Origin of the sequence: Paraburkholderia franconis (assembly GCF_009362735.1) — a bacterium.
Classification (GTDB): domain Bacteria; phylum Pseudomonadota; class Gammaproteobacteria; order Burkholderiales; family Burkholderiaceae; genus Paraburkholderia; species Paraburkholderia franconis.
Window position 1 is genome coordinate 57,672 of the sequence record NZ_WHNP01000002.1, and the last position, 228,962, is coordinate 286,633.

Genomic DNA, 228,962 nt, shown 5'->3' on the forward strand with positions numbered 1-228,962 from the left:
GCCGACGGTTACGACGTCGCGTGTCCGTTCGTCAACGACACCGTCGATGCGGCGACGCTCGAACGCCTGCACGCGGGCGGCACGCGGCTGATCGCGCTGCGCTCGGCGGGCTTCAATCACGTCGATCTGGCGGCGGCTCAGCGCCTGGGCATGCCCGTCGTCAGAGTGCCCGCGTATTCGCCGCACGCGGTCGCCGAGCATGCGGCGGGACTGGTGCTCGCGCTGAACCGGAAGCTGCCGCGCGCCTTCGCCCGCACGCGCGAGGGAGATTTCTCGCTGAACGGGCTGCTCGGTTTCGACCTTCACGGCAAGACAGTCGGCGTGATCGGCACGGGCATCATCGGCCGGTGCTTTGCGCGTGTCATGGCCGGCTTCGGCATGCAGGTGCTCGCGCACGACCCCGGTCCTGAGTCACCCGAAGTCCTCGCGCTCGGCGGGCGCTATGTGCCGCTCGATACGCTGCTTGCGGAGTCGGACGTCGTGAGCCTGCACTGTCCGCTGCTGCCCTCGACGCACCACCTGATCGACAGCCGCGCGCTCGCGAAGATGAAGCGCGGCGCAATGCTGATCAACACGGGGCGCGGCGGGCTGGTCGAAAGCAATGCGCTGGTCGGCGCGTTGAAGAGCGGCCAGCTGGGACATCTCGGGCTCGACGTGTACGAAGAGGAAGGCGGCATCTTCTTCGAGGACCACTCGAATCAGCCGCTGCAAGACGATGTGCTCGCGCGTCTGCTGATGTTTCCCAATGTGATCGTGACCGCGCACCAGGCCTTTTTCACGCGCGAGGCAATGACCGAGATCGCGCAGACGACGCTCGGCAATGTGAAAGCGTGGCGCGAGGGGGCGCCGCGCAATGTCGTCGAGGCGCCGGCGAAGGGATAAGCAGCGCACAGCCGGATACGTCGAAGCGGCCAATGAAGCAACGAAGGCCAGCGCGATGATGCGGACTTGCATCGTCGCGCTGGCCATTTCACTTATGCGGATTCGATCGCACGTACCGGACGTGCATCGTTCAGGTTCGCGGCAGCACGTCCGCGCCCGCGGAACCGGGACGCAGCGCGGTGCGTGCGTCGTCGGGCGCGCCGCAGTATTGGCGCAGCAGCGCCGCTTCGCGCTCGTGCACTTCGACAGGAAACCACACGGCGCCCGCCGCCAGCATGTAGCGCGCGCGATGCTGCCCGTTGCGAAACGCGACCACGCCTTCGTGTTCCAGCCTGAGCCAGCCGAGCAGCCCCGGCGCGCAGCGCGTCCTGATCGTCACGTAGGGCATCTGCGGAATGCGCGCATTGGACGGATCGAGAAATTCGCGGATGCCGCGCACCTTGCCCTGGTGCCATTCGTTCACGGGACGCAGCACGTAATCGGTGTCGTCGCGATCAGCGCACGCGATCAGCTTGCGCGCATCGACGAGCACGACCTGATGACGCGTGCCATCCGCCGTGAAGACGCGCTTCAGCCGCACATGACTGTAGGGTGGATGATCGAGCAGCGGAACGATCCATACCGGCTCGCTGCCGGATGGCGATGATGCAGGCGAAGACTTCGTCGGTAATTCCATCAGTGAGGACATAGGGCGTACTCCATGCGCCGGTGCGTGCGCGCGCCCTGGCAGTTCAAAAAGCGCCTAAGCTACGAGTCGATTGTTAAAAGCACGTGACTGGCTTGCGAGCGATTCGCGCTGTATCGCCGCCGCTTCTCCACGCTTCGTTGCGCGGGCTCCAGCTTCCGGTTTAGCGGATGTTTTGCGCGGTTCTTTAGGGTGTCGCCGCGCATTCGCGCGCTTTTCATTCCAGTCTAGATCCTCAGCGAACACTCCAGCGGAGAGAATGATGGCTATCCAACAGTTCGGCGAGCACGTGCGAATTGAAACCGCACAAAAAACCCCAACTGCACAGAACCAGCAATCTGCGGACCCGCTGGACGCCGTCGCGACGATCGTCATCGACCGCCCTGCACGCCGCAATGCCGTCGACCGTCCGACGGCCGATGCGCTTTCCGCAGCGTTGCGCCACTTCGAAGCAAACGATGCGTGGCGCGTCGCCGTGTTGACGGGCGCGGGCGGCACCTTTTGCGCGGGAGCGGACCTCACTGCACTACAAGACGATGCACGACGCAACGAATTGCACGCCGACGGCAGCGGTCCCGGTCCGATGGGACCGACGCGCATGATGTTCACGAAGCCCGTCATCGCGGCGATCGCGGGTCATGCGGTGGCGGGCGGCCTGGAACTGGCGGCGATGTGCGATCTGCGCGTCGTCGAAGCGGATGCGGTGCTGGGTGTGTTCTGCCGACGCGTCGGCATTCCGCTTATCGATGGCGGGACGATTCGCCTGCCGCGTCTGATCGGCCAGTCGCGTGCGCTCGATCTGATCCTGACGGGCCGCGCCATCGGCGCCGACGAAGCGCTCGCGTTCGGTCTTGCGAATCGCGTCGTGCCGAAGGGCGCCGCGCGCGCCGCCGCCGAGCAACTGGCCGCCGAGCTCGCCGCGTTCCCGCAGGCAGCGCTGCTCGCCGATCGCCGGTCCGTCTACGAAAATGCGTCGCTCGAAGATCTGCCCGAAGCGTTGCGCCGCGAAGGCGCGGGCGGCTATCAGGCTGTGTTCGCCGAGGGCATCGCGGGCGCGGCGGCGTTCGCAGCGGGAGCGGGTCGTCATGGGAGTGCGATCCGCGATGTGTCCGGCGATGTGCCCAATACCGCGGCTGACAAAAAAAGCCCCTTGAAATAAGGGTTTTTCTCGGCGCAATCACATCGCAATCGACGAAATACAACAGTGCGTCAAGCTGTCAGCACGGTTAAATTGGCTTAGGTACAATCCCCTAGAGATTTACCCTTGCTGACGCCTGCGCACTCGTCCCGAAAGCGCGCGACGGCAACGCGAACGGCGTCCCTGCCCGCCGGCGCGCCCCTCCCGTGAAAGCACCAACATGCCCTTGCCCCTGCTTGCGCTTGCCGTTGCCGCGTTTGGTATCGGTACCACCGAGTTCGTCATCATGGGGCTGCTGCCCGATGTCGCGCGCGATCTGAGCGTGTCGATTCCGGCTGCGGGCATGCTGGTGTCCGCGTATGCGCTGGGCGTGACGATCGGTGCGCCGATCGTCGCGATTGCGGTGGCCAACATGCCGCGCAAGAAAGCGCTGATGAGCCTGATCGGCATCTTCATCGTCGGCAATCTGCTGTGCGCGATCGCGCCGGGCTATGCGGTACTGATGGCCGCGCGCATCGTGACGGCGTTCTGTCATGGCGCGTTCTTCGGCATCGGCTCGGTCGTTGCTGCCGGGCTCGTCGCGCCAAACCGCCGCGCACAGGCGATCGCGCTAATGTTCACGGGCCTCACGCTCGCGAACGTGCTGGGCGTGCCGCTCGGCACGGCGCTCGGCCAGGCCGTCGGCTGGCGCGCGACGTTTTGGGCCGTGACGGGCATCGGCGTGATCGCGGCCGTCGCGCTCGCGCTGTGCCTGCCGTCGAAGATCGAGATGCAGAAGGCAAGCCTCGTCCACGAATTCACGGTGCTGAAAAATCCGCAGGTGCTGATGGTGCTGGGCACGAGCGTGCTCGCATCGGCGAGCCTCTTCTCGACCTTCACCTACATCACGCCGATCCTCGAAGACGTGACGGGCTTCACGCCGCATGCCGTGACGATGGTGCTGCTGCTGTTCGGTCTCGGGCTGACGGTCGGCAGCACGCTGGGCGGCAAGCTCGCGGACTGGCGGCCTGTGCAGTCGCTGCTGTCGTTCCTGCTCGCGATCGTCGCGATCCTGTCGATCTTCGCGATCACGATGCACAGTGAAATCCCTGCGATGATCACCGTCTTCGTGTGGGGCGTGCTCGCTTTCGCAATCGTGCCGCCGCTGCAAATGCTGATCGTCGACCGCGCGAGCAGCGCGCCGAATCTCGCGTCGACGCTCAATCAGGGCGCCTTCAACCTCGGCAATGCGACGGGCGCGTGGCTCGGCGGCATGGTGATCGGCGCGGGTGCGCCGCTGACGTCGCTGCCGTGGGTCGGCGTCGCGACGGCGGCCGCGGCTGTTGCGCTGACGTGGTGGTCGGTGTCGCTCGACCGGCGGCTGCCGGTGGCGGGCTGAGCGGCGACGCATATCGAACACCTTCAACCGGTGCGCACGACATGACGGCGTAGTAGCATCTCGCCGGATGAAAGTCGTCCTCTCCCGTGATTTCCTCGCGCTGATCCTGAGCGTGGCCGTGGTCGGCCTCGGCAGCGGCGCGACGCTTCCGCTCACCGCCCTCGCGCTGACGCAGGCGGGCTACGGCACCGACGTCGTCGGCCTGCTGACGGCCGCGCAGGCGGGCGGCGGCCTGCTGGTCGTGCCGATCGCCGGCCGGATCGCCGCGCGCTGCGGCGGCCGCGAGGTGATCATCGGCTCGGTGCTGATCGTCGCCATCGCGACGGCGCTGATGCAGGCAACGCCGAATCCGTTCGCCTGGGGCCTGCTGCGCGTGCTGTGCGGCGCGGTGCTGATGCTGCTCTTCACGATCGGCGAGGCGTGGGTGAACCAGCTCGCCGACGATGCATCGCGCGGGCGCGTCATCGCGATCTACGCGACGAATTTCACGCTGTTCCAGATGGCGGGCCCGGTGCTCGTGAGTCAGATCGCGCGGTTCGACCATTGGCGCTTTGTGATCTGCGGGCTGATCTTTCTGATCGCGCTGCCCGTGCTGTCGATGATCCGCTCGACGCCTCATGCCTCCGTCGAACACGAGCCGCACGGCAGCTGGCGCCGCGTGCTGCCGCAGATGCCCGCGCTCGTGATGGGCACCGGTTTCTTCGCGCTGTTCGACACGATCGCGCTGTCGCTGATGCCGCTCTTCGCGATGGCGCATGGCGTCGCGACCGACGTGGCCGTGCTGTTCGCGTCGGCGCTGCTGCTCGGCGACACGACGATGCAGTTTCCGATCGGCTGGCTCGCCGATCACCTGGGACGCGAGCGCGTGCATATCGGCTGCGCGGTGCTCGTCGTCCTGCTGCTGCCGCTGCTGCCGTGGGCCGTGCAGTCGCCGTGGCTGTGCTGGCCGCTGCTCTATGTGCTCGGCGCAGCGGCGGGCGCGATCTATACGCTGTCGCTCGTCGCGTGCGGCGAACGCTTTCGCGGCGTGGCGCTGGTGTCGGCGAGTTCGCTCGTCGGCGCTTCGTGGAGTATCGCGAGTTTCGGCGGACCGCTGATCGCGGGCGCGTTGATGAAGAGCGTCGGCAACGACGCGCTGATCGGCGTGGTGCTCGCGAGCGCGTTGGCGTTTCTCGCGGCGGCCGTGTGGGAAAAGCGGCGCGGCGTGGTGGGCGCGGCGTCTTGATATCGATGAAGCCGCGCGCACTTCATGCTGCGCGCGGCTTTCTGGACAGGGCTCAGATCCGCGAACGATACGCCGACCTGAGCGGTGTGACAGACATCACTGACGCGCCGGCAAAATCTCGCCGACACATGTGCCGAAGCCCACGCGATACCCATCGCCCTGACACCATCCCGCGAGCGTCAGCATGTCGCCGTCTTCGATGAACGCGCGTGTACCGCCTTCTTTCAGTTGCAGCGGCTTTTTGCCGTTCCACGTGAGTTCGAGGAGGCTGCCGAACGAATCGTCGGTCGGCCCGCTGATCGTGCCCGAGCCCATCAGATCGCCGACGCGCGTGTTGCAGCCCGACACCGTGTGATGCGCGAGCTGCTGCGCCATCGTCCAGTACATGTGACGGAAGTTCGTGCGCGCAATCGTCGTCGCTTCTTTCGCGCCTTGCGGCTTCAACAGCACTTCGAGCGAAATGTCGAACGCGTGCTCGCCGCCGTGGCGCAGATAGTCGAGCGGCTGCGGGTCCTGCGCGGGCTGCGCGATGCGGAACGGTTCGAGCGCGTCGAGCGTGACGATCCACGGCGAGATCGTGGTGGCGAACGTCTTCGCGTTGAACGGCCCGAGCGGCACGTATTCCCATTGCTGGATGTCGCGCGCGCTCCAGTCGTTGAGCAGCACCATGCCGAAGATGTGCTCTTCCGCTTGCGCGCATGGAATCGGCTCGCCCAATGCATTGCCGTGTCCGACGATGAAGCCCGTTTCCAGTTCGATATCGAGCTTGCGGCACGCGCCGAAGACCGGCCGCTCCTGATCCGGCAGCTTCAGCTGGCCATTCGGACGGCGCACGGGCGTGCCGCTCACCACCACCGATGACGCGCGTCCGTTGTACCCGATCGGAATCTCCGACCAGTTCGGCAACAGCGCATTCTTCGGATCGCGGAACATCGAGCCGACGTTCGTCGCATGTTCCTTCGACGAATAGAAATCCGTGTAGCCCGGAATCTGCACGGGCAGATGCAGCGTCGCGTCGGCCTGGCGGATCAGCGCGCGGCTCTTCAGCTCGGCGTCGTCGCGCAGCGCCGGGTTATCGCGCGAGAGCAGCTTGCTCAGCTGGATGCGCACGCTGCGCCACACATCGCGACCAAGCGCGATGAAATCGTTCAACGCGTCGCGCACGAATACGCTGTCGCTGGCACTCGACGAAGGCACCGTCAGCAGGCCCGCACTTTCGAGCGCGGCCAGGTCGACGATGCAATCGCCGATCGCGACGCCCGCGCGACGCGTCGAGTTCAGTCCATCGCTGAAAATGCCGAACGGCAGGTTCTGAATCGGGAAGTCGCAGGCCGGCGCGTTCGCCGATTCGACCCAACTCTTGCGCGACGCATCGAGCGTCGCCTGAAGATCGCTCAATGCGTTCATCGTTGCTCCGGGTTGAAGTGTTTCTTGAGACCTTGCCAGCACTCGAAGTAATGCGCCTGAAGCTGCGCGGTTTCGAGCGCGAAACGCGTCGGCTTGATCAGCGTGCGCGTTTCGAACATGAAGGCCATCGTGTTGTCGACCTTGTTCGGCTTCGACGTATCGATGTTCGATGCCTTCTCGAACGTTTCGGCATCCGGGCCGTGGCCCGACATGCAGTTGTGCAGGCTCGCGCCGCCCGGCACGAAGCCTTCTGCTTTCGCGTCGTACGCGCCGTGCACGAGGCCCATGAACTCGCTCGCGACATTGCGGTGGAACCACGGCGGACGGAACGTATCTTCGGCAGCGAGCCAGCGCGGCGGGAAGATCACGAAGTCGATCGTGTCGACGCCCGGCGTGTCGCTTTGCGACTGCAGCACGAGAAAGATCGACGGGTCCGGGTGGTCGTAGCTGATCGAGCCGATCGTGTTGAAGTGGCGCAGATCGTATTTGTACGGCGCATAGTTGCCGTGCCAAGCGACCACGTCGAGCGGCGAATGGCCGATGTCCGCGCGCCACAGATGGCCGTTCATCTTCGCGACAAGTTCGAAGTCGCCTTCGCGGTCTTCGTAGGCCGCGTGCGGCGTGAGGAAGTCGCGCGGATTCGCGAGACCGTTCGAGCCGATCGGCCCGAGGTCCGGCAGACGCAGCTGCGCGCCGAAGTTCTCGCAGATATAGCCGCTCGCACGGCCGTCCGGCAACGCCACCGAAAAACGCACGCCGCGCGGAATCACCGCGATCTCGAACGGCTCGACGTCGAGCTTGCCCAGTTCCGTGAAGATCGACAGACGCCCGGACTGCGGCACGATCAGCAGTTCGCCGTCCGCGTTGTAGAAAAAGCGGTCCTGCATCGACTGGTTCGCCGCGTACACGTGAATCGCGCAGCCGCTCATCGCTTCCGCGGAACCGTTGCCCGCCATCGTCACCCAACCGTCGATGAAATCGGTCGGCTCCGTCGGCATCGGCAGCGGGTCCCAGCGCAGCTGGTTGGGCGGCGTCGGCGGGACGTCGGCGAAATTCGCGACCAGCCGGTGCGACGGCAGCGCCGTGAACGGCTGATGCACAGCCGCCGGCCGGATGCGATACAGCCAAGAACGGCGGTTGTGGCCGCGCGGCGCCGTGAACGCCGTGCCCGACAGCTGCTCCGCGTACAAGCCGTACGGCGCGCGCTGCGGCGAATTGCGGCCTTGCGGCAGCGCGCCGGGCAAAGCCTCGGTGGCGAACTCGTTAGCGAAGCCGGACTGGTAGCCCGGCTGGATTTCGCGTCGTGTAGTCGATTCCATGCAGTGATCTCCGTAAATGCCCGGCCGCGCGCTCGCTCGCAGCGCCGCCTACATTTTACGAATAGTAAAACAGATTATGATTAGTGAAATTAACGTAAACCCTCGGTTCGACCACGATCACTACACGGATGGCGAAATCCATATCAGTATTTGGTGCATGAAGGAGCGGCGGCCGCTGCTACCATCGAATCACGCCGCATCGACCGCCCCCGAGATTCGCTCCCCCGAACGCATTCATGATCCCCCTGACCATCCCCCAACTCGTCGACCGCGCCTCCACTCACCCGTTTCTCGGCGAGCATCTGAGAATGGGCACGGGGAGTCGCGCCGACGAGGCGGTCGCGAGGTTCGGCAACGTGGAAATCGGCAGCAGCTATGAGCCGATCTTCGACATCACGGTGCATGCGCTCGCGCAGTCGCTGTCGTCGGCGCCCGAGAGCGCGGACCGTTTCGGCGACGAGCTCGGCGTTCAGGCAATCACGCAGCAGGTGGACGGCACGGAGTCCGACACGTTCGATCCGTTCGAGCACGTCGCCGACGATCAGCAACTCGTCGCGCTGGACCGGATGTCACGCGCAATGCACGCGATCAATTTCTTCGGACCGCAGCGCCATGGCCTGCTGTTTCTGCGCGTGCACGAGCGGCTGCTGAAAAGCGTGCGCTACGACCACGGCCGACATTTCTCGGCCGTACTGATGTCGTTTGGGTTGAATCCGTCGCGCATCGTGATCGAGTTGCCGCCGGCGGCCGTCGCGCATCGGACATTTCTTGGCTATCTGACCAAGAGCTATCAGCACTATGGATTCAAGGTGGCCGGCAATCTGCCGAACGCGGGGCAGATCCTGTCCGTGTCGGACATGGCGAGACTGGACTTCATCAAGATGGATGCAGCTTCGGCATTGCGCGATTCGATGGTGAAGCCACTGGTCGGCTATGCGAACCGGCTGAGAATTCCGCTGATCTTCAATCGCGTGACGACCGAAGCGCAGTTCGATCTCTTGCAGCAATACGACGTGCGGTTCGTGCAGGGACCGCTATTCGTCGTGCATGAGAATCGGCTGGTTTGAGGTTGTCGGATTCGCGCGCTGTACGTGGTATTCAGGCGCTGTCGCCCAGTCGCCGCGCAAGCGACTTCAGACGCGGCGCGACCCTTTCCCGAAACACGCTCTCTCCCATCGACGACGCCGGGCCGCTACAGCTCAGCACCAGCAGCCGACCGTCGCGCGGGTCCCTGAACGGCACCGCGACGGCGTTCACGTCGTCGTGCCAGTCGCGAAACGAATAGCAGCAGCCCTCGTCCGCGAACGCATCGATTTCCTTCTGCGCCTGCACGACCTGTTGCGCTCCTTCGTCGCCGGCTGCGCGCTGCAATTCGGCGAGCAGCGCGGCGCGCGCGTCGGCGGATTGCACGGCGAGGTATGCGCGGCCCATCGAACTCGTCAGCATCGACAGTTTCGAACCCGATGCAAGGCCGAGCGTCAGCGCCGTTTCGCTGCGGATCGTCTCCAGATAGATCATGTCCAGACCGTCGCGGCAGCCGAGCGACACCGCCGCCCCGACCTCGCGCGCGAAGTCGCGCATATGCGGGCGGGCGAGCTCGAGCGTGTCGGTGCCCGACAGCAGCGCGAAGCCGAGCGACAGCACGCCCGCGTCCAGCGCGTATTTGCCGAGCGCCTCGTCGAAGCGCAGATAGCCGAGCGTCGTCAGCGTGTATGCGAGCCGGTTGACGGTCGCCTTCGGCAAGCCCGTGCGCTCGACGAAGTCGCGGTTGCCGAGCAGCGTCTCGCCGGGTCGGAACGCGCGCAGCAGATCGAGCCCGCGCGCAAGCGCGACCACGAACTTGCGTTCGTCGACCGAATCGGAAACGCGCGCCGATAGCAATGAGGTGGATGCAGGTTTCGACATCGGATGCTAAACTCAATCGTCGTTTGCAAAACATTGTTTCGCACAGCGGAACTCAAGTCAAGCATGGAACAGGAGTAAGCGCAAAAACGCCAGCTCCCGTCGAAAAGGAGATATGTCATGGCAGCCGCCGCGCAGTTTCACTGGGAAGATCCGCTGCTTCTCGACCAGCAGCTCACGGAAGAAGAACGCATGGTGCGCGACGCCGCGCAGGCCTATGCGCAGGACAAGCTCGCGCCGCGCGTGCTCGAAGCGTTCCGCCACGAAAAAACGGACGTCGCGATCTTCCGCGAGATGGGCGAACTGGGCCTGCTCGGCCCGACCATTCCCGAGCAGTACGGCGGCCCCGGCCTCAATTATGTGAGCTACGGGCTGATCGCGCGCGAGGTGGAACGCATCGATTCGGGCTACCGGTCGATGATGTCGGTGCAGTCGTCGCTCGTGATGGTGCCGATCTTCGAATTCGGCTCCAACGCACAGAAGGACAAATATCTGCCGAAGCTCGCGGCGGGCGAGTGGATCGGCTGCTTTGGCCTGACCGAGCCGAATCATGGCTCCGATCCGGGCAGCATGGTCACGCGCGCAAAGAAAGTCGATGGCGGCTACTCGCTGTCCGGTTCGAAGATGTGGATCACGAATTCGCCGATTGCAGACGTGTTTGTCGTCTGGGCACAGCTCCAAACGGATGGCAAGGATGAGATTCGCGGCTTCATCCTTGAGAAAGGTTGGAAAGGCCTAAGCGCGCCGGCGATCCACGGTAAGGTTGGCTTGCGCGCGTCGATCACCGGCGAAATTGTGCTCGACGATGTGTTCGTGCCTGAGGAGAATCTGATGCCGGGCGTGAAGGGTCTGCGTGGACCGTTCACCTGTCTGAACTCGGCGCGTTATGGCATCGCGTGGGGCGCGCTCGGCGCGGCCGAAGCATGCTGGCATACGGCCCGTCAGTACACGCTCGATCGCAAGCAGTTCGGCCGGCCGCTCGCCGCCAATCAACTGATCCAGAAGAAGCTCGCGGACATGCAAACCGAAATCACTCTCGGCTTGCAAGGCGTGCTGCGTCTTGGCCGGATGAAGGACGAAGGCACGGCAGCCGTCGAGATCACGTCGATCATGAAGCGCAATTCATGCGGCAAGTCGCTCGACATCGCGCGTATGGCGCGCGACATGCTGGGTGGCAACGGCATCTCGGATGAGTTCGGTGTCGCGCGGCACCTGGTGAATCTCGAAGTCGTGAACACGTATGAAGGCACGCACGATATTCACGCGCTGATTCTCGGACGCGCACAGACGGGCATTCAGGCGTTCTTCTGACGCTCGTCGATTCACAAAGAATCCATAGGACGTCTGTAAGCGAAAAGCCCGCGTTCGCCATGAACGCGGGCTTTTCTGTTTTAGTCCGAGTGAGAACCGAGGCTTACTTGTTCGGCTGCGGCGTCATGCGCAGATAAGGACGCAGCGCCTTGTAGCCCTTCGGGAACTTGCGCCTGATCTCTTCCTCATCCTTGAGCGACGGCACGATCACGACATCATCGCCATGCTTCCAGTTGCCCGGCGTCGCGACCTGATAGTTGTCCGTCAGTTGCAGCGAGTCGATCACGCGCAGCACTTCGTCGAAATTGCGGCCCGTGCTGGCGGGGTACGTGATGATCAGGCGCACCTTCTTCTTCGGGTCGATGATGAAGAGCGAGCGCACGGTCAGCGTTTCGTTCGCGTTCGGATGAATCATGTCGTACAGCTGCGAGACCTTGCGGTCGCCGTCGGCGAGAATCGGGAACCCGACGCTTGCGGCCTGAGTCTCGTTGATGTCCTTGATCCACTCGTTGTGCGACTCCTTGCTGTCGACGGACAACGCGATCGTCTTTACGTTGCGCTTGTCGAATTCGCTTGCAAGCTTCGCGGTCAGTCCGAGTTCCGTCGTGCAGACGGGCGTGAAATCCGCCGGGTGCGAAAACAGGACGCCCCAGCTGTCACCCAGCCATTCGTGGAACCTGATGCGGCCGATGCTCGACTCCTGCTCGAAGTCCGGTGCGACATCGCCAAGACGTAGACTCATAGTGCAGCTCCTTGAAGTTGTTCGAATGATCCGCTCGGTCCGGCCGGCCAAGGGTTACAAATTAGAGCATACGGGACGAGGACGTGCACCGCTAACGAACATTGACTGCGACGCTTATCTGTTTTTGTAATTTTCTCGCCGATGTACGAAACTTAGCGGGACAGATCAACTCCATCCCCATGATGGTTTGCTCTGCAGACGCATGAGCGTCACCGTTCGAAGCGGCAATGTGACACGCCCGCGTCGTCCAGGAACGCTTAATGCGGGCGCGTTCGGAACCTGCGCGCGACGATGCGCTTAACCGGATGGCGCGCGGCTCGTTGGCTCGCCAGCGGCCGTTTCTTTGGTTACGATTCACGCGTAGCGTGCACGAAGGGAGCAGTCAATGTCGGAAGTCAACAAGGAGAGATTGATGTCGGATATCAAAACCGTACTCGCAGACGCGGAAGATCTGCTGAAGCAGGCCGCGAGCGCCACGGGCGAACGCGCTTCTGAACTTCGCGAGACGGCGCTCTCGCGTCTCAAGCAGGCGAAGGAAAAGGCTGCCGACGTGCAGGTCGTGGTTGTCGAGAAAGGCAAGAAGGCAGCTCGCGCCACCGACGACTATGTCCACGAACATCCGTGGGCATCGATTGGCATCGCAGCCGGCGTTGGCGTGCTGGTGGGCCTGCTGATCAATCGCAAGTAACGCGCGCGACGCGCGCCGGCTGCGCGGTCGAGCGGCCGGCGCGCTTTGCTGACTTGCAGACCGGCGCGCGAGCGGCCGGTCGGCTCCATCTACGCGCATCCTCGCGCGCAACACGCTCAAGCCATGATCGACACACAATCGCACAGCGGGGACCGCGGGCCATTGCGGCGCATCCTCAGTTCGTTCTTTTCGATCCTGCAAACGCGGCTCGAACTGATCGGCATCGAGCTGGCCGAGGAGAAAGACCGGTTGCTGATGGTGCTCTTCATGGGGCTCGCCGCCATGATGCTCGCGACGATGGCGTTGATCGCGCTGACCGCGCTCATCGCCATCGCCTTCTGGGACACCTACCGATGGCAGGCGCTCGCCGGCATCACGATTGTCTATGCGATCGCGGCGATCGTTTTTGCGCTCAAGGCTCGCAGCGGCTTGCGCAATGCGCCGATGATCTTCGAAGCCACGCTCCACGAATTCCAGAAGGACCGCGAGATCTTCCGCAAACACTGAAGGCCGTGCGCTGCCCTTCGCTGTGTATCGACAAAGCCTTCGATTTCGATCAACCGTTCGATCAACCCGCGATCCACCATGAGCCAGGTCCATTCCGATAACGCATTTCGAAGCCACCACCATGCGGGCAAAAACCTGAGCGCGCCCCATCTGCGCGCGCTGCGCAAGGAACTGCTGATCGTGCGAGCGGACGTCGAACGCATGGAACTCGCGCAGGCGACGCTCGATTTGCGCAATGCCGTCACGCATTTCAGCTGGCTCAAGTTCATCGTGCCTGGCTTCGGCGGGATGCCTTGGGGCCGCCGTCGCGGCGTGGCCGGAGGAATCGGCGCGCTGCTCAAGGAATACCCGCTGATCAGTTCGATCGTGTCGCTCGTGCTCGCGAAGCCGATCCGCAACAAAGTGACGGCGACCGCGAAGCCCGCGCTGAAGTGGGGCAGCCTCGCATTGGCGGCATGGGAAGCGTATCGCATCTACAGGCAAGTCAGGCGTGAGGCCGGGAAGCCAGCGGCAACCTCCGCCGGCGCGAAAGACGCCGATATGAACCCGCCCTGACGCGGCTCGTGTCGATCGTTCCATCATCTATCGCGTGCTCCAGCATTGGTCGGCGACTGCGTCCGCCGAGCCACGGTTGGACTTCGTGCCCGTCGCGTCGAGAATGAACGTGCCGCACGCGTCGTCGGCCATCGGTCCGTTCCCGATCGGTTGCGCTTCGAGCGCATAGCCGCCGTTCAGATCGTCGGCGGACAGAATACGCAAGTGATAGATCGCCTTCCCCGCTTGCGGCGCCTGGTCGAAACCCGAGGGCAACGGCGCGCCATCCACGTAAGCGGACGACTCGACAAACTGCGCCGCACGATACAGCGCCGACGCAGCGTCCATCCTGTGCGCCTTTGCGATATGCGCGCGATAGGACGGTATTGCGAAGACGGCGAGCGTCGCCGCGATCGCCATCGCGACCACAAGTTCGAGTAACGAGAAGGCATGCGACTTTTGCTTTATCGCGAGGGCCATGGCTGGTTGTGCGCTCAGGTGACTCATAGGACCCAAAAACTCAAAACGGACGCGCCGCGACGCGACGCCAATGTTTCTCGACCGTGCTGCCGTCGATGACGATCTGCAATTGCAGCCACATCTGCGAATCGACGTTGCGGCCGTAGCCTCGCGCCGTCACGAGGTACGCCTGCGCGTCGGCACGATTCGTCAGTCGCCATCCTTCGACGAGACATCGCGGCACTCGGAATGACAACGTTGCCGGCCACGACGCGAATGGAGCGATCGCGCTGGACTCGAATGTCGTCTGCGACTTCCAGCCGGCCGGCTCACCGGCCACGCCGGGCATCGCCGGCACGGAACCGCTGATGACGTTGCGGGCGCAGGCCGTCAGCGCTGCATCCGCGGCACGGAACGCGAGCAGATGGTCATACATGCCCGTCGCGTTGCGCGCAGTCGTCACCGATTGCTCGAACCACGCCGCCGTTGTCGCCAGCATCATCGATGCAAGCAGAAGCACAACGGGCAGCACGATCCCCCGGCCATGCGCACGACGACGCACCGTTCTCCATTGCTTCACCTGACTGTCGATCACGCAGCACTCCCTTCGTTGTTTCGAAGCGCGACACGCCGCCAGAACGCGAGCCGCACGCGCGTATCGGGACTGACAGCCGAGACGCCGTCGCAATCGACATAGCGCGTCTGCCCCATCTGCGGCGAGCCGCGAACGAGCACGCACACATCGACGGCAACAACGCTGCTCCATTGCGCCGGCGCAAGCGACGCGGCATCAAGCGCCGACGATGCACCCGTCAGCCAGTACCGCAAGCGCACACGCTCGACGCCTTCGACAAGCGGTTGCGACGAATTCGCCCCCGTGCCCTCGCAGTACAGCTCGGGCTCGCCCGTCGAGCCACTGGTCTTTGCATAGAAACGGTTGACGATGGATACGCCGGGCGCGTCGGCATCCGATTTCGTGACGCCCTGGCCAAGACAATCCGTCGTGAGGTTCGCGGCAGATGGCCATGTCGATACGTTGTCCGCGACGTAGCGCACCGCGATGCCATCCGAATGCGTTGCGAGCGATTCGCAGGACAGGCTGTCGTCGGCGCCCACAGGCCGACCGCCCGAGCAGCCGAACAGACCGGGACGCGTGACGAAAGCGCGCGACATGTCGGCGGAAACGAACCCGGCCATCTGCAACTGCTCGCCGATCAACGACAGCGCTGTCATGCCCGCATCGTGGATCTGTGCTGCATCCGCCGCCCGTGCGAACGCGATTCGTTGCGAGCGATAGAGAGACACGGCGCCCGCTGTCACGATCAGCCCCAAAGCCATCGCGATTGTCATTTCAAGCAGCGTATGGCCGCATGCGCCTGCAAAGCGCGTACGAGGCGGCGTCCGAATATGGTCGGAAGAAACGAGCGGCATCATCGTGAAAACGCCACCACGATGCATTCACGCCCTTGAGGCACATCGATATCGCCGCACGACGCGGGGACATCGATCACGTCTCCCGAACCTGTGGCGTTACGCGACGGAGAAAACTGCGCCGCCCAGGTCGCACGGGCGAACGACAGATCGGCGCCGGAGACGGCCGCATCGCCCTTCGGCAAGATGCTCGCCGCACGCGTATTCCATTGACCGAGTGCAGGAGCGCTCTCACTCGCGAAAGGCGCACGCGCTGCCTCGGCAATTGCATCGGCGATGAGCGCGGCCTGCTCCCGGTACGACGTCGCGCGGCCGTCGCGCGCAATCGACAGTTGCACCGCGATTAGGCCGAGCAAGGTAACAGCCGTGACGGCAACGGCGATCAGCACTTCGATCAGCGTCTGCCCGCGCGGAAAGAACGTTTGCGTGCGCCTCATGTCGTGGCCCCGCATGTGCCATCGACGATTCGCGCGCGCCCGCCTGCAGCGATACGAATGCAGCGCCGCCAGTCCTTGCCCTGTGTCGCCTTCGAAGCCACGCGCGGGCCGACGTCGAAGCCGCGGAAGCTGCCGTTGGCCTGTCCCGCCGGCGGCGTAAACGTGAGGTTCGTGAGCGCGCCGGCGATGCTGACATCCGCCAGATCCGGCTGCACGCGCAACGGATAGAAGCCGCCTGCGCGCTCGATCATCACGGCCCATCCGCACGACCAGTCGACGACGCCCGTCTTGCATGCCTGTCCGACGGCAAGGCAATGGCGCGCCGAATCGACCCGGCACACTGTCACGCGCACGCCGCGCCGCAGTGCCTCGCCGCGCGCGTAACCGAGCGTGGACAGCAGCGCGCGGGCACGTGCGTCGACCTGATCGCGTATGTGCCAGGCCACGAACGAAGGCACGCTCATCGTCGCGACGATCGCAAGCAACCCGATCACGACAAGCGTCTCGAACAGCGTGAACCCGCGACAGACACGCCATGTATGAGCATCACGTTTCATCAGCATTCCTCGATATCCACCAAGAATGCGACGACCCTAACGGCGCGCCACGACGCCCACAATTAGCCGGATGGCCAGGTGGCGGACGCGCGAATCCCTGCACGACAATGCACGTGCATCAGATGGATTCGCGGATGGACTTCAGGGAGAAAAAATGCGGATGCGCGAACAATCAGCGCTTGCGGGGGGGCTTCGCGGGCGTGGCCGGTGCGTTCATCCGGCGAAACTCTTCGATGACGTCTTCGAATTCCGAAACGTCTTCGAAGCGCCGGTAGACGGATGCAAAGCGCACGTAAGCAATGGTGTCGAGCGCACGCAACTCGTTCATCACGAGCTCGCCCAGACGCTCGCTGCGCACTTCGCGCTCACCACTGCCGAGCAGCTGATACTCGATGCGCGACGCGGCGGCGTCCACCGCATCGGCCGCAACGGGACGCTTGCGCAGCGCCAGTTGCATGCTCGCGACGATCTTGCGGCGATCGAACTCCGTGCGGCTGCCGTCCTTCTTTACGACGGCGGGCAACGCCAGCTCAACCCGCTCGTACGTCGTGAAACGCTTGTCGCAGGCCGGGCAGCGGCGGCGCCGCCGGATCGCGGCGCCGTCCTCCGATACGCGCGAGTCGACGACCTGCGTATCATCATGCCGGCAGAAGGGGCAGCGCATGGCAGCTTAACGGTAGACCGGGAAACGTTGCGTCAGCTCGGCGACCTGTGCGCGCACGCGTTCGATCGTGGCCGTGTCTTCGGGATTGTCCAGCACGTCGGCGATCAGGTTGCCGACCTGCTCGGCTTCCTTCGTGCCGAAGCCGCGCGTCGTCATTGCCGGCGAACCAAGACGGATGCCGCTCGTCACGAACGGCTTTTCCGGGTCGTTCGGAATCGCATTCTTGTTCACCGTGATGTGCGCCGCGCCCAGTGCCGCTTCCGCTGCCTTGCCCGTGATCTTCTTTGCGCGCAGATCGACCAGCATCACATGGCTTTCCGTGCGACCCGACACGATGCGCAGACCGCGCTTGACGAGCGTTTCGGCGAGCACGCGTGCGTTCTCCACCACGCGCTGCTGGTATTCCTTGAACTCGGGCGACAGCGCTTCCTTGAACGCGACCGCCTTGCCCGCGATCACGTGCATCAGCGGTCCGCCCTGAATGCCCGGGAAGATTGCCGAGTTGATCTGCTTCTCGTACTCGGCCTTCATCAGGATCACGCCGCCGCGCGGACCGCGCAGGCTCTTGTGCGTGGTCGTCGTGACGAAGTCGGCGAACGGCACGGGGTTCGGGTACACGCCCGCCGCGATCAGGCCGGCGTAGTGCGCCATGTCGACCATCAGATACGCGCCGACCGACTTCGCGATCTTCGACAGACGCTCGAAATCGATGCGCAGCGCGAACGCCGATGCGCCCGCGATGATGAGCTTCGGCTTGTGCTCCTGTGCGAGCTTTTCGGCTGCGTCGTAGTCGATGTCTTCGGCTTCGTTCAGGCCGTAGCTGACGACGTTGAACCACTTGCCCGACATGTTGACGGGCGAGCCGTGCGTCAGGTGGCCGCCGTGCGCGAGGCTCATGCCCATGATCGTGTCGCCCGGCTTGAGCATCGCGAAGAACACGCCCTGGTTCGCCTGCGAACCCGAGTTCGGCTGGACGTTCGCGGCTTCCGCGCCGAACAGCTGCTTCACGCGGTCGATCGCCAGCTGCTCGACGACGTCGACGTGCTCGCAACCGCCGTAGTAGCGCTTGCCCGGATAGCCTTCCGCGTACTTGTTCGTGAGCTGCGAGCCTTGCGCGGCCATCACGGCCGGGCTCGTGTAGTTTTCCGACGCGATCAGTTCGATGTGCTCTTCCTGACGGTGGTTCTCGTCCTGGATTGCCTTCCAGATTTCGGGGTCGACGTTGGCGATGGTGCTTTGGGCTCTGTCAAACATGCTGGTTCCGTTAAGTGTGTTCAGGTTGACCGGATCGAGCGCAGGTCGTGTGCCGGGAGCGTAGTGGGTACGCAGCACTGCTGGCCGCTGCTGATGATGGGAGCCTTGACGTGGCGTGTGAAGGAGGTGCCGCACACGCGAGGCAGGACAACCACCGGCAACGCAAACGACGGCGCGCTCGAAACATGGCTGCCCAGGCGAACGGCAAAACGGCACCCTGCGCTTCACGGTGGGATGCTCCACCTTGAACCCGTCAGGCTTGACAGCGTCGGGTTCTATCGCCAGTCACGCAGGGGTGAGCGCGTTAGTTTATTGGAACCAGGGGGAATAGGCAACCGAACGGACAAGCGCGCCACGCCCGCAGCCAGAAGCTCCGCAGCGCCGCTTGGCCTGCCGCCCGGACGTGCCTTCGCGCGGCGGGGTCATTCTTGCCGCAGCGCGCCATTGGAAGTAGGCTTGTGGCCTTTCTCCACCGACCAGGGAACAGCAATGATCGTGTTCGTCACCGGGGCGTCCGCTGGGTTCGGCGCCGCTATCGCCCGCGCTTTTGTCAAAGGCGGCCACCGCGTCGTCGCCACCGCGCGCCGCAAGGACCGTCTGCAGGCGCTCGCGGACGAACTCGGCGAGAACCTGCTGCCGTTCGAACTCGACGTGCGCGACCGCGCGGCCGTCGAGGCGGCGCCCTCCACCCTCCCCGCCGACTTCGCCGCCGTCGACGTGCTCGTCAACAACGCCGGCCTCGCACTCGGCCTCGAACCGGCCCAGCGCGCGCTGCTTGACGACTGGACGACGATGATCGAGACCAACTGCATGGGCCTCGTGCAGGTCACGCGCGCATTCTTGCCCGGCATGATCGAGCGCAATCGCGGGCATGTGTTCAATCTCGGATCTGCGGCGGGCTCGTGGCCGTATCCGGGCGGCAACGTGTACGGCGCGACCAAGGCGTTCGTGCGCCAGTTCAGCCTGAACCTGCGCGCCGACCTCACGGGCACGCCGATTCGCGTGACGGACATCGAGCCGGGCCTGTGCGGCGGCACCGAGTTTTCGAACGTGCGTTTTCGCGGCGACGACGCAAAGGCAGCAGGTATGTACCAGAACGTGCAGCCCCTCACGCCCGAAGATATTGCCGATTCGATCTACTGGGTCGCGACGCGACCCGCGCACGTGAACATCAATTCGATCGAGTTGATGCCTATCGCGCAATCGTTCGCCCCCCTGAGCGTTCATCGCGGCTGAGCGTCGCCGCGACGTCACATCGAACGGACACAATCGGGTGCGGCCGCGCAATGCGCAATTCATATGCCTAAAAATGCGGCGGTCTTCTGCGTTCCGGTAAAATGCGCGGCTGTCAATCACCCCAGCCTGAAGGCCGAGGCTTGAGGAGGAGCATCTCTTGAGTCTGAGATTGACCAGACCCAGCGCGGTGACGCGCTACGTTGTGCAGAAGGCAGCAGACCCACCGTCGAATCCTTCCTCAGTTCGACGCTCTGGAAGTCGCAGCAGCAGACAAGCCCCGGGTAGGTACGAAACGGGCTGCGACGGGTGAGCTACCTCACCACCTGCTGCACAACATGGTCGAGGGGAGCGGAGCCACACGGCTCCCGTCACAAGGCCCGTAAGGGCTGGCAGCCGGAAAGACGGCATGGATTAAAAAAGGAGCTGTTTTGGCGGTTTTCGTTCTGGATAAGACAGGCAAGGCGTTGATGCCGTGCACCGAGAAGCGGGCGAGGCTGTTGCTCGCGCGCGGCCGGGCGCGCGTGCATCGTGTCATGCCCTTCGTTATCCGGCTCGTGGACCGCACCGCAGCTGCGAGCAACCTTCAGCCCCTTCGCATCAAGCTCGACCCGGGCAGCAAGACTACCGGAGGGGCACTGGTGCGTGACACCGATGTGCTCGACCCCTCCACAGGCGAGATGCAGCGCGGGGCCGCGGTTCTCAACCTGTTCGAGCTGGTCCATCGCGGCCGGCAAATCAGCGCGGCGCTCACCGCGCGCCGCGCGATGCGCCGCCGGCGCCGTGGCAACCTGCGCTATCGGGCGCCACGATTCCTGAATCGCACCCGTACGGAGGGATGGCTGCCGCCCTCGCTGCAGCACCGGGTCGACACCATCATGGCCTGGGTTCGGCGCATTTCGCGCTGGGCCCCGGTGGCGGCGCTGTCCAGCGAGCTGGTCCGCTTCGACATGCAGGCCCTCGACTACCCAGACATCGAAGGTGCCGAGTACCAGCAGGGCACGCTGGCGGGCTACGAAGTGCGCGAGTACCTGCTCGAGAAGTGGGGTCGCGTGTGTGCCTACTGCGACACGACTAACATGCCGCTGCAGGCTGAGCACATCGTGGCACGAGCGAGGGGCGGCTCGAACCGGATTTCCAACCTGACGCTGGGGTGCGCGCCGTGTAATCAGAAAAAGGCAGCCTTGCCCGTTGAAGTCTTCCTGGCGAAGGACCCAAAGCGATTGAGCGCAATCCTGGCGAAGGCGAAGCGCCCGCTCAAGGACGCGGCGGCGGTCAACGCCACCCGCTGGGTACTTGCCAATGCGCTCAAGACAACCGGGATGCCGGTGGAGTTGGCGTCAGGTGGGCAAACAAAGTTCAACCGCACCCGGTTTGCCGTCCTGAAAACGCACGCACTGGACGCAGTTTGCGTCGGCGCGGTCGCGGCGGTGTCGGGCTGGCGCACGCCGACCCTGGTGGTGAAATGTGCGGGCCGGGGCAGTTACCAGCGCACGCGCCTGGACCAATATGGTTTTCCACGCGGGCATCTGACCCGCGAAAAGCGCGTGCACGGTTTCCAGACTGGTGACCTGGTGCGCGCCGAGGTTCCCTCCGGTCAGAAGGCGGGAACGCACATAGGCCGCGTCGCGGTGCGCGCGACGGGCTACTTCAACATTCAGTCGGCTGGCGAGGTGGTGCAAGGCGTTGCGCATCGCCATTGCCAGCTGGTTCAGCGTAGCGACGGTTATGGTTACTCAAGACAGCTTTACCCAAAGGAGACGCAGGAGAAGGCCGTGCTTCGCACGGCGCGCTATCCCTTCCCTGCCTGAAGGCCGGGGTTTCCCGCACAAACTGATGAATATGTCTGACAGTCAGCCTGGCGCCGAAATTGGCTTTATCTGGCCGATTCGCGTGTATTACGAAGACACCGACGCTGGCGGCATCGTGTTTTACACAAACTACCTGAAGTTTTTTGAGCGTGCCCGCACCGAATGGCTGCGGGCATGCGGCGTCGATCAACGCAAGCTGGCCGAACAAACGGGCGCGCTTTTCGTCGTGCGTAGCACCGCGCTCGACTATCGAGCCCCCGCGCGGCTCGACGACATGCTGCGCATCGTCAGCCGGATCGAGCGGATTGGCCGCGCGTCGGTGGATTTCGTCCAGGAAGCCTGGCGTGGCGACACGCTGCTGGCCACGGGCACGATCCGCGTGGGCTTTGTCGACTCGACGGCGATGAAACCGACCGCCATTCCTCCGCCCGTGCTCGCCGCGCTGCGGCGCGGACCGGACTCAAACGCCGCCAGCGTGTCAACGGCAGGTATTTAAGTGCCGTTGTTACCTGGACAGTGAACTCGTAACGGTCACAACAAGACCAAGCATGGTTCGGCGAAGGCCCCGCCGAAGCTTCCGGTTTGTCGACTGAATGCCAACCGACCGCTTCGAACCACCTTGCAGCCGGATGCCCCTCACGGGACGTTACAGCGAACCTTTATGAACACTACTCAAGATCTTTCGATCATTTCTCTTGTTCTCAATGCGAGCCTGCTGGCGCAGGCGGTGATGGCGCTGTTGCTGCTGCTGTCGCTGATGTCGTGGACTTTCATCTTCCGCAAGTGGTTTGCGATTCGCCGCGCGCGGGCGCAGACTGAACGTTTCGAACGTGATTTCTGGTCGGGCGGCGACCTGCAGGCGCTGTACCAGAGCGCCGCGAACAACCGTCACACGATCGGGGCGCTCGAACGTATCTTCGAATCGGGCATGCGTGAGTTTCTGAAAGGCAAGGAAAAGCGGATCAACGATCCGGGCGCGATTCTCGACGGCGCGCGCCGCGCCATGCGCGCCGCATTCCAGCGCGAAATGGACGTGCTCGAAGCCAACCTCGCGTTCCTCGCATCCGTCGGTTCTGTCAGCCCGTATATCGGTCTTTTCGGCACGGTGTGGGGCATCATGAATGCGTTCCGCGGCCTCGCGAACGTCCAGCAGGCGACGCTCGCGAACGTCGCGCCCGGCATCGCCGAAGCGCTGACGGCAACGGCCATCGGTCTTTTTGCCGCCATTCCCGCCGTCGTCGCGTACAACCGCTACGCGCACGACATCGATCGCCTCGCGATCCGCTTCGAAACCTTCATCGAAGAGTTCTCGAACATCCTGCAACGTCAGGCCCATTAAGGAGTCCACGATGGCCGGTTCAGTTCGTTCCAGCATGCGCGGCAGCCGCTCGCGCCGCGCGATGGCCGACATCAACGTCGTGCCGTACATCGACGTGATGCTCGTGCTGCTCGTGATCTTCATGGTGACGGCCCCGCTCGTCGCGCCGTCGATCGTGAACCTGCCGACTGTCGGCGGTGCCGCGCCTCAGCAGCAGACGCCGCCCGTCGTCGTCAACATCCGTGCGGACGGCAACATGAGCGTCCGCTACAAGGACGACGCAGGCACGACCCAGCAGGAGACGATGACGCAGGCCAACCTGCGCAGCTTCGTCACCGACCGTGAGGCATCGCATCCCGATCAGCCTGTCGTGATCGCCGCAGACAAGACCGTGAAATATGAAGTCGTGATGAACGTGATGTCCGACCTGAAGGCTCGCGGCGTCAAGCGCGTTGGATTGCTCGTCAAATCGCAATGATCCGCCGACCGAAAAACGTCTATCCGCTGCAACCGCCGCGCGAGCGCGGCACGGGGCGCGCGTTCGCGCTCGCCGCGCTGATGCACGTGCTTCTCGGGTTCTTCCTGTATCACGGCATCCACTGGCAGAACAGCACGCCCGCGGGCGCGGAAGCCGAACTGTGGACGCAGGTGCCGGATACGCCGGCGCCCCGCCCCGCTCCGGCGCCGCCCGCGCCTGTGAAGCCCGCGCCTCAGGTCAACGACGAAGAGGCTGACATCGCGCTGCAGGAAAAGAAGCGTAAACAGCAGGAAGCCCAGCGTCAGGCGGAACTCGCCGAGCAGCAGCGTCAACAGAAATTGCAGGCCCAGCAGGAAGCGGAAGCGAAGCGCCAGCAGCAGCTGGCCGCCGATCAGGCAGCGGCCGCCGCGGCCGCGAAGCTCAAGCAGCAGCAACAACAACAGCAGCAAGCCGAAAGGTTGAAGCAGCAGCAACTGGCCCAGCAGAAGCAGGACCAGTTGAAGAAGCAGCAGGAAGAGCAGCAGAAGGAACAGCAAGCGAAGCAGGCCCAGGCCGAAGTGGCCAAGGCTGAGGCGGCGAAAGCCGCGAAGGCCAAGGCACAGGCGCAGGCCGAAGCCGCGAAGAAGCTCGACGCGGAACGCCGCGAGCGTCTCGCCGCGATGCAGGGTATGGCGGGCGGCGAAGGCTCGACGGGCAACGGTCTCGCGAAGAGCGGCACGGGCAGCGGCGCGGGCGGCAACGCCACGTCGCCGGGCTATGCGGAAAAGGTGCAGCGCCGCGTGCGTCCGAACATCATCTGGTCGGGCGACACGGCGGGGCTCGAAACCGTGGTTGACGTCCGCTGCGCGCCGACGGGCACGTTGCTGAGCGCGACGATCAGGCGCAGCAGCGGCAACTCGGCGTGGGACGACGCCGCGTTGCGCGCCGTCCAGCGCTCGGACCCGATGCCGCAGGACGTCAACGGCAAAACGCCCGCGAGCTTTACGATCACACTGCGTCCAGCCGCCTGAACGCGTTGAACCACGCTGAACGGTCCGCCCGCCTTACAGGTAGGCGACCGGGAACGATTTCTGCGTATGGCGGTCTGTTTGTAATCCTGGAGTGTTAGAAATTTGTTTTTGGGGAATTTATACAGAATGAGTTTGATGACCAAGCTAGGCCTGCGAGCGCTCGTAGCGTCGTGCCTGATCGCCGCCGGCGGTGCCGCCCATGCACAACTCAACGTCCTCGTGACGGGCGTAGGGTCCACCCAGTTCCCGATTGCCACGGCAAATTTTGCCAACGAGGCAAATTCTCCCCAGCAGATTAGCGCGATCGTCCGTCAGGACCTTCAGCGCAGCGGTAAATTCACCAACATCGACGCCGGTGGCGCGCCCGTTTCGGAAAGCGATTCGGTCGATCTCGGCGCGTGGAAGGCCAAGGGTGCGGACGCATTCGTTGCGGGCAGCGTCACGCGTCTGCCGAACGGCCAGTACCAGGTTCGCTTCAAGCTGTACGACACGGTCAAGCAGCAGAACCTCGGCGGCCTGGAGCTGACCAGTCCGGAAAGCGGCCTGCGCATGAGCGCGCACAAGGTCGCGGACTATATCTATGCGAAGTTGATGGGCGGCCGTGGCGTGTTCGCGACGCGCCTGTCATATGTGATCAAGACGGGCGGCCGCTACCAGCTGCAGATTTCGGATTCGGACGGCCAGGACGCGCACATCGCGCTCTCCAGCCCTGAGCCGATCATTTCGCCCGCCTGGTCGCCGGACGGCACGAAGGTTGCGTACGTGTCGTTCGAAAGAAAGAAGCCGATCGTCTACATCCACGATCTGCCGACGGGCCGCCGCGTCGTCGTGTCCGATCAGAAGGGCAACAACAGCGCGCCGGCCTGGTCGCCTGACGGCCGCACGCTCGCCGTCGCCCTGTCGCGCACCGGCAATACGCAGATTTTCGCCGTCAACGCCGACGGCAGTGGCCTGCGCCGTCTGACGCAAGGCACCTCGATCGATACTGAGCCGTCGTACTCTCCCGACGGCCAGTGGATCTATTTCACCAGCGACCGCGGCGGCCAGCCGCAAATCTACAAGATGCCGGCCAGCGGCGAAGGCTCGGGCGGCGCGCAGCGCGTGACATTCAGCGGGAACTACAATACGAGTCCGCGCGTGAGCGCAGACGGTAAGCAACTCGCATACATCTCGCGCACGGGTGGGGGCTTCAAGCTGTACATCCAGGATCTGCAGTCGGGCGTCGCGACGGCGCTCACCGATACGACACATGACGAATCGCCGAGCTTCGCGGCGAATGGTCAGTACATCCTTTACGCCACTCAGGTGAACGGCCGTGGCGTGTTGGCCGCAGTTTCGACCGACGGTCGTACGCGGCAGGTCCTGTCCGTTCAGGGGGGCAGCGTGCGCGAGCCTTCCTGGGGCCCGTTTATGCAATAACACACAAGGAGAGTGAAGCATGATGTCCAAACTTCGTATCGCGTTTGCCGTGACCATGGTCGGGGCGCTGGCTGCCTGTCATTCGGGCGTCAAGCTCGACGAGAACGCCAATAAGGGCGGCGGAGGCGCGCAACCTAACCCGAACGATGTCGCGACGGTGAACGTCGATCCGTTGAACGATCCGAACAGCCCGCTCGCGAAGCGCAGCATCTATTTCGATTTCGACAGCTACTCGGTCAAGGACGACTACCAGCCGCTGCTGCAGCAACACGGGCAGTACCTGAAGAGCCATCCGCAGCGTCACATTCTGATCCAAGGCAACACGGACGAGCGCGGCACGAGCGAGTACAACCTGGCACTCGGCCAGAAGCGTGCTGAAGCGGTCCGCCGCGCGCTGTCGCTGCAGGGCGTTCAGGATTCGGAAATGGAAGCCGTGAGCCTCGGCAAGGAAAAGCCGGTGGCATCGGGTCATGACGAAGCGTCGTGGGCGCAGAACCGCCGCGCCGACCTCGTCTATCAACAGTAATAGGTGGCAAGCCGTATGACGCACCGTTTCTCCTGGCTGCGCATGGCCGCAGCCGCTTGCGTCGCAGGGACGGCCGCGATGGCCCTGCCCGCTCACGCAGGCATGTTCGACGACGATCAGGCTCGCCAGGCGATCCTCGATCTGCGCAGCAAGACTGATAGTCTGTCGAGCCAGTTGTCGGCGGCTCAACGCACGATCCTCGATCAATCCAACCGTCTCGACCAGCTGAACCAGCAGGTCGCGACGCTGCGTGGGCAGAACGAGGACCTCGCCAATCAGCTCGCCACGTTGCAGAAGCAGCAGAAGGACTACTACACCGACCTCGACGGTCGTCTGAAGAAGTTCGAGCCGCAGCAACAGACGGTCGACGGCGTCCAGGGCACCGTGCAGCCCGGTGAAACGGAAGCGTTCAACGCGGCTTCGCAGCAGTTCCGCAATGGGGACTTCAAGAACGCGGCGACATCGTTCCGCAGCTTTATTGCGAAGTACCCGCAAAGCCCGTATCAGCCGACGGCGCAGTACTGGCTCGGCAACGCGCTGTACGCGCTGCGCGACTACAAGGGTTCGACGACCGTCTGGCAGGGCGTCGTGCAGAAGTATCCGCAGCATCCGCGCGCGCCGGAAGCCTTGCTGGCAATCGCGAACAATCAGCTCGAACAAGGGCAGAAGGCCGCCGCCAGAAAAACGCTCGAGCAGATCGTCGCGCAATACGGCGGGTCCGATGTCGCGCAGTCTGCGCAAAGCAAGCTTTCGCAGATCAAGTGATTTCGCGGCGTCCGGATTGTGCCGGGCGCCCGGTTGCTGGATGTAGACGCAGTAAAACACGCAGTGTCGAGGTTCGATCACCGGTACGCGTGCCTCTCGCTGGAAGGCCCGGGACTTCGCGGTTTCGGGCTTTAATGAGATGGTCAGCCTGACCGAAACAGCCCGATCGGCTTACGCTGATCGGGCTGTTTCCTTTTCGGGAGATCGTCATGGACACCATCTCGTTGATCGGAATCGATCTTGGCAAGCATTGCTTTCACCTGCACGCCCAGTCGGCATCGGGTCGTACGGTTTTGCGCAAGAAGCTCACGCGCAAGCAGATGTTCACGCTGCTCAGCAATGTTCCGAGTTGCACCGTGGCGATGGAAGCTTGTGCCGGCGCTCACTGGGTCGCGCGCCGGCTCCAGGCACTGGGACATCAGGCCAGACTGATCTCGCCGCAGTACGTCAAGCCTTTCCTGCAAGGCAACAAGAACGATTTCGCCGATGCGCAAGCGATCTGCGAGGCCGCGTCGCGCCCGAGCATGCGGTTCGTCAGCCCGCACAACGAGACACAGCAGATGATCTCAGCCCTACACCGGGTGCGCGAGGCCCTGGTACGCGACCGTACCGGCACGGTCAATCAGATTCATGCATTTCTACTGGAGTTTGGGGTGAGTCTGCCCAAGGGGGCGGCGGTCATTCGCCGGCTACCAGGTGTACTGGCCGCGTATGATCTGCCACCGCAGTTGGTCGCGCTGCTTGAGCGTCTGCAGGCGCATTTCAAATACCTGGATGAGCAGGTCAGGCAGATCGAGAGCGAACTGATCCGGCAGCTTCGAGAGGATGAGCGTAGCCAGCGCCTGCTGGAGATTCCGGGCATCGGCCCGATCACGGCCAGCGTGCTGGCAACGGAATTGGGCGATGTCCGGCAATTCGCTTGCGCACGCCAGTTCGCGGCCTCTATCGGGCTCGTCCCGCGCCAATACAGTACCGGCGGCAAGCCAACGCTGCTGGGCATCAGCAAGCGCGGCGACAAGAATTTGAGACGACTGCTGGTGCAGTGCGCACGCACCGTCATGCTGCAAATCGAGCGGCGCACCGACCGCCTGGGCATCTGGGTTCGCGGCCTGCTAACGCGACGGCATTCCAACGTGGTCGCCTGTGCACTGGCCAATAAACTGGCGAGGATCGCCTGGGCCATCCTCGCCAAAGGCACGCACTACCAGGGCGAACAGGCTGTAGCAGCAGCCTGACGTCACCACGTCGCTCATATCGTCCGATTTACCTAGTCACTTCTGGTTTTGCGACGCGAAATACGTGAAGACATAAACGGCTCAACGGCCGGGCAAGCAACCTGAAAAAAACACCAGCGCTCCGATGCTGCGGCTTTTATGAGGTTTGCCCGGCGCGGCTCTCATCATGGCGCGGGGAACGCGTTCTCATCACGACGCCGGATAGATTTGCGCATGCCCAATTTACGTCAACACCGACTCGCTTGCAAAAGTCAGGCTGACCATAGATTCCTTTTTTGAGCTTCTGCTTTTCGGGCTGCCCGTCGGCGGCCGATTTGCTCGGCGTATTCTTGACAGCTCCTCTCTTCGCCGATATAATTTTCCTTCTCTTTTGGGTCGTTAGCTCAGCTGGTAGAGCAGCGGACTTTTAATCCGTTGGTCACTGGTTCGAATCCAGTACGGCCTACCAAAGATTACCAGCGGGAAATCAAGGGCTTGCAGACGCAAGCCCTTTTTGTTTGCGCGCGCAACGGCTACGGGAGGCAGCGCGGGAGGCACACTCAAGTGCGCCTGACTGCGGCCCACTGCGCCTCCACGCGCCATGAAAGGGGAGACGACCACGCATAGGTCGTTCTAAACGGTTGCTCTGGCCACCCCAAGGAGCAGTCCATGCAGCACCCTGTCCCGTCTTTTGACACCCCTGTCGGCCCGTGCGAATCCGCGCGAGCCCCCTTTCGCGTCACCTCGCGTGCCGTGCGTCTTCACTCCACCCCGAGGAGCTGACCATGGCGAGCATCTACCGCCATCGCGCCGCCTGGCAGGCGATCGTCACCGTCAACGGCCGCAACCAGAAGAAGAACTTCCCGACCTACGCCGAGGCGAAGGCATGGGCCGCCCGCCTCGAGGCGGACCTCGAGCGGGCGCACGCGCCGCATCTCGGCGGGCCGGCGAAAACGTCGGTCGCCCGCATGCTGTTCGAGTCGAAGCTCTACAGCATCGGCAAGGACGGCATCAAGCAGGAACTGTCGCGCATCAACCGCTACTGCGAGCCGGCGGGACTGCCGGCGTTCGTGCTGGTCAGGGACCCGGACGGACGGCGCGTGCTGCGCACCGTACCGCGCGTGCGAGCGCGCCGGGCTGGACGATTTTGTTTTCCATGACACCCGTCACACGGGCACGACCCGTCACGCGCGCCGGCTGCGCAGCACGCACCTGCTCAGGAAACTGACCGGGCACCTCTCCGATGCAATGCTCGGCTGCTATGTGCACTTCATGGATGACGATGTGCTCAGCGCGCAGGACGCCACCGAAGCCCCGCCTTCCCCGCCCGCCACCCCGGCCGTCGAGGCGGACCGTACCACGGCGCCCGCCCCGACACAGTCGCCGGCGGTCGCGGTACCGGTGCAGGCGAGCGGCGAAGCCGGCGCACGGCAAGACGGCGCGTCCGGTGTCGTGCGGGTCGATTTCCGTAATCGCCGACGCGCCGCCTGACCGCCGCCATCAGTGCCAGAAGCTGCACGAACGGCAGGGACGGTACCGAATCGCACCCTGTCGACCTCATGGGACATGGGTGCCATTCCGCTCGCAAGCTCCGGTGCGCGGAACCCGCCGCGATAGCGCCTGGCGCGCAGTCTATGCTTCGTTGAGGACGTGTCGCCTGACGAGTTGAACCTGATGCTCGACGATGCCCCTGAGGTCAGCCGGGCCACCGTCGAATGGCGCATCGTTCGACGCAGCGTTGCCCTCGTGATTCTCACTGGCAGCGCGCTTCAGGAACAGGCGCGAGCCAGGCGACTCCACACGGATTACACGGGTCTCCCGGCCGTCGGTCGTGACGCGGTCACGGAACCAGCACACGACGCGACCCGTCTGTTCACTCTGACAGACCTGGAGCTCCAGCGCGTCGGCCATTGACTCAAGGCACGTTCTGACATCATCGAGGGTCATTCCCATGGTTCGTTCGCATCAACTTGAAGAGCGTAATTGTCGGTGTGCGATGGTGTCCAGCGCAAGCAACACGGCATTCGCCCCTTTACCATGACTTGGACCGCTGCATTCGCTGGTTAGCCTTCGTTGCCCTTTTCTCGGTGTTGTTTTTCACCGAGCACGGCCTGCCTGTCGTCCCTGAGCTTCTCCGGCACCTGTATGGTCGACGCCACCTGGTCCTTGTCGTCAATGTCATGGCCCGAGCGGTTGTTCGGGTCCTCGATAGGTGCCTGAAGGGCAGCCGTCGGGAACTTGTGACCGCATCCTGATGGAAGCCATCGAGCGGTTGATTTGTGAGGGGTTTGACCTGTCCGGCGTGAACGCACATCCGAACGCGACTAATGGGACGACGGCTGCCTAGATAATTGTTGCAGCCGCCCCCGTTCTCGGTAATTCGCATATATGTAGCGCGTGTTCTTTCTGCTCGTCCGTCAACGCCTTGTCAGCGCCATCATGCTTGATTAACGCCGCCTTCACGGCTTGCAGGAAAGCCAACTCGTCGCGATAAGCCAGCGCTTCGTCGAGCGTGCAGCACAATGCCAATGCCTTGCTTGCGGCAAGCACCGTGTCAGCGAAGCGCTTCTTGCCGTCGTCCTGGCCGAGCACGTGATTCGCTACCGCTAGTAGTAGTTGCCAAGCCTGGACGCGGAACGCCGCGTAATCGACGCCATGCAGCATGTCGTCCAACACGTCCATCTTTTCGGCGAGGACGGCCAGCACCTTGGTCACTTATCGTCATCGCTGAGCCCGAGGCATCAGCGTCGAACCTGTCCACAACGAATGTAGATGCGGGAATCGATGACCGGTTTGATAAACGACGACTGCTGCTTCACCTCGGGGACACGTATCTGATGCGACCGGCACGGGCCGGAGTTAGGCATCTGAAATTCATGCTGCATTTGCACACGCCCGCATAAAAGGCCATTAGGCGCCACATGGACCACTGCCTGCATCAGGGATTTCCCCAGATGACTGCTGCCCCACTCAACGCCTGCAAGGCCACGGCGCTGGTTGGCACCTTCCATGTTAACGGTCGAGTGCAACAGGGCGATTGACAATTTCGCACCTGCCTCTAGAATCAATTCGCTGCGTTGCAACAACGATTCCTACCCGCGATTTCGCGTTCCGTTCAACGGCCCGCTGGAATGTTCGCACCCTTATGGAGTTTGTGATGAGCACCCCCGACCTCAAGCAATCCTTCGCCGCGCAGAAAGCAGGTCTCGAAGCTATGTTTGACGTTCTGAACAAAGCTTTCGCGAGCATTGAAAAACTCGCTAGTCTGAATCTGCAGGTATTCAAATCAACCATCGTCAGAATTCAGGAAATCGCAGACAGGACCTTATCGACCAAAGACCCGCGGGAATTGTTTGAACTGCAGGCAGGTCAGGCGCAACCTGCAGTAGAAAAAGCGCAGTCGTACTGGCGGGACGTGTATGAAATCGAGTCGGGCACCCTGGCCGATTTCACAGAGACTCTCGACAAGCAGTTCAAACGTTACCAGCACGACTGGCAAGCGTTCCTTGAAAACCTCACGAAGAACGCGCCTGCTGGAAGCGAGGCCGCCTTGTCCGCATGGAAGTCCGCTATCGAAACGGCCAGTGCGACATTTGAAACTGCCCGGGAGGCGACGAAACAGGCGGCGCAGATTGCTGAAGGCGACGTCACGGCCGCGCTTGAGGCTCCAACCGAGGTCCGCTGAGCAAGCCGAAATCGTTGACCAAAAAATAGGCTGGTGAATGTCGGCCATAGAATTCAGAAGTTCCGGGCAGGTCCCGCTCATAATTTGAGCGGGTTCCTCTTACTCTCAGCGCGCGGCACCATTTCAGGTTATGCAATAAGTTGTCCTAACCGAGCAAATTGAATCGGCACAGCAAGATATCAAACGCGTCGCGCCCTGACCTATCAGAGTAGGACATGAAGAATTCGAACATGAAGTCGCTTCGCTATCAGGTGGAAAAATGGCTTGCGCCGGCTCCCACTGCACTTGTTCATGTCACCGAGTTCGGTCGTACACGCTGGGGCCGGACACGTTATGTGTGCGTCGAGACGTCATCATCTGCCGGTGTGCGCGTGTTTTTCTTTCGGCACGGTGATGGCACCTGGCACGTGTTTCCGCCCGCCGGGGACAGGCAGGAGCCGACGGCAGCACTCCCTGCGGCGCGGGAGACCAATTAGCTCGCACGCGCAGATGTGAGTACTGTTAGAAGGCAGACCAACCGGAGTTAGATTTCCCGCCAAGAATTAGCGGTGAAAGACGGCGCCAACTCTTCGAAGTACATTCGCTCGAGCGAGAGCGCTATCCCGAATGCCGAGGCTTGCAGCGGTCCATTCGCTCCCCAGAATTGCAGTTCTCCGCGCTGGCTCACGACAATGACCTCACGGGCGCCGCCCGCCAGGTAAGCCCTGACTCTGGGACCAATGTCTTGCGGCATCTTGCGGTCAAGGAGCACCTCGACACACAGGTCTGGCACAAACGGGACAGGGGCTTCCCGGTCAAACCCTTCCCACTTGTCCGGCGGCATCCAGACGACGTCAGGTACGCGGATGCCAAATGACGGGGTCGTCACGGCAATCGACATCGCCGTGACATGGCCAATCTGCTCGGCAATCTGGCGGTAGACGTCGGTCCCGTAGATTCCCTCAGTTCAGGGGCACTCTATCGCTCGGCCACAGGAGGTGATATGAAATTAGATGTTGAGACCTTCCGGCGACTGCGCCGTCTTGCTCCCGTCCTTGACGACATACTCAACGCAGGAGAGGTCGAGCACCCGGACCAGGCTGTGAATCTCGCGACGCTCGCACAACTGTGCTCGGAGCTATTCGACGCCTATCGCTGCATGCACCCGGACGAAACAGCACAAGCTCGCCTCGACGCTCTTGAGTCGCAATAACCAAACTGGGCGAATTTCGGTAGCGAAGATGCGATGTCCCTTCTTCACCTCCACTCTTCGAGTCAATGGTGACAGCGCCGCGGGTAGCTTGCTGATGAAGCAGCAAACCTATTGCCGCTTGCTCTGACCAACTCCCAGCATCATGTCCGCGAGCTCGATGAACGAACTCGCGACAAAATCCCACTGGCCTTCTGCAAACAGGTCTTTGGTTTGCCCTTCACCGTGCTCACGCGGACGCGAAACAAACGCCGTTTTCAGCCCGCACGCCTTCGCGGCTTTCAAGTCATCGTTGTGGGCAGCCACCATGCACAGTTCCGCCGGTTCAATCGCAAGCAGTTCCGCCGTATCGAGGTAAACAGAAGGAGCAGGCTTGTATGTGCGTACAACCTCTGCGCCGAGGATGGCGTCCCAAGGGATACCAGCGCGCTTGGCTATATCCAGCATCAGCCTGATGTTACCGTTCGACAACGGCGCAATGATGAATCGCTCCTTCAGCCGCGTAAGCCCGCGCACCGCATCAGGCCATGGGTCGAGCTTGTGCCAGGCGAGGTTGAGTTCGTCGAGCGACGCCGCCGGTATAGATCGAGGGTCTATGCCCAATGCCGTTAGCGCCTTGTCGAGGTTCTCCCGGTGTAGCACATCAAGTCGCGCAAATCCTCTGTTGCCGACTCGCACTTCCGCCATAGCTGGCACATATTCCCGTCGCCATGCATCGGCGAACTCAAACGGGTTGACCGTCAGTTTCTGCGAAGCGATGAACGTGGCAACCTCCCGCGCGACGCCACTTCTCCAGTCGACGACTGTTCCGAAGACGTCAAACACAAGTGCTTTGATACCCACGTCCCTAACGTTGCTCATGTTCGTCGCTCCGTAAGATAGAGTTGTTCGCTCTCGCATCGTGAATTTTTGATGACTTGCGTCAGCACCTCGTGACTTGGACTGCCAACAACCTCTCAATAAAGCAGCGTCACTTCCATCTGGGGCAACAATGTCCAGGGTGTCACAGTATTCCCCGTCATCAAGCATATGTCATGCGGCACAGTACATCCGCATGTCGACCGACTATCAGAAGTATTCCCCCGAAAATCAGAAGCTCGCCATCTCAGAGTTTGCCGCCCGTCAGAACATCGTAGTAGTTGCAACGTACGAGGACGCCGGAAAGAGCGGAGTGACTTTGCACGGCCGAACATCTATGGTCGCACCTCTACCAAACTCAACGCGAGGTGGAAGCGAAATCCGGAGACCGAATGGGTTCGCTCGCCAAATGCATTCGAAGCGGTCGTTGACCCATCGCTGTTTAAAGCCGCTCGGGACATACGCCGTCGGCGCACGAGGTTCCAAAGCGACGAAGAACTACTGGCAAGCCTTGAGGGTTTTGTGCAATCGACCGGCAAGGTTACCCAAAGGGTAATCGACCGAGAATGGACACTACCTGCTGGGCAGACGTACGCCCGGCGATTCGGCAGCATTCTCAACGCCTACTCACGCATCGGCTATGAGCCGGGCTGTCATGGAATGTCTTCGGAAGCGTTTCGGGCGACGCGGTCAGCACTTAACGCACGGGTCCGGTGTATTGCAGGTGAACTTCGAATCAGAGGACACTCGCTGACGTTTTCAGCCGATGGTGACACCATAACTGTCGATAACGAATTGAGCATCAGGTTTGTAGTGAGGCTCGTGCGTCACTACGATTGTCGAAGTCCGCGTTGGAAAGTGCGCTGGCCGCTTCGCTCGTCCCCTCATCTTCTTGCGGTAATACGACTCGACGCTGCATTCGCTTCGCTCGTCGACGTCACGTCTTCCCACGAGGCAGCCTGCCGCCGGGTAGAGAGTTGGCGATATTCGTTGGTAAGGGACGAGAGAGGATTCTCGAGAAGTTTCGATTCCCAGATGAAAGTATTCTGCTTGACCTGGCCCGCAGCCTGGTTGGCGTGCCAAGACCAACACGTGCCGACAGAAGCATGGTCACGATATCCACCCGATATTGACCAGGTGGTTGAGACATGTCTGGTAAATCTCCCGGGCCATTGCAACGCGAAAATCGACCCGCAGATTCTCAGTTATCAGCGTGGTGACTGTATCCCAGTCTAAAACTTCTGACGTGCTTTCGGCAACACGCTTCGCGAGGTCGAGAGCATAGCCGGACAGTCTGATTCTCTGCAGTAGGTCCGCTCCACCACCATTCTTCAAAAGCCATAGTCTCGTCGACTCGACGGTGTGTTGCGGCGACAGCCATTCATCCGTAATCGCCTTAGCCAGCAATTGTGAAATGACGAGGTAAGTCAACAGCTCCGCTCTTCCTCGCAGGTCGAGATTAAGTGGTGTGCTCATCACGCATACACCGAATTTAGCTACCTAGACATTCTAGTCTACTGATAGTACGTGTTCATTGACGCAACATTATCAAGATTCCGCGCCTTGACTTCGCCTTATAGCGGCGTATCAATAAATATCCCAGCCTCCCCCATTCCCCAATGCACGCGTCCACAGCCGTGGCCGATGTCGGCGTCCGCCTGCGCGCTGCGCAGTACGTACGCATGTCGACCGACCATCAGCAATATTCGCCCGAGAATCAGAAAACCGCGATTGCGGCGTATGCACGCGACCATGACATCGACATCGTCGAAACCTACGAGGATGACGGCCGCTCGGGCGTCACCCTTCGAAATCGCCCAGCGCTGATGAAATTGCTGAAGGACGTGCTCGACCGAACCAGGCCCTTCGATGCAGTCCTCGTCTACGACATCAGCCGATGGGGGCGATTTCAGGACGTCGATGAGAGCGCATACCATGAGTACCTCTGCCGCCAGGCAGGGGTCAAGGTGATCTATTGTGCCGAGCCTTTCGCGAACGACGGTTCACCCACGTCGAACATCATCAAGACTATCAAACGCGCGATGGCCGGCGAATTCAGCCGGGAACTATCGGAAAAGGTCTTCCTGGGACAGTCAAGACACGTCGAACACGGGTTCTGGCAGGGCTCGCCCCCGGGTTACGGGCTACGTCGCATGCTTGTCGACGCGAATCGCCAGCCTAAAGGTTGTCTGCGCTTTGCAGAACACAAGAGCATCCAGACCGACCACGTTGTACTCGTCCCCGGTCCTCCGAACGAAGTCGCACTGGTTCGAGAGATTTTCCATTGGTACGTGGACGACAAACTCGGGATTTACCGGATTGCCGCGAGACTCAATGCATTCGGCCTGTATAACGCCTATGGCCGTCCCTGGTCGAATGCCACCATTCACGAGTTGCTTCGAAACGAAAAATACGTTGGCAACATGGTCTGGAACCGTTGCTCACAAAAGCTGCACGGCACATATGTACGAAATCCTCCGTCACATTGGCTCCGGGCTGATGGAGCATTTGAGTCGATAGTAGACCCGCAGATATTCAACGCTGCCCAAACTCGCCTGAGGCGGTACCAGTCCGAAGTCGACACGCCGGAACTCCTCGCCAGCATATCCCGGCTTCTGCACGAGACAGGGCACTTGTCAGTGTGCGCAATCAAGAATCGACTGGATATACCGGGGAAATCAAGAGCGCGGCACCGGATTGCGTCGCTCGAGACACTCTATCGTAACGTCGGGTATTTTCCCGCTTTCGATATCGCATACGTGGACCATCGAATCCTGGCAAAAGAAACGATGGCGCAACAGGTGTCCGGCCTGATTGGACAGTTGGAGCAATCAGGACACCACGTCGAACACAACGCAAAGCTCTCGATGCTCTGTATCAACCATGAGCTCAGAATAAAGGTTTCGGTCACCCTGGGTCACAAGGAAAGTACTTTACAACCGTACGCAGTTGCCACGAAATCCCAGCGCTATCCCGCCGACTTGGTTCTGGTTGGGTATTTTCCCCGTCCCAGGTTGTCTCTCGAATGCTTTTACCTGCTGCCAGAGGGTGTTCTCGAAGACAGATTCGAGACAACCCTCTGCCACTCCCGTGTGCCCGGCGTAGACGGGTTCAGGATGCAAGACCTCTCCGCTCTTCTGACGCTTTGTGCACGTACAACAATTGAGGCGCTCCATGAATTCCCTGACGACAACGAGTATCGTTGATATTCCGCTCGACCGCATCCGGGTAATCAATCCACGCGGACGCGGAAAGAGGCAGCACCGGGCAATCGTCGAAAGCATAGCTTCAGTCGGGCTGAAACGGCCGATTACCGTCAGTCCACACAATGGACCCGACGGGGAAGTATCGTATGACCTTGTCTGCGGCCAGGGCCGAATTGAAGCGGTGCGCATGCTCGGTCATTCCACCATTCCAGCACGGGTGGTCGAAACCGACGAACGTGGCTGCCTTGAAATGAGCCTCGTCGAGAATGTCGCGCGACGCAATCACGCTCCGGTCGAACTTTTACGTGATGTCGACGGTTTGGTGAAGAGTGGACAACCGCTCGATGAAGTGGCAGCCAAAGTGGGGCTCTCGCTATCGTATCTGCAGAGTCTGCTCACCCTGCTAGGGCAAGGCGAAGAACGCCTCGTCGGGGCAGTCGAACGCGGCACATTGCCCGTCGGGCTCGCTATCTCGATTGCACGGTCAACAGATACAGAACTCCAGCTCGCACTGGCAGATGCGTACGCAGACGGAACCCTGAAGGCCCGACAACTCGCAGTCGTCCGTCGCATCATCGATCAAAGACTGAAGAACCGTGGATGTCAAAAGTCACGAACCCGTCCGGTTACTGCAAGAGGCGCGCTCAACTCAGAAACGCTACGCAAGATTTACGTCCGCGAAAGCGAACGACAACATCTTTTGATTAAGAAGGCCGATATGGTGCACGCCCAGCTCTCGTTGGTGGTCTCGTCATTACGAGAACTACTGCGAAACCCGGAATTTGTCGACCTCATGCGTCGGGAGAACCTTGCGAGCATGCCACGCGTGCTCGCCGACCGTATCAACGGAGTGAATAGCCATGAACCCGCATGACGATTCGCTACCCAGAGCCGTCCGGGCTGCGTTTGAAAGGCAAACGGTCGAGCTTCCTGTCGAGGTCCTGCGCCCCCATCGTCCACTTGTTGCGAGCGCCACTCACTGCAAGAAATTTCTGCAGGTACTCGCATCGGTGGCCACACTGGGTCTTGTCGAACCGCTTGTTGTCATTCAGGAGCGCGATACCGAAGGCAACTACGTGGTGCTGGACGGCCGCCTGAGGCTAGAGGCACTCCGTCGTCTTGGCAAGGAAAGCGCGATTTGCCTTTTTGCGACCGCAGACGAGACGTACACCTATAACCGGCATGTAAATCGCCTGACCGCCGGGCAGGACGCACGAATGATCGCGCAGGCGGTCAGGCGTGGAGTTTCTCAAGAGCGCATTGCAGCCGTACTCGGAGTTAATGAGCGGACCGTCAAGGCGAAAGTCAAATTGCTCACAGGCATCGGTCATGATGTGGCCGCACTTCTTGCAGACAAAAATTGCCCGGCCGCAACCTACGAAATATTGAAGTCCATGAGGCCGTTGCGTCAGCTTGAGGCGGCGGAACTGATGTGCAGCCAGGATAACTTCAGCTCGGCCTTTGCGCGAGCTATCAAACTGGCCACACCGTCGGAGCAACTGCTATATCCGCCAGCTTCGCACGACGGCGAAGACGAGGCGGCACACGAACAGATTGACCGTCTTGAGCGCGAAATTGCATCGCTTCAGTCGAAGGTGACTGACGTGGAAGAGCGCTATGGCGTGGAACACTTGCATCTGGCAGTCTCACTCAGCTATGTGACCGCGCTGCTCGAGAACAGAAACATCCGTAGCTGGTTGACAATCAACGCGCCAGGTCATTACGCAAATCTGCATGATTCAGTTACTTTAGCGGGTCTTCGTTCGCGGTCGCGAAAGGTAATGAGTTGAAACTGGGCCAATGCTGTGGAACGTCTCGATTGGCGCGGCACCTAACTGATGCTAGGCAGACCAGCGGATATGGTCACTATCGAAGCCTCCAAATAAAGTACTAAAGGGGGATACATCATGTTCAGCCTGGGTGGTGTTCGCACCGATAAAGCGATACCGTGAAGCGCCGGCAATACGAGAGCACCAAGAGACCAGTCAACTCGCGAGCGCGCTGTCGTTTTGATGTATTGGCAGAACAATTGCACCATCAACGGTTCAACGTGCGTCCCGACAGGCACGCTGAAAGTCCTGCAACATCAGCACCTTTCCCGCAGCGTCGAGCAACAGACGCCCAGCACCGAAGCCGCGCAACCATAAATTGCAGCGATAATCCCGCATGCCGCAAGAAAGTCACGATGCCCTTGAACCCGTACATCATCGCTGCCGCAGTGCCGGCGCCGAAGTAAATCAGCATCGGGACGGGAAGCCGCAACAGGCGTCCTGTACCGGGCCACGCACGACGCAGACGCTCCAGATCGTCGTGACAGTAGAGGTCGCGCTGACTGCGAGCACAGAAGAACAGTGTCGTATCGGGAGCGGCCGGGCGCGCGCTCAGGTCTGCGAGCATGGCCATGATCGGCGCGAGGCCGCTGCCGCCCGCGATGCGGACGACGGAACGGCCATCGTCGCGGAAGCCGAACGGGCCGGACCCGGACAACCACTTGCCTTGCGACAGGGCGATATCGCCGAGGCATTGAACGTCACTCGCGAGGCAGTCTCGACAGCCTTGCGCCGCTTCCGCCAAGCCGGCCTGATCGAAACCCGCTACCGTGCAATCGGCGTGATCGATCTCGAGACGCCGCGCTCGGGCGATATTACCGGCCTGTCACCACAACACATGCTGAGTGCTTCGACTGAAGTGCTTTGACGAGAACGCCGGCGCGTCACTAACGCTATCGCGGCGCCGCTGCAACGCGACCCGGCGCGCAACGGTGCTCAAACCCGCGCCGCCACCTTCCTCGCGACATCGAGATACCGCTCGGCCGTATCCTGCAGCGTCAGCCCGACGAGCGTCCGCTGCGCCCGAGGTTGCGCGAGCGCGCCGAGCAGCGCGGCGGCATAAGCGGCTGTATCGTCGGTATCGACCAGTTGCACGCACGGCAGCGTCTTCGCGAACTGGAACGGCATGATGGTGCTGGCGACGACGGGAATCCCAGAAGCCAGCGCCTCCAGAAACGCAATGCTGTGCCCCTCGGAACGCGACGGCATCGCGAACACATTCGACGCCCGAAGCACGCCGCACACGTCCGTGTGCGGCCCCTCCACACTCACGCGCTCTTCGAGCGCGAGCTTCTTCACCAGATCCTGAACCGCGGCCAGATAAGCCGGGTCCTCGACGACGCCGTACAGTTGCAGCCGCACATCCTTCACCTGCGCCGCGACTTCATGAAACGCGTGCACCGTCTGCAACTGGTTCTTCACCGACGTGTATCGTCCGATCTGCACGATCTGCAGCGGCGCATCGCCGTCGCGCGGGCGATCGTCGAATGCGAAGCGCGTCGTGTCGACGCCGTTCGGGATCAACGTCAACGACGGGTGCGCGCGAACACTGTTCGTATAGTCATGCAGATTGGCCGGCGATACGCCGATCACCGCCCTCGCCCGCGACGACAATATCCGTTCGACGTAGCGAAAGAGCGCCCGCTCGAAATCGTTGACGGCCGAATGCATCACGTAGATCACGGGCACTTTGGTCGGCAGCGCGCGTGCATAGAAAGCGGGAATCGTCGCGTGAGCGAATGTGACATCGGGCCTGAAATGCCGCAGCATGCGGGCCAGAAAGACGAGCTTGCCGGGCAGTGTCGAACGCCTGCAAGGAAACACACACTCGACGCCGTGACTTGCCAGCTCGCGCGTGAGCGGCGCGAAATCCGCGTGCTCGGGCAACAGCGAGGTCACGCCGACCACGCTCCCCTCGCGCTGCTGAAAGATCGCGAGATCCTTCGCGAGCACCTCCGCGCCCGACAGGCGCGGCTCAAGCACGAGATGAAGAATCCGCATCAAAGCACCCTTGCCGTCCGATACGCCATCCACGTCGCCGCGCAACTCAGTCCGAGCGTCATGGCCCACGCAATGCCCGTGACGCCCCAGTAGTGCGTCGCGGGCGGCACGCAGGCGAGCAGCACGATGACCTGAATCACCGACGCCTGCGTGGTCGCCTTCGCGTCGCCGACCGCGCGCAGATATGAGACCAGCACCGCGATCAGCGCGCCGATCGCCATGTTGATCACAAAGATCTTGAAGAGCGGCACGGCAGGCAGCCACGCGGGTCCGAGAATCAGCGAAAAGAGCAGGTGCGCCGCAAACCGCAGCACGATCACGACGACGACGAGCCCCAGTGCGATCAAACCAATATAGCGCCTGAAAAGCCGCGCGGCGACCTTCGGATCGGCGCGATGGCGCGCCGCGAAGGTAGGAAACAGGTACTGCGACATCGCGATCGCGGCATCGGCGAGCAGCATCTGTGCGAGCCGCGACGACATCTGATACGCGCCCAGTTGCGCCGGCCCCAACAGTTTGCCGACCACTACCTTGTCGAACTGGTTCAGCACGAGATTGACGACGCTGCCCGCCCAGATCCAGCGGCTGAATCCGATGTAATGGCCGATGCCCGACCAGCGCAGGCGAATGGGCGGACGCGGATTCATCGTGATCCATGTAAGCGCCGTTTTCAGCGATTCGCCGACGATCATGCCGAGCAGCACCGAATAGGCGCCCGCACCCGCCAGCGCAAGCGCCAGCCCGAAGCAGCAATCGACGAACGCGGCCGATATCTCGACGAGCGCGACATGCTGGAAGCGCCGGTCGCGCTGCACGACGTAATACGCCGGCGACGCGACGCCGCGCAGCAGCGGCAACAGCGCCGCAAGCTGCAACAGCAGCAGCGCGCCGCCCAGATGAAACTGGCTGTTCATGAGCGGCGCAAGCGCGACGAGCGCCGCGCCGATCAGCACGCCACGCGATGCGAGCGTGGTCCAGACGGCGCCCAGTTCATCGCGTGTCGGCGCGGCCTGCCCCTGTATCACAGCCTGCGACAGGCCCGTATCGGACAGCGCCTCCGCAATCGCGACGGCAAGCAGCGCGACGCTCACGCTGCCGATCGCCTCCGGCCCGAGAATGCGGCCAATCGCGAGAAACTTGATGGCCACGAGCCCGCGCATCAACACCTGCTGCAGCAATACCCACGTCGCCGCGCTCGAACCCAGGCTCGCTCTGAACGAAAACGCCGGTAGCCTCATCGTCCGCAATCTTCTTCTCCTTGTTCCGTCAATGCAGCGCACCGTCATGAGAAAGCACGGTGTCAAAGCGCTGCGTCATGTCTCGCGTCACGCGCAGACACGACGCGACCCGCCGGCGCAAACACATCGTTCTTCAAGGTAACTCGCCACACTCGCACGCGGACGCCATCTGTCAGTCAGAATCGGCAACGCGCAACGCTGGCTGTCCGTTCTCGCCAAAGATATGGCCAAATTGTCGGTTCGCGCCGAAAGCGTGATGCTAAGGTGCACCCAATACTGCTCGTCAGGATCACCATGGAACGCGCAACTCACCTCGTGCCCGTCGAAGCTCCCATCGCCGATGCCGCCAGGCTCGGCTACGTCGTCATCATCGAGCCGAATTTCACGGGGCATCGCTGGCGCTACGTCGAATGGATCGCGCAGACCTGTCTCGAAGCGGGCTATCCATGCCTCGTCGTGACGGAGAATTCGAACGAGGACCACCGGCTCGCGCGCGAGATCATGGCCGCGAACCGCGAGGATTTGCAGATCGCGTTCGTCGATGCGGAAAGCCAGCGTCAGAGCCGCGGCCTGAAGCGCGTTAGCTACGCGCGCTTTCATGCCTATTTCAAGCTCGCATACGACTCCGTCAAACGTGTCGAGCGCGTGCGCCTCGTCGTCGTGCCTTACGTCGACTACTTCTTTCATGCGCTGCCGCTGCTCGGCACGCCGTTCGGCAGGACGCCGTGGATCGCCATTACGATGCGCGCGACGTTTCACCATCGCAAGGTCGGCGTGCGCACGCCGGGGCGGCCGCTCGTCAATATGCTGAAGTCGCTGCTGTTTCGCCGTGCCGTGCATACGAAAGGGCTGCGCACGCTGCTGTCGATCGATCCGACGCTGGCCGAGTGGGTCGGCCGCGCGAAGCCGAAACATGGCGCGAAGGTCGAGTACGTCGCCGATCCGTTCCCCGATGCGAAAGCCGAAGACCCGCTCGTCGCGCGCGAGCGTCTCGGGCTCGATCCCGACGGCCGCTATCTGCTCGTCTACGGCTCGATCAGCGAGCGCAAGGGCATCTGCGAACTCGCGGAAGCGCTCGCGGGCATCACGGACGCGCCCACCTTGCTGCTCGCAGGCGAACAGGACCCGGACATTCGCGGCTTCATGCGCGCGTTCATTCCCATCCTCAAGCCGGCGCCCGTGATTCTCGACCGCTTCATTTCGAACGAGACGGAGCGCGACCTGTTCTCCGCCTGCGACGTCGTATGGCTCGGCTACAAGGGCCACTACGGGATGAGCGGCGTGCTGGTTCAGGCATACCGCTTCGACAAGCCCGTCATCGCGACGAGCGAGGGGCTGATCGGCTGGTTCTGCCGAGGCGGGCAACTGGGGCCTTGCCTCGACGATCTGTCCGCGCAATCGATCAAGCACGCACTCGATGAAGTCGCCGCGAAGTGGCGCAGCGGAGAACCGCATCGGCGGCCACTCGATCATCTGCTCGCGCGCAACACGCTCGGGCAATTCAAGGAAACGTTGCGTCAAGCGATCACCGAAGCCGTGGCGACGCGCGCGTGAGCCCCGCTTCTCTCGAGCGCCTCTCTCGAGCAACGGCGACATTCGCGCCGACGTCACGCGGCGCGTTCGCGTGGCGTCCTTGATGTGCATGCGTCACGGGCAGTCATCGCTGCGCGGGCATCCGCAGCATCAGCGCATCAGGACAGCTGCCCGCCGACGGGCATTTCTTCGCGCACCGACGCATTGCGCTTGGCCGGAAACAGCGCATTGCGCAGCCGCAGGAACGGATACTCGACGGCGCGCGTCATCGCGTAGCCCGCGATGATGGCGACGGCCGCCTGCGCGGTCAGCGCGAGCGCCCACACGACAACCGGCGGCAAGCCGAGCGCCGTCGCCTTGTGGATCACCATGTCGCCGGGCGCGAGTGCGAGCGAGTGCCACAGATAGATACCGTATGAGTAGATGCCGAGCCACGCAATCGCGCGATACGCAAACGACGTGCGCACCTTGGCCGAGTGCTCGAGCATCAGCACGATGAACGCGCAAAAGCCGAGCGCCTGAATCGTGTAGCCGATGCTCTCGTCGAGCGGAATGTGCTTCGTCGCGAACGCGAGCCACGCGATCAGCACGGCGACGACAGCGAGCAGCAGGCCCGTCTTTTTCGCAAGACGCTGATACACGTCCGGCTTCATCCAGTAGATCGCGGCGAGGATCACGCCATAGAGCAGGCTATCGATCCGGTACTGCGTATAGAAAAACGCGGGGTCCACGCCCCCTCTCGCCACTTCGATGCAACGCGCGATCAGCACGATCACGCAGATTCCTCCGAGCACGCCGATGATCGAGCGGGCGCGCATCTGCCAGCGCGCGAACAGCAGCAATACGGCGGGCAGGAAAAGATAGAAGTGTTCTTCGACGGCGAGGCTCCACGTCTGCGAAATCGACGTGCCGAAGTAGTTCTGCAGGTGGGTCAGGTTCTGCCACAGGAACGAATCCAGCGGGTGACGTCCGACGATTGCGTGAAAGAGGATCAGCACGTAATACGCGGGCCAGATCTTGAACATCCGGCGCACGATGAAGCGGCGCGCGTCGACGTGTCCCTTCTCCGCGTATTGCCGCAGCAACAGTCCGCCGACGAGGAACCCGCTCAGCGTGAAGAACAGGTTCACGCCTTCGCGGCCGAAATTCTTCAGCGGATACTCGATGATCGAGATCAGCGTGCTGCCCGTGTTGACGGTGTGGAAGTGAAAGCCCATCACGGCGAGGATCGCGATACCGCGCACGAAGTCGAGTTCGACGGACCTGCCCCGCACCATCGATTCCGCGCTGCCGAATAGCTTCATGCTGTACCCCTTCGACGTCGTTGGTCGTTGTTCACGAGCCGCCATGCGGAGATACGCCCGCCTTGTTCCGGCCCATGCATGGCCACAATCGGCGGGTACTGCTGGCACAGTATTCCAGTCATGTTGCTTGCTACTGCATGCACCCGTGCGCCAAGTTGCCGTCGTTCTCGGACAGCGTCGTTAGACATGCTAAACCGTCTGACGAACGGTATCCGGCCGCATCGGTCGACCCCGCCAGAACCCAGGCGAAATACGCCTCGCGCGGACTTGAGCGGAAGCCGGCCATTTATATTCAGACTGAACAGTGGCGCGCGTCGCCCTGCCACGATGAACGCACCGCACACCCCACCGGGAGAGGGAGAATCGTCGATGCGCAACAAGTACGCTACGTTGTGGATCTGGATGTGCATCTTTCCGCTCGCGCTCGACTACAAGGCTCCCGACGCAGATTCGGGTCACGCCGCCCAGGTGCTGCTCGTCCTCCCCGTCCTCGCGGCTGCCGTCGCGCTGATGTTCATCGCGCCGCGCTTCAAGCATTCGTCCCCGCTGCGCAGCTTCGTCACGTTCTGCCTCGTATTGAGCGTGCCGTGCAGCCTGATCTCGCAATTGGTGCAGGGCAACGATTTCGGCAACTATATGCGTGTCATCCTGCCCTTCCTGCTGTTTCTGCTCGGCTACGAGATGGCTTGCCATCCATGGCACGAAGACCGCATCGGACAGATGGAAAAGGCGCTGTTCTGGGCGAACCTGGTCGCTCTGATCTTCACGCTGATCTTCGGCATTGCGACGAGCGGCGGACTCGGTGCAATCGCCGAAGTGCGCTATCGCATCGTCTCCGTGACGCTGCTCGCATTGCAGGGCGTGCTGCTGCACGAGTTCGTGCTCGCGCGGCGCTTTTCGCCGTTCATGCTGGCGACGTTTCTCGCCACCGTGCTCATCGAGCTGTTGAGCGTCACGCGCAGCCTGCTGGTGGGCACGGTGATGCTGTTTCTGCTAGCCGCGTGGATGAGCGCGCCATCGGCGCGCCATCTGCTGAACTCGGCCGTGCGCGTGTTCATCGTGAGCGTCGTGATCGGCTCGATGTCCGCTGCCGCCGTATGGAGCTTTCCGTCCGTCAGCAAGCACTGGACGCAGCGCTTCGACGCCGCCGCGAACACCGAAACCGGCAAGGACCCGACGACGATCACGCGTCTTGCCGAAATCAAGGACCAGTTCGACCAGGTCACGTCGTCGACGCAGACGCTGCTGCTCGGCGAAGGCTACGGCCACTACTATCGCTATTCGCCGCAGTATCTGCCTGATCTCGCCGGACAGATCACCAAAAAGGATTTCTACGCGATCCACGAGTGGGCGGCGGGCCACAACTTCTGGATCTATCAGCTGTTCGCGGGCGGAATTCTGTTCGGCATCGCGCTGCCCGTCGCGGTGGTCTTCGTGCTCTGGCATTGCTCGCTTGCCTACCGGCGATGGCGCGCGCGCTCGCCCGGTGCGCCGCTCTTGCCCGTGTTCGGCCGCGCGATCCTGCAGCTGGCCGCGCTGCCCGCGACGTCGATCGGCGGCAATCCGCTCGGCCCGCGTTTCTCCGGCCTCGTATTCGGCATCGCGCTCGGCCTGACGGTCGCCACCTATTGCCGGCTGCATCGCGAGCTGGACGCGAAAGCGCGCTCGCGCGTCGAGCCCGTCGTGCCGCCGCAGGCATCGAGGACGCCCATCGGCGCAAGACGTCCAACGCCAGGGCCAACGGGACAGCCGACGCGGCCCGCGCCGTTTGCATCCGCTGCGCAGCACGACGCGCTTCAGGACACGAGCGACACCGAGCCGTTCGATGCAAGCCGCGCGGGCGGCATGCGTCAGCGCGGCGTGCCGGCATCCGCATGAGGGCCGCTCGCCTGACACCCGGTTCGATTGAGTCACGCCATTTCCTTTCGCACTACGCCGCATGACTTGCCAATGAAAATCCTTCATCTGCTTTCGACAGTCGATCCGCGTGCAGGCGGGCCGACTGAAGGTGTCCGACAAAGCGGCGTCGCGATGGCGTCGCTGGGTCACGAGATCGAAGTGGCATCGCTCGATGCCACCGATGCGCCCCATGTGCGCGACTTCCCGTTGCCCGTGCATGCGCTGGGCCCGGGCCGCAATTACTACGGCTTCACACCCGAGTATGTGCCGTGGCTGGGGCGCGAAGCACAGCGCTTCGACGCGGTGATCGTGCATGGCCTGTGGCAATACCATGGCTTCGGCGCGTGGCGCGCGCTGCACGGGTCCAACGTGCCTTACTACGTGTACACGCACGGCATGCTGGACCCCTGGTTCAAGTGCACTTATCCGCTCAAGCATCTGAAGAAATGGGCGTACTGGCCATGGGCCGAATATCGCGTGCTGCGCGACGCGGCCGCCGTGATCTTCACGACGGAGGAAGAGCGGCTGCTCGCGCGCCAGTCGTTCTGGCTGTATCGCGCAAACGAGCGCGTCGTGCCGTTCGGCACCAACGCGCCGCCGCCGCATGCGCGAGCGTTGCGCGAAGCCTTCCTGAGCGCGTATCCGCAATTGCGCGGCAAGCGGATCGTGCTGTTTCTCGGGCGCATACACGAGAAGAAGGGCTGCGATCTGCTGATCCACGCTTTCGCCGATCATGCGCAGCGCGACCCGGACGCGCATCTCGTGATCGCCGGTCCCGATGCGACGGGTTGGCAGCGTCCGTTACAGGCGCTGGCGCGCGCGTGCAGCATCGAGGAGCGCGTCACGTGGCCCGGCATGCTGCAAGGCGATATGAAGTGGGGCGCGTTCTATGCAAGCGATGTGTTCGCGCTGCCGTCGCATCAGGAGAACTTCGGCGTCGCCGTTGCCGAGGCGCTGGCGTGCGGCCTGCCTGTGCTGCTGTCCGACAAGGTCGGCGTGTGGCGCGAGGTGGAAAGCGATCGCGCGGGGTTGGTATCGAGCGATACCATCAGCGGCACGCAGCGCAACCTGCTGAACTGGCATTCGCTCGACGCCTTCGACAAGGCAAAGATGCGCGAGCAGGCGCGCAGAACGTTCGATGCGCGCTTTGGGATCGCGAGCATGGTCGATGCGTTGACCGCGTTGCTGCAACCTCAGGCGGAGGCGACGGCGCTGGCGTCGCGTGTGACCGAAGAAGCGCAGCAGAATGCGCCTGGGGCCGCCGCGGGTATGGCTTCGAAGGCGGCGGCGCAGAAAGAGCATTCTGTCAGTTGAAGCCGCGTCACGCGTTGCAAGACGCTGCGCGCCAATAAAAAAATCCCGCGACACGTATCGCGGGATTTTTACTGTCATGTCTGTATTAGCTCGTTGAGCGCCGGCCTAAGCCGGGCGCACGCAGCCTCTCACACCGCCTCATTCCCCCCAGCCCGAACCAGCGACTGCGCCGCAATTGGCAGCGTGCTCACTTCGGGGTTCGGCACGTTGCCGAACCGCGCATTGGCTGCTTCGCCGATCGGCACCACGGTCGCCGTATCGGACTTGCCGAGCCGTTGCACGAGATGCTCGCCGAGCCGCAGCGCGAGCGCCGAGATCGTGATCGTCGGGAAGTTCGCGCCGACGGTCGGAAACACCGAACTGCCCGCGATATACAGATTGCTCACGCCGTGCATCTTGCAGTCGCGATCGACGACACCCTCGCGCGGCGAATCGTGCATCCGCGTCGTCCCCATGTGATGCCACGTGCCTTCGAGCTTCGCGGGCCACGACGTGCGTCCCGTCAGCGGCTCGTCGAGTTCGACCTCCCCGACGCCCATCATCTTCAGTTCGTCGGCGAGCAACTGGAACGTTCGGTCGAACGTGCGCTGAACGAGCTCCGTCAACCGCCAGTCCACTTTCACGCGCGGCAGCCCGAGCCGGTCCTTGCGATCGGACAGCGTCACGCGGCTGTCGCGATTCGGCTCCGCTTCGACGATCGCCTGCAGCTTCACGTCGGATATCAGCGCGCGCAATTGCAACAGACGCGTCAACCCAAAGCCGATCGTATCGACGGGATGCGCGGCCATCGTCAGGTAGTCGTCGCGCGCGCGCCGGCCGGGCTGCTCCTTGCGATACAGCGCCTCGCGGCAGCGGATCAGCGCTTCCGATCCCGCACTGCCTTCGCCGAAGAAACGCGAGAAGAACCACACGCGCGAGTTAAGCAGCTTCTCGCGCATGATCACGTCGTGCGTTAGCGCGAACTGTGACGAGATTTGCTGGCCGTGCGCCGCGACGACGGGATTCTGATAGTGGTACTTGATGTCGTACAGCTTGTTGCGCGCCCATCGCTTCGAGAACTTCACGGTGCCCGTCATCAGGCGCGGATGGTCCATGAAGAAGCGGCCGACCAGATCGTTTCCATTGCCGAGACCCGCTGCCTGCACCTTGTTCGACGCGAGCAGAAGGCGCGCGTTTTCGATGCCGCCCGTCGCGAGCACGAAGAGCTTCGCGTTCATGCGGACGCGCTTGCCCGTGAGCGTCACCACATCGACGCCCGTGACTTCCTTCGCTTCGCTGTCGGTATCGATGTTCACGACATTCGCGTACAGGAACACGCGTACGCGCTCCGAGCGACGCAGCACTTCGCGATACACCTTGCCGAAGCGCACAGGCGGGCTGAACTGCGAGACGGTGTCGCGCACGTTGCCCGACATCAGCGGATAGCGGCGCACGTCGTGCCGGTTGATCTGCTGCTCCCACCAAGCCGGATCGAAATTATCCGGTCCGAGCTTGAGCAGCGTGTGCGTGCGCTGATAGTACGGCATGAGTTCGTCGAGGCCGAACGGCCAGCCGCTGTTCGCGACCCAATCCTTTCTGTCGAAGTCCCAAGGATCGAGCGGCCGGCACCAGCCGCCCCAGCAATTGCTGCTGCCGCCAAGATAACGGCTCCTGCAGCCGTCCGCGAATGTGTAGGGGATGCCGACGTTGTCGCCGCGATAGAGATCGCGCGTATCGTCGTCTGCCTTGTAGCCGCCGCTTTCGAGCAGGCAGCATTCGATGCCCGCGCGATCCAGTTCCATCGCGAGCGTGATACCCGCGACGCCTGCCCCGATGATGCATACGGTCGTCGACACAGCGACGCCCTCTTCGACACTGCGGGTATCGATAAACATCCCCTGCTCCCAGCCTTGTGTTCTGTTCGTACCTTCTACGGCCGTGTGCGACTCCGTCCGTTCTGGCCCCTCGCCGAGCCTGCGAGCCAGGCTCGTCGTGCAGCAACGCTGCAGGTTTGCGCCATCGCGGCGCGTCGCGGCAGGTAGTGATTTCCCCCAAGCCGCCCATGCCTACGTAGGATGATGGCTCTGCGCTACTCCGTTCATCCGCCAACATCGCGCTTCCGGCAGACAGACCATGCATACGATGCACGTTATGTGGCCCCGCCCACATCCCCGTCGAAACGCTTGCGAATGAAGCGGCAAGGATTGCCTCCGTACACGCCTTCCGCCTCGAGCGAACGGTGCACGACCGACAGCGGCGTCACCACGGCGGATCGCCCGATCGTCACACCCATCTGTACGACGCACTTCGACGAGACCCACGCGCCGTCTTCGATGACGATCGGCGCAACGCGCAAATCCATGTTCGTTCGCATCTCATGCGAGCCTGCGCTCAGAAACGTGCCCTGCGAAATGCAGACGTTCGAGCCGATACGAACTGGTGCCTGGTTGTAGATCCACACATCGACGCCGAACCAGCAGTTGTCGCCGACCGTCAGATTCCACGGCGCTTTTACGCGCACGGGATGCACGAAACGGCAGTTCGCGCCGACCTTCGCGCCGAAGAGCCGCAGCAGCGCAACACGCACCGACGACACGGGCAGCAGCTTGTTGTTGATCACACAGGCTTCGATAAAGAACCAGATGAGCTCGGTGAGAAAACCGCGCGACGCGACATAGTTGCCCTTGCCCGCGCGGCTCAGGTCGATCACGCGGCCCGTCCGCGAGGGCTGCGGAGCGCTGGACGGCTGTGCCTCGGCGGCCGGCTCCGATGCGCGCGTGTCTTGCAGGTCTTCCCTCTGCGCGTCCTGGCCGATCGCGGAGCCGATCGTATTGTTCATACTCTTCTCCCGAGATGGAGCGCCGTCTTGTGTCCGGCCATCAGGCCGTCTGTCGCGCGCCCTTTCGTCATCGATTATCTGGTCCGTGCGGCGGCATGGATGATGGCTGGCCGCGCCGGGCGTACTTTTGGCGGATCCATGCAGAGTGTCCGGTTCACCATGGAAGCAGACTTCGACGTTTGCACGGGAGGAAGACGACGATGACCGCTCATCTTCATTCGCGACAACGCTTGCCGCTTGAACATCCGCTGTGCAGTGCGAATCGTCCGCGTGCGTGGCTGCAGTCGATCGCGCTCGTGTCGGCGCTGCTGTCGAGCATTGCGCTGATACCGTGCGCCCATGCGCAGAACAACAACGCTGCGCCCGGCAATGGAGCGAAGGCTGCCGCCGCGGCCAAAAACAATGCGAACGGCGCGCCGCCAAAAAAGACAGCAGCGCAGCGCACACAAGAGGACGCGCAGCGTCTGCTCGGCGGTCCGAATGCATCGCTCGGTGGCTATGAAATGGACGGCGCGACACCCGATTCGGAACGCGAGTCGCTGCTGAACAGCGAACGCATGCGCGTCGCGAAGCCCAATACGCAGGGCGCGGGTGGTCCTGCCGCGGCGGGCGGTAACGGTAATGGCGGCAACGGTGGAAATGGAGGCGCGGCAGGCGGCAAAGGCGCGGCGAACGCCGTCGCCATCAAGCGGCCCGCGCGCGGCGGCGCGGCGGCAAACGGCGGCGCGGCAGTGAACGGTGCCGTTGGCGGCGTCGCGGGCCCTGCAGGAGCGGCGGGACAGCGCGGCGGCGCAATGCCTCCCGGCGATGCGGGCGTTGCCGCGAATGCCGTCTACGGCAACCCCTACATCAACAAGGGAGGACGCGACATCTATCGGTCGCCGTGGTGAGGGTGTTCGCAGCATCGGTGTCAATCGACTCGACGTGACATGGAAAAACGAAGAGGCCGCATTCGAACTGCTTTCGTGCCGTTCGAATGCGGCCTCTTCATGTCAAGCGTTTGAGGCGTCCGAACGCGTCTATAGCGAAGGCGCGCGGCAAATCAAAGCCGGCGCGGCGCTTCACTGCTGCACTTCACCCACTTTCGACTCCTCGACGGGCGCCGACAGGACGCCGCCATTCGCGGTGGGCGCAGCGACAGGCGGACCCGCCGTCGTGGGCGTGCCATCGCCCGTGAGCAGCGCGAGACGCGTATCGAGCGTCAGCAACGTCGACAGCGGCGAGAGCATCGTCTCGGCATAACGCCGCCCCGCCGCGCCGAGCGCCGCACGCCGCGCGCCATCGGCGGCGAGCGCCGCGATCGCCTCGACGAGCGCGCCCGTATCTTCGGGCGACACGATCACGCCGTTGTCCGCGACGGCTTCGTACAGCGCCGTGCCCGGGCGCGCCATCGCGATCACGGCGCGGCCGCTCGCGAGCATGCCCGTCAGCTTGGACGGCATCACGAGATCGGCGGCATCGCCGCGCTGAGGCAACACGTGAATGTCGGCGACGTTCAGCAGCTCGTTGAGCGACGACGCCGGCTGCAACGGCAGGAAGCGGCAGTTGCGCAAGCCCTCGCAGCGCTTGACGAGGTCCGCCCGCGCGGCGCCGCTGCCGCAAAACACGAAGCTGATGTCGTCGCGCGCATCGAGCGCGGCGGCCGCCGCAGCAAGCGTTTCGATGCCCTGCTTCGCGCCCATGTTGCCCGAGTAGAGCACCACCGTATGACGCGCCGGAATGCCGAGCGTCTCGCGATACTCGCTCGCGCGCTCGAGCGGAAAGATCGCGCGCGTATCGACCCAGTTCGGCAGGAACTCGGTCTTCGCCGTCTCGACGCCTTTGCCGACCGCGCGCTGGACCATCTGGCTCGATATCGACGACACGACATCGAAGCGCTTCAGGATCACGCGCTCGACCCAGTAGGCGAGGCGCGCCGCGCGTCCGCTCTTCAGCAGGCCGAGATCGAAGGCCGCGTCCACTTCGTAGTCCTGGATGTGCAGCCACGCCTTCGCGCCCGTGACGCGCGCGAGCACGAGCGCGCCGGGCGCGCACAGCATCGTCGGCGCGATCAGTATCACGGCGTCGGGGCGCCATGCGATCTGTCGCGCGAGCAGCGGCAGCGACGACATCGCGAACGACGACAGATGGATCATCCGCTTCAGCCCGCTTGGCCGCGCGGGCACCCATAGCGGCGCTCGCCAGATGCGCACGCCACGCATGACGTCGCGCCGGTAGCGCCACATCGAATAGCCTGCTGCGACTTTCCATTCAGGGTAGTACGGCGGTGCGCAGACTACGCGCACTTCATGGCTGCATTCCGCCAGCATCTGTGCCATTTCAGCTGTGTATTTCCCCGTTCCCGAAAGCTCGGGCGCGTAATTGAGGCCATAGATCAAGATCTTCATATTTGACATCCACGTCGAATGCCCGTCATGCGGCAGCGGACGGCGCTGCGCCTTCCAGCCACTACCTTGCGCGGCCGCGGCATGGTCAAGCCGTGGTGCCCGCGCAATCGATCGATCTCAATCGCTCAGCATCAGCGCGCAACCGCGCGCGATGTTGGCCGCGGCGGACGGCGGATCGAAACGCCGTATCACGTCCATGCAGCGGCGCGCCGTCGCTTCGGCGTCCGCGAATGCTTCCGTCGCTTTCAGCAGCGTGCGCTGCAGACCGGCCGCGTCGCCCGCGGTGAATGCATAGCCGCTCACGCCGTCGTGCACGAGCTCGGGCACACAGCCGCAACTCTCGCTGACAACGGTAGGACATCCATGCGCGAGCGCCTCGTTGACGACGAGCCCCCAGGGTTCGCTGCGGCTCGGCAGCACGAGACAGGTCGCGCCGTAGTACTCGCGCGACAGCGGCTCGTCCTGCAGGCTGCCGACGAAAGTAATCGAATGGTCCATGCCCAGCTCGCTGACCTTCTTGCGCAACGCGCCTTCGAGCGGCCCCGTGCCGACGATCCGCAATTGCGGATCGGGCAGACGCTTCGCGAGTCCCGCGAATGCGTCGATCAGCGTCGTGATGCCTTTCTCTTCGGACAGACGCCCGACGAACAGGAACACGTGCGGATTGCCCGCGCGATAGCGCAAGCGCTCGGCAAGCGCGCGCTCGGGCGAGAACGTGACGGGCAGCGCGGCTGCCTGGCATGGAATGAAAATCTTGTCGGCCTTCGCGCCGAGCGACATCAGATATTCGCGGCTGCGTTCGCCGAAGCCGAAGTAGCCGTCGCACAGCGAGAAGAACACGCGCTTTGGAATCGACGTCAAGAGGCGCTTCGGACGATCGCGCGCCGTCGAGTCGCAGAACACGGCACGCCGCTTGCCGCTGACGATGCACGCGGCGAGCATCGCCCAATACTCGGGCCTGTGATAGCCGGGCAACACGATCAGATCCGATCTGGCCTTCAGCACTTCCCACACGAGACGCCCGGTGAGGCGCCAGGTCGGTACATCTTCGTAGCAGCCGTCGAAGAGCTTGTGCATCGGATAACGGTGAAACGAATAATCGACGTCAGAAAAACCCAGGCGATCGTGCTCCGTGTCCGCGATCTGCACCATCGAATAGCGGATCGCGCCCGCGGCCGAAATGCTGTGCAACGCAGAGAACACGGCACCCTTGTGCCGTGACCACACGACGTTATGAAAGATCGTGACTGACGCATCCATTTCTTACAGTCCTCATTCGGTCGAAACTGTCGACTGCCCTGGAAAAAGAACGGACGTCACCCTAATCCCGGTCCCAGGCAACGTCCGTCACCAGGAACGGTACTTCAGGCGCGCGCAGCCATCTCAAAGGAAGGCGTGGCGAATTTCTCCTCGTACTTCGCAGCAAACTCCCGATAGGTACTGCCGACTCCAACGACCAGGCCGATGCTCGCGCGCCAGCCCATTTCCGCCAGGCGCGACACGTCGAGCAGCTTGCGCGGCGTGCCGTCCGGCTTGCTCGCGTCGAACTGCAACTCGCCTTCGAAGCCGACCACCTCGCAGATCGTCTCGGCCAGCTCGCGGATGCTCAGGTCTTCTCCGACACCGACGTTGAAGACGCCCGTGTTCACATCGTGTTCGAGCACGAAGAGTGTCGCCGCCGCGAGATCGTCGACGTGCAGGAACTCGCGCCGCGGCGTGCCGCTGCCCCACACCGTCAGCGCCCGATCGCCATGCAGGCGCGCCTCGTGCGCCTTGCGGATCAGCGCGGGCAACACGTGGCTGTTCTTCAGGTCGTAGTTGTCGTTCGGCCCGTACAGGTTGGTCGGCATCAGCGCGACGTAGCGCGTGCCGTACTCGCGGTTGTACGCGTCGCAGAGCTTGAGACCTGCGATCTTGGCGATCGCGTACGCGTCGTTGGTCGGCTCCAGTTCGGAGGTCAGCAGATACGCTTCGCGAATCGGCTGCGGGCACATCTTCGGATAGATGCATGACGAGCCGAAGAACACGAGCCGGTCGACATTCGCGCGATACGCCGCGTGAATCACGTTGGTTTCGATCACGAGGTTCTCATAGAGAAACTCGCCCGGCTGCGTCGCGTTCGCGAGAATGCCGCCGACGCGCGCCGCCGCGAGCAGCACGACGTCGATCTGCTCGCTCGCGAAGAAGCGGTTCACGGCCGCCTGATCGGTGAGATCGAGCTCGGCATGCGTGCGCGTGACGAGATTGCGATAGCCGCTCGCTTCGAGCTTGCGCACGAGCGCGGACCCGACCATCCCGCGATGTCCTGCGACGTAGATGCGTGCGTTCTTGTCCATGGCCGTCACTCGTGATGTTCCAGTGCCTTGAAGCCGGCCAGCGTGACGAGCGCATCGCGCCGCGCGATCTGATAGTCCGACACCACCATTTCCTTGACGAGCGACTCGAACGGCGTCGCCGGCTGCCAGCCGAGCTTCTGATGCGCCTTCGACGGATCGCCGAGCAGCGTCTCCACTTCCGTCGGGCGGAAGTAGCGCGGATCGACGCGCACGATCACGTCGCCCGGCTGCACGCGCATTTCGCTGCGATGACGGCGCTCGACATGCTCGACGATGCCCACTTCATGCACGCCGTTGCCTTCGAAGTGCACGGTGATGCCCAGTTCGGCTGCCGCGCGCTGTACGAATTCGCGCACGCTGTACTGCACGCCCGTCGCGATCACGAAGTCTTCGGGTGCTTCCTGTTGCAGCATCATCCATTGCATTTCGACGTAGTCGCGCGCGTGTCCCCAGTCGCGCAGCGCGGACAGATTGCCGAGATAGAGCTGGTCCTGCAGGCCGACCGCGATGCGCGCGATCGCCCGCGTGATCTTGCGCGTGACGAACGTTTCGCCGCGCACGGGTGACTCGTGATTGAACAGAATGCCGTTGCACGCGTAGATGCCGTACGCTTCGCGATAGTTGACGGTCGTCCAGTACGCGAACAGCTTCGCGACCGCGTAAGGGCTGCGCGGATAGAAAGGCGTCGTCTCGCGCTGTGGCACTTCCTGCACGAGGCCGTAGAGTTCCGATGTCGAAGCCTGATAGAAGCGCGTCTTCTTCTCGAAGCCGCAGATGCGGATCGCTTCGAGCATGCGCAGGGTGCCGAGACCATCGGCGTTGGCCGTATATTCGGGTTCTTCGAACGACACGGCGACATGGCTTTGCGCCGCGAGGTTATAGACTTCATCCGGTTCGACGCGCTGGATGATGCGCAAGAGGCTCGTCGAATCGGTCAGGTCGCCGTGATGCAGTTGCAGGCGTTGGTCCGGGTCATGTACGTCTCGGTAAAGGTGGTCGATGCGGTCCGTGTTGAACAACGATGAGCGGCGCTTGATTCCATGTACTTCGTAACCCTTGTCGATCAACAACTCCGCCAGGTATGAGCCGTCCTGGCCGGTGATGCCCGTAATCAAGGCAACCTTCTGAGTCATTATGTTCTCCTGATGAATGACGTCGGACCACGGCGCGGCCCGCCGCACAGGAACAGCATTTAGCCTGCGATACTCTCGTAACCGTAGTAGCCGCCGCGATAGCCCGAGCCGATGAACGCGCCCGCCTGCGGTACGTCGGTCAACAAGACCCCCTGCAAATTCACGCCGCCATTGCGCAGACGTTTCGCGGTTTCCGCGAGCTCGCCTACCGGATGGCGTCCGTGACGAATCACGAGCAATGTCGTCCCCACGTGCTTGCCGATCACGGTCGAGTCGGTGACGGCGAGGACGGGTGGCGTATCGATGATGATCAGGTCGTACTGCTTCTTGAGTTCCTCGAGCATCGTTTCGAACCGCTTGCTCATCAGCAGCTCGGACGGATGCGAGGGCAATGAGCCCTTGGTCAGCACGTCGAGACCCGGCAGCACCTCGCGCTGGATCGACGATTGCAGATCGCCGCCGCGCAGCACATCGGAAAGACCCGGCTGATGCTGCAGGCCGAAATGCGAGTGCACGTCGCCGCGCCGCATGTCGCCGTCGATCACGAGCGTGCGCTTGTTCACGGAGGCGACGAGCGCCGACAGGTTCACCGACAGGAACGACTTGCCCGCGTCGGGACGCGAGCCTGTCAACATGACGACGTTGCTCTGGCTGTCTTCTACGGTCAGTTGCAGCGAGGTGCGCAGATTGCGCACGCCCTCGACGGCGATATCCTGCGGCGCCTGTTCGGCGAGTACGTGCAGGCCGCGCCGGCGCATCATCACGTCCTGCTGCAGGCGTATCTGCTGCTCGCTGCGCGGCACGACGGCGAACACGGGCACGCCCAGCGCGGCTTCGAGTTCGTCCGGACGTTCGACGCCGCCATACAGCGTCTTGCGCACGAACGCGAACACGATGCCGATGAAGAGGCCCGTGCCGAAGCTGATCAGGATCACGATCAGGCGCTTCGGACGCACAGGGTCGTCGGCAGCTTCAGCGAAGTCGACGATGCGCACGTCACCCACCTGGCCCGCCTTCGCGATGCGCAGTTGCTGCGCGCTGTTCAGCAGGTTCGTGTACAGCTCGGTGTCCACGTGCACGTCGCGCAGCAGGCGCAGCGCCGTCTGCTCGGTATCCGGCAGCGACTGCACGCTCTTGCCCATCGTCGAGAGATTGCCCTGCAGCGCCCTGATCTGCGCGTCGAGCGCCGCCACGGCGGGGTGGTTCGCCGTGAAGCGCTGCGACATCTCCGCGCGCTGCGTCTGCAGATCGACGAGCTTGGTCTTGTTGTCGACGATCTGTTGCAGCAGCAGCCGGCTTTCTTCACTCAGATCGACGGTGCCATGCTGATTGCGGAACGTGTTGTAGCGTTGCTCGGCGGCGTCGAGTTCCTTGCGCAGTTGCGGCAGCTGCTGGTCGAGGAACGCGAGCATGTGCTCGGCTTCCGACGAGCGGCTCTCGATGTCCTGGCGGATGAACTCGCGCGCCATGTTGTTCATGATGTCGGCCGTGAGCTTCGGATCGCTGCCTTCGAGGCTCGCGCGAATCACGCCGGACTGCAGCGTCGATTCGGCGACATCCATCGACTTCTGCAGACGTTCGACCGTCGTCAGCGTCGAGCCGCGCGTCATGTCGTAGCGTGTGCCCGGCGCGCCGACGAGCGCATCGACGCGCAGCGCAATCGGGCCGACGGGCGTTTCGCGCACGACGTTTTCGCCGACATGCCCTTCGAGAATCGCGACGCCTTCAGGACTATTCAGCACGAAATCGCCGTTCTGTCCGGCGATCAGCGTGAAGTCCTTGTCGTACATGTCTTTTGCGGTGTCGAACTTCGACACCTTGATGTTTTCATTGCCCCACGCGTAGCTCGGAAGCTGCAGCGCCGGCGGCAGCCTGAAGCCCCACTTGCCGTTCATCAGCGGGGCAAGCAGCCCGCCGACGAACGGCAGTGTGTGGGGACGCGCGGCAATATCGAGGTGCAACGCCTTGACAGTCTCCTCGGTCACGAGCCGTGACTTCATCAACTCGATCTCCGCGGCCGTCGACGGCTTCGTATCGAACATGCCCGTCAGCGGTTGAAGGCCGTCCTGCTTGTTGTTGTCGGCCTTGTCCACCACATGAAAAAGCACATCAGCGCGATACACGGGCGTCGCCAAGAATGCGTAGGCGGTGCCCAGCGCCGTGATGGCCAGCGTAATGAACAGAATCGACTTCCAGTTCGCAACGATGGCCTGCAGATAATCTGTCAGGTGCATCTCATCGGAACTGACGTCCGTATAGCGATTGTCAAAGTTGATAGCCATTTGCGTGATCCATCAAGTAACCACACTGTCGGAAGCATTGCGTTGCTGCACCCCGTTATTGCACGACGCATTCGTCACCCTTACTTCGCGAGCAATGCAGCCGTCACGCCAGCATTGATTGCAGGCAACAGCAGCGACAGCACGCGGTTGAATTTCACGAGACCGTTGTTGTCCACGTATACGACATCCTTCGGCTCAAGATTGAACTGGTTCGCCAGCACCATCGAAGTCGGCGACGTCGCGTCCAGGTGGTAGATCTGGGGCTTGTCGCTCATCGAATTGCGGATCACGAACGTCTGCTTCGCGTAAGCCGTGTTCGGGTTGAGGCTGCCCGCCTGCGACAACGCTTCCGCCAGCGTCAGGCGGCCGTCGCGCATCGGCAGGATGGTCGCCGGCTTGTTGACTTCGCCCATCAGGTAGATGCCGTACTCGTCGCGCGACCCGACCCGCAGCAGATCGCCGCCCTGCAGATAGAGCGACGTCGGAGCGCGGCCCGCCCTGATGAGGCCCGGCACGTTGATTTCATACGTACGGCCGTCACGCACGAGTTCGACGTGACTCTGATCGGCATTCGGCGTGAAGCCGCCCGTGCGGTTGATCGCTTCCGTCAGCGACATCGGAATATCGTTGACCTGCGCGGGCCCCGGCGCATGCACTTCGCCATCGACATAAACCTGCGCCGCACGGAACGCGGCGACACGCACCGTCACTTCAGGCTTCTGAAAGACGACGCTCAGCTTGCGATACAGCTCTTTCTGCACCGTCGCCGCATCTTTTCCGCCCACATGGATCGTGCCTGCATATGGGAACTGGATATTGCCGTCCGCATCGACGAGAAAGCCGATACCCGGATCGCTCTTGCTGCTCGACGGCGAAGGCTGGCCGAGCGCGGCCGCCAGCTCGGGGTGATCCCAGACGGTGATCTGCAGCACGTCACCCGGGCCGAGCTTGTAGGTGGGCGCCTTGGGGCTGAACAGCGACGCGATCTGCTGATCCACTTGCGTCGCCTGCCCGTTCATCGAGCGCACGAGCTTCAGGTTGATGTCGGTGATGGGAATCTGCACATTCTGTTCGGGTTCGCTGCTGTACTCACCGCCCGTCTCGGGCAGCGTGGGAGGCGATTCAAACCGTTGTCCGGGGACGATGCTGCAGGCAGAGAGCAGCATCACGGACATCGACAGCACCAGCGGCGCGCACACGCTTATTCGTTTCTGGTTCATGACATTTCCTCCTTGCAGGGGAGCTTGATCCTTGTTCATTGACTTGCCCCCATCTCAGTACGCGTTGGTATGAATGAAGCCCTTGACGATCGTGGCGCCGATGATTCGCATGTCGAGCCAGAAGGTCCAGTGCCCCAGGTAATACAGATCGTGCGCGACGCGCCGCTCCATCTTTTCGATGCGGTCGGTTTCGCCGCGAAAGCCGTTGATTTGAGCCCAACCTGTGATACCCGGCTTGATCCTGTAGCGATGGATATAGCCGGCCACGACCTTCTGATACAGATCGTCGTGTTCGAGTGCGTGGGGGCGTGGCCCGACCACGGACATGTCGCCGCGCAGCACGTTGAAGAACTGCGGCAGCTCGTCGAGACTCGTGCGGCGCAGGAATGCGCCGAGCCTGGTGATGCGCGGATCGTCGCGGGTCGCCTGGCTGACCTTGCCGGCTTCCTCTTTGTGCACACGCATCGAACGGAATTTGTAAATTGTGAAAACGCGACCATCGGCCCCCTTACGTTTCTGCCTGAAAAAAACGGGACCGGGCGACGTCAGCTTGACGGCAATCGCAATCGCGATCAAAAGCGGCGCGAGGCCGATGATCGCGCAAGCGGCGAACACCCGGTCGAAAAGATCTTTCTTGAAAAGCGCGCGCGACGACAGCGGCGACGCGACGAGGTTGATCGCAGGCACGCCGAGCAGCTCGATCACGCTGCTCGTGTCGAACAGCGCAAGGCTGCGCACGTCCGGCATGAAGCGGATGTTCACGAGGTCGTTGCGAAACTCGGTGACGATGCGAAAGATCGTGCGCTCGTCGGTGAGCGACAGCGCGAGCCATAGCTCGTGCACGTCGTTGCTGCGCACATACTCGGCGAAAGCCTGCTGCGAGTCGAAGCAGGTCACGCGCGGATTCGTCAGCGGCGACTCTTCGGGATGCGTGTTCAGCACGGCCGTCGCGCGAAAGCCCGTGGCCGGCTGCGATTCGACGCGGCGCAGGATCTGGTCGCAATGGCCACCGCTGCCGACGATCGCCACCTGATGCAGGTTCCAGCCAGCGCGGCGCGCGCGCGCGAGCACCGCGTGCGCGATCAGCCGCCAGGCGATCAGCAGGCCGCCCGCCATCGCCGTCCAGTACGCGAACCAGAGCCGCGAGACGATGTCGATACGGTGCAGCGAATACATCAGCGCAAGCGCGCAGCCCTGCACGACGAGCCACGCGAGCGCGACCTGTCCGGCGAGCGCGAGCTTCGAGCGGCCACGCCAGGACTCATAGACTCCGAACGCAGGGAACATCGCGAGCGCGAAGGCCCCCGAGAAAAGGACAAATGCGTCGTAGAACCCTCGCTGCGAGAATTCATCGAAGCGGATCTGCGATGCAACGGCGGCGCCGAGCAGAATCAGCGCCACGTCCGCAACCCGCGCAAAAAAGTCCTGTAAGTCCCGCATATCAGTCACCCTGCCATTCGTCGTTCGTTGCCTTTCGTCCGGGTGTTGCGCATTTCGGCGCTGCGCTAACTCGCGGCGGGAGTCGGGCCATGCCCCGTGTCCTGACTCTCGCCCTGGTCATGCATGTGTCCTTCGCCATGCGACTGGCTCTGGCCTTGCGCCGGACCGCAGCGCCCGTACGTATCGTCGAAGCGCACGATGTCGTCTTCGCCCAGATACGAACCCGACTGCACCTCGATGATTTCGAGCGGCACCTTGCCGGGGTTTTCGAGCCGATGCCGCACGCCGAGCGGGATATAGGTCGATTCGTTTTCCGTAAGCAGAAACTGGTCTTCGCCGCGCGTGACGAGCGCCGTGCCGCGCACGACGATCCAGTGCTCCGCGCGATGGTGATGCAGTTGCAGCGACAGCTTGGCCCCCGGCGTGACCACGATGCGCTTGACCTGGAAGCGGTCGCCGTGATCGATCGAATCGTAGAAGCCCCACGGACGGCGCACCTTGCGATGCGCGTCGGCCTCGGGCGCCTTCTGCGCCTTGATGCGCGCGACGAGCCCCTTCACGTCCTGCACGCGCGAGCGATCGGCGACGAGCACGGCGTCCGCTGTTTCGACGACCACGACATTCGTCGTGCCGACACACGCAACGAGCCGCCCTTCCGAATGCGCATAGCTCGTGACGGCGCCTTCGAACATCACGCGGCCGCGTCCCACGTTGCCCGCTTCGTCCTTCGGCTGCGCAGCCCACACGGCGTCCCACGAGCCGAGATCGGACCAGCCCGCGTCGAGCGGAACGACGACGCCCGTCGACGTCCAGCCAGCCGACACGTTCAGACGCTCCATCACCGCGTAGTCGATCGAATCGGCGGGCGAACGTGTGAACGCGTCCGCGGCGGGACGGAAGGTCGTGCCTTCGAACTGCCCTTGCACAAACGACGCGCAACACGCGGCGTGCATGTCGGGCTGAAGCGATTGCAGCGTCGCGAGCCACACGCTCGCACGCATCACGAAGATGCCGCTGTTCCACCAGTACGTGCCTGCTGCAACGTATTGCCTCGCGAGTTCGGCAGCGGGTTTCTCGACGAAGCCGTCGATTTCGCGCGCTTCGTCATCCAGCTTCCTGCCGACGCGGATATAGCCGAAGCCCGTTTCGGGCCCGCGCGGAGGCACGCCGAGCGTCGCGATCGCGCCGCGCTGCGCATGGCGCGCGGCAATCTCGATCGCGCGCTGCAACGCGGGCACATCGGCGATCGAATGGTCGGACGGCATCACGACGAGAATCGCGTCGTCGCCGTTCGCGCACGCAAGCGCGGCCGCGAGCGTGAGAGCGGGCGCCGTATCGCGCCGCGCCGGCTCGACGACGAGCCGCGGCGTGCAGCCGTTGCACGTCAGCTGTTCGGCGATCACGAAGCGATGCTCTTCGCCGCACACGACGATGGGCGCGCTCGATACATCCCAGCCCGCAGGAAAGCCTTCCATCCGGTGAACGGTGTCCTGCAACAGCGATTCCGAACCGACCACGCCGATCAACTGCTTCGGAAAGTGTTCACGCGACATCGGCCACAGTCGGGTGCCCGATCCGCCCGCCAGTATCACCGGCACGATGTGCGCGCAGTCCGGCAACGAATCTGCCGGCGCTGCTGCATTCGTCGGATTTTTCTGGTCGACTGTCATGTACGCACTCCTTAATGTCTGCCATTGATAGCCAGACATGACTCCCTGAAACGCGTTTTCAGATCGCGGCCGGCGTTCAGATGCCGGCTTCGCGCCGGGTCTTCATCCGGTATTCCGTCGGCGAAACTTTCATCCGCTTGCGGAAGATCTTCGCGAGGCGATCGCCGTTGCCCATTCCCGTGCGCCGCGCGATCTTGTCGACGGGCAGTTCGGAGTCGGTCAACAGGCTGCAGGTGATCGCGAGCCGTGCGTGCAGCAGGTAGTCGGACGGAGTGACACCCACTTCCATCTTGAAGCGGCGCAGGAAATTGCGTTCGCTCATCGCAGCCACCTGGGCTGCGTCCGCGATCGAAATCGACCGCTGGCAGTTCTCCTGTAGCCAGCGCGCTGCCGCGCGCACCTTGTCCGCGGGGCTGCGGCCCGTGCTGTCGCCCAGCAGCGACATCAGGCTGTCGCCCGCATCGGGCATCAGTCGTTCGGCCACGTTGCGCGCCACGTCGATGCCGAGATCGCGCTTGATCAGCATCAGCGCGCTCTTCATCGATTCGAGGCGATCGTTCGCTTCGCTGCCGTTTTGCTCGTCGCGCTCCTCGCGCACGTTGTAGCTGCCGAAATCACGTTGCTGTACGCCGTTGATGCACGCCGCTTCGAGCAGCGCGCGTCCTTCGCCGATCGGACGCACGGTGCTCGTGTTCGCATGAACGCGCCGCAGCCACGCAATGAGCCGTTCGTCGCGGGACGCGCTGCGCGCACCCTTGCCACCCGCCACGAACAGCGCATCGAATCCCATGTAATGCCGCGCATCAAGTCCGTCCGTCCAGACGCGAATCGATGACGAGCACGTGATGTTGCCGCCCGATGCCGACAGGAAACTGACGTCGTAAGTCCAGCCGTGGCTGGCGGATGACGCCAGTTCGTTAGCTGCGTGAAAGACCTCGGCGACGATCCCCGCGCCAAGGAGGGAGCAACCGTCGAACAACAAAATAGCAATGTGGCGAGTGGCGGTTGCGTAGTGCGCGCTGCGCTCAGGCGCTCGTACCCAACCTACCATTGGAGTTTCCAAACTTGCATACGCCATGACTCTTCCCCCTTGACCTTCCGGCGTGGAAAGAACTAGTTAAATCCAAGCGATGTGCAGTGCATCATACGCATTAAAAAAACAATCCCGGCGGACAGTGACTGAAACTGACGATGTATTGGCGTATTCGGTCCGATTGCTGATCGAAGCCTTTCAACCCGCATTTGACAGTCGCATATAGCCAAATTAATTCGGCTTACGTGCCGGCGAACGAATTCGCCATTTCATATCACAAATGGGGCGCTTCCGGCTCCGCCCCGCCAGGCTTGACACAAAGCATTACAATTTGTTGCAATTACTGGACCATCCTGCGGGAGAACAGCAATTTTTTCAGGCTTGCTTTAGCACCTGTAATAGTTACTCAAAAACCGGCCATTCCTCCTCTGACTGGCATTTTGCTAATATGAAATTAAAACCTTATTAATATGATGAAAAAACGGCCCGCAATGCTCAGATTAGGAATTATAAGAAGACGAGAACAAGCCCGAATAATTAATTCTTTTCGTCTTTAGATTCGCCCATAAATAAAACCATTAATGTTTCAGAAGCGAAACATTAAAGCCGGATAAAAGGCGCCGCAGCGCTGGCGAGAGGGGGTGAAGCGGCCGTTTTGGCGGCGCTTGCCGGTCCCATCGAACGCGCGGAGGCTTGTGGTGCAGCCGCCGAGCCTTATGCGACGCGGATAATCCGCATTAGGCGGATGCCGCCATTGGCAAGCGTCGCGACGACGCAACATTCGCATTCATCCGCCATTGAAGTTGCGCGCGAACACTAAAGAACGTCCAATTCCTGCTAAGTGCGCGGTGTAATCTTGGTCGCTCCAATGCGTACCCGGTCATCCATACCGTCACAGGGGGAAGAATGACTGATGGCGACCAACCGCCCGGCAAAAGATACGTACTCCGGCTGAAGTACATCGCTGATGCGCTCGATGTGTCCCTCGTCATGCGTGCGTCGCTGCTTGCCGTGGCGGTCGCGATGGCGAGCAGTTGCGACAGGGCCTCCGCCGATAACGCACAAGATCCAGCCTGGACGAAATGCGCCGACGAGCACGGCACCTGCTCGTTCAGCGGCACGCGCGACGTCCGTTACGGCACGCAAGCGCGTAATACGGTCAAAACGCTGACGAACGGCACGTCGTGCGATAACGGCGTATTCGACGATCCAGCGCCCGGCGAAGAGAAGCAGTGCTGGATTTCAGCGGACAACAGCGCGACGGGTGCGTCCGGCGCTACTGCGAAAGCCAGCACGACACCCACTGCGTCGCCTCGCGCGACGACCGGCAACAACGCCATGCAAGCGAGAGCGCAACCGTATTCGAACCACGCTCAGGCACTCCGCTGCAACGGCTCGCCGGATGTCGCGGCAGCGAATCCACAAGGCGGTCTCATCGAAGCGGACACGCCGGGTAGCGACGGCACACGTCTTTTTACGCTCGATCGTTCGTTCCGCGTCGCCATCACGACCCGCGCATCGCGCAACGACAGGCTCGCCTGGCAGATCCGCGATGCGTGGGGCACCGTCCAGGCAAGCGGCGCTTTCGAGGTCGCGCAAGGCGCGCGTCAGGTCACGCTGAATTGCACGTCGACGCTCGCGGGCTACTTCGCGTTGTCGGCCTCGCTCGAACAGGAGCATGGACAGTTGCCCGCGCGCGGCACGCGTCCCGAAGGCATCGCTACGTTCGGCGTGCTGCCCGATGTGTCGGCGAGCGTGCCGCCCGTGCATTTCGCGCGCGCGGACCTGCATCGCTTCGGCGGCCAGGGCACGGCGTTCGTCGCACCGGGACAGCACTGCTGCGATGGCGACGGCTATCGTCCTCTGTATCCGCAGCTCGGCCTCACATGGGTCAACGACAACCGCAATTGGTATACGGAAGAGCCCGACCGCGCGAACACGTTCGATCCCGCCACCGCGCAACTCTCGCCGTGGTTTCGCAAAGGCGACCTGCTGCGGCTGATCCAGCTCGACGGCTTTCCCGGCTGGGCGAGTCCGACAGGCAAGCAGACGCACAGCTATCTGCCGAAATCGACGGGCGCATTGCGCGAGTACATGCAGCGCGTCGGCACCGAATCGAGCCGCGTGCGAACCACGGTCTTTGCGGCGCAGTCGAGCAACTACTATCAGGTCACGTGGGAGCCCGACGCGGGAGGCGGCCTGCCGTGGAAAGACTCCGACGCAAATTTCGTCGAGCTATACAAGACGGTGTATGAAGGCATCCACGCGACCGATCCGAATGCCATCGTCATGGGGCCGACGTATGGCTCCGTGACGGGCAATATCGAATCGCTCAGGCGCCTCGCGCCGCTCGGCCTGCCGAAGTACCTCGACGGCATCGCGATTCACGGCTACTACGATCCGAACGGCCCCAGCCCGTCGCATCCGCCCGAGCGCCTGATGAACGCCAGCGATCCGCAGCAGGCTCAATACGCGCTGCCCACATCGATGCGCGCGCTACGCCGCTTGATGGCCGCGCAGTACAAGCCGGGCGCGAAGCTCTTCGCGACGGAAACGGGCATCAGCTATGACGTCGGCGAACAATACGGCCCGCACTATCCGACTGGCGACGTGCTGTACGCGCAAGGCGCCGTCGTCGCGCGCACGCATCTGATCCTGCTCGGCGAAGGCGCGGACATGACCTACATCTTCTATTCGAACGACACGCCCGATGCGACGCCGGGTTACGGCGTGTTCTTCGACCTCGATCATCCGAAAGGCGATTTCGGTCCGGGCGCGATCAGCCCGAAGCCCGCGGCGCTCGCGGTCGCGGCGATGACGCGGCTGATCGACGGCACGGCCACGCTCGGTCCCGTCAAGCGCACGCCCGCCGGTGTCTATGCGTATGCGTTCCAGCGGCTGAATGGCGGCAAGATCGTCACGGCCGCGTGGACGCACGACAACGCGAAGTGGAACAAGTCGACGCACTTCGATCCGAAGGTAGGCATGTCGTGGCGCCTGCAAGTGGATGCGCCCGGCACTTCGGGCAAGGTGACGGTGTTCGACATGATGGGCAATCCGTCGAGCGTGTCTTATCAGGACGGCTATGTGACGCTCGCGCTGACGGAGGCGCCTGTCTATGTGGTGTCGTCGAACGCGGCCGTGATGAAGGCGAACGTCACGACGCCGGCGGGCTATATCGCGCCCTGATGAAGTGCGTAATGCGCACGTGACGCGTACGCTCCGCGCGCGCCACGCACGCGGATTTGTCCATACGTGACGGGATTTAGGCGTGAGACGACAGAACCGCCTTTCATTGCTGCGGATAGACTCGTGGCAATGCCGCATGCGAGGCGCCGACCGCGCGCTGCGCAGCGGGCGCGCGCGAAGGCACGACTAGGGAGCGGTCGGATGAGTGGCTTCGCCTGGATCATGGTGGTGGTCATCGCAGTGCTGGCTTCCGGGCTGATTCTGTGCGCGGCCATCGTCAGTGTCATTGCCGTTCTGTTCGCCACGACGTCCCGGCTTTTCACCCGTGACTCCGATCAATAAACCCGCAGGCCTGCGCACGCCGGCTTCGCGCTAACGCGTCGACCTCGCCGCGACTGCACCCACACGACATTGACGAGAGACAGACATGGCCACCACATGCGCCGATTTCCTCGAAGCAGACGATTTCCTTCAGGTGGTACGGATGACACCCCTCGTGTCGATCGACCTGATCGTGTCCGACTACGCGGGACGCGTGCTCGTCGGACACAGACGCAATCGGCCCGCGCTCGGCACATGGTTCGTGCCCGGTGGGCGCATCTGCAAGAACGAGCGGCTCGACGCGGCCTTCACGCGCATCGTCGACGCGGAACTGGGCATCTCGGGCATGGAGCGCTCGGCCGCGCGCTTCGGCGGCCTGTTCGAGCATCTGTATAGCGACAACTTCGTGGGCGCGGACGAGATCACCACGCACTACGTCGTGATCGCGTATTTCCTGACGCTCGAGAGCACGGCATCTGTGGGCCGCTTCGATCAGCACAGCCGCTATATCTGGCTCACGCCCGAAGACCTGCTCGCGCACGATGGCGTGCACGAAAACACGAAGGCGTATTTCCGCTAGCGCCGCCGTCCGGCCGCCGTCGAAAGATGTCGCGGGCGCGAATGAAAAACGGCGCAGCGGAGTGCGCCGCTTTCATGGTCACGCGATTCCGGACACACGAACCCGGATGCGCAGAACCGCCGACGCGATCAGACGCTGCTCGCCAGATCCGCCAGCACTTCCGGCGCGCCGCCCGCGACGTGCGCGCGGCCACGCAGATACGCTTCGAACTGTTCCTTGACTTCGGGATGGCGCAGGGCGAATTCGACCGTCGCCTTCAGGTAGCCGAGCTTGCTGCCGCAGTCGTAGCGCGTGCCGTGGTACTCGTACGCGAGCGCCTGCTCGCCGCCGAGCAGCGCCTGGATCGCGTCCGTCAGCTGGATCTCGCCGCCGGCGCCCGGCTGCTGGCGGCGCAGGTGATCGAAGATCGACGGCATCAGCACGTAGCGTCCCACCACGCCGAGATTCGATGGCGCGTCTTCCGGCGCGGGCTTTTCGACGATGCCCGACATCTTGTAGAGCCGCTCGTCCCAGCGCTTGCCGCCGATCACGCCATACGAACGCGTTTCGTGTTTGCCGATTTCCTCGACGCCGACGATCGAGCAGTGATAGCGGCTGAAGAGCTGCACCATTTGCGACAGCACGGGCGGCTCGCCGTCGAGCAGATCGTCGGCGAGCATCACGGCGAACGGCTCGCCGCCGACCAGCTTTTCGGCGCACAGCACGGCATGGCCGAGCCCGAGCGGCTCCGGCTGGCGCACGTAGCAGCATTCGACGTGGCTCGGCTTGATGTTCTGCACCAGCTCCAGCAGCGCGACCTTGCCGCGCGCGAGCAGCTCGCATTCGACTTCGTACGACTTGTCGAAATGGTCCTCGATCGCGCGCTTGCTGCGCCCCGTGACGAAGATCATCTCGGTGATGCCCGCCGCGATCGCCTCCTCGACCGCGTATTGGATCAACGGCTTGTCGACGACGGGCAGCATCTCTTTCGGGCTTGCTTTCGTCGCTGGAAGGAAGCGCGTGCCGAATCCGGCCACGGGAAATACGGCCTTGCGTAGGGTGAGCATGCTCGCCTCGTTGAGTGGATTGATCAGCATCGATACGCCAGCGTATTCCGCGAATATCGAGCCGATCTGCCAACTTCTCGTTTTTTTCCGACTCCGTGCGACAACGGGTAAAAACGGCGGCCTATGATTGACGCAAAGCACACAGACCTTACTCTTTCGCCGTCCTCGGCACTGGAGACAGACGATGCGATATGAGCACGCGGTGAATCAGTGGCTGGATTCATCCTCGTATAGCGCAGTCGTCAACGTCGGGCACATGGTCAAACGTATCGGTATTCTCGTTTTTGAACGGTTTCCGTTAAGCGACGTGTGTCTGCTTGCCGACGCATTCCGACTCGCCAATGAAGCCCAGGCGGATCAGTCCGGCGAGGGTTCGGGTGTCGAACCCTCGTATTCGATCGTGATGCTGTCCGAAATGGGCGGCAGTGTAGTCAGCAGCTGCTCGCTGCGCGTCTGGACAGAGAGCCTCAATGGGCCGCTGCTGAACGGCTTCGACACGCTGTTCATCGTCGGCGGTCCGGGCGCGTCGCGTGCGAAGGCGAACGAGCGGCTGATCCGGCGGCTGCGCGCAATCGCGCCGAAAATCCGCGTTGTCAAGGCGCTCGACGAAGGCCTCGGCGTGCTCGCCGCCGCCGATCTCGCATTCGAGCGGCGCGGCTGGCGCAACGTGCCGGGCTCGACCGATCCGTTCGGCAAGCCGCTCGCTTCCGTCCCGAACGATCCGCAATGGCAGACCGAGCCTGGCGCATCGCTCGACGTCGACGCTCCCGTGCGTTCGATTGCCGCGGCGCTGACGGTCATCAAGCGCGACCACGGCACGCCGATGGCGCGGCTCGTGTCGGAGCGCGCGCTGTCGGGCGCGTCGCGCCGCCTCGATGCGCTTCTCGACGACGACGAGAAAAAAGGCATCAGCCGCAAGATCACGACGGCCGCGCATTGGATACGCGAGAACTACACCCGCCATATTTCGGTGGCCGAGGCGGCCGAAGTCGCGAAGATGAGCGAGCGCAATTTCCTGCGCCGCTTCAAGTCGCAAATCGGGCTCACGCCGTCGGAATACCTGCTGCGCGCGCGGCTCGACGCGAGTTGCCTGCTGCTCACGGAGACCGACATGTCAATCGACGGCATCGCGCGCCGCTGTGGCGTGCGCAGCGGCGACGGGCTCGCGAAGATCTTTCGCAAGCGCCTGTCGATCTCGCCGACCGACTATCGCGCGGCACATCGGCGCAGCGCTTTCAAAGGCTGACAGGCTGCGCGGCTCGCGGGCGCGACGGCACGAGATTCGCGAGAGATTCGCCGTCATAGTGAAAACGCAAGGGTTTTCGGGCAACCGGAGACCCTTGCGTTTTTTTGCATTCGTCCTGCCAGACGGTCGCGCTGGCTCATCGCCTGTCGTGCGCGGCCAACGCGTTATTGCGGACTCCGTATATTTGCATTTATCGAGATGAAAAGACGTGCAATCATCCCGCGGCTACTCGCGGTGCCGGTTGCAACACGTCGACGACACATGACGAGCAGCGTTCGCAATACAACGCTTTGATCTCAACGTCATGGTCAACTTCCTGCTCGATCTGATTTCGAACCTGGTCATCCTTGCCGTCATGCTGACGGTATGCAGCCTATTCAACGGGATGAGGCCCGGCGCGAAGGCGAACGGCTATCTCGTGTTCTTCGTGTTCATCGCGATCGCGCTGGCGTTCGATGCCGCGTTGACCTTTCTCGTGTTCGCCGATTCGCAGACGCGCTACGGCAAGTTCAGCACCACAGAATCCTTCATGCAGCGCTTCACCGCGTATCTGACGGCATCCGGCATCGCGATCTGTCTGGCGCGCATGCGCAGCCGCAAGGCGTCACAGGCTACGCAAGGCTCTGCCGTCATCCAGACGTCGGCGTACACCAAATCGCAACTCCCCATGTAGGCAGGCCGGAAGGTCGGGAATACGTCTTGCTAACAAGCGCGCCGTCGCCTATAACATTCGATGATTGCAGGCGGCGCGACTTGCGCCGCGCTTCTTGCATACCGGGCAACCAGTCTCCTCCAGCCGTTCGCCGTACCAGACAAAACGTCGTGCAGCACAAGCGATGGACGCGGCGTCGCTTCCTCCAGCGGACTCGCCGGCCTGTCCGCGCCGCGTTCTTCTGCGTCGTAGCATGCACGCAGTCAGTCAAGCGCAACCGACTCAAGCGAGGGAATCGTGGACATTGAAGCCGTACGCGTCTTTCTGATGACCCGAGGCATCGACTTCGGGACCAAGGTACTCGGTGCGATCGTTCTATGGATTGTCGGGCGATGGGTGATCGGGCTCATCACCGGCCTGATCCGCAAGCTGCTCTCGCGCAACAGCAAGGTCGATCCGACGCTTGCGCACTATCTCGGCTCGATACTCGCCGGCATCCTGAACCTGGTGCTGGTGCTGGCGATTCTGCAAGTGTTCGGCGTGCAGACGACCTCGTTCGCCGCGTTGCTCGCGGGCGTCGGCCTTGCAGTCGGCACGGCCTGGGGCGGGTTGCTCGCGCATTTCGCGGCGGGCGTATTCATGCAGGTGCTGCGGCCGTTCAAGGTCGGCGATTTCGTGACGGCGGGCGGCGTCACGGGCACGGTCCGGGAACTGGGTCTGTTCGGCACGACCATCATCACGCCCGATAACGTGTTGACCATCGTCGGCAACAACACGATCTTTTCCGGCGTGATCTCGAATTTCAGCTCGCAACCCGTGCGGCGCGTCGAGCTGACGGCGAAGGTGGCGAACGGCGTCGATCCCGTCGATGCCGCGCACCGCCTGCGCGCGGCCGTGACGAAGATTCCGAATGTCTCGCAGAATCCGCCGCCCGATGTCGAACTGTTGTCGTTCACGCCGGAAGGTCCGTTGCTGTGCGTGCGGCCGTACACGCACAACGACAACTACTGGCAGGTGTACTTTGATACGAATCGCGCGATCGTCGAGACGTTCCGCGAAGCGGGTTATCCGACGCCCGAAACGCCTTTCGTGCGTCGCGCGACGGCGTAGCGCTTTATTTGTCGCGAGGGGATTGCATCGCCTCATGCGTGAAAGCGCTCGAGGGGCCATCCCGTCGAGCGCCCCCCGCGCTCACTGCCCCGTATGATTGCTCGCCGACCCCGTCGGCTGGCGCTTGCCGCGCATCATCTTCCACAGCGCGCCGAGCGCCAGGGGCACGATCGCCGCGGCGATACCCACCAGCACGATCACATTCAGATACTGGCGAATAAACGGAATGTTGCCGAAGAAATAGCCGAGCAGCGTGAGCAGCAGCACCCAGAAGAACGCGCCCGCGAAATTGAAGAGCTGGAAGCGCCGGACGCCCATCTGCGACGCGCCCGCTACGAACGGCGCAAACGTCCGCACGACGGGGATGAAACGCGCGAGCACGATGGTCTTGCCGCCATGGCGTTCGTAGAAGTCGTGCGTCTTGCGCAGCGCCTCGCGATCGAGAAAGCGTTCGAGCACGGGAATGTGCGAGTTGAACACCTTCGGCCCGATTGCGCGGCCGATCAGATAGTTGACTGTGTTGCCGAGCACAGCCGCGGCCAGCAGCAGCACGATCAGCAGTTCGATGTTCATTTCGCCCGTCGCGCAAAACGCGCCGCCGATGAAAAGCAGCGAGTCGCCCGGCAGAAACGGCAGCACAACGAGACCCGTCTCGCAGAACACGATCAGGAACAGCACCGCGTAGACCCACGTGCCGTATTGATGAATGAAGACCCCTAGAAACTTGTCGATGTGCAGGACAAGGTTGAGGAATTGCAGCAGCGTGTCCAAAGATCGTCCTTTAAAAAGCAGATGGCTGACATGACGGGCGCGGCGGCCGTCGCGTGCGGAATGCGAAGCGAAATCACGATTCGCAACCGAGCCTAAACTTGACCGCGCCATGATACCGAAGTGCCATGACGTCTTGAAAAAAAGTCGCGGGCCTCGATCCGGCTCGATTGCGCGCTCAACCGCATCAACCGCACGTTCAATCGCAGATTCAGTCACGCGCTCAGACGATCTGCGACGAATCGCTATAATTTCGCCATGTCCGCGATCCCCGAATCTTCCGAAACACCCGACGGCAACAAGCCCGCGACGAGCCCCGCACCCGGTCCCGCTTTGGACCAGGCATCGGACCAGGCGTCGAGCCCCGCCGCGAACGCCGTCGACAGCGCCGCCGCGCCGCGTGCATTGCGCGCGATCCAACCGCTTCCCGACCAGCTGATCAGCCAGATCGCCGCGGGCGAAGTGGTCGAACGGCCGGCATCCGTCGTGAAGGAAGTGCTCGAAAACGCGCTCGATGCAGGCACCAAAACGCTGCGCATCCTGCTCGACGAAGGCGGCGTCAAGCGCATTTCGATCACCGACGACGGCTGCGGCATTCCCGAAGGTGAACTCGCGCTAGCGTTGATGCGCCATGCGACCAGCAAGATCCGCTCGCTCGCCGAACTCGAAGCCGTCGCGACGCTCGGATTTCGCGGCGAGGCGCTCGCGTCGATCGCGTCGGTATCGGAAATGTACATCACGAGCCGCACCGAGCATGCTTCGCACGCGATGCGTATCGATGCGCAGACGGGTGCGCTGTCGCCCGCTGCCGGCACGCGAGGCACGACGATCGAAGTGCGCGAGCTGTACTTCAACACACCCGCGCGCCGCAAGTTCCTGAAGAGCGAGCAGACCGAACTCGGCCATTGCCTCGAGATGATTCGTCGCGCCGCGCTCGCGCGGCCGGACGTCGCGATTTCGGTGCTGCATAACGGACGCGCCGTCGAGCACTGGAATGCGAGCGATCCCGCGACGCGCGTCGCGAAGATTCTCGGCGAGACGTTCGCGACCGCGCATCTGCCGCTGGACGAATCGGCGGGACCGCTCGCCGTGTACGGCTGCGCCGGTCTGCCGACGGCGAGTCGCGGGCGTGCCGATCAGCAGTATTTCTTCGTCAACGGCCGCTTCGTGCGCGACAAGCTGCTCACGCACGCGGTACGCGCCGCGTATGAAGACGTGCTGCATGGCGACCGCTTTCCGTCGTATGTGCTGTTCCTCGATCTGCCGCCCGAGGCCGTCGATGTGAACGTGCATCCGTCAAAGATCGAAGTGCGCTTTCGCGATTCGCGCTCGATTCACCAGTTCGTATTCCATGCAGTGCAGCGCGCGCTCGCGCGACATGCGGGCGCGTCGCCGGAAACGACGTCGGGCGGCCACGCCGCGCACATCGAACCGATGCCGTCCGCGACGCCTGCAGCGACACCGTCTTCGTTCGGCTCGACGCCGCTGGGCGGCGGCTTCAAGGTCAGCAACGGCGGCAGCTCGCAGCCCGGCAACACGTGGCTGCGCCAGGCGCGCATGACGCAAGGCACGCTGCCCGTCGCGCAGCCGCTCGCGCTCTACGATGCGCTGTTCGGGCGCAAGGACATCGGCGCGGGCACCGCGCAAGGCACGACGGCGCTCGAACTGCGCGACGCGGACGACCGTGACAGTCACGGCCCGGCCGACTATGGCCGTGCGCCCTCGCCTTCGAGCTTCGCGCCACAGCAGCAACCGTCCGGCGCGCCGCAAACTTTCGACGCGAATGACGAGCAGCCGCTCGGCTTCGCGCTCGGCCAGATCCACGGCATCTATGTGCTCGCGCAGAACGCGCGCGGCCTCGTGATCGTCGATATGCACGCGGCCCATGAGCGCATCCTCTACGAGCAGTTCAAGAACGCGCTCGCCGACAGGACGATTGCGGTGCAGCCGTTGCTGATCCCGTTGTCGATGACGGCCGATGGCGTTGAAATCGGCGTCGTCGAAGAAGAGCGCGAGACGCTCGATGCGCTCGGCTTCGATCTCGCCGTGCTGTCGCCGACGAGCATCGCGATTCGCGCCGTGCCCGCGCTCCTGAAGGATGCCGACCTGCAAGCGCTCGCGCGCGCGGTGCTGTCCGACCTGCATGCGTACGGCGGCTCGCGCGTGCTGACCGAGCGCCAGCACGAACTGCTCGGCACGCTCGCGTGCCATCACGCGGTGCGCGCGAACCGGCGTCTGACGCTCGACGAGATGAACGCGCTGCTGCGCCAGATGGAAGCGACCGAACGCGCCGATCAGTGCAATCACGGACGTCCGACGTGGTATCAGCTGACGCTCGCCGATCTGGACCGCCTCTTCATGCGCGGACAGTGACCGGCTCCGCTGTCCCATTCCGCTCACGCCTGTCATGACGCAGCACGAAATGCAGCACGAAGCGCAGCAAAAAGCGCAGCCCGTCGCCTGTCTGCTCGGCCCGACCGCCTCCGGCAAGACGGCCGCCGCGCTCGCGTTCGCCGCGCGCGCTCCCGTCGAGATCGTCAGCGTCGATTCGGCGCTCGTCTATCGTGAGATGGACATTGGCACCGCGAAGCCGTCGCCGGAAGAGCGCGCCGTCACGCCTCATCATCTGATCGATATCGTCGATCCCATCGACGCGTACTCGGCAGCCGATTTTCGCGCCGATGCGTTGCGCCTCGTCGGCGAGATCGTCGCGCGGGGTAACGTGCCGCTGCTGGTCGGCGGCACGATGCTGTACTACAAGGCGTTGACGCAGGGTCTGAACGATTTGCCCGCCGCCGATCCCGACGTGCGAGCGACGCTCGACGCCGACGCCGTGCGCGAAGGCTGGCCCGCGCTGCACGCACGCCTCGCCGACGTCGATCCCGTCACGGCAGCGCGTCTCGCGCCGAACGATTCGCAGCGCATCCAGCGCGCGCTCGAAGTGTTCATGCTGACGGGCCAGCCGATGTCGGCGCTGTTCGCCGCGCCCGCTCGCGACGACGACGCCGCGCGCCGCTATCGTTTCGTCCCCATCGCGCTGGAGCCGTCCGATCGCAGCGTGCTGCACGCACGCATTGCGCAGCGCTTCGACGCGATGCTCGCGAACGGTTTCATCGACGAAGTGAGGGCGTTGCGTGCGCGCGGCGATTTGCATCCGGGCTTGCCGTCGATGCGCTGCGTCGGATATCGGCAAGCGTGGGAATACCTGGACGGCGAAACCGATTACGACACCATGCGCGACAAAGGCATCTTCGCGACGCGCCAGTTGTGCAAGCGCCAGCTGACGTGGCTGCGCGCGATGCCGGAGCGGATCGTGATCGACTGCTGCGCGGGCGATGCGACGGCGCAAGCGTTGCACGCCATCGAGCGTGTGACGTCGGGCGCGGACCAATAAGACGCGAACACATGAAAAAAGCCGCCTGGCCTCGCAGCCCGGCGGCTTTCTGACCTTTTCAGCGACGCTGCGCTTCAGACCACGACTGTCTGCGCCTCGCCTTCCTTGCTCGCGCGCACGGCGCCGATCTTCCAGACCTGCTCGCCCGCTGCGGACAGCAGACCGATCGCCTTTTCCGCATCGGCGGCGGACACGATCACGGCCATGCCGATGCCGCAGTTGAACACGCGATGCATTTCCGCATCGGCGACGCCGCCGTGCTTCTGCAGCCACGAAAACAGCGGCGGCAGCGGCCATGCGCGGTGATCGAGCTCGGCCGTCAGACCGTCTTTCAGCACGCGCGGAATGTTTTCGACCAGTCCGCCGCCCGTGATGTGCGCCATGCCCTTCACTTCGAGCTGCTGCATCAGCGCGAGCAGCGGCTTCACGTAGATGTGCGTCGGCGCCATCAGGGCTTCGGCGAGCGAGCGGCCGTCGAAATCGGCGTTCAGGTCGGGCTGCGCGCGCTCGATGATCTTGCGCACGAGCGAATAGCCGTTCGAATGGATACCGCTCGACGCGAGGCCCAGCACGACGTCGCCCGGCACGATCTTGCTGCCGTCGATGATCTTGCTCTTTTCGACCGCGCCGACAGCGAAGCCCGCGAGGTCGTATTCGCCGTCGGGGTACATGCCCGGCATTTCAGCCGTTTCGCCGCCGATCAGCGCGCAGCCGGCCAGCTCGCAGCCCGTTGCGATGCCCTTGACGACGGTCGCCGCCGTGCCGACGTCCAGCTTGCCGCACGCGAAATAGTCGAGGAAGAAGAGCGGCTCGGCGCCTTGCACGAGGATGTCGTTGACGCTCATCGCGACCAGGTCCTGGCCGACGGTATCGTGCCTGTTCAACTGGAACGCGAGCTTCAGCTTGGTGCCGACGCCGTCCGTACCCGACACGAGCACGGGCTCCTTGTACTTCTTCGGCACCTCGAACAGCGCGCCGAAACCGCCGATGCCGCCCAGCACGCCGTCGCGCAGCGTCTTCTTGGCAAAGGGCTTGATCGCGTCGACGAGGGCGTCGCCGGCGTCGATGTCCACGCCTGCGTCGCGATACGACAATCCTTGGGCCGAATCAGTGGAATTCGGGGCGGATTTCGGTTGATTCATGAGGGGAGAGCTCGAAGGTCGGTAAAATGCGATTTTACCCGATGCCGGCCGTGTGGCTGGAATTTGAAACGCCGCCTCCGACGACACGACACCTGGGAAATCCGCTTTGCAGCAAAACAGTCCGATCCTCACGCCGTATCAGCGCCGCGCCTTCATCTGGCTTGCCATCGCGCTAGCCGTGGGCATTCTCCTCTGGCTGCTGAGCCCCGTTCTCACGCCGTTCCTGCTCGGCGCGATCCTCGCTTATGTCCTGCAGCCGGGCGTCGCCTGGCTCACGCGCCGCCGCGTGCCGCGCGGCCTCGCCGCGCTTTTGATGATGCTGCTGTTCGCGCTGATCGTCACGCTGCTGGTGCTGCTCGTGCTCGCCGTCATTCAGAAGGAAGTGCCGCAGTTGAAGCAGCAGGTCCCCGGTTTCTTCTCGCACCTGCACTTCTGGCTGCAGCCGAAGCTCGCTATGCTGGGACTCGCCGATCCGCTCGACTTCGCGAGCATCCGCGACATGGTGATGAGCCAGCTCGAAGGCAGCGCACAGACGGTCGCGCTGTATGCGTGGACGTCGATCCGCACCAGTTCGAACGTGATGATCACGGTCGTCGGCAATGTGGTGATGGTGCCGCTCGTGCTGTTCTACCTGCTGTACGACTGGAACGCGATACTCGCGCGCCTGCGCGGCTTCATCCCGCGCCGCTGGTTCGCGAAGACGATCCACCTCGCGCGCGACATGGATCACATGCTGTCGCAATACCTGCGCGGCCAGTTGCTCGTGATGGGCGTGCTCGCGGTGTTCTATGCGGTCTCGCTGTACATCGCCGGCTTCGAGATCGCGCTGCCCGTGGGTATTTTCACGGGGCTCGCCGTGTTCATTCCGTATATCGGCTTTGCGACGGGCTTCGCGCTCGCGCTCGTCGCCGCGTTGCTGCAGTTCGGCAACTGGTACGGCTTCGGCGCCGTCGCGGTGGTTTACGGGATCGGCCAGATACTCGAGAGCTTCTTTCTGACGCCGCGACTCGTCGGCGAACGGATCGGCCTGCATCCGCTCGCGGTGATCTTCGCGCTGCTCGCGTTCGGCCAGCTGTTCGGCTTTTTCGGCGTGCTGCTCGCGCTGCCCGTGAGCGCGATCCTGTCCGTCGCGCTTCGCGAATTGCGGCAGAGCTATCTGTCGAGTTCGCTTTACAAGAACTGATCGCCTGTCGGGTTATTCGGGGCTCACTTACGGCTTATCTATCGTGTCGCGCCAATTGACGCTCGATCTCGGCACCCCGCCGCCATCGACATTCGACAACTTCTTCGCCGGCGCCAACGCCGAGCTGGTCACGCGCCTGCGTGAACTGGACGCGGCGCTCGCGGCGGGACCCGTCGCGGACCGCACGTTCTACGTGTGGGGCGAGACGGGCAGCGGCCGCACGCATCTGCTGGAAGCGCTCGTGCACGAAGCGCCGCCGGGACACGCACGCTATGCCGGCCCGCCGAGCAGCCTCGCCGCGTTCGCGTTCGACCCTTCCGTTGCGCTGTATGCAATCGACGATTGCGACCGTCTGTCCGGCGCGCAGCAGATCGCGCTCTTCAACCTGTTCAACGAAGTGCGCGCGCATCCGACGAGCGCGCTCGTCGCGACGGGCAATGCCGCGCCGATCGGGCTCGAAGTGCGCGAGGACCTGCGCACGCGCCTCGGCTGGGGCCTCGTGTTCCACCTCGCGCCGCTCGCCGACGAAGGCAAGGCAGCCGTGCTGAAGCACGCGGCGCGCGAGCGCGGCATCAATCTCGCCGACGACGTGCCCGCCTATCTGCTCACCCATTTCCGCCGCGACATGCCGAGCCTGATGGCACTGCTCGACGCGCTCGACCGTTTTTCTCTCGAACAGAAGCGCGCGGTGACGCTGCCGCTCCTACGCACGATGCTCGCTTCGCCCGGTAACGGCAGCAACAGTGGCAACAGCGGCGACGACGTGCCCGACAGCCCGCGCCGTGTCGTGTCCTGAGCCTCGTCATCCGCTTCAAGTAAAATAGTCCCCCATGGCCAACCTCGCTCTCTTCGACCTCGATCACACGCTCATCCCCACCGACAGCGACCACGAATGGGGCCGCTTCATGGTGAAGCTCGGCATCGTCGACGCCGAGAATTTCGCGCGTGAGAACGACCGCTTCTATGCCGACTACAAGGCCGGCAAGCTAGACATTCATGCGTATCTGGTCGCCATGCTGACGCCGCTCGCGAAGTATTCGCGCGAGCAGCTGAAGGCGTGGCACGACCAGTACATGCACGAAGTGATCAAGCCCGCGATCATCCCCGCCGCGATGGAACTGGTGCGCAAGCATCGCGACGCAGGCGATCTGTGCTGCGTGGTCACTGCGACCAACGAGTTCATCACGGCGCCCATCGCCGAAGCGTTCGGCGTCGAGAAGCTGATCGCGTGCGAAGTGGAGACGATCGACGGCCATCCGGCTTCGGCCTACACGGGCTTTCCGAAGGGCACGCCTAGCTACCGCGAAGGCAAGATCGTGCGCACGGAGGAGTGGCTCGCGTCGCTGGGCAAAACATGGTCGGACTTCGAGCGCAGCTATTTCTACAGCGATTCGCACAACGACATCCCGCTGCTCGAAAAGGTCACCGACCCGATCGCGACCAATCCTGACGACACGTTGCGCGCTCACGCGCAGAAGCACGGCTGGCGCATCCTCGAACTCTTTCAACCCACGTGATCAAGAAACTCATTCGCAAGCTGCTCGGACAGGACGCGGCCCCCGCCGACGAGGCCGCGCCGTCCACTCAAACCGACGACAATCCGCCCGACGGCAACGGCCATGAACGCGTACACACGGGCCGCACGTCCGCCACGTCATCGAAAGGCAGCGCTGCATCACCGAAGGGCGGCTCGCGCCGCAAGCGGGCTGCGGCAGCCGTACCCGAGCCGGACGCGCCCGTCATCATCTCTTCCGATATTCACGGCATCGACCCGTCGCTGATTTCACGCAACGCGATCCGCGTCACGGAAGGCCTGCAGGGAGCGGGCTTCCGCGCGTTCATCGTCGGCGGTGCGGTGCGCGACCTGCTGCTCGGCATCGCCCCGAAAGACTTCGACGTCGCCACCGACGCCACGCCCGAACAGGTGCAGAAGCTCTTTCGCCGCGCGCGCATCATCGGGCGGCGCTTTCAGATCGTGCATGTGCAGTTCGGCCAGGAAATCATCGAGACGTCGACGTTCCGCGCGCTGGTCGACGCGCCGGCCGCCGACGCCGACATCAGCGCCGCGCCGCCGCGCCGCCTGAAGCGCGACGAGCTGGACCGGCGCACGCATGCCGTCGATGCGAGCGGCCGCGTGCTGCGCGACAACGTCTGGGGCGAGCAGCACGAAGACGCAACGCGACGCGACTTCACCGTCAACGCGATGTACTACGACCCCGCGACGCAGACGGTGCTCGACTATCACAACGGCATGTCCGATGTGCGCGCGCGCCTCTTGCGCATGATCGGCGACCCGGCCACGCGCTATCGCGAAGACCCGGTGCGCATGCTGCGCGTCGTGCGCTTCGCCGCGAAGCTCGATTTCGAAATCGAGGAAGCGACGCGCGCGCCGATCACGGATCTCGCCGATCTGGTCAACAACGTGCCCGCCGCGCGTCTCTTCGACGAGATGCTGAAGCTGCTGTTGTCGGGCCATGCGCTCGCGTGTCTTCAGCGTCTGCGCAAGGAAGGCCTGCATCACGGCCTGCTGCCGCTGCTCGACGTCGTGCTCGAACAGCCGCACGGCGAGCGGTTCATCACGCTCGCGCTGAACAACACCGACGCGCGCGTTCGCGCTGGCAAGCCGGTCTCGCCGGGCTTTCTGTTCGCGACGCTCCTGTGGCACGACGTGCAGCAACGCTGGCAGCAATACGAGGCGAACGCCGAGTATCCGGTGCCCGCGCTGCATCAGGCAATGGACGACGTGCTCGACATGCAGACCGAAAAGCTCGCGATTCACAAGCGCTTCTCGTCGGACATGCGCGAGATCTGGGGCCTCCAGCATCGGCTCGAAAAACGCTCGGGCCGGACCGCGCTGAAGCTGCTGGAACACCAAAGATTTAGAGCGGGGTATGATTTCCTCCTGTTGCGCTGCGAATCGGGCGAACTGGATGAGTCGGTCGGTTCGTGGTGGACGGAGTTCATCGAAGGAGACGCTGCCGCGCGCGAAGCACTGCTTGCGCAAGGCGGGAAGGACCGGACGCCCAGAAAACGACGGCGACGCAGCAGCCGGAACCGCAGCAAACAGGGCGACGGAATGGAGGGCGGCACGGGTTCAGGAAACCGCGCAGCGAACGATGCGAGCCAAGACGGCCCGCGTGACGACTGACGCAGTTCCGGCGCGCGCCGTCGAACGCAAGTTGCAGGAAGTTATGCCATGACGGTTGCCTATCTCGGCCTGGGCGCGAATCTCGGGGACGCGCGCCAGACCCTGAAAGACGCGGTGGTGTGCCTCGCACAACAGCACACCATCACCGTGCTCGCGAAATCGAGCTTCTATCGAACCGCCCCGATCGACGCGGGCGGCGACGACTATCTGAATCTCGTCGTGAAGCTCGAAACGACGATGCCCGTGCGGCATCTGCTCGCGCTGTGTCACAAGATCGAGCATCAGTTCGGCCGCGAGCGCCCCTTTCGCAACGCGCCGCGCACGCTCGATCTCGACATCCTGCTTTACGGCGAACACGCAATCGACGAACCGGATTTGATCGTGCCGCATCCGCGCATGACGGAGCGCGCGTTCGTACTCGTGCCGCTCGTCGAAATCGAACCCAAGCTGATCATTCCGCAACGCGGCCGCGCCGATTCGTTTCTTGCGGCCGTCGCGGATCAGCGGATCGAGAAGATGAAGTCGGCGTGTCAATGTCCGATGAGCAACGTGGCAATCTCAGCGGCAAACCCGGCGACAGACGCAACCACAAGCGCGACAACAACCGGTGACAGCGAAGCGGGCAACGCCCCCAAGGGCGGTTGCCGATGAACTCGCTGCCGATGACCGCCCCGCCGCTCACCGTCACCGCACCCGATCTGCGTCCACCGCATGGCTATCTGACGATCGAAGGGCCGATCGGCGTAGGCAAGACCTCGCTCGCGCGCCGGCTCGCGCAACGATGGTCGATGCACGAACTCTTCGAGCGCCCGCAGGACAATCCGTTTCTCGAACGCTTCTATCGCGACACATCGCACTATGCGTTGCCCGCGCAACTGAGCTTCGCGTTGCAGCGTGCGCAGCAGGTGCAGGACATCGATGCGCTGCGCACGGCAGGCACGCCGCTCATCACCGATTTCATGACGCAGAAGAATGACATCTTCGCGCGTCTGACGCTGCAGGACGACGAATACCAGTTGTACCGCGCGCTTGCAGCGAAGCTCGATGTGCCGGGACCATCGCCCGATCTGATCATCTATCTGCAGGCGAGCCCCGAGGTGCTGTTCTCGCGCATCCAGAAGCGCGCGGTGCCGATGGAACTGCAGATCTCGGATGCGTACCTGCGCTCGCTGTGCGACGCGTACAACGAGTTCTTCTATCACTATGACGGCGCGCCGGTTCTCACCGTCAACGCCGAACACCTGAATCCGCTCGATTCCGACGCGGACCTTGCTTTGCTCGTCGAGCGTGTCGAAACGATGCGCGGGCGCAAGGAATTCTTTGTCAAAGGCTCCGCGCTATAGCGTCTGGCTGTAGCGCGCTGCCGCATTCCCAACGGACATCCCATGACCTATTTGCAGGAGACGAGCCGCAGCGCCGTCACGGTCCCGAAACTGCAGGCGATGCGCGAGGCCGGCGAGAAGATCGCCATGCTCACGTGCTACGACGCGAGCTTCGCGGCACTGCTCGACCGCGCGGGCGTCGACGTGCTGCTGATCGGCGATTCGCTCGGCAACGTGCTGCAAGGACAAACGACGACGCTGCCCGTCACGCTCGATGACATCGCTTATCACACGGCGTGCGTCGCGCGCGCGCAGCCGTCCGCGTTGATCGTCGCCGACATGCCGTTCGGCACGTACGGCACGCCCACCGATGCGTTCGCGAGCGCCGTCAAGCTGATGCAGGCGGGCGCGCAGATGGTGAAGCTCGAAGGCGGCGCGTGGCTCGCGGATACGGTGCGCTTTCTCGTCGAACGCGCGGTGCCCGTGTGCGCGCATGTCGGGCTCACGCCGCAATCGGTGCACGCGTTCGGCGGCTTCAAGGTGCAAGGCAAGACGGAAGCGGGCGCGAGCCAGCTGCTGCGCGATTCGCGCGCGATGCAGGACGCGGGCGCGCAACTGCTCGTGATGGAAGCGATGCCGACGCTGCTCGCCGCCGAAGTCACAACGCAACTGCGCATTCCGACGATCGGCATCGGTGCGGGCGTCGAGTGCTCGGGTCAGGTGCTGGTGCTGCACGACATGCTGGGTATTTTCCCCGGCAAGCGTCCGCGCTTCGTGAAGGATTTCATGCAGGGACAGCCAAGCATCCCGGCTGCCGTCGAAACGTATGTGCGTGCCGTGAAGGACGGCACGTTTCCGGGTGCCGAGCACACGTTCTGAGTACACGCTCGCTGAGAGCACACGCGCGGCGGCGCGTGGTGATACATACATGCGCCACCACCGCTGCTGTTGGGGTTCAGTCGCCAACTGGAGCTGAACCGGCCGTCCCGAATCTTTTAAGACCGGTCCGATTCAGCGTGCAATTCCCGTCGTCTACCTTCGTTCTCTTTTCAACGCGCGGACCCGCGCGTCAACGGAGAGACGACCATGAGCCCCTTTTGCCTGATCGACGTCACGAGCATTCGTGATAACGCAAGCCACCCTCATCAACACGACGTCACCTGGCACGAGCGTCTCGCCGCGTGGATCGTGCGACTGATTCATCGCCATCACGGCTGATGCGTACCCTCTCCGATCTGCCGGCCAGAACGATCAACCGATAATCCGCGCCGGCAACGCCCCGCGCAGCGCATTGCAGAGCATCAGCGCTTCTGCGTTCGACACATCATCCCGAGTCAATACGCGCTCGCCCGCCTGCATCGCAGGATCATCGAGCAGCACACTCCGCATCACGCCCGGCAACACGCCCGACGACAACGGCGGCGTCCACCACCGGCCTTCAAGCTTTACGAACACGTTTGATCGTCCGCCCTCGGTCAACTCGCGTTTCTCGTTGAAGAACAGCATATCGAACGCATCGTGCGTTTCGGCTTCGCGCCAGCCGCGATCGTATTCCGCGCGGCGCGTCGTCTTGTGCAGCAGCAGCGGATCTGCCGCCTGCATCGTCGCGAACCCGTGATCGGGACCGAGCAGCACGCCGACAACTTCCTCCGTCAGCGGGACGAGCAGCGCGGAGGTGATTTCCACCGCGCCCGTCTTGTCGAGCGTCAGCCGCATCCGGTGCGGCGTGTCGGCGCGCAGCGCGGCGCATTGCGCGGCGAGTTTCGCGCGCACGGCCTCTTCGTCGAAACCGAAGCCCAGCCAGCGGGCGCTGTTTCCAAGCCGCGCGATATGGCGATCGAGGTGGCGCACACCGTCCTCGCGCGTCGCGTACATCGTTTCGAACAGCTGGAAACCGGGATCGGCTTCCGTCAGGAAACGCGCTTTCAATTTGCACTCCGCGTATTCGTCTTGCGCGACGCTATCGAGCACGATACCCGCGCCGATGCCCATTTCGCCGCGTCGCCGGCCGGCCTGCGTCGGCGCGCCGAGCGTCAGCGTGCGGATCGCCACCGACAGGCAAAAATCGCCGCACTGCCGGCCGACCGTTTCGCCGAGATCCGGCTGCGCATCGAGCCAGCCGATCGCGCCCGTGTACAAGCCTCGCGGCGTCGATTCGAGCTGCTCGATCAGTTGCATCGTCTTGTGCTTCGGCGCGCCCGTGATCGAGCCGCATGGAAAGAGCGCGCGCAGGACCTCGGCGAACGTGGTGCGCGCGCGCAGCGTCGCCGTGACAGTCGATGTCATCTGCCACAACGACTGATACGGCTCGATCGAAAAGAGCGCCGGTGTCTTCACCGTGCCCGTTTCGGCAATCCGCGACAGGTCGTTGCGCAGCAAGTCGACGATCATCACGTTTTCCGCGCGATTCTTTGGATCGTGGGCGAGAAAATCGGCGGCTGCGTGGTCTTGCGCCGCATCCGCCGAGCGCGGCATGGTGCCCTTCATCGGCCGTGTGCGCAGCGAAGCGCCCTTCTTCTCGACGAACAGTTCCGGTGAGCAGGACACGACCCAACGGCCGTCCGGTAACGCGATCAGCGCGCCGTAATGCACCGACTGCCGCGCGCGCAGCCGCCGGAACAGCGCGGCGGGCGTGCCGAACACGTCGAAGTCGAGCCGGTACGTGTAGTTGATCTGATAAGAGTCGCCGGCGCGCAAGGCGTCGTGAATGGCGCCGATGGCCTGCGTGAACTCGCGTTCATCGACGCTCGCCTCGACGCCGCCGATGCCCGCCACCGACGGCTCGACAGCCGCGCTGTCGTGCAGCGCGAGCCATGTGTCGACCTCGTCGCGCGACATCTTCTGGCAAGAATCGAACAACAAAAAACGCAGCGTGCCAGCGGCGCGCTGCGTCTTCTGATGCATAGCCTGTCCGAACTCGTAGTCGGCCAGCACGACGGCGAAAAGGCCGCTGTTCACATCGGCCGACGCCGCCTCGCAGACGGCATCCAGTTGCGCGACGTCAGTGCAGGCGCGCTCGTGCCGGAAGCCGGTGTAGAGCCGGCTCGACCGGCGACCCGGTGTCGAGTCGCAGTCGTCCAGCAACGCGAAGACGGTGCCTCTTTCGTGAGCCGCTGTTTCGTGAGACGTCATGCATACCGCCAACTTCGGAACGCGTTAGTCGAAGAAGCTCTTGACCCGGTCGAACCAGCTCTTGCTCTGCGGGCTGTGACGCGCGCCGCCTTCGACCAGCGACTTCTCGAACTGCTGCAACAACTCGCGCTGCGACTCGGTGAGCTTGACGGGCGTTTCCACCTGCACATGCACGTAGAGATCGCCAGCGATGCTCGAGCGCAGACCCTTGATGCCCTTGCTGCGCAGACGGAACGTCTTGCCCGACTGCGTGCCTTCCGGCACGGTGAAGCTCGCACGCCCTGCGAGCGTCGGCACTTCGATCTCGCCGCCCAGTGCCGCCTTCGTGAACGGGATCGGCATCTGGCAATGCAGGTCGTCGCCGTCGCGCTCGAACACCGGGTGCGCCTTGATGTGAATCTCGACGTACAGGTCTCCCGACGGACCGCCGTTGATGCCCGGCTCGCCATTGCCCGCCGAACGGATGCGCATGCCGTCGTCGATGCCTGCCGGAATCTTCACTTCCAGCGTCTTGGTTTCCTTCGTCTTGCCTGCGCCGTGGCAATGCGTGCAAGGCTCGGGAATGTGGGTGCCCGTCCCGTGGCACTTCGGACACGTCTGCTGGATGCTGAAGAAGCCCTGCGACATCCGCACCGCGCCCGCGCCGTTACAGGTCGGGCACGTCTCCGGCTTCGTACCCGGCTTCGCGCCCGAGCCATGGCAGACTTCACACGACACCCAGCTCGGCACGCGGATCTGGGTATCGTAACCGTGCGCGGCCTGTTCGAGCGTGATTTCCATGCTGTAGCGCAGGTCGGCGCCGCGATACACCTGCGGACCGCTGCGGCCGCCGCGTCCACCGCCCGCCGCCTGGCCGAAGATGTCGCCGAAAATATCGCCGAATGCGTCGGCAAAACCGCCGAAACCCTGAGCGCCCGCACCCGCCATGTTCGGATCGACGCCCGCGTGGCCGTACTGGTCGTAGGCCGCGCGCTTTTGCGAGTCCGACAGCATTTCATAGGCTTCCTTCACCTCTTTGAAATGCTCTTCCGTATCCTTGTTGCCCGGATTGCGGTCGGGGTGGTACTTCATCGCGAGCTTGCGATAAGCCTTCTTGATTTCGTCGTCGCTCGCGTTCTTTGCGAGGCCCAGAACGTCGTAGTAATCCCGTTTCGCCATATCGGTTCAGCGCCATCCGCGCAATGCGGCGCGGCGGCTCCTCTTGAATGCTGGAGTCTCGCGACTCGTAAGGCTTGGGCCCCGACCATAATTACGGGTCAAAAGCCGCGCCCTCCATAAAACAAATGTGCCCGGAGAGCCTAAAAGGCTCGCCAGGCGCGTGATCCGGTCAAACGCCCCAGACTTATGTCAGGCGCCAACCTTTTGCAGCCGGGCTGCGCATATCGCCATGCGCAGCCTTGCGGTTAAAGAGCAACCCGGCTTAGTCCTTCTTCACTTCCTTGAACTCGGCGTCGACGACGTCGTCGGCCTGCTGCTGGCTCGCGCCACCCGATGCTTCCGCACCGGCCGCACCGCCTGCACCCGCGGCGCCTGCTGCACCTTGCGCCTGCATGTCGGCGTACATCTTTTCGCCGAGCTTCTGCGACGCCGTTGCAACCGTCTCGATCTTCGCCTCGATCGCAGCCTTGTCGCTCGAGCCGCTCTTCAGCGTCTCTTCGAGATCCTTCAGCGCGGCTTCGATCTTTTCCTTCTCGCCCGCGTCCAGCTTGTCGCCGTACTCGGTGAGCGCCTTCTTCGTGCTGTGGACCAGCGCGTCGCCCTGGTTGCGGGCATCCGCCAGTTCACGCAGCTTGTGATCTTCTTCCGCGTTCGCTTCCGCGTCCTTCACCATCTTCTGGATTTCGGCCTCGGACAGACCCGAGTTCGCCTTGATCGTGATGCGGTTTTCCTTGCCCGTCGCCTTATCCTTCGCGCCGACGTGCAGAATGCCGTTCGCGTCGATGTCGAAGGTCACTTCGATCTGCGGCACGCCGCGCGGTGCGGGCGGAATGCCTTCCAGGTTGAACTCGCCCAGCAGCTTGTTGCCCGCCGCCATTTCGCGCTCGCCCTGGAACACCTTGATCGTCACGGCCGACTGGTTGTCGTCCGCCGTCGAATACACCTGAGCGTGCTTCGTCGGGATCGTGGTGTTCTTGTTGATCATCTTCGTCATCACGCCGCCGAGCGTTTCGATGCCCAGCGACAGCGGCGTCACGTCCAGCAGCAACACGTCCTTGCGGTCACCCGACAGCACCTGGCCCTGGATCGCCGCGCCGACAGCGACGGCTTCGTCCGGGTTCACGTCACGGCGCGGTTCCTTGCCGAAGAACTCCTTCACCTTTTCCTGCACCTTCGGCATGCGCGTCTGGCCGCCGACGAGAATCACGTCGTCGATTTCGCCGACCTTCACGCCTGCGTCCTTGATCGCGATGCGGCACGGTTCGATCGTGCGCTCGATCAGGTCTTCGACCAGCGCTTCCAGCTTGGCGCGCGTGATCTTCAGGTTCAGGTGCTTCGGACCCGACGCGTCCGCCGTGATGTACGGCAGGTTGATTTCCGTCTGCTGACCCGACGACAGTTCGATCTTCGCCTTTTCAGCGGCTTCCTTCAGGCGTTGCAGCGCGAGCACGTCCTTCGACAGATCGACGCCCTGCTCTTTCTTGAACTCGCCGATGATGTAGTCGATGATGCGCTGGTCGAAGTCTTCACCGCCGAGGAACGTGTCGCCGTTCGTCGACAGCACTTCGAACTGCATCTCGCCGTCCACGTCCGCGATTTCGATGATCGAAATGTCGAACGTGCCGCCGCCCAGGTCGAACACCGCGATCTTGCGGTCACCCTTTTCGGCCTTGTCCAGGCCGAATGCGAGCGCAGCCGCCGTCGGTTCGTTGATGATCCGCTTGACTTCCAGACCGGCGATGCGGCCCGCGTCCTTCGTGGCCTGGCGCTGGCTGTCGTTGAAGTACGCCGGCACCGTGATCACAGCTTCCGTGACCGGCTCGCCGAGGTAGTCTTCAGCCGTCTTCTTCATCTTGCGCAGGACTTCGGCAGACACCTGCGACGGTGCGAGTTTTTGCCCGTGCGCTTCGACCCACGCGTCGCCGTTATCGTGCTTGACGATCTTGTAGGGCATCAGGCCGATGTCCTTCTGCACTTCCTTTTCTTCGAAGCGGCGGCCGATCAGGCGCTTGACCGCGTACAGCGTGTTCTTCGGGTTGGTGACCGACTGACGCTTCGCCGGTGCGCCGACGAGCACTTCGTTGTCGTCCATATAGGCGATGATCGACGGCGTGGTACGAGCACCTTCCGAGTTCTCGATCACCTTGACCTGGTTGCCTTCCATCAGCGCCACGCACGAGTTGGTGGTGCCGAGGTCGATGCCGATGATTTTGCCCATTTTTACTAATCTCCTGACTTTGATCGTTGCGGGCATCGCTGGCTGGCCCATCCGGCCACCGGGCGCCCCGCCCTGAATTTCAACCTGCACTCAACATAAGTGCACCCGCATCGTTTTCAAGACCCCAAATACGATGCGGTCATTAAATTTTTTCAATCGGTGCGGCCGTTGTCCGAGGCCGGTTCAACGGTCCCGCCAGCGGCGCCTGGGCCGGATGAGCACGGTCCAGCCGCCGCCGCTGCGCCTGGACGGGCAGTGTCTGCACCTGCAGCGCCCAGACCGGCCGCGCCTAAACCGGCCGTGCGCATTTTCTCACGGGCCGCGCCGACGGCCGCCTCGAACTGCGCGAGGCCGTGCCAGCCGGTCGCCCGGCCGAGGCGCTTGCCGCGATGGAAGAAGAACCATGTCGGCACGCCGTGCAGCATGAAGCGCCTGCCGAGATCGCGATGCTCGTAGACGTTGCTGTGAAACCACCGCAGGCCGAGCGCGCGGATCGCGTCCGGCTGCGCGAGCATCGCCTTCTTCGCGATCTCGCAGTTGTAGCAGTCGAGCCCCCAGAAAAACACCACGGCCAGTTCCTCCCCCGCGGACTGCAGCCCGGCGTCGAAGGTTTCGGCGGTGAGTTCCTGCATGTCGAAGGCTGCGAACGCGGCACTGTCGACGGGTATTCCGGCCATGTCGGTACGGACAGGCGCTTACTTGGGCGCCGCGACCGTCACCAGCGCCGGACGCAGCACGCGATCGGCGATCACGTAGCCCTTTTGCAGCACGGCGACGACCGTGTTTGGCTCCTGCTCGGCCGGCACCATCGAAATGGCCTGATGTCGATGCGGATCGAACTTCTCGCCGACCGGGTTCAGCGCGACGACCTTGCCCTTTTCGAGCGCGCCCGTCAGCTGACGCAGCGTGAGTTCAACGCCTTCGCGCACCTTCGCCAGATCGTCGGTCGAATGCGCAACGGCGGCTTCGAGGCTGTCGACGACGGGCAGCAGATGCTCCGCAAAACTTTCGATCGCGAATTTGTGCGCCTTCGCGACGTCTTCCTGGCCGCGGCGGCGAACGTTTTCCGTCTCCGCTTTCGCGCGCAGGAAGCTTTCCTGCAGTTCAGCTACTTTCGCCTGAGCGTCGGCCAGCGCGGCCTCGACACCTGCCGGCGCGGCTTGCGCCGGCTGTTCGGCAGCGCCCGCTTCCGGCTGCTGTGCCTGCTGCTCGCCCGATGCGGCCTCTGCGGCCTGGCGCGCTTCGTCGGCGGGCGTGGGGTTCTGGCTCGTCGGTTTCTCTTGCGTGTTTTCCATGTCGCTGAAATTCAAAAAAAATTAAGGCCAAGAAACGGCGGCAGGGCCAATGCGGATCGCCCGATGGGTGTCGTACCGCTACGACCTGCCGGCCGCGCATCAACCGTTCAAGTTAGGGCGCGTACGCCGTATTTCAAGGCACCCGCAAGGCTTTTTGCACCTTGCAGACGCCCGGAAATGCGCGGTAACAAGCATTTCAGGCGCGTCATCATAATAAGATTGAGCGCGCTGCGCGAGTGTCCTAAACTCATCTTGAGCGTCCGAAAAGGCACGTTAACCCTAACCTGACGCCCACCTTACCACTAGCTGAACCGCCCGTTTCCGCTTGCAATCTCCAAGGGGAGTACCGTGAAACTGACCTTCGCTATATCGGTGGTCGCAATGGTACTCATTGCAGGCACCACGACCATCTGCATGTCCGGGGTCGTCAACGACCGCACCACCGAATACGGCGGCGTGCACGCGACGATCGAACAGCTGTTCAACCCCTACTGGAAATTTTGTCGATAACGCGTCTGTCGCGCTTGGTCGGCCGGCCATGTAATCCGGCGGCCGGCTCGCGATATGTCTTGCGCCGCTCATGCTCGAGCTGGCGCTTCTGCCTGCTCTCTTCGGTTTCCACGTAGAGCGTCTGCGCGACGCTCGCCGGGCCGCGCACGTCGCATACGCCGAGCACTTCAACCTGCCACACGACCCGTTCGATTTCGATCTCAACCATATCGCCGACGCGCACATCCTTCGCCGGCTTCACGGCCGCACCGCCGATCCGCACCCGGCCTTTCTCGACGGCATCCGCCGCCAGCGAGCGCGTCTTGAAGAAGCGCGCGGCCCACAGCCATTTGTCGATGCGCAAGCGCGCGCCAGATTCGGTAGAAATCTTGTAGTTCATCAGTCCTTCTTCGAGCGCCCGAGGCGCGGTCATACAGAGTACGTCTGGAAAAGCGTCAGCCGGTCTTGGATGCACGTTGCATGCCGGACATGGAATTTCAAGCCACGGATGCGCTTTGCGGCACGTTCGCCTGAACCGGCCAGCCTTGCAGATGCTGCGCAACGATTTCGCCGAGCGCCGCGATCCATGCCGGCGACGCGTTCAGGCAGGGAATAGCGTGAAAAACTTTCCCGCCAGCGTGAACGAATTCGTCACGCACCTCCATGCCGATTTCCTCGATGGTTTCGAGGCAGTCGGCCGTGAAGCCCGGACAGAACAGATCCGCGCGACGCACGCCCGCCGCGCCCAGTTCCTTCAGCGTCGGCGCCGTATAAGGCTGCAGCCACTCCGCCTTGCCGAAGCGCGACTGGAACGTCACGCGGCACTCGACGGACGTGAGCCCGAGCGCGTGCATCAACAGCGACGCCGTCTGCTGACACTGCTCGTGATATGGGTCGCCCAGATCGAGCGTGCGCTTCGGCACGCCGTGGAAGCTCAGCACGAGCTTGTCGCCGGCAGCGAAATCGGGACGGCCGTGCGTGTGCCAATAGTGATTCACCTGCGCGGCCAGCGCCGCGATATACGCGGGATGGTCCGCGTACTGGCGCACGGTGCGGATTTCCGGCTGATTGCGCATCCGCTTGAACGCGGCGAATGCATCGTCGAAAGCGGTGGCCGTGGTCGACGACGAATACTGCGGGTACATCGGCATCAGCAGGATGCGCTCGGCGCCTGCCAGCTTGAGCTGGTTGAGCATCGCTGGAATGCCGGGCGTGCCGTAGCGCATCGCATAATCGACGATCACTGCGTAGTCGTTCACCTGCAGCAGATGCCGCAGCCCTTCCACCTGCTTTTCCGTGTGCACGCGCAACGGCGAGCCTTCCGGCATCCACACGGCTGCGTACTTCTTCGCCGATGCCGCGCCACGAAACGGCAGGATCAGCAGACGCAGGATGATCTGCCACAGGAACGATGGAATCTCGACCACGCGCGGATCGGACAGGAACTGCGCGAGATAGCGTCGCACGGCGCGAGGCGTCGGCGCATCGGGCGTACCGAGGTTGATGAGCAGTACGGCGACACGATGTGCCGCGGCAGGCTGCGAAGGCCGCTCGAGGTCGAAGCGCATAGGCTGGAGAAACGCCGCGCAAGCGCGGCACGTAATGGTCGTATTGAACGTATTGGGCTGGAGATCATTATAGCGGCGCGGTCTGCCGCCGATACCTGGCCATTCGGCCAATTGGCACGGCGGAAAACGCCGTGCATGATGACCATCATGACGGCGGCGATGCGCCGATGAATGCAGCGCGCCTTTTACTGCTGCTTATTGCTGGCTGAGCGTCATCGAAAGCAGGCGCGCGGTGATGTCGACGATGGGGATCACGCGGTTGTACGCCATGCGCGTCGGCCCGATCACGCCGAGCGTGCCGACTATCTGGCCGTTCACCTCGTACGGCGCGGTTACGACGCTCATTTCCTCGATGGGGACGAGATTCGATTCGCCGCCAATGAAAATCTGCACGCCTTGCGCGTGACTCGACACGTCGAGCAGCTGAAGGAGACTCGTCTTTTGATCGAACACATCGAAGAGCTTGCGCAGCCGCGCCATGTCCGAAGAAAGATCGGCCACTTCGAGCAGATTGCGCTCGCCGGAAATCAGCACGGTTTCGCCCGTGTCTGTGACGTCGGTGCTCGCGGTGACGGCCGCGTGCATCAGCGTCGTCATGTCGCCGCGCAATTCGTCGATCTCTTCGCGCAGACGCCTTCGCACTTCGTCGAACGACAGGCCGGCGAAGTGCGCGTTGATGTAATTGGATGCCTCGGTGAGCTGCGACGGCGTGAAATCGCGCTGCGTCGCCATGATGCGGTTCTGCACGTCGCCTTCGGGCGTCACGATGATCAGCAGGATGCGCTTGTCGGACAGGCGCAGGAACTCGATCTGCTTGAACACGTGGCTGCGGCGCGGCGTCAGGATCACGCCCGCGAACTGCGACAGGTTGGACAGCACGCTCGCCGCCGCGGCGACCACCTTCTGCGGCTCGCCGGGCTGAAGCGTCGTCTTCACCGCGCGCATCACGGCATCGTCATCGGCGGCGGGCTCGACGGTCAGCATCGTGTCGACGAAAAGCCGGTAGCCGCGTGGCGTCGGAATGCGTCCCGCCGATGTATGCGGACTGATGACGAGGCCCAGCTCCTCCAGATCGGACATCACGTTGCGGATGGTTGCCGGGCTGAGCTCGAGCCCGGAATACCGCGACAATGTGCGCGAGCCAACCGGCTGACCCTCGGCGATATATCGCTCGATCAGCGTTTTCAGGAGGGTTTGTGCGCGAGGATCTAGCATGGCGAGGAAATTTTAGCGTAATGACCGAACAGCGAACCGAACAGCCGTCCATACAGCGGCGAGCACACGCCAGCACGCAGCGCAACGGGCACGCTGCCGCAGGCCACGCGCTGCGCGGCACCCCATCCGCTCTCGCGCCGCCGCTCGTTCGCCTATGCAGTCGTCACGTCTGTCATGAGGACTTCACCATTCTAACGATAATCGGCCAATGGCTGGATGGCAGCGCGCGGCGACGGGGCATCCGCCCGCCCGGCGCACCCGCCGCCGACGGTTCTTTTCGGGTCGCACCTATGGTGTAATGCCGGCATGCAAGCTAACAGCCAGTTCAAGACCGTTGCGCTCGTCGGGCGCAGCAACACGCCGGGCATCGGGGAGCCGCTGACCGCGCTCGCCACGTGCGTCGAAAAGCTCGGCTTCGAGGTCGCGTTCGAGGCGGAAACCGCGCACGAAATCGGCGTGACGCGCTGGCCCATGCTGCGTCCGGCCGAGATCGGCGCGCGCGCGGACGTCGCGATCGTGCTCGGCGGCGACGGCACGATGCTCGGCATCGGCCGCCAACTGGCGCCGTACAAGACACCGCTCATCGGCATCAACCACGGGCGGCTCGGCTTCATCACCGACATCCCGTTTTCCGATATGCGCGAGATCATCCCGCAGATGCTGTCGGGCAGCTTCGAGCGCGAAGAGCGCACGCTGCTCGAATCGCGGATCATGCGCGCCGGCCAGCCGATCTACCACGCGCTCGCGTTCAACGACGTCGTCGTGAACCGTTCGGGCTTTTCGGGCATGGCGGAACTGCGCGTGTCGGTGGACGGGCGCTACATGTACGACCAGCGCTCGGACGGTCTGATCGTCGCGACGCCGACGGGCTCGACGGCTTATGCGCTGTCGTCGCAGGGGCCGATCCTGCATCCGCAGCTCCAGGGCCTCGTGCTCGTGCCGATCGCGCCGCACGCGCTGTCGAACCGGCCTATCGTGCTGCCCGACGATTCGAAGGTCAGCATCCAGATCATCTCGGGCCGCGACGTCAACGTGAACTTCGACATGCAGTCGTTCACCGCACTCGAACTGAACGATACGATCGACGTGCGCCGCTCGCGCCATACGGTGCCGTTCCTGCACCCCGTCGGCTACAGCTATTACGCGACGCTGCGCAAGAAGCTGCACTGGAACGAGTACCCGTCGCGCGAAGACGACCCTGACGACTGAACCCGCCCCGCACCGCCCGTAAACATAGCAAGACACCGTAACGCCAACCATCACGCAAGCCACGCCAGACAGACGAGCCATGCTCCGCCACCTCTCGATACGCGACTTCGTCATCGTCGCCGCGCTCGACCTCGAATTCGACAGCGGCTTTACGGTCTTCTCCGGCGAAACGGGCGCCGGCAAATCCATTCTGATCGACGCGCTCGCGCTGGCGCTCGGCTCGCGCGCCGATGCGAGCGTCGTTCGCACAGGCGAAGCGCGCGCGGACATCACGGCGGAGTTCGAAACGCACCCGCTCGCCGATGCATGGCTCGACGAACAGGCGCTCGCCGCCGATGAAACGGAACATGGCAACACGGTGATGCTGCGGCGCGTGATCGATGCGAACGGCCGCTCGCGGGCGTTCATCAACGGCACGGCAGCGACGCTCACGCAACTGCGCGAAGTCGGCGAAATGCTCGTGGATATTCACGGCCAGCACGCGCATCAACTCCTGATGCGGCCCGATGCGCAACGCGAGCTGTTCGATACGCACGCGGGACTGCTCGATACGACGGCCGCCGTCACGCGCGCGTGGCGTGCGTGGCGCGATGCGGGGCAGGCCGTCGAAACAGCGCAAACCAGGGACCGCGAGCTGCAACTGGAACGCGAGCGGCTCGCGTGGCAGCTCACCGAACTGGACAAGCTCGCGCCCCAGCCCGGCGAGTGGGAAGAGGTCAACGCGGAGCATCGGCGGCTGTCGCATTCGGCGAATCTGATCGACGGCGTGCAGGGCGCGCTGTCTGCGCTGTCCGAATCCGACGACGCGATGATCGGGCATCTATCGTCGATCATCTCGAAGCTGCGCGATCTCGCCGAGATCGATCCCGAGTTGAACGACGCGCTCGCCGCGCTGGAGCCGGCCGAAATCCAGTTGCAGGAAGCCGCGTACTCGCTGAGTCATTACGCGCAGCGGCTCGAACTCGATCCCGATCGGCTCGCTCAGGTCGAAAAGCGCCTCGACGCGCTGCACTCGGCTGCGCGCAAGTTCCGTCTGCAACCCGAAGCGCTGCCGCAAGAGCATCAGGAGCGCCGCGAGCAGCTCGCGAAGCTCGATGCCGCCGCCGATCTCGACGCGCTCCGTGCCGCCGAGGCCAAGGCGAAAGACGCGTACCTCGCCGAAGCGAAGGTGCTGTCGAAGGCGCGCACGAAGGCGGCGAAGGCGCTGGGCGCGGCCGTGACGACGGGCATGCAGGAACTGTCGATGGCGGGCGGCAGCTTCGAAGTCGCGCTCGTGCCGCTGCCCGAAGGCGGCGCGCATGGCATGGAGCAGATCGAATTCCGCGTCGCCGGTCATGCGGGCGTGCCGCTGCGGCCGCTCGCGAAAGTCGCCTCAGGCGGCGAGCTCGCGCGTATCAGTCTCGCGCTCGCGGTGATCGCGAGCACGGCGAGCCCGACGCCCACGCTGATCTTCGACGAAGTGGACACGGGTATCGGCGGTGGTGTCGCGGAAGTGGTCGGCCGTCTGCTGCATCAGCTCGGCGAGCATCGGCAGGTGCTGTGCGTGACGCACCTGCCGCAAGTCGCCGCACGCGGCGATCATCACTTCCAGGTCGCGAAGAGCGGCAACGGCAAAGGCAGTACGATCAGCACCGTCACGTCGCTGGACAAGACGAGCCGTATCGAAGAAGTCGCGCGCATGCTGGGCGGCCTGGAGATCACGGCCACCACGCGCAAGCACGCGAAGGAAATGCTCACGACGGCCTGAGTCCCGAACGGCGCTCGTCCTCAGAGAGCGCCGTGAGGCGAACGACCTCCCCGCAACAGCACGCGAGCCGCTATCCGAACACCCGCTTCCACAAGCGCAATACGGCCTCGCGTTCTTTCCCGACGGTCTGCGGCTCGACGCGCGCCTTCTCCATGCCGTCGAGCCGCAGCTTGTGCTGCAGCTTGCGATACGTCCGGTAAGCCGCGCCGACGGTATCCGCCTCCTCTCCGCTCATCAGGCCGAAGCGCGACACTTCGCGCAGCAACGCGATGTTGCCGGTGTTGCGGATCAGCTCGGGATCGCGTGCCGCATGCAGCAGCACCCAGTACTGCACGGCGAACTCGATATCGACCATGCCGCCGCGATCGTGCTTCAGATCGAACAGCTCGGTGCGGTTCGGATGGCCCTCTTCGACACGCCGGCGCATATCGACGATCTCAGTTGCAAGCGCAGCCGCGTCGCGCGGCGTCGTCAGCACCTGCTCGCGGATCGCCTCGAACTTCGCGCCAATCTCGGCATCGCCCGCGCAATAGCGCGCACGCGTGAGCGCCTGGTGCTCCCAGACCCATGCCGTATTGGCCGCGTCGCCTTCGCGCAGCTGATAGCGGCGAAATGCGTCGAGGTCAGTGACGAGCAGACCCGATTCGCCGTTCGGACGCAGCCGCAAGTCGACGTCGAACAGAATGCCCGCGCCCGTCGCCGTCGTGAGCCACGTGATCAGACGGCGCGTGAACGTCGCGTAGATGTCGGACGCGTTGTCGTCCGGGTCGTCGTAGAGAAAGATCAGATCGAGATCCGATGCGTAGCCGAGCTCCTTTCCGCCGAGCTTGCCGTACGCGATGATCGCGAAGCGCGGCACCTCGCGATGGCGCTTCGCAAGCTGGTTCCAGACGGCTTCGATCGTCACGTCGAGCACGGCGTCCGCGAGTTCGGACAGACGGTCGCTGACGTGCTCGACGCTCAGCTTGCCCGCCAGATCGATCAGCAGAATGCGGAACACTTCGGCCTGATGCGCGTGGCGCAGCAGATCCATCTGCTGTTCGACGCCGTCGGCCGCCGCGAGCCGCGCACGCAGCGCACGCTTGAACTCGGGCCAGTCGAACGGGCTCGCCATTGCTTCGTCGTCGAGCAGCTCGTCGAGCAGTTGCGGATGGCGAATCAGATAGCCGGCCGCCCAGCGCGACGCGCCCAGCACCGACAGCACGCGATGCAGCGCCTGCGGGTACTCCGTCAGCAGCGCGAGATACGCGCCGCGCCGTCCGACGCCTTCGAGCAGATCGAACAGGCGCACGAGAATGTCGGCCCGCCGCTCGGGCGGCTCCAGCGTGCGCGCGGCCTCGAGCGCGCGCTGCGCGACGATGTCGAAGCGCTGCCGGCTGCGCTCCGCGAGACCCGCATAGCGCGACGACTGCCACACGGCTTTGAGACGCGCGAGCAGATCGCCTGGCGCGTCGATGCCCAGCTCGACGAGGCGCGCGGCGAGCGCTTCGTCGGCGCCGTCGTCGGCGAGCGCGCTGCTCCAGACCCACGCCGCCGCGCCGTCTTCGGGCACGCCGCAGCCACCCTGCCCGCTCACCTTGTCGGCGAAAATCTGGTCGAACTGCTGTTCGACCAGCTCGCGATGCGCTTCGAGCTTCGCCATCAGCGACGCGTAGTCGTCGAAGCCCATCGACTTCGCGAGATGCGCGCGCTCGCCGGAATCGACGGGCATCGCGTGGGTCTGCGCGTCGTTGCGGTATTGCAAGCGGTGTTCGAGCTCGCGCAGAAACAGATACGCGCTCGACAGATCCGCGCACACTTCCGGCGAAACGAGACCGCGCGCGGCCGCATGCGTCAGCACGGCGAGCGTCGGACGCACGCGAAAGCCCGCGTCCTGGCCGCCGCGTATCAGCTGGAACACCTGCGCGCTGAACTCGATCTCGCGGATGCCGCCGCGGCCGAGCTTGATGTCATCGGCCTTGTCGGGCCGCATCGACGCGCGCCGCTGCGCTTCCTGGCGAATCTGCAGGTGCAGCGAACGGATCGCGCTGATCACGCCGAAGTCCAGGTAGCGGCGATAGACGAACGGCTTCACGATCGAGTCGAGCTGCTTCGAGAGCCTGCGCGCCGGCTCGCTTGCCAGCGCGGACACGAGCCGCCCTTTGATCCACGCGTAGCGTTCCCATTCGCGGCCCTGCACGTAGAAATATTCTTCGAGCATGCCGAGACTGCACACGAGCGGCCCCGAATCGCCATTCGGCCGCAGCCGCATGTCGACGCGAAACACGTAGCCGTCGGCCGTCACTTCGGCGAGCGCCGCGATCAGCCGCTTGCCGAGTCGCGTGAAGAAGTCCTGCGTCGCGATGGGCGAGCGCTGGCCGCCCGTCGTCTCGCCGTCGTCTTCGTAGACGAAGATCAGGTCGATGTCCGACGATACGTTCAGCTCGCGCCCACCCAGCTTGCCCATGCCGACCACGCCGAGCGACAGCCGCTCGCCCTGCGAGCCGCGCGGCTCGCCAAAGAGCGCTTCGAGATCGGCGGAAACGACGGCCATCGCGCGCTGGATCGTCGCTTCGGCGAGGTCGGTCATCGTGCCCGTCACTTCGGCCACGTCGGCCGCGCCCGTCAGGTCGCGTTCCATCACTGCGCAAAACACTTCAGTACGAAGCTGACGCAGCGCCTTTTTCAACGCGTCTTCGGAAAGCGGCGCATCGAGCGCCGCCCGCAATGCGCCAGCAAGCGCGTCGAGCCGCGCGTCGATGCGCTGCCGGTTGATGGGCGCCGCCGCCAGCGCCGCGACGCGCGCCGCGAGATCGGGTTGCGCCGCATTGGCACGCGATGCGTAGTGCGAATAGCTGGAACTCAACAGGGATGGTTCGGTCATCAAAGATCTGGCTCGCTTGTTGCTGAATTGCGGCTGAGGTGTCTCGCGGCCGTTGCTCGCGCAACCCGCCGGCACCCCGTGTGGCCTTGCGCACACCCGCTGCGCCTCACGGCCTTGGCGGCTGGCCCGTGTGATACATTTCGTCGTTAGAACCGCAAAACTACCATATGCCTACCCCGTCGCAGCATGTCCGAGCGAAACTCATCCGCCGACCCGCATGAAGCCGGACGCGTCAAGCCCGTAGGCGGAAGCGATCATGTGGTGCTGCGCCATACGCTGCGAGTCCTGCTCAGTATTGCGCTCTTCCTGTACTTCGTCGTTCTGCTGGCCGTGCTCGGCCTGCGCTACCTCGTGCTGCCGTACGCCGACTCCTTCCGGCCGAGAATCGAGACAGCCGTTTCCGAAAAGATCCACGCCCAGCTCAGGATCGGCAAGCTTGCGCCGCATTGGACAGGCTTCCAGCCAGGACTCGAAGCCACCAACGTCACCATCACCAATCGCGACGGCAAGGTCGCACTGATGATCCCGCATGCGAGCGCGACCGTGTCGTGGTCGTCCGTCTGGAAGCTCGCGCCCATTCTTTCCAGCGTGATCATCGACAAGCCGGACCTGCTCATCGAGCGCGAGACGGACGGCTCGCTCACCATCGCGGGCGTGACGGTGCCGACGGTTCACACAGGCAACGACACGTTCAGCACCTGGCTGTTGCGCCAGCAGGCGATGATCCTGCGCGGCGGCACGCTGCGCTGGCACGATACCCGCCGCGACGCGCCCGAGATTGCACTGCAGAATATCCGGCTCGCCATTCTCAGCGACGGCTACGATCACAAGCTTGCGCTCCAGGCACCGCCCGACGGCAAGGTGCTGTTCGGTCCGCTCGACTTCCGCGCGCACTTCCGTCACGCGCGCCTCGGGGCAATGGGCAAGCCGATCAACTGGACGGGTGAGGCGTATATCTCGACGGGCCCCGTCGATCTGCCGATGCTCGCCCGCTACATGGATTTCCCGATCGAAACCTACGCCGGCCGCATCGACAACGCGATCTGGCTGCAGTTCACGCAAGGCCGCGTGAGGTCCGCGGCCGGTGAGCTGTCGGGCAACAGCATCGCGCTGCGCGTGAAGCCGACACAACCGAAACTCGACGTGCCCGTCGCGCGTTTTTCGTGGGCCGTCGCGCACGACGCGGACGAATGGACGCTCGATCTGCGCGATCTGCGCGCCGAACTCGGGCAACCGCCGCTCGACGACGGCACGCCCGTCGCGCGCATCCTCGCCTTCCATACGCTGTCGAGCCGTTACCGGGTGCCGAGCGTGCAGCACGGACAACTGATCAGCATCACGGGCGATCGCGTCGACCTGGGCATCCTCGCTGAATTCAGTCGCGCGCTGCCGCTGCCGAGGCGCCTTTTGAACAACCTCGTGCGCTACAACCCGCGCGGTCTCGTCGCGGACTACACGATCGAAGTCGAGCGCGGCAAGCCCGATTCGGGCGAAGCCGCGAGCGAGCATCGCGAGCCGGGCGCGGAGCCGATCATCCGCTATCGCTTCAAGGGCGATCTGCAGGGCATCAGCATCGCCGCGCAGGAGCCGCCGCCGGGCCTCACCGCGAGAAATCACCCACGCGCGGGCATTCCGGGCATAGAGAATCTGTGGGGCAACGTCGACGCCGACGAACGGCACGGCGCGCTCACCATCGACACGGCGAACGCGGCGATCACGATGCCTGGCGTGTTCGACGATCCGCGCCTCACGCTCGACCATCTGAGCGGCAAGGGCACATGGACGATCGCACCCGCCGTCGCGCCGGGGCAACGGCACAAGGCGTTCGATGTGCAGGTATCGGAGCTGAAAGTGTCGAACGCGGACACGGCCGCGACGGCGACGGCCAGCTATTCGAACATCGGCAGCGGGCGCGGCTCGCTCGATCTGAAGGCCGGGTTCGAGCGCGCGCAGGTCGCGCGCATCACGCGCTATCTGCCGACCAGCATCAGCGAAAAGCTGCGCATCTATCTGGGCCACGGCTTGCAGGCGGGCATGTCGCGCGGCGCGACGATCGAAATTCACGGCAATCTCGACAAATTCCCCTATTCGCGCGATCCGAAGGCGGGCATCTTCCGGATCGTCGCGCCGTTCAAGGGCGGCCGCTTCGATCCGTCGCCGTACCCGCCGCGCACGCTGAAGAACGGCACGCCGAACGTATGGCCCGCGCTCGACGGCATCGACGGCGAGTTCCAGCTGAAAGAGAACCTGCTGCGCTTCGACGCCGAGCGCGCCCATTACAAGCGCATCGCGTTGAACAAGGTGACGGGCAAGATCGACGACCTGGGCACGCGCGCATCGAGCCTCGTCATCACGGGCGACGCGCACGGGCCGCTCGCCGACATGCTCGACTACGTGAACAACAGCGCGCTCGGCGGCATGGCGAAACATCAGACGGAAAAGATCCATGCCGACGGCCCTGCCGCACTCGCGCTCAAGCTGACGGTGCCGCGCACGTTGCCCCCGCCTGGCGCCCCGCCGAAGCCGCGCGTCGCGGTGGAGGGCTCGCTTGCGTTTGAGAACGACAGGCTGTCGATGGACAATGTCCCGCCGCTGTCGCAACTGCGCGGCAAGGTGCGCTTCACCGAGCACACGGCGCAGGTCGACGGGCTCACCGGGCAGTTCATGGGCGGCGACGTGCGCGCGAAAGGCGGACTGAACGCGAGCGGCGCGTACGCACTCGACGTGTCCGGGCATGTCGCCGTCGATGCCGCACGCGGACTGAACCTGCGCGGCCTGCCTGCGCAGGTGTTGACGCGGATGAACGGCAGCGCGCCGTACGACATGAGCGTACGCGGCGCCAAAGGCCGCTTGCCGGATGTCGCCGTTCATTCGGACCTGACGGGGCTCGCGCTCGATTTCCCTGCGCCGTTCAACAAGCCGATCGGCACGCCGATGCCGCTCGATTTCACGTTCCGGCCGACTGTTTCGAACGAAGGCGGCAGCGCTGTCGTGGAAGGCAACGGCAACAGCAACGGCATCCAGCGCGCCGATCTCACCTTTGGCCCGATCGCGGCGACCTATCTGCTCCGGCACGCGCCCGGCCAGCCGCCCGAAGTCGTGCGCGGCGCCGTCGGCGTGAACCGGCCGGCCGATCTGCCGTCGGAAGGTGTGACGGCCGCCGTCGACATCGACGCGCTCGACGCCGACGCCTGGCGCGCCCTCTTCCTGCAGATGCGCAAGGCGAACGAAGGCGTCGCGCCGATGCCGCCCAGCGCGACGGCCGTGCAGTTCATGCCGAACCGCTTCGCCGTGCACATCGGCACGCTGACGCTGCTCAAGCGCCGCTGGGAAAGCGTGGTGGTCGGCGCGTCGCGCTACGACAAGCAGTGGCAGGCGAACATCGCATCGAATCAGGTGTCGGGTCACGTGTCGTGGCTGCCGGGCGCGACGCCGGGCTCACCGGGCACGCTGCAGGCGCGCCTCGCCCGGCTCGTGATTCCATCCGTGGCCGAAAACGATCTGCTCGGTCCGGCCATCAACCAGCCGGCGCAGAACATTCCGTCGATCGATCTCGTCGTCAACGAGCTGATCGTGCGCGGGCGCAATTTCGGCAAGCTCGAAGTCAACGCGCACAACTTCGAGGACAACGGCACGCCCGTCTGGCAACTCGATTCGCTGCAAATCAGCAACCCGGCCGCGACGCTCAAGGCGACGGCGAACTGGCGCACGGGCCGCAACTACGGCGCGAACCAGGACGACGAGGCCGAACGCAGCACCGAACTCGATTTCAAGCTCGACGTCAAGGATGCAGGCGCGCTGCTCGAGCGCGCGGGACTGCCGCGCACGCTGAAGGCGGGCGAAGGATCGGTGTCGGGCAAGCTCGGCTGGCGCGGCGGTCCCACGAAACCCGACTATCCGACGCTGAACGGCAACCTCGCCGCCGATCTGCGGCACGGACAGATTCTCAAGGTCGATCCGGGCGTCGCGAAGCTGCTCGGCGTGCTGAGCCTGCAAAGCCTCGCGCGCTACGCGACGATGGATTTCCGCGACGTGATCGGCGAAGGGCTGCCGTTCGAGCACGTGACGGGCACAGCACGGGTCGAGAACGGCATCGGCACGACGAACGACTTCGAGATGGTGACGGCGCCCGCGCGGGCCCAAATGAAGGGCTCCGTCGACCTGCCGCACGAAACGCAGGACCTGAAGGTGCATATCGTGCCGACCGTCAGCGCGGGCGCGGGCGTTGTCGCGGCGGCCGTGATCAACCCGCTGCTCGGGCTGGGCGCGCTGGTCGCCGACATCGCGCTGTCACATTCGATCGAGCATGCGTTCGCGGTCGATTACGCGATCACCGGTTCGTGGGCCAAGCCGCACGTCGAGCGGGTCCATACCGATCGCGGTAATATGAACACGCCCGCCGCCGTCGCGGCGCCCAACTGAGCGAAGCGCACGCCTGACCAGCCCGGACACTGCATGGCACGTGCCCGTGTCGGCCGCACGGAAGTGCAGAGCCGCTGCTGGCGTCCCTTTTCCGCAGTGCCCCGGTGCCGTGCTTTTGCGCCGTTCCCTTTGGCAGGAGTCTTTTGGCAGGAGTCTTTCGAACGCCTATGAGCGACCTGAACACGCAGTCCGCGAAGTCATTCCCTCACGCTGGCCCTTTCCGCGTCGCCGCGCTGCAGATGGTGAGCACGCCGGAGCGCGACCGCAATCTCGCCGATGCCGAACGCCTGATCGCGCAGGCCGCCGCCGATGGCGCGCAGCTCGTCCTGTTGCCCGAGTACTTCTGCTTCATGGGCTACAAGGAAACCGACAAGCTCACCGTGCGCGAACCCTACGGCGACGGCCCGATCCAGCGCTTTCTCGCCGACGCTGCGCGCCGGCACAAGGTGTGGGTCATCGGCGGCACCCTGCCTTTGATGGCGCCCGAAGCGACGCGCGTGCTGAACACGACGCTCGTCTTCGATCCGCAAGGCAACGAGGCCGCGCGCTACGACAAGATCCACCTGTTCAACTTCGAGAAGGGCGAGGAATCGTTCGACGAAGCACGCACGATTCGCCCCGGCGACACCGTCCGCACGTTCGACGCGCCGTTCGGGCGCGTGGGCCTCTCCGTCTGCTACGATCTACGCTTTCCCGAGCTGTACCGGCGCATGGGTGACTGCGCGCTGATCGTCGTGCCGTCCGCATTCACATATACGACGGGCCGCGCGCACTGGGAAACGCTGCTGCGCGCGCGGGCCGTCGAGAACCAGTGCTACGTGCTCGCTGCCGCGCAAGGCGGCAAGCACGAGAATGGCCGGCGCACGTGGGGCCACAGCATGCTGATCGACCCGTGGGGCGAAATCGTCGACGTGCGCGACGAAGGCGCGGGCGTCGTCGCGGGCAATATCGAGCGCTCACGCATCGACGAAGTCCGGCAAAGCCTGCCGGCCTGGCGTCACCGCGTGCTCAGCTGACGACGTTTGATTTGAGCCGCATGCATTGAAAGTGCCGCAGCCGTCACCCACCTGACGGGTGTGCACGCAACCGAATACCCTGAATCGAGCGAACTTCGCATGAACATCATCGAACCCAGCATCCGTAATCTCGCGACGGCCAAAGACGTGCTCCTCACGCCCTACGGCCTCGACGAAGCCGTGCTGACCCGCACGCTCGCCGAGATCTTTACGCATCGCGTCGATTACGCCGACCTCTATTTCCAGGCGACGCGCAGCGAGGCCTGGAGCCTGGAGGAAGGCATCGTCAAATCGGGCAGCTTCAGCATCGACCAGGGCGTCGGCGTGCGCGCCGTGTCCGGCGACCGCACGGCCTTCGCGTATTCGGACGACCTGTCGCCCGAAGCGATTCGCCAAGCCGCGATCGCGACGCGCGCGATCGCCAAGGCGGGCGGCGGCAAGCAGAAGATCAAGGCGGCGTCGACGTTGACGGGCGTGTCCGGGCGCGATCTCTATCTGCCGTCCGATCCGCTGCATTCGCTCGACGCTACGGCCAAGGTCAAGCTGCTCGAACGCATCGAGCAGATGGCGCGCGGCCGCGACCCGCGCATCACGCAGGTGATGGCGGGGCTTGCGGGCGAATACGACGTGGTGCTGGTCGCGCGCAGCGACGGTGCGCTGGCGGCGGACATCCGCCCGCTCGTGCGCGTGTCGGTGACTGTGATCGCGGAGCAGAATGGCCGCCGCGAAATCGGCAGCGGCGGTGGCGGCGGCCGCTACGACTACAGCTATTTCACCGACGACATCCTGTCGAAGTACGTGGATGACGCGGTTCACGCGGCGCTCGTCAATCTCGATGCGCGTCCGGCGCCCGCGGGCGCGATGACGGTCGTGCTCGGACCGGGCTGGCCTGGCGTGCTGCTGCACGAAGCGATCGGCCACGGCCTCGAAGGCGACTTCAACCGCAAGGGATCGTCCGCGTTCGCGGGCCGCATCGGCGAGCAGGTCGCGGCCAGGGGCGTCACCGTCGTCGACGACGGCACGCTGCCGAACCGCCGTGGTTCGCTGAACATCGACGACGAAGGCAACCCGACGCAGTGCACGACGCTGATCGAAGACGGCATTCTGAAGGGCTATATCCAGGACACGCTGAACGCGCGTCTGATGAAGATGCCCGTGACGGGCAACGCGCGCCGCGAATCGTACGCCGCGCTGCCGATGCCGCGCATGACCAACACGTACATGCTCAACGGCGACAAGGACCCGCAGGAAATCATCGCGTCCGTGAAGAACGGGCTGTACGCGGTGAACTTCGGCGGCGGCCAGGTCGACATCACGAACGGCAAGTTCGTGTTCTCGGCGTCCGAGGCGTACATGATCGAAGACGGCAAGATCACCTATCCCGTCAAGGGCGCGACGCTGATCGGCAGCGGCCCGGAATCGCTCAAGTACGTGAGCATGATCGGCAACGATATGTCGCTGGATACGGGCGTCGGCGTGTGCGGCAAGGAAGGCCAGAGCGTGCCCGTCGGCGTGGGCCAGCCGACGCTGCGCATCGAGAAGATGACAGTCGGCGGCACGGTCTGATTTCGCATGGTCCGCAGATTTCGTGCATCAACCACGCGAAATGTGCGGATTTTCCGCATTTTCAGCGCCCATAGCTTGCCAGCCGAGCAATCCTCGGGGTATAAAGCGAATCAACCCTTTTGACGAGCCCTCCTTTTTCGCCATGTCCGCCAAGTTTTACTTTTATTTCTTTTGGGCATCTCAGACCGCTGGCGGATCGAGAGGGGTGTGAACGTACATAGGCACCTGAAATTCCCGAAAAAACCGCCAGCGAGTCTGGCGGTTTTTTTTCGTCCCTAACGACTTTGACTTTGACCGTTTTAGCTTGTTGACCTGTTCGCTGCGGCGCCGTCGTTGAATCGCAGACCGCGCGAACCGCGCTACGAACCGAATCGAGGAGAAAACCATGCCCCCGCACAATACCGACGATGTCCGCATCCGCGAACTGAAGGAACTGACGCCGCCCGCTCACCTGATCCGCGAATTCCCCTGCGACGAGAAGGTGTCCGACCTGATCTTCAACGCGCGCTCGTCGATGCATCGGATTCTGCACGGCATGGACGACCGTCTGATCGTCATCATCGGACCCTGCTCGATTCACGACCCGAAGGCCGCGATGGAATATGCAGGCCGCCTGATCGAACAGCGCACACGCTTCGCGAGCGAACTCGAGATCGTGATGCGCGTGTACTTCGAGAAGCCGCGCACGACGGTGGGCTGGAAAGGCCTCATCAACGATCCGTACATGGACAACAGCTTCAAGATCAACGACGGCCTGCGCGCCGCGCGCGAACTGCTGATGAAGATCAACGAGTTGGGCCTGCCCGCAGGCACCGAATATCTCGACATGATCAGCCCGCAATACATCGCCGATCTGATATCGTGGGGCGCGATCGGCGCGCGCACGACGGAATCGCAGGTGCATCGCGAACTCGCGTCGGGACTGTCGTGTCCCGTCGGCTTCAAGAACGGCACGGACGGCAACGTGAAGATCGCCGTCGACGCGATCAAGGCCGCGTCGCAGCCACACCATTTCCTGTCGGTGACGAAGGGCGGCCACTCGGCCATCGTATCGACGGCGGGCAATGAGGACTGCCATATCATTCTGCGCGGCGGCAAGGTGCCGAACTACGACGCCGACAGCGTGAACGCCGCGTGCACCGACATCGGCAAGGCGGGCCTCGCCGCGCGCCTGATGATCGACGCAAGCCACGCGAACAGCTCGAAGAAGCACGAGAACCAGATTCCCGTGTGCGCGGATATCGGCCGCCAGATCGCGGCGGGCGACGAGCGGATCGTCGGCGTGATGGTGGAATCGCACCTCGTCGCGGGCCGCCAGGACCTCCAAGAGGGCTGTGCGCTGACGTACGGCCAGAGCATCACCGATGCATGCATCGGCTGGGACGACAGCGTGGCCGTGCTCGAAGGTCTCGCGGATGCCGTCAAGCAACGGCGCGTCGCGCGCGGCAGCGGCAACTGACCATCATTACTTCACGCAGACTTTGCCCGGCTCATGCAGCCGGGCATTTTTTTGGCCATTCGGCCGAATCGCGCTTCATGTGCTGCTTCTGTACCTTCGAATCTCGTGCCGGTGTTTGCGAAAAGGCGTTGAACACTGGGGAAATTGGGTATAAAATTTTGTACATGAAGAGAGCACATGGAGCTCGAAAAAGAGATTCGCTGGATCGGCTCCAGCTATGACGATCTGCTTTCGTTTCCGGATGAACCTCGCCGCCAGGCAGGCTTTCAGCTCGCCAAGGTTCAGGCGGGTCTCGATCTGGACAACTGGAAGCCGTTCGATATCGTCGGCGCGGGCACGCGTGAAATTCGCATCAGCGAACAGGAAGGTGCTTTTCGCGTGATGTACGTCGCCAAGTTTGTCGAAGCCGTATATGTACTGCACTGCTTCCAGAAGAAGACCCAGGCAACCAGCCGGCATGACGGGGAAATCGCCGAAGCGCGTTATCGCGCCGCGGCCAATGTGAGGAAAGTATGAAGACCATCGACACCAGGATCCGTCATGTCACGAAACCGGGCGCGAATCTGTTTCTCGAACTCGGCTTCCCCGCAGACGAAGCAAAACGGCTGCACGCCGCATCGCAGAAGCAGATCAACGACACGCGCCTGCTCAAGGAACAGTTGATGACCGAACTGTCCACGTGGATCGAACAGCATCATCTGAAGCAGTCCGAGGCTGCGGAAATCCTGATGGTGTCGCGGCCGCGCGTGTCGGATGTCGTCAACAAGAAGACCTCGAAATTCACGATCGATACGCTCGTCGAAATGATGAGCCGTATCGGCAAGCCAGTCACGCTCGCGGTCGGCTGAGCGGGCTGCCCGTCGCTTCGCTTTTTGTCGCGCTCGTTGTCAAGCTCTTCGTCGCGCTCTTCGTCAGGCTTTTTGCCGAGCTTCTTGCGAGACTGGCCGTGCCCTTGCCTGCCTCGCTAGCCACCTTTGCTTTTCGACCCTCGGTCGTGTTGCCACAGCACATCGCTGCCGCCATCCACCCGGTTGAGTACGCGAGCCAGCACGAACAGCAGATCGGACAGCCGGTTCACATATCGACGCGGCGCCGCGTTGATCGTGTCGACGGCGCCAAGCGCGACGATAGAGCGCTCAGCCCGCCGGCAAACCGTCCGGCACACATGCGCGAGCGAGGCAGCGCGCGTGCCCGCCGGCAGGATGAACTCCTTGAGCGGCGGCAAGGTCGCGTTGTATTCGGCGAGCCAGGCATCCAGCTGCGCGAGATGCGTATCGGCGATCATCGAATGGCCCGGAATGCATAGCTCGCCGCCTAGATCGAACAGATCGTGCTGGATCGCCGTCAGCGCGGCACGCACGCCGTCGGGCAATCTCTCGCACAGCAGCACGCCGATATTCGAGTTCAGTTCATCGACGTCGCCGATCGCGGCAATGCGCGCGTCATCCTTGCGCACGCGGCGGCCGTCGCCGAGACCCGTGGTGCCGTCGTCCCCCGTACGCGTCGCGATCCTGCTCAAGCGGTTGCCCATGATGTGCGTTTCCTTGTGTCAATTGACGATGCCTCCATGCGGATACATCGCGATATGCCATCGCGCTTCATTATAAAGTTGCCGCGCTCGCCGTTCGCGACCGCGCGCGACACTGCGTCAAACACTGGGTCAAAGGCTACATCGAGCCTGCGAGTCCGACGCCCGGCCGCGATCGAAGGGCGTAAAATGGCCATCAACCATCAGAACATTCGCCAACAGGAGACGCAGGTGAACCATCCCGTGCCGCCCACCCCCGTGCGCCGCCCTTTTCCTGCAGAACTACTCACCGCGCTCAAATCGGCATTCGGTGAACGCGTATCGACATCCGACGCCGTTCGTGCCCATCATGGCCGCGACGAATCGCCCTTCGATCCGCAATTGCCCGACGCCGTCGTCTTCGCACGCAACACCGAAGACGTTCAGACCGTCGTCAAGCTGTGCGGTCGGTATGACGTTCCCATCATTCCATATGGCAACGGCTCCTCGCTGGAAGGCCATTTGCTGGCCGTGCAAGGCGGCGTGTCGATCGATCTTTCCGAAATGAACCGCGTGCTGTCGATCAACGCGGAAGATCTGACCGTCACCGTCGAACCCGGCATCTCGCGCAAGCAGCTGAACGAAGCGCTGCGCGACACTGGCCTGTTCTTCCCGATCGATCCGGGCGCGGACGCGAGCATCGGCGGCATGTCGGCAACGCGCGCGTCGGGCACGAATGCCGTGCGTTACGGCACGATGCGCGAGAACGTGCTGGGCCTGACCGTCGTGCTCGCCGATGGCCGCGTGATCCACACGGGCACGCGAGCGCGCAAGTCGTCGGCGGGTTATGACCTGACGCGCCTGTTTGTCGGCTCGGAAGGCACGCTCGGCGTGATCACCGAAATCACCTTGCGCCTCTATCCGCAGCCGGAGGCCGTGTCGGCAGCTGTCTGCGCGTTCCCGTCGATGGGCGACGCCGTACGCGCCGTGATCGAGACGATCCAGATCGGCGTGCCCATCGCGCGCGTCGAGTTCGTCGATTCGCTCGCAATCCGTTCGATCAATCGCCATTCGAATCTGACGCTGCGCGAAGCGCCCACACTGTTCTTCGAGTTTCATGGCACGGAAGCCGGCGTGAAAGAGCAGGCCGAACTCGTGCAGGAAATCGCCGCGCAAAACAGCGGCGAAGACTTCGAATGGGCGACGCGCCCTGAAGACCGCAGCCGCCTGTGGAATGCGCGTCACAGCGCCTACTTCGCGATGCTGCAACTGAAGCCTGGCAGCCGCGCGGTCTCGACCGATGTCTGCGTGCCGATTTCGCGCCTCGCCGAATGCGTGGTCGAAACGGAGGCGGACCTCAAGGGGTCGCCGCTGCCCTGCCCGATCGTCGGACACGTCGGCGACGGCAACTTCCACGTCTGCATTCTGATCGATCCGAACAAGCCGGAAGAGATGGAAGAAGCGGAGCGCCTGAATCACCGCATCGTGCAGCGCGCGCTGCGCATGGACGGCACCTGCACGGGCGAACATGGCGTGGGGCTGCACAAGATGAACTTTCTGCTCGAAGAACACGGTCCCGTCGCAGTCGATGTGATGCGCTCGATCAAGCACTCGCTCGATCCGCGCAACCTGATGAACCCTGGCAAGATCTTTACGTGGGCGGCATAGCGTAACCGCATGTCCGGTCGCGCAGCACAAAGAGGCGCGCGGCCGTCCAACGAGGAGACATTCCATGAACGCACCCGGCGAGCTGTCCTCCGAGCTGTCGCCCGAGATGCTTGCGCAACGTCAGCGCGAGGTCGTGCAGGCGTTGATGGCCGTACTGCCGACCCATTGCCTGCTCTATCGCGAAGAAGACACGGTCGCATACGAATGCGACGGACTTGCCGCGTACCGGCGCTTGCCGCTTGCCGTCGCGCTGCCGGAAACCGAGTCGCAGGTGCAGCGCATCGCGCAGATCTGTCATCGGCTCAATGTGCCCATCGTGCCGCGCGGCGCGGGCACGAGCCTGTCGGGCGGCGCAATGCCGATCCGGAACGGCGTTGTCGTTTCACTCGCGCGCTTTCGCAAAATCATCGAAGTCGATCCGTATGCGCGCACGGCAACCGTGCAGCCCGGCGTGCGCAATCTGTCGATATCGGAAGCGGCTGCGCCTTACGGCCTTTACTACGCGCCCGATCCGTCATCTCAGATCGCCTGCACGATTGGCGGCAACGTCGCGGAAAATTCCGGCGGCGTGCACTGCCTCAAGTACGGCTTGACGGTGCATAACGTAATGCGCGTACGTGCCGTCACGATGGATGGCGAGATCGTCGAATTCGGCTCGCTGAGCCCGGACGCGCCCGGCCTCGATCTGCTGGCCGTCATGATAGGCAGCGAAGGCATGTTCGCGATCGTCACGGAAGTCACCGTCAAGCTGATACCGAAACCGCAGGCCGCGCAAGTCATCATGGCGAGCTTCGACGATGTCGTGAAAGGCGGCGATGCCGTCGCGAGCATCATTGCCGCGGGCATCATCCCCGCCGGCCTCGAAATGATGGACAAACCGGCCACGCGCGCCGTCGAGGAGTTCGTCAACGCCGGCTACGATCTCGATGCGGCCGCGATCCTGCTCTGCGAATCGGACGGCACGCCCGAGGAAGTCAGCGAAGAAATCGTGCGCATGACGGCCGTGCTGCGCGAACACGGCGCGACGCGCATCCAGATCTCGCGCACGGAAGCCGAACGGCTGCGCTTCTGGTCGGGCCGCAAGAACGCGTTTCCGGCCGCCGGCCGCATCTCGCCCGACTACTACTGCATGGACGGCACGGTGCCGCGTCGCAGCATCGGACCGCTGCTCGCGCGTATCGAGGAAATGGAAAAGAAGTACAACCTGCGTTGCATCAACGTGTTCCATGCGGGCGACGGCAACATGCATCCGCTGATCCTGTTCAACGGCAACGACCTCGACGAGTGGCACCGCGCGGAAGCCTTCGGTTGCGACATCCTCGAGACCTGTGTCGAACTGGGTGGCACGGTGACGGGCGAACACGGCGTCGGCATCGAGAAGATCAACTCGATGTGCGTGCAGTTTTCGCCCGAAGAGCACGACGCGTTCCATGCGGTCAAGCGCGCCTTCGATCCCGCGGCACTTCTCAACCCCGACAAGGGCATCCCGACGCGCGCCCGCTGCGCCGAGTACGGCAAGTTGCATGTACGCGGCGGGCTGCTGCCTCATCCCGAACTCCCGCGTTTTTGAGCGCCTGGCCGTCGGTGCCTGGGCCATCCCACGCGCCGCCGGCATTGCGGCCGGTTCCGGCCGATGCTCAGCCTGTCGACCTTTCGGCTCGCAGCAAGCCGCACGTGCACGTTGCCCTTGGACGCCCATAAGGCATAACCAACGCCATCGGATTCGTGATACGGGTCGGAACCGGGTTGCCAGCACGGCTTGCCTCGGTACAATCGAAAGCACTACAACGAAACAACGCATCATGAAAGAGGACGACATCGTCGCCGCGTGGTCGGAACGGGTTCGTGCGGCCACAGCCGCCGAGCAGCCCCTCCGCATCCGTGGCGGTGGCACGAAGGACTGGTACGGCCAGTCATTGCAGGGTGAGGTCCTCGACACGCGCGCGCATCGCGGCATCATTGCGTACGACCCGGCCGAGCTGGTCATCACCGCGCGCGCAGGCACGCCACTCCTCGAAATCGAAGCGGCGCTCGCCGAACATGACCAGATGCTCGCCTTCGAGCCGCCTCACTTTGGCCCGCAGGCGACGCTCGGCGGCTGCATCGCCGCGGGCATCGCCGGTCCGCGCCGCCATTCGGCAGGCGCGCCACGCGACTTTGTGCTCGGCACCGTCGTCATGAACGGCCAGGGGCAAGTGCTCACGTTCGGCGGACAAGTGGTGAAGAACGTCGCCGGTTACGACGTCTCCCGGCTGATGGCCGGATCGCTCGGAACGCTCGGGCTGATTCTCCAGTTGTCGGTCAAAGTGCTGCCGCGTCCGAAGGCCGAAGCGACGCTCAAGTTCGACATGAACGGCACCGATGCCGTGCGCAAGCTCAACGAATGGGGCGGCCGCCCGCTGCCGATCACGGGCAGCGCGTGGCGCAACGGCACCCTGGCCGTGCGGCTGGGCGGAGCGGAAGCGGCCGTCAAGTCGGCGCGCACGTCGCTGGGCGGCGAAGTCGTCGACGCTGTGGAAGCCGAACGCTTCTGGGCCGGCCTTCGCGAACAGACCGATCCGTTTTTCGCGGCCATCGCGCCGAAGTCCGCGCTCTGGCGCCTCGCGCTGCCGACCATCACCGAGCCGCTGCAACTGCCCGGCGCGCAGCTGATGGAATGGGGCGGCGCGCAACGCTGGTGGATCACCGACGCCGACGCGCAGACCGTGCGCATCAGCGCGAAACAGGCGGGCGGCCATGCGACGATCTTCCGAACCGGCCACGGCTACGACCGTGGCGCGGGCGTCTTTACGCCGCTGCCCGCGCCGCTGATGAAGATTCATCGCGGCCTGAAGGCTGCATTCGACCCGGCCCGCATCTTCAATCGCGGCCGGCTGTACCCCGACTTCTGAGCGCGCGATGCAAACCAATCTCGCCGACTTCATTCGCAACACGCCCGACGGCGACGAAGCCGACGCCATCCTGCGCAAATGCGTGCATTGCGGCTTTTGCACCGCCACCTGCCCGACGTATCAACTGCTGGGCGACGAGCTCGACGGGCCGCGCGGCCGCATCTATCTGATCAAGCAGATGGTGGAAGGCGCGCCCGTCACGCGCAGCACGCAACTGCATCTGGACCGCTGCCTCACGTGCCGCAACTGCGAATCGACCTGTCCGTCCGGCGTGCAGTACGGCAGGCTCGTCGAGATTGGCCGCAAGCTCACGGAAGAAAAGGTGCCACGGCCTTTCGGCCAGCGGCTGTTGCGCCGCATGCTCGCGAGCTTCGTGCCGAACAGCACGCTCTTCACGCCCGCGATGCGTATCGGCCAGCACTTCCGTCCGCTGCTGCCGAAGAAGCTGCGCGACAAGGTTCCGCAGCGGCAACGTCAGCTCGAATGGCCGACAGCCATGCATCCGCGCAAGATGCTGATGCTCGCGGGCTGCGTGCAGCCGTCGATGATGCCGAACGTCAACATCGCGACCGCACGCGTGCTGGACGCGCTCGGCATCCAGACCGTCATCGCGCCGGAAGCGGGCTGCTGCGGCGCGATCCGCCTGCACCTCGGCTATAACGACGAAGCGCTGGACGACGTGCGGCAGAACATCGACGCGTGGTGGCCGCATGTCGAACAGGGCGCCGAAGCGATCGTGATGAACGCATCCGGCTGCGGCGCGACCGTCAAGGAGTACGCGCACCTGATGCGCAACGATCCCGCTTACGCGGAGAAAGCGAAGCGCATCGTCGAACTGACGCGCGACATCAGCGAAATCCTGCCCGACTTTGAAGAAGCGCTGACGCCGCTCACGCGCCGCCGCGCGATTCATACTGTCGCGTTTCATCCGCCTTGCACGCTGCAGCACGGCCAGCAGATTCGCGGCAAGGTCGAACAGCTGCTGACGGCGCTCGGCATCGACGTCAGGCTGCCCGTCGACAGCCACCTGTGCTGCGGTTCGGCCGGCACCTATTCGCTCACGCAACCCGCGCTGTCGTACGCGCTGCGCAACCAGAAGCTCGAAAAGCTGAAGGCGCAGGAACCGCAGATCATCGTCTCGGCAAATGTGGGCTGCATCGCGCATCTGCAAAGCGGAACCTCCACTCCTGTCGTGCATTGGATCGAACTCGTCGAGCACATGCTCGCGGCCTGAGCTTGTGTCCTGAGCTTGTGTCCTGTGTTTGTGTCCTGTGTTTGTGTCCTGATCGACAGCATCGCTTGCGGGCGATGCACGCGCAACCTGGCCATTCGGCCAGGTCGTGACGCATGGGAGGCGTCCGTATAATTCGAATCGTCGCCCCCTCGCATCGGTAATCAACGTTTCATGCCCGATCTCGCTCACAACCTCGACGCAGTGCATCAGCGCATCGCCCTCGCCGCGCAGGCGGCGGGCCGCGATCCGCGTTCGATTGCGCTGCTCGCCGTCTCGAAGACGTTTCCCGCCGAAGACGTTCGCGCCGCCCATGCAGCGGGCCAGCACGCTTTCGGCGAAAACTACGTGCAGGAAAGCCAGACGAAAATCGAAGCGCTGTCCGATCTGCGCGCGTCGATCGAATGGCATTTCATCGGACCGCTGCAGTCGAACAAGACGCGCCCCGTTGCCGAACATTTCGACTGGGTGCATTCCGTCGATCGCCTGAAGATCGCGCAGCGGCTGTCCGAGCAGCGGCCCGACAACTTGCCGCCGCTCAATGTATGCCTGCAGGTCAATATCAGCGGCGAAGCATCGAAGAGCGGCGTGACGCCTGAAGAAGCGTTGCATGTCGCGCGCGAAATCGCGTCGCTGCCGAAGTTGCGGCTACGCGGCCTGATGGCGATTCCCGAACCAGCAGGCGATGTCGAACAGCAGCGCGCGCCGCATCGCGCGTTGCGCGAGCTGTTCGAAAAGCTGCGCGCGGAGGGTCTCGAATTCGACACGCTGTCGATGGGCATGTCGGGCGATCTCGAGGCAGCCGTGCTCGAAGGCGCGACGATCGTGCGTGTCGGCACGGCTATCTTCGGCGCCCGTGACTACTCTCACTAACTCCCGTACATCATGAAAATTGCCTTCATCGGCGGCGGCAACATGGCCGCCGCACTCATCGGCGGTCTGATCAAGCGAGGCGTCGCGCCGTCGGACATTCGAGCCATCGATCCCAACGAAGACGCGCGCAAGCGCAACGAACAGCAGTTCGGCGTCGGTACGAGCGCTTCGGCGGATGCATCGCTGAAATCGTTCGATGCCGTCGTGCTCGCCGTGAAGCCGCAGATCGTCAAGGACGTCGCGGCGGCGCTCGCGCCACATCTGTCGCCGTCTCAAGTCGTCATCAGCATCGTCGCGGGTATTCGCGGCGCGGACCTCACGCGCTGGCTCGGCGGTCACGCGCGCCTCGTGCGCACGATGCCGAACACGCCCGCGCTGATCGGCATGGGCGTGACGGGGCTGGTCGCGCTCGGCGGCGTCGACGAAGCGGGACGCGCGCTGGCGTCGCAGGTGCTCGGCGCGGTCGGACAGACGGTATGGTTCGACGACGAAGCGAAGATCGATGCCGTAACGGCCATCTCGGGCAGCGGCCCCGCCTACGTGTTCTACTTCATCGAGGCCATGCAGGAAGCGGCGCGCCAGCTGGGCATGGACGACGAGCAAGGCCGCGCACTCGCCGTCGCGACGTTCACGGGCGCCGCGCAACTCGCCGCGCAATCGGGCGAGCCAGCAAGCGTGCTGCGCGAGCGCGTGACGTCGAAAGGCGGCACGACGGCGGCCGCGCTGGCGTCGTTCGAAGCGCAAGGCGTGAAGGACGCGATCGTGCGCGGCGCACTGGCCGCCGATGCGCGGGCTCGGGAAATGGGAGAGGAATTCGGCAAGCAATGAAGCCCCTTGCCGTTTGACTTAGGCCGACGCTACGGCACGATACCGACAACGCAATCGGCACCGCCGCAGCGCTTTATCGAAAGGCGTTCAGAACGCCTGCGCTGCGTAATGCGCGGCAATACCGGCAAACAACGCGCCCCCCAGCCAGTTGTTATGCCGGAACGCGGCGAAGCACGGCATGCGCTCGCGGTCCTTGATTAGCGTGTAGTGGTACACGGCGCAACCGACAGCAGCGGCGAGGCCGATCCAGTACAGCACGCCGAAGCCGAGCATGATGCCGATGCCGACGTAGATGCCGAGCGTGACCGCATAGCAGATCATGATCGCGAGCACGTCGAAGCGGCCGAATGTCAGCGCGGACGTGCGTATGCCGATCTTGATGTCGTCGTCGCGATCGACCATCGCATACTCGGTGTCGTACGCGACAGACCAGAATACGTTCGCAAGCAGCATCGCCCACGCGAGCAGCGGCACCTGGTTCTGTATCGCGGCGAACGCCATCGGAATGCCGAAGCCGAACGCTATGCCCAGATACGCCTGCGGAATCGCGAAGAAGCGCTTCGTGAACGGATATGTGCCCGCGACGAACAGCGCCGCCACCGACAACTCCTTCGTCAGCGTATTGAGCGGCAGGATCAGCAGGAACGCGAGCAGCGACAGCCCAACCGCCAGCGCCACTGCTTCCCACGCCTTGATCTTGCCTGACGTGATCGGCCGGTTTTCGGTGCGCTTCACGTAGCGGTCGAAATCGCGGTCCGCGTAGTCGTTGATCGCGCAGCCGGCCGAGCGCATCAGCACCGTGCCGATCGTGAAGATCACCAGCAGCGACAACGACGGATGGCCGTCGGAAGCAATCCACAGCGCGTTGAGCGTCGGCCACAGCAGCAGCAGGCTGCCGATCGGCTTGTCCATGCGGACAAGGCGCAGATAAAGCGGGAGTCGGGCGAACATGGCGGTGCGCAGAAATACGGATCCCCGTATTCTAGAGCAGCGCGTGAGAGAAGCCCGACCAGACACGCACGCACGGAAAAGGCGACAAAAAAGCCCGACAGGCTTGCACCCATCGGGCTTCACGTTCACCTGCACAGGCCAACGGCACGTCGAGCCGCGCCAGATGGCCCGCCAAAGCGGATTACGCCAGCATCGAACGCAGCATCCACGCGTTCTTTTCGTGCGTCTGCATGCGCTGCGTCAGCAGGTCGGCTGTCGGCTCGTCGTTGGCGGCGTCCGTCACCGGGAAAATTGCGCGCGCGGTGCGCACGACGGCTTCCTGCCCTTCCACCAGCTGGCGGATCATGTCTTCAGCGGCGGGCACGCCGTCCGCTTCGGCGATCGACGACAGCTTCGCGAATTCCTTATAGCTGCCCGGCGCCGCGACGCCCAGAGCGCGAATGCGCTCGGCGATCAGATCGACGGCGGCGGCCAGTTCCGTGTACTGCGTCTCGAACATCAGATGCAGCGTGTTGAACATGGGACCCGTCACGTTCCAGTGAAAATTGTGGGTCTTCAGATAAAGCGTGTACGTATCGGCGAGAAGGCGCGACAGGCCTTCTGCGATCTTCTTGCGATCCTTGTCGCTGATACCAATGTTGACGTGCGGTACGGCTTCTTTCTTGGCCATGACGACTCCTTCTAAGAGTGATACGAACCTGTCTGCATGCCCGGACTTGCATGTGTGCAGCCCGTCAACGCTCGAACGTCCGCCAGTTTATCTTAGAAATGGCATGAGTTCGCGCGACGCAATACCTCGCCGATGCGGCTGTAGGGACCGCAGATGGGCATGCGTGCAGTTTGTCATCGGCTGATTGCGTGCAGCAGATTCGCGACCATCACCGCGTACCCGCTGCTGACGATCGCGAGCCCCGCGAGCCTCTGAAAAAGCGTGGGGCCGCGCACCTGTTGCGCCACACTGCCGGCGCTATGGCCGACTGCGTTCATCACCATCTGAACCATGATCTTTCTCCTGTCGACCAGAGTTGGTGCGTTAGCGCCTTACTCTGGTCCCATGCAAGGCTGTCGACCAAAGTTGGCGCGTTAGCTTGCCGGCTGGAGTTAGTGCTTTAGCACTTACTCCAGCCCCATGCAGAGCACTTACTCTGGTCCCATGCAAGGCTGTCGACCAGAGTTGGCGCGTTAGCGCTTGCTCCCGTCCCATGCATTACTCTGGTCCGCAACATCGTTGCCTTAATGCGGGCGCCTCAATCACTACTCGCCCGCTCCACCTCACTTCGCCTTCGCGAGCGCCTCGATGGCCGCGACCACGCCGTCCGCATACGCCGGATCGATCTTGCGGAAGTGCTCGACCTGGCGCGCGACGATGTCCGCCGGCACGCCCTCGATCGCCCGCGCGATGTTGGCGAAGAGACGCTCGCGTTCACCTGCATCGAAGATCCGGAAAAGGGCTGCCGGCTGGCTGTAGTAGTCCTCGTCCTCACGATGGTTGTAGCGATCGACGTTGCCCGCCGCGAGCGGCGGCTCGATCGCGTTGCGGTCCTGCGCGAAGTCGCCGAAGCGGTTCGGCTCATAGTTCACGTTGCCGCCGAGGTTGCCGTCGGTGCGCATGCCGCCGTCGCGATGGAACGAGCGCGCATTCGGCGCACGCGACGCGTTCACGGGAATCAGATGGTGATTCACGCCAAGGCGATAGCGCTGCGTGTCGCCGTACGAGAACAGGCGGCCCTGCAACAGACGATCCGGCGAGAAGCCGATACCCGGCACCACATTGGCCGGCGTGAACGCGGCCTGCTCGACGTCCGCGAAGTAATTCTGCGCGTTGCGGTTCAGCTCGATCACGCCGACGTCGATCAGCGGATAGTCCTTGTACGGCCATACCTTCGTGATGTCGAACGGGTTGTAGCGATACGTCGCTGCATCCGCTTCGGGCATCACCTGAATCTGAAAGCGCCACTTCGGGAAGTTGCCGCTATCGATCGCCCCGATCAGGTCGCGCTGCGCGCTTTCGCGGTCGCTTGCGACAACCTGTGCGGCTTCTTCGTCGGTGTAGTTCTCGATGCCTTGCATCGACTTGAAGTGGAACTTCACCCAGAAGCGCTCGTCGTTCGCGTTGGTGAACGAGAACGTGTGCGAGCCGAAGCCGTGCATCTGCCGATAGTTCTTCGGAATGCCGCGATCGCTCATCACGATCGTCACCTGATGCAGCGACTCCGGATGACGCGAGAAGAAGTCCCACGCGTTCGTTGCGCTGCGCATGTTCGTGTACGGATCACGCTTTTGCGTGTGAATGAAGTCCGGAAACTTCAACGGATCGCGGATAAAGAACACGGGCGTGTTGTTGCCGACCACATCCCAGTTGCCCTCTTCCGTGTAGAACTTGATCGAGAAGCCGCGCACGTCGCGTTCGGCGTCGGCGGCGCCGCGCTCGCCCGCAACCGTCGAAAAGCGCATGAAAAGCGGCGTTTCCTTGCCGACTTCCGAGAACACCTTGGCCTTCGTATAGCGCGAGATGTCGTGCGTCACCGTCAACGTGCCAAACGCGCCCGAACCCTTCGCGTGCACGCGGCGCTCGGGAATCACTTCACGGTCGAAGTGCGCGAGCTTTTCGATCAGCCACACGTCCTGCAACGCGACGGGCCCGCGCGGGCCGGCTGTCAACGAGTTCTGGTTGTCGGCAACGGGTGCGCCCGAGGCGGTCGTGAGATTGCGTTCAGACATATCTGTTCTCCTTGCGAGTTCAGGCGAATGCCGTCCTGGGGAATTCGAGTAAGAGGAAAAGCGTTTCAGGCGGCCAGCGCGCGATCCACCAGCAACACGAACGCGACAGTCCTGAAACTGGACGCGGCATTCACGGCCGGGGCCGCTTGCTGCGGCGACGGGGAAACAGACTGGATCGGCGACGACGTAGATGGCTGCATGATTCCTCCGGTTTGTTGTGACGGATCTCGGCGACCCACGGAGGAAAGTTTATTAAAAACTATCAAATACGACGATTTGATTAATTTTATGCATTCAATAGTCTCCGCCTCATGCAGAAGGCGGTGGCAGGCGGACTGGCGCATCCCGAAGACCGGGATGCACCGGCAAAGCGGTTAGTTGACGGCAGCGGGCAGATCGAGCTTCTTCACGCCCGGCAGATCGCACGCGGCGACGGCGTCGCAGATCGCGTCGATGGCGGGCATCCGCGTGAAGCTCTTGCGCCATGCGAGCACGACGCGGCGGTCCGGCACCGGGTCGTCGAACGGCACGTAGCTGAGCAGCCCCGAATCGACGCCGCCCGCGTGCGCCTTCACTTCATGCACCGACATGCGCGGCAGCACCGTAATGCCGACGCCGCTCGCGACCATATGCCGGATCGTTTCCAGCGACGAGCCTTCGAACGTCTTCTGGATGCCGTCGGCGTTCTGCGAAAAGCGCATCAGCTCCGGACACACGCCGAGCACGTGATCGCGGAAGCAGTGACCGCTGCCGAGCAGCAGCATCGTTTCCTGCTTGAGGTCGGTCGGATCGATCTTGTGGCGCGACTCCCACGCGTGGCCCGACGGCAGCGCGACGACGAACGGCTCGTCGTACAGCGGACGCAGCATCAGACCCGTTTCCGGGAACGGCAGCGCCATGATCGCGACGTCGATCTCGCCTTGCTTGAGCAGTTCGATCAGCTTGAGCGTGTAATTTTCCTGCAGCATCAGCGGCATCTGCGGGACGCGCTTGATCATCTGCTTGACGAGCGTGGGCAGCAGGTACGGTCCGATCGTGTAGATGACTCCGAGGCGCAGCGGCCCGACGAGCGGGTCCTTGCCCTGCTTCGCGATTTCCTTGATCGCGAGCGTCTGTTCGAGCACGCGTTGCGCCTGCGTGACGATCTGCTCACCAATCGGCGTGACGCTGACTTCGCTCGTGCCGCGTTCGAAAATCTGCACGTTCAGTTCGTCTTCGAGCTTCTTGATCGCGACCGACAGCGTCGGCTGGCTCACGAAACACGCTTCCGCCGCTCGGCCGAAATGGCGCTCGCGGGCAACGGCGACGATATATTTCAGTTCTGTGAGGGTCATTGGGGACCAATCAGGGCGATAGATTCGATAGGTTTCTGTTATACACCTATGGGGCCAATTCGCCAACCTTCAAGAGTGACGCGGCGCGGAAGCGCTTCCCCGTCAAGCCTCGTCACGCCTTCAGATACTGCTCGCGCGTATTCAGCCAGCGCAAAAGATGCTGCGTGACGACGTTCGGGTACTGCGCAAGCAGCGTCGCGGCCGCCTCGAGCGCCGGTTCGATCAGCCAGCCGTCGTTTTCCAGATCCGCGAAACGCAGCATCGCGGCACCCGACTGCCGCGCGCCGAGAAATTCTCCGGGGCCGCGAATTTCGAGGTCGCGACGGGCGATTTCGAAGCCATCGGTGGTTTCGCGCATCGTCTGCAGACGCGCGCGCGCCGTCATCGACAGCGGTCCGGAATACATCAGCACGCACACCGACGCCGCGCTGCCGCGCCCCACCCGTCCGCGCAGCTGATGCAGTTGCGCGAGCCCGAAGCGCTCCGCGTGCTCGATCACCATCAGCGACGCGTTCGGCACGTCGACACCCACTTCGATCACCGTCGTCGCGACCAGCAACTGCACTTCGTTGCGAGTGAACGCATCCATCACGGCCGCTTTCTCGACAGGCGTGAGCCGCCCGTGCACGAGGCCGACCTTCAGTTCCGGCAGCGCGGCGATGAGCGTTTCGTACGTTTCGACGGCCGTCTGCAATTGCAGCGTCTCGCTTTCCTCGATCAGCGGACAGACCCAGTACACCTGGCGCCCCGTCAGCGCTGCTTCGCGCACGCGGCCGATCACTTCGTCGCGGCGTCCATCGGACACCAGTTTGGTCAGGATCGGCGTGCGGCCGGGCGGCAGTTCGTCGATCGTCGATACATCGAGGTCCGCGTAGTACGTCATCGCGAGTGTGCGCGGGATCGGCGTCGCGGACATCATCAGTTGATGCGGCTGGAAATCGCGCGCGCCGTCGGCGGCGTTTTGCGCTTTCGCGCGCAGCGCAAGCCGCTGCTCGACGCCGAAGCGATGCTGTTCGTCTACGATCACGAGGCCGAGCCGCGCGAATTCGACCGCATCCTGAATGATCGCGTGCGTGCCGATCACGAGCTGCGCGGCGCCGAGCGCCGCCGCTTCGAGCGCGCTGCGCTTTTCCTTCGTCTTGAGGCTACCCGCGAGCCACGCAACGGTCACGCCGAGCGGCTCCAGCCAGCCGCGCAGCTTGCGCGCGTGCTGTTCGGCGAGGATCTCCGTGGGCGCCATCATCGCGGCCTGATAACCGTCGTCGATGGCCTGGGCGGCCGCGAGCGCCGCGACGATCGTCTTGCCGCTGCCGACGTCCCCCTGCAACAGACGCTGCATCGGATGCGGCTGCGTCAGATCGTGCGCGATCTCCGCGCTCACGCGCTTCTGCGCGCCCGTCAGCGCAAACGGCAGCGCCTTCGACAGACGCGCGACGAGCGATGCATCGTCGGCGGGTGAGCGGCGCGGCATCGCCGGCGCGGCGCGCGTGCGGCGCTCTTCGTGCGCGCGCTTGAGCGACATCTGCTGCGCGAGCAGTTCCTCGAACTTGATGCGCGTCCACGCGGGATGCGTGCCGTCGATCAGCGCCGTTTCGTCGGCATGTGAAGTGGGATGGTGCAGCGTGCGCACGGCGTCCATCAGCGGCGGCACGTCGAGCGGCTGCAGATATTGCCGCGCGACGGGCTCGGGCAACAGCTCCGGCAACGATGTGCGCGACAGCGCGTTGTCGATCGCCTTGCGCAGATACGCCTGCGAAACGCCCGCCGTGCTCGGATAGACGGGCGTGAGCGCTTGCGGCAGCGGCGTGTCTTCATCGACGACGCGCACCGCGGGATGCACCATTTCCATCCCGAAGAAGCCGCCGCGCACGTCGCCGCGCACGCGCAGCCGCACGCCGACCGACATCTGCTTGACCTGCGAGCCGTAGAAATTGAGGAAGCGCAGGATCAGCTCGTCGCCCGCGTCGTCGCGCATCTTCACCAGCAGCTGACGGCGCGGCCGGTACGCGATCTCGTTGTCGAACACGACGCCTTCCGTCTGCGCGACGCCGCCTGGCAGCAGTTCGCCGATCCGCGTCAGCGACGTTTCGTCCTCGTAGCGCATCGGCAGATGCAGCACGAGATCGATGTCGCGCGTGAGGCCGAGTTTCGCAAGCTTGTCGGCTGTCTTGGCGAGCGTGGGCTTTTTCGCGGCGGGCTTCTTCGCGTCTTGAGCGTCGGGCACAGCGGGCTCCTGAGCCGCGTCCGCGCCCGCCTTGCTCCGCGCGGCGCGGCGCTTCTTCGGAGCGTCGGCGTCGTCGGTGTCGAGGGGTGAACGGGTATCGGACAAAGGCATGAGTCGCTTCGCAAGTACAATATCGGCTTCAGAAGTTTCGCGGCCAGCGCGCGCCTGCCGGGCGCGCATGCATGGCCGCTGCGGCAATGTCCCGCAATCATAGCCGCTCGACGGCCGCTGGCGCACCCGCTATGGATCGAGTCGTCGATCCCGTCGCCGGTCCGGCTTCGTTCCAGCTTTGTCCCGTCCGAGACGGCAATCCAGTTTCTATCGCATCAGCGCATCACATCAGTCCGCATGTTCACGCTTTCCGATTTCGATTTCGACCTGCCGCCCGAGCTGATCGCGCAAGTCGCCTTGCCCGAGCGCAGCGCGAGCCGTCTGCTCGAAGTGAATGGGCAGACGAAGCCCGCGACGTTCGCGGACCGCCATTTCGCCGATCTGCCCGAACTCATCGATGCCGGCGACCTGCTCGTATTCAACGATACCAAAGTGCTGAAGGCCCGGTTCCTCGGCCAGAAGGCCAGTGGCGGCAAGATCGAAGTGCTCGTCGAGCGCCTGACGGGCGAGCGTACCGCGCTCGCGCAGATTCGCGCGAGCAAGAGCCCGGGGCCGGGCACGACGCTGCGCCTCGCCGATGCCTTCGACGTCACTGTCGGCAAGCGCGTCGAGCCGTTCTACACGCTGCACTTCCCGGACGACTGCCTGACGCTGATCGAGCAGTACGGCCGTCTGCCGCTGCCACCTTATATCGAGCACGATCCCGACGCCTTCGACGAAACGCGCTACCAGACGGTGTACGCGCAAAATCCGGGCGCCGTCGCCGCGCCCACGGCCGGGCTGCATTTCGACGATTCGATCTTCGCGCGGCTCGACGAAAATGGCATCGAGCGCGCGACGCTCACGCTGCACGTCGGCGCGGGCACGTTCCAGCCGGTGCGCGTCGAGAACATCGCCGAGCACAAGATGCATAGCGAGTGGTATCGGTTGCCGCAGTCGCTGGTCGACAGGATCACGGCGACGAAGGCGCGCGGCAATCGCGTGATCGCGGTGGGCACGACGTCGATGCGCGCGCTCGAAGCCGCCGCGCGCGACGCCGAAGCCGCGGGCCGTCCGCTTGCTGCGACGAGCGCCGACACGGATATTTTCATCACGCCGGGCTACAGGTTTCGCGTGATCGACCGGCTGGTGACGAATTTCCATTTGCCGAAGTCGACGCTGCTGATGCTGGTGTCCGCGTTCGCGGGCATCGAGACGATACGCGCGGCGTATCGGCACGCAATCGAGGAGCGCTACCGCTTTTTCAGCTACGGCGACGCGATGCTGCTCACGCGCAGCGACGACGCGCTGAACGCATGATCCAACACCACCGCCGGAAATCTTCTGGCGGCGCTTATCATCTGCGCCGGACTGTTCTCTGGTCGCACAGGAGTATTCAATGACCGACGGTCACAACAACGCTGCACGCGCCGACCACGGCGCCTATCTCGGCGATCACGTACGCCCCGACAACGGCCTGAAGTTCGAGCTGCTGAAAACCGACGGCCAGGCGCGCCGCGGACGTCTGACGCTCAATCACGGCGTGATCGAAACGCCGATCTTCATGCCCGTCGGCACGTACGGCACCGTGAAGGCGATCCAGCCGCGCGAGCTCGAAGAAATCCGCGCGCAGATCATCCTCGGCAATACGTTTCACCTCTGGCTGCGCCCCGGTCTCGAAACGATCGCGGCGCATGGCGGCCTGCACGGCTTCATGGGCTGGAAGCGGCCGATTCTCACCGACTCGGGCGGCTTCCAGGTTTTCTCGCTCGGCGATCTGCGCAAGATCACCGAAGACGGCGTGACGTTCGCGTCGCCGATCAACGGCGACAAGCTGTTCCTCTCGCCGGAAGTGTCGATGCAGATCCAGAAGGTGCTGAACTCGGACATCGTGATGCAGTTCGACGAATGCACGCCCTACGCGGTCAACGGCGTGCCGACGTCGCACAACGACGCTGCCGATTCGATGCGCATGTCGATGCGCTGGGCGAAGCGCTCGATCGACGAGTTCAACCGGCTCGGCAATCCGAATGCGCTCTTCGGCATCGTCCAGGGCGGCATGCTCGAAGACCTGCGCGACGAGTCGCTTGCGGGGCTGTCGGAGATCGGCTTTCACGGCCTGGCGATCGGCGGGCTGTCCGTCGGCGAGCCGAAGGAAGACATGATGCGCGTGCTGAACCACATCGGCCCGAAGCTGCCCGCCGACAAGCCGCACTACCTGATGGGCGTCGGCACGCCGGAAGACCTCGTGGCGGGCGTCGCGGCGGGCGTCGACATGTTCGATTGCGTGATGCCGACTCGCAACGCGCGCAACGGCTGGCTCTTCACGCGCTACGGCGACATCAAGATCCGCAACGCGACGCACAAGAACTCGCTGCGCCCGCTCGATGAGCAATGCGGCTGCTACACGTGCCGCAACTTCACGCGCGGCTATCTGCATCATCTGCATCGCGTCGGCGAAATTCTCGGCGCGCAGCTGAACACGATCCACAACCTGCACTACTACCTCGAACTGATGCAGGAAATGCGCGATGCCATCGACGCGCGGATGTTCGACGCGTTCAAGAAGCTGTTTCATGAAAACCGGGCGCGCGGGACGGACTAGAGTTAAATGAGGCGCGAGGCAAGCACGTCAGGCAACGCGACAAAAGCATCCTCCCACATAGCGCAGCAGACATTACAATTTACTTTCGGAGAAACACCCGAAACCCCTTGACAGCCCGTCAGGAAAACCTGTTCCGGGCGCCGTCCCGTAAATGGCCGGTGGTAGAATAACCGGCTGATTTTTTTGATTGTTATAACGGAGAGACCAACGTGTCGTTCATTTCCAATGCCTTCGCGCAAGGCAGTGCAGCAGGTGGCGCCGAATCGAGCCTGATGAGCTTCCTGCCGCTGATTCTGATGTTCGCGGTGCTCTACTTCATCATGATTCGCCCGCAAATGAAGCGCCAGAAGGAACACCGCAACATGCTCGCCGCCATGGCGAAAGGCGACGAAGTGGTGACGAACGGCGGCATCGTCGGTAAGGTGACCAAGGTCGGCGAAGCCTATGTTGGCGTCGAAATCGCGGAAGGCACTGAAATCACCGTGCAGAAAGCGTCGGTCACGACCATTCTGCCGAAGGGCACCCTGAAGTCGCTGTAAGGCCTGCTCTCTCGCGTCCGGCGCGGCCTCGCGCCGGTCGAAGCCCGCCCAGGCGCTTTCGCTCGCCGCGCTCATCGCCGGACGCATCGCACTCAAGCCAACCTCCCGTTGGACCACCCCATGAATCGTTACCCCCTCTGGAAATATGTCGTGATGCTGGTGGCGCTCGTCATCGGCCTCGTGTACACGCTGCCCAATTTCTTCGGCGAAGCGCCGGCGGTGCAGGTGTCGAGCGGCAAGGCCACGGTGAAGCTCGATTCGGCCACGCTGTCGATGGTCGAAGCGGCGCTCGCATCGAGCCAGATCAAGCCGGACGACGTCACGTTCGACAACTCCACGTTGAACGCGAACATTCGCGTGCGCGTGAAGGACACCGACACGCAGCTGCGCGTCAAGGACCTGCTGCAAAAATCGCTCAACAGCGATCCGACCGATCCGCAGTACATCGTCGCGCTGAACCTGCAGAGCGCATCGCCGCGCTGGCTGACGGCCCTGCACGCGCTGCCGATGTATCTGGGCCTGGACCTGCGTGGCGGCGTGCACTTCCTGCTGCAGGTCGACATGGCGGGCGCGCTGAACAAGAAGCTGGATTCGGACGCCTCGGATGCGCGCACGCTGCTGCGCGACAAGAACATTCGCGACGGCGGCGTGAACCGCGTCGGCCAGTCGGTCGTCGTCAATTTCGCGGATCAGAGTGTCGCGGAGAACGCGCTCACGCAGCTGCAAGCGGGCGTCAACGAACTGCAGTGGGCGACGCAGCCGAACCCGAGCGGCGGCGTCCAGGTGGTGGGCACGTTCACGCCGGCCGTGCAGAAAACGGTGCAGGATGCGGCGCTCAAGCAGAACATCACGACGCTGCATAACCGCGTCAACGAACTCGGCGTGGCCGAGCCGGTGATCCAGCAGCAAGGCCCCGACCGCATCGTCGTCGAGCTGCCGGGCGTGCAGGACACGGCGAAGGCGAAGGACATCATCGGCCGCACGGCGACGCTCGAAGCGCGCCTCGCCGATCCGAACGGCCTGCATCCGAACCCGGGCGATCCCGTGCCGGCCGGCGACGAGCTGTTCACGCAGGGCAACCAGGCACCCGTGCTGCTGCGCAAGGCCGTGATCTTCACGGGCGATCGCATCATCGACGCGTCGGCGGGCTTCGACGAGCACCAGCGTCCCTCCGTCAACATCCGTCTCGATTCGGCGGGCGGCCGCGCGGTGCGCAGCGTGTCGCGCGACAACATCGGCAAGCCGATGGCGATGGTCCTGTTCGAAAAGGGCAAGGGCGAAGTGCTGACGGTCGCGACGATCCAGTCGGAACTGGGCGACCGCTTCCAGATCACGGGCCAGCCGACCCCGCAAGCGGCAACGGACCTCGCGCTGCTCTTGCGCGCCGGCTCGCTCGCGGCGCCGATGGACATTATCGAAGAACGCACGATCGGCCCGAGCCTCGGCGCGGACAACATCAAGAAGGGCTTCGATTCCGTCGTCTACGGCTTCATCGCGATCGCGGCGTTCATGATCGCGTACTACATGCTGTTCGGCCTGATCTCGATGATCGGGCTGTCGGTGAACCTGCTGCTGCTGATCGCGATCCTGTCGATGCTGCAGGCCACGCTGACGCTGCCCGGCATCGCCGCTATCGCGCTCGCGCTCGGTATGGCGATCGACGCGAACGTGCTGATCAACGAGCGCGTGCGCGAAGAGTTGCGCAATGGGGCGCCGCCGCAGCTGGCGATCCAGAACGGCTACGCGCACGCATGGGCGACGATTCTCGACTCGAACGTGACCACATTGATCGCTGGTCTCGCGCTGCTTGCATTCGGCTCCGGCCCGGTGCGGGGCTTTGCCGTGGTGCACTGTATCGGCATTCTGACGTCGATGTTCTCGGCCGTGTTCTTCTCGCGCGGGCTCGTGAACCTGTGGTACGGCGGCAAGAAGAAGCTGAAGTCGCTGGCCGTCGGCCAGGTGTGGAAGCCGGCTGCCGCCGACGGCGCAACGGCTTACCTCGACAACGCCGACACGGACACCGACACGGCGCGCGCGATGGCAGCGACAACGGCGCCGAAGGCCAAGGCGAAAGCGCCCGCCAGCGCGCAAGCCCGCGCCGGCAAGCCGACGCTGCGCAACCGCAACGCGCCGGATGGCACGAAGAAACCGGGTTCATCCCGCTGAGTCCCGGAGAAAGAGAACATGGAATTTTTCCGCATCCGTAAAGACATTCCGTTCATGCAGCGCGCGTTGATCTTCAACGCGATCTCGCTGCTGACGTTCATCGCCGCTGTGTTTTTCCTGCTGCATCGCGGGCTGCATCTTTCCGTGGAGTTCACGGGCGGCACGGTCATCGAAGTGCAGTATCCGGGCGCGGTGCCGCTCGAACCCGTACGCGATACGCTGACAAAGATCGGCTACGGCGACGCGCAGGTGCAGAACTTCGGCACCTCGCGCGACGTGCTGATCCGCCTGCCGCTGAAGCAAGGCCTGACCTCGGCGCAGCAAAGCGACCAGGTGATGTCCGCGCTGAAGGGCCAGGACGCGAACGCGAAGCTGCAACGCGTCGAGTTCGTCGGTCCGCAGGTCGGCAAGGAACTCGCGACCGACGGCCTGCTAGCGCTCGCGTGCGTGGTCGCCGGCATCGTGATCTATCTGTCGTTCCGCTTCGAGTGGAAGTACGCGATCGCGGGCGTGATCGCGAACCTGCACGACGTCGTGATCATTCTTGGCTTCTTCGCGTTCTTCCAATGGGAGTTCTCACTGTCGGTGCTGGCCGCCGTGCTCGCGGTGCTCGGCTACTCGGTGAACGAATCGGTGGTTATCTTCGACCGGATTCGCGAGACCTTCCGCCGCGAACGCAAGATGGGCGTGATGGAAGTGATCAACCACGCAATCACGAGCACGATGTCGCGCACGATCATCACGCACGGCTGTACGCAGATGATGGTCCTGTCGATGTTCCTGTTCGGCGGCCCGACGCTGCACTACTTCGCGCTCGCGCTGACGGTCGGCATTCTGTTCGGCATCTACTCGTCGGTGTTCGTCGCGGCGGCGCTGGCGATGTGGTTCGGCGTGAAGCGGGAAGATCTGCTGAAGGAAAAGAAGGAACGTCACGATCCGAACGATCCGAACGCAGGCGCGCAGGTTTGATCGGTTGCGTTTGAGAGGTTCTAAGGCATAGATAGAAGGGTAAACAAAAGGCCGGTTCGAAACTGAACCGGCCTTTGTCGTTTACGACAGCTGCGCAGCAGCACCCAGGCGATTATCTGAACCCAAGCTTGCGCCGCGCCGCCACCAGCGCGATCACGCTCACGACGGCCGCGAACATCAGATAGAAGCTCGGCGCGACCTTCGAATCCGTTGCGCGAATCAGCCACGCGATGATGAACGGTCCGAAGCCGCCGAAGATCGTCACGGCGATGTTATAGGCGAGCGACATGCCCGTCGTGCGCGTCTGCACTGGGAAAATCTCCGACAGCAGGCCCGGCAGCGAGCCGAAATAGCCCGTCATCAGGAAGCCGAACACGATCTGCATCAGCATCAGCGTGCCGAAGGTCGGATGCGCGACAAGATACGTGAACGCCGGCAGGATCAGCAGGAACAGCAGCACGGCGGGCACGAGCATGATCCGCACGCGTCCGTAGCGGTCCGACAGATGACCGACGATCGGCGAGAACACCAGCTGGATCACGCCCACCAGCGAGATGGCCGCGAATGCCACCGAGGGAGCCAAGCCCAATTGCTTGATCGCATAAGTCGGCATGAACAGCACGAGATACGTCGACACCGTTCCGAGCACGACGATGCCCACGCCGATGAAGAGCCTCGCCTTCTGGCTCGCGAACGTATCGCGGATCGGCGTCTGCGTGGTCTCGGCGGCGAGGAATTCGGGCGTCTCGTCGAGCTTCGTGCGGATATACCATGCGACGGGCCCGATCAGCAGGCCGAAGAAGAACGGCACGCGCCAACCCCACGCGCTCAGCTGTTCCGGAGACAGCTCGCCCGTGAGCACGACGCCGAACAGCGCGGCGAGCAGCGTCGTCAGGCCCTGGCTCGCGATCTGCCAGCTCGCGAAATAGCCGCGCCGACCCGGCACATGCTCGGCGAGAAACGCGGTGGCGCTGCCGAACTCGCCGCCCGCCGAGAAGCCCTGCATCAGCCGCGCGACGACGAGAATCAGCGGCGCGGCGATGCCGATCGACTGCCAGGTCGGCAGCACGGCGATGATCAGTGTGCCCATCATCATCAGCACGATCGACAGCGTGAGCGCGGCCTTGCGCCCCGCCTTGTCCGCATACGCGCCGAGCACGATCGCGCCGAGCGGCCGCATGAAGAACGACACGCCGAACGTGCCGAGCGTCAGCAGCAGCGACACCGTATCGTTGCCCGCCGGAAAGAACAGCTTCGAAATGACGACGGCGAAAAAACCATAGACGACGAGATCGAACCATTCCAGCGCATTGCCGATCGATGCGGCGATCACCGTGCGCCACGTATCGGGACGACTCTGCGCCGCGCTCGCGGCTATCGTTGAACTCATTGCGGATCTCCAGATGCGCGCGAGGTAGTCGTTGTCGTGGCAATCAGCGGACATTGCCCGCTTCTGTCATGTTTGCCGGACTCGATGCGCGCACAACCGGTCCGGCGTCTGCCTTCACTATGTACCGCAAAAAAGAAACCTGCACGAGACGTGAAAGCGCCAGGTGTTCACCGCCTTCACTGTCATCATGAAGAAACCAATAAAAAAGCCGCTTCGTCGCCAATGCGAACGAAGCGGCTTGCGCACCGATTCAGGTGAGAGCGCTTAGCTTACTGCTTGATGCCTTCCGCCTGGATGTGCAGCACCGTCTTCATACTGAAACCGTATTTGGTGCCGAAGTCCATTCCATAGTCCGCGCGATTGAACTCGCCCTCCGCTTCCACACCGCACACTTCGCGCTTCAGTACGGGATGCTGGATGCATTTGAACGATTCGATCTTCAGGCTCAGCGGCTTCGTGACGCCCTTCATCGTGAACTGGCCATCCACGGCGACGGGCATATCGCCGTCGAATTTGATCGCCGTGCCCTTGTACGTTGCCGTCGGATACTTGGCGACGTCGAAGAAATCGGGTGAACGCAGATGCTCTTCGAGCTTCGTGTTGCCGATCTGGATCGAGGATGTATCGACCGTGACGTCCACCGTGCCCGTCTTCGCCGCGCGGTCGAGCGTCACCGCGCCCGAGCTCTTCGTGAACTTGCCGCGCCACGTGGACACGCCGCCCATATGATCGGCTTCGAAGCTCGGATAGGTGTGCATCGGATCGAGCTGATAGGTATCGGCGGCAAACGCGCCCGCCGCAATCGACGACGCCAGTGCGCCGGCAACAATCAAAAGCATCGGTTTCACTTCATTCTCCCTTCTGTGTGCATGCGATGAATCACTTGCTCGCGGCGACGATGTGGAACTTGATCGTCACATCGTCCGCGACCACCGACGTATCCTTCCATTCGCCCGTGCCGATATCGAACTGCGAACGCTTGACGGACACCGAGCCGTCGTAGACCTGCGCCGCGCCCTGCTTCGTCACCGTGACGGGCACGACGACCGTCTGCGACTTGCCCTTCATCGTCAGCTTGCCCGTGACCTTGAACTGATTGGTGCCTGCGGGCGCGATCGCACTGGATACGAAAGTCGCCGTCGGATACGTCTTCGAATCGAACCACTCCTTGCCGCGCACCTGCTCGTTATAGCTTTCGTCGCCGAGATCGTAGCTCGACGTATCGATCGTGACCTGCGCGCTGCCCGATGTCGGCTTCGAAGAATCGAACGAGACTTGCGCGGTGAACTTGCCGAACTTGCCTTCGACGGGCACGTTCATCTGCTTCGACGTCGCCGTGACCGTGCTCTTGCCCATGTCGACCTGCGCGAACGCGGCACCCGACGCGGCCAGCGATGCGGCAGCAAACGCAGCGAGCATGTAGCGATAGAACGAAACCTTCATGTTTATCCTTATTTGAGGAAAGGGATCATCCGCGACAGCAGACCGTCGCGATCGAGCCATTGATGTTTGATCGCCGCCAGCATGTGCAGCACGACCAGCCCGAGAAGCGTGTAATTGAGCACGATGTGGACCGACTTCAGCACTTCCTTGAGGTGCGGATCGGGGGCGATCAGACGCGGCAGCGGCACGAGCCCGAGATAGACGACGGGAACGTTCGCCGCCGAGCTGTACAGATAGCCCGACACGGGAATCGCGACCATCAGCACATACAGCAGGAAATGCGTGAGATGCGCGGCGCCGCGCTGCCACGCGCGCATATGCGCGGGCATCGGCGGCACGGCGTGCGTCGCGCGCCAGAGGAGGCGCAGCACGACGAGCGCGAACACGGTCACGCCGATCCATTTGTGCCACGAAAAGTACTTGAGCTTGGTCGGCGTGAAGCCGGGGATGTCCGTCATCACCCAGCCGAGCGCAAAGCCGCAGACGATCAGCAGCGCGATCAGCCAGTGCAGCGCAATGGCCGTCGACGTGTATGACGGAGCCCGTGCGGAGAACGAACGAAGCGAAGAAGTGTGTGCCATGACAGAACCGACGCCAAACATAAAAGTTAAACGACGCAGTCGACGCCGTTATTCCGTCGCGCCCGATCCCGGCGCACCAACGGCTCGCGGCGCTAATCGTACCGCAAGCCGCTTCGGCAGGCTGGCGGCTTTGCACGCGGCGCGAAATTTGCTGTTGCGGTTTGAACGCGTGAGCGCCGCATCTGTCGGACAGAGCCCTGGGCAAGCCGACGAACGTCAGTCCATTCGCCGGGCATCCGTCAGCACACACCGACGGACGTCATCCCGGCGAGCTTTGATACTATTGCCCCCAAGCCGTGCCGCGCGCCCTCCCGCGTGCCCTTTCACCCCACGCGTCGCGCCGTAACCGGCTGTAAGGTCCAACCACAGACACGACGACACATCGCCTCCTGTTTTCCGATCGCCTGCATGGAACATGACCATCTGATTGCCTGTCACGAATGCGACGCGCTGTTTCAGAAACCCCGCCTCGGACGCAAGCGGACGGCGCGCTGCCCGCGATGCGGCGCGATCCTGTACGGGAGCGCGTCGGGACGGCTGGAGGGCATCACCGCGATGACGATGGCCGCGCTGATCACGTTTCTGATCGCGCAGGGCTTTCCGATCGTTGAGCTGGAAACCAATGGCATCACGTCGCAGACCAGCCTGATCGGCGCCATCGTCGCGTTGTGGAACGAAGACATGCAGATCGTCGCCGTGATGGTGTTCTGCTCGACGTTTCTTTTCCCGCTGACCGAACTGACCGCGCTGCTCTATCTGCTGATCCCCATTCGCGCCGGCATCGTGCCGCCCGGCTTCAACCAGGTGCTGCGCGCGATCCAGTTCGTGCGTCCGTGGGGCATGATCGAAGTGTTCATGCTCGGCGTGCTCGTGACGATCGTGAAAATGGTAAGTCTCGCGCGCGTGATCCCCGAGGCGGCGATGTTCGCGTTCGGCGCGCTCACGCTGATGTTCGTCGTGGTCGTCACCTTCGATCCGCGCACGTTGTGGGACGTCGCCGAAGGTCTCGGCGTGCTGGAAGCGCGGCGCGAGCGCCATGCGCGCGATGGCGATGGGGATGACGGCGATGCTCACGCCGATCAGGCCGGACGCGACGCGGGCAAACCCGGCGTCGATGGCACCGCCGCGCCGCACCAGGGATGACCGGCCGATGAAATACACGACGGCCTCGCGCGCCGGTTTCGTCGCCTGTCACGCGTGCTCGCGCGTGCAGCCGCGCGTGCGCTCGAAAGAACCGCAACGCTGCACACGCTGCGGCGCGGTCCTGCACCGGCGCAACCCCGACAGCCTGATGCGCACCTGGGCCCTTTTGATCGCCGCCGCCGTGCTCTACATTCCCGCGAACCTGCTGCCCGTGATGCATACGTCATCGCTGCTCGGCGCGGAGGACGACACCATCATGAGCGGCGTCGTCTACTTCTGGACGTCGGGCGACTGGCCGCTCGCGATCATCGTGTTCGTCGCGAGCATTCTCGTGCCGATGCTCAAGCTCACGGTGCTCGCGCTTCTGACCATCACTGCGCAACGCCATTCGACATGGCGTCCGCTGGAACGGACGAAGCTCTACCGGATCGTCGAGCGCATCGGCCGCTGGTCGATGCTCGACATCTTCGTCATCACGCTGACGGTCGCGCTCGTGCGCTTCAAGTCGCTCGCTGTCATCACGGCGGGGCCGGGCGCGCTCGCGTTCGGCTCGGTCGTGATCCTCACGATGATTGCGTCGATGCAGTTCGATCCGCGCCTCATCTGGGACGACGTGGACAAAGGCACAGGCGACGCAGCCCGCGCGAACCGCAATACTTCAGGACCCACCACATGAATAGCCCTCAAGAGCCGACGCCACCGGGCGGCGCGCCGCGCAGCGAGCCGCCCGTCCCCGAACCCGAGATCGTCACGAAACGCGGCTGGCTGCCTTCGCTCGTCTGGGTGATTCCGCTGATCGCGGCGCTGATCGGCGTCGGGCTCGTGGTGAAGTCGGTGCTCGAAAAGGGGCCGACGATCACGATCACCTTCATTAGCGCGGAGGGGCTCGAGCCCGGCAAGACGAAGGTCAAGTACAAGGACGTCGACATCGGCTTCGTGAAAACGATCAAGCTCGCGAAGAACCATTCGCGCGTCAACGTCGAGGTCCAGCTGTCGAAGGAAGCTGAAGACTTCGCGGTGAAGGACAGCCGTTTCTGGGTCGTGCGTCCGCGCATCGGCGCAAGCGGCGTGTCGGGGCTCGGCACGCTGCTGTCGGGCGCGTATATCGGCGTGGACGGCGGCCGCTCGACGGAGACGCAGACGCAGTTCGTCGGCCTCGAATCGCCGCCCGCCGTCACCGTCGACCAGAAAGGCCACCAGTTCACGTTGCGCGGCGAATCGCTCGGCTCGATCGACATCGGCTCGCCCGTGTTCTACCGGCGCGTGCAGGTCGGCCAGGTGACGGGCTTCTCGCTCGACAAGGACGGCACAGGCGTGACCGTGCAGGTGTTCGTGAGCGCACCGTTCGATCAGTACGTCGGCACGAACTCGCGCTGGTGGCACGCGAGCGGCGTCGATGTGCGGCTCGATTCGAGCGGCTTCAAGCTGAACACGCAATCGCTCGCGACGGTGATCGTCGGCGGCCTCGCGTTCCAGTCGCCGCCGGGTCAGGCCGTCGGCGCGCAGGCGCCGAACAACATGACGTTCCGCCTCGGCTCGGATGAAGGGGATGCGATGCGCGAGCCCGACGGCGAGCCCGTGCGCGTCGTGATGAACTTCAACCAGTCGCTGCGCGGGCTGTCGCCCGGCGCGGCCGTCGATTTCCGCGGCATCGTGCTCGGCCAGGTGACGAACATCGGCGTCGAATACGATCCGCAGACGAAGAACTTCACGATGCCCGTCACAATCGACCTGTATCCCGACCGCCTGCGCCGCCGCACCAAGGGCCAGCCCGTGCCCGACCAGGGCACGCAAGCGAGTCACAAGATGCTGCAGGCGCTCGTCAAGCACGGCCTGCGCGGCCAGCTGCGCACGGGCAACCTGCTGACGGGTCAGTTGTACATCGCGCTCGACCTGTTCCCGAAGGCGCCCGCCGCGACCGTCGACGTTTCGCGCGATCCGATCGAGCTGCCGACGATTCCGAACACGCTCGACGAACTGCAGCTGCAGGTCGCCGACATCGCGAAGAAGCTCGATCAGGTGCCGTTCGACCAGATCGGCAACAACCTGAACACCGCGCTGAAGAACGCCGATCAGCTCTTCACGCGGCTCGACAAGGAAGTCGTGCCTCAGGCGCGCGACACGCTCGCGGCCGCGAAGCAGACGTTCGGCTCGGCGGAAGCGACGCTGCAGCAGGACTCGCCGATGCAATCCGACGTGCATCAGGCGCTGCAAGAGCTGACGCGCACGCTGCAATCGCTGAATGCGCTGTCGGACTATCTCGAACGCCATCCCGAATCGCTGCTGCGCGGTAAATCAGGAGACAAGCCATGACGTTTGCCCGCGTCCCCCGAACGATGCGCGTTGCCGCGCTGGCGCTGTCTTCCGTGCTGCTTGCGGCGCTCGCCGCGTGCTCGTCGCCGGCGAGCCGCTTCTATACGCTCTCCGCCGGTGACACCTCGCCGGATGCCGTGCGCACCGCGAGCAACCCTGCGTTTCTGATCGAAGTGCCGCCCGTCGACGTGCCATCGCAAGTGGCGAAGAACCAGCTCGTCGTGCAGACGGGCCCGACCCAGGTGCAGGTGCTCGAACAGGAGCGCTGGGCGTCGCTGCCCGGCGACGAGATCCGCCGCGCGCTGTCCAGCACGCTGACGCAGCAACTGGGCACGATCGACGTGTACGGCACGCCGTATCCCGATCGCGTGCCCGTGTACCGCATCAGCGTGAATGTGCAGCGCTTCGAGTCTTGGCCCGGCTCGCACGCGCTGATCGATGCCGTGTGGAGTGTGCGAGCGGTGCGCACGCAGGCGGTGCTGACGTGCCGCAGCGTGGCCGGCGAGCCGGTGTCCGGCGGCTATGACGCGCTCGCCGAAGGCCATCGGCGAGCGGTCCAGCAGATCTCGATGGAAATCGCCGCTGCCGTGCGCAATCTCGCGGCGGTGCCCGCGCGCGGCGCAAGCGTGACGTGTCCGGCGTCGGCGGCCGGGCCGGCTGCTGCATCAGCAGTGCCATCGGTGCCATCGGCGCCTTCTGCGCTGAACGCGGGGTCGAAGGGCTGAGCAGGCTCACGCGCGTGACGTGACGGTAACGCGCGGTGAAGTGCGCTGACGCGCGCGCCGCGCGCACGCGACCGCCGACGCGCGACCCAACCCGAAGGCACAGCGAGGCGACCGCGTACAATGTCGCCTTGACCCACGCCTTGCGGCAACCTCCATGTCCTTCGAATTTTTCATCCCCTGCCCGCGCGGCCTCGAAGCCACGCTCGCCGCCGAACTCGCCGAGATCGCCGCGCGTCATCTGAACGGCGCGCCGTTCACCGCCGGCGAGCAGGTGCCCGGCGGCGTGCACTTCAAAGGCGGCTGGGCAGCCGGCATGGCCGCCAATCTGCATTCGCGCATCGCGAGCCGCGTGCTGCTGAAGATCGCGCATCGTCCGTATCGCAACGAGCAGGACATTTATGCGCTCGCGCTCGAACAGCACTGGGAACAATGGTTCTCGGCGAATGAGACGCTGCGCGTCGACGTCACCGCGATCAAGTCGCCGCTGCGCAGCCTCGAATTCGCGACGCTGCGCGTGAAGGACGCGATCTGCGACCGTCTGCGCGACAAGACGGGCGCGCGTCCGAGCATCGATACGGGCGCGCCCGACGTGCGCGTATTCGCGTTCGTGACGGCAACCGACTGCACGCTGTATCTCGATACCTCCGGCGAACCGCTCTTCAAGCGCGGCTGGCGCCTCGACAAGGGCGCGGCTCCACTGCGCGAAAACCTCGCGGCTGGCATCCTGCGCCTGACGGGCTGGACGCCGGGCACGCCGCTGTACGACCCGATGTGCGGCAGCGGAACGTTCCTCGCCGAGGCCGCGCAGGTCGCGCTGAACATCGCGCCGGGCGTCGATCGCCGCTTCGGGTTCGAGAAGTTCCGGCAGTACGACGTATCGGCGTGGCAAGCGCTGAAGGTCGCCGCGCAAGACGCGAAACGCGCGGCGCGCGCGGGCCGTGGCGATCTGCTGATCTTCGGCAGCGACATCTCCGATAACATGCTGGAGAAGGCGCGCGCTAATTTCGAGCGCGCCGGTTTTCCCGCGCTGCCGCTGAAGCAACTCGACGCGCGCAACATGACGCCACCCGTCAGCGAGGCCGGCATTCTCGTCGCGAACCCGCCGTATGGCGAGCGGATCGAAGTGCGTGGACGCGGTCCGCGTGGCGAGATACGCAATACGGGGCGCGAAGAAGGCGGCTTCCGGCGCGCGGAAGCGGATACGGGCGATATCGCCGAGTTCTTCCAGTCGTTCGGCGATGCGCTCAAGAAGCGCTTCACCGGCTGGCACGCGTTCGTGCTGACGTCGGATCGCAAGCTGCCGGGGCAGTTGCGTCTGCGCGAGTCGGCGAAAACGCCGCTGTATAACGGCGCGCTCGAATGCCGGCTGTTCCGCTTCGATCTGATCGCGGGAAGCGTGAGGCAGCGGCCGGCTGCCGACGAGCCGAAGGCGTAAGCGGTTTTTTTCGCTTCGGCGGCTCATTTGAGTGGCTGATTGAGTGAAAGTGGAAGCGGGCGTAATGCCCGCTTTTTTATCGGCTGCGCTCGCGGCGTCTCTCAACGCTACTGACAGAACGGTGTCAGCAGCCCGCCCGCACACTTCTCCTGCGCCATCCGGCGACACATTCACAGGAGAACGTCATGTCAGCACAACCCAATCGCGCCATTGCCTGGTTCGAGATCCCATCCGTCGACTTCGAGCGCGCGGTCCGCTTCTACGAGGCCGCGCTCGATACGACGCTGCGCCGCGAAGACTTCGGCATGCCGATGGCCGTCTTCAGTTACGACGAGCCGTCGACGGGCGGCTGCATCGTCCAGAGCGCGACCATGGAACCGTCGTCGACAGGCTCGCTCGTCTACCTGAACGCGCGCCCGACCGTCAGCGCGACCCTCGAACGCGTGAAGCGCGCAGGCGGCAAGGTCGAAGGGCCTGCCGTGCAGTTGCCGCACGACATCGGCTGGATCGGCTTTTTCACCGATACGGAAGGCAACCGTGTCGGCCTCCATTCGAAGACCAACGAGTGACGCGTCGGCAGACGTGACCGCCATCATCTTGCGTGGGACGGGAGCAGGCGCTTAGCCGCCAACTCCCGTCGACAGGAGCGCGTCGTGCGGCGCTATCATCGCGGGAGATTCCCCGTCTATTTCCGCGAGACACCCACGATGACGCGTCGCGCCGACCGCCTGTTCCAGATCGCCGAGCTGCTGCGCGGCCGGCGGCTGACCACCGCGCAGCAGCTGGCGGACTGGCTGCACGTGTCGCTGCGCACCGTCTATCGCGACGTGCAGGACCTGCAACTGTCGGGCGTGCCAATCGAAGGGGAGCCGGGCATCGGCTATCGGCTGAGCCGCAGCGCGAGCCTGCCGCCGCTCACCTTCACGGCGGAAGAACTCACGGCACTCGCCGCCGGTGCGCGGATGCTCGAATCATGGGGCGGCGAAAGCATGGCGGCGGGCGCACGCGGCGCGCTCGCGAAGATCGCGTCGGCGATGCCCGCCGACAAGCGCGCGACCATCGACCGCCTCGCGTTCTTCGCACCGTCGTTTCATATCGACGGGAATGTCTCCGCGATCGTCGATACGCTGCATCGGGCGATCGACACGCGGCACGTGGTCAGCTTCGCGTATCAGGACAAGAACGGCGCGGCGACGCAGCGGCGCGTATGGCCGCTCGCGCTCGCGTACTGGGGCGCGCGCTTCACGCTCGGCGCGTGGTGCGAACTGCGCGGAGACTTTCGACACTTCGCGCTTACGAATATCGACGACCTGAAAGTGCACGAGCCGTTTCCCGATGTCGAGGGAAGACGGCTCGCGGATTTCATGCGCAGCATCGGCGTGAAGCCGCGCTGAGCGAATGGTCGTGACACCTGATCGTGACACTCGATGAAGCGTGCGAGGCGCCTTTGAACGCGCCCCGCAGCGTACTTCATCAATCGACGGACTTCACCATGTCTTCGATCACCTTCTTCGCATCGCCGAAGACCATCATCGTCTTGTCCATGTAGAAGAGGTCGTTGTCGAGACCGGCATAACCCGCCGCCATCGAACGCTTGTTGACGATCACCGTGCGTGCCTTGTACGCCTCGATGATCGGCATGCCCGCGATTGGCGACTTTGGATCGTTCTTCGCGGCGGGGTTCACCACGTCGTTCGCGCCGAGCACCAGCACCACGTCGACCTGACCGAATTCGCCGTTGATGTCCTCCATCTCGTGAACGATTTCGTACGGCACTTCGGCTTCCGCCAGCAGCACGTTCATGTGGCCCGGCATGCGGCCCGCGACAGGGTGAATCGCGTACTTCACGTCGATGCCCTTTTCGACGAGCTTGTCGGTCAGTTCCTTCAGCGCATGTTGAGCACGCGCGACGGCCAAACCATAGCCCGGCACGATCACGACGGTCTCCGCGTTGCCGAGCATGAACGACGCATCTTCCGCCGACCCCGACTTCACCGGCTTCTGTTCCGTCGAGCCGCCCGCAGCCGCCGCGCCCGGTTCAGCGCCGAAGCCGCCGAGAATCACGTTGAAGAACGAGCGGTTCATCGCCTTGCACATGATGTACGACAGGATCGCACCGGACGAACCCACCAGCGAACCGGCGATGATCAGCATCGCGTTGTTCAGCGAGAAGCCGATGCCCGCGGCCGCCCAGCCCGAGTACGAGTTCAGCATCGACACGACCACGGGCATGTCCGCGCCGCCGATCGGGATGATGATCAGCACGCCCAGCGCAAACGCGATCAGCGTCATGATGATGAACGGCAGCCACGACTGCGTGAGGAAGAAGATCACGCCGAAGCCGATCATCGCGAGCGCGAGCAGCAGGTTGATCAGATGCTGGCCCGCATAGACGACGGGCGCGCCCTGGAAGAGCCGGAACTTGTACTTGCCCGACAGCTTGCCGAACGCGATCACCGAACCGCTAAAGGTAATCGCGCCGACGAACGTGCCGATGAACAGTTCGATCCGGTTGCCATACGGCAGGAAGCCCGCAATGCCTTCCTCGGCGCCGAGGCCGAACGCGGCCGGTTCCGACACCACCGCATACGCGATACACACGGCTGCCATACCGATCAGCGAGTGCATCGCCGCGACCAGTTCCGGCATCTTCGTCATCTCGACGCGCGCGGCGACGAACGCACCGATCCCGCCGCCCACCACCAGTGCGACGAACACAAGCGACAGGCCAAGAGTCAGGTTCGAGCCGAGCACGGCGGCCTGCTTCGCGATCAGCGCAACGGTCGTCAGAATCGCGATCGCCATCCCGACCATGCCGAACACGTTACCGGCGCGCGCGCTCTTCGGATTCGACAGGCCCTTGAGCGCCTGGATGAAGCAGACGGAGGCGATCAGATAAAGGAGCGTAACGACGTTCATGCTCATTTACGCACCCTCCTTCGAACCACCAGGACCCGCGATCTTCTTCGGCTCCTTCTTCTTGAACATCTCCAGCATCCGCCGTGTGACGAGGAAGCCGCCGAACACGTTCACGGCCGCAAGCGCCACGGCAATCGTGCCGAAGAACTTGCCCGAACCGCCGACCGTCAGGCCCGCTGCGAGCATCGCGCCGACAATGACGATCGCCGAAATCGCGTTCGTCACGGCCATCAGCGGCGTATGCAGCGCCGGCGTCACGTTCCAGACAACGTGATAGCCGACGTAGATCGCCAGCACGAAAATGATCAGGTTGATCACGGTATGGTTGATTACTTCCATCTCCCGTCTCCTCTTCCCTTATGCCTTGCGCGTGACTTCGCCGTCGCGTGCCAGCAGCGTGGCCGCGACGATGTCGTCCGCGAGATCGATATTGAGCGCGCCTTCCTTCGTGACGATCAGCTTCATGAAGTCGAGCAGATTGCGCGCGTACAGTGCGGACGCATCCGACGCGACCATCGACGCGAGATTCGTATAGCCCGCGATCGTCACGCCGTGCTTGACGACGACCTTGTCGGCTTCCGTCAACGGACAGTTGCCGCCGCGATTGCCTTCGTACTCGGCGCCACGTCCCGCCGCGAGGTCGATCAGCACGGAGCCCGGCTTCATCGCCTGCACGGTTTCGACGGAAAGCAGCGTCGGTGCGGGACGGCCCGGAATCAGCGCGGTCGAGATGATGACGTCGGCCTGCTTCGCGCGCTCGTGAACGAGCGCCGACTGGCGCGTGAGCCACGACGGCGGCATCGGCCGCGCGTAGCCGCCGACACCTTCGGCTGCTTCGCGTTCCTCAGCTGTTTCGTAAGGCACATCGAGGAATTTCGCCCCGAGCGACTCGATCTGCTCCTTCACGGCGGGCCGAACGTCCGACGCTTCGATCACGGCACCGAGGCGCTTCGCGGTCGCAATCGCCTGCAGGCCCGCGACGCCCGCACCCAGAATCAGTACGCGCGCGGCCTTGACCGTGCCGGCCGCTGTCATCAGCATCGGCATGAATCGCGGATAAAGGTCGGCGGCTAGCAGCACCGCCTTGTAGCCCGCAATGTTGGCTTGAGACGACAATACGTCGAGACTTTGTGCGCGCGTCGTGCGCGGCGCGGCTTCCAGCGAGAAGGCAGTGATGCCCGCTGCTGCAAGCTTTGATGAATTCTCCGTATTAAAAGGCTCGAGCATTCCGATCAGCACCGCGCCGCGTTTAAGAAGCGGTAGTTCTGAATCGGTGGGCGTCTGGACCTTGAGAACGATCTCCGCGCCGAACGCTGTCGGCGCATCGACGAGTTCCGCCCCTGCTGCTGAATAGGCATCGTCCAGATAACTGGCTCCCGTTCCGGCGCCGCTCTGTACGGTGACTCTGTGACCCTGCGACACGTACTTCTTGACCGTCTCGGGCGTCGCGGCGACGCGTGTTTCATACGGCCGCGTCTCGGCTGGCACTCCGATGTGCATCGTTAAACCTCCTCGACCATCCTCTGTTATGAAAATCTGGAATCGCCGACGAGGGGCAACGCCGGCAATGCAATAAGGCAAGTGCAACGGCAACGCACGGCTGGGGCTTCAGCCAACGCTGCAACTTTAACCGAAGTCAGGTGACGGATTGAAATCCGTAACGATCCCGGCCTTCAGGAACACGATCCTTCGTGCTTTTTTTACCGGCATGTGCTAGGCGCGCGGCGCACCATCCTTCGCGCGCACCGGCAAGCCCGGCCCATAAACGGTAAAATGCCGTCCCATGAAACCGGAAACCTGGGCCCCGCATGTGACGGTGGCGGCTGTCGTCGAATGCGACGGGCGCTTTCTGCTGGTCGAAGAGCACACGCCCGCCGGGCTGCGCCTCAACCAGCCAGCCGGGCATCTGGAAGCAGGCGAGACGCTGACGCAAGCCGTCATCCGCGAAACGCTCGAAGAAACGGCGCATGGGTTCGCGCCCGAAGCGCTCGTCGGCGTGTACATGACGCACTTCAGCCGGCCAGACACCGTCGACGGCCCCATCGATGGCGTCACGTATCTGCGCTTCACGTATTGCGGCTCGACGGAAGGCTCGCCCGCCGAGAGCCGCGCGCTCGATCCCGACATCGTCCGCACGGTGTGGATGAGCGCCGACGAGCTGCGCGCGTGCCCCGAGCGGCATCGCACGCCGCTCGTGATGCAATGTGTCGACGACTACCTCGCAGGCCGGCGTTTCCCGCTCGACTTCGTGCAAACGCATTCAGTCGGGCCCTCCCGATAGAACGCGTGCTTCGGCACGGAGAAAGCAGTCAGGCAGAACCAGATGAGCAAACAGAAAGTGGTGGTAGGCATGTCGGGCGGCGTCGATTCGTCGGTGACGGCATGGCTGCTGAAGGAACAGGGTTACGACGTCGTCGGCCTGTTCATGAAGAACTGGGAAGACGATGACGACAGCGAATACTGTTCGACGCGTCAGGACTGGATCGATGTTGTATCGGTCGCGGACCTGATCGGCATCGACGTCGAGGCCGTCAATTTCGCGGCCGAATACAAGGACCGCGTGTTCGCCGAATTCCTGCGCGAATACTCGGCCGGCCGCACGCCGAACCCCGACGTGCTGTGCAACGCCGAAATCAAGTTCAAGGCGTTCCTCGATCACGCGATGTCGCTCGGCGCGGAAACCATTGCGACGGGCCACTACGCGCGCGTGCGTGAAGTCGACGGCCGTTTCGAGCTGCTGAAGGCAAAGGATCACACGAAGGACCAGTCGTACTTTCTGCATCGGCTCAACCAGGCGCAACTGTCGAAGACGCTGTTTCCGCTCGGCGAAATTCCGAAAACGAAGGTCCGCGAAATCGCCGAACAGATCGGTCTGCCGAACGCGAAGAAGAAGGACTCGACGGGCATCTGCTTCATCGGCGAGCGGCCGTTTCGCGACTTCCTGAACCGCTATCTGCCGACCAGGCCGGGCCCGATGAAAACCACCGAAGGCAAGACGGTCGGCGAGCACATCGGTCTCGCGTTCTATACGTTCGGGCAGCGCAAGGGCATTGGCCTCGGCGGCAGCAAGGACGGCAGCGGCGAGCCGTGGTTCGTCGCGAGCAAGGACATTCCGTCGAACACGCTGTACGTCGCGCAAGGCCACGACCATCCGTGGCTGCTGAGCCATACGCTGACGGCGGGCAACACCAGTTGGGTCGCGGGCCACGCGCCCGAGGAAGGCCACGCGTGCGCGGCGAAGACGCGCTATCGCCAGGCCGATGCGGCGTGCACGTTCGGCGCCGCCGAAGGCGGCAACAGCAAAGACGCTTTGTTCTCCCTCCATTTCGCCGACGCGCAATGGGCTGTCACGCCGGGGCAATCGGCCGTGCTCTACGATGGCGACGTCTGCCTGGGCGGCGGGATCATCGAGCACGCGGCGACCGCGCAGCCGGCCGCCCGCCAGCCGCAGAAAGCAGCGCTGCTGACGGCTCGCTGAGCGTTGCCGTGACCGGCCCGCGAGCGTGATCCGCAAGCCGGTCCGCACCGGCATCGCTGCATCAAGTTCCGCTTCGTTGTATCTTCCGGGCGACGGTTGTTCCGCCGCCGCCCTTGCCTGTCGCCCGCCCGCATTGCTCGCGTGATCGTCGGGCCCGGGCATATGCGGGCGCCTGGACAACCGAACCGCCATATCCGCCGTACCGATCCGCAACGCGATCCATCCGCACCAACGCCAGCCGCCTTCGCGCAAGGCCGATGCAACGGACGCCGAATGCGTCGGCGGCGGCGAAATCACTGCAATGGAGTTGTCATGTTCTCTCGACGTTATCTGGCGATGTGGGGCGCCCTTCTGCTGCTCGCGGCCTGCGCGGCGCTCGCAGCAACCGCTCACATCGCATGGCCGTGGATCATCGTGCCCGTGCTGCTCGTCGCGCTCGGCGTCTACGATCTGACGCAGGAGCGCCACGCGATCCTGCGCAACTATCCGCTGTGGGGGCATTTGCGCTTCCTGTTCGAATTCATCCGGCCGGAGATCCGCCAGTACTTCGTCGAAGACGACACGGAGGAACGGCCCTTCTCGCGTGCGCAGCGCAGCATCGTCTATCAGCGCGCGAAAAACGAAGTGGACAGCCGTCCGTACGGCACGGAAGTCGACGTGAAGGCGGCGGGCCACGAATGGATCAGCCATTCGCTCGTGCCAACGAAGCTCGACGGTCACGACTTTCGCATCGTGGTCGGCGCGGACCGCGCGCAGCCGTATTCGATGTCGATCTTCAACATCTCGGCGATGAGCTTCGGCTCGCTGTCGGCAAATGCGATCCGCGCGCTGAACCTCGGTGCGAAGAAAGGCAACTTCGCGCATGACACGGGCGAAGGCTCGATGTCGAAGTATCACCGCGAGCATGGCGGCGACATCATCTGGGAGATCGCGTCGGGCTACTTCGGCTGCCGCAACGACGACGGCACGTTCAACGCCGACAGGTTCGCGAAGCAGGCGCGCGAGCCGCAAGTGAAGATGATCGAGGTGAAGCTGTCGCAGGGCGCGAAGCCCGGACACGGCGGCGTGCTGCCCGCCGCGAAGATCACGCCTGAAATCGCCGAAACGCGCGGCGTGCCGATGGGCCGCGACTGCATCTCGCCCGCGACGCACTCGGAGTTTTCGACGCCGCGCGGACTGCTCGAATTCGTCGGGCGTCTGCACGATCTGTCGGGCGGCAAGCCGACGGGCTTCAAGTTGTGCATCGGCCATCCGTGGGAATTCTTCGGTATCGCGAAGGCGATGCTGGAAACGGGCATCCTGCCGGACTTCATCGTCGTCGACGGCGCGGAAGGCGGCACGGGCGCGGCGCCGCTCGAATTCACCGATCACATCGGCGTGCCGCTGCAGGAAGGGTTGCTGCTCGTGCACAACACGCTGGTCGGCATCGGGCTGCGCGACAGGATTCGCATCGGCGCAAGCGGCAAGATGATCACGGCTTTCGATATCGCGAAGACGCTCGCGATCGGCGCCGACTGGGTGAACGCCGCGCGCGGCTTCATGTTCGCGGTCGGCTGCATCCAGGCGCAGACCTGCCACACGGGCCGCTGCCCGACGGGTGTCGCGACGCAGGACCCCGTGCGCCAGCGCGCGCTGATCGTCGCCGACAAGTCGGACCGCGTGTTCAACTTCCATCACAATACGCTGCACGCGTTGCAGGAGATCGTGCAGGCGGCCGGTCTGCGTCATCCGTCCGATCTGCGCGCGCATCACATCGTGCGACGCGTGTCGTCCTATGAAGTGCGGCTGATGTCGGACCTGCTGAAGTATCTCGAGCCGAACGATCTGATCGACGGCAGCTATCGCTATACGCTGTATGAGAAGTGGTGGCCCATCGCGCGCAGCGATTCGTTTTCGCCGGATCTCGTGCCGGCCTTGGTGTAAGCGTTGGTGTCTTTGAAGCGTCAATGAAAAACGCGCGCTGGATGCGAATCCAGCGCGCGTTTTCTATTCGGAAATCGCCGGCTTACTTGTTCGACGCGATCCGCTGCTGGATATGCTCTGCGCGCGCCGCCGACGCCGGATGCGAACTGAGCATGCTCGACTTGCCGCCATCGAGCTTCGCGAGCTTGTTGAACGACGTGACGAGGCCGGAAGGATCGAGGCCTTTCTTCTTCTGGATATCGAACGAATAGTCGTCGGCTGCCGATTCCTGCGATTGCGAGAACTGCGCGTTGATCAGCTTCTCGGAGAAATCGCCGAGCTGCGACGCGGAGATCGCGCCCGTGATGCCGCCCGCCGATGTCGCCACCGACCGCAGCGCCGACGTCGCATACGCGACCTGCATCGCCTTCTTCGTGTGGCCGAGCGCGACGTGCCCCATCTCGTGACCGACGACGCCGCGCACTTCGTCGTCCGTCATCATGTCCATCAGGCCGCTATAGACACGCACGCAGCCGTTCGCCATCGCCCACGCGTTGACGTCCTTCGTGATGTAGACCTTGTAGTTGACGGGCACGCCGTTGATGTTATCGCCGAGCTGCGCCGCGATCTTGTTCAGGCGCTTCGTGTACGGGCTGCCGGCACCCGCGATCTTGTTTTCCGAATCGAGCTGCGCGCACGACTTGTCGGACAGCGTGCGCACGTCGCCATCGGAGAGCGACGCGGCCTGAAACGCCTGCGAGCCGGATTGAACGAGAGAATTGGGATCGAGGCTCATCCCCGAACAGGCGGCGAGCACGCCGCACGCGGCGGCAGCGAGAGCTACGCGGATCGTTTTCATGTCGAAGGTCTCTTGACGGTTGTTATCGATGGTCATGCGCCATCGACAGGCGCCCAAAAGCAAAAACGCCTGACGGGCAGGCGTTTTTAACATGTTGAAAGGCGCCTTCGTCGAAAACGAAAGATTCCTTAACATTCCATCGGTGCGGCTCGACAACGGCGCGCGGCATTGACGTCTGCCGGGTCGCCGAGGATCGCCGTGTGTGGCTCAGGTCAGTGCCGTATCGATGAACGACTGACGCTGCGACAGCTTCTGATAGTGCTTGTCGAGATTCGGATGCTGCGCGCGCCAGTCGAGTTGCGGCATGCGGAAGTCCAGATAGCTCAGCGCGCAGCCCACGGCGACGTCGGCAAGCGTGTAGTGATTGCCCGCGCACCACGTCTTCGAGCCGAGCCCTCGCGCCATCGCCTTCAGGCCGTCATCGATCTTGTGACGCTGGCGTGCGACCCACGCTTCGCTGCGATGCGCTTCGTCGCGCAGCACGCCTTCGAGACGGATCAGCACGGCGGCATCCATCATGCCGTCGGCGAGCGCTTCCCAGCAGCGCACCTCGACGCGCTCGCGGCCCGACTGCGGCACAAGCTTGCACACGGGCGACAGCGTATCGACGTAGTCGCAGATCACGCGCGAATCGAACACGGCCGCGCCGTCCTCCATCACGAGACACGGCACCTTGCCGAGCGGGTTGTAGTCGTGGATGGCCGTTTCCGCGGCCCAGACGTTTTCGAGTTCGAGCTTGTAGTCGATTTTCTTTTCGGCGAGCACGATCCGCGCCTTGCGGACGAATGGGCTCGACAGCGAACCGATGAGTTTCATCACATCCTGCCTCGTTTGAAATTGGCCGAAAGTATACGTGCGTTGACGGGCGTTGGCAGATTTTCAATGCAGCGCGCGTGGCCCGGCGCGTTGCCGGCTTCAAGGCTGTCGACAGATTGCAACAATGCCGGCTGGGCGCGCGCCCGTCTACCTGGCCTGACGGCCAGGCGTTCGCGCATCGATGCCGGGTGGCCGTCGCCGTGGATGGCTGAGGCGTGGTCGCCGTTTCGAGCCATGAGGGGCGCGCGCGTGGGCCCGACCCGCGATCGTCGAGTCGATGGCTGCTCCCGAGGATACGCGCCACCCGCGCGTGGGCCCGACGGAAGCGATTCCAGTTGGGCGATACAATCGCAGCATTGCATTGCGGCGTCGAGCGATTGCCTCGCACGCCGCCGTCCAACCCGCACGATGAACCCGCCGACCGAACTCATGACCGATCTGACTCCGGCTCTCGATATCTACCGTCAGCGCCGCGCGCGCGTGCTCGATGCGCTGCGCGCGACGGGCGGCGGCGTCGCGATCGTTCCGACCGCGCCCGAAGTCCTGCGCAACCGCGACGCCGACTACCCGTACCGGCACGACAGCTACTTCTATTACCTCACCGGCTTCACCGAGCCCGAAGCGATGCTCGTGCTCGACGCGAGCGCGAAGCAGAGCGAACCCACGGCGATCCTTTTTTGCCGAGCGAAGAACGCCGAGCGCGAGACATGGGAAGGATTTCGCTTCGGCCCCGATGCCGCGCGCGAAGCATTCGGCGTCGACGCCGCGTTCGCCTTCGACGGGATCGACGCGCAGTTGCCGCGCATCATCGCGGACAAGCCGGCGCTGCACTATGCGCTGGGCACGTCGGAAGCATTCGACGGCAAGGTGCGCCACTGGCTCGACGCCGTGCGCGCGCAGGGCAGAACCGGGGTCGTCGCGCCGTCGGCCGTACACGACCTGATGCCGCTGCTCGACGACATGCGCCTCGTCAAGGACGAACATGAACTGTCGATCATGCGCCGCGCCGCCGCGATCTCCGCGCAGGCGCACCGGCGCGCGATGGCCGCGTGCCGCCCCGGGGTGCGCGAATACGAACTCGAAGCCGAACTGCTGTACACGTTCCGCAAGCACGGCGCGCAGGCGCCCGCGTATGGCTCGATCGTCGCGGCGGGCGCGAACGCGTGCGTGCTGCACTACCCCGCCGGCAATGCCGTCGCGCAGGACGGCGATCTGATCCTGATCGACGCGGCGTGCGAGCTCGACGGCTACGCCTCGGACATCACGCGCACGTTTCCCGCGAACGGCCGCTTCACGCCTGCGCAGCGCGAGATCTACGACATCGTGCTGGCCGCGCAACAGGCCGCCATCGACGCGACGCGCGCAGGCGCGAGCTTCGACGCGCCGCATCAGGCCGCCGTGCGCGTGCTCGCGCAGGGGCTGCTCGATACGGGCATTCTCAGGCGCGACCTGTTCGCGGGCGTCGACGACGTCATCGCGGAGCGCGCGTACGCGCGTTTTTACATGCACCGCACGGGCCACTGGCTCGGCATGGATGTGCACGACGCCGGCGACTATCGCGAGCGCGGCGTGAGCGCCGACGAAAGCGGCGCGCTGCCGTGGCGAACGCTGAAGCCGGGCATGACGCTGACGGTCGAGCCGGGCCTCTACATCCGCGCCGCCGACGATGTGCCCGAAAAGTACTGGAACATCGGCATCCGTATCGAAGACGACGCGATTGTCACGACGACGGGCTGCGAGCTGATCACGCGCGATGTGCCCGTCGACGCGGACCAGATCGAGGCGCTGATGCAACAGGCGCAACCGGGGCAACAGGCGCAGCCGGCACACGAGGCGGGCGCCGCCTGAGCGCAAGGAACAGACAAGAAGATGAACGATGTCCATCAGGCGGCCGCGAACGCGCCGCTCGTCCCCTCGAACACGCAGCCATTCGACTACGACGTGACGATCGTCGGCGCGGGGCCTGTCGGGCTCGCGCTCGCGGGCTGGCTGGCGCGGCGCAGTGCGACGCAGCAACTGTCGGTCGCGCTGATCGACGCGCGCGAGCCGGAAGACTCGATCGCCGATCCGCGCGCGATTGCCGTGTCGCACGGCAGCCGGATGATTCTCGAACCGCTGCGCTGGCCCTCCGACGCGACCGCGATCCAGCGCATCCACGTATCGCAGCGCGGCCACTTCGGGCGCACGCTGATCGATCACGCGGAACACGGTCTGCCCGCGCTCGGCTACGTGCTGCGCTACGGATCGATCGTGCACGCGCTCGCCGACGCCGTGCGTACGACGCATGTGCACTGGTTCAAGTCAACGAAGGCCCAGCCGCCGCAGCAACTCGAAGACGACGGCGTGCTGCTGCCGATCGAAAGCGCGCATGTGACGCGCACGCTGCGCACGCGCATTCTCGTGAATGCCGAAGGCGGTCTCTTCGGCGAGCAGCAGGCCGGGGCCGGAGCAACACGCGATTACGGACAGACAGCGCTGGTCGGCACCGTGACGCTGTCGGCACCGCAGCCGCATGTCGCATGGGAGCGCTTCACGCCGCGAGGCCCGATTGCGCTTTTGCCGATGGGCGGCGTGCGCGGCGCGGACTACGCGCTCGTCTGGTGCTGCGCGCCGGAACAGGCGGCGCGCCGCGCGCAATTGTCCGACGAAGATTTCCTGCGCGAACTCGGCGCCGAGTTCGGCGACCGGATGGGCCGCTTCATCCAGATCAAAGGTCGCGCCGCGTTCCCGCTCGGTCTCAATACCGTCGATACGCTCGTCAAGGGCAATGTCGCCGCGATCGGCAATGCGGCACAGACGCTGCATCCCGTCGCCGGACAGGGGTTGAATCTCGGACTGCGCGACGCCCACGCGCTCGCCGACGCGCTGTCGCATCACGGCGCGACGCGCAGCGCGCTCGCGGCCTTCGCGCGCCGCCGCGCGCTCGACCGGCGCATGACGATCGGCGCCACCGACACGCTCGCCCGTCTCTTCACGATCGACTTTCCGCCGCTCGCGACGCTGCGCGGACTCGCACTCACCGCGCTGGAATTCGTGCCGCCCGTGAAGACGGCCCTCGCCCGTCAGATGATGTTCGGACAGCGCCGCTAGGCGTCGCGAAAAACGCGTGACAGTGGCCGCCGTTCTATGACCGCGACCACTTTCATAGAAGATTTAATGAGTTGCCTCACGGGCCGTTGCGTCTGGCTCTAGCGCGTTAACGCTAAAATAACAGTTTTCCCTCGTATTTTGCGGTACGCAAGGTGCGCTATTTTGAGCGCATTGGATGCTCGCCGCCGATGTCCGCCATGCCCACTCTCGGCTCCCACACACTGCGCAACAACCTGTTCGTCGCCCCGATGGCGGGCGTGACGGACCGGCCGTTCCGCCAGCTCTGCAAGCGCATGGGCGCGGGCTATGCAGTGTCGGAGATGGTGGCGTCGAACGCGCAGTTGTGGAAGAGCGAAAAGACGATGCGCCGCGCGAATCACGCAGGCGAAGTCGAGCCGATCGCGGTGCAGATCGCTGGCGCGGACCCGCAGATGATGGCCGAGGCCGCGCGCTACAACGTCGCGAACGGCGCGCAGATCATCGATATCAACATGGGCTGCCCGGCCAAGAAGGTCTGCAATGTCGCGGCCGGGTCAGCGTTGCTGCAGAACGAGCCGCTCGTGCAGCAGATCGTCGAGGCAGTGGTGGGCGCCGTCGGTGTCGGCCCGCACGCCGTGCCCGTCACGCTGAAAATCCGCACTGGCTGGAACCGCGAAAACAGGAACGCGCTGAACGTCGCGCGGCTCGCCGAGAACTCGGGCGTTTCGATGCTGACGGTCCACGGCCGCACGCGCGCCGATCTGTACCACGGCGAAGCTGAGTACGCAACGATTGCCGCCGTGAAGGCCGCGGTGAAGATTCCAGTGGTGGCGAACGGCGACATCACATCGCCGCAGAAGGCGCGCGACGTGCTGGCCGCGACGGGCGCCGACGCGATCATGATCGGCCGCGCGGCACAGGGGCGCCCGTGGCTCTTCCGCGAGATCGAGCACTTCCTGCGCACGGGCGAGCTGATGGAAGCGCCGCGCATCGACGAAATCCAGCAGGTGATGAACGAGCACCTGGAAGATCATTACGCGTTCTATGGCGAATTTACGGGCGTTCGGACTGCGCGCAAGCACATCGGCTGGTACACTCGCGGCCTTTCCGGCGCCAATGTGTTCCGCCATCGCATGAATACGCTGGACACAACGCGCGAACAACTACTCGCCGTCAACGAATTCTTCGACGCGCAAAAGGCGATTTCGGACCGCCTCGTGTACGTCGGCGACGAAGTCAACAACAACGGCGAGCAGGACCAAACCGACCGACTAGCAGCATGAGCAAGCACAATATCGAACAATGTGTCCGCGACAGCCTGGGTATGTACTTCCAGGATCTCGACGGCTCCAATCCGCACGATGTCTATGACATGGTGATTTCGTGTGTCGAAAAACCGATGCTCGAGGTGGTGCTCGAGCAGGCCGGCGGCAATCAGTCGCTGGCAGCCGAGTATCTCGGCATCAACCGCAATACGCTGCGCAAGAAACTGCAACAGCACGGCCTGCTGTAGTTTTAGCGCCCTGCCACGCCTTTCATCGGCTTTTGTTCCCATCATGATCAAGCAAGCGCTCATCTCCGTTTCCGACAAGTCCGGCATCGTCGATTTCGCGAAATCGCTATCGGACCTCGGCGTCAAGATCCTGTCGACGGGCGGCACCGCGAAACTGCTCGCGGATGCCGGCCTTTCCGTTACCGAAGTGGCCGATTACACGGGCTTTCCGGAAATGCTGGATGGGCGCGTGAAGACGCTGCACCCGAAAGTGCACGGCGGCATCCTCGCCCGCCGCGATTTGCCGGAGCACATGGCCGCGCTCGAAAAGCACAGCATTCCGACCATCGACCTGCTCGTCGTGAACCTGTATCCGTTCGTGCAGACCGTGTCGAAGGAAGAATGCACGCTGGAAGACGCGATCGAGAACATCGACATCGGCGGCCCGACGATGCTGCGCTCGGCCGCGAAGAACCATCGCGACGTGACGGTCGTCGTCGACCCTGCCGACTACGCGAGCGTGCTCGAAGAAATGCGCGCGAACGGCAACAAGGTCGGCTACAAGACCAACTTCCGTCTCGCGACCAAGGTGTTCGCGCACACCGCGCAGTACGACGGCGCGATCACGAACTATCTGACGAGCCTCACGGAAGAACTGCAGCACCGCGACCGCAACACGTACCCGGCCACGCTCAACATGGCGTTCGAGAAGGTTCAGGACCTGCGCTATGGCGAGAACCCGCATCAGAGCGCCGCGTTCTACCGCGACATCGCGGTACCCGCCGGCGCGCTCGCGAACTATCGCCAGTTGCAGGGCAAGGAGCTGTCGTACAACAACATCGCCGACTCGGATGCCGCGTGGGAATGCGTGAAAACATTCGACGCGCCCGCCTGCGTGATCATCAAGCACGCGAATCCATGCGGCGTGGCCATCGGCGCGAACGCGCACGAAGCGTATTCAAAGGCGTTCCAGACCGATCCGACCTCGGCGTTCGGCGGCATCATCGCATTCAATCGCGAAGTGGATGAAACGGCCGCTCAGGCGGTCGTGAAGCAGTTCGTCGAAGTGCTGATCGCGCCGTCGTTCAGCGAAGCGGCCAAGCAGGTGTTCGCGGCCAAGCAGAACGTGCGCCTGCTCGAAATCGCATTGGGCGAAGGCCACAACGCGTTCGATCTGAAGCGCGTGGGCGGCGGCCTGCTGGTGCAGTCGCTCGATGCGAAGAACGTGCAGCCGCACGAACTGCGCGTCGTCACAAAACGTCACCCGACGCCGAAGGAAATGGACGATCTGCTGTTCGCATGGCGCGTCGCGAAGTTCGTGAAGTCGAACGCCATCGTGTTCTGCGCGAACGGCATGACGATGGGTGTCGGCGCGGGGCAGATGAGCCGCGTGGATTCGGCGCGCATCGCGAGCATCAAGGCGCAGAACGCGGGCCTGACGCTGTCGGGTACGGCCGTGGCGTCGGATGCGTTCTTCCCGTTCCGCGACGGTCTCGACGTGGTCGTCGGGGCAGGCGCGACCTGCGTGATCCAGCCGGGCGGCTCGATGCGCGACGACGAAGTGATCGCCGCCGCCGATGAGCACAACATCGCGATGGTCGTGACGGGCGTTCGCCACTTCCGCCACTGATCGGCTGTCCGCTTCTTCTGAAACGGCCCGGCGGGTTGCAACTGCCGGGCCGTTTTGCATTTGATTCGTTGTAGTATCGCAGGCACCGAACACGCACGGCATCTATGAGAATTCTCGGCATCGACCCAGGCTTGCGCGTCACCGGCTTCGGCGTGATCGATCAGTCCGGCCACCAGCTCACCTATGTGACGAGCGGCGTCATCAAGACGGCCGATGCCGATCTGCCGACCCGGCTCGGCACCATCTTCGAAGGCATTTCGACGCTGATCCGCCAGCATGCGCCGGACCAGGCAGCGATCGAAAAGGTGTTCGTGAACGTCAATCCGCAATCGACGCTGTTGCTCGGCCAGGCGCGTGGCGCGGCGATTTGCGGGCTGGTCTCGGGCGGCGTGCCCGTCGCCGAGTACACGGCGTTGCAGTTGAAGCAGGCCGTAGTCGGCTACGGACGCGCGACCAAGGAGCAAATGCAGCAGATGGTCGTGCGGCTGCTGAGCCTCTCGGGCATCCCATCCACCGATGCCGCCGATGCCCTCGGCATGGCGATCTGCCATGCACACGGCGGCGGCACGCTCAGCACGCTGGGCGGCATCGCGCCCGCGCTTGCGAAGAAGGGATTGCGGGTGCGGCGCGGGCGGCTGGTGGGGTGATCTTTTGACCTTCTCGACACGCGATTTGCGGTCATACGGTCAACGCCGCACCTGACGGCCCGCGGGTGCCAGCCCGGCTCGCGAAAGCGGTTCCCCCTGCGCTACACTCGCGCTTTCCCTCACGATAGAACCCGCCATGATCGGTCGCATCGCCGGCGTCCTGCTGGAAAAGAATCCGCCTCATCTTCTGATCGACTGCAACGGTGTCGGCTACGAAGTCGATGTACCGATGAGCACGTTCTACAACCTGCCCTCGACAGGCGAAAAGGTCGTGCTGCTCACACAGATGATCGTACGCGAGGACGCGCATCTGCTGTATGGCTTCCTCACACCGCAAGAGCGTTCGACGTTTCGCGAGTTGTTAAAGATCACGGGCATCGGCGCGCGCATGGCGCTCGCCGTGCTGTCCGGCATGAGCGTGCAGGAACTGTCGCAGACGGTGACGATGCAGGATGCCGCGCGCCTCACGCGCGTGCCCGGCATCGGCAAGAAGACGGCGGAGCGGCTCCTGCTCGAACTGAAGGGCAAGCTCGGCGCCGACCTTGGCGCAGTGGCGGGTGCGGCGTCGCCGTCCGGTCACGCGTCCGACATCCTGAATGCATTGCTGGCATTGGGCTACTCCGAAAAAGAAGCGTTGGCTGCCATCAAGAATGTGCCGGCCGGCACCGGCGTTTCCGAAGGCATCAAGCTTGCGTTGAAGGCGCTGTCGAAGGGCTGAGCGGGCCTCCACAGCGGCGATGCGTGAAGCTTCGCACGCCGCTTGTATGTGCGCACCCTGGCCGTTCGGCCAGGTCGTCGAACGGGCCGCGCGCGGTACAATGCCTTCATGATCGAACACGACAAACTCGCCGCCGAACGCATCATCGCCGCCACGCCCGTGTCGCCGAATGAAGAAGCATTCGAGCGCGCGTTGCGTCCGCGCCAGCTCGACGAATATGTCGGCCAGGAAAAGGTGCGCGGCCAGCTGGAAATCTTCATCGAGGCGGCGAGGCGCCGGTCGGAATCGCTGGATCACGTGCTGCTGTTCGGACCGCCGGGTCTCGGCAAAACCACGCTTGCGCACATCATCGCGCGCGAGATGGGCGTCAATCTGCGGCAGACGTCGGGGCCCGTGCTCGAACGCGCGGGCGACCTCGCCGCGCTGCTGACCAATCTCGAAGCCAACGACGTTCTATTTATCGACGAGATTCACCGGCTGTCGCCCGTCGTCGAAGAGATCCTGTACCCGGCGCTCGAGGATTATCAGATCGACATCATGATCGGCGAGGGCCCGGCCGCGCGCAGTGTGAAGCTCGATCTGCAGCCGTTCACACTGGTCGGCGCGACGACGCGCGCGGGCATGCTGACCAACCCGTTGCGCGACCGCTTCGGCATCGTCGCGCGGCTGGAGTTCTATAACGCAGAGGAACTGGCACGCATCGTCAGTCGCTCGGCATCGTTGCTGGGCGCGCAGATTCATCCCGGTGGCGCGCTGGAAATCGCAAAGCGCTCTCGCGGCACCCCGCGTATCGCCAACCGGCTGCTGCGCCGCGTGCGCGACTTTGCTGAGGTGAAGGCGGACGGCAAGATCACCGCCGAGGTCGCGGATGCGGCGCTGAAGATGCTCGATGTCGACCCGGTCGGCTTCGATCTGATGGACCGCAAGCTGCTCGAAGCGATCCTGCACAAGTTCGACGGCGGGCCCGTCGGCGTCGACAATCTGGCGGCCGCGATCGGAGAAGAGCGCGATACGATCGAAGACGTGCTCGAACCGTATCTGATCCAGCAAGGCTTCCTGCAGCGCACGCCGCGCGGACGCGTGGCGACGCTGCTCACCTATCGGCACTTCGGCCTCGCTGCGCCAGATTCGGCGAGCCCGGTGGGCGGTCTCTGGGATTCGGAGCCGAGCTAAGCGGCTCCTCGATGAAAAGCACGGCGCGCGATGTTCTGCATGTTTCTTGTCTTCGCCGCCGCGTCGATCGGATTCAGCGCGCCGTTTCAGGCGCCTTCTTGAAGCTGTCGTCTTCGCTGTGCCCGTCGAGATGCGTGACGTCGGCCCATGTCGCAACCGTCGCGCGCCCATCTGCGTAATCGACCACGTTCACGCTCGTGTTCAGCAGCGCGTAGTTGCGCGGCGCATCCAGCGGCAGGCCGTTCGCGAAGCGATACACGCAGTCCAGCACGCCACCATGCGCAACACACGCGATCCGCCCGTTCGGATGCGCGGCGACGATCGGTTCGATTGCGTGCAATACACGGTGATAGAACACGCGCTGCGATTCGCCCTCGGGAGGCGAGAAGCCCGGATCGCGCGTCTGCCATTGCGCGTACTCATCGGGAAAGCGTCGCGCGATCTCTTCGCTGTCGTGCCCCTGGAACGCGCCGTAGTTGCGCTCGCGCAGCCCTTCGCTCAGTTGCAACGACAGCCCGAGCAGATCGGCAAAAGGCCGCGCCGTTTGCTGCGCGCGCAACAGATCGCTCGAATAGACGGCATCGAGCCGCGCGCCGCCTTCCGCCTCACGTGCGAAACGTTCGGCGAGACGCTGCGCCTGTTCAAAGCCGCTCGTCGCGAGCGGAATATCGATGTGCCCTTGAATCCGCTTGATGCGGTTCCAGTCGGTTTCGCCGTGTCGGATGAAGAGGATTTGTGTGCCCATGGAATCGGCGTCGTTGAACGATGTGAGGCTGGGCGAAAAAGAGCGCGCGCTCAGGCGCGCGTCTGCAGCCAGAACGTGACGGGGCCGTCGTTGACGAGCGACACCTGCATGTCCGCGCCGAATTCGCCCGTTTCGACGACGGGATGCTTCGCGCGCGCCGCCGCGACGAAGTAATCGAACAGGCGCTTGCCCTCGTCGGGCGGTGCGGCGGGCGTGAAACTGGGACGCAGGCCGCTGTTCGTGTCGGCCGCGAGCGTGAACTGCGAAACAAGCAGCAGGCCGCCCGCGCGGCCCGCGCCGTCGACGTTCTGCACCGACAGATTCATCTTGCCCGCGGCGTCGCTGAACACGCGGTAGCCGAGCACTTTCGTCAGCAGCTTGTCGGCGATGGCGTCGGTGTCGCCGCGTTCGGCGCATACCAGCGCGAGCAGGCCCGCGTCGATCGCGCCCGTCACGCGGTCGCCGACGCGCACTTCCGCGCGCCGCACGCGTTGAATCAGTGCGATCATGCGGCGGGCGTCCGTTGCGAAAGGCCGGGAGTGGCGCTGATCATCACGCCGACAGCGTCACGCGTGCAAAGCGGCGCTTGCCGACCTGCACGACGAATTCACCCGCTTCGACCTTCAGCGCCTTGTCGGACACGGTCGCGCCGTCGATCTTCACGCCGCCCTGCTCGATGTTGCGCAGCGCTTCGCTCGTCGACGGCACGAGGCCCGCCTGCTTCAGCAGTTGCCCGATCGCGAGCGGCGCGCCGGCGAGCGACACGGACGGAATGTCATCCGGCACGCCGCCCTTCGCGCGGTGGTTGAAGTCTTCCAGCGCGCGCTCGGCGTCGGCCTGCGAGTGAAAGCGCGCAACGATTTCCTGCGCGAGCATCACCTTGAAGTCACGCGGATTGCGCCCGCCTTCCGCTTCGCGCCTGAACCCTTCGATTTCCGTCATTGGACGGAACGACAGCAGTTCGAAATAGCGCCACATCAGCACGTCGGAGATGCTCATCAGCTTGCCGAACATCTCATTTGGCTTCTCGCTGATGCCGACGTAGTTGCCCTTCGACTTCGACATCTTCTCGACGCCATCCAGCCCTTCGAGTAGCGGCATCGTCAGAATGCACTGCTGTTCCTGGCCGTACTGTTTCTGCAGTTCGCGGCCGACGAGCAGATTGAACTTCTGGTCCGTGCCACCGAGTTCGAGGTCCGCATTCAGCGCGACGGAGTCGTACCCCTGCATCAGCGGATACAGGAATTCGTGGATCGAAATGGGAACGCCGCTCTGGAACCGCTTCGTGAAGTCTTCGCGCTCCAGAATGCGCGCGACCGTGTAGCGCGACGCGAGCTTGATCATGCCGTCGGCGCCGAGCGGCATCGACCATTCGCTGTTGTAGCGGATTTCCGTCTTTGCTCGGTCGAGCACGAGCGCGGCCTGCTCGAAGTACGTCTTCGCATTCGATTCGATCTGCTCGCGCGTGAGCGGCGGACGCGTCGCGTTGCGGCCAGACGGATCGCCGATCAGCGACGTGAAATCGCCGATCAGGAAAATCACCGTGTGGCCAAGGTCCTGCAGCTGGCGCATCTTGTTCAGCACGACGGTGTGGCCGATGTGAATGTCGGGCGCCGTCGGATCGAGACCTAGCTTGATGCGCAGCGGCGTGCCCGTGGCCGCGCTCTTCGCGAGCTTTTGCGCGAACTCCTCTTCGATCAGCAGTTCGTCGACGCCGCGCTTCGTGACTTCGAGCGCGTGGCGGACTTCGTCGGTGATCGGGTAGGCGGAATTGGGCTTGTCGGTGGACTCGGTGCTCATGCTGGAACGGGAGATCGCAAAAAGGGAGATTGTCCCATAGTTGCGGGACAATGCGCCCCCATCTCACGCGAAACGCGCCCAATTCACGTCGCAATACGGCGCGAGCGGAGACGTCACGCGCTCGCGCGCAGCCCGGCCCGGTTGTTTCGCGGCGCAGCATTGAGCGACAATCGTGAAGGGCGCACCCGAAGCGCCCCTGATGCGCGACGAACGACGATGGGAGGAGCACAGCGTGGCGAAAGACGCAGCAGACGGCGTGTATTTCGGATTGATGTCGGGCACGAGCATGGACGGTGTCGACGGCATCGCGGTCGAGTTCGCGAAGGGCAAGGCGCCCGTCGTGCGGTCCCAGGCCTTCGTGGGTTTTTCGGAGGGGCTGCGCGACGCGCTGTTCGCCCTTCAGCAGCCCGGCGACAACGAAATCGAGCGCGAAGCGCTGGCCGCGAACGCGTTGGCCGCGCGCTACACAGTGTGTTGCCACGAACTGCTGCGCGCCGGCAACATGTCCGCCGCCGACGTCCGCGCGATCGGCGTGCACGGACAGACGGTGCGGCACCGGCCCGAAAAGGGCTACACGCGGCAGATCAACAATCCGTCGCTGCTGGCGGAGATGACACATATCGACGTGATCGCCGATTTCCGCAGCCGCGACGTCGCGGCGGGCGGCCAGGGCGCACCGCTCGTGCCCGCGTTCCACGCGACCGTTTTCGGCGCGCAGAATGAAACACGGGTGGTCTGCAATCTGGGCGGGATCAGTAATATCACGATCCTGTCGGCGAACGGTGCCGTGCGCGGCTTCGATTGCGGCCCGGCGAACGCGCTGCTCGACGAGTGGGCGCACCGGCATCTGCATAAGCCGTACGACGAGAACGGCCAGTTCGCGGCGACGGGCCAGGTGCATCGTCCGCTGCTGAATGCGTTTCTCGACGAGCCGTTTTTCGAGGCACAGCCGCCGAAAAGCACGGGCCGCGACCTGTTCAACTCGGAATGGCTCGACGCAAAGCTGCAAGAGTTCACCGACGTGAGCCCCGCTGACGTCCAGGCGACGCTGGTCGCGCTGACGGCCGTGACGGTCGCGCGCGAAATCGAGCGTCATGCGCCCGATTGCAACGCCGTGTATATCTGCGGCGGCGGCGCGCGCAATCCGGAAGTGCTGAAAGCGCTGGAGGGCGCGCTAGCCGAAAGCGGCTGCAGCGGCGTGCCCGTGCTGACGACGGATGCGCTTGGCGTGCCGCCACATCAGGTGGAGCCGCTGGCGTTTGCGTGGCTGGCGATGCGCTGCGTGGCGCGCGAGCCGGGAAATCTATCGTCGGTGACGGGCGCGGCCGGCGAGCGTGTGCTGGGCGCGATTTATCCGCGCTGATCGGCCATGTCCTATGGCACGCCAAAGCGCGGCGGAAAATGAAAAACGGGGCCGAGGCCCCGTTTCCTTTACAACTTACGCGAAGTACGGTGTCGATTACACCGAGAACGACGAACCGCAACCGCAGGTAGTCGTCGCGTTCGGGTTCTTGATGACAAACTGGGCGCCGTTGATGTCGTCCTTATAGTCGATCTCGGCGCCGACCAGATACTGATAGCTCATCGAGTCGATCAGCAACTGGACGCCGCTCTTGTTCATCACAGTGTCGTCTTCGTTGATCGCCTCGTCGAACGTAAAGCCGTACTGGAAGCCCGAGCAGCCGCCACCCTGCACGAACACGCGCAGTTTGAGGTCCGGGTTGCCTTCTTCGTCGATCAGTTGCTTGACCTTCTCCGCCGCTGCGTCGGTAAAGACGAACGGGGCCGGCATCTCGGTCACGGGGGTGTCGGTCACTGCGTTCATACGAACTCTCCAAAATGGCTTCTAGCCACTATTGTATTGCTGATCCCAATATCGTGCTAAAGCCCATGAAATCAATAGGTTCTTAGGCGGCGCGCAGCGTGGGCGAAAAAGCGTGAGCCGTGCCGTCGCACGGCTGCGAGCGATGTGAGTCATCCGCATGGCGAAAAAAAAGCCGCCTTCGCATGCGCGTTGGCGGCTTTTTGTCGCCAGGCTCTGCCCGAAAACAGAGCCGGCACGAAGCGATTAACGCTTCGAGAACTGCTTACGGCGACGTGCCTTGTGGAAACCGACCTTCTTACGCTCGACTTCACGTGCGTCACGCGTCACGAAGCCTGCGTTCGACAGAGCCGGCTTCAGCGTTGCGTCGTAGTCCATCAGCGCGCGGGTGATGCCGTGGCGAACTGCGCCTGCCTGACCCGTTTCACCACCGCCCGACACGTTGACCTTGATGTCGAACGTCGAAGCGTGGTTCGTCAGTTCCAGCGGCTGACGCACGATCATCAGCGAAGTTTCGCGCGAGAAGTACTCGGAGATGGGCTTGCCGTTGACGACGATGTCGCCCTTGCCCGCCTTGATGAAGACACGTGCAACGGCGCTCTTGCGGCGGCCCGTACCGTAATTCCAGTTACCGATCATGTGGGCTCCCCTTAGATCTCGAGCGCCTTCGGCTGTTGTGCCGAGTGCGGATGCGTTGCGTCTGCGTAGACCTTCAGCTTCTTGATCATCGCGTAGCCGAGCGGGCCCTTCGGCAGCATGCCTTTGACCGCCTTCTCAAGCGCGCGGCCCGGGAAGCGTTCCTGCATCTTGCCGAACGTCGTTTCATAGATACCGCCCGGGTAGCCCGAGTGGCGATAGTACTTCTTGTCCGTGGTCTTGTTGCCCGTGACCTTCAGCTTGCCGGCGTTGATAACGATGATGAAATCACCGGTGTCGACGTGCGGGGTGAACTCAGGCTTGTGCTTGCCGCGAAGACGGTGTGCCACTTCGCTGGCGACACGGCCGAGAACTTTATCCGTCGCGTCAATCACGTACCATTCGCGCGTCACCTCATGGGCTTTTGCGGAAAACGTCTTCATGATCGATCCAAAAAATAGTGCTGCGCCCTGTGTTTTTTCCTGCTTGTAAGTGCGCATCGAGGCGCGTGCAGGCTCTCCCTGTTCTTCCTCCGCGGGCACGAATGCGGAAAAGCTATGAATTATAAAGGAATTTGCCGCGATGAGTCAAAGCATCCGAAGCAACCGGGAAACTGGGGACGAAAAAAAGCCCGAACTAGTGATTCGGGCTTAATCCACCTTAGGAGGAGGGTGGAGGAGACATGCGGAGGTTGCCGAACTGCGACAACCAATGGGCAGATTATATGACCAACGCTTGTGCGATGCAAGAGCATTTGCAATGTGAAATTCGATTTCATGATTTGGAATTCATGCGACGATGCATGCGCCCCAAATAAATTCTTCCGAAACAGTCAGTTAGCGATCAACATTGGGAAACGCTGTCAAACACAACTAGAACGGATCGCCTAATTTCGTCCGTGCTATCCCTTACGGGCACAGAATGGCGCAGTGCAGCAAACACCCTCCATCCGGCATAAGCTGCTGCCGATGTCGCTCCGGGCGAGCCATCATCCGTAGGGCTACAATGATGCGTTTCTCATTCAAGGCAAGCGAGCCGGAGTACACGCATGGAATGCAAAGTCAGCTGGATGGGTCAGGACGGCATGGCATTCGCCGCCGAAACGGGCAGCGGCCACCTCGTCGCCATGGACGGCGCGCCGGAAGGCGGGGGCCGCAATCTGGCGCCGCGCCCGATGGAAATGGTGCTGCTCGGCACGGGCGGCTGCACGGCGTACGACGTCGTGATGATCCTGAAGAAGAGCCGCCAGGAAATCATTGGCTGCTCGGTCACACTGAAAGCCGAGCGCGCCAGCGAAGACCCGAAGGTCTTCACCAAGGTCCACTTCCATTTCACGGTGACGGGCAAGAACCTGAATCCGGCCACCGTCGAACGCGCGATCAACCTGTCGCACGACAAATACTGCTCGGCGTCGATTATGATCGCGAAGACGGCCGAACTGTCGCATTCGTTCGATATCGTCGCGGCCTGAGTCCGAGTCCACGGCTGGACGTACCGAAGCAACGCGCACAAAGAAAAATGCCGGCGTCCCAACGGACGCCGGCATTTGTCATTTAAGCGGCAAAGCAGGCCGATAAGCCGGATTCTGTGCACGCGACGCGCCCGAAGACGCCTCACGCGTGGCAGCCATTCCTCTAGGCGCGTCATTGCTGACGCGCTCAAGCTTCCTACCCGCAGACGAGACGGGGGCCCCGTCCTGCATCGCGAAGATGCGCGCCTGCCTACTTGGAATTGCTCCGGGTGGAGGTTACCGTGCCGGTCTGCGTCGCCGCAGCCGCGGTGCGCTCTTACCGCACCGTTTCACCCTTGCCTGATCCCGGCTTGCGCCGGGCCATCGGCGGTTTGCTTTCTGTTGCCCTGTTCCGCGTGTCGCCACGGATGGCCGTTAGCCATCACCCTGCCCTGTGGAGTCCGGACTTTCCTCGCCCTCGCCGGCCGGAACCGTCGAGGCCGCGACTGCCTGACCTGCTTTGCAACCACACATTTTACCATCCGGCGCCACACTGGACCGCCTTCCACTGCGAAACACGGCGGCATCCTCATAGAACGACGGCTTTTCGTTCTCCGCCCACCAGCCTGGAATGCCGAGCACCGGGAGCGGCGAAAACATCTTGCCGCCGAATTCGCTGCCTTCGATCAGCGCACGGGCGACGTTCTCGTCCAGAAACGCATCGCGGGCAGCGCGCGTCCACGAGAAATACGCCAAAGGCACGTCGACGATCCACGCATGCCCCGTGCAGGCTTTGTACGGCGTGACGAGCTTTTCCAGCAGCGCATGCCCGAAAAAGCGCACCTCGCAGCGCTCGCCCCACGCCGCGCGGTTGTCGATGAACAGCGTTTTCCAGTCGAACGACCGCAACGCGGTGCTCAGCTCGCGCTCGGCGCAAGCGAACAGCACAGCGTTCTCGTCGAACAGCGTCAGCGTATCGCGCATGCCGCCGCGCGTCGGGCCAACACCGAGCGCATCGACGGCCGCCGATCCGCGCGCGCTCAGCGCGGCCTTGATGCGCGGGTACTGGAACCACATCAGCGCGTTGAAAAAATCGTGCAGATTGTGGCGCGTGGGCACGCAGCCTGTCGCCGCGATATGTGCTTCGTAAGCCGTGTCGGGAGGCAAATCCCCTTGCGGGATGAACGCGAGGCGCTTTCCGCGCCCGGTAGTCTGTGCTGCCGACGCGGCGTCGGCGTTCATCTCCCGCAGCTGGTCCGCCGCACTGCGCAGCGCGGCCTGTTGCCAGCGCATGCCGCGCGCCGCGACCTGCGCGAACCACGGCCGCGACCAGTCGATATCCGCGAAACCCGGCGCGGCGCGTTTCAGCGCGCCGCCCGGCGCAACGACATCACGCGACATCCCGTCAGCCAGCCGTCAAATGAACCGTCAAACGAGCCGCCAGCCGATCGCCTCGCCGCCACGCAACGGCACGACGGGCGTATCGCCGGCAGCGACTTCCGACGGCAGCGTCCACTGTTCGCGGCGCAGCGTCACCTTTTCCTCGCTGCGCGGCAGACGGTAGAAATCCGCGCCGTGGAAGCTGGCAAAGCCTTCAAGTTTGTCGAGCGCTCCCGCCTTGTCGAAGGCTTCTGCGTACAGCTCGAGCGCGTGCAGCGCCGTATAGCAGCCCGCGCAGCCGCACGCATGCTCTTTCAGGCCCTTCGGATGCGGCGCGCTGTCCGTGCCGAGGAAATAGCGCGGATTACCCGACGTCGCCGCCTCGACGAGCGCCACGCGATGCGTTTCGCGCTTGAGCACAGGCAGACAGTAGTAATGCGGGCGAATTCCGCCCTGGAAAATCGCATTGCGGTTGTACAGCAGGTGATGCGCGGTGATCGTCGCGCCGAGCAGTTCGGGCGGCGCGCCCGCATCGCGGATGTACTCGACGGCATCCTTGGTCGTGATGTGCTCGAACACGACCTTCAGAGCGGGGAAATCGCGGCGCAGCGGCGTCATCACCCGATCGATGAACACCTTTTCGCGATCGAACAGGTCGATCGACGAATCCGTCACTTCGCCGTGCACGAGCAGCGGCATGCCGACTTCCTGCATCATATCGAGCGTCTTCGCGCATTTGCGGATGTCCGTGACGCCTGCGTCCGAATTCGTCGTCGCGCCTGCCGGATACAGCTTCATGCCATGCGCGAAACCGCTTTCGCGAGCGCGGCGGATTTCCTCGGGCGGCGTGTTGTCGGTCAGATATAGCGTCATCAGCGGCTCGAACTTCATGCCCGCCGGAATCGCCGCGACGATGCGCTCGCGATAGGCGCGCGCCATCTCCGTCGTCGTGACGGGCGGCTTCAGGTTCGGCATGATGATCGCGCGGCCGAACTGGCGCGCGGTATGCGGCAGGACGGCGGCGAGCATCGCGCCGTCGCGAACGTGCAGATGCCAGTCATCAGGACGGGCGAGCGTGAGGATATCGACGGAAGCAGCGGTAGATGCGGTCATGGCGGTGAGTCACGAGCGGCCGGTGCGGCAAACAACGACTGACGGCAGAAAATGGCGAGGTCTTTGCACAAATGCAGCCAAAACACTCGTCAATTTTGCGTTTTGCCGTTTCTGGCTCGGTGATATGCTTGGAAAATCATCATTGTAACGGGTTGGCTCATCCGGGCTCATACCCCGTTCATAAGGCTCGTCTTTCGCATCATGTGCCAACTACTCGGAATGAATTGCGCCGCGCCGACGGACGTCACGTTCTCGTTTACCGGCTTCGCAGCGCGCGGCGGCGTCACCGACCACCACTCCGACGGCTGGGGCATCGCCTTCTTCGAGGACAAGGCCTGCCGCCTCTTTATCGATCATCAGTCGTCGGCCACGTCGCCGATCGCCGAAATGGTCAAGCGCTATCCGATCAAGTCGAAAAACACGATCGCGCATATCCGCAAGGCGACGCAAGGGCATATCGTGCTGGAGAATTGCCACCCGTTCATGCGGGAGCTGTGGGGACGCCACTGGATCTTCGCGCACAACGGCGATCTGCAGAACTACAGCCCCGTGCTCTCGGGCGTCTATCAGCCCGTCGGCAGCACGGATAGCGAGCTCGCGTTCTGCTCGTTGGTGCAAGGCTTGCGCAAGGCGTTCCCCAGTTCGCAGCCGCCGCTCGACGAACTCTTTGGCGCGCTCGAATCGCTGACCCGCGAGATCACCCAGTTCGGCGTGTTCAACTTCCTGATGTCGAACGGCCAGGCGTTGTTCGCGCACTGCTCGACGCATCTGCATTACCTCGTTCGCAGCTGGCCGTTTTCGACGGCGCATCTCGTCGACGCAGACGTTTCAATCGACTTCGCCAAATACACGACGCCCGAAGACCGCGTCGCGGTCATCGCCACGCAACCGCTCACCGACAACGAAGTGTGGACCGCCTTCGAGCCCGGCGATCTGCTGATGTTCCGGCATGGCGAAGTCATTGCGCGCGCCAATGTGCCCGTGCCGCCCGCCGTACTGGAAAAGGCGCGCAATCCTGCCTGCGACCCGAGCGCGTCGGCGAGCATGCTGCCCGCCGCCACGGCGCTCGACCTCGAATCCGACGACGCCGCCGCGTACGAATCGTAATCGGCTGGCGTGCCGGGGGAGCGCGGCGTCTGTCGCTACTCGTTGCCCGCCTTGCCGCCGCAGCCGGCGCATCCTTGCTCGCCGACAGACTCTGCCGGCTGTGGCGTTTCTGCCGTGCAGATCAGCGAACGCAACACGGCTGGACAACTCAAGCCGCCCGTCGAGAGCTGCGCTGCCAGGTCCTTTCCGGCGGAATGCGGGCCGCAATCGCACAGCTTGCTACGGCAAACCTCCAGACTGGCAGCGAGCGCACTCGCGCTCAGCGCATCGGCGTAGTTGACAACGGGAATATCCAGAAAAAGCCGCCTCAACGGTGAGCCTTCCGTCATGACCACGCCGCCCTTCATCAGACGTTCCGCGATCTGAATGGCCTCCCTTTCCAGCGTCCGCATAAACGATTCGGACAATTGATCATTGAGAGCATGACGGGAAGCCCAAAGACTCGCCGACTCGAAGAATTGCTCCGCTGTCAGCCATTTCCCCTCCAATTGCATCGATACCAGCTCGTGAACGACCATGTCGCTCAGCAAGAACACTTTCATGGATTGTCTCTTGTCGATCGAAAACGAATGACGGCAACGTACGCCGCCTATCGTCATCGAATTTTTCGCCCCAAGCTTATGCTTAGATCAGCACTTCTTACATGAGACGATTCCGATTAACCAACATGACAATGCGCGATACCCCTAAAATTTAGGATAACAATTTAATAAACACAAAAACGAACTACCAAGCAATTGTAGATATATAAAAAAAGCCGCTTCCGGGGAAGCGGCTTTGCCTGCAATCGACGCTTAAACTTAGTGCAGAATTTTCGCGAGAAAATCCTTTGCGCGATCCGACTTCGGATTTGCGAAGAAGTCTTCCTTGCGGTCGTCTTCGACGATGAGGCCCTTGTCCATGAAGATCACGCGATGCGCGACCTTCTTGGCAAAACCCATTTCGTGCGTCACGCACATCATGGTCATGCCTTCCTGTGCGAGTTCGACCATCACGTCGAGCACTTCGTTGATCATCTCCGGGTCGAGCGCCGAAGTCGGTTCGTCGAACAGCATCGCGATCGGGTCCATCGACAGCGCCCGCGCAATCGCCACGCGCTGCTGCTGACCGCCCGACAGTTGCCCCGGATACTTGTCCGCATGCGCGCGCAAGCCGACGCGGTCGAGCAGCTTCATGCCCTTCGTGGTCGCTTCTTCCTTCGAGCGGCCGAGCACTTTGGTCTGCGCGAGCGTCAGGTTTTCGGTGATCGACAGATGCGGAAACAGCTCGAAGTGCTGGAACACCATGCCGACCTTCGAGCGCAGCTTCGACAGGTTCGTCTTCTTGTCGGTCAGCGACTGGCCGTTGATCACGATGTCGCCCTGCTGAAACGGCTCCAGGCCGTTCACGGTCTTGATGAGTGTCGACTTGCCCGAACCCGACGGGCCGCACACGACAACCACTTCACCCTTTTTCACTTCCGTCGTGCAGTCGGTCAGCACCTGGAATGGGCCGTACCACTTCGAGACATTCTTAATGGAGATCATCTTGCGACCTTTTTCTGAAGACTTTTGACGAGGGTCGACGCGACCACGCAGAACACGAAATAACACGCACCGGCGAACAGTACCATCTCGACGTTCGTGCCGTCACGATCACCAATATTCGTGGCCGTGCGGAAGAAGTCGGCGAGGCTGATCACGTAGACGAGCGACGTATCCTGAAAGAGCACAATGGCTTGCGTCAGTAGCAGAGGCACCATCGCGCGGAACGCCTGCGGCAGCACGACGAGGCGCATCGCCTGCGCGTAGTTCATGCCGAGCGCGAACGACGCATTCACCTGCCCGCGCGACACGGCCTGAATGCCCGCGCGGATGATTTCCGAGTAGTACGCGGCTTCGAACAGCGAGAACGCGACCATCGCCGAAGCAAGCCGGATGTCGATGTCCGCGGAAAGCCCCAGCACGTTTTGCAGCACCTGCGGCACGATCAGGAAGAACCACAGCAGAACCATCACGAGCGGGATCGAGCGGAAGAGCGTCACGTAGAGCTTCGCGAACCACTCGAGCGGCTTGAACGACGACAGCCGCATGATGGCGAGCAGCGTGCCCCACACGATGCCGATGACGATCGCGAGAATGGTGATCTTCAGCGTGACGACGGCACCTGTCCACAGTGTCGGCAGCGCGCCCGGAATGCCGCTCCAGTCGAAATGATGCATCACTTGCCTCCGATGTAGCCAGGCAGCCGGCTCTTGTGTTCGACGATACGCATCAGCGTCATCACGATCAGGTTGATCAGCAGATACGCCACGGTGACGGCGATGAACGATTCATACGTCTGCGCCGTGTAGTCGACGAGCTGGCGCGCCTGCGCGGACAGATCGAGCAGGCCGATGGTCGACGCGACGGCGGAGTTCTTGAAGATGTTCAGAAACTCGGACGTGAGCGGTGGCACGATGATCCGGTACGCGACGGGCAGCAGCACGTAGCGGTACGTCTGCCATTGCGTGAAGCCGAGCGCGAGACCCGCGCCGCGCTGGCCTCGCGGCAGCGCGTTGATGCCCGAGCGCACCTGCTCGCACACGCGTGCGGCCGTGAAGAGCCCGAGACAGATGATCGACGACGAGAAGAACTGCGTGCCCGGCGGCAGTTGCTTGAACCATGTGCCGATCGAAACGGGCAGCAGCTCGGGTATGACCAGATACCAGATGAAGAACTGCACGATCAGCGGGATGTTACGGAAGATGGCGACGTAGACAGTGCCGATCGCCGAGGCCGTTCTGTTCGGTACCGTGCGCAGCACGCCGAAGAACGACCCCACGATGAGCGCGATCACCCACGCGGAAAGCGAAACGGTGACCGTCACCCATAGGCCGGACAGCAGCCAGCCGAAATAGGTGGTCGGCTCGCCGGTGGAAACCGGACTTAGCAGAATGCCCCAGTTCCAGTGGTATGACATGACGAAGACTCCAACAAAAAAGAAACGGAAGAAGCGCCTGCCCCTTCCGTTCTGTTCAACACGTTGACTGATCAGCTAACGGTTGTTCGAGGGTTAGTCGATTGCCTTGTCGTTCGGTGCCTTGTACAGCGTCTTCATGTCGTCGCTTTCCGGGAAGGCCAGGTTCAGGCCCTTCGGCGGAATCGGCGATTCGAACCACTTCTTGTAGATCTGCGATGCCTCGCCCGACGTCTCGACCTTCGCGATCGCATCGTCGACGACCTTCTTGAACTCCGGATCGTTCTTGCGCAGCATGCAGCCGTACGCTTCATGCGATTGCGGCGTGCCGACGATCACGAAATCGCCCGGGTTGTTCGACTTCGCGCGCTCGCCCGCGAGCAGCGCATCGTCCATCATGAACGCAGCGGCACGGCCCGTCGACAGCGTCAGGAACGATTCCCCGTGATCCTTCGCGCTGATGATGTTCATGCCCATGTTCTTGTCCTGGTTCATCTTGCGAAGCAGGCGCTCGGACGTCGTGCCAGCCGTCGTCACCACCGTCTTGCCCTTCAGGTCCGCCCAGTCCTTGATGCCCGAATCCTTCTTCGTCATCAGGCGCGTGCCGATCACGAAGATCGTGTTCGAGAACGCGACCTGTTGCTGGCGCTCGGCGTTGTTGGTGGTCGAGCCGCATTCCAGATCGACGGTGCCGTTCTGCACCAGCGGAATGCGGTTTTGCGACGTGATCGGCGTCAGCTTGACCTTCAGGTTCGGCATGTTCAGCTTCTGCTTGACGGCGTCCACGACCTTCAGCGCGAACTCCTGCGAGTAGCCGACCACGTTCTGCTTGTCGTCATAGTACGAGAACGGAATCGACGATTCGCGGTGGCCCAGCGAAATCACACCCGTGTCCTTGATCTTCTTCAGCGTGCCGGCGTCCTGCGCTTGCGCGCCTACCGTGAACAAACCCAGAGTCGCGAGAACGAGCGCAGCTTTTTTAACCTTCATTTGTGATCTCCTTGGCAAGAACCGGCGCCAGTTTATATCAGTAATTATTCTGAAAGTATGGTTGTTAACCATGTTTCCGCGTGCAGTGTTGCATAAAGCCACCATTTGCGCGACACAGCGCCGGTATTGGCTTGCAGCGGCTCGACGCGATGATGCACGCGTCATTGGATACGTCGTTTTTGCCGGTCAGGTCCAACTCCTTCCGGCATCAACTGCACAAAAGCGGACGGCACCCGGAGATGCCGTCCGCCCGTTATTCTGCGCGAGTCCGTGGAATCGCACAGACAAAGACATGGGTGAAACGTTTGTTGCGAGGCGCCTGCCTCCATGACAGGCGCCGCGTCGGCCGGGTATCGGACAGGATACGGGCCGCGCCGCCGTATCAGGGATACAGGCCGCGCATTTCGCGCGCTTGCAGGATGCGCTTGCACGCGACGATGAACGCCGCCGTACGCACCGACACCTTCTGCTCGCTCGCCACCTGCCACACGGCTGCGAACGCTTCGCGCATCACGCGCTCAAGGCGCTCGTTGATCTCGTCTTCCGTCCAGAAGAAGCTCGAGAAGTCCTGCACCCACTCGAAGTACGACACCGTCACGCCGCCCGCATTCGCGACGACGTCGGGAATCACGAGGACGCCCTTGTCGTGCAGGATGTCGTCGGCGGCCGTCGTTGTCGGGCCGTTCGCGCCTTCGACGATGATCTTCGTGCGGATCTTGCCGGCGTTCTTTTCGGTGATCTGGTTTTCGAGCGCAGCCGGAATCAGGATGTCCGACTCGACCGTCCAGAAGTCGTCATCCGCGATCTTGTCCGCTTCCCGATAACCGCCGACGCCGCCGTGCTTCGCGACGTAATCGAGCAGCGCGACTGCGTCGATGCCCGATTCCTTGTACAGCGTGCCCGTGTGATCCTGCACGGCAACGACCTTTGCGCCCGCTTCCTGATACAGACGCGCCGCGATGCCGCCCACGTTGCCGAAGCCCTGCACGGCGATGCGCGCGCCTTCGACGTCCATGCCGATGCGGCGAGCCGCCTCGCAGCCGACGACGAACACGCCGCGGCCCGTCGCCTCGCGACGGCCGAGCGAGCCGCCGAGCGTGATCGGCTTGCCCGTCACGACGCCCGTCGACGTCTGGCCCTGGTTCATCGAGTACGTGTCCATCATCCACGCCATGATCTGCTCGTTCGTGTTCACGTCCGGCGCGGGGATGTCGGTGTTCGGTCCGATGATGATGCCGATCTCGCTCGTGTAGCGGCGCGTCACGCGCTCCAGCTCGCCGCGCGACAGCGTGCGCGGATCGACGCGGATACCGCCCTTCGCGCCGCCGTACGGCACGTTCACGGCCGCGTTCTTCACCGACATCCACGCGGACAGCGCCATCACTTCCGACAGCGTCACGTCCTGGTGATAACGCACGCCGCCCTTGCCCGGACCGCGCGATACGTTGTGCTGCACGCGATAGCCTTCGAAGTGCGCCACGGTGCCGTTATCGAGTTCGATGGGCACGTCGACGATGAGAATGCGCTTCGGGCGCTTCAGCGTTTCGAGCCAGCGCGACAGCGAGCCGAGATACGGCGCGACGCGATCGACTTGACGGAGATAGTTGCCCCAGGGGCCGAGATCGTCCTGATGAAGGTAGGACGGGATGGACTGCACATTTGCCGCGGTAGACATGAACGCTCCAGCGTTTTATCGGGTGACGCCATTGTCGAAAGAAAGCGCCGAACGGGTCCAATGCCGATTGTTCATCCGGTCATGTTTTTCTTGCATAACGCTGTGGAAAGCGCAAATGCGTGTCGCAAAGGTGTATTCGCGCGAGTTCCCACTTCAGCCTGGTATCGGCGAATTACTTCGAGCCTTGCGCGAGTTCGGCGCTCACCACGTCCCACAACGCGCGAACGAGCTGCTGGCGCGCGTCGTCGGCTTGCGCCGCGAGTTTGTCGCGATAGAGGCGGATTTCCATCGTCAGCGTGAGCTGGCCTTGCGCGACGCCGCGCGATGCGCGATCGAGGCGTAACAGGCGGCCATCGGCGACGGCATCCTCGACGGCGCTATGCGGCAGGAACGCGACGCCGTGTCCGGCGAGCGCCATCGCCTTCAGTCCTTCGGCCATGTCGGTCTCGTACACGCGATCGAGATAGAGACGCCCTGGCGCGGTCGCGAAGATCACCTCCGTCATGCGGCCCAGATACGCGTTCGGCGTGTAGGAGAGGTACGGCGTCGGCGCGTCGGGGGTGCCTGGCAGCGTGTAGCGCGGGCGGCCGCCTTTGCCCGGCGCGGAGAACGGACTGATCGATTCGATGCCGAGCGTCAGCATGTCGTAGCGTGCAGGATCGAGCGCGACAGGATGGCTCGGATGGTGATAGCCCATCACCAGATCGCAGCCGCCCTCGACCAGCGACAGCACGGCATCGTGCACGTTCAGCGCGCGCAGCCGCGTGTGGATCGAGCCGAGCTGCGCTTCGATGCGTTGCAGCCAGCTCGGAAAATACGTCAGAGACAGCGTATGCGGCACGGCGAACTCGATCGTCGCGGCGGGCGTCGCCGTGTGGCCGCGAAGCAGCGTGCGCGCCTCGTGGAACTGCGAGAGCATCGCCAGTGCCTGCTCGTAGAACACTTGGCCCGCCGCCGTAAGGCGCGTCGGGTAAACCGAACGATCGATCAGTTCGGTTCCGAGCCACGCTTCCAGTGCCTGAATGCGCCGCGAGAAGGCGGGCTGCGTGACATGCCGCAGCTCGGCCGAGCGGCTGAAGCTGCGCGTCTCCGCGAGCGAAACGAAGTCTTCGAGCCATTTCAGTTCCATAGCGACTCAGTGCCCCAGCAATGACAGAAAGCCCGCATTCTAGCGGCGTCGCGCGCGCAAGCGGGCAAGCGTAGGGCGAGCACGCGTCGAGCCATATGTCCTGAAGTGGTAAAATCCGCGGTTCTCCCCGCTGATATCCGTCACCCGATTCTTCATCGTTGCCGCCCCTCCCATCATGTCCGACACCCGCCCCGACACTCTCTTCGCGTTGACCGCCCTGTCCCCGCTCGACGGCCGTTACGCATCGAAAACCGAAGCCCTGCGCGACTGGCTCTCGGAAGCCGCATTCATGCGCCATCGCGTGACGGTCGAAATTCACTGGCTGATCGCGCTGTCGCACGCCGGTTTCGCCGAAGTGCCGCGCTTCTCCGAAGCGTCGGAGCAATTCCTGCTGCAACTGGTCGAGCGCTTCACCGCGCATGACGCCGCGCGCATCAAGGAAATCGAGCGCGTGACGAATCACGACGTGAAGGCCGTCGAGTACTGGCTGAAGGAATCGGTGAAGGGTCAGCCGGAACTGGAGCGCGCAAGCGAATTCATCCATTTCGCGTGCACGTCCGAGGACATCAACAACACGTCGCACGGCCTGATGCTCGCAGGCGCGCGTGAACACGTGATCTTGCCCGCGCTGCGCTCGGTGCATCAGCGTCTCGTCGCGCTCGCGCATGCGCAGGCCCATCAGCCGATGCTCTCGCGCACGCACGGCCAGCCCGCGAGTCCGACCACGCTCGGCAAGGAAATCGCGAACGTCGCGGCGCGTCTTTCCCGCGCAATCGATCGCATCGCGAAGGTCGAGCTGCTCGGCAAGATGAACGGCGCCGTCGGCAACTTCAATGCGCATCTGTCTGCGTATCCGGAGTTCGACTGGGAAGCGTTCTCGAAGCAAGTCGTCGAGCAGCGCCTGAAGCTGACGTTCAATCCGTACACAATCCAGATCGAGCCGCACGACTACATGGCCGAACTGTTCGATGCGGTTGCGCGCGCAAACACGATCCTGCTCGACCTCGACCGCGACGTGTGGGGCTACATCTCGCTGGGCTACTTCAAGCAGAGGACGAAGGCAGGCGAAATCGGCTCGTCGACGATGCCGCACAAGGTCAATCCCATCGACTTCGAAAACTCGGAAGGCAACCTCGGCCTCGCGAACGCGACGCTGCGCCATCTCGCCGACAAGCTGCCCGTTTCACGCTGGCAGCGCGACCTGACGGACTCGACGGTGCTGCGCAATATCGGCGTCGCATTCGGCTACGCGCTGCTTGCGTATGACGCGCTCAATCGCGGCCTCGACAAGCTCGAAGTGAACCCGCAGCGTCTGAACGAAGACCTCGATGCGACGTGGGAAGTGCTCGCCGAGCCGGTGCAGACGGTGATGCGCCGTTTCGGCATCGAGAACCCGTACGAGCAGCTGAAGGAACTGACGCGCGGCAAGGGCATCACGCGCGAGGCGCTGCAAACGTTCATCAACGGTCTGTCGATTCCTGCCGATGCGAAAGAACGTCTGCTGGCGATGACGCCCGCATCGTATATCGGCAAGGCAGCGGAACTGGCGAAGCGGATCAGCTGATCCGCCTGCTCGCCTGACGCATCGCCAGACGATGCGGATATGAAAAAGGCGCCTGCGAAGGCGCCTTTTTTTACGACTGCTGCAAGGGCAAACTCACGCGTTATCGCAGCTTGATCTTCGCGAGCGTCTCATCGACGATCTGCTCCGGCGTCAGCTCGATGCTCACCGTAATTGCTTCGTCCTCGCCCGGCTCTTCCAGCGTATCGAGCTGGCTTTGCAGCAGCGACGGATCGAAGAAATGCCCGGTGCGCGTCTGCAGACGCTGCGCCAGCAGCTCACGCGTGCCCTTCAGATACACGAAGCAGACATCCTTGTCGCCATCGCGCAGGATGTCCCGATACGAGCGCTTGAGCGACGAGCACGTGAATACGGCAGTCTCGTGCGCCTTTTGCTTTTCCTCGATTGCGGCACGGATCGTTCTGAGCCACGGCCAGCGGTCATCGTCCGTCAGCGGGATGCCGTGGTGCATCTTTTCCTTGTTGGCGGCGCTGTGAAACGTGTCGCCATCGGTGAAAGAGCAGTTGAGCCGCTCCGCCAGCAATTCGCCAATGCGGGTCTTGCCGGCGCCCGACACGCCCATCGCGATCAGAATCATTTGAAACTCCTTACAGGACCGCCGCCAATGCGAAGGTCAAGCCGAGGCCCATCAGCGAAATGATGGTTTCGCAGAGCGACCACGTCTTGAACGTCTGCCCCACCGTCATTCCGAAATACTCCTTGATCAGCCAGAAACCGCCGTCGTTGACGTGCGAGAAAATCAGCGAGCCCGAACCCGTTGCGAGCACGAGCAATTCCGGCTTCACCTGGACGCCGCTCGCGGCCGCGATCGGCGCGACGATTCCACAGGCCGTCGTCATCGCGACCGTCGCGGAACCCGTTGCGAGACGGATCAGCGCGGCAACGAACCAGCCGAACAGCAGCGGCGACAGATGCGCGGCCGTCGCCGTCGCGACGATCTCCTTCGAGATGCCGCTGTCCATCAGCACGCGTCCGAAACCGCCGCCCGCGCCGACGATCAGCGTAATGCCCGCGATCGGCGCAAGACAGTCGCCGCAGAACTTCTGGATCTGCTCGCGATTGAAGCCGCGGCTCGCGCCGAACGTCCAGAAGCTCACCAGCACCGAGATCAGCAACGCAACATCCGACGTACCGATGAACTTCAGCAGATCGTTCGGCGTCGTCTTCGGGGCGAACACGAGGTCCGCCCAGCTGCCGATCAGCATCAGGATCACGGGCAGCAAAACCGTGAAGAGCGTGATGCCGAAGCCCGGCAGATCGCGCGTGCCCGCCTCGTGCTCGACATCGACGAATTGCGCGGCGAGCGGATTGTTATTCGCCAGCTTGACCTGACGATGGATCAGCAGCGCAAACAGCGGGCCCGCCACGATGGCCGTCGGCACGCCGACGAGCAGACCGTATGCGATCGTGCGGCCGATATCGGCGTGATACGCCTGCACGGCGAGCAACGCGGCCGGGTGCGGCGGAATCAGACCGTGTACGACGGAGAGGCCCGCGACCATCGGCAGGCCGATCAGCAGCAGCGATTTGCCCGTGCGCTTCGCGACGTTGAAGGCAATCGGGATCAGCAGCACGAAGCCGACTTCGAAGAACACCGGCAAGCCGACGATGATCGCGACGAACATCATCGCCCAGTGGATGTTCTTCTCGCCGAACCAGTTGATCAGCGTTGTGGCGATGCGCTCGGCGCCGCCCGACTCGGCCATCATCTTGCCGAGCATCGTGCCGAGGCCGACAACGATCGCAATATGCCCCAGCGTGTTGCCGTTCCCCGTTTCGAACGACTTCACGATCGTGCCCGCCGGCATGCCGACAGCAAGACCCAGCAGCAGCGAAACGATGATGAGGACAAGGAACGGATAGACCTTGAAGCGCGTGATCATCAGGATCAGCACCGCAATGGCGATCACGGCGTATATCAGCAGCATGCTGCCGTGGACAGCTTCCATGAAGCTCCTCCTTTGCTTTGTTGGTTTGAGTTGCAAAGTGCTGCAGCACTCGCCCGCTTCCGGATGCTGAAAACGCCTTCAAAAGAGGCGTATTCGCGGACGCTGAATTTTACTGTCTGTCGACGTTCGTGGCGCGCGAAGTCCCGCGCAACAAACAAAAAGCCTCGCCGTTAAAGCCTTTCGAGGCTAAAACGGCGAGGCTGTGTCGAGCCTGTTGCGCGCTTCGTCAAAACGCGATGCTGCGAATCAATGCGCGGGCGCGGCCAGTTCGCTTGCAGCGTGTGCGAGGCGCGTGACTTCGTCCCAGTTCTGCGCGGCGAGCGCCGCCTTCGGCGTCAGCCACGAACCGCCGACGCACACGACGTTCGGCAGCGCGAGGAAGTTCGGCGCCGTTTCCGCCGTGATGCCGCCCGTCGGGCAGAACTTCAGCGTCGAGAACGGCCCGTAGAAGGCTTGCAGCATCGGCACGCCGCCCGCTTGCTGCGCGGGGAAGAACTTGACGATTTCATAGCCGAGTTCCAGCGCGACGATGATGTCGGTGGGCGTCATCACGCCGGGCAGCAGCGGCAGACCCGCATCCTGCGCGGCCTTGTGCATCTCTTTCGTGAGGCCCGGCGACACGCCGAACTGCGCGCCCGCCTTCTTCGCCTGCTCGCAGTGCTCGGGCTTCGTGATCGTGCCGACACCCACGACGATGTCTTCGGCGAGCTGGCTCGCGCGCTCGATCACCTTGATGCCGGCGGGCGTGCGCAGCGTGATTTCGAGCACCTTCACGCCGCCTGCGTGCAGCGCGCGCGAAACGTGTTCGCCCTGTTCGACGGTATCGAATGCGAGGACGGGAATCACCGGACCCAGGCGCACGATTTCGCTGACTGTTTTCGACGTCATCTTCAGACTCCTTATCGCTTCATTTCTGCATTGCGTGACTGGCTTCGCTCGCCACAGTGCTTGCCGCTTGGCCTGCGTTCTGCGCTGCGTGCGGCGCCTCGCCGACGAGCGGCCCGAACACCGACGCGCCCAGCTCCGCCGGCGCAGCCGCCGAGCGGAACACACCGAACAGCTCGCGACCGAAGCCCACTTCGTTTTCCGCCTGATGCTGCGACACGGCAATCGGGCGCGCAGCCCATTGCGCGTCGTCGATTTCGACATCCAGCACGCCAGCTTCCGCGTCGATGACGATCGTATCGCCCGTGCGCACCTTGCCGAGCGGGCCTTGCAGCAGCGCTTCCGGCGACACGTGAATGACGGCGGGCACCTTGCCCGATGCCCCCGACATACGGCCATCGGTCACGAGCGCGACGTGGAAACCTTGATCCTGCAACACGCCGAGCAGCGGCGTCAAACGATGCAGCTCGGGCATGCCGTTTGCACGCGCGCCCTGAAAGCGCACGACGGCGATGAAGTCGCGTTTCAGTTCGCCGTTGTCGAAGGCTTCCTGCACGGCTTCCTGCGAATCGAACACGATCGCGGGCGCCTTCACCGTGCGATGCTGCTTCGCGACGGCCGAAATCTTGATGACGCCGCGGCCGAGCTTGCCTTGCATCAGACGCAGACCGCCGTCCGGCTGGAACGGCTCGTTGATGGCGCGCAGCACCGCCGCGTCCTGGCTTTCCGTGACACCGGGCACCCAAGTCAGCTTGCCGTCGAGCAACTTCGGCTCTTCGGTGTAGCGCGCGAGCCCCTTGCCGGCGACGGTGTTCACATCGTCGTGCAGCAGGCCGCCTTCGAGCAGATTGCGGATCAGGAACGCCATGCCGCCCGCCGCGTGAAAGTGATTCACGTCGGCCTTGCCGTTCGGATAGACCTTGGCCAGCAGCGGCACCGACGCCGACAGCGTATCGAAATCGTCCCAGTCGATGATGATGCCCGCCGCCCGCGCGATCGCGACGAGGTGCAGCGTGTGATTAGTCGAACCGCCCGTCGCCAGCAAGCCGATGATGCCGTTGACGATCGCCTTCTCGTCGATCACGTGACCGATCGGCATGTACTGGCCGCGCTCGACGGTGAGGTCGAGCACGCGGCGCGCGGCTTGTGCGGTCAGCGCGTCGCGCAGCGGCGTATGCGGATGCACGAACGCCGAGCCCGGCAGATGCAGCCCCATGATTTCCATCAGCATCTGGTTGCTGTTGGCCGTGCCGTAGAACGTGCAGGTGCCGTGGCTGTGATACGCGGCGGCCTCGGATTCGAGCAGTGCGTCGCGGCCGCATTGGCCCGTTGCGAACTGCTGGCGCACTTTTGCCTTGTCGTCGTTCGAGAGGCCGCTCGTCATCGGGCCGGCGGGCACGAAGATGGTCGGCAGATGGCCGAACTGCAGCGCGCCGATCAGCAGGCCCGGCACGATCTTGTCGCACACGCCGAGGCACAGTGCCGCGTCGAACATGTTGTGCGTGAGCGCGACGGCCGTGCTCATCGCGATCACTTCGCGCGAGAACAGCGACAGTTCCATGCCCGCGTTGCCCTGCGTGATGCCGTCGCACATCGCGGGGACGCCGCCCGCGAACTGCGCGACGCCGCCGCTTTCGCGGGCGGCGGCCTTGATAATGTCGGGGAAATCCTTGTATGGCGCATGAGCCGAGAGCATCTCGTTGTACGACGAGACGATGCCGATATTCGGCTGGCGGATCTGCTTGATGACGAGCTTGTCGTTGCCCTCCAGACCGGCAAATCCATGCGCGAGGTTCGCGCAGGACAGCGCGCCGCGCGCCGGGAACTTGCCCTGCGCCTTGTCGATGCGCGACAGATAGGCGTCACGCGCAGGCTTGCTGCGCTCGATCACGCGCCTCGTGACTTTCATCAGTTGCGAATGCGGGGAAACCATCGATGCTCCTTCGTCGCTGGCTCGCGCGCACGCGCGCGTTGCGCCAGATTGATATCGCGGGGAACGGCATGGAACGCCGGCAATCGGGATATTAGTAGAAAAACTACATGCATACAATGTTGCAGTTGCTGAATCTGCAGTAGCATCGAATTCACGTATGAGCTTTATTTGTTGAGGCTTTCGCGAATTCATCGCTCAACGCCAGGGTAATCACCTACGGCTCAAATGTAGTTTTTGTACCCGATCCGTCTATCAGCTATAGTCCACGCATTCTTCAGCATAGTGCGAGATTCCCGATGATGCTGTCCCAGGTGGAGGCGATGCGCGACCAGTTGCGCCCGTCCGAACGCAAGCTCGCCGACTACGTGATCGAAGCGCCGCGCGAAGTGCTCGATCTGTCGATGACGGAAGTCGCGGCGCGCGCGGGCGTGAGTCAGCCGACCATCGCGCGCTTCTGTCATGCGCTCGGATTTTCCGGCTTCCGCGAGTTCAAGATCCGGCTCGCGCAAGGCATAGCCACGGAGGTGCCCGCCGTCTATCGCGATGTTCGGCCCGACGAGCCTGCGCCGGGTGTCGCCGCGAAGGTGCTCGACCGGACGATCGGCGCGCTGATCCAGGTGCGCAACAATCTGTCGACTGACAGCGTGGCAGCTGCAATCCAAGTGCTAGCGCACGCGAAACGCATCGAGTTCTACGGCGCGGGCGGTTCGGGCATCGCAGCGCTCGACATGCAGCACAAATTCTTCCGGCTCGGCATGCCGAGCGTCGCGTATTCCGATCCGCATACGTTTCTGATGTCGGCGGCGCTGCTGGGCGAAGGCGATGTCGTCGTGGCGATTTCGAACACGGGCCGCACGCGCGACATCATCGATGCGGCAAAGTCCGCGCTTGCAGCAGGCGCGAAAGTGATTGCGGTCACGCATGGGAACTCGCCGCTGGCGCGGATCGCGTCGATTGGCCTGTTCGCCAATGTCGACGAAGACACCGACATCTTTTCACCGATGACGTCGCGCACATCGCATCTCGCGATCGGCGATATCCTGGCGGTCGGCGTCGCGCTTCAGCGAGGGCCGGATCTGGCGGAAAAACTGGCGGGCGCGAAGGATCTGATCGCGCAGCGAAGAGTTGTGACGTAGCGGAACGCTTGCGGGTTTGCGTTGACGTGTGGCCGTTTGGCGGACCCGTGCCGAGAAGCGACGGAAGGCGAGACTGAATTCATGCTCGCGTAGCGTTGATGATCGGAAGGGCCGGCGTATGGGGGCGTATGTGTCCCGGGACGAAGCTGGTAGTACGCGTCGAATTGAACGCGCGTGAATCGCAAAGCCAGCTCAAAATGCAAAACGGGCTCCCGAAGGAGCCCGTTTCGTTTGAAGCGTACTGCTTGTGAAGGCAGCGCTCAGGCGGCCATTACTGCACCGCCCTCGCGCTCACCTCCCGATGCTTACCACTGATACGACGCACCGGCACCGACCGTCGTGCCCTGCGCGCTGATGCCTGCGCCGAGCTTGACCTTGATGTTCTGCGTGATGCGTGCCGAAGCACCCAGTGCAGCGGCCTGATAGCCGTGGTACGAACCGCCGCCGACACCGACCGCGATCGTCTTGCCCTGATCGACGTCCGGAATCATCGTCAGCGCCGTTCGTCACCGTGTTGTTGATATTGGCGACGTTGTTGTTCGTGTTGGCAAGATTGTTCGCCACGTTCGAAACGTTGTTCGAAACATTGCTGATGTTGTTGTTCAGCGTGCCCAGCGCCGTATCCACCGTGCTGAACGCCGAACCGATGTTCGTCGCGGCGCCCGAAGTGCCGTCGATCGCGTTCGCGTTCGTGAGCGCATAGCTCGGCGCGCTGATCGCACCAATGGTCGAGTTGTACACTGAGCTGCCGCCCAGTGCCGCTGCCGTCGCTGCACCTTCCGAGTTCACCTTCGCGTCTTCCGACTGCAACTGGCTCACGTTCACCGCGTCCGTACCGTTCAGACCGGCTGCGACGTTCGTGATGCGGCGCTCCCCGCCCGCAGTGCCCATCGACACTTCGCCCGCAGCCGTGGCCGCCGACAAGGTACCGCTGCCCGGGTTGTAGCCGGACATGCCGAGGGTCGCGGAGTTGGCGACCGCGTGGTAGCCCAGTGCCACCGAATTCGTCGTCGTCGCATTCGCGCCCTCGCCGAGCGCGGTCGAGTTGGTTCCCGTCGCACGGGTGAACGCGCCCAATGCCGTTGACTGGTCGCCCGTTGCCGACGATTGCGATCCTATCGCCGATGCATAGTTGCCCGACGCGGTCGAACCCGTGCCGATAGCGTCGGTCGCCCAGTTCGAGGCCGTCGCCCAGGTACCCAGTGCGAGTCCCTGCGAGGTCGAGGCGTCCGACTTCCCGGCAACGCTGCCAAAACCGATTGCGATATTCGCGCCGGTGCTGTTCGCATATGCGCCATACGCAGTCGCGTTTCCACCAATCGCAATGGCTCCCACGCTGTTGGTTGCGCCCGCGACGGTCGTCGCATTGTTGCCGATTGCCACGTCCGACGTAAAGGCGGCAGTCGCTGCCGGGCCAACCGCCACGGAGTTGCCGCCCGCAGCCAACGAACTATAGCCCACGGCCAATGCATAGTTCTGTGTTGCCCTGGCAGCCGTGCCTACTGCAACTGAACTGGTTCCCGATGCAGTGGCCCATCCACCCAGCGCATCCGCAGCCTGCGCTGAGGCAGTTGCGCCGTTACCGACAGCCAGCGCATCCGTACCGGAAGAAACGGTGTGAGCAGTTACACTGCCACCCACACCAATCGCAATTGATCCTATGCCGGCTGAGCTTGCGGTGTTACCTATGGCCATCGCGCCATTGGTTCCTGTTACCGTCCCTCCATCCACACTGCCTGCAAATGCGACGCCCGCATGCACTGCCGACAAGACAGCCAAAGCTACGACGGTCATCGACCGAGACTTCTTCTTGCGTCCCTTCGCATTTTCCTGCGCCGCCACCTAAGTCCCAGTCGTTTCATTCCAGACTGATCGGTACGCCTTGTTCATTTCGATATCCTATTCATATGAGGCAATCATCTGCCTCGAATCTGTCGTAGTGGTCTTTGATAGAAGCAATCGCGCGGACGAGCACTGATTCGTCGTGCCGCAACCCTAATGAGGTCGGGTCTTCGCCGATGGTCAGCCGTTCGACTGTCGACGGCGCAGGCTGATTTGATGTACGCAACGGAGTTAGCGCGCCATCTCAAATTTCCCGTCATCCTGAGGATGAACTTTAGAGATGCCAAACTGCGTCATGAATAAGACCAGTCTTAAGGCAACACTGATCAAGTCCACCACTGCGGCACTTTGAGCGTTATAGAGATCGGGTTCAACGGGAAATGCAGAACAGAATGAAGCAGCAGACGCTGGCGATGGCAGCCGATCAAGGAGCGGGTTTCGAGACCCACCGCAGACGCACTCAGCGCGACGAGTTTCTCGACACAATGAATGCAATCGTACCGTGGACGCAGTTGTGCGCGGTGATCGAGCCGCACTATCCGAAGCGCGGCAATGGCCGCCCGCCAATTGGCCTGGAGCGCATGCTGCGGATGCACTTTGTGCAGCACTGGTTCAATCTGGCTGACTTCGCGTGCGAAGAAGCGCTGTATGACAGCGCCAGCCTGCGCCGCTTTGTGGGGATTGACCTGGGCTGCGAACCCGTGCCCGACGCCACGACGCTGCTCAAATTCCGGCGCCTGCTGGAGACTCACAAACTGGGTGAGCAGTTGTTTGCCGAAGTGGGCCGGGTCCTTCAGGGCAGCGGCATGAAGCTCAAAAGCGGCACCATCGTGGACGCCACGATCATCGGCGCGCCGAGCTCGACAAAAAATGAGCAGAAAGCGCGCGACCCCGAGATGCATCAGACGCGCAAAGGTCGGCAATGGTATTTCGGTGCCAAACTGCATATCGGGGTGGACAGCCAGAGTGGCCTGGTGCACAGCGCGGTACTCACGCCGGCCAACGTACATGACAAGCACCCGCTGCCGCAACTGCTGCACGGGCGGGAGCAACGCGTCTACGGCGACAGCGCCTATGCGAGCCAGAAAGCGCTGATCCACAGCAAGGCGCCCAAGGCGCGCGACTTCACGAATCAGCGCACACGCCGTGCGGGCGGCGAAGTCGACGAGGTGCAGCGCGGAAAGAACCGCAACAAGTCGAAGATTCGCGCCCGTGTGGAACATGTCTTCGCCGTCGTGAAGCGACTGTGGGGATTTACCAAGGTGCGCTATCGCGGACTGGAAAAGAACGCCAACCGGGCGTTCGTCGCGCTCGCATTGGCGAACGTCTACCTGTCGCGCAGAAAACTGATGGCACTGGTACGCCCATAGTGGGCGAAAGGCGGGCGAAGTGCCCGTCCACAAGGCCCGAAAGGGCCGAAAAGCAAGGGCATAAGCTCTGCCTCATGACCTGGCGACGTTCAAATCGCCGATATGTCGTCAATTCAGTGGCTTGTTCAGCTTAGCCTTAATTCATGCGTCAAGCCATCCCTTCACCTGACAGGGAAGAGTCCTGACCTACATAGTCGATATGGCCCCAAGTGCTTCCGCTAGAAATATCGAACGAAGTCATGGGATGGCCGAAGGCACCCATCCAGGGGTAAAGGTTGAATAGTGCGGACGCCTGGGTACGCGGAAAGAAGCGGGCTGAGTGTCGTGGAACACGAACCGGCGCCATGTCGCGAACGTCGAGCGCCGCATGAGAACGCGTAGCGGCCGGAGTTGCCGCGACAGAAGCCGCAGCCGTGAGCCCACGTACAGTCGCAAAGTGCGAAGGTCGACCAGATCGCCACGAACACGGCAGCCGCCGGCGGATGGCGCTCAGGTCGGCTCAGGTGAGTCTGAGCGGACGCCGGAAACCTTCGGCACGCAGTCCCAAAAAGCAAAAAGCCCGGTTTGCCGTTTCCAGCAAACCGGGCTTTTTTATCGACGCCGCGAATCGAACAGACTTGAAAATCAGAACGGCTTGATCACCACCAGCGCAACCGCCGCGAGCAGGCCCAGAACAGGCAGCTCATTGAACATCCGATACCACTTGTCCGAGCGCCGGTTTTCACCGCGCTCGAACGTGCGCAGCAGCACGCCGCAATACGCGTGATAGATGACGAGCAACACGACCACGCCGACCTTCGCGTGGATCCAGCCCTCGCCGCTGCCGATCCCGATCACCAGCCACAGCCACAAGCCGCACGCCAGCGCCGGCACCGCGATGAGCGTCATGAAGCGAAACAGCTTGCGTGCCATGATCAACAGACGTTTCACCGCATTCGGATCGGTCTCCATCGCGAGATTGACGAAAATCCGCGGCAGATAAAAAAGCCCCGCGAACCACGAAGCGACCAGAACGATGTGAAACGTCTTGACCCACAACATCTGTGATCCTTGTTCGTTTTATGAAGGGTTATTGGCGACCTTCGCCGTGTCCCAGCACGACGTATTTCATCGATGTCAGCCCTTCCAGTCCGACAGGCCCGCGCGCATGAAGCTTGTCATTCGAAATGCCGATCTCCGCGCCGAGGCCGAATTCGAAGCCGTCGGCAAAACGCGTCGATGCGTTGACCATCACGCTCGCCGAGTCCACTTCGCGCAGGAAGCGCATCGCGCGGTCGTGGTCTTCCGTGACGATCGCGTCCGTGTGATGCGATCCGTATTCGTTGATGTGCCCGATCGCATCGTCGATGCCGTCGACCACCTTGATCGCCAGCACGGGCGCCAGGTATTCGGTGCGCCAGTCCTCCTCGGTCGCATCGACGAGCGGACTCACGCCCGCCGCCTCCAGCACGCGCCGCGCGGCCGGATCGACGCGCAGCTCCACGTCCTTGCCGCGATACAGCTTGCCGAGCGGCGGCAGCACCTCAGCCGCCACGCCGCGCGAGACCAGCAGCGTCTCCATCGTGTTGCAGGTGCCGTAGCGATGCGTCTTCGCGTTGTCGCAGACGTTCATCGCCTTCGCGATATCCGCGCGATCGTCGACATACACATGGCAGATGCCGTCGAGGTGCTTGATCATCGGCACACGGCCTTCTTCGATCAGGCGCGCGATCAGGCTCTTGCCACCGCGCGGCACGATCACGTCGACGTATTCGGTCATCGTGATCAGCTTGCCGACGGCCGCGCGATCCGACGTTTCGACCACCTGCACAGCCTCTTGCGGCAAGCCCGCCTTTTCCAGCCCTTCGCCGATCAGCTTCGCCAGCGCAGTGTTGCATTCGAGCGCCTCTGACCCGCCGCGCAGAATCGTGGCGTTGCCGGATTTGAGGCACAGCGCCGCCGCATCGATGGTCACGTTCGGACGCGATTCGTAGATGATGCCGATGACGCCGAGCGGCACGCGCATCTGGCCGACCTGGATGCCGCTCGGCCGGTACTTCAGATTGCTGATTTCGCCGATCGGATCGGGCAGCGCGGCCACTTGCCGCAAGCCTTCGACCATCGTCTTCAGCGCCTTGTCCGACAGCGTCAGGCGATCGATGAAGGCGGCGTCGTGACCCTTGTCGCGAGCGCGCGCGAGATCGCGCGCATTCGCTTCCTTGAGCGCTTGCGTCTCCCGCTCGATTGCAACTGCAACGGCTTCGAGCGCGGCGTTCTTCGCCGCCGTCGACGCCCGCGCCATCGCGCGCGATGCGTGACGCGCGCGGCGGCCAAGGTCGGTCATGTACTGGTCGATATCCATGATGATTCCCGTTTTGCCGCTTTATGCACGAAGCACGGCGGACAATTTCTGCAAGCGGAACGATGCGACGATTGTAAGACGTGTGACTACAGCGTGCTTGGCGCGGCGGCGCCGCGCCACGGACCGGGAAAGGCTGCCGGACGGCCTGGCGAGGAATCTGGAGACCACGGCGAGCGCTACTGGAGCGCGGCTCTGCGTGGCGGTCCGTCAGGCGTGCGACAGCCTACGACGGTCGGCGCATTGGCGCTGGTCGCGCCGGAGTCGGCCGACCGGGCGCGGGCCGCGTCGGCGTGGCGTGCGAGTGTGAAGCCTGCGCGCCGGCGACAACCATCGCGAGTTCGAAGAGGCCCGCCCATGGATCGGGCGGCGGGTCATTGCGATGATTGCCCGGCGTACCGCCCGACAAGCCCTTCACCTGCCGGTCGAGCTTCGCCGCCAACGCGAGCGCCTTTTCGAGCGAGGCTTCCGTCACGCGTGACAGCGCCGGCCCGACGAGCCGCTCACGCGGGCCCCATACGCGGTTCTCGCGCAGCAGCATCGCGAGCGGCTTGCCTGTTTCGACGCCGCGCTTGATCCGCAGCAGCGTGCGAATCTCCTCGACGACGGCCCACAGCACGAGCACGGCCGCCTCGCCTTCGCCCTTCAGACCGTCGAGCATGCGCGACAGCCGGCCGACGTCGCCTGCCAGCATCGCTTCGTTGAGCTTGAACACGTCGTAGCGCGCGACGTTGAGCACGGCATCGTGGATCTGCTCGAATGTCAGCGCGCCGGACGGATACAGCAGCCCGAGCTTCTGGATCTCCTGGTGCGCCGCGAGCAGATTGCCTTCGACGCGTTCAGCGATGAACTGCAACGCGCGCTTGCCGTCTTCGCCCGCCGCCACGCGCTGACCTTGTTGCGCAAGCCGCTGCCCGACCCAGTTCGGCAACTGCGCGCGCTCGACGGGATCGATTTTCAGCGCAACGCCGGCGTCGGCGAGCGCCGTGAACCACGCGGCCTTTTGCGTCGCGGCGTCAAGGCGCGGAAGCGTGACGAGCGTGAGCACGTCAGGGTTCGCCGACGCCGCGAGTGTCTTTAGCGCGTCGGCGCCTTCCTTGCCGGGCTTGCCCGTCGGGATGCGCAACTCGACGAGTTGCCGGTCGCCGAACAGCGACATCGACTGGCTCGCGCCGAGCAGCGAGCTCCAGTCGAAACCGCGCTCCACCGTGAACACCGCGCGGTCCGTAAAGCCGCTCGCGCGCGCCGCCGCGCGGATGCGGTCGCACGCTTCCTGCGCGAGCAGATGCTCGTCGCCGTACACGACGTACAGGCCGGCGAGTCCTTTCGCGAGGTGCGCTTCGAGCGCGTCAAGACGCAGTTGCATGGTTACGGATCAACGAGAGTGAAAGCGGGTCGATGCAGTCGGCGGATCAGAGCGGCGGCGGCGGCAGCGGCGCGCGCGGCGCGACGCCCGGCACTTCCTGGCCCGGCGCCGGATGCAGCGAGCGCACGACGGCGAGGCGCCGCATCAGCTGATCGACCGCATCGTTCTGCATGTCGGCGTAAAGGATGTCTGCTTCCGCAGCCTTCGCCTGCGAGAACTGATCGCTATACGTCATCGCGCGGTTCAACGCGATCGAGCTTGGCGGAATCAGCAAAGTACCGTCCGAACCTCTCAGCGTGTAGTTCAGCGAATAGTTCAGCGCGTATTCCTCGACTACGCCGAGCGAGCTCAGCGTCAGCACACCCGTTCCACGCGACTCCGAAACCACCAGGACCGCGTCGGCGTTGCTGGACGAATTCACGATCACCGTGTCGCTGCCGCCCTGCACCATCCGCGTCAGGCGCGCAGCGACGGGCGGCGTCGCGCCCGTGATGGCGAGGCGCTTGAACGCATAGTTCTGCTGGCCGCGCAGCTGGAAGCCGCACGCGGACAGCAGCACCGCGCTGCACGCCAGGGTCAAAAACGATCTGCGGTCCACATGGGCTCCTGGTTCGCAGTTAAAGCGCAATCGCCACCGATCGGCACCAACCGGCACATTCGGCGCGGCCGTCAGACGACGACGTTCACGAGGCGGCCGGGCACGACGATGACCTTCTTCGCCGGCTTGCCTTCGCTGAACTTCGCGAACATCTCGTGCGCGAGGGCAGCGGCTTCGATCGCTTCGCGCGACGCGTCCTTGGCGATCGTCACGGCGCCACGCACCTTGCCGTTCACCTGCAGCACGAGCTCGATCTCGCTTTGCTCCAGCGCCTTTTCGTCGACCTTCGGCCACGGCGCATCGAGCAGCGTGCCGAATTCGTCCGCGTAGCCGAGTTCCTGCCAGAGCTGGAACGTGACGTGCGGCACGACCGGGTACAGCACGCGCAGCAGCACGCCGTAGGTTTCGCGCAGCACGGCGGGGCTCGCGCCAGGTTGGCCACTGCGCGCACTTTCGAGCGCGTTGAGCATCTTCATCGCCGCCGACACGACCGTGTTGTACTGCAGACGCTGATAGTCGAAATCGGCCTGCTTCAGCACGCCGTAGATTTCGCGGCGCAGCGTCTTCTCCGTATCGGCGAGCTTCGCGGCATCGAACGATGCGCGCTCGCGCAGCGCCACTTCGTTCGCCTGGCCGAACGCCCAAACGCGGCGCAGGAAGCGGCTCGCGCCTTCGACGCCCGCGCCCGACCACTCGAGCTGCTGCTCGGGCGGCGCGGCGAACATCGTGAAGAGACGCGCGGTGTCGGCACCGTACTGGTCGATCAGCACTTGCGGATCGACGCCGTTGTTCTTCGACTTCGACATCTTCTCGACGCCGCCGAGCTCGACGGGCTGGCCGTCGGCGTTCAGCGTCGCGCCGATCGGGCGGCCCTTGTCGTCGTGCGTGACGGTGACGTCGGCCGGGTTGTACCAGGTCTTCTTGCCCGCTTCGTTTTCGCGGTAGTACGTTTCGTTGAGCACCATGCCCTGCGTGAGCAGGTTCTTCGCCGGCTCGCCGAACTTCACGATGCCCAGATCGCGGCAGACCTTTGCCCAGAAACGCGAGTACAACAGGTGAAGAATCGCGTGCTCGATGCCGCCGATGTACTGGTCCATCGGCATCCAGTGATCGGTGCGCTCGTCGACCATCGTCTTCGCGTCGGGTGCGGCGTAGCGATAGAAGTACCAGGACGAATCGACGAACGTGTCCATCGTGTCGGTTTCGCGCTTCGCGGCCGCGCCGCACTTCGGACACGTGCAGTTTAGGAACGCTTCCGACTTCGCGAGCGGATTGCCCGTGCCGTCCGGCACGAGGTCTTCCGGCAGCACGACGGGCAGATCCTTCTCGGGCACGGGCACGTCGCCGCACGACGGGCAGTGGATGATCGGGATCGGCGTGCCCCAGTAGCGCTGGCGCGAAATGCCCCAGTCGCGCAGACGCCACGTGACCTGCTTGTCGCCGAGGCCGAGCGCCTTGAGATCGGCGGCGATCGCATCGACGGCTTCCTGATAGTTCAGGCCGTCGTACTTGCCGCTGTTGACCAGCACGCCATTTTCCTTGTCGCTGTACGACTCCTGCCATGCGTCCGTCGAGAACGGCTGGCCTTCGACGGCGACTACCTGCTTGACGGGAATGCCGTACTTCTTCACGAACGCGAAGTCGCGCTCGTCGTGCGCCGGCACGCCCATCACCGCGCCTTCGCCGTAGCTCATCAGCACGTAGTTGCCGATCCACACCTCGACCTTTTCCTGCGTCAGCGGATGCGTGACGTAAAAGCCCGTCGGCATGCCCTTCTTTTCCATCGTCGCCATGTCGGCTTCGGCGACGCCGCCGTGCTTGCACTCGTCGATGAACGGCAGCAGCTCGGGCTTGTCTTGCGCGAGACGCGTGGCGAGCGGATGCTCGGCGGCGACCGCGCAGAACGTCACGCCCATGATCGTGTCGGCGCGCGTCGTGAACACGCGCAAGAGCTTCTGCTCGCCGTCGATTTCGTACGGGAAGCCGAAGTTCACGCCATAGCTCTTGCCGATCCAGTTCTGCTGCATGATCTTCACGCGCTCGGGCCAGCCGAGGCCGTCGAGATCGTTCAGCAGTTCATCCGCGTACTGCGTGATGCGCATGTAGTACATCGGGATTTCGCGCTTTTCCACGAGCGCGCCCGATCGCCAGCCGCGGCCGTCGATCACCTGTTCGTTCGCGAGCACGGTCTGATCGACGGGGTCCCAGTTCACGGTGCCCGTCTTCTTGTACGCGATGCCCTTCTCCAGCATCTTCAGGAAGATCCACTGGTTCCACTTGTAGTAGTCCGGGCTGCACGTGGCGACCTCGCGCGACCAGTCGATCGCGAGACCCATCGACTGCATCTGCTTCTTCATATACGCGATATTGTCGTACGTCCACTTCGCGGGCGGCACGCCGTTGGCCATCGCGGCGTTCTCGGCGGGCATGCCGAACGCGTCCCAGCCCATCGGCATCAGCGTGTTGTAGCCGTTCATCCGCAGATAGCGGTACATCACGTCGTTGATCGTGTAGTTGCGTACGTGCCCCATATGCAGCTTGCCCGACGGATACGGCAGCATCGAAACGCAATAGAACTTCGGCTTGTCGGCCTTTTCCGTCGTTTTGTACGCGTCGCTGGCGCGCCATTGTCCTTGCGCGGCGGATTCGACGTCGGAGGGAACGTATTTTTCGTGCATGGTGTGGTGGGATCGCTGGTTCGGTGCCGCTTTTCAGTGCTTCGGCACCGGCCGGTGCTCTGCGTGAAGAAATGTCTCGTCGATTCCCCGTGCGTCAAGGGGAAAGGGCTGATTATACCGTCCGGGCGGGACGACGCCGCACGCGATGCGGCGTATGCAGCGCGTTTTGCGCGCCGATTGCTCCCGATTCGATCCCGATTCGCGCTGAAAGCGAGCTTTCGACCCGGCAAGCGACGCCCTGGCGCTTACTGCGCGGCGGATGCTCCCGCTGTCGAGGGCGCTGGCTGGCCCGCGTTCGCGCCGCCTGTCGTCGCGGCGCCGGCTTTGGCATTGGCCGACGGCGGCTCGGTCACGAAGCCGATCCGCTCCAGCCCCGCCTGCTGCGCCGCGCCCATCACTTGCGCGATCACCTCGTAGCGCGTCGAGCGCTCGGCGCGCAGATGGATCTCGGGCTGCTCCTTTTGCTTGCCGGCGTCGTTGAACTGCGCGCGCATCTGCTCGACCGTGACGAGCTTGTCGTTCCAGTAGATCTTGCCTGCTGCGTCGATCGACAGCGTGATGGTTTGTGGCGTCTCGCGCGCCTCGGCGGACGCTACGCGCGGCAGATCGAGCCGGATCGCGTGCGTGAACAGCGGCGCCGTGATGATGAAAATGACGAGCAGCACGAGCATCACGTCGATCAGCGGCGTCATGTTGATGTCCGCCATCGGCGCGGCCGTCTTGTGTCTGTCGAGTCCGCCGAATGCCATGTCGTGCCTCGCTCTTTCCGTTTCAGCCTCGGCTGAGCCTAAGCCTGCGTCCGCGCGGGCGAGCGCCTGCCCTGGCCGTCACGGATCTCGGCGCGCGCGCCGTCGTGCGTCTCGCCGGCGGGCGCGCAGACATACGCATGCAGATCGTGCGCGAAGCCGTCGAGTTCCTCCGACAACTGCCGCACCATCCGTCCGAGCACGTTATAGGCGAGCACGGCGGGAATCGCGACGACCAGGCCGAACGCTGTCATGATGAGCGCTTCGCCGACGGGCCCCGCGACGTTTTCGATCATCGCCTGCCCGCTCGACGCGATGCTGCCGAGCGCGTGATAGATGCCCCACACGGTACCGAGCAGCCCGACGAACGGCGCGGTGCTGCCCACCGACGCCAGCAGCACCTGCCCGAACTCCAGCCGCCGTTGCGAGCGATGCAGCGCCTGGCGCAGCGCCCGCAGCACGCGTTCGCTGCGCTCGACGCGCGCGAGCAGCGCGCCCGGCATCTCGACTTCCGACGCCTGCAACGCCGCTTCCGCCAACGGAGAAAAGATATGCTCGCGATCGGCGAGCCGCAGCGCGGCGACGCCATCGGCGAGCGTCGGCGCCTGCCAGAAAAGCGCAATGGCGCGCGGCCCTTGGCGCTTCGCGCGTCCGAGCATCCAGCTTTTGACGATCAGGAAACACCAGCTCGCAATCGACATCGCCAGCAGCACGTACGCGACGCCATGCGTGATGGCGTCGCTGGATTGCAGGTAGTGGATGATGCCGGAGTTTGCCATCGGACCTCGCCGTACGCCTCGGCCACGAGTGCCCCGGCGCGTGAGAACAGGCTACGGGCGCCTAGCGAAGGCCGAGCACGTCCTGCATGTCGAACAGGCCGTTCCGATGGCCTTGCAGGAAACGTACCGCACGCAGCGCGCCTTGTGCATACGACAGACGGCTTGCCGATTTGTGCGTAATCTCGATGCGCTCGCCGATTCCCGCGAACAGCACCGTGTGATCGCCGACGATATCGCCGCCGCGAATCGCCGAAAAGCCGATCGTCGACGGATCGCGTTCGCCCGTCACGCCTTCGCGCGCGTACACCGCGCAGTCTTCGAGCTTGCGGCCTAGCGCTTTCGCCACCACTTCACCCATCGTCAACGCGGTGCCCGACGGCGCGTCCACTTTATGACGGTGATGCGCCTCGATGATTTCGATGTCGTAGCCCTGCGAGAAATGTGGCGCGACGAATTCGAGCAGCTTCATCGTTACATTCACGCCGACGCTGAAGTTCGACGCGAACACGATGGCGATTTTTTCCGCCGCCGCGCGAATGTGCGCCTTTTGCGCGTCGTCGAATCCCGTCGTGCCGATCACGAGCTTCGTGTTCGTGCGCAGCGCTGCGTCGATGTGCGCGATCGTGCCTTCGGGGCGCGTGAAATCGATCAGATAGTCGGATTGCGCGAGCACGGCGTCGATATCGTCCGAGATCGGCACGCCCGTCTGCTTGCCCAGAAACGCTCCGGCGTCCTGACCGAGTTGCGGCACGCCTTTCCGATCGAGCGCGCCGGAGAGCGTCGCGTCGGGATCGTTGAGGACGGTTTCGATGAGCATCCGGCCCATGCGGCCCGATGCGCCAGCGATGGCAATTTTCATGGGTAATCCAGCAAACGGCGCCGTCGAACGGCGCCATCGGGTTGCGCCGGCAGTTGCGCTGTCAGTTGATCCGAGAGGCAGCGCGCCGGCCAGCGATCAAGGAAACGAAGCGAGCAACGGACACTCGTGCATGCGCCGGAATATCGCGCGGCGACGCCATGCAATGAACCAAAGCTGCCGTGCATCGCGGCGAGACGCATGACGGGCGAAGGTACCGCCCGTCATGTTACGGACAACGGAATCAGCCGCCCGTTCCCGTGTTGGTCTGGGACGAACCCGGCGATGACGCGACGGGCGCGTCTTTGGCCTGTCCATTGTTGCTTTGCGGGCCGGTCGGACCGACGGGGTTGTCCTTCGGCACACCCTGGATCTGCGGAGGCGGCGGACGCGTGAAGCGGAACTGCGGCTGGCCCGGCTCCGTCGAGTTCTGCGGTACGCCGCCATTCGACTGCGGCGTACCCGCGCGCACCGACGGCGTCGTGCCGGGCGCCGGTGCCTGCACGGCATTGGTCAGGCGGTTCGCAGCCTGCGCGGCCTGCGCGTTCGGATCGACGGCGGGCAGATTGCCGGCCTGCGCGGCGTCGGACATGGACGAGCGCGCCGTATCGGGCGTCGACACGGGCGCCGATGCTGCCGCAACGGGCGCGCTCGCCGCACCCGCAGCGCTCGCGGCGGCAGGCGCTACTGCCACTTTCTTGCCCGTGCGGTCGCCGTCGATATCGGCGAGCAGTTCGAGGTTCGACGGCAGATCTTCGCCGCCCGACCAGCTCGCGACGCGATCGCCCGAGAAGTTCACGATGAAATCACGCTGCTGGACGATCGAGGTCGAACCGCGCTTGAAGTAGAAGACGTAGTCCCAGCGGTCGGCGTGGAACATGTCGGTCAGAAGCGGCGTGCCGAGCACCTGTTTCACCTGTGCACGCGACATGCCGACCTGCATCTGCGAGGCCATTTCCTTCGACACGAAGTTGCCCTGAACCACGGTAATGCGGTACGGCGTGATGCTTTGGGCAACGCGTTGCGTCAGGCTGTCGTACGTGGAACATCCAGCAAGAAGCGCCGCAGCCGCAGCGACGATCAAGGTGCCCCGCATGCGGCTCCCCCGGTTGATCAATAGAGCTTTTGGAATCATTTCCCTCACCGTGCGGGGCTTCCCGAGCCGCGCGAGTTTCCGTCGAAGATGACCTCAACAGCAATTCACATTACTATTAGAACCTTGCATTGTACTCTAGGGATCCCTTGCCATGACCAATCCAACCGATCTGAAAAATATCGGACTCAAGGCGACCCTACCGCGCCTCAAGATTCTGGAGATCTTTCAGCACAGCCCGGTGCGCCATCTGACCGCCGAAGATGTCTACCGCAACCTGCTGCATGAAGAGCTGGATATCGGGCTCGCCACGGTGTATCGCGTGCTCACGCAGTTCGAGCAGGCGGGACTGCTGTCGCGCAGCAATTTCGAGTCGGGTAAAGCCGTTTTTGAGCTGAACGAAGGGACGCATCACGACCATCTGGTGTGCATCGACTGCGGCCTGGTCGAAGAGTTTTTCGACCCTGAAATCGAGAACCGCCAGCAGGCGATCGCGAAGGAACGCGGCTTCAAGCTGCGGGAACACGCGCTCGCGCTGTATGGCGCGTGCACGAAGGACAAGTGCCCGCATCGCAAGCACTGATGGGCGTCGGGCCGCGATCCGGGGCGCGGCCGTGTCGACCTGACCGGCAACACGCGGAAAGGCCCGGCCGATGAAAATCGGCCGGGCCTTTTGCTTTCCGATGCTCATGGGAAGCGAGCGAGGCAAGCGAACGCCTTAAACGGCAACGGTCTCGAGCGACTCCCGTTCGAGACGCCACACTTGCGGCAACGGCACTTCGTCACAGTTGGGCCCTTCACCGCCGCGATCGACAACCAGGAAATCGCTCACGCGCTCCAGCGCCAGCAGCGGATGATGCCAGACGCCCTTCGCGTAGTTGACGCCCTGCCAGCCGCGCGTCGAGAACGCTCTGAGCTTCGTCGGGTCGAGTTCGCCGGCTGGCGCGACGACGATCAGATACGGCGTATCCGACAACGGCACGAACGCCTGGCTGCCCAGAGGATGCCGCTCCATCATCACGATATCGATCGGCCATGAGCGCGGCTGCGCGCGAAACACGTTGATCAGCGGACGGCCGCCCTGCGTGCTCACGTCCACTTTCGCGAGATCGTGATAGCGCTCGGTCGTGCCTTCGTTGATCGGATAATGCCGCGCGCCTTCCAGCTCGACCACGTCGCCGAAGGGGGCAAACGCTTCGCGCGTCAGGCGCTCGATGCGCAATGTGTTCATGGCCTTCTCCGTGAGTCCTGCTGACCTGTTCAGTGTGCCTTATTCGATCTCGCCCCACAGACGCAGACGCGACACGCCGCCGTCCGGATAGATGTTGAAGCGCACGTGCGTGACAGGGCCGAGCGCGGCCAGTTCGGCGCTGAACGTGTGGACGCTGTCCATTTGCAGCTTCTGTTCCGGCAGGAGGACCGGCCAGAACATCGCCTGCGTGACAAGCGAATCGTCGGTGCCGCCCGCAACGGACGCCGCCTGCAGCGAACAGCGGTCCGGGAAATTGCCCTTGAAGTGCGCCGTATCCACTTCGACCTTGCGGATCACGCCGGGACGCGCAAGCGCGACGATCGCCCAGTCGTTGCCCGGTTCGCGGCGGCGCCGCGTTTCCCAGCCGTCGCCCATGTTCACGCCGCGTCCCGGCATCAGCATCTGCGATGCCGGCCCGAAGTGCTGGTTGTTCGCGGCTACCAGGTACGCACCGTTTTCGATCGCGGCCAGATCGATTAGCGTGCCGCGTTCGATCCGCTCCCAGTCGCGCTTCGGCTGCCCATAGACGCGCAGCCGCGCGAGTCCGCCGTCCGGATACAGATTCACGCGTAGATGCGTGAACGCGCGTGCATCGCTGACTTCGATGTAGTGATGCTGATTGCCCTGCAGCGTCGCCGCGGGGACGATGGTTTGCCAGTCGGCGTGATCGGCGGGCACGTCGCCGTCGGAGTAGCAGGCTTCGATCGACGCGGCCGGCGGGAAATTGCCCGTGAAGTGGCTCGTGTCGAGATCGACGCCGTGCACGATTCCCGGCCGCGCCAGCCGCACGACGCAGTAGTCGTGGCCCGTCGTGCGCTTGCGGCGCGTCTCCCAGCCGTCCATCCATTTGCCGTGGTCGTCGTACTTGCCGGGGATGAACACCGCCGGCTGCGGGTCGAGCATGCGCTCTTTCGGCGCGAAGAATTCGTCGCTGGCGAAGAGCGCCTTGGCGCCCAGACGCGGGTCGGCAAGATTCATGTAGCGGCGCGTGAAGGTGGGTGCGTTAGGATCGAGAATCGGATTGGCCATGATCGGTTCGTTCAGTCTTCAGTCGAGTGAGTGAGTTGGCGGCGGACGTTCGGAGCCCGCCGCCGCTGCCATTGATGGTCGGTCAGATGGCGGAAAGCGTTGTCATACGGCGTGCGCGGGATTCGCGTGGCCCGCTTCTTCGCCGAGGTCGGTGACGGTCGGTACGAAGCGATAGTCGCTGTCGAAATTCAGCACGCGGCGCGCGCGCGCCTTGTCGATGTCGTTTTCCCATACGCCGACGATCACCGTCGCGACGCAGTTGCCGATCAGATTCGTCAGCGCGCGGGCGATGCCGACAAACCAGTCGACAGGCAGGATCAGCACGAGGCCGAGCACGGGGATCGCGGGAATCGCGGAGAGCGTCGCCGCGAGAATCACGATCGCGGAGCCGGGGATGCCATGCGCGCCCTTCGACGTAATCAGCGATACCAGCACGACGACGATCAGATCGTGCATCGACAGCGGCGTGTTCGTCGCCTGCGCGATGAAGATGACGGCTAGCGTCAGATAGATCGAGAAGCCGTCGAGGTTGAACGAGTAGCCGGTCGGAATCACGAGGCCGACGGTCGAGTCCTTCACGCCCATCCATTCGAGCTTGCGCATGATCTGCGGCAGCACGGCGTCCGACGAAGCGGTGCCGAGCACGATCGACAGCTCTTCACGCAGGTAGCGGATCAGCTTGAAAACGCTGAAGCCGGCGAGGCGCATCACGACGCCGAGCACGACCGTGACGAACACGATGCAGCTCGCGTAGAACACGACGACGAGCATGCCGAGCTGCTTCAGCGACGCGACGCCATACGTGCCCGTCGTGAACGCGATCGCGCCCAGCACGCCGAGCGGCGCCAGCTTGATGATGAAGCTCATCACGCGGAAGAACACCTGCGCGAGTTCGTCGATCAGGCCGTTGACGCGCTGCACGCGAGGTCCGAGCAGCGACAGCGCGGAGCCCACCAGCACGGAGAACACAAGAATTTGCAGGATGTCGCCCTTCGCGAACGCGTCGATCGCGGTGTCGGGGATGATCTTCAGCAGAAACGCCGCCGTGTCTTTCAGGCTCTTGGCGTGCTCGGTGTAGGTGGCGAGCGACGCGGCATCGAGCGAGTGCAGATCGACGTTCATGCCAACGCCCGGCCGCGTCACGTACGCAAGCACCGCGCCGATCACGAGCGCGATCGTCGTCATGATTTCGAAGTAGACGACGGCCTTCAGGCCGACGCGCCCGACCTTCTTCAGATCGCCGGCGTGCGCCATCCCGCTGACGACGACGCAGAACACGATGGGTCCGATCACCATCTTGATCAGCTTGAGAAAGCCGTCGCCCAATGGGCGCAGCGACTGCGCGAAATGCGGAAACAGCGCGCCGATCACGATGCCCGCCACAAGAGCGATCACCACCCGGCCAAACAGCGAATTGAAGAACTTCAACACGGCTTTCTCCCGATCACGAGTTGGGTCTACAGTACGATCTGCCGCCACCTGTTCATACTGGTCCGACCAGTACTGTTATGGCGAATAGTAGGAAGCCGATATAGTTGGGTCAAGGATTCCGAGACCGGTGTTTACCCGATCTGGTCTGACCGGACTTCTCGCCCGAAACTTGCGTCAGCGGAGCGGGTTGCGACGATTTCTCGTAGTCGTTCTACAATGCTGGTCAGACCGCACCAAACCGCCGACGCCATCATGAAGAACGTCCCGCACACCGTCACCGACGCTGCTATCGCGACGATCCGCGAGAGGATCGAAGGCGGCGCTTATCCCGTTGGGAGCCTGTTGCCGGCGCAGCGGCAATTGTCGGAGGAACTGGACATCAGCCGGGCTTCGTTGCGCGAGGCGCTGTCGACGCTCGAAGCGCTCGGCATGCTGACGATCCGTCCCGGCAAAGGCGTGTATGTGCAGTCGACGAAGGCATCGTCCGCGCATCCGTGGCGTTTCGCGGACCAGTCGTCGCTGCCGGACACGTATCAGATGCGTTTCGCGCTGGAAGGCTTCGTTGCGCGCATGGCGGCGCTCGCGATCGGCGACGACGACGTCGAATGGTTCGAGGACAACATCGCCGCGCTGCATGCCGCGCTCACCGACGGCGAACTGGACGAGGCCGCGCAGCTCGACTTCGACTTTCACATGCGCATCGTGAATATCGCGGGCAACGCGGCCATCGAATCGATTCTGCGCAGCAGCGCCGACATCATGAAAGAGAGCCAGCGCATGCCGTTCTATCGGCGCGAGCTGGTGCTGTCGACGTATCACGAGCATCGCGCGATTCTCGATGCGCTGAAGGCGCGTGATCCGCACGCGGCCGGCAAGGCGATCGAGAAGCACATCGCGAACGCGGCGCAGCGCGCGGGCGTGTATTTTCCGACGCCGCATGCGTGAGCTGAGAGCGCGCCTGAACAGGCCGCTCGCAAAGCTGCGAGCATAAAAAAAGCCGCTCCGAAGAGCGGCTTTTTTGCGTCATCAACACAGCGAGGAGTGCTTACTTCGCGTTCGCGAGAGCAACCGCCGTGTCCAGCATGCGGTTCGAGAAGCCCCACTCGTTGTCGTACCAGCTCGACACCTTCACCAGACGGCCCGACACCTTGGTCAGCGTCGCGTCGAACGTCGACGAAGCCGGATTGTGGTTGAAGTCGATCGAGACCAGCGGCGCCGAGTTGTAGCCGAGGATGCCCTTCAGCGCGCCTTCCGACGCTTCCTTCATGATCGCGTTGACTTCATCGACGGTCGTGTCGCGCTTGGCGATGAACGACAGGTCGACGATCGACACGTTGATGGTCGGGACGCGGATCGCGTAGCCGTCCAGCTTCCCGTTCAGTTCCGGCAGCACGAGGCCGACAGCCGATGCAGCGCCCGTCTTCGTCGGGATCTGGCTGTGCGTGGCCGAGCGCGCGCGGCGCAGGTCTTCGTGGTACACGTCGGTCAGAACCTGGTCGTTCGTATACGCGTGGATCGTGGTCATCAGACCCGTTTCCAGACCGATCTTGTCATTCAGCGGTTTAACCAGCGGCGCGAGGCAGTTCGTCGTGCACGATGCGTTCGAGATGACCGTGTGTTCGGCCTTCAGCGTGTTGTGGTTCACGCCGTAGACGATCGTCGCGTCGACGTCCTTGCCGCCCGGCGCCGAGATGATCACCTTCTTCGCGCCGCCCTTCAGGTGGGCGCTCGCCTTTTCCTTCGTCGTGAAGAAACCCGTGCATTCCATCACGACATCGACGCCCAGTTCGCCCCACGGCAGTTCAGCCGGGTTGCGGTTGGCCAGCACGCGGATCTTGTCGCCGTTGACGATGAGGTTCTCGCCGTCGACGGTCACTTCGCCCGGGAACTTGCCGTGCGCCGTGTCGTACTGCGTCAGATGCGCGTTGGTCTTGGCGTCGCCAAGGTCGTTGATCGCGACGATCTCGAGGTCGTGCTTCTTGCCGTTCTCATAAAAGGCGCGCAGCGTATTGCGGCCGATCCGGCCATAGCCGTTGATTGCGACACGAATCGTCATGTTCTATCTCCTGATGGCTGAAAAAATTCTTCCTTGATGCCGCGGCTAACACGCGAAGCCCGCTGCGCGCACTTGATGGCGGCAGCGCGCGGCGGGCAATTCGCGTCAGCCGAGCGCCGCCTTGGCCGTCGCGACCACATGCTCGACGGTAAAGCCGAAATGCTTGAACAGCACGCCTGCCGGGGCCGACTCGCCGAACACGTCGATACCGACGACGCCGCCTTCCAGACCCACGTACTTGCGCCAGAAATCCGTCACGCCCGCTTCGATCGCGACGCGGCGCACGCCGTGCGGCAGCACGCGCTCGCGGTACGCGGCGTCCTGCTTGTCGAAGGTCGTGGTGGAGGGCATCGACACGACGCGTGCCGCGATGCCTTCACGCGCGAGCGCCTCGACCGACTTCATCGCCAGTTCGACTTCGGAGCCCGTCGCGATCAGGATGATCTTGCGCGCGACGATCTCGTCGTTCCAGTCTTGCAGCACGTAGCCGCCCTTCGCGATGTTGGCGATCTGCGCATCCGTGCGCGGATTGAACGCGAGATTCTGGCGGCTGAAGATCAGGCAGGACGGGCCCTGGTGCTCGACCGCTTGCGTCCACGCGACGGCCGTCTCGACGGTATCCGCCGGACGCCATACCTGCATGTGCGGAATCAGACGCAGGCTCGCGACATGTTCGATCGACTGGTGCGTCGGACCGTCTTCGCCGAGGCCGATCGAGTCGTGCGTGAACACGAAGATGGACGGCGACTTCATCAGCGCGGCGACGCGCAGCGCGTTGCGGCTGTAGTCGGAGAACGTCAGGAACGTGCCGCCGAATGCCTTATGGCCACCGTGCAGCGCAAGGCCGTTGATGATCGCGCTCATGCCGAATTCGCGCACGCCGTAGTTCACGTAGCTGCCCGCAGCGCCCGTTTCGCCGACGCGCACGTACTTCGCCGCCTTCCAGTTCGTGAGGTTCGAGCCCGTCAGGTCAGCGGAGCCGCCGCACAGTTCGGGCAACACGGCCGCGAGGCCTTCGATGGCCTGCTGCGACGCCTTGCGGGTCGCGACGGTTTCGGCGCGCTCGTTCGCGCCGGCGATGATCGCATGCGCCTTTTCCGCCCAGTCGGCCGGGAGCTTGTTCGCCATGCGGCGCTCGAATTCCGCGGCTTCCTGCGGATACTTCGCGCGATACGCGGCGAACGCGCTGTTCCAGTCGCCTTCGATCTTTGCGCCCTGCTCCTTCGCGTCCCACGCTGCGTAGACTTCCTGCGGAATCACGAACGGCGGGTAGTTCCAGCCCAACTTCTCGCGCGTGGCCGCGACTTCCTTGTCGCCCAGGGCCGCGCCGTGCACGTCGTGCGTGCCTGCCTTGTTCGGCGAGCCTTCGCCGATCACGGTCTTGCAGCAGATCAGCGTCGGCTTGTCGGACTGCCTGGCCTTTTTGATGGCGGCATCGACAGCTTCGACGTCGTGGCCGATCACGCCCGGAATCACGTTCCAGCCATACGCTTCGAAGCGCTTCGGCGTGTCGTCGTGGAACCAGTGAACGACGTCGCCGTCGATCGAGATGCCGTTGTCGTCGTAGAACGCGATCAGCTTGTTCAGCTTCAGCACGCCGGCGAGCGAGCAGGCTTCGTGCGAAATGCCTTCCATCAGGCAGCCGTCGCCGAGGAACACGTACGTGTGGTGATCGACGATCTTCGCGTCAGGCTTGTTGAATTCGTTCGCGAGCAGCGACTCGGCGAGCGCCATGCCGACTGCGTTCGCAAGGCCTTGACCCAGCGGACCCGTCGTCGTCTCGACGCCCGGCGTGATGCCGTATTCCGGGTGGCCCGGCGTCTTCGAGTGCAGCTGACGGAAGTTCTTCAGCTCTTCCATCGGCAGGTCGTAGCCCGTCAAATGCAGCAGCGAGTACAGCAGCATCGAGCCATGGCCATTGGACAGCACGAAACGGTCGCGATCCGCCCAATGCGGGTTCTTCGGGTTGTGGCGCAAATGGCGCGACCACAGCGCAACGCCGATTTCGGCCATGCCCATCGGCATGCCGGGGTGTCCGGAATTCGCTTGTTGAACGGCATCCATGGCAAGCGCGCGAATCGCGTTAGCCATCAGTGAAGTGGGGGCGGGAGACGAGGTCGTCATGTCAGGTCCGGGGATTGGTCCAAAAAGCGGGGGCGCCGTTGGTGGTCCGGAAGCGCGGCGGCTGGTCGCTTTGGCGCACGATGCGGCGCCGGAAGACGCGAGGCGGGCTGAGCAAACGGACAGGGCTGCAAAGCGACACATTCTAACAGATAGCCGGACGCGACTTCCGCCATCGGCGGGCGTTTCGGGGCGATCCGACGCGCATGTTCGCGTCATTTGCCGTGGTTTTCGCGCCGTCCGCTGCCAGTCGGGCGGGGTCGTCTGCAAGGCCGGTAGTTTCCACTGACCCCACGTTGCCGCGTTTGATGACGCGCAAAACATCAAGAACTTTTGGGACGTCGGCTGAATCTTTCTGTGCTGATGCCGCGCGCGATTAACCGAATCCGCGCGCGATCATCGACGAAGCCGCAAATTGAAGGCGAACAGTCGGGTCTTCGACCCATCGTGCCGCGCCAGTCTGTCGGCACGCGACGCTCGGAAATATCGCCGCGCGATCCATTATTCGCCGTTCATCGCGCATCAGGCAGTAAACTAAGCCGATTCTTAAAGCCGTGGCTTTGAGACTGCTGCAAAATGCATCGCCTCTTTGGCACCGGCCACCTGCCGAAAGGCAAACGGCTGGTCGCGGCGGCGATGGCGTAAGCGACCCATTGGTTCAGGAGAGTTCGATGACTGCCCCACGCCCAGCCGGAGTGCCGTGGCTGACACCGTATCTGACGGTCCGCGACGCGCGCACCGCGATCGCGTTCTTCGAGGCGGCGTTTGGTTTCCGCGTCCGCGACAGCGTGCACGACGAGGGCACCGTGATGCATGTCGAGATGACGTATCAGGACCAGTTGATTGTCATGTTCGCGCCGGAAGGCGCATTCGGCTCGACGGCCAAAACACCGAAAAGCTCGGGCGCAATGGCGCCCCAATCGTTTTATCTCTATGTCGACGATGTCGACGCGGTTTATGCGCGGGCCATCGCGGCCGGCGCCAGGTCGCTGAGCGAACCGCAAGATCAGTTCTGGGGCGATCGTTTTGCCCAGATCGAAGATCTCGACGGCTACCGCTGGGCGTTGGCCTGCCATCTGTCTTGAGTGAATGAGAACTTTCCTTATGCCTCGCTTTTTCGTCGGCACCCCGTTCAAGACCGACGACATCGTTTCCCTGCCGGATGAAGTCAACCGGCACGTCCGCGTCCTGCGTTTGCAGCCGGGTGACACTGTCAGCCTGTTTAACGGAAATGGCGGCGAGTACAGCGCCGAAATCGTCGATATGGATCGGCACGGGACCATTGCCCGGATCGGCGCACATCGCGACATCGAGGCAGAGCCGCCATATCAGCTCACTCTTGCGCAAGGCATCGCCGGCAGCGACAAGATGGACTGGCTGATCGAAAAGGCGACGGAACTGGGCGCGTCCGAATTCGTGCCGCTCACGACGACGCGCAGCGTCGTCCGTCTTGCTGGCGAGCGCGCGCAGCGCCGCCAGATTCACTGGCAGCGGATCGTCCAGGCGTCGTGCGAGCAGTGCGGGCGCAACCGCCTGCCGGAAGTGATGCCGACGCGCGAGCTCGCGACGTGGCTCGGCTCGATGCCGAAGGAGCCCGTCGAAGGCGAATTGCGGCTCTTGCTGTCGCCACGGGCAAGCGTGCCGTTCTCGGCGCTGCCGACCGAGCCGCCGAAAGTCCGCGCGCTGGTGCTGGTCGGCCCTGAGGGCGGCTTCTCAGCCGCCGAAGAGGCCGCCGCCGCAAGCCACGGATTTATGGCCGTTGGCCTCGGACCGCGCGTGCTGCGCACCGAAACAGCCGGGATCGCAGTGCTGTCGGCGCTCGCGGCGCGCTGGGGCGGCTGGTAGGCGCCTACAGCGAATGGCGTTTCAGGCAAGAGGAAATAGGAAACGCTCGTTGAAAACAAAAAGGCCCGCCGGAAGGCGGGCCTTTTTGTTGGTCCTGTCTTGAGAGCCGATCGATCTGCGTCGAACGATTCCTTGGCGACGCGCCCTGACCTCGGACATTTCAAGCAAACGAGTAGAACACACGGAACGCGACTTTGCGCTCGGCCCAGAATTCCGCTGCTTCGCGGAACACGTCGAGCAGCGTCTCACGCGCATCCTTGTCGAATTTGGTCGCGATCGGCAACGCCTCAAGCACGATGACGAAGCCCGGCTGGGCACCGGCCTTGTGGACGAGGTCGGTCAGCGAGTCGTACAGCGCGTCATAGTTCTTGCCGAAGTGCTTGGGAAACAGGAACGACGTGGCAATCGTCTCCATCACTTCCTGTTTGGACTGCGCATTGCCGGCAAAAGCGTAGAGAAAATGCTGACCGAGCCGATTCGCTTCGTCAGCGAGATCCTGCACGCGGAATGCGCGGATCGACTGTACGATGTTCGGTCGTACGGTCTGGAAAAGACTCATGCGTCCCTCTTCCGATGAAGGTCCCGTGCTCGCTTCGTTCTGGACGTCACGGGCCTGGCCGGCATCGCGCATCTGCATGACGCGCTGGAACATATTGCCTTCGCCGGCCGCGAAAAAATCCGTCGCGACTTTCGAGTCGTGCGCGTAGACGCTGTCGCTCATGCCGATTATCCCGATGTCAATCAATAATGCGATTAAAACTGGCGTAGTGGTCGTCTGAGTAATAACAATTGTCGGTCCGCCTGAGCGGCCCTCCACAGACGATGCGGCGTGCGCCGCGATCGCGGGCGTGTGGCGTGGGGACGGTGTATTCGTGGTAATACCCGCGCCGGTGCGGCGGCAACAACCGCTCACGATTGCCGAATACGACGCCGTCCTTTTCATACGGGTAAGGCCCGCCAGCTGCAATCGAGTTCAATGTCCTGACAGCTTCCGGCGGCAGTTGCGCCAACGCGATGGTGCCGCCTGCCTGCGCCTGTTGCGCTTCGCGGGCGAAGGCGCCCGTCTGGTAGCTGCTGCCGACAAGACCGCCGACCGTCAAAGCGGCGATCAGCACGCCGTCGCGGAGCCACTTGCGTGCCATGAATCAGGATTCCCGCCGTTGAATAACGAGTTTGACGACCATGAAAGTCGTAAGGGTATCGCTAATGTCTTTTGGAATCAATGCTCATTGGTCGGACGAAAGGCCGTCCGGGCGGATCGGGCCGACCGCCGACGCCAGATTTTACAAATCTTGACGCACACTTTATCTCGGACGAGATAAGCTTATCTTTGAGGTTCGATGTTGGACGACTCTCATGCCTCGTCGTCCCGACAGTCTGCACAACGGATTCATGTCATGCGTCGACCTTTTGCGGGATGGCTAATCCCCAGCCACTGCTCGAAGGCGTGCCCATTGCGGGCACGCCTCTTTTTTTGCCTGCGCAGGCTAATAAACGCCAGCCCGCGCGAGACAAACGGCAGATTTAACGCGACGCGTTCACGTCGGCGACCAGCAGCGCCGTCATGTTGACGATCCGGCGCACCGTCGCCGAAGGCGTCAGCACGTGCACCGGCTGCGCCGCGCCCAGCAGCATCGGCCCGATTGCGATGTTATTGCCGGCCGCCGTCTTCAGCAGGTTGTACGAGATGTTCGCGGCGTCGATGTTCGGCATCACGAGCAGGTTCGCGTCGCCTTCCAGCGTCGACTCCGCCAGCACTTCGCGGCGCAGGTTCGCGTCGAGCGCAAGGTCGCCGTGCATTTCGCCGTCCACCTGCAGATGCGGCGCGCGTTCCTGCAAGATAGCCAGCAAATCGCGCATTTTCTGCGCAGAAGGCGCATTGCTCGAACCGAAATTGGAATGCGAGACCAGCGCGATCTTCGGCTCGATGCCGAAGCGGCGCACCTCTTCCGCCGCCATGATCGTGATTTCGGCCAGCTCTTGCGCCGTCGGATCGACGTTCACGTGCGTATCCACGAGGAAAATCTGCCGGCCCGGCAGCACCAGCGCGTTCATCGCCGCGTAGACCTTCGCGCCATCCTTCTTGCCGATCACCTGGTCGATGAAGTGCAGATGGCGGTGCGTCGTGCTGACCGTGCCGCAGATCATGCCGTCGGCGTGGCCCTTCTTCACCAGCATCGAGCCGATCAGCGTCGTGCGGCGGCGCATTTCGAGCTTCGCCATCTGCTGGGTAAAGCCCTTGCGGCACATCATCTTGTGATACGTCTGCCAGAAGTCGCGATAGCGCTCGTCGTGATCGGTGTTGACCACGGTGTAGTCCTGGCCGTTGACGAGGCGCAGGCCGTACTTCGCGATACGCTGCTCGATGACGGCGGGACGGCCGATCAGGATCGGCTTCGCGAGCTTCTCGTCGACGACGATCTGCACTGCGCGCAGCACGCGCTCTTCTTCGCCCTCCGCGAACACGATGCGCTTCTTCTCCGGCTCGACGCCGCGCGCGAGCTGAAAGATCGGCTTCATCGTCGTGCCGCTGTGGTAGACGAACTGCTGCAGATGCTGCGTGTACGCCTCCATGTCCTCGATCGGACGGGTGGCGACGCCCGAATCCATCGCGGCCTGCGCGACGGCGGGCGCGATCTTGACGATCAGGCGCGGATCGAAAGGCTTCGGAATCAGATATTCCGGACCGAACGACAGGTCCTGAATGCCGTACGCCGTCGCGACGATGTCAGACTGCTCCTGGCGCGCCAGTTCCGCGATCGCGTTGACCGCGGCGATTTCCATTTCCTTCGTAATGACCGTCGCGCCCACGTCGAGCGCACCGCGGAAAATGAACGGGAAGCACAGGACGTTGTTGACCTGGTTCGGATAGTCGGTGCGACCCGTCGCGATCACGGCATCGGGGCGCACTTCCAGCGCGAGTTCCGGCAGGATTTCCGGCGTCGGATTGGCGAGCGCGAGGATGAGCGGCTTGTCCGCCATCTGCTTGACCATTTCCTGCTTCAGCACGCCGCCCGCCGACAGGCCGAGGAACACGTCCGCGCCGGCGATCACCTCGGACAGCGTGCGCGCGTCGGTTTCACGCGCAAAGCGCTCCTTGTCCGGGTCCATCAGTTCCACGCGGCCCTTGTAGACGACGCCGGCCAGGTCGGTCACGAAGATGTTTTCGAGCGGGAGGCCGAGATCGACGAGCAGGTTCAGACACGCGAGCGCCGCCGCGCCCGCGCCGGACGCGACCAGCTTCACTTCACGGATATCCTTGCCGATCACCTTCAGGCCGTTCGTGAACGCCGCCGCGACGACGATCGCCGTGCCGTGCTGGTCGTCGTGGAAAACGGGAATCTTCATGCGCTTGCGGCACTCGCGCTCGACGATGAAGCAGTCGGGCGCCTTGATGTCTTCCAGGTTGATGCCGCCGAAAGTCGGCTCCAGGGCGGCGATCACCTCGACCAGCTTGTGCGGGTCCGACTCGTTCAATTCGATGTCGAACACGTCGATCCCGGCGAACTTCTTGAAGAGGACCGCCTTGCCTTCCATCACGGGCTTCGACGCGAGCGGCCCGATATTGCCGAGGCCGAGCACTGCGGAGCCGTTCGACACGACCCCGACCAGATTGCTGCGTGCCGTGAAGCGCGCGGCATTGAGCGGATTCTCGACGATCGCTTCGCACGCGAACGCAACGCCCGGCGAGTACGCCAGCGCCAGATCGCGCTGGTTGATCATCTGCTTCGTCGGGGCGATCGCGATCTTCCCGGGGGTCGGGAATTCGTGATAATCGAGAGCGGCTTCACGGAGTTTGGTATTGACGGGAGTCGACATAAGCGGACGTGAAAGTGCGGATTAGAATAGATGTTCGACGGCATTGTAGCGCCAATCCCACAAACCGAAGCCTGCAATCCGGGTGCAAGTGCCGCGACCGAAACAGCGTGAAAGGAAAGCGCGCGGTTTCGTCCCGGCTCTCGCGGCGACTACAATGCGCGCGTTTAGCGTCGTGTTCGCTTCCTGTTCGCGTTTCTTGAGCCTGTCGACTCACTCGCTTCGGCCGCCCTTTCGCACTGCCACGCCCATTTATGCTTTCAGAGTTTTCGCTCATCGACCGCTTCTTTGCGCGCCGCGTGTCAGATTCGACTTACCCGCAACGCGCAGCGCTTGGAATCGGCGACGATTGCGCGCTGCTGGCGCCGCCTGCGGGCGAGATGCTGGCCATTTCGACGGATATGCTGGTCGAAGGTCGCCATTTCTTTCCCGATGTCGATCCGAGGGCGCTCGGTCACAAGGCGCTCGCGGTAAATCTGTCGGACCTCGCCGCGATGGGCGCGAAACCTCAGGCGTTCACGCTGGCGTTCTCGTTGCCGATAGCCGACGCCGACTGGCTGTCCGCATTCAGCGACGGGCTCTTCGATCTGGCCGAACGTTACGGTTGCGAACTGATCGGCGGCGATACGACGGGCGGGCCGCTGAATCTGTGTATCACCGTGTTCGGCTCGGCGCCGCCGCAGAGCGTGCTGCGTCGCGATGCCGCGCAGCCCGGCGACGATATCTGGGTGTCGGGCACATTGGGCGACGCGCGCGCGAGTCTTGGCGTGCAGCGCGGCGAGTGGTCCGCCGATGCGAGCGACGCGGCAACATTCCGCCGAGCGATGGAGCTGCCCGAGCCGCGCATCGCGCTCGGTCTCGCGCTTCGCGGCGTAGCGCGCGCGGCGCTCGACATTTCGGACGGTCTTGCGGGCGACCTGATGCACATTCTGGAGCGCTCGCGCGTAAACGCGACCGTCAACGCCGACGCGCTGCCGCGCTCGGATGCGCTGCGCCGGCTTTCCGCCGACATCCAGCGCCGCTGCACGATCGCGGGCGGCGACGACTACGAACTGTGCTTCACTGCGCCGGTGTCCGCGCGTGACGAAGTCGTTGCGGCAGGTCAACAGGCGGGCGTGGCCGTGACGCGCGTCGGTACAATAACTCCACTCGACTCAGCCGGCGCGGTGCCCGCGATCTCCTGGCTCGACGCGTCGGGCGCCCCCCTCACTTTGACGTTGCAAGGCTTCGACCATTTCCATGCAGAATGAAACCTCGCTTGGCTCCGCGGGCCATTTTTCCGACGCGCCAACGAACGGACGACCCGGCGGATCACCGAATGGCTCCGGTCAGGGCGAGCCGCGCGCGCCCAGGCCGCGGCGTGCGAATGCGCGCTTCATGCTGTCACATCCGCTGCATATCTTGTCACTGGGTTTCGGCAGTGGCCTGTCGCCGATCGCGCCGGGCACTTTCGGGACGCTGTTCGCATGGGCGTCGTTCGCGGCGTTCAGCGCGCAGTTCACGGTCATCGAATGGGCCATTCTGATCGTTGGCGGCTTCGTCGCCGGCATCGGGATCTGTGGCTTCACGGCCAACAGGCTCGGCATCGACGATCCGTCACCCGTTGTGTGGGATGAGATCGTCGCGTTCTGGCTCGTGCTGCTGATGGTCACGCCCGCCACTTTCACCGGCCAGCTGTGGGCGTTCATCATCTTCCGCTTCTTCGACATGGTGAAGCCGCCGCCTATCCGGTATTTCGATCGCAGGCTGAAAGGCGGCTTTGGCATCATGTTCGACGACCTCGTCGCGGCGTTTTTCACGTTGCTGGTGATTGCGCTCTGGCGGATGTCGGTCTGATTTTCCCCTTGTGCTCCTGACGCCTCCAGGCGTCCTTGGTATCCCTCTTACCCGGAGTCCAGCATGGCTACCGATTCCGTCGTTCATCAACTCGCGATTCGCGTCGGCAATCGTCTGCGGGACGAGCGGCTGATGCTTGCCACGGCTGAATCCTGCACGGGCGGGATGGTCGCGACGGCCATCACCGACATTTCGGGCAGCAGCGGATGGTTCGAGCGCGGCTTCGTGACGTACTCCAACCAGGCGAAGATCGAGATGATCGGCGTGCCGTCCGATCTGATCGACAAGCATGGCGCGGTGTCCGAGCCCGTTGCGCGCGCGATGGTCGAAGGCGCGTTGAGGAATTCCCGCGCACAGGTCGCGCTGTCGATTACGGGCGTGGCCGGGCCCGGCGGCGGAACCGAGTCCAAGCCTGTCGGCATGGTCTGTTTCGGCTGGAGCAACCGGCTGCATACCGTCGTCGAGACGCTGGTTTTCAAAGGGGATCGGGAGCGGGTCAGAGTACAGGCCGCGACACATGCGCTGCGCGGGCTTTTGATTTTGCTCGACGAGCGGGAGCGGTGATTCTTTGTTTCTTGCAGAGATGTCACTCGAACCGCTAGCAACTTGCTGCCAACTTTTTAGTTATCGCGCTGTTTCCCCGCCGCACTATGCGCACGCAGCCCACGCCGCCTTTGCGCTCATCGGAAGAATCATGGCCTCGAATATTGACCGCGATGAACTGATCCGCCGCTTCGAACTTCAGCCGCATCCCGAAGGCGGCTTCTTCCGCGAGACCTACCGCGCCGTCGATTCCGTTCGTCGCGAGCATTCGGCGGAGCGCCGCTCGGCATCCACCGCGATCTACTACCTTCTCTGCGACGGCGCGCACTCAGCGTGGCACCGGATCAAGTCCGACGAACTCTGGCACTTCTACGCCGGCGATCCACTCAATGTGTACGTGCTCGACGACGATGGCACGCTCACCGTTCATCGGCTCGGCAATGCGCTCGCCAACGCCGATTGCGCGTTTCAAGCCATCGTTCGAGCCGGCCGCTGGTTCGCCGCCCAGTGCGACGATGCGACGAGCGTTGCGCTCGTCGGTTGTACGGTCGCGCCGGGATTCGAGTTCAGCGAGTTCGAAATCGCCAGCGTCGATGCGTTGCTACGCGAGTTTCCGCAGCATCGTGATTTGATCTCGAAGCTGGGTCCGACGACCGGCCAGGGTTGACCGGCCGCTCCATCAAAAGCACAGTTTTCGGTTATGCGTGCCGGAACGCGTTGATACGGTCGCGCGTGTCCTTCGCCGCCTGCGCGGCCGCTTCCGCCCAGTCATCGCCCTTGCCCGCGTAAAGGATCGCGCGCGACGAGTTGATCAGCATCCCCCTGCCCGCTGCGGTGCGGCCGGCCTTCACCGTTGCTTCGACGTCGCCGCCCTGCGCGCCGATGCCCGGAATCAGCAGCGGCATGTCGCCGACGATCCCGCGCACCACTTCGATTTCCTTCGGGAACGTCGCGCCCACGACGAGGCCCAGCTGCCCGTTCGCGTTCCACTTTTCCGCCGCAAGACGCGCGACGGTCTGATACAGCGGACGCCCGCCCGTCTCCAGGAACTGCAGGTCCGAGCCGCCCGGATTCGACGTCCGGCATAGCACGATCACACCCTTGCCCTCGTGCTCCAGGTAAGGCTCGATCGAATCGAAACCCATGTACGGATTCACCGTCACGGCATCGGCGCGATAGCGGTCGAACGCTTCGCGCGCATATTGCTCCGCCGTGCTGCCGATGTCGCCGCGCTTCGCGTCGAGAATCACAGGCAGGCCCGGATGCTTCAAATGAATGTGCGCGATCAGCTGCTCCAGCTGCTCTTCGGCGCGATGCGCGGCGAAGTACGCGATCTGCGGCTTGAACGACGATGCATAGGGTGCCGTCGCGTCGACGATCTTCTTGCAGAAATCGAAGATCGCGTCCGAGCGGTTGGCGTATGCGGCGGGAAATTTCGACGGCTCAGGGTCGAGCCCGACGCACAGCAGCGAGTTCGTGGTCTGCCATGCGTGGTCGAGCGTCTGGATGAATGTGGACATAGAAAATCTCGCGGCGCGTCAATGACTGATGAGCCGCGTATTTTACCCGTGCCGCCGGATGCAGACGCGGCCTCGCTGCGCGCAGCCATTGCATAACGACCATGCAGCGATCCTGCAGCGACCACGCAGCGATCACATGGCAATCACGAGAGCGCCACGCTCATTGCCCGCGCTTCGCGCCGCGTCCGCCTGCCATCGCGCGCAGGCCCGTGCGCTCGACGGTAAAGCTGAACGAGCGCGCGAGCCGTTCGCCGCGCGCGAGCATCGTCATGCCGTTGGCGGCCGCGCCGCCCGGCAGGTTCATCGCATTGATCGGGTGATCGACGGGTTCGAAGCAGAAGAAGTCCTTCGACGTCGGCGTGTAGAGGATGTAGTACTCGGTGCTCGTCGACATTGTCAGCGACAAGCGGCGCTTCGGCCACACGACCGTCGCGTGTCCGCTCCAGCCGGTGAACGCATGATTGACGATCGAGCGCGGCAGCGGATACGCGACGCCGAACTGCCACGCGGGCGGTACGGGCACGTGGCGCACGGGAAGCCAGTCGTCGCCGGAAAGCCACAGGCCCGCCGCTGCCGCAGACAGTTGCGTGTCGCCATCGCGCACGAGAAACGGATGCACGCCGAGTCCAAACGGCATCGCTTCGCGCCCCGTGTTTTCGACTTCGAGCGTAATGACGAGCGTCGCGGCTTCGAGCGCGTAAGTCTGCTTCGCGCGATACGCGTAGGGCTTGCCGTCGCGCCGGTCGAGCGTCAGCGTGACGCTGTCGTGATCGGCGGCTGCGACGTCCCACCTCGCGAGCCAGCCGTCGCCGTGGATGGGGAGCGGTTCTCCGGCGCGGTTGCACGGCACGTCGATGACGCGCTCGCCCAGCGTGAACCGTCCGCCGCCGATCCGGTTCGAATACGGCAGCAGCGAATAACACGCGAGATCGTTCGCGTCGGTGTCCGCATCGACATGGCGGCAGCGCCTGAACACGGGCACGAGCGTACCTTCGTTGCGGAAGTCGAAGCGCGTGATGCCGCCGCCGAGCGTCGGCGCCACGTCGAGCCGCAACAGGGAATTGGCGAGCGTCACGCACGCGACGTCGCCGGCGCTCGCCGCCCCGACCGCCACCGCGGACGTGCTCGGCCCGGCCAGCACCGGCTGCTGCACGGCGGCCGCAAGCCGCGCTCGCCGCGCGCGAGACTGGGGAGAAGACGGAACAGCGGAATTCGCGACAGTCATATCAGGCTCCCATGAGAGGCATCGAATATCGCCATCGGCGCTTCGGACGGCTGATGGCGGCTTATGCGGGCGGCGCGGCGTAGCGGCCGCCTCTTGGGTCTTTGCTGCATGCTGCCCCTCGCGTGGACTTCTTTCGGGGCGCGGACTGCCCTGCTCCAGAATGCTTCTTTCGATCACGTGCTTCGCGTGCCTGCTTCGCGTATTTCCTTCGACTACCGGCTACCTCCGATACGCAGAGCGCGCATCGCACTTCAACCGGCTACGCGCCCCGTCTTCCCGCGAGCGCCGCAGGCGAGCCGTTGAACGCCGGCTCCGGCAAGCCACGCCGGCCCTGCGTCGCGACATACACGCCACCGGCAAGCGTATCGGCAGCGAGCGCCTGTGCGTCGAGCCCGACACGCGCGCTCGTCACATACAGCGTGCCGAGCTGCGCGCCGCCCAACGCGACGCAACTGGGCTGCGCGGTCGGCACGTCGATGCGTTCCGTCTCGACGCCGCTCGCGTCATAGCGCACGACGCGTCGTCCGCCCCACTGCGCGTTCCACAGGCCGCCTTCGCTATCGACCGTCGAGCCATCCGGCTCGCCCGTCTCGTCGGTCAGCTTCGCGAACAGGCGCTCGTTCGAAACGCGGCCGTCCGCGTGGTAATCGCACGCGCGAATTTCGCGCGTCGGCGAATCGCAGAAATACATCGTCGCGCCGTCGGGGCTGAACGCGATACTGTTCGAAATCGCCGGCGATGGCAACGGCAAACGCTCCAGCGACAGATCGTGATTCAGCCGGTAAAACCCGCCGATCGGCTGCACAGGCGACGCTTCGTCCTTCGTGCCGAACACGAAGCGTCCGTGGCGATCGCAGCGTCCATCGTTGACGCGCGTGTTCATGCCCGCTTCGACATCGACGATGTGCTCGATCTGTCCCGTTGCAAGGTCGAAGAAAGCAAGCCGCGACGCGAGGCCCAACAGCATGTAATGCGGATCGGCGCACAGCGCGAATGTCGAGAGCCGCTCGGGCATGCTCCAGAACGTGCTGCGTCCATCGCGCGGATCGTACCGCCATAGACGCGCGCCTTCAATATCGGTCCAGTAGAAGAAGTCACCCCGCGCGTCCCACGTCGCGCCCTCGCCGAGCGCGCATTTCGAATCGACGAGCAGCGCCGCCTGCACGTTCGCCGCCGCGTCATTGACTGCGCCTTTCGTCGCGCTTCGCGTCGTGTCGCTCATGCCCAGCCTCCATCGACGATCACATCCTGCGCGGTGATCATGCGGCTGTCGTCGGCGGCGAGGAAAAGCGCCATCCGCGCGAGGTCTTCGGGCAGCAGCTCGGCGTCGATACACTGGCCCTGCTTGATCGCGAGCCGCCCTGCATCGTCGAGCCACAAGCGCTTCTGCTTTTCCGTCATCACCCAGCCCGGCACCAGCGAATTGACGCGGACGTTGTACGGACCGAGATCGCGCGCGAGCCCGCGCGTGAGCCCCTGCACGGCCGACTTCGCCATCGTGTACACGGGATAACCGCCGTTCTTCAGCATCCAGCTGATCGAGCCGAGGTTGATGATCGAGCCGCTTTTCGCCGCCTTCATGTCGCCGGCGACGGCCTGCGCCGCGAAGAACTGATGACGGATGTTGACGGCGATGCCCGCGTCGAACGACTCGGGCGTGACGTCCTCGATCTTGTGGCGTTGATCGTTCGCCGCGTTGTTGACGAGCACCGAGATGAGACCGATCGCGGCGCGCACGTCGGCGATCGCTTTCTTCAGCGCGTCGATATCCGTCAGATCGACGTACAGAAAGAGCGGCTTGTGGCGCGAATCGCCGAGCCGGTCGGCGAGCGCATCGCCCGCCGTTTCGTCGATATCGAAGAACGCGACGCGCGCGCCCTGCGCGACGAAGTGCTCGACGAACGACGCGCCGATGCCCGTCGCGCCGCCCGTGATCAGCACCGTGCGGTCCACGAGGCTTGAATAGCGCGCATAGACGCTGTGTTCGTCGCGCGCGTTCGCGTTGGCCGGAGACGACATCGTTTGGTTTCCTTCTGACGTTGGTTGTTGCACGCGATCAGTCGCGCGAGCCACGGTTCTTCAACTGGTCCAGCAGCACTGCCGCGAGCAGGATCGCGCCGCGCACGAGGTACTGATAGAACGCGTCGATGTTCAGCAGGTTCATCACGTTTTCAACGGTGCCCATGATCAGCACGCCGATCACGACGCCCGAAATCGTCGCGCGGCCGCCGAGCAGCGACACGCCGCCGAGCACGCACGCCGAAATCACGTTCAGCTCGAAGCCTTCTGCCGCGTTCGGCTGACCCGACGTGATCCGCGACGCGAGAATCACGCCCGCCAGCGCCGTCACCGCGCCCTGAATCAGAAAGATGAAGACGCGCGTGCGTTCGACGTTGATCCCGGCGAGACGCGATGCCTCCGGATTGCCGCCGATGGCGAGCGTATTTCGGCCGTACACCGTCGAGTTGAGCATGACGCCGAACGCGATGAAGCAGACCAGCGTCACCCAGATCGGCAGCGACACGCCGAAGAACGACAGGCTGCCGAGCGCGATGAACGTATCCGATGACACGCCCACCGCCTGGCCATGCGACACGATGAAGCCGAGGCCGCGCACGATTTCCATCGTCGCGAGCGTCGTGATCAGCGCGTTGATGCGCAGGTACGCGATCACCGCGCCGTTCACGAAGCCGATGACCGCGCCGGCCACGACGGCCGCGATGATCGCGATGAACGTGTTGCCCGTCGCGTTCAGGACCATCGCGCACAGCACGCCGGCGAACGCGACCGTCGAGCCGACGGACAGGTCGAAGTCGCGCGACGCGAGACAGAACATCATCGTGCACGCGACCATGCCGATCTGCGAAATCGACAGCGCGAGGCCGAGCATGTTCTCGATCGAAAAGAAGTGATCGACGGTCAGCGACATCGTGATGAACATCACCACGAAGATCACGATCAGGCTGTACTCGGTGATCTGCTGCCACCACTTCTGCTTGTCGCTGGCTTGCGGAATCAGCGCTTCGGCGGCGCTCTTGGCGGCCTGTTGCGCGAGGTTTTCTCTGGCTTGCATTTGGTTCACTCCTCCCGTTCCCCACGGGCTATCGGTCTATCCGGGCTGTCGTCCCGGTCGGATTCAGATCTCGTTCAGTGCTCGTTCGCAGTATTCGTTCGCGACCTGCGCAAACGTCTCGCGCAAGCGTCCTACGCAAACTCATGCCGCTTGCGCCGTCGACGAACTCTTCGGCAGCGCGAGGTTCAGCACCGATTGCTCCGTCGCGGCGCTGCGCGGCAGCTCGCCGGAAATGCGCCCTTGCCGCATCACGACGATACGGTCGGACACGCCCAGCACTTCAGGCAGTTCCGACGAAATCATCACGATCGCGCAGCCGCGCTCCGCCAGCTGATAAATCACGTTGTAGATCTCGTGCTTCGCGCCGACGTCGATGCCGCGCGTCGGTTCGTCGAGAATCACCACCTTCAGATCGGGCTCGGCCAGCCAGCGCGACAGAATCGTTTTCTGCTGGTTGCCGCCCGACAGGAAGCGAATCTTCTGACGGCGGCTCGGCGTCTTGATCTTCAGGAGCTTGATGAAGCGTTCGGCTGTTTCGGCTTCCTTCTTGCGGTCGAGAAAGATCCCCGCCTTCAGATAGTGACGGCGGCAGCTGATGTTGATGTTCTCCGCGACCGACGCAATCGCCACAATGCCTTCTTCCTTGCGGTCTTCCGGGCACAGCACGATGCCCTGGCGGATCGCTTCGCCGGCGCTCTTCACCTTGATCGGTTTGCCGTCGAGCACGAGCTCGCCGCCCTTCTTCGGATCGTCGCCATAGACGAGGTGCATCAGCTCGCTGCGGCCCGCGCCGACAAGGCCGAAGAAGCCGACGATCTCGCCGCGCCGCACGTCGAAGCTCGCGGGCTCGGCGAGCGGACGGCCTTCGACGTTCTTCGCCGAGAAGCGCACTTCGCCCAGCTCGCGCGGCCGGTAGCCGTAAATGTCCGAGATTTCGCGGCCGACCATTTCGCTGACGATCGTGTCGCGGCTCACGCCTTCGAGCGTCGGATGCGACGCGACCTTGCGGCCGTCGCGGAAGATCGTGCACGCGTCGCACAGCTGATAGACCTCGTCCATCCGGTGTGAGATATAGATCAGCGCGCGGTTGTCGGCGCGCAGATCGCGCACCAGCTTGAACAGCACTTCCGTCTCGCGGTGCGACAGCGAACTCGTCGGTTCGTCGAGCGCGATCACGCGAGCGTTGCGCATCAGCGCCTTGCAGATTTCGACCATCTGCCGTTGCGCAATCGAGAGCTTGCGCAGCTTCGCGTTCGGATCGAGATCGACGCCCATCGCCTTGAGCTGCTCGCGCACATAGCGCTTCGCATCGGCCTTCTTCACAAAGCCGATCGTGTTGGGCAAGCGGCCCAACAGCAGGTTTTCCGATACCGTCAGGTCCGGCACGTACTGCAGTTCCTGGTGAATCACCGCGATCCCCGCGACAATCGACGCGCCGGCACTCGCGAAATGCACTTCGTTGCCGTCGATCAGCACGTGGCCGGAATCCGGCTGATATTCACCGCCGAGAATCTTCAGCAGGGTCGATTTCCCTGCGCCGTTTTCGCCCATCAGGCCATGCACCTGGCCGGCGTGCACGTCGAAAGAAATTCCGTCGAGCGCACGCACGCCTGGAAACACCTTGCCGATATTGTCAAAACGCAGCGTCGCTGACACTTTGCCTCCTGTTGCTTCGATTGATCCTTCGTGCTGGCCGTCGTCGTCTGCGCGGTCGTCCGCGTAGTCGTCTCTTGTTCGCCCGCACGACGGCTTGCCTTCGTCTGCTTCCGATCCGTTCCGTCCTGCGCGCGGCGCGTGAATGCCGCCCGGCGGCATTCACGCGTCTACGTCCCGCTGCCCGCTTACTTCGCTGCGAGGCCCATCTTTTCACGCACTTCGCCGACGTTGTCGCGCGTGGCGAGCATGCCCTGTGTCAGCGTGAGCTTCGGCGGCTCCTTGCCTTGCGTGATCCATGCGTACATCAGCTCCGACGTCTCTTCGCCGTGGCGCTTCGGGCTGATAATCACGGTGCCGAAGAAGCCCGTCGGGTTCGGCTTCTTGAACTCGTTCAATGCCGAGTCCGCCCCGCCGATGCCGACGCCGATCATGTTGTCGGCCTTGAAGCCGCGTCCTTCCGCCGCGCGCACCGCGCCGAGCACGGCTTCGTCGTTCAGGCCGTAGGCGACCCAGTGCTTGAACTGCGGGTTCTTCGTCAGCGCGATGTTCGCTGCGTTGAACGCGTTTTCCGTATCGGTCTTCGCTTGCGGCGCGGCGATCACGTTGGCCTTCGGGAAGCCCGCTGCGACGAGCGCATCGGTTGCGCCCGACGTGCGGTCGTGCGCCGTCGGCAGCTGCTCATAGGTCACGTCGATTGCGCCGACGTCCTTCATGTCCCAGCCGCGCTTCTTGATCTCGGCCGCGATGCCTTCGCCGACCTGCTTGCCGATGTTGTAAGCGGAGATGCCCATGTGCGGCACCGATTCGATCGGCTTGCCCGCGCCGTCGACGAGACGGTCGTCCACCGTCATCATCTTCAGGCCGTCAGCCTTCGCCTTCGCGACGATGCCCGGTCCGAGCTTCACGTCCGGCGTGCAGATCACGAAGCCCTGCGCCTTTTGCGCAGCGAGGTTGTCGATTGCGCTCATCACCTTCTCGCCCGACGGCGCGCCGATCTTCACCAGCGTGAAGCCCTTTGCCTTGGCGGCCATTTCGGCGAACTTCCACTCGTCCTGGAACCACGGTTCTTCCGGCTGCTTTACGAGGAAGCCGATCTTGACCTGGTCGGCGGCTTGCGCGACGGGTGCGTTGAAGAGCACCGCCGTCGCCGCCGCTGCCAGCGTGAGGAAAATTCTGCGTTTCATAATGCGTGTCTCCTGACTAGTGAGTAACGAGAAGGTATTGGCCGCGTCTTCTTGTACCGGCTTTGACACACGCGGCCAGCGCGTCAAGCGGTCGACACCGTCGCCTCTCCTTGCGAGGCGGCTTTGCTGCTTTTCTTCTGTTCCTTCGCTACTGCTTCGTTCCGCTTTCTTCTTCTGTACGGCTCAGTCGTGATAGAGCGTCGAGCGCCCGCCATCGACCGTGATGCAACTCGCGTTGATGAATGGCGCTTCATCCGACGCGAGGAAAACCGCTGTCATCGCGACTTCCTCCGGTTTGCCGATGCGCCCCATCGGCTGCAGATCGAGCGTCGCCTGGCGCGCAGCGGCGGGATCGGACTGCGCATCCCACCAGTCGCGCGTCAGCTGCGTTTCGATGTAGCCGGGCGCGATCGCATTCACGCGCACGTTGCGCGGCGCGTACTCGATGCCGAGCGCGCGCGTGAGGCCGATCACACCATGCTTCGCGACGGGGTACGGAAAACAGCCCGGAATGATCTTGAACGAGTGCGTCGACGCGATGTTCACGATGCTGCCCTCGCCGCGCTCGACCATCCCCGGCAGCACCGCGCGGCAACCGTTCCACACGCCGTCCAGATCGACGGCGAAACAGCGGCGCCAGTCGTCGTCGGTCATCGTCAGCGGGTCGCAAAAGACGTTGATGCCCGCGTTGTTCACGAGCACGCCGATCGGGCCGAACGCCTTTTCGCCTTCGCTCACCGCGCGCTGCACGGAAGCCGATTGCGTGACGTCCGTCTGCACGGCGAGCGTCTTGCCGCCTGTTTGCGACGCGATGTCGGCGGCCGTGCGCTGCGCCGTCTCGATGTCGAGTTCCGCCAGCACGACAGCCGCGCCTTCGCGCGCGAACGCGGCCGCGATCGCCGCGCCGATGCCGCGTCCCGCGCCCGTCACCAGCGCGACCTTGCCTGCAAGCCGGTTCATTTCTTCACGCCCGCGCGCGCGATGCGCAGGCCGTTGATGAACGCCTTCGCGTTCAAAGCCGTCGCCGTCGCCGGCTGGCCCGGCTTGTACAGCGCCGAGCCCAGCCCGAAACCGTTCGCGCCCGCGCTCAGAAACGGGCCCATGTTGTCCGGCGCGATGCCGCCGACGGGAAGCAATGGCACGTCGTTGTGGATCACCGCGCGCCACGCCTTCACGACCTGGCAGCCGAGCTGTTCGGCCGGGAACATCTTCAGCACGTCGGCGCCGTTCTTCAACGCGAGAAAGGCTTCCATCGGCGTCGCGACGCCGGGCGCGCAGGCCATCGCGAGCGACTTCGCCGTCGTCACCACTTCAGGGTCGCTGTGCGGCATCACGATCAGCTCGCCGCCCGCCGCCTTCACGTCGTGCACGAGCTCGCCGCGCAGCACCGTGCCCGCGCCGACGATCGCATCGACGGGGATGGCCTGCCGAATGGCCGAAATGCTGTCGAACGGGTTCGGCGAATTCAACGGCACTTCGATGATCCGGAAACCCGCTTCGTAGAGCGCGCGGCCGTGATCGGCGGCGTCGGCGGGCGTGATGCCGCGCATGATCGCAATCAGCGGACACGCTTCGAAAGCGGCCATCAGGCCGGCGTGCGGCTGATACGGTGCGGGCAGATTCAGATCGAGTTGCATGTCGGTTCCTATGTCGCTTGCTGTGTCAGTTGCTGTTCGTCGCTCGCCGCCTCAGGTCGCTTCAGTTCGCTTCCGGTCGCTTCAGGTCGTCTGCGCGGCGCCCGACGCCTCGGCGACCAGGCCCGCTTGCGCCGCGATGCGCCACAAGCCGTGCTCCGTCGCGTGCCTGACGAGTTCCGCCTGATGGCAGCCGAACTGCTCGAGCGCGAGCCGATAGCGCTCGCACAGCGCTTCGTTGCCGATCAGCTGCAACGAGCGGCCGGCGAGCGTCGATTGCTGTTGCGCGAGCGCGGCTTCGAGGCCGCTCAGTTCATGGCCGATGAGGAGACCGGATAGGTAGTCGGGCTGCTGCTCGCGCGTCAGTTGAGCCGTCAGGCCAAGCGTGCGCGTGCTGAAGATCGTCGCGAGCACGCCGGCCTGGCCCTTGTCGCGCGCGACTCGCACGCCACGCAGAAACGCATCCGTGTCGGGACGGTCGGGCGTGACCATCGTGCGGCCAAGAATCGTGTGCTCGGTGAGCGCCGCGAACACTTCGCCCGTCATGAACGTGTGAAAGCGCTCGATCTTCGCGTCGCGCACCATCACCCATTTCGCGTGCGTGCCGGGCAGGCCGATCAGCACGCCGTTGCTGGCCGCCGACGCAGCGGCGCCCGACGCATCCGCGCAGGCGAGCGCGCCGAAAATCTGTGTTTCCTCGCCGCGCATCACGTTCGGCAGCTCGCCGTTCTGCAGCACGCCGGGCACGATGTTGAGCGGCACGCCGCGCGCCGTCTGCACGCGCACGATGCCGTCGACGAGCGCATCGGCGCTCGCGGGCGTATTCACATACGGCGCTTCCTTCCAGCCCTGCGCGCTGCCGACCATGCCCGCCGCGATCACGGGCAGTTCAGGCGAGCGGTCAAGCCACGCGCCGACGGCGGCATCGAACGCAGCGTCGAAGCCGCCTTCCGCAGCGGGGCGCGGCAGATTCATGATGCCCGCCGTCGATGCACGCGTTTCCAGCACCGCGCCGTTCGCATCGAACAGATACGCGCGCAGCGAAGTCGTGCCCCAGTCGAGCGCGATCAGCGCGGCGCCGCTTGCCGGCTGGGCTGCCTCGGCGAGTTGCGTGGACAGGGTCGAACCCGTCTGAGTCATCGTTTGATCCTGCGCGTAGTCGGTTGCGGAACACGCCAGCCCAGTTCTTCGGAAATTGCGCGCGCTTCGCGCTGCACGACGGGAATCAGTTCGTCCATGCGCTCGAGCGACATGTACGGAATCGTGCTCGCCACCGACAGCGCCGCGACGATCGAACCCGACGCATCGCGCACGGGCGCGGCCACGCAGCGAATCGACACTTCGTTCTCTTCGAGATCGAACGTGAAGCCGCCCGCCGCGTAGTTCGTCATGCGCTGCATGAAGGTCTGCTGGTCGGGCCGGTTGTCGGGCTTGAAGCTGACGCCCGCGAGCGCGCGCCGCGACGCATCGAACAGCGACTGCCATTGATCGGGAACGAGGTCGAGCATCATCGCCTTGCCGATGCCCGTCGACGCGAGCGGCATCCGGTGGCCGACGCGCGAGCGCATTTCAAGGCCGCGCGTGCCGGGAATCTTGTCGATGTACAGCACGTCGTCGCCATCGCGCACGCCGAGATGAATGGTGTCGTGCGTCAGTTCGGCGAGCGACTCCAGATGCGGACGCGCGACCGTCGTGAGCGGCATCTGTTCGAGCGCGATCGTGCCGAGCTCGATCAGCTTCGGACCGAGCAGATAGCCGCCCTGCACCTGGCGCAGATAACGCGCCTGCACGAGGCTGCTGACGAGCCGGTGCGTCGTGCTGCGCGTCGTGCCGAGCGCGGCACCGAAGGTGCGCAGGTCGCGCACGCCGGCTGCGGCGGCTTCGAGAATCGCGAGGCCGCGCAGCAGCGTCTGCGTGCCCGCCTGCTGCGGCGTGACGTCGAGCAGCGTGCTCGGCAGGCCGATGCTGTCGGCGGGCGGCGGCGGAACGACGGCGCCGTTCGCGGAGCGCGGCGCGGGCTTGCGCGCAGCGTCTCCCTTCTGCGTTTCAGGTGCTTCCGGTGCTTCAGGCGCTTCGGATGCTGAGGACGCGTCCTGCTCATCCGGCGCTTCTGACTCGGCGTGGGTAGTCATCGCTTTGTTCATGGCGGGTAGGCAACGTGCAGATGGAGTTACCGCGAAGTGCCGGCTTGGCGGCTCGCGTCCGGAGCGACTCGAAGTGACGCGTGCAGCGTGTGCGCGGCGCGCGTGTCGTGCAGCAAGGGGCAGGAAGGCATGGCGTGGTGTCTCCAGTTTCATCCCGCTTGATGCACCGCGCATGGCGCTGGCGACGAAGCGGTGTTTCTTGCCGATGTCGTTCGGCTTGTTGAACCGGATTGTAGGGCGCTTTTTTGAGATTCACCAACATATGAGTCACGCGTTCATATGTTGGGATATTGTTCGCGACGGAGCTCTGGAATATCCGACAGAAATATCCCAACCCTGCTGCCTGGCGATGGGCACCTTTAGTCAGGGATCAACGAGATCAAAAACTGGTGATATGGGTTTCGGAGTCATCCGATTGAGAGTTCGTTTTTGCCTGCTTAGCCTGCTTACGCTTAAGCAAATCCATAAATGCCGCCGACAGTTGTCCAAACAGGCCAATGCCGAACATTTTCGATTCGCTGGCACTCTCGCAACTCTATTTAAAATACCGATAAAATCATGAATAGATTCAAACCGCTATTTATATGCGCGGCAATTGTCGGCGCAGGCATGGCTCACGCACAACCGACGCACGATCAGCTGGTAGCCGACTTCTCCGGTCCTTATGTCGGCATCAAGGTCGGCGCGAATTTTTCGAGTGCGTCGGGCGCAATGGCAAAGCCGTCGCATACGACGTTCTTCCCCGGCTTGGTGGTCGGCTATGGTTTCAATCTTGGCCCGGTGGTACTCGGCGCTGAAGCGTTCGCCGATCTGCACCACGGTTCCGCGACTTACAAGGACGGCGGAATCGATGCAAAGATCGGTTATCCGATCGATCGATTCATGCCGTATGCGCGCCTTGGCGTAACCACCGACTGGCCGTCGTCAGCCTTCCATTACGGCATTGGCGTCGAATATCAACTCACGAAAAACGTGAGCTTGTTCTCCGAATGGACTCATGATGCCGCCAATGCATACAGTACCCATTGGGTAAATAACAGCATTACGGTTGGAGCGAATTACAGGTTCAAATAGCCTGACTCGTTAAAATCAAAACGGCGATTATCCAGTAGATAATCGCCGTTTTCATTTTTATCGTAAACCAGTCAATTAATCCGGCAATTCCGCCGCGCCCATTCTGCGGGCGATGACCCGTGCGCGCTGCGCGAGATAGCCGGAGCTGCGGTGCTCGTCGAAATATTTCGGCCTCGGCAGCATCACGGCGAGCCGCGCCGACTGGCCGGCCGTCAGCTTCGCCGCCGACGTCTTGAAGTAATAGCGCGCCGCCGCTTCCGCGCCGTACACGCCATTGCCCCATTCGACCGAATTCAGATAGATCTCGAAGATTCGCTCCTTGTCCATCAGCGTCTCGAGCATCCACGTGATGATCAGTTCCTGGCCCTTGCGGATATAGCTCTTTTCTCGCGACAAAAACAGATTGCGCGCCAGCTGCTGAGTGATCGTCGAACCGCCTGCGACGATCTTGCCGCGCGCCTTGTTCCTCTCCCATGCCTGGAGAATCGCGTCGGTTTCGTAGCCGTTGTTATTGACGAAATTCGCGTCTTCCGACGCTATGATCGCGCGCTTCAGATTGCGCGAAATCTGATCGTAGGGCACCCATATGCGCTGGATCGACAGATCGGGACGATCCTGTGACAGACGCCAGGCATCGGATCGCATGAACGCCGTCGACCGCGGATTCACGTAGTTCCAAAGCGCGATCTGCGCGAAGTAAAACAGCTGCGTCGCGAACCAGGCGGCAACGAACACTGCGACTGCGTAGGCCACCCAGCGCGTCGGCCCCGCATTCGACCCGGGCCTGCTCGCACGCCTCGTTTTTGTCATTGTCGTCGCTGTGCCGTGAAGTCGGAGAACGCGTGGGCGCTGCTCGCGCTCACGCGCTTTGCGGCGCGCGCAGCATCTCGCGCAGCGCGGCGAGCACGGGCGCGCCATCGGGACGCACGCCGCGCCACACGAAGAACGACTCCGCCGCCTGTTCGACCAGCATGCCGAGACCGTCCGCCGCGCGCGCGCCGAGCTTGCTGGCGTGCTGCGTGAATACGGTCGGCTGCGCGCCGTACATCATGTCGTACGCGAGCGTGCTCGCGCCGAACGCGCCGTCGTCGCATTCGGGCAGCGACGCATCGAGGCTGCTCGCCGTCGCGTTGACGATCACGTCATAGGCACCGGCTTCGATCGCCTGGGCGCAGCCGCCCGTCAAACGGCACGCCGCGTCGCTTGCCGCGCTCGCGAACTGCGCGACCAGTGCCTCGGCCTTCGATGCCGTGCGGTTCACGATGGTCAGCGTGTGCGGCTTGCGCTCGAGGATCGGCAGCACGACGCCGCGCGCCGCGCCGCCCGCGCCCAGCAGCAGCACGCGCGCGCCCGTGAGCGGCACGCGCAGATTCACTTCGATGTCGCGCACGAGGCCGAAGCCGTCGGTGTTGTCGCCGTAGATGCCGCCATCCTTCTCGAAGCGCAGCGTATTCACCGCGCCCGCCGCGGCCGCGCGCGGCGACAGCGACGTGGCGAACGCGTGCGCGTCCAGCTTGAACGGCACGGTCACGTTCAGGCCGCGCCCGCCTTCGTCGATGAACGCGCGCACGTGCGCCGCAAACTGATCGACGGGCGCGAGCAGGCGGCCGTATTCGACGGGTTCGCCTGTCTGCTCGGCGAAACGCGCGTGGATGAACGGCGACTTGCTGTGCGCGATCGGATTGCCGATCACCGCGTAGCGGTCGCGCTGGGCCGGCGTTGTGCTCATCGGCTGGGCTCCGTCGCGTGATGGTTCACGTCCGGCTTTACATCTTTTTGATCGGCGGACGCCGACGAATCGTCTGAGGCTGCCGGCTCGCCTTCCGCGTTCGTCGCGGTGTCGGCCTCGGCTTGCGCTTCGGCTTCGCTTTCGGCGGATGCGTCGGCGGCGTCGATGATCTCTTCGTCGCCCTCGTCCTCTTCTTCCGCGCCGCTCGTCACAGTCGGCGCATCGAGCACATGCAGCGGACGCACCGACGCTTCGATCGTCAGCTCATCCACCGACATCACTTCGAGCATCAGCCGCGTGCCGCGCGCATGCACGCCGAGCCCCGGCACATGCAGCAGCAGCGGCACTTCTTCGAGCCGCACGAGATCGCCCTTCACCACCGATGCGACCACCTGCTTCCTG

Annotated in this window: 213 protein-coding genes, 1 tRNA gene, 1 other RNA gene, 4 pseudogenes and 1 riboswitch (2 of these 220 cut by a window edge); of the genes and pseudogenes, 103 read left to right on the forward strand and 116 right to left on the reverse strand. The window is 63.6% G+C overall.

All coding sequences use genetic code 11. The annotated features are described in order from the left end of the window. On the forward strand, positions 1-882 hold the 3' portion of the coding sequence (locus GCT13_RS02040; RefSeq protein WP_152755123.1) for a 2-hydroxyacid dehydrogenase. It extends 123 nt beyond the left edge of the window; the window shows 882 of its 1,005 coding nt (coding positions 124-1,005); the start codon falls outside the window, past its left edge; it ends in the stop codon at positions 880-882. A gap of 130 nt (positions 883-1,012) precedes the next feature. Here GCT13_RS02040 and GCT13_RS02045 read toward each other — a convergent pair whose 3' ends face one another. Next, positions 1,013-1,570, reverse strand: a complete 558-nt coding sequence (locus tag GCT13_RS02045; protein ID WP_152755124.1) for a plasmid fertility inhibition factor family protein — start codon at positions 1,568-1,570, stop codon at positions 1,013-1,015. Positions 1,571-1,829: 259 nt separating this feature from the next. On the opposite strand from GCT13_RS02045, the gene GCT13_RS02050 reads away from it, so the two are divergent. From GCT13_RS02050 to GCT13_RS02060, 3 genes are all read left to right on the forward strand, one after another. Then, complete coding sequence (locus tag GCT13_RS02050; RefSeq protein ID WP_407670740.1) at positions 1,830-2,726, forward strand: crotonase/enoyl-CoA hydratase family protein; 897 nt, start codon at positions 1,830-1,832, stop codon at positions 2,724-2,726. A 199-nt stretch (positions 2,727-2,925) separates the two neighbouring features. Further along, positions 2,926-4,083, forward strand: a complete 1,158-nt coding sequence (locus tag GCT13_RS02055; RefSeq protein ID WP_152755126.1) for an MFS transporter — start codon at positions 2,926-2,928, stop codon at positions 4,081-4,083. Positions 4,084-4,150: 67 nt separating this feature from the next. Beyond that, positions 4,151-5,308 (forward strand): MFS transporter, encoded by a 1,158-nt coding sequence (locus GCT13_RS02060; protein WP_152755127.1) that lies wholly within the window; start codon positions 4,151-4,153, stop codon positions 5,306-5,308. A gap of 96 nt (positions 5,309-5,404) precedes the next feature. Here the strand turns inward: GCT13_RS02060 and fahA are convergent, their stop codons facing one another. Together fahA and hmgA are read right to left on the reverse strand one after the other, a co-directional pair. Beyond that, on the reverse strand, positions 5,405-6,715 hold the full coding sequence (gene fahA, locus GCT13_RS02065) for a fumarylacetoacetase (protein ID WP_152755128.1): 1,311 nt from the start codon (positions 6,713-6,715) through the stop codon (positions 5,405-5,407). Further along, positions 6,712-8,034, reverse strand: a complete 1,323-nt coding sequence (gene hmgA / locus GCT13_RS02070) for a homogentisate 1,2-dioxygenase (protein ID WP_152755129.1) — start codon at positions 8,032-8,034, stop codon at positions 6,712-6,714. Before hmgA ends, fahA begins: the two co-directional genes overlap by 4 nt. Positions 8,035-8,270: 236 nt before the next feature. Between hmgA and GCT13_RS02075 the strand changes: the two genes are divergently transcribed. After that, positions 8,271-9,101, forward strand: a complete 831-nt coding sequence (locus GCT13_RS02075; RefSeq protein WP_152755130.1) for an EAL domain-containing protein — start codon at positions 8,271-8,273, stop codon at positions 9,099-9,101. A gap of 31 nt (positions 9,102-9,132) precedes the next feature. Here GCT13_RS02075 and GCT13_RS02080 read toward each other — a convergent pair whose 3' ends face one another. Then, positions 9,133-9,939 (reverse strand): IclR family transcriptional regulator, encoded by an 807-nt coding sequence (locus tag GCT13_RS02080; RefSeq protein WP_152755131.1) that lies wholly within the window; start codon positions 9,937-9,939, stop codon positions 9,133-9,135. Positions 9,940-10,056: 117 nt separating this feature from the next. On the opposite strand from GCT13_RS02080, the gene GCT13_RS02085 reads away from it, so the two are divergent. After that, positions 10,057-11,247, forward strand: a complete 1,191-nt coding sequence (locus GCT13_RS02085) for an acyl-CoA dehydrogenase (RefSeq protein WP_152755132.1) — start codon at positions 10,057-10,059, stop codon at positions 11,245-11,247. Between the two features lie 103 nt (positions 11,248-11,350). Here the strand turns inward: GCT13_RS02085 and GCT13_RS02090 are convergent, their stop codons facing one another. Further along, entirely contained in the window at positions 11,351-11,989 is a 639-nt protein-coding gene (locus GCT13_RS02090) for a peroxiredoxin (RefSeq protein WP_152755133.1), read from the reverse strand. Positions 11,990-12,374: 385 nt separating this feature from the next. Here GCT13_RS02090 and GCT13_RS02095 point away from each other — a divergent pair, with 385 nt between their 5' ends. The 3 genes from GCT13_RS02095 (at position 12,375) to GCT13_RS02105 (ending at position 13,739) form a co-directional block, all read left to right on the forward strand. Beyond that, entirely contained in the window at positions 12,375-12,677 is a 303-nt protein-coding gene (locus tag GCT13_RS02095) for a DUF883 family protein (RefSeq protein ID WP_007584918.1), read from the forward strand. 123 nt (positions 12,678-12,800) lie between these two features. Continuing rightward, the gene (locus tag GCT13_RS02100) at positions 12,801-13,184 is read left to right on the forward strand and encodes a phage holin family protein (RefSeq protein WP_152755134.1); all 384 of its coding nucleotides are present in this window, start codon (positions 12,801-12,803) and stop codon (positions 13,182-13,184) included. A 78-nt stretch (positions 13,185-13,262) separates the two neighbouring features. Then, complete coding sequence (locus tag GCT13_RS02105; protein ID WP_152755135.1) at positions 13,263-13,739, forward strand: DUF3318 domain-containing protein; 477 nt, start codon at positions 13,263-13,265, stop codon at positions 13,737-13,739. A gap of 27 nt (positions 13,740-13,766) precedes the next feature. Here the strand turns inward: GCT13_RS02105 and GCT13_RS02110 are convergent, their stop codons facing one another. The 7 genes from GCT13_RS02110 to glyA form a co-directional block, all read right to left on the reverse strand. Continuing rightward, entirely contained in the window at positions 13,767-14,198 is a 432-nt protein-coding gene (locus tag GCT13_RS02110; protein ID WP_152755136.1) for a type IV pilin protein, read from the reverse strand. A gap of 40 nt (positions 14,199-14,238) precedes the next feature. Next, positions 14,239-14,772, reverse strand: coding sequence for a pilus assembly PilX family protein (locus tag GCT13_RS02115; RefSeq protein ID WP_321574147.1), 534 nt, complete (start codon positions 14,770-14,772; stop codon positions 14,239-14,241). Then, positions 14,769-15,527 (reverse strand): PilW family protein, encoded by a 759-nt coding sequence (locus GCT13_RS02120; RefSeq protein WP_227746703.1) that lies wholly within the window; start codon positions 15,525-15,527, stop codon positions 14,769-14,771. The genes GCT13_RS02115 and GCT13_RS02120 overlap by 4 nt, the downstream gene beginning before the upstream one ends. An 80-nt stretch (positions 15,528-15,607) precedes the next feature. Beyond that, entirely contained in the window at positions 15,608-16,045 is a 438-nt protein-coding gene (locus GCT13_RS02125; protein ID WP_152755137.1) for a type IV pilus modification PilV family protein, read from the reverse strand. Then, positions 16,042-16,602, reverse strand: coding sequence for a GspH/FimT family pseudopilin (locus GCT13_RS02130; protein ID WP_152755138.1), 561 nt, complete (start codon positions 16,600-16,602; stop codon positions 16,042-16,044). Before GCT13_RS02130 ends, GCT13_RS02125 begins: the two co-directional genes overlap by 4 nt. Before the next feature lie 172 nt (positions 16,603-16,774). Beyond that, positions 16,775-17,266, reverse strand: coding sequence for a transcriptional regulator NrdR (nrdR, locus tag GCT13_RS02135; RefSeq protein WP_152755139.1), 492 nt, complete (start codon positions 17,264-17,266; stop codon positions 16,775-16,777). A 6-nt stretch (positions 17,267-17,272) separates the two neighbouring features. Then, positions 17,273-18,520 (reverse strand): serine hydroxymethyltransferase, encoded by a 1,248-nt coding sequence (glyA, locus tag GCT13_RS02140; protein WP_152755140.1) that lies wholly within the window; start codon positions 18,518-18,520, stop codon positions 17,273-17,275. Between the two features lie 184 nt (positions 18,521-18,704). Then, a riboswitch (ZMP/ZTP riboswitch) is annotated at positions 18,705-18,819 on the reverse strand. Positions 18,820-19,009: 190 nt separating this feature from the next. Here glyA and ydfG point away from each other — a divergent pair. From ydfG to GCT13_RS48120, 13 genes are all read left to right on the forward strand, one after another. Next, complete coding sequence (gene ydfG, locus GCT13_RS02150) at positions 19,010-19,756, forward strand: bifunctional NADP-dependent 3-hydroxy acid dehydrogenase/3-hydroxypropionate dehydrogenase YdfG (protein ID WP_152755355.1); 747 nt, start codon at positions 19,010-19,012, stop codon at positions 19,754-19,756. 428 nt (positions 19,757-20,184) lie between these two features. Further along, positions 20,185-21,564, forward strand: a complete 1,380-nt coding sequence (iscB, locus tag GCT13_RS02155) for an RNA-guided endonuclease IscB (protein WP_152755141.1) — start codon at positions 20,185-20,187, stop codon at positions 21,562-21,564. Between the two features lie 25 nt (positions 21,565-21,589). Further along, positions 21,590-22,060 carry a tol-pal system-associated acyl-CoA thioesterase gene (gene ybgC / locus GCT13_RS02160; RefSeq protein ID WP_152755142.1) on the forward strand — a complete coding sequence of 157 codons (471 nt, stop codon included), beginning with the start codon at positions 21,590-21,592 and terminating at the stop codon, positions 22,058-22,060. Positions 22,061-22,225: 165 nt separating this feature from the next. Beyond that, positions 22,226-22,903 carry a protein TolQ gene (gene tolQ / locus GCT13_RS02165; protein WP_012401829.1) on the forward strand — a complete coding sequence of 226 codons (678 nt, stop codon included), beginning with the start codon at positions 22,226-22,228 and terminating at the stop codon, positions 22,901-22,903. A 10-nt stretch (positions 22,904-22,913) separates the two neighbouring features. Then, entirely contained in the window at positions 22,914-23,360 is a 447-nt protein-coding gene (gene tolR, locus GCT13_RS02170) for a protein TolR (RefSeq protein ID WP_152755143.1), read from the forward strand. Further along, complete coding sequence (gene tolA, locus GCT13_RS02175) at positions 23,357-24,370, forward strand: cell envelope integrity protein TolA (RefSeq protein ID WP_152755144.1); 1,014 nt, start codon at positions 23,357-23,359, stop codon at positions 24,368-24,370. The genes tolR and tolA overlap by 4 nt, the downstream gene beginning before the upstream one ends. A 126-nt stretch (positions 24,371-24,496) precedes the next feature. After that, complete coding sequence (gene tolB, locus GCT13_RS02180; RefSeq protein ID WP_152755145.1) at positions 24,497-25,789, forward strand: Tol-Pal system beta propeller repeat protein TolB; 1,293 nt, start codon at positions 24,497-24,499, stop codon at positions 25,787-25,789. A gap of 19 nt (positions 25,790-25,808) precedes the next feature. After that, positions 25,809-26,315: a peptidoglycan-associated lipoprotein Pal gene (gene pal, locus GCT13_RS02185; protein WP_152755146.1), complete on the forward strand. Its 507-nt coding sequence runs from the start codon at positions 25,809-25,811 to the stop codon at positions 26,313-26,315. 15 nt (positions 26,316-26,330) lie between these two features. After that, entirely contained in the window at positions 26,331-27,080 is a 750-nt protein-coding gene (gene ybgF / locus GCT13_RS02190; RefSeq protein ID WP_152755147.1) for a tol-pal system protein YbgF, read from the forward strand. A gap of 209 nt (positions 27,081-27,289) precedes the next feature. Beyond that, positions 27,290-28,315 carry an IS110 family RNA-guided transposase gene (locus GCT13_RS02195; RefSeq protein WP_152755148.1) on the forward strand — a complete coding sequence of 342 codons (1,026 nt, stop codon included), beginning with the start codon at positions 27,290-27,292 and terminating at the stop codon, positions 28,313-28,315. 372 nt (positions 28,316-28,687) lie between these two features. After that, positions 28,688-28,763 (forward strand) — tRNA-Lys (locus tag GCT13_RS02200). Positions 28,764-29,079: 316 nt separating this feature from the next. Then, entirely contained in the window at positions 29,080-29,454 is a 375-nt protein-coding gene (locus tag GCT13_RS02205; RefSeq protein WP_152755149.1) for a hypothetical protein, read from the forward strand. A 112-nt stretch (positions 29,455-29,566) separates the two neighbouring features. Further along, a complete protein-coding gene (locus tag GCT13_RS48120) occupies positions 29,567-29,785 on the forward strand; it encodes a hypothetical protein (RefSeq protein ID WP_193727558.1) in 219 nt (72 codons plus the stop codon). A 141-nt stretch (positions 29,786-29,926) separates the two neighbouring features. Here the strand turns inward: GCT13_RS48120 and GCT13_RS02215 are convergent, their stop codons facing one another. The 3 genes and pseudogenes from GCT13_RS02215 to GCT13_RS02225 form a co-directional block, all read right to left on the reverse strand. Further along, positions 29,927-30,241: a hypothetical protein gene (locus GCT13_RS02215; protein WP_152755150.1), complete on the reverse strand. Its 315-nt coding sequence runs from the start codon at positions 30,239-30,241 to the stop codon at positions 29,927-29,929. Positions 30,242-30,685: 444 nt separating this feature from the next. Continuing rightward, positions 30,686-30,997: pseudogene (locus tag GCT13_RS02220) on the reverse strand (type I restriction enzyme endonuclease domain-containing protein); the annotation flags it as partial. A 38-nt stretch (positions 30,998-31,035) separates the two neighbouring features. Beyond that, the gene (locus GCT13_RS02225; RefSeq protein ID WP_152755151.1) at positions 31,036-31,377 is read right to left on the reverse strand and encodes a hypothetical protein; all 342 of its coding nucleotides are present in this window, start codon (positions 31,375-31,377) and stop codon (positions 31,036-31,038) included. 74 nt (positions 31,378-31,451) lie between these two features. Here GCT13_RS02225 and GCT13_RS02230 point away from each other — a divergent pair, with 74 nt between their 5' ends. Together GCT13_RS02230 and GCT13_RS02235 are read left to right on the forward strand one after the other, a co-directional pair. Then, positions 31,452-31,979, forward strand: a complete 528-nt coding sequence (locus GCT13_RS02230) for a phasin family protein (RefSeq protein ID WP_152755152.1) — start codon at positions 31,452-31,454, stop codon at positions 31,977-31,979. Positions 31,980-32,194: 215 nt separating this feature from the next. After that, the gene (locus GCT13_RS02235) at positions 32,195-32,455 is read left to right on the forward strand and encodes a hypothetical protein (protein WP_152755153.1); all 261 of its coding nucleotides are present in this window, start codon (positions 32,195-32,197) and stop codon (positions 32,453-32,455) included. A 47-nt stretch (positions 32,456-32,502) separates the two neighbouring features. On the opposite strand, the gene GCT13_RS02240 is transcribed toward GCT13_RS02235, so the two are convergent. After that, complete coding sequence (locus tag GCT13_RS02240; RefSeq protein ID WP_321574164.1) at positions 32,503-32,916, reverse strand: Uma2 family endonuclease; 414 nt, start codon at positions 32,914-32,916, stop codon at positions 32,503-32,505. Between the two features lie 45 nt (positions 32,917-32,961). On the opposite strand from GCT13_RS02240, the gene GCT13_RS02245 reads away from it, so the two are divergent. Next, entirely contained in the window at positions 32,962-33,171 is a 210-nt protein-coding gene (locus GCT13_RS02245; protein ID WP_152755155.1) for a hypothetical protein, read from the forward strand. 108 nt (positions 33,172-33,279) lie between these two features. On the opposite strand, the gene GCT13_RS02250 is transcribed toward GCT13_RS02245, so the two are convergent. Further along, positions 33,280-34,029 (reverse strand): haloacid dehalogenase type II, encoded by a 750-nt coding sequence (locus GCT13_RS02250; RefSeq protein ID WP_152755156.1) that lies wholly within the window; start codon positions 34,027-34,029, stop codon positions 33,280-33,282. 130 nt (positions 34,030-34,159) lie between these two features. On the opposite strand from GCT13_RS02250, the gene GCT13_RS02255 reads away from it, so the two are divergent. Continuing rightward, on the forward strand, positions 34,160-34,582 hold the full coding sequence (locus tag GCT13_RS02255) for a recombinase family protein (protein WP_152755157.1): 423 nt from the start codon (positions 34,160-34,162) through the stop codon (positions 34,580-34,582). 554 nt (positions 34,583-35,136) lie between these two features. On the opposite strand, the gene GCT13_RS02260 is transcribed toward GCT13_RS02255, so the two are convergent. Further along, positions 35,137-35,502 (reverse strand): hypothetical protein, encoded by a 366-nt coding sequence (locus GCT13_RS02260; protein ID WP_152755158.1) that lies wholly within the window; start codon positions 35,500-35,502, stop codon positions 35,137-35,139. 161 nt (positions 35,503-35,663) lie between these two features. Between GCT13_RS02260 and GCT13_RS02265 the strand changes: the two genes are divergently transcribed. The 3 genes from GCT13_RS02265 to GCT13_RS02275 are packed head-to-tail and all read left to right on the forward strand — an operon-like array spanning position 35,664 to position 39,022. Continuing rightward, the gene (locus tag GCT13_RS02265) at positions 35,664-37,232 is read left to right on the forward strand and encodes a recombinase family protein (RefSeq protein WP_321574149.1); all 1,569 of its coding nucleotides are present in this window, start codon (positions 35,664-35,666) and stop codon (positions 37,230-37,232) included. Next, a complete protein-coding gene (locus GCT13_RS02270) occupies positions 37,201-38,106 on the forward strand; it encodes a plasmid partitioning protein RepB C-terminal domain-containing protein (RefSeq protein ID WP_152755160.1) in 906 nt (301 codons plus the stop codon). The genes GCT13_RS02265 and GCT13_RS02270 overlap by 32 nt, the downstream gene beginning before the upstream one ends. Further along, positions 38,093-39,022: a plasmid partitioning protein RepB C-terminal domain-containing protein gene (locus GCT13_RS02275; RefSeq protein WP_152755161.1), complete on the forward strand. Its 930-nt coding sequence runs from the start codon at positions 38,093-38,095 to the stop codon at positions 39,020-39,022. The genes GCT13_RS02270 and GCT13_RS02275 overlap by 14 nt, the downstream gene beginning before the upstream one ends. Before the next feature lie 247 nt (positions 39,023-39,269). On the opposite strand, the gene GCT13_RS51120 is transcribed toward GCT13_RS02275, so the two are convergent. After that, positions 39,270-39,635, reverse strand: coding sequence for a hypothetical protein (locus tag GCT13_RS51120; RefSeq protein WP_152755162.1), 366 nt, complete (start codon positions 39,633-39,635; stop codon positions 39,270-39,272). Here GCT13_RS51120 and GCT13_RS50460 point away from each other — a divergent pair. Further along, positions 39,543-39,929: a helix-turn-helix domain-containing protein gene (locus GCT13_RS50460; RefSeq protein WP_152755163.1), complete on the forward strand. Its 387-nt coding sequence runs from the start codon at positions 39,543-39,545 to the stop codon at positions 39,927-39,929. The two genes, GCT13_RS51120 and GCT13_RS50460, sit on opposite strands and share 93 nt — an antisense overlap. Before the next feature lie 68 nt (positions 39,930-39,997). Here the strand turns inward: GCT13_RS50460 and GCT13_RS02290 are convergent, their stop codons facing one another. Further along, the gene (locus tag GCT13_RS02290) at positions 39,998-41,062 is read right to left on the reverse strand and encodes a glycosyltransferase (protein ID WP_152755164.1); all 1,065 of its coding nucleotides are present in this window, start codon (positions 41,060-41,062) and stop codon (positions 39,998-40,000) included. Then, positions 41,062-42,309: an oligosaccharide flippase family protein gene (locus GCT13_RS02295; RefSeq protein WP_152755165.1), complete on the reverse strand. Its 1,248-nt coding sequence runs from the start codon at positions 42,307-42,309 to the stop codon at positions 41,062-41,064. The genes GCT13_RS02290 and GCT13_RS02295 overlap by 1 nt, the downstream gene beginning before the upstream one ends. 285 nt (positions 42,310-42,594) lie before the next feature. Between GCT13_RS02295 and GCT13_RS02300 the strand changes: the two genes are divergently transcribed. Further along, the gene (locus GCT13_RS02300; RefSeq protein ID WP_152755166.1) at positions 42,595-43,854 is read left to right on the forward strand and encodes a glycosyltransferase; all 1,260 of its coding nucleotides are present in this window, start codon (positions 42,595-42,597) and stop codon (positions 43,852-43,854) included. Positions 43,855-43,991: 137 nt separating this feature from the next. Here GCT13_RS02300 and GCT13_RS02305 read toward each other — a convergent pair whose 3' ends face one another. Then, the gene (locus tag GCT13_RS02305) at positions 43,992-45,137 is read right to left on the reverse strand and encodes an acyltransferase family protein (RefSeq protein ID WP_152755167.1); all 1,146 of its coding nucleotides are present in this window, start codon (positions 45,135-45,137) and stop codon (positions 43,992-43,994) included. Between the two features lie 369 nt (positions 45,138-45,506). Between GCT13_RS02305 and GCT13_RS02310 the strand changes: the two genes are divergently transcribed. Together GCT13_RS02310 and GCT13_RS02315 are read left to right on the forward strand one after the other, a co-directional pair. Beyond that, positions 45,507-47,015, forward strand: a complete 1,509-nt coding sequence (locus GCT13_RS02310; protein WP_152755168.1) for a hypothetical protein — start codon at positions 45,507-45,509, stop codon at positions 47,013-47,015. Positions 47,016-47,087: 72 nt separating this feature from the next. Further along, positions 47,088-48,350 carry a glycosyltransferase gene (locus tag GCT13_RS02315; protein WP_152755169.1) on the forward strand — a complete coding sequence of 421 codons (1,263 nt, stop codon included), beginning with the start codon at positions 47,088-47,090 and terminating at the stop codon, positions 48,348-48,350. 128 nt (positions 48,351-48,478) lie between these two features. Here GCT13_RS02315 and GCT13_RS02320 read toward each other — a convergent pair whose 3' ends face one another. Then, a complete protein-coding gene (locus GCT13_RS02320; RefSeq protein WP_152755170.1) occupies positions 48,479-50,224 on the reverse strand; it encodes an FAD-dependent oxidoreductase in 1,746 nt (581 codons plus the stop codon). A 254-nt stretch (positions 50,225-50,478) separates the two neighbouring features. Continuing rightward, complete coding sequence (locus GCT13_RS02325; protein ID WP_152755171.1) at positions 50,479-51,168, reverse strand: DapH/DapD/GlmU-related protein; 690 nt, start codon at positions 51,166-51,168, stop codon at positions 50,479-50,481. Positions 51,169-51,368: 200 nt separating this feature from the next. On the opposite strand from GCT13_RS02325, the gene GCT13_RS02330 reads away from it, so the two are divergent. After that, complete coding sequence (locus GCT13_RS02330; RefSeq protein ID WP_152755172.1) at positions 51,369-52,058, forward strand: hypothetical protein; 690 nt, start codon at positions 51,369-51,371, stop codon at positions 52,056-52,058. Positions 52,059-52,229: 171 nt separating this feature from the next. Here the strand turns inward: GCT13_RS02330 and GCT13_RS02335 are convergent, their stop codons facing one another. From GCT13_RS02335 to GCT13_RS02375, 9 genes are all read right to left on the reverse strand, one after another. Beyond that, positions 52,230-53,555 (reverse strand): glycosyltransferase WbuB, encoded by a 1,326-nt coding sequence (locus GCT13_RS02335; RefSeq protein WP_152755173.1) that lies wholly within the window; start codon positions 53,553-53,555, stop codon positions 52,230-52,232. 117 nt (positions 53,556-53,672) lie between these two features. Continuing rightward, complete coding sequence (locus tag GCT13_RS02340) at positions 53,673-54,815, reverse strand: glycosyltransferase family 4 protein (protein ID WP_152755174.1); 1,143 nt, start codon at positions 54,813-54,815, stop codon at positions 53,673-53,675. 104 nt (positions 54,816-54,919) lie between these two features. Next, a complete protein-coding gene (locus GCT13_RS02345; protein ID WP_152755175.1) occupies positions 54,920-55,891 on the reverse strand; it encodes a GDP-L-fucose synthase family protein in 972 nt (323 codons plus the stop codon). A gap of 5 nt (positions 55,892-55,896) precedes the next feature. Beyond that, positions 55,897-57,024 carry a GDP-mannose 4,6-dehydratase gene (gmd, locus tag GCT13_RS02350; protein ID WP_152755176.1) on the reverse strand — a complete coding sequence of 376 codons (1,128 nt, stop codon included), beginning with the start codon at positions 57,022-57,024 and terminating at the stop codon, positions 55,897-55,899. Between the two features lie 59 nt (positions 57,025-57,083). Further along, a complete protein-coding gene (locus GCT13_RS02355) occupies positions 57,084-59,306 on the reverse strand; it encodes a polysaccharide biosynthesis tyrosine autokinase (protein ID WP_152755177.1) in 2,223 nt (740 codons plus the stop codon). An 80-nt stretch (positions 59,307-59,386) separates the two neighbouring features. Further along, positions 59,387-60,526 carry a polysaccharide biosynthesis/export family protein gene (locus tag GCT13_RS02360; RefSeq protein WP_152755178.1) on the reverse strand — a complete coding sequence of 380 codons (1,140 nt, stop codon included), beginning with the start codon at positions 60,524-60,526 and terminating at the stop codon, positions 59,387-59,389. Positions 60,527-60,580: 54 nt separating this feature from the next. Next, complete coding sequence (locus GCT13_RS02365; protein ID WP_152755179.1) at positions 60,581-61,966, reverse strand: undecaprenyl-phosphate glucose phosphotransferase; 1,386 nt, start codon at positions 61,964-61,966, stop codon at positions 60,581-60,583. 65 nt (positions 61,967-62,031) lie between these two features. Then, entirely contained in the window at positions 62,032-63,636 is a 1,605-nt protein-coding gene (locus tag GCT13_RS02370) for a mannose-1-phosphate guanylyltransferase/mannose-6-phosphate isomerase (RefSeq protein WP_152755180.1), read from the reverse strand. Positions 63,637-63,712: 76 nt separating this feature from the next. Then, positions 63,713-64,714 carry a GlxA family transcriptional regulator gene (locus GCT13_RS02375; RefSeq protein WP_152755181.1) on the reverse strand — a complete coding sequence of 334 codons (1,002 nt, stop codon included), beginning with the start codon at positions 64,712-64,714 and terminating at the stop codon, positions 63,713-63,715. Between the two features lie 861 nt (positions 64,715-65,575). Between GCT13_RS02375 and GCT13_RS02380 the strand changes: the two genes are divergently transcribed. The 3 genes from GCT13_RS02380 to GCT13_RS02385 all read left to right on the forward strand — a co-directional run bounded on the left by GCT13_RS02380 (position 65,576) and on the right by GCT13_RS02385 (position 68,759). Continuing rightward, positions 65,576-67,858 (forward strand): hypothetical protein, encoded by a 2,283-nt coding sequence (locus GCT13_RS02380; protein WP_227746704.1) that lies wholly within the window; start codon positions 65,576-65,578, stop codon positions 67,856-67,858. Between the two features lie 201 nt (positions 67,859-68,059). After that, positions 68,060-68,200, forward strand: a complete 141-nt coding sequence (locus GCT13_RS48130) for a hypothetical protein (RefSeq protein ID WP_193727562.1) — start codon at positions 68,060-68,062, stop codon at positions 68,198-68,200. Positions 68,201-68,285: 85 nt separating this feature from the next. After that, positions 68,286-68,759 carry a GDP-mannose mannosyl hydrolase gene (locus tag GCT13_RS02385; protein ID WP_152755182.1) on the forward strand — a complete coding sequence of 158 codons (474 nt, stop codon included), beginning with the start codon at positions 68,286-68,288 and terminating at the stop codon, positions 68,757-68,759. A gap of 128 nt (positions 68,760-68,887) precedes the next feature. Here the strand turns inward: GCT13_RS02385 and galU are convergent, their stop codons facing one another. Further along, on the reverse strand, positions 68,888-69,805 hold the full coding sequence (gene galU, locus GCT13_RS02390; protein ID WP_152755358.1) for a UTP--glucose-1-phosphate uridylyltransferase GalU: 918 nt from the start codon (positions 69,803-69,805) through the stop codon (positions 68,888-68,890). Between the two features lie 184 nt (positions 69,806-69,989). Here galU and GCT13_RS02395 point away from each other — a divergent pair, with 184 nt between their 5' ends. The 3 genes from GCT13_RS02395 to GCT13_RS02405 all read left to right on the forward strand — a co-directional run bounded on the left by GCT13_RS02395 (position 69,990) and on the right by GCT13_RS02405 (position 72,813). Next, entirely contained in the window at positions 69,990-71,051 is a 1,062-nt protein-coding gene (locus GCT13_RS02395; protein WP_152755183.1) for a GlxA family transcriptional regulator, read from the forward strand. A gap of 304 nt (positions 71,052-71,355) precedes the next feature. Next, positions 71,356-71,724 (forward strand): hypothetical protein, encoded by a 369-nt coding sequence (locus GCT13_RS02400; RefSeq protein WP_152755184.1) that lies wholly within the window; start codon positions 71,356-71,358, stop codon positions 71,722-71,724. 276 nt (positions 71,725-72,000) lie between these two features. Further along, the gene (locus GCT13_RS02405; protein WP_321574150.1) at positions 72,001-72,813 is read left to right on the forward strand and encodes a mechanosensitive ion channel family protein; all 813 of its coding nucleotides are present in this window, start codon (positions 72,001-72,003) and stop codon (positions 72,811-72,813) included. A gap of 81 nt (positions 72,814-72,894) precedes the next feature. On the opposite strand, the gene GCT13_RS02410 is transcribed toward GCT13_RS02405, so the two are convergent. After that, a complete protein-coding gene (locus GCT13_RS02410; RefSeq protein WP_152755185.1) occupies positions 72,895-73,584 on the reverse strand; it encodes a DedA family protein in 690 nt (229 codons plus the stop codon). A gap of 255 nt (positions 73,585-73,839) precedes the next feature. On the opposite strand from GCT13_RS02410, the gene mutL reads away from it, so the two are divergent. Beyond that, entirely contained in the window at positions 73,840-75,954 is a 2,115-nt protein-coding gene (gene mutL / locus GCT13_RS02415) for a DNA mismatch repair endonuclease MutL (protein ID WP_152755186.1), read from the forward strand. 49 nt (positions 75,955-76,003) lie between these two features. Beyond that, positions 76,004-76,975, forward strand: coding sequence for a tRNA (adenosine(37)-N6)-dimethylallyltransferase MiaA (miaA, locus tag GCT13_RS02420; protein WP_152755360.1), 972 nt, complete (start codon positions 76,004-76,006; stop codon positions 76,973-76,975). A gap of 74 nt (positions 76,976-77,049) precedes the next feature. Here the strand turns inward: miaA and purM are convergent, their stop codons facing one another. Continuing rightward, positions 77,050-78,117 carry a phosphoribosylformylglycinamidine cyclo-ligase gene (purM, locus tag GCT13_RS02425; protein WP_152755187.1) on the reverse strand — a complete coding sequence of 356 codons (1,068 nt, stop codon included), beginning with the start codon at positions 78,115-78,117 and terminating at the stop codon, positions 77,050-77,052. 106 nt (positions 78,118-78,223) lie between these two features. Between purM and GCT13_RS02430 the strand changes: the two genes are divergently transcribed. The 8 genes from GCT13_RS02430 (at position 78,224) to GCT13_RS50465 (ending at position 84,988) form a co-directional block, all read left to right on the forward strand. Beyond that, positions 78,224-79,300 (forward strand): AI-2E family transporter, encoded by a 1,077-nt coding sequence (locus GCT13_RS02430; protein WP_152755188.1) that lies wholly within the window; start codon positions 78,224-78,226, stop codon positions 79,298-79,300. 43 nt (positions 79,301-79,343) lie between these two features. Continuing rightward, positions 79,344-80,096, forward strand: a complete 753-nt coding sequence (gene hda / locus GCT13_RS02435; RefSeq protein ID WP_321574151.1) for a DnaA regulatory inactivator Hda — start codon at positions 79,344-79,346, stop codon at positions 80,094-80,096. Positions 80,097-80,130: 34 nt separating this feature from the next. Then, on the forward strand, positions 80,131-80,817 hold the full coding sequence (locus GCT13_RS02440; protein WP_152755190.1) for a histidinol-phosphatase: 687 nt from the start codon (positions 80,131-80,133) through the stop codon (positions 80,815-80,817). Beyond that, complete coding sequence (gene pcnB, locus GCT13_RS02445; protein WP_321574152.1) at positions 80,814-82,448, forward strand: polynucleotide adenylyltransferase PcnB; 1,635 nt, start codon at positions 80,814-80,816, stop codon at positions 82,446-82,448. Before GCT13_RS02440 ends, pcnB begins: the two co-directional genes overlap by 4 nt. Before the next feature lie 48 nt (positions 82,449-82,496). After that, complete coding sequence (gene folK, locus GCT13_RS02450) at positions 82,497-83,099, forward strand: 2-amino-4-hydroxy-6-hydroxymethyldihydropteridine diphosphokinase (RefSeq protein ID WP_152755192.1); 603 nt, start codon at positions 82,497-82,499, stop codon at positions 83,097-83,099. A gap of 11 nt (positions 83,100-83,110) precedes the next feature. Then, on the forward strand, positions 83,111-83,791 hold the full coding sequence (locus tag GCT13_RS02455) for a deoxynucleoside kinase (protein ID WP_193727570.1): 681 nt from the start codon (positions 83,111-83,113) through the stop codon (positions 83,789-83,791). 42 nt (positions 83,792-83,833) lie between these two features. Further along, on the forward strand, positions 83,834-84,649 hold the full coding sequence (panB, locus tag GCT13_RS02460; RefSeq protein WP_152755194.1) for a 3-methyl-2-oxobutanoate hydroxymethyltransferase: 816 nt from the start codon (positions 83,834-83,836) through the stop codon (positions 84,647-84,649). 207 nt (positions 84,650-84,856) lie between these two features. Further along, on the forward strand, positions 84,857-84,988 hold the full coding sequence (locus tag GCT13_RS50465) for a hypothetical protein (protein WP_265335265.1): 132 nt from the start codon (positions 84,857-84,859) through the stop codon (positions 84,986-84,988). Positions 84,989-85,021: 33 nt separating this feature from the next. On the opposite strand, the gene pabB is transcribed toward GCT13_RS50465, so the two are convergent. The 5 genes from pabB to grpE all read right to left on the reverse strand — a co-directional run bounded on the left by pabB (position 85,022) and on the right by grpE (position 91,573). Then, on the reverse strand, positions 85,022-86,902 hold the full coding sequence (pabB, locus tag GCT13_RS02465) for an aminodeoxychorismate synthase component I (RefSeq protein ID WP_152755195.1): 1,881 nt from the start codon (positions 86,900-86,902) through the stop codon (positions 85,022-85,024). A gap of 24 nt (positions 86,903-86,926) precedes the next feature. Continuing rightward, positions 86,927-88,060: a molecular chaperone DnaJ gene (gene dnaJ / locus GCT13_RS02470; RefSeq protein ID WP_152755196.1), complete on the reverse strand. Its 1,134-nt coding sequence runs from the start codon at positions 88,058-88,060 to the stop codon at positions 86,927-86,929. Positions 88,061-88,322: 262 nt separating this feature from the next. Beyond that, positions 88,323-90,278 carry a molecular chaperone DnaK gene (dnaK, locus tag GCT13_RS02475; RefSeq protein ID WP_152755197.1) on the reverse strand — a complete coding sequence of 652 codons (1,956 nt, stop codon included), beginning with the start codon at positions 90,276-90,278 and terminating at the stop codon, positions 88,323-88,325. A 152-nt stretch (positions 90,279-90,430) separates the two neighbouring features. Then, the gene (locus tag GCT13_RS02480) at positions 90,431-90,955 is read right to left on the reverse strand and encodes a thioredoxin family protein (protein ID WP_152755198.1); all 525 of its coding nucleotides are present in this window, start codon (positions 90,953-90,955) and stop codon (positions 90,431-90,433) included. Positions 90,956-90,973: 18 nt separating this feature from the next. Continuing rightward, entirely contained in the window at positions 90,974-91,573 is a 600-nt protein-coding gene (grpE, locus tag GCT13_RS02485) for a nucleotide exchange factor GrpE (RefSeq protein WP_152755199.1), read from the reverse strand. Between the two features lie 348 nt (positions 91,574-91,921). Here grpE and GCT13_RS48135 point away from each other — a divergent pair, with 348 nt between their 5' ends. Continuing rightward, a complete protein-coding gene (locus GCT13_RS48135) occupies positions 91,922-92,083 on the forward strand; it encodes a hypothetical protein (RefSeq protein ID WP_193727572.1) in 162 nt (53 codons plus the stop codon). Here the strand turns inward: GCT13_RS48135 and GCT13_RS02490 are convergent. The 3 genes from GCT13_RS02490 to hrcA all read right to left on the reverse strand — a co-directional run bounded on the left by GCT13_RS02490 (position 92,055) and on the right by hrcA (position 94,845). Then, on the reverse strand, positions 92,055-92,462 hold the full coding sequence (locus GCT13_RS02490; RefSeq protein WP_152755361.1) for an RNA-binding S4 domain-containing protein: 408 nt from the start codon (positions 92,460-92,462) through the stop codon (positions 92,055-92,057). The two genes, GCT13_RS48135 and GCT13_RS02490, sit on opposite strands and share 29 nt — an antisense overlap. Positions 92,463-92,559: 97 nt before the next feature. Beyond that, on the reverse strand, positions 92,560-93,630 hold the full coding sequence (gene hemH, locus GCT13_RS02495) for a ferrochelatase (RefSeq protein ID WP_152755200.1): 1,071 nt from the start codon (positions 93,628-93,630) through the stop codon (positions 92,560-92,562). A gap of 195 nt (positions 93,631-93,825) precedes the next feature. Beyond that, complete coding sequence (hrcA, locus tag GCT13_RS02500) at positions 93,826-94,845, reverse strand: heat-inducible transcriptional repressor HrcA (RefSeq protein ID WP_087732597.1); 1,020 nt, start codon at positions 94,843-94,845, stop codon at positions 93,826-93,828. A 306-nt stretch (positions 94,846-95,151) separates the two neighbouring features. On the opposite strand from hrcA, the gene GCT13_RS02505 reads away from it, so the two are divergent. Further along, a complete protein-coding gene (locus GCT13_RS02505) occupies positions 95,152-96,054 on the forward strand; it encodes an NAD kinase (RefSeq protein ID WP_152755201.1) in 903 nt (300 codons plus the stop codon). Positions 96,055-96,133: 79 nt separating this feature from the next. Then, on the forward strand, positions 96,134-97,801 hold the full coding sequence (recN, locus tag GCT13_RS02510; RefSeq protein WP_152755202.1) for a DNA repair protein RecN: 1,668 nt from the start codon (positions 96,134-96,136) through the stop codon (positions 97,799-97,801). A gap of 70 nt (positions 97,802-97,871) precedes the next feature. Here recN and glnE read toward each other — a convergent pair whose 3' ends face one another. Beyond that, on the reverse strand, positions 97,872-100,664 hold the full coding sequence (gene glnE, locus GCT13_RS02515) for a bifunctional [glutamate--ammonia ligase]-adenylyl-L-tyrosine phosphorylase/[glutamate--ammonia-ligase] adenylyltransferase (RefSeq protein ID WP_152755203.1): 2,793 nt from the start codon (positions 100,662-100,664) through the stop codon (positions 97,872-97,874). 186 nt (positions 100,665-100,850) lie between these two features. Between glnE and GCT13_RS02520 the strand changes: the two genes are divergently transcribed. The 6 genes from GCT13_RS02520 to GCT13_RS02545 all read left to right on the forward strand — a co-directional run bounded on the left by GCT13_RS02520 (position 100,851) and on the right by GCT13_RS02545 (position 109,975). Next, positions 100,851-105,086, forward strand: a complete 4,236-nt coding sequence (locus tag GCT13_RS02520) for a YhdP family protein (protein WP_152755204.1) — start codon at positions 100,851-100,853, stop codon at positions 105,084-105,086. A gap of 167 nt (positions 105,087-105,253) precedes the next feature. Continuing rightward, positions 105,254-106,102: a carbon-nitrogen hydrolase family protein gene (locus GCT13_RS02525; protein WP_152755205.1), complete on the forward strand. Its 849-nt coding sequence runs from the start codon at positions 105,254-105,256 to the stop codon at positions 106,100-106,102. 99 nt (positions 106,103-106,201) lie between these two features. After that, positions 106,202-107,668, forward strand: a complete 1,467-nt coding sequence (gene tldD, locus GCT13_RS02530; RefSeq protein WP_152755206.1) for a metalloprotease TldD — start codon at positions 106,202-106,204, stop codon at positions 107,666-107,668. Between the two features lie 385 nt (positions 107,669-108,053). Next, positions 108,054-109,127: a 3-deoxy-7-phosphoheptulonate synthase AroG gene (gene aroG / locus GCT13_RS02535; RefSeq protein WP_152755207.1), complete on the forward strand. Its 1,074-nt coding sequence runs from the start codon at positions 108,054-108,056 to the stop codon at positions 109,125-109,127. Between the two features lie 177 nt (positions 109,128-109,304). Beyond that, complete coding sequence (locus GCT13_RS02540) at positions 109,305-109,643, forward strand: type II toxin-antitoxin system RelE/ParE family toxin (RefSeq protein ID WP_152755208.1); 339 nt, start codon at positions 109,305-109,307, stop codon at positions 109,641-109,643. Beyond that, positions 109,640-109,975, forward strand: coding sequence for a helix-turn-helix domain-containing protein (locus GCT13_RS02545; RefSeq protein ID WP_152755209.1), 336 nt, complete (start codon positions 109,640-109,642; stop codon positions 109,973-109,975). The genes GCT13_RS02540 and GCT13_RS02545 overlap by 4 nt, the downstream gene beginning before the upstream one ends. 116 nt (positions 109,976-110,091) lie before the next feature. On the opposite strand, the gene GCT13_RS02550 is transcribed toward GCT13_RS02545, so the two are convergent. Beyond that, positions 110,092-110,658 (reverse strand): cob(I)yrinic acid a,c-diamide adenosyltransferase, encoded by a 567-nt coding sequence (locus tag GCT13_RS02550; protein ID WP_152755210.1) that lies wholly within the window; start codon positions 110,656-110,658, stop codon positions 110,092-110,094. Between the two features lie 228 nt (positions 110,659-110,886). Here GCT13_RS02550 and GCT13_RS02555 point away from each other — a divergent pair, with 228 nt between their 5' ends. The 6 genes from GCT13_RS02555 to proC all read left to right on the forward strand — a co-directional run bounded on the left by GCT13_RS02555 (position 110,887) and on the right by proC (position 118,125). Then, positions 110,887-112,302, forward strand: coding sequence for an FAD-binding oxidoreductase (locus GCT13_RS02555; RefSeq protein WP_321574165.1), 1,416 nt, complete (start codon positions 110,887-110,889; stop codon positions 112,300-112,302). 64 nt (positions 112,303-112,366) lie between these two features. Beyond that, positions 112,367-113,872: an FAD-linked oxidase C-terminal domain-containing protein gene (locus GCT13_RS02560; protein ID WP_152755212.1), complete on the forward strand. Its 1,506-nt coding sequence runs from the start codon at positions 112,367-112,369 to the stop codon at positions 113,870-113,872. A 232-nt stretch (positions 113,873-114,104) separates the two neighbouring features. Continuing rightward, positions 114,105-115,193, forward strand: a complete 1,089-nt coding sequence (glcE, locus tag GCT13_RS02565) for a glycolate oxidase subunit GlcE (RefSeq protein WP_152755213.1) — start codon at positions 114,105-114,107, stop codon at positions 115,191-115,193. 7 nt (positions 115,194-115,200) lie between these two features. After that, positions 115,201-116,427 (forward strand): glycolate oxidase subunit GlcF, encoded by a 1,227-nt coding sequence (gene glcF, locus GCT13_RS02570; RefSeq protein WP_152755214.1) that lies wholly within the window; start codon positions 115,201-115,203, stop codon positions 116,425-116,427. Positions 116,428-116,598: 171 nt separating this feature from the next. After that, positions 116,599-117,297, forward strand: a complete 699-nt coding sequence (locus GCT13_RS02575; protein WP_152755215.1) for a YggS family pyridoxal phosphate-dependent enzyme — start codon at positions 116,599-116,601, stop codon at positions 117,295-117,297. A gap of 12 nt (positions 117,298-117,309) precedes the next feature. Then, complete coding sequence (proC, locus tag GCT13_RS02580; protein WP_152755216.1) at positions 117,310-118,125, forward strand: pyrroline-5-carboxylate reductase; 816 nt, start codon at positions 117,310-117,312, stop codon at positions 118,123-118,125. 87 nt (positions 118,126-118,212) lie between these two features. Here the strand turns inward: proC and ubiA are convergent, their stop codons facing one another. The 7 genes from ubiA to recG all read right to left on the reverse strand — a co-directional run bounded on the left by ubiA (position 118,213) and on the right by recG (position 125,466). Then, positions 118,213-119,076 (reverse strand): 4-hydroxybenzoate octaprenyltransferase, encoded by an 864-nt coding sequence (gene ubiA / locus GCT13_RS02585; RefSeq protein ID WP_152755217.1) that lies wholly within the window; start codon positions 119,074-119,076, stop codon positions 118,213-118,215. A 181-nt stretch (positions 119,077-119,257) separates the two neighbouring features. Continuing rightward, positions 119,258-119,746: a Dps family protein gene (locus GCT13_RS02590; RefSeq protein ID WP_087732581.1), complete on the reverse strand. Its 489-nt coding sequence runs from the start codon at positions 119,744-119,746 to the stop codon at positions 119,258-119,260. A gap of 173 nt (positions 119,747-119,919) precedes the next feature. Further along, positions 119,920-120,078: a hypothetical protein gene (locus tag GCT13_RS48140; RefSeq protein ID WP_193727563.1), complete on the reverse strand. Its 159-nt coding sequence runs from the start codon at positions 120,076-120,078 to the stop codon at positions 119,920-119,922. Positions 120,079-120,348: 270 nt separating this feature from the next. Beyond that, entirely contained in the window at positions 120,349-121,797 is a 1,449-nt protein-coding gene (locus GCT13_RS02595; RefSeq protein ID WP_152755218.1) for a catalase, read from the reverse strand. 65 nt (positions 121,798-121,862) lie between these two features. Next, the gene (locus GCT13_RS50470) at positions 121,863-121,997 is read right to left on the reverse strand and encodes a hypothetical protein (protein WP_265335266.1); all 135 of its coding nucleotides are present in this window, start codon (positions 121,995-121,997) and stop codon (positions 121,863-121,865) included. A gap of 174 nt (positions 121,998-122,171) precedes the next feature. Continuing rightward, entirely contained in the window at positions 122,172-123,131 is a 960-nt protein-coding gene (locus GCT13_RS02600; protein WP_087732579.1) for a LysR substrate-binding domain-containing protein, read from the reverse strand. 112 nt (positions 123,132-123,243) lie between these two features. Beyond that, the gene (gene recG / locus GCT13_RS02605) at positions 123,244-125,466 is read right to left on the reverse strand and encodes an ATP-dependent DNA helicase RecG (RefSeq protein ID WP_152755219.1); all 2,223 of its coding nucleotides are present in this window, start codon (positions 125,464-125,466) and stop codon (positions 123,244-123,246) included. Positions 125,467-125,703: 237 nt separating this feature from the next. On the opposite strand from recG, the gene queA reads away from it, so the two are divergent. From queA to secF, 5 genes are all read left to right on the forward strand, one after another. Beyond that, positions 125,704-126,765, forward strand: a complete 1,062-nt coding sequence (gene queA, locus GCT13_RS02610; RefSeq protein ID WP_152755220.1) for a tRNA preQ1(34) S-adenosylmethionine ribosyltransferase-isomerase QueA — start codon at positions 125,704-125,706, stop codon at positions 126,763-126,765. A 79-nt stretch (positions 126,766-126,844) separates the two neighbouring features. Next, positions 126,845-128,050 carry a tRNA guanosine(34) transglycosylase Tgt gene (tgt, locus tag GCT13_RS02615; RefSeq protein ID WP_227746705.1) on the forward strand — a complete coding sequence of 402 codons (1,206 nt, stop codon included), beginning with the start codon at positions 126,845-126,847 and terminating at the stop codon, positions 128,048-128,050. 209 nt (positions 128,051-128,259) lie between these two features. After that, positions 128,260-128,589 (forward strand): preprotein translocase subunit YajC, encoded by a 330-nt coding sequence (yajC, locus tag GCT13_RS02620; RefSeq protein WP_012401902.1) that lies wholly within the window; start codon positions 128,260-128,262, stop codon positions 128,587-128,589. Positions 128,590-128,709: 120 nt separating this feature from the next. After that, complete coding sequence (secD, locus tag GCT13_RS02625) at positions 128,710-130,755, forward strand: protein translocase subunit SecD (RefSeq protein ID WP_152755221.1); 2,046 nt, start codon at positions 128,710-128,712, stop codon at positions 130,753-130,755. Positions 130,756-130,773: 18 nt separating this feature from the next. Further along, positions 130,774-131,724, forward strand: a complete 951-nt coding sequence (secF, locus tag GCT13_RS02630) for a protein translocase subunit SecF (protein ID WP_152755222.1) — start codon at positions 130,774-130,776, stop codon at positions 131,722-131,724. 112 nt (positions 131,725-131,836) lie between these two features. On the opposite strand, the gene GCT13_RS02635 is transcribed toward secF, so the two are convergent. From GCT13_RS02635 to GCT13_RS02650, 4 genes are all read right to left on the reverse strand, one after another. Next, entirely contained in the window at positions 131,837-133,114 is a 1,278-nt protein-coding gene (locus GCT13_RS02635; protein ID WP_152755223.1) for an MFS transporter, read from the reverse strand. A gap of 269 nt (positions 133,115-133,383) precedes the next feature. Beyond that, a complete protein-coding gene (locus GCT13_RS02640) occupies positions 133,384-133,953 on the reverse strand; it encodes a YceI family protein (protein ID WP_152755363.1) in 570 nt (189 codons plus the stop codon). Positions 133,954-133,993: 40 nt separating this feature from the next. Continuing rightward, positions 133,994-134,557: a YceI family protein gene (locus tag GCT13_RS02645; RefSeq protein WP_152755224.1), complete on the reverse strand. Its 564-nt coding sequence runs from the start codon at positions 134,555-134,557 to the stop codon at positions 133,994-133,996. An 8-nt stretch (positions 134,558-134,565) separates the two neighbouring features. Further along, positions 134,566-135,138, reverse strand: a complete 573-nt coding sequence (locus tag GCT13_RS02650; RefSeq protein WP_152755225.1) for a cytochrome b — start codon at positions 135,136-135,138, stop codon at positions 134,566-134,568. Between the two features lie 408 nt (positions 135,139-135,546). Between GCT13_RS02650 and GCT13_RS02655 the strand changes: the two genes are divergently transcribed. The 7 genes from GCT13_RS02655 to GCT13_RS02685 all read left to right on the forward strand — a co-directional run bounded on the left by GCT13_RS02655 (position 135,547) and on the right by GCT13_RS02685 (position 142,148). Further along, complete coding sequence (locus GCT13_RS02655; RefSeq protein ID WP_152755226.1) at positions 135,547-136,281, forward strand: paraquat-inducible protein A; 735 nt, start codon at positions 135,547-135,549, stop codon at positions 136,279-136,281. A gap of 7 nt (positions 136,282-136,288) precedes the next feature. Continuing rightward, positions 136,289-136,957, forward strand: a complete 669-nt coding sequence (locus tag GCT13_RS02660) for a paraquat-inducible protein A (RefSeq protein WP_152755227.1) — start codon at positions 136,289-136,291, stop codon at positions 136,955-136,957. After that, positions 136,954-138,594, forward strand: a complete 1,641-nt coding sequence (locus tag GCT13_RS02665) for a PqiB family protein (protein WP_152755228.1) — start codon at positions 136,954-136,956, stop codon at positions 138,592-138,594. Before GCT13_RS02660 ends, GCT13_RS02665 begins: the two co-directional genes overlap by 4 nt. After that, a complete protein-coding gene (locus GCT13_RS02670) occupies positions 138,591-139,319 on the forward strand; it encodes a PqiC family protein (protein WP_152755229.1) in 729 nt (242 codons plus the stop codon). Before GCT13_RS02665 ends, GCT13_RS02670 begins: the two co-directional genes overlap by 4 nt. Positions 139,320-139,473: 154 nt before the next feature. After that, positions 139,474-140,754: a THUMP domain-containing class I SAM-dependent RNA methyltransferase gene (locus tag GCT13_RS02675; protein ID WP_152755230.1), complete on the forward strand. Its 1,281-nt coding sequence runs from the start codon at positions 139,474-139,476 to the stop codon at positions 140,752-140,754. 185 nt (positions 140,755-140,939) lie between these two features. After that, on the forward strand, positions 140,940-141,323 hold the full coding sequence (locus GCT13_RS02680) for a VOC family protein (protein ID WP_152755231.1): 384 nt from the start codon (positions 140,940-140,942) through the stop codon (positions 141,321-141,323). 84 nt (positions 141,324-141,407) lie between these two features. Continuing rightward, complete coding sequence (locus GCT13_RS02685; protein ID WP_407670732.1) at positions 141,408-142,148, forward strand: helix-turn-helix transcriptional regulator; 741 nt, start codon at positions 141,408-141,410, stop codon at positions 142,146-142,148. A gap of 79 nt (positions 142,149-142,227) precedes the next feature. Here the strand turns inward: GCT13_RS02685 and GCT13_RS02690 are convergent, their stop codons facing one another. From GCT13_RS02690 to GCT13_RS02700, 3 genes are read right to left on the reverse strand one after another with little or no spacing between them, the layout of a single operon-like run. Continuing rightward, positions 142,228-143,679 carry an NAD(P)(+) transhydrogenase (Re/Si-specific) subunit beta gene (locus tag GCT13_RS02690; protein WP_152755232.1) on the reverse strand — a complete coding sequence of 484 codons (1,452 nt, stop codon included), beginning with the start codon at positions 143,677-143,679 and terminating at the stop codon, positions 142,228-142,230. Next, entirely contained in the window at positions 143,680-144,012 is a 333-nt protein-coding gene (locus GCT13_RS02695) for an NAD(P) transhydrogenase subunit alpha (RefSeq protein WP_152755233.1), read from the reverse strand. An 18-nt stretch (positions 144,013-144,030) separates the two neighbouring features. After that, positions 144,031-145,173 carry a Re/Si-specific NAD(P)(+) transhydrogenase subunit alpha gene (locus GCT13_RS02700; protein WP_152755234.1) on the reverse strand — a complete coding sequence of 381 codons (1,143 nt, stop codon included), beginning with the start codon at positions 145,171-145,173 and terminating at the stop codon, positions 144,031-144,033. Positions 145,174-145,456: 283 nt separating this feature from the next. On the opposite strand from GCT13_RS02700, the gene GCT13_RS02705 reads away from it, so the two are divergent. The 3 genes from GCT13_RS02705 (at position 145,457) to GCT13_RS02715 (ending at position 149,074) form a co-directional block, all read left to right on the forward strand. After that, positions 145,457-145,954 carry an NUDIX hydrolase gene (locus GCT13_RS02705; RefSeq protein ID WP_152755235.1) on the forward strand — a complete coding sequence of 166 codons (498 nt, stop codon included), beginning with the start codon at positions 145,457-145,459 and terminating at the stop codon, positions 145,952-145,954. A 42-nt stretch (positions 145,955-145,996) separates the two neighbouring features. Continuing rightward, positions 145,997-147,151: a tRNA 2-thiouridine(34) synthase MnmA gene (gene mnmA / locus GCT13_RS02710; protein WP_152755236.1), complete on the forward strand. Its 1,155-nt coding sequence runs from the start codon at positions 145,997-145,999 to the stop codon at positions 147,149-147,151. 312 nt (positions 147,152-147,463) lie between these two features. Continuing rightward, a complete protein-coding gene (locus GCT13_RS02715; RefSeq protein WP_152755237.1) occupies positions 147,464-149,074 on the forward strand; it encodes an FMN-binding glutamate synthase family protein in 1,611 nt (536 codons plus the stop codon). Between the two features lie 82 nt (positions 149,075-149,156). Here GCT13_RS02715 and loiP read toward each other — a convergent pair whose 3' ends face one another. Together loiP and GCT13_RS02725 are read right to left on the reverse strand one after the other, a co-directional pair. Further along, positions 149,157-149,912: a metalloprotease LoiP gene (gene loiP / locus GCT13_RS02720; RefSeq protein ID WP_152755238.1), complete on the reverse strand. Its 756-nt coding sequence runs from the start codon at positions 149,910-149,912 to the stop codon at positions 149,157-149,159. Positions 149,913-150,119: 207 nt separating this feature from the next. Further along, a complete protein-coding gene (locus GCT13_RS02725) occupies positions 150,120-150,728 on the reverse strand; it encodes a glutathione S-transferase C-terminal domain-containing protein (RefSeq protein WP_152755239.1) in 609 nt (202 codons plus the stop codon). A gap of 408 nt (positions 150,729-151,136) precedes the next feature. Here GCT13_RS02725 and GCT13_RS02730 point away from each other — a divergent pair, with 408 nt between their 5' ends. From GCT13_RS02730 to ruvB, 8 genes are all read left to right on the forward strand, one after another. Then, positions 151,137-152,576 (forward strand): aminopeptidase P N-terminal domain-containing protein, encoded by a 1,440-nt coding sequence (locus GCT13_RS02730; RefSeq protein WP_193727564.1) that lies wholly within the window; start codon positions 151,137-151,139, stop codon positions 152,574-152,576. A gap of 21 nt (positions 152,577-152,597) precedes the next feature. After that, positions 152,598-153,818: a UbiH/UbiF/VisC/COQ6 family ubiquinone biosynthesis hydroxylase gene (locus tag GCT13_RS02735; protein ID WP_152755241.1), complete on the forward strand. Its 1,221-nt coding sequence runs from the start codon at positions 152,598-152,600 to the stop codon at positions 153,816-153,818. 197 nt (positions 153,819-154,015) lie between these two features. Further along, a complete protein-coding gene (gene dusB / locus GCT13_RS02740) occupies positions 154,016-155,080 on the forward strand; it encodes a tRNA dihydrouridine synthase DusB (protein WP_152755242.1) in 1,065 nt (354 codons plus the stop codon). After that, a complete protein-coding gene (locus tag GCT13_RS02745; RefSeq protein ID WP_087739738.1) occupies positions 155,077-155,310 on the forward strand; it encodes a Fis family transcriptional regulator in 234 nt (77 codons plus the stop codon). Before dusB ends, GCT13_RS02745 begins: the two co-directional genes overlap by 4 nt. 43 nt (positions 155,311-155,353) lie before the next feature. After that, a complete protein-coding gene (purH, locus tag GCT13_RS02750) occupies positions 155,354-156,919 on the forward strand; it encodes a bifunctional phosphoribosylaminoimidazolecarboxamide formyltransferase/IMP cyclohydrolase (RefSeq protein WP_152755243.1) in 1,566 nt (521 codons plus the stop codon). 104 nt (positions 156,920-157,023) lie between these two features. Continuing rightward, positions 157,024-157,566, forward strand: coding sequence for a crossover junction endodeoxyribonuclease RuvC (gene ruvC / locus GCT13_RS02755; RefSeq protein WP_152755244.1), 543 nt, complete (start codon positions 157,024-157,026; stop codon positions 157,564-157,566). 136 nt (positions 157,567-157,702) lie between these two features. After that, on the forward strand, positions 157,703-158,284 hold the full coding sequence (ruvA, locus tag GCT13_RS02760; RefSeq protein ID WP_152755245.1) for a Holliday junction branch migration protein RuvA: 582 nt from the start codon (positions 157,703-157,705) through the stop codon (positions 158,282-158,284). A 108-nt stretch (positions 158,285-158,392) separates the two neighbouring features. Beyond that, the gene (gene ruvB / locus GCT13_RS02765) at positions 158,393-159,457 is read left to right on the forward strand and encodes a Holliday junction branch migration DNA helicase RuvB (RefSeq protein WP_152755246.1); all 1,065 of its coding nucleotides are present in this window, start codon (positions 158,393-158,395) and stop codon (positions 159,455-159,457) included. Between the two features lie 73 nt (positions 159,458-159,530). Here the strand turns inward: ruvB and GCT13_RS02770 are convergent, their stop codons facing one another. Genes GCT13_RS02770 through tyrS form a run of 3 tightly spaced genes read right to left on the reverse strand, consistent with a single transcriptional unit; the run spans position 159,531 to position 162,002 of the window. Further along, positions 159,531-160,202, reverse strand: coding sequence for a histidine phosphatase family protein (locus tag GCT13_RS02770; protein ID WP_152755247.1), 672 nt, complete (start codon positions 160,200-160,202; stop codon positions 159,531-159,533). Between the two features lie 50 nt (positions 160,203-160,252). Beyond that, a complete protein-coding gene (dtd, locus tag GCT13_RS02775) occupies positions 160,253-160,711 on the reverse strand; it encodes a D-aminoacyl-tRNA deacylase (RefSeq protein WP_152755248.1) in 459 nt (152 codons plus the stop codon). Between the two features lie 43 nt (positions 160,712-160,754). Then, positions 160,755-162,002, reverse strand: a complete 1,248-nt coding sequence (gene tyrS, locus GCT13_RS02780; protein WP_152755249.1) for a tyrosine--tRNA ligase — start codon at positions 162,000-162,002, stop codon at positions 160,755-160,757. Positions 162,003-162,234: 232 nt separating this feature from the next. On the opposite strand from tyrS, the gene GCT13_RS02785 reads away from it, so the two are divergent. Further along, positions 162,235-163,365: an anhydro-N-acetylmuramic acid kinase gene (locus GCT13_RS02785; protein WP_321574154.1), complete on the forward strand. Its 1,131-nt coding sequence runs from the start codon at positions 162,235-162,237 to the stop codon at positions 163,363-163,365. A 96-nt stretch (positions 163,366-163,461) separates the two neighbouring features. Here the strand turns inward: GCT13_RS02785 and erpA are convergent, their stop codons facing one another. From erpA to rplM, 3 genes are all read right to left on the reverse strand, one after another. Further along, positions 163,462-163,827 (reverse strand): iron-sulfur cluster insertion protein ErpA, encoded by a 366-nt coding sequence (gene erpA / locus GCT13_RS02790; RefSeq protein WP_087739746.1) that lies wholly within the window; start codon positions 163,825-163,827, stop codon positions 163,462-163,464. Positions 163,828-164,070: 243 nt separating this feature from the next. Continuing rightward, entirely contained in the window at positions 164,071-164,463 is a 393-nt protein-coding gene (rpsI, locus tag GCT13_RS02795; RefSeq protein ID WP_087739747.1) for a 30S ribosomal protein S9, read from the reverse strand. Between the two features lie 11 nt (positions 164,464-164,474). After that, positions 164,475-164,903, reverse strand: a complete 429-nt coding sequence (gene rplM, locus GCT13_RS02800) for a 50S ribosomal protein L13 (RefSeq protein WP_087739748.1) — start codon at positions 164,901-164,903, stop codon at positions 164,475-164,477. A gap of 605 nt (positions 164,904-165,508) precedes the next feature. Between rplM and GCT13_RS02805 the strand changes: the two genes are divergently transcribed. Next, positions 165,509-165,931 carry an OsmC family protein gene (locus GCT13_RS02805; protein WP_087739749.1) on the forward strand — a complete coding sequence of 141 codons (423 nt, stop codon included), beginning with the start codon at positions 165,509-165,511 and terminating at the stop codon, positions 165,929-165,931. Positions 165,932-166,018: 87 nt separating this feature from the next. On the opposite strand, the gene rnpB is transcribed toward GCT13_RS02805, so the two are convergent. The 3 genes and pseudogenes from rnpB to pyrC form a co-directional block, all read right to left on the reverse strand. Next, positions 166,019-166,432: RNase P RNA component class A (rnpB, locus tag GCT13_RS02810), an RNA gene on the reverse strand. Positions 166,433-166,531: 99 nt separating this feature from the next. After that, positions 166,532-167,311: pseudogene (locus GCT13_RS02815) on the reverse strand (DUF3025 domain-containing protein); the annotation flags it as partial. 27 nt (positions 167,312-167,338) lie between these two features. Further along, positions 167,339-168,403, reverse strand: a complete 1,065-nt coding sequence (gene pyrC / locus GCT13_RS02820; protein WP_152755250.1) for a dihydroorotase — start codon at positions 168,401-168,403, stop codon at positions 167,339-167,341. Positions 168,404-168,604: 201 nt separating this feature from the next. On the opposite strand from pyrC, the gene GCT13_RS02825 reads away from it, so the two are divergent. Continuing rightward, complete coding sequence (locus GCT13_RS02825) at positions 168,605-169,510, forward strand: class II glutamine amidotransferase (protein WP_152755251.1); 906 nt, start codon at positions 168,605-168,607, stop codon at positions 169,508-169,510. Positions 169,511-169,545: 35 nt separating this feature from the next. Here the strand turns inward: GCT13_RS02825 and GCT13_RS02830 are convergent, their stop codons facing one another. From GCT13_RS02830 to GCT13_RS02860, 7 genes are all read right to left on the reverse strand, one after another. After that, positions 169,546-170,052: a hypothetical protein gene (locus tag GCT13_RS02830; protein ID WP_152755252.1), complete on the reverse strand. Its 507-nt coding sequence runs from the start codon at positions 170,050-170,052 to the stop codon at positions 169,546-169,548. Positions 170,053-170,310: 258 nt separating this feature from the next. Further along, positions 170,311-171,036, reverse strand: a complete 726-nt coding sequence (locus GCT13_RS02835) for an amino acid ABC transporter ATP-binding protein (protein WP_152755253.1) — start codon at positions 171,034-171,036, stop codon at positions 170,311-170,313. Next, positions 171,033-171,710, reverse strand: coding sequence for a glutamate/aspartate ABC transporter permease GltK (gene gltK / locus GCT13_RS02840; RefSeq protein WP_152755254.1), 678 nt, complete (start codon positions 171,708-171,710; stop codon positions 171,033-171,035). Before gltK ends, GCT13_RS02835 begins: the two co-directional genes overlap by 4 nt. Next, positions 171,710-172,450 carry an amino acid ABC transporter permease gene (locus GCT13_RS02845; RefSeq protein WP_152755255.1) on the reverse strand — a complete coding sequence of 247 codons (741 nt, stop codon included), beginning with the start codon at positions 172,448-172,450 and terminating at the stop codon, positions 171,710-171,712. The genes gltK and GCT13_RS02845 overlap by 1 nt, the downstream gene beginning before the upstream one ends. A gap of 93 nt (positions 172,451-172,543) precedes the next feature. Next, on the reverse strand, positions 172,544-173,437 hold the full coding sequence (locus GCT13_RS02850) for a glutamate/aspartate ABC transporter substrate-binding protein (protein ID WP_152755256.1): 894 nt from the start codon (positions 173,435-173,437) through the stop codon (positions 172,544-172,546). A 382-nt stretch (positions 173,438-173,819) separates the two neighbouring features. Beyond that, the gene (locus tag GCT13_RS02855) at positions 173,820-175,112 is read right to left on the reverse strand and encodes a Glu/Leu/Phe/Val family dehydrogenase (protein ID WP_152755257.1); all 1,293 of its coding nucleotides are present in this window, start codon (positions 175,110-175,112) and stop codon (positions 173,820-173,822) included. A 172-nt stretch (positions 175,113-175,284) separates the two neighbouring features. Next, positions 175,285-176,241 carry a LysR family transcriptional regulator gene (locus GCT13_RS02860; protein ID WP_152755258.1) on the reverse strand — a complete coding sequence of 319 codons (957 nt, stop codon included), beginning with the start codon at positions 176,239-176,241 and terminating at the stop codon, positions 175,285-175,287. A gap of 175 nt (positions 176,242-176,416) precedes the next feature. Here GCT13_RS02860 and purB point away from each other — a divergent pair, with 175 nt between their 5' ends. Continuing rightward, entirely contained in the window at positions 176,417-177,805 is a 1,389-nt protein-coding gene (gene purB / locus GCT13_RS02865; RefSeq protein ID WP_152755259.1) for an adenylosuccinate lyase, read from the forward strand. 100 nt (positions 177,806-177,905) lie between these two features. Here the strand turns inward: purB and GCT13_RS02870 are convergent, their stop codons facing one another. From GCT13_RS02870 to edd, 4 genes are all read right to left on the reverse strand, one after another. Then, complete coding sequence (locus tag GCT13_RS02870; RefSeq protein WP_152755260.1) at positions 177,906-178,400, reverse strand: gluconokinase; 495 nt, start codon at positions 178,398-178,400, stop codon at positions 177,906-177,908. A gap of 10 nt (positions 178,401-178,410) precedes the next feature. Further along, entirely contained in the window at positions 178,411-179,772 is a 1,362-nt protein-coding gene (locus tag GCT13_RS02875; protein ID WP_152755261.1) for a GntP family permease, read from the reverse strand. A 246-nt stretch (positions 179,773-180,018) separates the two neighbouring features. After that, positions 180,019-180,660, reverse strand: coding sequence for a bifunctional 4-hydroxy-2-oxoglutarate aldolase/2-dehydro-3-deoxy-phosphogluconate aldolase (gene eda, locus GCT13_RS02880; protein WP_152755262.1), 642 nt, complete (start codon positions 180,658-180,660; stop codon positions 180,019-180,021). 19 nt (positions 180,661-180,679) lie between these two features. Then, positions 180,680-182,590 carry a phosphogluconate dehydratase gene (gene edd / locus GCT13_RS02885; protein WP_152755263.1) on the reverse strand — a complete coding sequence of 637 codons (1,911 nt, stop codon included), beginning with the start codon at positions 182,588-182,590 and terminating at the stop codon, positions 180,680-180,682. A gap of 296 nt (positions 182,591-182,886) precedes the next feature. On the opposite strand from edd, the gene GCT13_RS02890 reads away from it, so the two are divergent. Beyond that, entirely contained in the window at positions 182,887-183,726 is an 840-nt protein-coding gene (locus GCT13_RS02890) for a MurR/RpiR family transcriptional regulator (protein ID WP_152755264.1), read from the forward strand. Between the two features lie 305 nt (positions 183,727-184,031). Here the strand turns inward: GCT13_RS02890 and GCT13_RS49040 are convergent. The 3 genes and pseudogenes from GCT13_RS49040 to GCT13_RS51125 all read right to left on the reverse strand — a co-directional run. Beyond that, positions 184,032-184,229, reverse strand: a pseudogene (locus GCT13_RS49040) (YadA C-terminal domain-containing protein); the annotation flags it as partial. A gap of 307 nt (positions 184,230-184,536) precedes the next feature. Continuing rightward, positions 184,537-185,520, reverse strand: a pseudogene (locus tag GCT13_RS49045) (YadA family autotransporter adhesin); the annotation flags it as partial. A 48-nt stretch (positions 185,521-185,568) separates the two neighbouring features. Then, a complete protein-coding gene (locus GCT13_RS51125; protein ID WP_152755366.1) occupies positions 185,569-185,616 on the reverse strand; it encodes an ESPR-type extended signal peptide-containing protein in 48 nt (15 codons plus the stop codon). A 344-nt stretch (positions 185,617-185,960) separates the two neighbouring features. Between GCT13_RS51125 and GCT13_RS02905 the strand changes: the two genes are divergently transcribed. Next, complete coding sequence (locus GCT13_RS02905) at positions 185,961-186,938, forward strand: IS5 family transposase (RefSeq protein WP_152755265.1); 978 nt, start codon at positions 185,961-185,963, stop codon at positions 186,936-186,938. Between the two features lie 624 nt (positions 186,939-187,562). On the opposite strand, the gene GCT13_RS02910 is transcribed toward GCT13_RS02905, so the two are convergent. The 9 genes from GCT13_RS02910 to GCT13_RS02950 form a co-directional block, all read right to left on the reverse strand. Then, positions 187,563-187,979, reverse strand: coding sequence for a CopD family protein (locus GCT13_RS02910; RefSeq protein ID WP_152755266.1), 417 nt, complete (start codon positions 187,977-187,979; stop codon positions 187,563-187,565). Positions 187,980-188,007: 28 nt separating this feature from the next. Continuing rightward, positions 188,008-189,279, reverse strand: coding sequence for a glutamate-5-semialdehyde dehydrogenase (locus GCT13_RS02915; RefSeq protein ID WP_152755267.1), 1,272 nt, complete (start codon positions 189,277-189,279; stop codon positions 188,008-188,010). Positions 189,280-189,502: 223 nt separating this feature from the next. Next, positions 189,503-190,642, reverse strand: coding sequence for a DNA polymerase III subunit delta (gene holA / locus GCT13_RS02920; RefSeq protein WP_152755268.1), 1,140 nt, complete (start codon positions 190,640-190,642; stop codon positions 189,503-189,505). A 46-nt stretch (positions 190,643-190,688) separates the two neighbouring features. Then, positions 190,689-191,240 (reverse strand): LPS-assembly lipoprotein LptE, encoded by a 552-nt coding sequence (locus GCT13_RS02925; RefSeq protein WP_321574155.1) that lies wholly within the window; start codon positions 191,238-191,240, stop codon positions 190,689-190,691. 71 nt (positions 191,241-191,311) lie between these two features. Then, entirely contained in the window at positions 191,312-193,918 is a 2,607-nt protein-coding gene (gene leuS, locus GCT13_RS02930) for a leucine--tRNA ligase (RefSeq protein WP_152755270.1), read from the reverse strand. A 245-nt stretch (positions 193,919-194,163) separates the two neighbouring features. Continuing rightward, positions 194,164-194,667: an ExbD/TolR family protein gene (locus tag GCT13_RS02935; protein WP_152755271.1), complete on the reverse strand. Its 504-nt coding sequence runs from the start codon at positions 194,665-194,667 to the stop codon at positions 194,164-194,166. A gap of 38 nt (positions 194,668-194,705) precedes the next feature. After that, positions 194,706-195,443, reverse strand: coding sequence for a MotA/TolQ/ExbB proton channel family protein (locus tag GCT13_RS02940; protein ID WP_152755272.1), 738 nt, complete (start codon positions 195,441-195,443; stop codon positions 194,706-194,708). Positions 195,444-195,504: 61 nt separating this feature from the next. Next, positions 195,505-196,302, reverse strand: coding sequence for a 4-hydroxy-tetrahydrodipicolinate reductase (gene dapB, locus GCT13_RS02945; protein ID WP_152755273.1), 798 nt, complete (start codon positions 196,300-196,302; stop codon positions 195,505-195,507). Positions 196,303-196,543: 241 nt separating this feature from the next. Further along, complete coding sequence (locus GCT13_RS02950; RefSeq protein ID WP_193727566.1) at positions 196,544-197,395, reverse strand: outer membrane protein assembly factor BamE; 852 nt, start codon at positions 197,393-197,395, stop codon at positions 196,544-196,546. Between the two features lie 151 nt (positions 197,396-197,546). On the opposite strand from GCT13_RS02950, the gene fur reads away from it, so the two are divergent. Then, positions 197,547-197,975 (forward strand): ferric iron uptake transcriptional regulator, encoded by a 429-nt coding sequence (gene fur, locus GCT13_RS02955; RefSeq protein ID WP_152755275.1) that lies wholly within the window; start codon positions 197,547-197,549, stop codon positions 197,973-197,975. Positions 197,976-198,110: 135 nt separating this feature from the next. Here fur and GCT13_RS02960 read toward each other — a convergent pair whose 3' ends face one another. The 3 genes from GCT13_RS02960 to GCT13_RS02970 form a co-directional block, all read right to left on the reverse strand. Next, positions 198,111-198,623 carry an ureidoglycolate lyase gene (locus tag GCT13_RS02960; protein WP_152755276.1) on the reverse strand — a complete coding sequence of 171 codons (513 nt, stop codon included), beginning with the start codon at positions 198,621-198,623 and terminating at the stop codon, positions 198,111-198,113. A gap of 39 nt (positions 198,624-198,662) precedes the next feature. Beyond that, entirely contained in the window at positions 198,663-199,673 is a 1,011-nt protein-coding gene (alc, locus tag GCT13_RS02965) for an allantoicase (protein WP_152755277.1), read from the reverse strand. 102 nt (positions 199,674-199,775) lie between these two features. After that, positions 199,776-201,104: a C4-dicarboxylate transporter DctA gene (locus GCT13_RS02970; protein ID WP_321574156.1), complete on the reverse strand. Its 1,329-nt coding sequence runs from the start codon at positions 201,102-201,104 to the stop codon at positions 199,776-199,778. A gap of 252 nt (positions 201,105-201,356) precedes the next feature. Here GCT13_RS02970 and GCT13_RS02975 point away from each other — a divergent pair, with 252 nt between their 5' ends. Next, complete coding sequence (locus GCT13_RS02975) at positions 201,357-202,049, forward strand: FadR/GntR family transcriptional regulator (RefSeq protein WP_152755278.1); 693 nt, start codon at positions 201,357-201,359, stop codon at positions 202,047-202,049. 100 nt (positions 202,050-202,149) lie between these two features. On the opposite strand, the gene gap is transcribed toward GCT13_RS02975, so the two are convergent. Beyond that, entirely contained in the window at positions 202,150-203,160 is a 1,011-nt protein-coding gene (gene gap / locus GCT13_RS02980) for a type I glyceraldehyde-3-phosphate dehydrogenase (RefSeq protein ID WP_152755279.1), read from the reverse strand. Positions 203,161-203,265: 105 nt separating this feature from the next. Next, on the reverse strand, positions 203,266-205,284 hold the full coding sequence (gene tkt, locus GCT13_RS02985) for a transketolase (RefSeq protein WP_152755280.1): 2,019 nt from the start codon (positions 205,282-205,284) through the stop codon (positions 203,266-203,268). 668 nt (positions 205,285-205,952) lie between these two features. Between tkt and GCT13_RS02990 the strand changes: the two genes are divergently transcribed. Together GCT13_RS02990 and GCT13_RS02995 are read left to right on the forward strand one after the other, a co-directional pair. Further along, complete coding sequence (locus GCT13_RS02990; protein WP_152755368.1) at positions 205,953-206,366, forward strand: VOC family protein; 414 nt, start codon at positions 205,953-205,955, stop codon at positions 206,364-206,366. A 19-nt stretch (positions 206,367-206,385) separates the two neighbouring features. Continuing rightward, positions 206,386-207,126, forward strand: a complete 741-nt coding sequence (locus GCT13_RS02995) for a 16S rRNA (uracil(1498)-N(3))-methyltransferase (protein ID WP_152755281.1) — start codon at positions 206,386-206,388, stop codon at positions 207,124-207,126. A 160-nt stretch (positions 207,127-207,286) separates the two neighbouring features. Here GCT13_RS02995 and GCT13_RS03000 read toward each other — a convergent pair whose 3' ends face one another. The 3 genes from GCT13_RS03000 to GCT13_RS03010 form a co-directional block, all read right to left on the reverse strand. Next, a complete protein-coding gene (locus tag GCT13_RS03000; RefSeq protein ID WP_152755282.1) occupies positions 207,287-207,847 on the reverse strand; it encodes a barstar family protein in 561 nt (186 codons plus the stop codon). Between the two features lie 16 nt (positions 207,848-207,863). Further along, the gene (locus GCT13_RS03005) at positions 207,864-208,268 is read right to left on the reverse strand and encodes a ribonuclease (RefSeq protein ID WP_152755283.1); all 405 of its coding nucleotides are present in this window, start codon (positions 208,266-208,268) and stop codon (positions 207,864-207,866) included. Between the two features lie 382 nt (positions 208,269-208,650). After that, positions 208,651-210,945 carry an NADP-dependent malic enzyme gene (locus GCT13_RS03010; protein ID WP_152755284.1) on the reverse strand — a complete coding sequence of 765 codons (2,295 nt, stop codon included), beginning with the start codon at positions 210,943-210,945 and terminating at the stop codon, positions 208,651-208,653. A 251-nt stretch (positions 210,946-211,196) separates the two neighbouring features. Here GCT13_RS03010 and thiL point away from each other — a divergent pair, with 251 nt between their 5' ends. From thiL to GCT13_RS03030, 4 genes are all read left to right on the forward strand, one after another. Further along, entirely contained in the window at positions 211,197-212,192 is a 996-nt protein-coding gene (gene thiL, locus GCT13_RS03015) for a thiamine-phosphate kinase (RefSeq protein ID WP_152755285.1), read from the forward strand. After that, positions 212,182-212,778 carry a phosphatidylglycerophosphatase A family protein gene (locus GCT13_RS03020; protein ID WP_193727567.1) on the forward strand — a complete coding sequence of 199 codons (597 nt, stop codon included), beginning with the start codon at positions 212,182-212,184 and terminating at the stop codon, positions 212,776-212,778. Before thiL ends, GCT13_RS03020 begins: the two co-directional genes overlap by 11 nt. Before the next feature lie 63 nt (positions 212,779-212,841). Continuing rightward, positions 212,842-213,342 carry a CinA family protein gene (locus GCT13_RS03025; protein ID WP_090868493.1) on the forward strand — a complete coding sequence of 167 codons (501 nt, stop codon included), beginning with the start codon at positions 212,842-212,844 and terminating at the stop codon, positions 213,340-213,342. A 130-nt stretch (positions 213,343-213,472) separates the two neighbouring features. Beyond that, positions 213,473-213,988 (forward strand): cupin domain-containing protein, encoded by a 516-nt coding sequence (locus GCT13_RS03030; protein ID WP_152755287.1) that lies wholly within the window; start codon positions 213,473-213,475, stop codon positions 213,986-213,988. A 31-nt stretch (positions 213,989-214,019) separates the two neighbouring features. On the opposite strand, the gene pyrF is transcribed toward GCT13_RS03030, so the two are convergent. From pyrF to GCT13_RS03085, 11 genes are all read right to left on the reverse strand, one after another. Beyond that, positions 214,020-214,841 carry an orotidine-5'-phosphate decarboxylase gene (gene pyrF / locus GCT13_RS03035; RefSeq protein ID WP_152755288.1) on the reverse strand — a complete coding sequence of 274 codons (822 nt, stop codon included), beginning with the start codon at positions 214,839-214,841 and terminating at the stop codon, positions 214,020-214,022. 160 nt (positions 214,842-215,001) lie between these two features. Then, entirely contained in the window at positions 215,002-216,066 is a 1,065-nt protein-coding gene (locus GCT13_RS03040) for an aldose 1-epimerase (RefSeq protein WP_152755289.1), read from the reverse strand. A gap of 259 nt (positions 216,067-216,325) precedes the next feature. Continuing rightward, on the reverse strand, positions 216,326-217,288 hold the full coding sequence (locus GCT13_RS03045) for an SMP-30/gluconolactonase/LRE family protein (RefSeq protein ID WP_152755290.1): 963 nt from the start codon (positions 217,286-217,288) through the stop codon (positions 216,326-216,328). Then, positions 217,285-218,085, reverse strand: a complete 801-nt coding sequence (locus GCT13_RS03050) for an SDR family NAD(P)-dependent oxidoreductase (protein WP_152755291.1) — start codon at positions 218,083-218,085, stop codon at positions 217,285-217,287. Before GCT13_RS03050 ends, GCT13_RS03045 begins: the two co-directional genes overlap by 4 nt. 37 nt (positions 218,086-218,122) lie before the next feature. Beyond that, the gene (gene araH, locus GCT13_RS03055) at positions 218,123-219,139 is read right to left on the reverse strand and encodes an L-arabinose ABC transporter permease AraH (protein ID WP_152755292.1); all 1,017 of its coding nucleotides are present in this window, start codon (positions 219,137-219,139) and stop codon (positions 218,123-218,125) included. Between the two features lie 141 nt (positions 219,140-219,280). Beyond that, the gene (gene araG, locus GCT13_RS03060) at positions 219,281-220,795 is read right to left on the reverse strand and encodes an L-arabinose ABC transporter ATP-binding protein AraG (protein ID WP_321574157.1); all 1,515 of its coding nucleotides are present in this window, start codon (positions 220,793-220,795) and stop codon (positions 219,281-219,283) included. A 185-nt stretch (positions 220,796-220,980) separates the two neighbouring features. Further along, positions 220,981-221,979 carry an arabinose ABC transporter substrate-binding protein gene (locus GCT13_RS03065; RefSeq protein ID WP_152755293.1) on the reverse strand — a complete coding sequence of 333 codons (999 nt, stop codon included), beginning with the start codon at positions 221,977-221,979 and terminating at the stop codon, positions 220,981-220,983. Between the two features lie 183 nt (positions 221,980-222,162). Further along, entirely contained in the window at positions 222,163-222,939 is a 777-nt protein-coding gene (locus GCT13_RS03070; RefSeq protein WP_152755294.1) for an SDR family oxidoreductase, read from the reverse strand. Beyond that, complete coding sequence (locus GCT13_RS03075) at positions 222,936-223,616, reverse strand: 2-dehydro-3-deoxy-6-phosphogalactonate aldolase (RefSeq protein WP_152755295.1); 681 nt, start codon at positions 223,614-223,616, stop codon at positions 222,936-222,938. The genes GCT13_RS03070 and GCT13_RS03075 overlap by 4 nt, the downstream gene beginning before the upstream one ends. A gap of 81 nt (positions 223,617-223,697) precedes the next feature. Beyond that, complete coding sequence (locus GCT13_RS03080; RefSeq protein WP_152755296.1) at positions 223,698-224,753, reverse strand: 2-dehydro-3-deoxygalactonokinase; 1,056 nt, start codon at positions 224,751-224,753, stop codon at positions 223,698-223,700. Then, a complete protein-coding gene (locus GCT13_RS03085; protein ID WP_152755297.1) occupies positions 224,750-225,757 on the reverse strand; it encodes an IclR family transcriptional regulator in 1,008 nt (335 codons plus the stop codon). Before GCT13_RS03085 ends, GCT13_RS03080 begins: the two co-directional genes overlap by 4 nt. 558 nt (positions 225,758-226,315) lie before the next feature. On the opposite strand from GCT13_RS03085, the gene GCT13_RS03090 reads away from it, so the two are divergent. Next, positions 226,316-226,831 (forward strand): outer membrane protein, encoded by a 516-nt coding sequence (locus GCT13_RS03090; protein WP_152755298.1) that lies wholly within the window; start codon positions 226,316-226,318, stop codon positions 226,829-226,831. 75 nt (positions 226,832-226,906) lie between these two features. Here the strand turns inward: GCT13_RS03090 and mtgA are convergent, their stop codons facing one another. The 3 genes in view from mtgA to GCT13_RS03105 are tightly spaced (at most 49 nt apart) and all read right to left on the reverse strand, a layout consistent with a single transcriptional unit that may run on beyond the window. Further along, positions 226,907-227,641, reverse strand: a complete 735-nt coding sequence (gene mtgA, locus GCT13_RS03095; RefSeq protein ID WP_152755299.1) for a monofunctional biosynthetic peptidoglycan transglycosylase — start codon at positions 227,639-227,641, stop codon at positions 226,907-226,909. A gap of 49 nt (positions 227,642-227,690) precedes the next feature. Beyond that, the gene (gene aroE / locus GCT13_RS03100; RefSeq protein ID WP_152755300.1) at positions 227,691-228,560 is read right to left on the reverse strand and encodes a shikimate dehydrogenase; all 870 of its coding nucleotides are present in this window, start codon (positions 228,558-228,560) and stop codon (positions 227,691-227,693) included. Then, positions 228,557-228,962: the end of a ribonuclease catalytic domain-containing protein gene (locus GCT13_RS03105; protein ID WP_321574158.1), read on the reverse strand. The gene runs 1,715 nt beyond the window's last position; only the last 406 of its 2,121 coding nucleotides appear in the window; its start codon lies off the right edge, out of view — the gene reads right to left on this strand; its stop codon occupies positions 228,557-228,559. Before GCT13_RS03105 ends, aroE begins: the two co-directional genes overlap by 4 nt.

Bases quoted from the DNA above. Each gene is read 5' to 3' on its own strand.
- GCT13_RS02045 (WP_152755124.1), bottom strand. From the start codon at position 1,570: ATGTCCTCACTGATGGAATTACCGACGAAGTCTTCGCCTGCATCATCG.
- GCT13_RS02050 (WP_407670740.1), top strand. From the start codon at position 1,830: ATGGCTATCCAACAGTTCGGCGAGCACGTGCGAATTGAAACCGCACAA.
- GCT13_RS02055 (WP_152755126.1), top strand. From the start codon at position 2,926: ATGCCCTTGCCCCTGCTTGCGCTTGCCGTTGCCGCGTTTGGTATCGGT.
- GCT13_RS02060 (WP_152755127.1), top strand. From the start codon at position 4,151: ATGAAAGTCGTCCTCTCCCGTGATTTCCTCGCGCTGATCCTGAGCGTG.
- fahA (WP_152755128.1), bottom strand. From the start codon at position 6,715: ATGAACGCATTGAGCGATCTTCAGGCGACGCTCGATGCGTCGCGCAAG.
- hmgA (WP_152755129.1), bottom strand. From the start codon at position 8,034: ATGGAATCGACTACACGACGCGAAATCCAGCCGGGCTACCAGTCCGGC.
- GCT13_RS02075 (WP_152755130.1), top strand. From the start codon at position 8,271: ATGATCCCCCTGACCATCCCCCAACTCGTCGACCGCGCCTCCACTCAC.
- GCT13_RS02080 (WP_152755131.1), bottom strand. From the start codon at position 9,939: ATGTCGAAACCTGCATCCACCTCATTGCTATCGGCGCGCGTTTCCGAT.
- GCT13_RS02085 (WP_152755132.1), top strand. From the start codon at position 10,057: ATGGCAGCCGCCGCGCAGTTTCACTGGGAAGATCCGCTGCTTCTCGAC.
- GCT13_RS02090 (WP_152755133.1), bottom strand. From the start codon at position 11,989: ATGAGTCTACGTCTTGGCGATGTCGCACCGGACTTCGAGCAGGAGTCG.
- GCT13_RS02095 (WP_007584918.1), top strand. From the start codon at position 12,375: ATGTCGGAAGTCAACAAGGAGAGATTGATGTCGGATATCAAAACCGTA.
- GCT13_RS02100 (WP_152755134.1), top strand. From the start codon at position 12,801: ATGATCGACACACAATCGCACAGCGGGGACCGCGGGCCATTGCGGCGC.
- GCT13_RS02105 (WP_152755135.1), top strand. From the start codon at position 13,263: ATGAGCCAGGTCCATTCCGATAACGCATTTCGAAGCCACCACCATGCG.
- GCT13_RS02110 (WP_152755136.1), bottom strand. From the start codon at position 14,198: ATGGCCCTCGCGATAAAGCAAAAGTCGCATGCCTTCTCGTTACTCGAA.
- GCT13_RS02120 (WP_227746703.1), bottom strand. From the start codon at position 15,527: ATGACAATCGCGATGGCTTTGGGGCTGATCGTGACAGCGGGCGCCGTG.
- GCT13_RS02125 (WP_152755137.1), bottom strand. From the start codon at position 16,045: ATGAGGCGCACGCAAACGTTCTTTCCGCGCGGGCAGACGCTGATCGAA.
- GCT13_RS02130 (WP_152755138.1), bottom strand. From the start codon at position 16,602: ATGAAACGTGATGCTCATACATGGCGTGTCTGTCGCGGGTTCACGCTG.
- nrdR (WP_152755139.1), bottom strand. From the start codon at position 17,266: ATGCGCTGCCCCTTCTGCCGGCATGATGATACGCAGGTCGTCGACTCG.
- glyA (WP_152755140.1), bottom strand. From the start codon at position 18,520: ATGTTTGACAGAGCCCAAAGCACCATCGCCAACGTCGACCCCGAAATC.
- ydfG (WP_152755355.1), top strand. From the start codon at position 19,010: ATGATCGTGTTCGTCACCGGGGCGTCCGCTGGGTTCGGCGCCGCTATC.
- ybgC (WP_152755142.1), top strand. From the start codon at position 21,590: ATGAATATGTCTGACAGTCAGCCTGGCGCCGAAATTGGCTTTATCTGG.
- tolQ (WP_012401829.1), top strand. From the start codon at position 22,226: ATGAACACTACTCAAGATCTTTCGATCATTTCTCTTGTTCTCAATGCG.
- tolR (WP_152755143.1), top strand. From the start codon at position 22,914: ATGGCCGGTTCAGTTCGTTCCAGCATGCGCGGCAGCCGCTCGCGCCGC.
- tolA (WP_152755144.1), top strand. From the start codon at position 23,357: ATGATCCGCCGACCGAAAAACGTCTATCCGCTGCAACCGCCGCGCGAG.
- tolB (WP_152755145.1), top strand. From the start codon at position 24,497: ATGAGTTTGATGACCAAGCTAGGCCTGCGAGCGCTCGTAGCGTCGTGC.
- pal (WP_152755146.1), top strand. From the start codon at position 25,809: ATGATGTCCAAACTTCGTATCGCGTTTGCCGTGACCATGGTCGGGGCG.
- ybgF (WP_152755147.1), top strand. From the start codon at position 26,331: ATGACGCACCGTTTCTCCTGGCTGCGCATGGCCGCAGCCGCTTGCGTC.
- GCT13_RS02195 (WP_152755148.1), top strand. From the start codon at position 27,290: ATGGACACCATCTCGTTGATCGGAATCGATCTTGGCAAGCATTGCTTT.
- GCT13_RS02205 (WP_152755149.1), top strand. From the start codon at position 29,080: ATGGCGAGCATCTACCGCCATCGCGCCGCCTGGCAGGCGATCGTCACC.
- GCT13_RS48120 (WP_193727558.1), top strand. From the start codon at position 29,567: ATGGATGACGATGTGCTCAGCGCGCAGGACGCCACCGAAGCCCCGCCT.
- GCT13_RS02215 (WP_152755150.1), bottom strand. From the start codon at position 30,241: ATGACCCTCGATGATGTCAGAACGTGCCTTGAGTCAATGGCCGACGCG.
- GCT13_RS02230 (WP_152755152.1), top strand. From the start codon at position 31,452: ATGAGCACCCCCGACCTCAAGCAATCCTTCGCCGCGCAGAAAGCAGGT.
- GCT13_RS02235 (WP_152755153.1), top strand. From the start codon at position 32,195: ATGAAGAATTCGAACATGAAGTCGCTTCGCTATCAGGTGGAAAAATGG.
- GCT13_RS02245 (WP_152755155.1), top strand. From the start codon at position 32,962: ATGAAATTAGATGTTGAGACCTTCCGGCGACTGCGCCGTCTTGCTCCC.
- GCT13_RS02250 (WP_152755156.1), bottom strand. From the start codon at position 34,029: ATGAGCAACGTTAGGGACGTGGGTATCAAAGCACTTGTGTTTGACGTC.
- GCT13_RS02255 (WP_152755157.1), top strand. From the start codon at position 34,160: ATGTCCAGGGTGTCACAGTATTCCCCGTCATCAAGCATATGTCATGCG.
- GCT13_RS02260 (WP_152755158.1), bottom strand. From the start codon at position 35,502: ATGAGCACACCACTTAATCTCGACCTGCGAGGAAGAGCGGAGCTGTTG.
- GCT13_RS02270 (WP_152755160.1), top strand. From the start codon at position 37,201: ATGAATTCCCTGACGACAACGAGTATCGTTGATATTCCGCTCGACCGC.
- GCT13_RS02275 (WP_152755161.1), top strand. From the start codon at position 38,093: ATGAACCCGCATGACGATTCGCTACCCAGAGCCGTCCGGGCTGCGTTT.
- GCT13_RS51120 (WP_152755162.1), bottom strand. From the start codon at position 39,635: ATGGCCATGCTCGCAGACCTGAGCGCGCGCCCGGCCGCTCCCGATACG.
- GCT13_RS02290 (WP_152755164.1), bottom strand. From the start codon at position 41,062: ATGCGGATTCTTCATCTCGTGCTTGAGCCGCGCCTGTCGGGCGCGGAG.
- GCT13_RS02300 (WP_152755166.1), top strand. From the start codon at position 42,595: ATGGAACGCGCAACTCACCTCGTGCCCGTCGAAGCTCCCATCGCCGAT.
- GCT13_RS02305 (WP_152755167.1), bottom strand. From the start codon at position 45,137: ATGAAGCTATTCGGCAGCGCGGAATCGATGGTGCGGGGCAGGTCCGTC.
- GCT13_RS02310 (WP_152755168.1), top strand. From the start codon at position 45,507: ATGCGCAACAAGTACGCTACGTTGTGGATCTGGATGTGCATCTTTCCG.
- GCT13_RS02315 (WP_152755169.1), top strand. From the start codon at position 47,088: ATGAAAATCCTTCATCTGCTTTCGACAGTCGATCCGCGTGCAGGCGGG.
- GCT13_RS02320 (WP_152755170.1), bottom strand. From the start codon at position 50,224: ATGTTTATCGATACCCGCAGTGTCGAAGAGGGCGTCGCTGTGTCGACG.
- GCT13_RS02325 (WP_152755171.1), bottom strand. From the start codon at position 51,168: ATGAACAATACGATCGGCTCCGCGATCGGCCAGGACGCGCAGAGGGAA.
- GCT13_RS02330 (WP_152755172.1), top strand. From the start codon at position 51,369: ATGACCGCTCATCTTCATTCGCGACAACGCTTGCCGCTTGAACATCCG.
- GCT13_RS02335 (WP_152755173.1), bottom strand. From the start codon at position 53,555: ATGAAGATCTTGATCTATGGCCTCAATTACGCGCCCGAGCTTTCGGGA.
- GCT13_RS02340 (WP_152755174.1), bottom strand. From the start codon at position 54,815: ATGGATGCGTCAGTCACGATCTTTCATAACGTCGTGTGGTCACGGCAC.
- GCT13_RS02345 (WP_152755175.1), bottom strand. From the start codon at position 55,891: ATGGACAAGAACGCACGCATCTACGTCGCAGGACATCGCGGGATGGTC.
- gmd (WP_152755176.1), bottom strand. From the start codon at position 57,024: ATGACTCAGAAGGTTGCCTTGATTACGGGCATCACCGGCCAGGACGGC.
- GCT13_RS02355 (WP_152755177.1), bottom strand. From the start codon at position 59,306: ATGGCTATCAACTTTGACAATCGCTATACGGACGTCAGTTCCGATGAG.
- GCT13_RS02360 (WP_152755178.1), bottom strand. From the start codon at position 60,526: ATGAACCAGAAACGAATAAGCGTGTGCGCGCCGCTGGTGCTGTCGATG.
- GCT13_RS02365 (WP_152755179.1), bottom strand. From the start codon at position 61,966: ATGCGGGACTTACAGGACTTTTTTGCGCGGGTTGCGGACGTGGCGCTG.
- GCT13_RS02370 (WP_152755180.1), bottom strand. From the start codon at position 63,636: ATGACAGTCGACCAGAAAAATCCGACGAATGCAGCAGCGCCGGCAGAT.
- GCT13_RS02375 (WP_152755181.1), bottom strand. From the start codon at position 64,714: ATGGCGTATGCAAGTTTGGAAACTCCAATGGTAGGTTGGGTACGAGCG.
- GCT13_RS02380 (WP_227746704.1), top strand. From the start codon at position 65,576: ATGACTGATGGCGACCAACCGCCCGGCAAAAGATACGTACTCCGGCTG.
- GCT13_RS48130 (WP_193727562.1), top strand. From the start codon at position 68,060: ATGAGTGGCTTCGCCTGGATCATGGTGGTGGTCATCGCAGTGCTGGCT.
- GCT13_RS02385 (WP_152755182.1), top strand. From the start codon at position 68,286: ATGGCCACCACATGCGCCGATTTCCTCGAAGCAGACGATTTCCTTCAG.
- galU (WP_152755358.1), bottom strand. From the start codon at position 69,805: ATGCTCACCCTACGCAAGGCCGTATTTCCCGTGGCCGGATTCGGCACG.
- GCT13_RS02395 (WP_152755183.1), top strand. From the start codon at position 69,990: ATGCGATATGAGCACGCGGTGAATCAGTGGCTGGATTCATCCTCGTAT.
- GCT13_RS02400 (WP_152755184.1), top strand. From the start codon at position 71,356: ATGGTCAACTTCCTGCTCGATCTGATTTCGAACCTGGTCATCCTTGCC.
- mutL (WP_152755186.1), top strand. From the start codon at position 73,840: ATGTCCGCGATCCCCGAATCTTCCGAAACACCCGACGGCAACAAGCCC.
- miaA (WP_152755360.1), top strand. From the start codon at position 76,004: ATGCAGCACGAAGCGCAGCAAAAAGCGCAGCCCGTCGCCTGTCTGCTC.
- purM (WP_152755187.1), bottom strand. From the start codon at position 78,117: ATGAATCAACCGAAATCCGCCCCGAATTCCACTGATTCGGCCCAAGGA.
- GCT13_RS02440 (WP_152755190.1), top strand. From the start codon at position 80,131: ATGGCCAACCTCGCTCTCTTCGACCTCGATCACACGCTCATCCCCACC.
- folK (WP_152755192.1), top strand. From the start codon at position 82,497: ATGACGGTTGCCTATCTCGGCCTGGGCGCGAATCTCGGGGACGCGCGC.
- GCT13_RS02455 (WP_193727570.1), top strand. From the start codon at position 83,111: ATGACCGCCCCGCCGCTCACCGTCACCGCACCCGATCTGCGTCCACCG.
- panB (WP_152755194.1), top strand. From the start codon at position 83,834: ATGACCTATTTGCAGGAGACGAGCCGCAGCGCCGTCACGGTCCCGAAA.
- GCT13_RS50465 (WP_265335265.1), top strand. From the start codon at position 84,857: ATGAGCCCCTTTTGCCTGATCGACGTCACGAGCATTCGTGATAACGCA.
- pabB (WP_152755195.1), bottom strand. From the start codon at position 86,902: ATGACGTCTCACGAAACAGCGGCTCACGAAAGAGGCACCGTCTTCGCG.
- dnaJ (WP_152755196.1), bottom strand. From the start codon at position 88,060: ATGGCGAAACGGGATTACTACGACGTTCTGGGCCTCGCAAAGAACGCG.
- dnaK (WP_152755197.1), bottom strand. From the start codon at position 90,278: ATGGGCAAAATCATCGGCATCGACCTCGGCACCACCAACTCGTGCGTG.
- GCT13_RS02480 (WP_152755198.1), bottom strand. From the start codon at position 90,955: ATGGCCGGAATACCCGTCGACAGTGCCGCGTTCGCAGCCTTCGACATG.
- grpE (WP_152755199.1), bottom strand. From the start codon at position 91,573: ATGGAAAACACGCAAGAGAAACCGACGAGCCAGAACCCCACGCCCGCC.
- GCT13_RS02490 (WP_152755361.1), bottom strand. From the start codon at position 92,462: ATGAACTACAAGATTTCTACCGAATCTGGCGCGCGCTTGCGCATCGAC.
- hemH (WP_152755200.1), bottom strand. From the start codon at position 93,630: ATGCGCTTCGACCTCGAGCGGCCTTCGCAGCCTGCCGCGGCACATCGT.
- hrcA (WP_087732597.1), bottom strand. From the start codon at position 94,845: ATGCTAGATCCTCGCGCACAAACCCTCCTGAAAACGCTGATCGAGCGA.
- GCT13_RS02505 (WP_152755201.1), top strand. From the start codon at position 95,152: ATGCAAGCTAACAGCCAGTTCAAGACCGTTGCGCTCGTCGGGCGCAGC.
- recN (WP_152755202.1), top strand. From the start codon at position 96,134: ATGCTCCGCCACCTCTCGATACGCGACTTCGTCATCGTCGCCGCGCTC.
- glnE (WP_152755203.1), bottom strand. From the start codon at position 100,664: ATGACCGAACCATCCCTGTTGAGTTCCAGCTATTCGCACTACGCATCG.
- GCT13_RS02520 (WP_152755204.1), top strand. From the start codon at position 100,851: ATGTCCGAGCGAAACTCATCCGCCGACCCGCATGAAGCCGGACGCGTC.
- GCT13_RS02525 (WP_152755205.1), top strand. From the start codon at position 105,254: ATGAGCGACCTGAACACGCAGTCCGCGAAGTCATTCCCTCACGCTGGC.
- tldD (WP_152755206.1), top strand. From the start codon at position 106,202: ATGAACATCATCGAACCCAGCATCCGTAATCTCGCGACGGCCAAAGAC.
- aroG (WP_152755207.1), top strand. From the start codon at position 108,054: ATGCCCCCGCACAATACCGACGATGTCCGCATCCGCGAACTGAAGGAA.
- GCT13_RS02540 (WP_152755208.1), top strand. From the start codon at position 109,305: ATGGAGCTCGAAAAAGAGATTCGCTGGATCGGCTCCAGCTATGACGAT.
- GCT13_RS02545 (WP_152755209.1), top strand. From the start codon at position 109,640: ATGAAGACCATCGACACCAGGATCCGTCATGTCACGAAACCGGGCGCG.
- GCT13_RS02550 (WP_152755210.1), bottom strand. From the start codon at position 110,658: ATGGGCAACCGCTTGAGCAGGATCGCGACGCGTACGGGGGACGACGGC.
- GCT13_RS02560 (WP_152755212.1), top strand. From the start codon at position 112,367: ATGAACGCACCCGGCGAGCTGTCCTCCGAGCTGTCGCCCGAGATGCTT.
- glcE (WP_152755213.1), top strand. From the start codon at position 114,105: ATGAAAGAGGACGACATCGTCGCCGCGTGGTCGGAACGGGTTCGTGCG.
- glcF (WP_152755214.1), top strand. From the start codon at position 115,201: ATGCAAACCAATCTCGCCGACTTCATTCGCAACACGCCCGACGGCGAC.
- GCT13_RS02575 (WP_152755215.1), top strand. From the start codon at position 116,599: ATGCCCGATCTCGCTCACAACCTCGACGCAGTGCATCAGCGCATCGCC.
- proC (WP_152755216.1), top strand. From the start codon at position 117,310: ATGAAAATTGCCTTCATCGGCGGCGGCAACATGGCCGCCGCACTCATC.
- ubiA (WP_152755217.1), bottom strand. From the start codon at position 119,076: ATGTTCGCCCGACTCCCGCTTTATCTGCGCCTTGTCCGCATGGACAAG.
- GCT13_RS02590 (WP_087732581.1), bottom strand. From the start codon at position 119,746: ATGGCCAAGAAAGAAGCCGTACCGCACGTCAACATTGGTATCAGCGAC.
- GCT13_RS48140 (WP_193727563.1), bottom strand. From the start codon at position 120,078: ATGGTTCAGATGGTGATGAACGCAGTCGGCCATAGCGCCGGCAGTGTG.
- GCT13_RS02595 (WP_152755218.1), bottom strand. From the start codon at position 121,797: ATGTCTGAACGCAATCTCACGACCGCCTCGGGCGCACCCGTTGCCGAC.
- GCT13_RS50470 (WP_265335266.1), bottom strand. From the start codon at position 121,997: ATGCAGCCATCTACGTCGTCGCCGATCCAGTCTGTTTCCCCGTCGCCG.
- GCT13_RS02600 (WP_087732579.1), bottom strand. From the start codon at position 123,131: ATGACCCTCACAGAACTGAAATATATCGTCGCCGTTGCCCGCGAGCGC.
- recG (WP_152755219.1), bottom strand. From the start codon at position 125,466: ATGCCTTTGTCCGATACCCGTTCACCCCTCGACACCGACGACGCCGAC.
- queA (WP_152755220.1), top strand. From the start codon at position 125,704: ATGTTCACGCTTTCCGATTTCGATTTCGACCTGCCGCCCGAGCTGATC.
- tgt (WP_227746705.1), top strand. From the start codon at position 126,845: ATGACCGACGGTCACAACAACGCTGCACGCGCCGACCACGGCGCCTAT.
- secD (WP_152755221.1), top strand. From the start codon at position 128,710: ATGAATCGTTACCCCCTCTGGAAATATGTCGTGATGCTGGTGGCGCTC.
- secF (WP_152755222.1), top strand. From the start codon at position 130,774: ATGGAATTTTTCCGCATCCGTAAAGACATTCCGTTCATGCAGCGCGCG.
- GCT13_RS02635 (WP_152755223.1), bottom strand. From the start codon at position 133,114: ATGAGTTCAACGATAGCCGCGAGCGCGGCGCAGAGTCGTCCCGATACG.
- GCT13_RS02640 (WP_152755363.1), bottom strand. From the start codon at position 133,953: ATGCTTTTGATTGTTGCCGGCGCACTGGCGTCGTCGATTGCGGCGGGC.
- GCT13_RS02645 (WP_152755224.1), bottom strand. From the start codon at position 134,557: ATGAAGGTTTCGTTCTATCGCTACATGCTCGCTGCGTTTGCTGCCGCA.
- GCT13_RS02650 (WP_152755225.1), bottom strand. From the start codon at position 135,138: ATGGCACACACTTCTTCGCTTCGTTCGTTCTCCGCACGGGCTCCGTCA.
- GCT13_RS02655 (WP_152755226.1), top strand. From the start codon at position 135,547: ATGGAACATGACCATCTGATTGCCTGTCACGAATGCGACGCGCTGTTT.
- GCT13_RS02660 (WP_152755227.1), top strand. From the start codon at position 136,289: ATGAAATACACGACGGCCTCGCGCGCCGGTTTCGTCGCCTGTCACGCG.
- GCT13_RS02665 (WP_152755228.1), top strand. From the start codon at position 136,954: ATGAATAGCCCTCAAGAGCCGACGCCACCGGGCGGCGCGCCGCGCAGC.
- GCT13_RS02670 (WP_152755229.1), top strand. From the start codon at position 138,591: ATGACGTTTGCCCGCGTCCCCCGAACGATGCGCGTTGCCGCGCTGGCG.
- GCT13_RS02675 (WP_152755230.1), top strand. From the start codon at position 139,474: ATGTCCTTCGAATTTTTCATCCCCTGCCCGCGCGGCCTCGAAGCCACG.
- GCT13_RS02680 (WP_152755231.1), top strand. From the start codon at position 140,940: ATGTCAGCACAACCCAATCGCGCCATTGCCTGGTTCGAGATCCCATCC.
- GCT13_RS02690 (WP_152755232.1), bottom strand. From the start codon at position 143,679: ATGAGCATGAACGTCGTTACGCTCCTTTATCTGATCGCCTCCGTCTGC.
- GCT13_RS02695 (WP_152755233.1), bottom strand. From the start codon at position 144,012: ATGGAAGTAATCAACCATACCGTGATCAACCTGATCATTTTCGTGCTG.
- GCT13_RS02700 (WP_152755234.1), bottom strand. From the start codon at position 145,173: ATGCACATCGGAGTGCCAGCCGAGACGCGGCCGTATGAAACACGCGTC.
- GCT13_RS02705 (WP_152755235.1), top strand. From the start codon at position 145,457: ATGAAACCGGAAACCTGGGCCCCGCATGTGACGGTGGCGGCTGTCGTC.
- mnmA (WP_152755236.1), top strand. From the start codon at position 145,997: ATGAGCAAACAGAAAGTGGTGGTAGGCATGTCGGGCGGCGTCGATTCG.
- GCT13_RS02715 (WP_152755237.1), top strand. From the start codon at position 147,464: ATGTTCTCTCGACGTTATCTGGCGATGTGGGGCGCCCTTCTGCTGCTC.
- loiP (WP_152755238.1), bottom strand. From the start codon at position 149,912: ATGAAAACGATCCGCGTAGCTCTCGCTGCCGCCGCGTGCGGCGTGCTC.
- GCT13_RS02725 (WP_152755239.1), bottom strand. From the start codon at position 150,728: ATGAAACTCATCGGTTCGCTGTCGAGCCCATTCGTCCGCAAGGCGCGG.
- GCT13_RS02730 (WP_193727564.1), top strand. From the start codon at position 151,137: ATGAACCCGCCGACCGAACTCATGACCGATCTGACTCCGGCTCTCGAT.
- GCT13_RS02735 (WP_152755241.1), top strand. From the start codon at position 152,598: ATGAACGATGTCCATCAGGCGGCCGCGAACGCGCCGCTCGTCCCCTCG.
- dusB (WP_152755242.1), top strand. From the start codon at position 154,016: ATGCCCACTCTCGGCTCCCACACACTGCGCAACAACCTGTTCGTCGCC.
- GCT13_RS02745 (WP_087739738.1), top strand. From the start codon at position 155,077: ATGAGCAAGCACAATATCGAACAATGTGTCCGCGACAGCCTGGGTATG.
- purH (WP_152755243.1), top strand. From the start codon at position 155,354: ATGATCAAGCAAGCGCTCATCTCCGTTTCCGACAAGTCCGGCATCGTC.
- ruvC (WP_152755244.1), top strand. From the start codon at position 157,024: ATGAGAATTCTCGGCATCGACCCAGGCTTGCGCGTCACCGGCTTCGGC.
- ruvA (WP_152755245.1), top strand. From the start codon at position 157,703: ATGATCGGTCGCATCGCCGGCGTCCTGCTGGAAAAGAATCCGCCTCAT.
- ruvB (WP_152755246.1), top strand. From the start codon at position 158,393: ATGATCGAACACGACAAACTCGCCGCCGAACGCATCATCGCCGCCACG.
- GCT13_RS02770 (WP_152755247.1), bottom strand. From the start codon at position 160,202: ATGGGCACACAAATCCTCTTCATCCGACACGGCGAAACCGACTGGAAC.
- dtd (WP_152755248.1), bottom strand. From the start codon at position 160,711: ATGATCGCACTGATTCAACGCGTGCGGCGCGCGGAAGTGCGCGTCGGC.
- tyrS (WP_152755249.1), bottom strand. From the start codon at position 162,002: ATGAGCACCGAGTCCACCGACAAGCCCAATTCCGCCTACCCGATCACC.
- erpA (WP_087739746.1), bottom strand. From the start codon at position 163,827: ATGAACGCAGTGACCGACACCCCCGTGACCGAGATGCCGGCCCCGTTC.
- rpsI (WP_087739747.1), bottom strand. From the start codon at position 164,463: ATGATCGGTAACTGGAATTACGGTACGGGCCGCCGCAAGAGCGCCGTT.
- rplM (WP_087739748.1), bottom strand. From the start codon at position 164,903: ATGAAGACGTTTTCCGCAAAAGCCCATGAGGTGACGCGCGAATGGTAC.
- GCT13_RS02805 (WP_087739749.1), top strand. From the start codon at position 165,509: ATGGAATGCAAAGTCAGCTGGATGGGTCAGGACGGCATGGCATTCGCC.
- pyrC (WP_152755250.1), bottom strand. From the start codon at position 168,403: ATGACCGCATCTACCGCTGCTTCCGTCGATATCCTCACGCTCGCCCGT.
- GCT13_RS02825 (WP_152755251.1), top strand. From the start codon at position 168,605: ATGTGCCAACTACTCGGAATGAATTGCGCCGCGCCGACGGACGTCACG.
- GCT13_RS02830 (WP_152755252.1), bottom strand. From the start codon at position 170,052: ATGAAAGTGTTCTTGCTGAGCGACATGGTCGTTCACGAGCTGGTATCG.
- GCT13_RS02835 (WP_152755253.1), bottom strand. From the start codon at position 171,036: ATGATCTCCATTAAGAATGTCTCGAAGTGGTACGGCCCATTCCAGGTG.
- gltK (WP_152755254.1), bottom strand. From the start codon at position 171,710: ATGCATCATTTCGACTGGAGCGGCATTCCGGGCGCGCTGCCGACACTG.
- GCT13_RS02845 (WP_152755255.1), bottom strand. From the start codon at position 172,450: ATGTCATACCACTGGAACTGGGGCATTCTGCTAAGTCCGGTTTCCACC.
- GCT13_RS02850 (WP_152755256.1), bottom strand. From the start codon at position 173,437: ATGAAGGTTAAAAAAGCTGCGCTCGTTCTCGCGACTCTGGGTTTGTTC.
- GCT13_RS02855 (WP_152755257.1), bottom strand. From the start codon at position 175,112: ATGTCTACCGCGGCAAATGTGCAGTCCATCCCGTCCTACCTTCATCAG.
- GCT13_RS02860 (WP_152755258.1), bottom strand. From the start codon at position 176,241: ATGGAACTGAAATGGCTCGAAGACTTCGTTTCGCTCGCGGAGACGCGC.
- purB (WP_152755259.1), top strand. From the start codon at position 176,417: ATGTCCGACACCCGCCCCGACACTCTCTTCGCGTTGACCGCCCTGTCC.
- GCT13_RS02870 (WP_152755260.1), bottom strand. From the start codon at position 178,400: ATGATTCTGATCGCGATGGGCGTGTCGGGCGCCGGCAAGACCCGCATT.
- GCT13_RS02875 (WP_152755261.1), bottom strand. From the start codon at position 179,772: ATGGAAGCTGTCCACGGCAGCATGCTGCTGATATACGCCGTGATCGCC.
- eda (WP_152755262.1), bottom strand. From the start codon at position 180,660: ATGACGTCGAAAACAGTCAGCGAAATCGTGCGCCTGGGTCCGGTGATT.
- edd (WP_152755263.1), bottom strand. From the start codon at position 182,590: ATGGTTTCCCCGCATTCGCAACTGATGAAAGTCACGAGGCGCGTGATC.
- GCT13_RS02890 (WP_152755264.1), top strand. From the start codon at position 182,887: ATGATGCTGTCCCAGGTGGAGGCGATGCGCGACCAGTTGCGCCCGTCC.
- GCT13_RS02905 (WP_152755265.1), top strand. From the start codon at position 185,961: ATGAAGCAGCAGACGCTGGCGATGGCAGCCGATCAAGGAGCGGGTTTC.
- GCT13_RS02910 (WP_152755266.1), bottom strand. From the start codon at position 187,979: ATGTTGTGGGTCAAGACGTTTCACATCGTTCTGGTCGCTTCGTGGTTC.
- GCT13_RS02915 (WP_152755267.1), bottom strand. From the start codon at position 189,279: ATGGATATCGACCAGTACATGACCGACCTTGGCCGCCGCGCGCGTCAC.
- holA (WP_152755268.1), bottom strand. From the start codon at position 190,642: ATGCAACTGCGTCTTGACGCGCTCGAAGCGCACCTCGCGAAAGGACTC.
- leuS (WP_152755270.1), bottom strand. From the start codon at position 193,918: ATGCACGAAAAATACGTTCCCTCCGACGTCGAATCCGCCGCGCAAGGA.
- GCT13_RS02935 (WP_152755271.1), bottom strand. From the start codon at position 194,667: ATGGCATTCGGCGGACTCGACAGACACAAGACGGCCGCGCCGATGGCG.
- GCT13_RS02940 (WP_152755272.1), bottom strand. From the start codon at position 195,443: ATGGCAAACTCCGGCATCATCCACTACCTGCAATCCAGCGACGCCATC.
- dapB (WP_152755273.1), bottom strand. From the start codon at position 196,302: ATGAAAATTGCCATCGCTGGCGCATCGGGCCGCATGGGCCGGATGCTC.
- GCT13_RS02950 (WP_193727566.1), bottom strand. From the start codon at position 197,395: ATGCGGGGCACCTTGATCGTCGCTGCGGCTGCGGCGCTTCTTGCTGGA.
- fur (WP_152755275.1), top strand. From the start codon at position 197,547: ATGACCAATCCAACCGATCTGAAAAATATCGGACTCAAGGCGACCCTA.
- GCT13_RS02960 (WP_152755276.1), bottom strand. From the start codon at position 198,623: ATGAACACATTGCGCATCGAGCGCCTGACGCGCGAAGCGTTTGCCCCC.
- alc (WP_152755277.1), bottom strand. From the start codon at position 199,673: ATGGCCAATCCGATTCTCGATCCTAACGCACCCACCTTCACGCGCCGC.
- GCT13_RS02975 (WP_152755278.1), top strand. From the start codon at position 201,357: ATGAAGAACGTCCCGCACACCGTCACCGACGCTGCTATCGCGACGATC.
- gap (WP_152755279.1), bottom strand. From the start codon at position 203,160: ATGACGATTCGTGTCGCAATCAACGGCTATGGCCGGATCGGCCGCAAT.
- tkt (WP_152755280.1), bottom strand. From the start codon at position 205,284: ATGACGACCTCGTCTCCCGCCCCCACTTCACTGATGGCTAACGCGATT.
- GCT13_RS02990 (WP_152755368.1), top strand. From the start codon at position 205,953: ATGACTGCCCCACGCCCAGCCGGAGTGCCGTGGCTGACACCGTATCTG.
- GCT13_RS02995 (WP_152755281.1), top strand. From the start codon at position 206,386: ATGCCTCGCTTTTTCGTCGGCACCCCGTTCAAGACCGACGACATCGTT.
- GCT13_RS03000 (WP_152755282.1), bottom strand. From the start codon at position 207,847: ATGAGCGACAGCGTCTACGCGCACGACTCGAAAGTCGCGACGGATTTT.
- GCT13_RS03005 (WP_152755283.1), bottom strand. From the start codon at position 208,268: ATGGCACGCAAGTGGCTCCGCGACGGCGTGCTGATCGCCGCTTTGACG.
- GCT13_RS03010 (WP_152755284.1), bottom strand. From the start codon at position 210,945: ATGTCGACTCCCGTCAATACCAAACTCCGTGAAGCCGCTCTCGATTAT.
- thiL (WP_152755285.1), top strand. From the start codon at position 211,197: ATGCTTTCAGAGTTTTCGCTCATCGACCGCTTCTTTGCGCGCCGCGTG.
- GCT13_RS03020 (WP_193727567.1), top strand. From the start codon at position 212,182: ATGCAGAATGAAACCTCGCTTGGCTCCGCGGGCCATTTTTCCGACGCG.
- GCT13_RS03025 (WP_090868493.1), top strand. From the start codon at position 212,842: ATGGCTACCGATTCCGTCGTTCATCAACTCGCGATTCGCGTCGGCAAT.
- GCT13_RS03030 (WP_152755287.1), top strand. From the start codon at position 213,473: ATGGCCTCGAATATTGACCGCGATGAACTGATCCGCCGCTTCGAACTT.
- pyrF (WP_152755288.1), bottom strand. From the start codon at position 214,841: ATGTCCACATTCATCCAGACGCTCGACCACGCATGGCAGACCACGAAC.
- GCT13_RS03040 (WP_152755289.1), bottom strand. From the start codon at position 216,066: ATGACTGTCGCGAATTCCGCTGTTCCGTCTTCTCCCCAGTCTCGCGCG.
- GCT13_RS03045 (WP_152755290.1), bottom strand. From the start codon at position 217,288: ATGAGCGACACGACGCGAAGCGCGACGAAAGGCGCAGTCAATGACGCG.
- GCT13_RS03050 (WP_152755291.1), bottom strand. From the start codon at position 218,085: ATGTCGTCTCCGGCCAACGCGAACGCGCGCGACGAACACAGCGTCTAT.
- araH (WP_152755292.1), bottom strand. From the start codon at position 219,139: ATGCAAGCCAGAGAAAACCTCGCGCAACAGGCCGCCAAGAGCGCCGCC.
- GCT13_RS03065 (WP_152755293.1), bottom strand. From the start codon at position 221,979: ATGAAACGCAGAATTTTCCTCACGCTGGCAGCGGCGGCGACGGCGGTG.
- GCT13_RS03070 (WP_152755294.1), bottom strand. From the start codon at position 222,939: ATGAACCGGCTTGCAGGCAAGGTCGCGCTGGTGACGGGCGCGGGACGC.
- GCT13_RS03075 (WP_152755295.1), bottom strand. From the start codon at position 223,616: ATGCAACTCGATCTGAATCTGCCCGCACCGTATCAGCCGCACGCCGGC.
- GCT13_RS03080 (WP_152755296.1), bottom strand. From the start codon at position 224,753: ATGACTCAGACGGGTTCGACCCTGTCCACGCAACTCGCCGAGGCAGCC.
- GCT13_RS03085 (WP_152755297.1), bottom strand. From the start codon at position 225,757: ATGAACAAAGCGATGACTACCCACGCCGAGTCAGAAGCGCCGGATGAG.
- GCT13_RS03090 (WP_152755298.1), top strand. From the start codon at position 226,316: ATGAATAGATTCAAACCGCTATTTATATGCGCGGCAATTGTCGGCGCA.
- mtgA (WP_152755299.1), bottom strand. From the start codon at position 227,641: ATGACAAAAACGAGGCGTGCGAGCAGGCCCGGGTCGAATGCGGGGCCG.
- aroE (WP_152755300.1), bottom strand. From the start codon at position 228,560: ATGAGCACAACGCCGGCCCAGCGCGACCGCTACGCGGTGATCGGCAAT.